207 protein-coding genes and 40 pseudogenes (2 of these 247 cut by a window edge) are annotated in these 224,258 nt (G+C 67.9%); 135 read left to right on the top strand and 112 right to left on the bottom strand.

The annotated features are described in order from the left end of the window. Window positions 1-98 carry the 5' portion of an Hsp20/alpha crystallin family protein gene (locus tag OG456_RS46445; protein ID WP_266571151.1) on the bottom strand. Its footprint begins 334 nt before the window's first position, so the window shows 98 of its 432 coding nt (coding positions 1-98); its start codon is at window positions 96-98; its stop codon lies beyond the left edge, outside the window. A 129-nt stretch (window positions 99-227) separates the two neighbouring features. On the opposite strand from OG456_RS46445, the gene OG456_RS46440 reads away from it, so the two are divergent. The 4 genes from OG456_RS46440 (at window position 228) to OG456_RS46420 (ending at window position 4,844) form a co-directional block, all read left to right on the top strand. Beyond that, on the top strand, window positions 228-878 hold the full coding sequence (locus OG456_RS46440; protein WP_266571150.1) for a type III effector protein: 651 nt from the start codon (window positions 228-230) through the stop codon (window positions 876-878). A 587-nt stretch (window positions 879-1,465) separates the two neighbouring features. Next, on the top strand, window positions 1,466-1,894 hold the full coding sequence (locus OG456_RS46430; protein WP_266571149.1) for an ASCH domain-containing protein: 429 nt from the start codon (window positions 1,466-1,468) through the stop codon (window positions 1,892-1,894). Window positions 1,895-1,977: 83 nt separating this feature from the next. Next, window positions 1,978-3,669 carry an ISAzo13 family transposase gene (locus OG456_RS46425; RefSeq protein ID WP_266571148.1) on the top strand — a complete coding sequence of 564 codons (1,692 nt, stop codon included), beginning with the start codon at window positions 1,978-1,980 and terminating at the stop codon, window positions 3,667-3,669. A 278-nt stretch (window positions 3,670-3,947) separates the two neighbouring features. Further along, on the top strand, window positions 3,948-4,844 hold the full coding sequence (locus OG456_RS46420; protein WP_266571772.1) for an aminoglycoside phosphotransferase family protein: 897 nt from the start codon (window positions 3,948-3,950) through the stop codon (window positions 4,842-4,844). Window positions 4,845-5,179: 335 nt separating this feature from the next. Here OG456_RS46420 and OG456_RS46415 read toward each other — a convergent pair whose 3' ends face one another. Beyond that, complete coding sequence (locus OG456_RS46415) at window positions 5,180-5,572, bottom strand: ester cyclase (protein ID WP_266571147.1); 393 nt, start codon at window positions 5,570-5,572, stop codon at window positions 5,180-5,182. A gap of 126 nt (window positions 5,573-5,698) precedes the next feature. Here OG456_RS46415 and OG456_RS46410 point away from each other — a divergent pair, with 126 nt between their 5' ends. The 3 genes and pseudogenes from OG456_RS46410 (at window position 5,699) to OG456_RS46400 (ending at window position 8,303) form a co-directional block, all read left to right on the top strand. Next, window positions 5,699-6,277 (top strand): PadR family transcriptional regulator, encoded by a 579-nt coding sequence (locus OG456_RS46410; protein ID WP_266571146.1) that lies wholly within the window; start codon window positions 5,699-5,701, stop codon window positions 6,275-6,277. Between the two features lie 20 nt (window positions 6,278-6,297). Next, window positions 6,298-6,990 (top strand): annotated as a pseudogene (locus OG456_RS46405) (alcohol dehydrogenase catalytic domain-containing protein); the annotation flags it as partial. A gap of 77 nt (window positions 6,991-7,067) precedes the next feature. Next, window positions 7,068-8,303: pseudogene (locus OG456_RS46400) on the top strand (IS3 family transposase). A gap of 85 nt (window positions 8,304-8,388) precedes the next feature. Here the strand turns inward: OG456_RS46400 and OG456_RS46395 are convergent. Next, complete coding sequence (locus OG456_RS46395) at window positions 8,389-8,997, bottom strand: TetR/AcrR family transcriptional regulator (protein ID WP_266571145.1); 609 nt, start codon at window positions 8,995-8,997, stop codon at window positions 8,389-8,391. Between the two features lie 69 nt (window positions 8,998-9,066). Here OG456_RS46395 and OG456_RS46390 point away from each other — a divergent pair, with 69 nt between their 5' ends. After that, a complete protein-coding gene (locus OG456_RS46390) occupies window positions 9,067-9,999 on the top strand; it encodes a DMT family transporter (protein ID WP_266571144.1) in 933 nt (310 codons plus the stop codon). 714 nt (window positions 10,000-10,713) lie between these two features. Here OG456_RS46390 and OG456_RS46385 read toward each other — a convergent pair. After that, window positions 10,714-10,806, bottom strand: a pseudogene (locus OG456_RS46385) (transposase); the annotation flags it as partial. A 256-nt stretch (window positions 10,807-11,062) separates the two neighbouring features. Here OG456_RS46385 and OG456_RS46380 point away from each other — a divergent pair. From OG456_RS46380 to OG456_RS46360, 6 genes and pseudogenes are all read left to right on the top strand, one after another. Continuing rightward, entirely contained in the window at window positions 11,063-11,551 is a 489-nt protein-coding gene (locus OG456_RS46380; RefSeq protein WP_266571143.1) for a carboxymuconolactone decarboxylase family protein, read from the top strand. 54 nt (window positions 11,552-11,605) lie between these two features. Further along, window positions 11,606-11,875 carry a hypothetical protein gene (locus OG456_RS46375; RefSeq protein WP_266571141.1) on the top strand — a complete coding sequence of 90 codons (270 nt, stop codon included), beginning with the start codon at window positions 11,606-11,608 and terminating at the stop codon, window positions 11,873-11,875. 297 nt (window positions 11,876-12,172) lie between these two features. Continuing rightward, a pseudogene (locus OG456_RS51005) lies at window positions 12,173-12,361 on the top strand (alpha/beta hydrolase); the annotation flags it as partial. A gap of 386 nt (window positions 12,362-12,747) precedes the next feature. Beyond that, window positions 12,748-13,389, top strand: a complete 642-nt coding sequence (locus tag OG456_RS46370) for a flavin reductase family protein (protein ID WP_266571140.1) — start codon at window positions 12,748-12,750, stop codon at window positions 13,387-13,389. A 317-nt stretch (window positions 13,390-13,706) separates the two neighbouring features. After that, complete coding sequence (locus tag OG456_RS46365; protein ID WP_266571771.1) at window positions 13,707-14,522, top strand: trypsin-like serine protease; 816 nt, start codon at window positions 13,707-13,709, stop codon at window positions 14,520-14,522. 461 nt (window positions 14,523-14,983) lie between these two features. After that, window positions 14,984-16,262: pseudogene (locus OG456_RS46360) on the top strand (RNA-guided endonuclease InsQ/TnpB family protein). Here OG456_RS46360 and OG456_RS46355 read toward each other — a convergent pair. Next, window positions 16,225-17,079 carry a class I SAM-dependent methyltransferase gene (locus OG456_RS46355; RefSeq protein ID WP_266571139.1) on the bottom strand — a complete coding sequence of 285 codons (855 nt, stop codon included), beginning with the start codon at window positions 17,077-17,079 and terminating at the stop codon, window positions 16,225-16,227. The pseudogene OG456_RS46360 and the gene OG456_RS46355 sit on opposite strands and share 38 nt — an antisense overlap. Window positions 17,080-17,141: 62 nt before the next feature. Here OG456_RS46355 and OG456_RS46350 point away from each other — a divergent pair, with 62 nt between their 5' ends. Next, a complete protein-coding gene (locus tag OG456_RS46350; protein ID WP_266571138.1) occupies window positions 17,142-17,777 on the top strand; it encodes a TetR/AcrR family transcriptional regulator in 636 nt (211 codons plus the stop codon). A gap of 145 nt (window positions 17,778-17,922) precedes the next feature. Continuing rightward, a complete protein-coding gene (locus tag OG456_RS46345; protein WP_266571137.1) occupies window positions 17,923-18,390 on the top strand; it encodes an IS3 family transposase in 468 nt (155 codons plus the stop codon). 208 nt (window positions 18,391-18,598) lie between these two features. On the opposite strand, the pseudogene OG456_RS46340 reads toward OG456_RS46345, so the two are convergent. Beyond that, window positions 18,599-18,960: pseudogene (locus tag OG456_RS46340) on the bottom strand (hypothetical protein); the annotation flags it as partial. A 366-nt stretch (window positions 18,961-19,326) separates the two neighbouring features. Between OG456_RS46340 and OG456_RS46335 the strand changes: the two are divergent. Next, complete coding sequence (locus OG456_RS46335; RefSeq protein ID WP_266571136.1) at window positions 19,327-19,887, top strand: hemerythrin domain-containing protein; 561 nt, start codon at window positions 19,327-19,329, stop codon at window positions 19,885-19,887. Here the strand turns inward: OG456_RS46335 and OG456_RS50710 are convergent. From OG456_RS50710 to OG456_RS46320, 3 genes are all read right to left on the bottom strand, one after another. Continuing rightward, entirely contained in the window at window positions 19,863-20,153 is a 291-nt protein-coding gene (locus OG456_RS50710; RefSeq protein WP_323136492.1) for a hypothetical protein, read from the bottom strand. The two genes, OG456_RS46335 and OG456_RS50710, sit on opposite strands and share 25 nt — an antisense overlap. A 243-nt stretch (window positions 20,154-20,396) precedes the next feature. After that, window positions 20,397-20,684 (bottom strand): hypothetical protein, encoded by a 288-nt coding sequence (locus tag OG456_RS46325; protein ID WP_266571135.1) that lies wholly within the window; start codon window positions 20,682-20,684, stop codon window positions 20,397-20,399. A gap of 170 nt (window positions 20,685-20,854) precedes the next feature. Next, on the bottom strand, window positions 20,855-21,289 hold the full coding sequence (locus OG456_RS46320) for a transglycosylase SLT domain-containing protein (protein WP_266571770.1): 435 nt from the start codon (window positions 21,287-21,289) through the stop codon (window positions 20,855-20,857). Between the two features lie 857 nt (window positions 21,290-22,146). On the opposite strand from OG456_RS46320, the pseudogene OG456_RS46315 reads away from it, so the two are divergent. From OG456_RS46315 to OG456_RS46305, 3 genes and pseudogenes are all read left to right on the top strand, one after another. Beyond that, window positions 22,147-22,442: pseudogene (locus OG456_RS46315) on the top strand (GNAT family N-acetyltransferase); the annotation flags it as partial. Window positions 22,443-23,093: 651 nt separating this feature from the next. Continuing rightward, window positions 23,094-25,643, top strand: coding sequence for an amino acid permease (locus tag OG456_RS46310; protein ID WP_266571133.1), 2,550 nt, complete (start codon window positions 23,094-23,096; stop codon window positions 25,641-25,643). 344 nt (window positions 25,644-25,987) lie between these two features. After that, window positions 25,988-27,325, top strand: coding sequence for an IS630 family transposase (locus OG456_RS46305; RefSeq protein ID WP_266569626.1), 1,338 nt, complete (start codon window positions 25,988-25,990; stop codon window positions 27,323-27,325). A gap of 35 nt (window positions 27,326-27,360) precedes the next feature. Here the strand turns inward: OG456_RS46305 and OG456_RS46300 are convergent, their stop codons facing one another. Beyond that, window positions 27,361-27,711: a hypothetical protein gene (locus tag OG456_RS46300; RefSeq protein WP_266571132.1), complete on the bottom strand. Its 351-nt coding sequence runs from the start codon at window positions 27,709-27,711 to the stop codon at window positions 27,361-27,363. Window positions 27,712-28,220: 509 nt separating this feature from the next. Here OG456_RS46300 and OG456_RS46295 point away from each other — a divergent pair. After that, window positions 28,221-28,532 carry a helix-turn-helix transcriptional regulator gene (locus OG456_RS46295; protein ID WP_266571131.1) on the top strand — a complete coding sequence of 104 codons (312 nt, stop codon included), beginning with the start codon at window positions 28,221-28,223 and terminating at the stop codon, window positions 28,530-28,532. Window positions 28,533-28,660: 128 nt separating this feature from the next. Here OG456_RS46295 and OG456_RS46290 read toward each other — a convergent pair. After that, window positions 28,661-28,846 (bottom strand): annotated as a pseudogene (locus OG456_RS46290) (transposase); the annotation flags it as partial. A gap of 407 nt (window positions 28,847-29,253) precedes the next feature. After that, complete coding sequence (locus OG456_RS46285) at window positions 29,254-29,631, bottom strand: helix-turn-helix domain-containing protein (RefSeq protein ID WP_266571130.1); 378 nt, start codon at window positions 29,629-29,631, stop codon at window positions 29,254-29,256. Between the two features lie 270 nt (window positions 29,632-29,901). On the opposite strand from OG456_RS46285, the gene OG456_RS46280 reads away from it, so the two are divergent. Continuing rightward, a complete protein-coding gene (locus OG456_RS46280) occupies window positions 29,902-30,807 on the top strand; it encodes an NADP-dependent oxidoreductase (protein WP_266571129.1) in 906 nt (301 codons plus the stop codon). Between the two features lie 68 nt (window positions 30,808-30,875). Here the strand turns inward: OG456_RS46280 and OG456_RS46275 are convergent, their stop codons facing one another. From OG456_RS46275 to OG456_RS46270, 3 genes and pseudogenes are all read right to left on the bottom strand, one after another. Then, window positions 30,876-31,250: a hypothetical protein gene (locus OG456_RS46275; protein WP_266571128.1), complete on the bottom strand. Its 375-nt coding sequence runs from the start codon at window positions 31,248-31,250 to the stop codon at window positions 30,876-30,878. Between the two features lie 148 nt (window positions 31,251-31,398). Next, a pseudogene (locus tag OG456_RS51000) lies at window positions 31,399-31,692 on the bottom strand (DUF4158 domain-containing protein); the annotation flags it as partial. 388 nt (window positions 31,693-32,080) lie between these two features. Further along, window positions 32,081-33,281, bottom strand: a pseudogene (locus OG456_RS46270) (IS110 family transposase). Between the two features lie 210 nt (window positions 33,282-33,491). On the opposite strand from OG456_RS46270, the gene OG456_RS46265 reads away from it, so the two are divergent. The 3 genes from OG456_RS46265 (at window position 33,492) to OG456_RS46255 (ending at window position 36,395) form a co-directional block, all read left to right on the top strand. Next, on the top strand, window positions 33,492-34,928 hold the full coding sequence (locus tag OG456_RS46265; protein WP_266571127.1) for a carboxylesterase family protein: 1,437 nt from the start codon (window positions 33,492-33,494) through the stop codon (window positions 34,926-34,928). Between the two features lie 58 nt (window positions 34,929-34,986). Further along, a complete protein-coding gene (locus OG456_RS46260; protein ID WP_266571126.1) occupies window positions 34,987-36,015 on the top strand; it encodes a zinc-binding dehydrogenase in 1,029 nt (342 codons plus the stop codon). 86 nt (window positions 36,016-36,101) lie between these two features. Then, a complete protein-coding gene (locus OG456_RS46255; protein WP_266571125.1) occupies window positions 36,102-36,395 on the top strand; it encodes a hypothetical protein in 294 nt (97 codons plus the stop codon). Window positions 36,396-37,048: 653 nt separating this feature from the next. Here the strand turns inward: OG456_RS46255 and OG456_RS46250 are convergent. Then, complete coding sequence (locus OG456_RS46250) at window positions 37,049-38,203, bottom strand: aromatic acid exporter family protein (protein ID WP_266571124.1); 1,155 nt, start codon at window positions 38,201-38,203, stop codon at window positions 37,049-37,051. Window positions 38,204-38,920: 717 nt separating this feature from the next. Here OG456_RS46250 and OG456_RS46245 point away from each other — a divergent pair. Next, entirely contained in the window at window positions 38,921-39,517 is a 597-nt protein-coding gene (locus OG456_RS46245; RefSeq protein ID WP_266571123.1) for a tyrosine-type recombinase/integrase, read from the top strand. 263 nt (window positions 39,518-39,780) lie between these two features. On the opposite strand, the gene OG456_RS46240 is transcribed toward OG456_RS46245, so the two are convergent. From OG456_RS46240 to OG456_RS46230, 3 genes are read right to left on the bottom strand one after another with little or no spacing between them, the layout of a single operon-like run. Then, window positions 39,781-40,074, bottom strand: a complete 294-nt coding sequence (locus tag OG456_RS46240; protein ID WP_266571121.1) for a DUF1330 domain-containing protein — start codon at window positions 40,072-40,074, stop codon at window positions 39,781-39,783. Window positions 40,075-40,107: 33 nt separating this feature from the next. Beyond that, on the bottom strand, window positions 40,108-41,541 hold the full coding sequence (locus OG456_RS46235) for an MFS transporter (RefSeq protein WP_266571120.1): 1,434 nt from the start codon (window positions 41,539-41,541) through the stop codon (window positions 40,108-40,110). Then, window positions 41,538-41,909 carry a MarR family transcriptional regulator gene (locus tag OG456_RS46230; RefSeq protein ID WP_323136491.1) on the bottom strand — a complete coding sequence of 124 codons (372 nt, stop codon included), beginning with the start codon at window positions 41,907-41,909 and terminating at the stop codon, window positions 41,538-41,540. The genes OG456_RS46235 and OG456_RS46230 overlap by 4 nt, the downstream gene beginning before the upstream one ends. Before the next feature lie 169 nt (window positions 41,910-42,078). Between OG456_RS46230 and OG456_RS46225 the strand changes: the two are divergent. Both OG456_RS46225 and OG456_RS46220 read left to right on the top strand, forming a co-directional pair. Further along, window positions 42,079-42,330: pseudogene (locus OG456_RS46225) on the top strand (transposase); the annotation flags it as partial. A 413-nt stretch (window positions 42,331-42,743) separates the two neighbouring features. Further along, a pseudogene (locus OG456_RS46220) lies at window positions 42,744-43,965 on the top strand (RNA-guided endonuclease InsQ/TnpB family protein). A 62-nt stretch (window positions 43,966-44,027) separates the two neighbouring features. Here OG456_RS46220 and OG456_RS46215 read toward each other — a convergent pair. Together OG456_RS46215 and OG456_RS46210 are read right to left on the bottom strand one after the other, a co-directional pair. Beyond that, window positions 44,028-44,750, bottom strand: coding sequence for a dienelactone hydrolase family protein (locus OG456_RS46215; RefSeq protein ID WP_266571118.1), 723 nt, complete (start codon window positions 44,748-44,750; stop codon window positions 44,028-44,030). A 177-nt stretch (window positions 44,751-44,927) separates the two neighbouring features. Beyond that, on the bottom strand, window positions 44,928-45,338 hold the full coding sequence (locus tag OG456_RS46210; RefSeq protein ID WP_266571117.1) for a helix-turn-helix domain-containing protein: 411 nt from the start codon (window positions 45,336-45,338) through the stop codon (window positions 44,928-44,930). Between the two features lie 92 nt (window positions 45,339-45,430). Here OG456_RS46210 and OG456_RS46205 point away from each other — a divergent pair, with 92 nt between their 5' ends. Then, window positions 45,431-46,270: an SDR family oxidoreductase gene (locus tag OG456_RS46205; RefSeq protein ID WP_266571116.1), complete on the top strand. Its 840-nt coding sequence runs from the start codon at window positions 45,431-45,433 to the stop codon at window positions 46,268-46,270. Between the two features lie 85 nt (window positions 46,271-46,355). Here OG456_RS46205 and OG456_RS46200 read toward each other — a convergent pair whose 3' ends face one another. Further along, window positions 46,356-46,760 carry a hypothetical protein gene (locus OG456_RS46200; protein WP_266571115.1) on the bottom strand — a complete coding sequence of 135 codons (405 nt, stop codon included), beginning with the start codon at window positions 46,758-46,760 and terminating at the stop codon, window positions 46,356-46,358. A 496-nt stretch (window positions 46,761-47,256) separates the two neighbouring features. Next, on the bottom strand, window positions 47,257-47,778 hold the full coding sequence (locus tag OG456_RS46195) for a hypothetical protein (RefSeq protein ID WP_266571114.1): 522 nt from the start codon (window positions 47,776-47,778) through the stop codon (window positions 47,257-47,259). 186 nt (window positions 47,779-47,964) lie between these two features. Between OG456_RS46195 and OG456_RS46190 the strand changes: the two are divergent. Beyond that, window positions 47,965-48,132: pseudogene (locus tag OG456_RS46190) on the top strand (transposase); the annotation flags it as partial. 214 nt (window positions 48,133-48,346) lie between these two features. Here the strand turns inward: OG456_RS46190 and OG456_RS46185 are convergent. Then, window positions 48,347-49,395 (bottom strand): annotated as a pseudogene (locus OG456_RS46185) (lactonase family protein). 209 nt (window positions 49,396-49,604) lie between these two features. Here OG456_RS46185 and OG456_RS46180 point away from each other — a divergent pair. Further along, entirely contained in the window at window positions 49,605-50,240 is a 636-nt protein-coding gene (locus tag OG456_RS46180) for a universal stress protein (RefSeq protein ID WP_323136469.1), read from the top strand. Window positions 50,241-50,515: 275 nt separating this feature from the next. Next, a complete protein-coding gene (gene tnpB, locus OG456_RS46175; RefSeq protein ID WP_266571113.1) occupies window positions 50,516-51,988 on the top strand; it encodes an IS607 family element RNA-guided endonuclease TnpB in 1,473 nt (490 codons plus the stop codon). A 67-nt stretch (window positions 51,989-52,055) separates the two neighbouring features. Here tnpB (OG456_RS46175) and OG456_RS46170 read toward each other — a convergent pair whose 3' ends face one another. From OG456_RS46170 to OG456_RS46130, 10 genes and pseudogenes are all read right to left on the bottom strand, one after another. Beyond that, on the bottom strand, window positions 52,056-53,246 hold the full coding sequence (locus OG456_RS46170) for an acetyl-CoA C-acyltransferase (protein ID WP_266571112.1): 1,191 nt from the start codon (window positions 53,244-53,246) through the stop codon (window positions 52,056-52,058). A gap of 152 nt (window positions 53,247-53,398) precedes the next feature. Beyond that, window positions 53,399-54,025, bottom strand: a pseudogene (locus OG456_RS46165) (CoA transferase subunit B); the annotation flags it as partial. Beyond that, window positions 54,025-54,780 carry a CoA transferase subunit A gene (locus OG456_RS46160; RefSeq protein ID WP_266571111.1) on the bottom strand — a complete coding sequence of 252 codons (756 nt, stop codon included), beginning with the start codon at window positions 54,778-54,780 and terminating at the stop codon, window positions 54,025-54,027. The pseudogene OG456_RS46165 and the gene OG456_RS46160, both read right to left, overlap by 1 nt. Window positions 54,781-54,874: 94 nt before the next feature. After that, entirely contained in the window at window positions 54,875-56,638 is a 1,764-nt protein-coding gene (locus OG456_RS46155) for an FAD-dependent monooxygenase (RefSeq protein ID WP_266571110.1), read from the bottom strand. Window positions 56,639-56,660: 22 nt separating this feature from the next. Next, complete coding sequence (locus OG456_RS46150) at window positions 56,661-58,604, bottom strand: maleylacetate reductase and hydroxyquinol 1,2-dioxygenase domain-containing protein (protein WP_266571109.1); 1,944 nt, start codon at window positions 58,602-58,604, stop codon at window positions 56,661-56,663. A gap of 175 nt (window positions 58,605-58,779) precedes the next feature. Beyond that, the gene (locus OG456_RS46145) at window positions 58,780-59,655 is read right to left on the bottom strand and encodes an AraC family transcriptional regulator (protein WP_266571108.1); all 876 of its coding nucleotides are present in this window, start codon (window positions 59,653-59,655) and stop codon (window positions 58,780-58,782) included. Window positions 59,656-59,803: 148 nt separating this feature from the next. Then, complete coding sequence (locus tag OG456_RS46140) at window positions 59,804-60,184, bottom strand: tetratricopeptide repeat protein (protein ID WP_266571107.1); 381 nt, start codon at window positions 60,182-60,184, stop codon at window positions 59,804-59,806. A gap of 160 nt (window positions 60,185-60,344) precedes the next feature. Then, window positions 60,345-60,680, bottom strand: a complete 336-nt coding sequence (locus tag OG456_RS50705; RefSeq protein ID WP_323136468.1) for an aldehyde dehydrogenase family protein — start codon at window positions 60,678-60,680, stop codon at window positions 60,345-60,347. Window positions 60,681-60,777: 97 nt separating this feature from the next. After that, window positions 60,778-61,035, bottom strand: a pseudogene (locus OG456_RS50700) (aldehyde dehydrogenase family protein); the annotation flags it as partial. Window positions 61,036-61,158: 123 nt separating this feature from the next. Further along, window positions 61,159-62,373, bottom strand: a complete 1,215-nt coding sequence (locus tag OG456_RS46130) for an IS110 family transposase (protein ID WP_266571106.1) — start codon at window positions 62,371-62,373, stop codon at window positions 61,159-61,161. 268 nt (window positions 62,374-62,641) lie between these two features. Between OG456_RS46130 and OG456_RS46125 the strand changes: the two genes are divergently transcribed. Next, complete coding sequence (locus tag OG456_RS46125) at window positions 62,642-63,856, top strand: transposase (protein ID WP_266571105.1); 1,215 nt, start codon at window positions 62,642-62,644, stop codon at window positions 63,854-63,856. A gap of 17 nt (window positions 63,857-63,873) precedes the next feature. Here the strand turns inward: OG456_RS46125 and OG456_RS46120 are convergent, their stop codons facing one another. Continuing rightward, entirely contained in the window at window positions 63,874-64,290 is a 417-nt protein-coding gene (locus tag OG456_RS46120) for a helix-turn-helix domain-containing protein (protein WP_266571104.1), read from the bottom strand. 151 nt (window positions 64,291-64,441) lie between these two features. Further along, a complete protein-coding gene (locus OG456_RS46115) occupies window positions 64,442-64,837 on the bottom strand; it encodes a CBS domain-containing protein (protein ID WP_266931938.1) in 396 nt (131 codons plus the stop codon). Between OG456_RS46115 and OG456_RS46110 the strand changes: the two genes are divergently transcribed. From OG456_RS46110 to ykgO, 4 genes are all read left to right on the top strand, one after another. After that, the gene (locus OG456_RS46110) at window positions 64,776-64,934 is read left to right on the top strand and encodes a hypothetical protein (protein WP_266571102.1); all 159 of its coding nucleotides are present in this window, start codon (window positions 64,776-64,778) and stop codon (window positions 64,932-64,934) included. The genes OG456_RS46115 and OG456_RS46110 overlap by 62 nt on opposite strands. Before the next feature lie 1,563 nt (window positions 64,935-66,497). Next, a complete protein-coding gene (gene rpmG / locus OG456_RS46105; protein WP_266571101.1) occupies window positions 66,498-66,662 on the top strand; it encodes a 50S ribosomal protein L33 in 165 nt (54 codons plus the stop codon). Between the two features lie 42 nt (window positions 66,663-66,704). Continuing rightward, a complete protein-coding gene (locus OG456_RS46100; RefSeq protein ID WP_266571100.1) occupies window positions 66,705-66,965 on the top strand; it encodes a type B 50S ribosomal protein L31 in 261 nt (86 codons plus the stop codon). A 42-nt stretch (window positions 66,966-67,007) separates the two neighbouring features. After that, the gene (gene ykgO, locus OG456_RS46095) at window positions 67,008-67,130 is read left to right on the top strand and encodes a type B 50S ribosomal protein L36 (RefSeq protein ID WP_266571099.1); all 123 of its coding nucleotides are present in this window, start codon (window positions 67,008-67,010) and stop codon (window positions 67,128-67,130) included. 553 nt (window positions 67,131-67,683) lie between these two features. Here ykgO and OG456_RS46090 read toward each other — a convergent pair. Then, window positions 67,684-67,923: pseudogene (locus OG456_RS46090) on the bottom strand (IS630 family transposase); the annotation flags it as partial. Window positions 67,924-68,408: 485 nt separating this feature from the next. Next, entirely contained in the window at window positions 68,409-69,305 is an 897-nt protein-coding gene (locus tag OG456_RS46085) for a helix-turn-helix transcriptional regulator (RefSeq protein WP_266571098.1), read from the bottom strand. Window positions 69,306-69,445: 140 nt separating this feature from the next. On the opposite strand from OG456_RS46085, the gene OG456_RS46080 reads away from it, so the two are divergent. Beyond that, the gene (locus tag OG456_RS46080; protein ID WP_266571097.1) at window positions 69,446-70,453 is read left to right on the top strand and encodes a zinc-dependent alcohol dehydrogenase family protein; all 1,008 of its coding nucleotides are present in this window, start codon (window positions 69,446-69,448) and stop codon (window positions 70,451-70,453) included. 95 nt (window positions 70,454-70,548) lie between these two features. After that, a complete protein-coding gene (locus tag OG456_RS46075) occupies window positions 70,549-71,316 on the top strand; it encodes an SDR family NAD(P)-dependent oxidoreductase (protein WP_266571096.1) in 768 nt (255 codons plus the stop codon). Between the two features lie 1,110 nt (window positions 71,317-72,426). Here OG456_RS46075 and OG456_RS46070 read toward each other — a convergent pair. Continuing rightward, window positions 72,427-73,273 (bottom strand): annotated as a pseudogene (locus tag OG456_RS46070) (SigB/SigF/SigG family RNA polymerase sigma factor). Between the two features lie 411 nt (window positions 73,274-73,684). Then, window positions 73,685-73,951 carry a hypothetical protein gene (locus OG456_RS46065; RefSeq protein ID WP_266571095.1) on the bottom strand — a complete coding sequence of 89 codons (267 nt, stop codon included), beginning with the start codon at window positions 73,949-73,951 and terminating at the stop codon, window positions 73,685-73,687. Between the two features lie 455 nt (window positions 73,952-74,406). On the opposite strand from OG456_RS46065, the pseudogene OG456_RS46060 reads away from it, so the two are divergent. The 5 genes and pseudogenes from OG456_RS46060 (at window position 74,407) to OG456_RS46040 (ending at window position 78,613) form a co-directional block, all read left to right on the top strand. Next, window positions 74,407-75,250, top strand: a pseudogene (locus tag OG456_RS46060) (IS5 family transposase). Window positions 75,251-75,326: 76 nt separating this feature from the next. Continuing rightward, window positions 75,327-76,373, top strand: coding sequence for a hypothetical protein (locus OG456_RS46055; RefSeq protein ID WP_266571094.1), 1,047 nt, complete (start codon window positions 75,327-75,329; stop codon window positions 76,371-76,373). Window positions 76,374-76,741: 368 nt separating this feature from the next. Continuing rightward, entirely contained in the window at window positions 76,742-76,963 is a 222-nt protein-coding gene (locus OG456_RS46050; protein ID WP_266571093.1) for a hypothetical protein, read from the top strand. 654 nt (window positions 76,964-77,617) lie between these two features. Then, window positions 77,618-77,956, top strand: a complete 339-nt coding sequence (locus OG456_RS46045) for an STAS domain-containing protein (protein WP_266571092.1) — start codon at window positions 77,618-77,620, stop codon at window positions 77,954-77,956. A 207-nt stretch (window positions 77,957-78,163) separates the two neighbouring features. Continuing rightward, on the top strand, window positions 78,164-78,613 hold the full coding sequence (locus OG456_RS46040; protein ID WP_266571091.1) for an SsgA family sporulation/cell division regulator: 450 nt from the start codon (window positions 78,164-78,166) through the stop codon (window positions 78,611-78,613). Between the two features lie 397 nt (window positions 78,614-79,010). On the opposite strand, the gene OG456_RS46035 is transcribed toward OG456_RS46040, so the two are convergent. Beyond that, window positions 79,011-79,997 (bottom strand): CU044_5270 family protein, encoded by a 987-nt coding sequence (locus tag OG456_RS46035; RefSeq protein ID WP_266571090.1) that lies wholly within the window; start codon window positions 79,995-79,997, stop codon window positions 79,011-79,013. Further along, complete coding sequence (locus tag OG456_RS46030) at window positions 79,990-80,607, bottom strand: RNA polymerase sigma factor (protein WP_266571089.1); 618 nt, start codon at window positions 80,605-80,607, stop codon at window positions 79,990-79,992. Before OG456_RS46030 ends, OG456_RS46035 begins: the two co-directional genes overlap by 8 nt. A gap of 156 nt (window positions 80,608-80,763) precedes the next feature. On the opposite strand from OG456_RS46030, the pseudogene OG456_RS46025 reads away from it, so the two are divergent. From OG456_RS46025 to OG456_RS46010, 4 genes and pseudogenes are all read left to right on the top strand, one after another. After that, a pseudogene (locus OG456_RS46025) lies at window positions 80,764-81,231 on the top strand (ISAzo13 family transposase); the annotation flags it as partial. 44 nt (window positions 81,232-81,275) lie between these two features. Further along, complete coding sequence (locus OG456_RS46020; protein WP_266569078.1) at window positions 81,276-82,967, top strand: ISAzo13 family transposase; 1,692 nt, start codon at window positions 81,276-81,278, stop codon at window positions 82,965-82,967. Between the two features lie 86 nt (window positions 82,968-83,053). Then, window positions 83,054-83,862 (top strand): IS5 family transposase gene (locus tag OG456_RS46015; protein WP_266571088.1). Its coding sequence is split into 2 segments (ribosomal slippage): window positions 83,054-83,393 and window positions 83,393-83,862, totalling 810 coding nucleotides; the frame shifts between segments, so codons are not numbered across the junction. 167 nt (window positions 83,863-84,029) lie between these two features. Further along, complete coding sequence (locus OG456_RS46010) at window positions 84,030-84,521, top strand: GNAT family N-acetyltransferase (RefSeq protein WP_266571087.1); 492 nt, start codon at window positions 84,030-84,032, stop codon at window positions 84,519-84,521. 125 nt (window positions 84,522-84,646) lie between these two features. Here the strand turns inward: OG456_RS46010 and OG456_RS46005 are convergent. Then, window positions 84,647-85,052: pseudogene (locus tag OG456_RS46005) on the bottom strand (DUF664 domain-containing protein). Window positions 85,053-85,141: 89 nt separating this feature from the next. After that, window positions 85,142-85,543 carry a VOC family protein gene (locus OG456_RS46000; protein WP_266571086.1) on the bottom strand — a complete coding sequence of 134 codons (402 nt, stop codon included), beginning with the start codon at window positions 85,541-85,543 and terminating at the stop codon, window positions 85,142-85,144. Between the two features lie 124 nt (window positions 85,544-85,667). Here OG456_RS46000 and OG456_RS45995 point away from each other — a divergent pair, with 124 nt between their 5' ends. The 6 genes and pseudogenes from OG456_RS45995 to OG456_RS45975 all read left to right on the top strand — a co-directional run. Continuing rightward, a complete protein-coding gene (locus OG456_RS45995; RefSeq protein ID WP_266571085.1) occupies window positions 85,668-86,123 on the top strand; it encodes a hypothetical protein in 456 nt (151 codons plus the stop codon). 107 nt (window positions 86,124-86,230) lie between these two features. Beyond that, window positions 86,231-86,464, top strand: a complete 234-nt coding sequence (locus OG456_RS50695; RefSeq protein ID WP_323136467.1) for a helix-turn-helix domain-containing protein — start codon at window positions 86,231-86,233, stop codon at window positions 86,462-86,464. 78 nt (window positions 86,465-86,542) lie between these two features. Then, window positions 86,543-86,770, top strand: coding sequence for a winged helix-turn-helix domain-containing protein (locus OG456_RS50690; protein WP_323136490.1), 228 nt, complete (start codon window positions 86,543-86,545; stop codon window positions 86,768-86,770). Continuing rightward, complete coding sequence (locus tag OG456_RS45985) at window positions 86,767-87,303, top strand: transposase (protein ID WP_266571769.1); 537 nt, start codon at window positions 86,767-86,769, stop codon at window positions 87,301-87,303. The genes OG456_RS50690 and OG456_RS45985 overlap by 4 nt, the downstream gene beginning before the upstream one ends. A 561-nt stretch (window positions 87,304-87,864) precedes the next feature. Beyond that, window positions 87,865-88,082, top strand: a pseudogene (locus OG456_RS45980) (transposase); the annotation flags it as partial. A 2-nt stretch (window positions 88,083-88,084) separates the two neighbouring features. Continuing rightward, window positions 88,085-88,242 (top strand): annotated as a pseudogene (locus OG456_RS45975) (IS30 family transposase); the annotation flags it as partial. 156 nt (window positions 88,243-88,398) lie between these two features. Here the strand turns inward: OG456_RS45975 and OG456_RS45970 are convergent. Then, on the bottom strand, window positions 88,399-89,565 hold the full coding sequence (locus OG456_RS45970; RefSeq protein ID WP_266571084.1) for an epoxide hydrolase family protein: 1,167 nt from the start codon (window positions 89,563-89,565) through the stop codon (window positions 88,399-88,401). A gap of 213 nt (window positions 89,566-89,778) precedes the next feature. Here OG456_RS45970 and OG456_RS45965 point away from each other — a divergent pair, with 213 nt between their 5' ends. Next, window positions 89,779-90,981: an IS110 family transposase gene (locus OG456_RS45965; RefSeq protein WP_266562512.1), complete on the top strand. Its 1,203-nt coding sequence runs from the start codon at window positions 89,779-89,781 to the stop codon at window positions 90,979-90,981. Between the two features lie 111 nt (window positions 90,982-91,092). On the opposite strand, the gene OG456_RS45960 is transcribed toward OG456_RS45965, so the two are convergent. Next, the gene (locus OG456_RS45960; protein ID WP_266571083.1) at window positions 91,093-91,326 is read right to left on the bottom strand and encodes a hypothetical protein; all 234 of its coding nucleotides are present in this window, start codon (window positions 91,324-91,326) and stop codon (window positions 91,093-91,095) included. Window positions 91,327-91,889: 563 nt separating this feature from the next. Between OG456_RS45960 and OG456_RS45955 the strand changes: the two genes are divergently transcribed. From OG456_RS45955 to OG456_RS45935, 5 genes and pseudogenes are all read left to right on the top strand, one after another. Next, on the top strand, window positions 91,890-92,828 hold the full coding sequence (locus OG456_RS45955; RefSeq protein ID WP_266571082.1) for a hypothetical protein: 939 nt from the start codon (window positions 91,890-91,892) through the stop codon (window positions 92,826-92,828). Between the two features lie 730 nt (window positions 92,829-93,558). Next, the gene (locus OG456_RS45950) at window positions 93,559-93,840 is read left to right on the top strand and encodes an HU family DNA-binding protein (protein ID WP_266571081.1); all 282 of its coding nucleotides are present in this window, start codon (window positions 93,559-93,561) and stop codon (window positions 93,838-93,840) included. Window positions 93,841-94,098: 258 nt separating this feature from the next. Then, on the top strand, window positions 94,099-94,302 hold the full coding sequence (locus tag OG456_RS45945) for a hypothetical protein (RefSeq protein ID WP_323136489.1): 204 nt from the start codon (window positions 94,099-94,101) through the stop codon (window positions 94,300-94,302). Window positions 94,303-94,305: 3 nt separating this feature from the next. Next, on the top strand, window positions 94,306-94,842 hold the full coding sequence (locus tag OG456_RS45940) for a DUF6879 family protein (protein WP_266571079.1): 537 nt from the start codon (window positions 94,306-94,308) through the stop codon (window positions 94,840-94,842). Next, window positions 94,839-95,084: pseudogene (locus tag OG456_RS45935) on the top strand (helix-turn-helix domain-containing protein); the annotation flags it as partial. The gene OG456_RS45940 and the pseudogene OG456_RS45935, both read left to right, overlap by 4 nt. A gap of 77 nt (window positions 95,085-95,161) precedes the next feature. Here OG456_RS45935 and OG456_RS45930 read toward each other — a convergent pair. Beyond that, a complete protein-coding gene (locus OG456_RS45930) occupies window positions 95,162-95,584 on the bottom strand; it encodes a hypothetical protein (protein ID WP_266571078.1) in 423 nt (140 codons plus the stop codon). Continuing rightward, window positions 95,581-96,411, bottom strand: coding sequence for an IS5 family transposase (locus tag OG456_RS45925; RefSeq protein ID WP_266571077.1), 831 nt, complete (start codon window positions 96,409-96,411; stop codon window positions 95,581-95,583). The genes OG456_RS45930 and OG456_RS45925 overlap by 4 nt, the downstream gene beginning before the upstream one ends. 147 nt (window positions 96,412-96,558) lie before the next feature. Here OG456_RS45925 and OG456_RS45920 point away from each other — a divergent pair, with 147 nt between their 5' ends. The 3 genes from OG456_RS45920 to OG456_RS45910 all read left to right on the top strand — a co-directional run bounded on the left by OG456_RS45920 (window position 96,559) and on the right by OG456_RS45910 (window position 97,722). After that, window positions 96,559-97,113, top strand: coding sequence for a DUF5753 domain-containing protein (locus tag OG456_RS45920; protein ID WP_266571076.1), 555 nt, complete (start codon window positions 96,559-96,561; stop codon window positions 97,111-97,113). 85 nt (window positions 97,114-97,198) lie between these two features. Beyond that, complete coding sequence (locus tag OG456_RS45915) at window positions 97,199-97,522, top strand: hypothetical protein (protein ID WP_266571075.1); 324 nt, start codon at window positions 97,199-97,201, stop codon at window positions 97,520-97,522. Then, window positions 97,519-97,722 carry a hypothetical protein gene (locus OG456_RS45910; RefSeq protein ID WP_266571074.1) on the top strand — a complete coding sequence of 68 codons (204 nt, stop codon included), beginning with the start codon at window positions 97,519-97,521 and terminating at the stop codon, window positions 97,720-97,722. The genes OG456_RS45915 and OG456_RS45910 overlap by 4 nt, the downstream gene beginning before the upstream one ends. A gap of 162 nt (window positions 97,723-97,884) precedes the next feature. Here the strand turns inward: OG456_RS45910 and OG456_RS45905 are convergent, their stop codons facing one another. The 3 genes from OG456_RS45905 to OG456_RS45895 form a co-directional block, all read right to left on the bottom strand. Further along, window positions 97,885-98,418: a hypothetical protein gene (locus tag OG456_RS45905; RefSeq protein WP_266571073.1), complete on the bottom strand. Its 534-nt coding sequence runs from the start codon at window positions 98,416-98,418 to the stop codon at window positions 97,885-97,887. Between the two features lie 160 nt (window positions 98,419-98,578). Continuing rightward, window positions 98,579-98,737 carry a hypothetical protein gene (locus OG456_RS45900; RefSeq protein WP_266571072.1) on the bottom strand — a complete coding sequence of 53 codons (159 nt, stop codon included), beginning with the start codon at window positions 98,735-98,737 and terminating at the stop codon, window positions 98,579-98,581. Window positions 98,738-98,978: 241 nt separating this feature from the next. Then, on the bottom strand, window positions 98,979-99,662 hold the full coding sequence (locus tag OG456_RS45895) for a hypothetical protein (protein WP_266571071.1): 684 nt from the start codon (window positions 99,660-99,662) through the stop codon (window positions 98,979-98,981). A 111-nt stretch (window positions 99,663-99,773) separates the two neighbouring features. On the opposite strand from OG456_RS45895, the gene OG456_RS45890 reads away from it, so the two are divergent. After that, window positions 99,774-100,268, top strand: a complete 495-nt coding sequence (locus OG456_RS45890) for a hypothetical protein (RefSeq protein ID WP_266571070.1) — start codon at window positions 99,774-99,776, stop codon at window positions 100,266-100,268. A 242-nt stretch (window positions 100,269-100,510) separates the two neighbouring features. Here the strand turns inward: OG456_RS45890 and OG456_RS45885 are convergent, their stop codons facing one another. After that, complete coding sequence (locus tag OG456_RS45885) at window positions 100,511-100,714, bottom strand: cold-shock protein (protein WP_266571069.1); 204 nt, start codon at window positions 100,712-100,714, stop codon at window positions 100,511-100,513. 125 nt (window positions 100,715-100,839) lie between these two features. On the opposite strand from OG456_RS45885, the gene OG456_RS50685 reads away from it, so the two are divergent. The 4 genes and pseudogenes from OG456_RS50685 to OG456_RS45865 form a co-directional block, all read left to right on the top strand. Further along, entirely contained in the window at window positions 100,840-101,262 is a 423-nt protein-coding gene (locus tag OG456_RS50685) for a DUF6417 family protein (RefSeq protein WP_323136466.1), read from the top strand. 773 nt (window positions 101,263-102,035) lie between these two features. Beyond that, window positions 102,036-102,239 (top strand): hypothetical protein, encoded by a 204-nt coding sequence (locus tag OG456_RS45875; protein ID WP_266571067.1) that lies wholly within the window; start codon window positions 102,036-102,038, stop codon window positions 102,237-102,239. Between the two features lie 240 nt (window positions 102,240-102,479). Further along, a complete protein-coding gene (locus OG456_RS45870; RefSeq protein ID WP_266571066.1) occupies window positions 102,480-103,700 on the top strand; it encodes a transposase in 1,221 nt (406 codons plus the stop codon). A gap of 540 nt (window positions 103,701-104,240) precedes the next feature. Then, window positions 104,241-104,452 (top strand): annotated as a pseudogene (locus OG456_RS45865) (IS5/IS1182 family transposase); the annotation flags it as partial. Window positions 104,453-104,918: 466 nt separating this feature from the next. Here the strand turns inward: OG456_RS45865 and OG456_RS45860 are convergent. Beyond that, the gene (locus OG456_RS45860) at window positions 104,919-105,818 is read right to left on the bottom strand and encodes an alpha/beta fold hydrolase (protein WP_266571065.1); all 900 of its coding nucleotides are present in this window, start codon (window positions 105,816-105,818) and stop codon (window positions 104,919-104,921) included. A 57-nt stretch (window positions 105,819-105,875) separates the two neighbouring features. Between OG456_RS45860 and OG456_RS45855 the strand changes: the two genes are divergently transcribed. The 4 genes from OG456_RS45855 to OG456_RS45840 all read left to right on the top strand — a co-directional run bounded on the left by OG456_RS45855 (window position 105,876) and on the right by OG456_RS45840 (window position 109,163). Next, window positions 105,876-106,457: a TetR/AcrR family transcriptional regulator gene (locus OG456_RS45855; RefSeq protein WP_266571064.1), complete on the top strand. Its 582-nt coding sequence runs from the start codon at window positions 105,876-105,878 to the stop codon at window positions 106,455-106,457. 460 nt (window positions 106,458-106,917) lie between these two features. Continuing rightward, entirely contained in the window at window positions 106,918-107,196 is a 279-nt protein-coding gene (locus tag OG456_RS45850; protein ID WP_266571063.1) for a hypothetical protein, read from the top strand. 74 nt (window positions 107,197-107,270) lie between these two features. Further along, window positions 107,271-108,485 carry an ISAs1 family transposase gene (locus tag OG456_RS45845; protein WP_266571062.1) on the top strand — a complete coding sequence of 405 codons (1,215 nt, stop codon included), beginning with the start codon at window positions 107,271-107,273 and terminating at the stop codon, window positions 108,483-108,485. A 156-nt stretch (window positions 108,486-108,641) separates the two neighbouring features. Continuing rightward, window positions 108,642-109,163 carry a hypothetical protein gene (locus OG456_RS45840; RefSeq protein ID WP_266571061.1) on the top strand — a complete coding sequence of 174 codons (522 nt, stop codon included), beginning with the start codon at window positions 108,642-108,644 and terminating at the stop codon, window positions 109,161-109,163. Window positions 109,164-109,276: 113 nt separating this feature from the next. On the opposite strand, the gene OG456_RS45835 is transcribed toward OG456_RS45840, so the two are convergent. The 4 genes from OG456_RS45835 to OG456_RS45820 form a co-directional block, all read right to left on the bottom strand. Further along, window positions 109,277-110,071 (bottom strand): hypothetical protein, encoded by a 795-nt coding sequence (locus OG456_RS45835; protein WP_266571060.1) that lies wholly within the window; start codon window positions 110,069-110,071, stop codon window positions 109,277-109,279. Between the two features lie 14 nt (window positions 110,072-110,085). Continuing rightward, on the bottom strand, window positions 110,086-110,616 hold the full coding sequence (locus OG456_RS45830; RefSeq protein ID WP_266571059.1) for a hypothetical protein: 531 nt from the start codon (window positions 110,614-110,616) through the stop codon (window positions 110,086-110,088). A gap of 414 nt (window positions 110,617-111,030) precedes the next feature. Then, a protein-coding gene (locus tag OG456_RS45825; RefSeq protein ID WP_266571768.1) for an IS5 family transposase occupies window positions 111,031-111,829 on the bottom strand; the annotation gives its coding sequence in 2 pieces (ribosomal slippage) (window positions 111,031-111,198 and window positions 111,200-111,829; 798 coding nt in all). A 43-nt stretch (window positions 111,830-111,872) separates the two neighbouring features. Beyond that, complete coding sequence (locus OG456_RS45820; protein ID WP_266571058.1) at window positions 111,873-112,127, bottom strand: DUF6332 family protein; 255 nt, start codon at window positions 112,125-112,127, stop codon at window positions 111,873-111,875. A 274-nt stretch (window positions 112,128-112,401) separates the two neighbouring features. Here OG456_RS45820 and OG456_RS45815 point away from each other — a divergent pair, with 274 nt between their 5' ends. Next, window positions 112,402-112,944: a hypothetical protein gene (locus OG456_RS45815; RefSeq protein ID WP_266571057.1), complete on the top strand. Its 543-nt coding sequence runs from the start codon at window positions 112,402-112,404 to the stop codon at window positions 112,942-112,944. A 650-nt stretch (window positions 112,945-113,594) separates the two neighbouring features. Further along, window positions 113,595-115,124: a methionine--tRNA ligase gene (gene metG, locus OG456_RS45810; protein WP_266571056.1), complete on the top strand. Its 1,530-nt coding sequence runs from the start codon at window positions 113,595-113,597 to the stop codon at window positions 115,122-115,124. Window positions 115,125-115,452: 328 nt separating this feature from the next. On the opposite strand, the gene OG456_RS45805 is transcribed toward metG, so the two are convergent. Continuing rightward, window positions 115,453-116,631, bottom strand: coding sequence for a site-specific integrase (locus tag OG456_RS45805; RefSeq protein ID WP_266571055.1), 1,179 nt, complete (start codon window positions 116,629-116,631; stop codon window positions 115,453-115,455). 435 nt (window positions 116,632-117,066) lie between these two features. Then, a complete protein-coding gene (locus OG456_RS45800) occupies window positions 117,067-117,579 on the bottom strand; it encodes a TetR/AcrR family transcriptional regulator (protein WP_266571054.1) in 513 nt (170 codons plus the stop codon). Window positions 117,580-117,702: 123 nt separating this feature from the next. Here OG456_RS45800 and OG456_RS45795 point away from each other — a divergent pair, with 123 nt between their 5' ends. The 6 genes and pseudogenes from OG456_RS45795 to OG456_RS45770 all read left to right on the top strand — a co-directional run bounded on the left by OG456_RS45795 (window position 117,703) and on the right by OG456_RS45770 (window position 122,125). Then, on the top strand, window positions 117,703-118,674 hold the full coding sequence (locus OG456_RS45795) for an SDR family NAD(P)-dependent oxidoreductase (protein ID WP_266571053.1): 972 nt from the start codon (window positions 117,703-117,705) through the stop codon (window positions 118,672-118,674). A gap of 263 nt (window positions 118,675-118,937) precedes the next feature. Then, window positions 118,938-119,084, top strand: coding sequence for a hypothetical protein (locus tag OG456_RS45790; protein ID WP_266571052.1), 147 nt, complete (start codon window positions 118,938-118,940; stop codon window positions 119,082-119,084). A gap of 1 nt (window position 119,085) precedes the next feature. Beyond that, window positions 119,086-119,184 (top strand): annotated as a pseudogene (locus tag OG456_RS45785) (transposase); the annotation flags it as partial. A gap of 7 nt (window positions 119,185-119,191) precedes the next feature. Beyond that, window positions 119,192-119,584 (top strand): annotated as a pseudogene (locus tag OG456_RS45780) (IS5 family transposase); the annotation flags it as partial. A gap of 1,105 nt (window positions 119,585-120,689) precedes the next feature. Next, entirely contained in the window at window positions 120,690-121,055 is a 366-nt protein-coding gene (locus OG456_RS45775; protein WP_266571051.1) for an STAS domain-containing protein, read from the top strand. A 560-nt stretch (window positions 121,056-121,615) separates the two neighbouring features. Then, window positions 121,616-122,125 carry a hypothetical protein gene (locus tag OG456_RS45770; protein ID WP_266571050.1) on the top strand — a complete coding sequence of 170 codons (510 nt, stop codon included), beginning with the start codon at window positions 121,616-121,618 and terminating at the stop codon, window positions 122,123-122,125. Here OG456_RS45770 and OG456_RS45765 read toward each other — a convergent pair. Together OG456_RS45765 and OG456_RS45760 are read right to left on the bottom strand one after the other, a co-directional pair. Next, window positions 122,100-122,447, bottom strand: coding sequence for a transposase (locus OG456_RS45765; protein WP_266571767.1), 348 nt, complete (start codon window positions 122,445-122,447; stop codon window positions 122,100-122,102). The genes OG456_RS45770 and OG456_RS45765 overlap by 26 nt on opposite strands. After that, a complete protein-coding gene (locus tag OG456_RS45760) occupies window positions 122,350-122,835 on the bottom strand; it encodes a transposase (RefSeq protein ID WP_266571766.1) in 486 nt (161 codons plus the stop codon). The genes OG456_RS45765 and OG456_RS45760 overlap by 98 nt, the downstream gene beginning before the upstream one ends. A 228-nt stretch (window positions 122,836-123,063) precedes the next feature. On the opposite strand from OG456_RS45760, the gene OG456_RS45755 reads away from it, so the two are divergent. After that, window positions 123,064-123,405, top strand: a complete 342-nt coding sequence (locus tag OG456_RS45755; protein WP_266571049.1) for a hypothetical protein — start codon at window positions 123,064-123,066, stop codon at window positions 123,403-123,405. Here the strand turns inward: OG456_RS45755 and OG456_RS45750 are convergent. The 6 genes from OG456_RS45750 to OG456_RS45725 form a co-directional block, all read right to left on the bottom strand. Continuing rightward, window positions 123,377-123,835: a carboxymuconolactone decarboxylase family protein gene (locus OG456_RS45750; protein WP_266571048.1), complete on the bottom strand. Its 459-nt coding sequence runs from the start codon at window positions 123,833-123,835 to the stop codon at window positions 123,377-123,379. The two genes, OG456_RS45755 and OG456_RS45750, sit on opposite strands and share 29 nt — an antisense overlap. Window positions 123,836-123,961: 126 nt before the next feature. Then, complete coding sequence (locus OG456_RS45745; protein WP_266571765.1) at window positions 123,962-124,435, bottom strand: cupin domain-containing protein; 474 nt, start codon at window positions 124,433-124,435, stop codon at window positions 123,962-123,964. Window positions 124,436-124,459: 24 nt separating this feature from the next. Continuing rightward, window positions 124,460-125,380, bottom strand: coding sequence for an NADP-dependent oxidoreductase (locus tag OG456_RS45740; protein WP_266571047.1), 921 nt, complete (start codon window positions 125,378-125,380; stop codon window positions 124,460-124,462). A gap of 181 nt (window positions 125,381-125,561) precedes the next feature. Beyond that, window positions 125,562-126,452: an RNA polymerase sigma factor SigJ gene (sigJ, locus tag OG456_RS45735; protein WP_266571046.1), complete on the bottom strand. Its 891-nt coding sequence runs from the start codon at window positions 126,450-126,452 to the stop codon at window positions 125,562-125,564. 462 nt (window positions 126,453-126,914) lie between these two features. Next, window positions 126,915-127,823, bottom strand: coding sequence for an MFS transporter (locus tag OG456_RS45730; RefSeq protein WP_266571045.1), 909 nt, complete (start codon window positions 127,821-127,823; stop codon window positions 126,915-126,917). Window positions 127,824-127,909: 86 nt separating this feature from the next. Continuing rightward, window positions 127,910-128,548, bottom strand: coding sequence for an HD domain-containing protein (locus tag OG456_RS45725; RefSeq protein WP_266571044.1), 639 nt, complete (start codon window positions 128,546-128,548; stop codon window positions 127,910-127,912). 137 nt (window positions 128,549-128,685) lie between these two features. Between OG456_RS45725 and OG456_RS45720 the strand changes: the two genes are divergently transcribed. Together OG456_RS45720 and OG456_RS45715 are read left to right on the top strand one after the other, a co-directional pair. Beyond that, window positions 128,686-129,663 (top strand): GlxA family transcriptional regulator, encoded by a 978-nt coding sequence (locus OG456_RS45720; RefSeq protein WP_266571043.1) that lies wholly within the window; start codon window positions 128,686-128,688, stop codon window positions 129,661-129,663. 1,174 nt (window positions 129,664-130,837) lie between these two features. Next, a complete protein-coding gene (locus OG456_RS45715) occupies window positions 130,838-131,023 on the top strand; it encodes a DUF6381 family protein (RefSeq protein WP_266571042.1) in 186 nt (61 codons plus the stop codon). A gap of 378 nt (window positions 131,024-131,401) precedes the next feature. On the opposite strand, the gene OG456_RS45710 is transcribed toward OG456_RS45715, so the two are convergent. Beyond that, complete coding sequence (locus OG456_RS45710) at window positions 131,402-131,809, bottom strand: RidA family protein (protein WP_266571041.1); 408 nt, start codon at window positions 131,807-131,809, stop codon at window positions 131,402-131,404. 142 nt (window positions 131,810-131,951) lie between these two features. On the opposite strand from OG456_RS45710, the gene OG456_RS45705 reads away from it, so the two are divergent. Next, window positions 131,952-132,332, top strand: coding sequence for a helix-turn-helix domain-containing protein (locus OG456_RS45705; protein WP_266571040.1), 381 nt, complete (start codon window positions 131,952-131,954; stop codon window positions 132,330-132,332). 192 nt (window positions 132,333-132,524) lie between these two features. On the opposite strand, the pseudogene OG456_RS45700 reads toward OG456_RS45705, so the two are convergent. Beyond that, window positions 132,525-132,716 (bottom strand): annotated as a pseudogene (locus tag OG456_RS45700) (TerD family protein); the annotation flags it as partial. Here OG456_RS45700 and OG456_RS45695 point away from each other — a divergent pair. Further along, window positions 132,711-133,076: a hypothetical protein gene (locus tag OG456_RS45695; RefSeq protein WP_323136465.1), complete on the top strand. Its 366-nt coding sequence runs from the start codon at window positions 132,711-132,713 to the stop codon at window positions 133,074-133,076. The pseudogene OG456_RS45700 and the gene OG456_RS45695 overlap by 6 nt on opposite strands. 44 nt (window positions 133,077-133,120) lie before the next feature. Here the strand turns inward: OG456_RS45695 and OG456_RS45690 are convergent, their stop codons facing one another. The 3 genes and pseudogenes from OG456_RS45690 to OG456_RS45680 all read right to left on the bottom strand — a co-directional run. Continuing rightward, on the bottom strand, window positions 133,121-134,110 hold the full coding sequence (locus OG456_RS45690) for an aldo/keto reductase (RefSeq protein WP_266571039.1): 990 nt from the start codon (window positions 134,108-134,110) through the stop codon (window positions 133,121-133,123). Between the two features lie 78 nt (window positions 134,111-134,188). After that, window positions 134,189-135,535, bottom strand: coding sequence for an IS701 family transposase (locus OG456_RS45685; protein WP_266571038.1), 1,347 nt, complete (start codon window positions 135,533-135,535; stop codon window positions 134,189-134,191). Between the two features lie 103 nt (window positions 135,536-135,638). Beyond that, window positions 135,639-136,214: pseudogene (locus OG456_RS45680) on the bottom strand (flavodoxin family protein); the annotation flags it as partial. Window positions 136,215-136,453: 239 nt separating this feature from the next. Between OG456_RS45680 and OG456_RS45675 the strand changes: the two are divergent. Both OG456_RS45675 and OG456_RS45670 read left to right on the top strand, forming a co-directional pair. Continuing rightward, window positions 136,454-137,182, top strand: coding sequence for a TetR/AcrR family transcriptional regulator (locus OG456_RS45675; RefSeq protein ID WP_266571037.1), 729 nt, complete (start codon window positions 136,454-136,456; stop codon window positions 137,180-137,182). Between the two features lie 348 nt (window positions 137,183-137,530). Beyond that, complete coding sequence (locus tag OG456_RS45670) at window positions 137,531-138,016, top strand: Imm21 family immunity protein (protein WP_266571036.1); 486 nt, start codon at window positions 137,531-137,533, stop codon at window positions 138,014-138,016. 437 nt (window positions 138,017-138,453) lie between these two features. Here OG456_RS45670 and OG456_RS45665 read toward each other — a convergent pair whose 3' ends face one another. Further along, window positions 138,454-139,215 carry a bacterial transcriptional activator domain-containing protein gene (locus OG456_RS45665; RefSeq protein WP_266571034.1) on the bottom strand — a complete coding sequence of 254 codons (762 nt, stop codon included), beginning with the start codon at window positions 139,213-139,215 and terminating at the stop codon, window positions 138,454-138,456. 504 nt (window positions 139,216-139,719) lie between these two features. On the opposite strand from OG456_RS45665, the gene OG456_RS45660 reads away from it, so the two are divergent. Then, complete coding sequence (locus OG456_RS45660) at window positions 139,720-140,544, top strand: hypothetical protein (protein ID WP_266571033.1); 825 nt, start codon at window positions 139,720-139,722, stop codon at window positions 140,542-140,544. Between the two features lie 39 nt (window positions 140,545-140,583). Here the strand turns inward: OG456_RS45660 and OG456_RS45655 are convergent, their stop codons facing one another. From OG456_RS45655 to OG456_RS45645, 3 genes are all read right to left on the bottom strand, one after another. Then, window positions 140,584-140,769 carry a hypothetical protein gene (locus OG456_RS45655; RefSeq protein WP_266571031.1) on the bottom strand — a complete coding sequence of 62 codons (186 nt, stop codon included), beginning with the start codon at window positions 140,767-140,769 and terminating at the stop codon, window positions 140,584-140,586. A 107-nt stretch (window positions 140,770-140,876) separates the two neighbouring features. Then, window positions 140,877-142,349 carry an IS607 family element RNA-guided endonuclease TnpB gene (gene tnpB, locus OG456_RS45650; RefSeq protein ID WP_266571030.1) on the bottom strand — a complete coding sequence of 491 codons (1,473 nt, stop codon included), beginning with the start codon at window positions 142,347-142,349 and terminating at the stop codon, window positions 140,877-140,879. A gap of 448 nt (window positions 142,350-142,797) precedes the next feature. Beyond that, entirely contained in the window at window positions 142,798-143,547 is a 750-nt protein-coding gene (locus OG456_RS45645) for a hypothetical protein (protein WP_266571029.1), read from the bottom strand. Between the two features lie 357 nt (window positions 143,548-143,904). Here OG456_RS45645 and OG456_RS45640 point away from each other — a divergent pair, with 357 nt between their 5' ends. From OG456_RS45640 to OG456_RS45625, 4 genes are all read left to right on the top strand, one after another. Next, the gene (locus tag OG456_RS45640) at window positions 143,905-144,174 is read left to right on the top strand and encodes a type II toxin-antitoxin system Phd/YefM family antitoxin (protein ID WP_266571028.1); all 270 of its coding nucleotides are present in this window, start codon (window positions 143,905-143,907) and stop codon (window positions 144,172-144,174) included. Continuing rightward, window positions 144,171-144,419, top strand: a complete 249-nt coding sequence (locus OG456_RS45635) for a type II toxin-antitoxin system RelE/ParE family toxin (RefSeq protein ID WP_266571027.1) — start codon at window positions 144,171-144,173, stop codon at window positions 144,417-144,419. Before OG456_RS45640 ends, OG456_RS45635 begins: the two co-directional genes overlap by 4 nt. 420 nt (window positions 144,420-144,839) lie before the next feature. Continuing rightward, window positions 144,840-145,112: a hypothetical protein gene (locus OG456_RS45630; protein WP_199842141.1), complete on the top strand. Its 273-nt coding sequence runs from the start codon at window positions 144,840-144,842 to the stop codon at window positions 145,110-145,112. After that, window positions 145,109-145,495 (top strand): hypothetical protein, encoded by a 387-nt coding sequence (locus OG456_RS45625; RefSeq protein WP_266571026.1) that lies wholly within the window; start codon window positions 145,109-145,111, stop codon window positions 145,493-145,495. The genes OG456_RS45630 and OG456_RS45625 overlap by 4 nt, the downstream gene beginning before the upstream one ends. Window positions 145,496-145,542: 47 nt before the next feature. Here the strand turns inward: OG456_RS45625 and OG456_RS45620 are convergent, their stop codons facing one another. The 3 genes from OG456_RS45620 to OG456_RS45610 form a co-directional block, all read right to left on the bottom strand. Then, the gene (locus OG456_RS45620) at window positions 145,543-146,493 is read right to left on the bottom strand and encodes a hypothetical protein (protein ID WP_266571025.1); all 951 of its coding nucleotides are present in this window, start codon (window positions 146,491-146,493) and stop codon (window positions 145,543-145,545) included. Between the two features lie 238 nt (window positions 146,494-146,731). After that, on the bottom strand, window positions 146,732-147,388 hold the full coding sequence (locus OG456_RS45615) for a hypothetical protein (protein WP_266571024.1): 657 nt from the start codon (window positions 147,386-147,388) through the stop codon (window positions 146,732-146,734). Window positions 147,389-147,519: 131 nt separating this feature from the next. Next, window positions 147,520-148,257 (bottom strand): SDR family NAD(P)-dependent oxidoreductase, encoded by a 738-nt coding sequence (locus OG456_RS45610; RefSeq protein ID WP_266571023.1) that lies wholly within the window; start codon window positions 148,255-148,257, stop codon window positions 147,520-147,522. Between the two features lie 84 nt (window positions 148,258-148,341). Here OG456_RS45610 and OG456_RS45605 point away from each other — a divergent pair, with 84 nt between their 5' ends. The 3 genes from OG456_RS45605 (at window position 148,342) to OG456_RS45595 (ending at window position 151,256) form a co-directional block, all read left to right on the top strand. Then, window positions 148,342-148,983 carry a TetR/AcrR family transcriptional regulator gene (locus OG456_RS45605; RefSeq protein ID WP_266571022.1) on the top strand — a complete coding sequence of 214 codons (642 nt, stop codon included), beginning with the start codon at window positions 148,342-148,344 and terminating at the stop codon, window positions 148,981-148,983. A 716-nt stretch (window positions 148,984-149,699) separates the two neighbouring features. Beyond that, complete coding sequence (locus OG456_RS45600) at window positions 149,700-150,437, top strand: ISL3 family transposase (RefSeq protein WP_266571021.1); 738 nt, start codon at window positions 149,700-149,702, stop codon at window positions 150,435-150,437. Between the two features lie 213 nt (window positions 150,438-150,650). Beyond that, window positions 150,651-151,256 (top strand): DUF3592 domain-containing protein, encoded by a 606-nt coding sequence (locus tag OG456_RS45595; protein WP_266571020.1) that lies wholly within the window; start codon window positions 150,651-150,653, stop codon window positions 151,254-151,256. A gap of 230 nt (window positions 151,257-151,486) precedes the next feature. On the opposite strand, the gene OG456_RS45590 is transcribed toward OG456_RS45595, so the two are convergent. Continuing rightward, window positions 151,487-152,065, bottom strand: a complete 579-nt coding sequence (locus tag OG456_RS45590) for a TetR/AcrR family transcriptional regulator (RefSeq protein ID WP_266571019.1) — start codon at window positions 152,063-152,065, stop codon at window positions 151,487-151,489. A gap of 91 nt (window positions 152,066-152,156) precedes the next feature. Here OG456_RS45590 and OG456_RS45585 point away from each other — a divergent pair, with 91 nt between their 5' ends. From OG456_RS45585 to OG456_RS45575, 3 genes are all read left to right on the top strand, one after another. After that, window positions 152,157-152,603, top strand: a complete 447-nt coding sequence (locus tag OG456_RS45585; protein WP_266571018.1) for a DUF1772 domain-containing protein — start codon at window positions 152,157-152,159, stop codon at window positions 152,601-152,603. Window positions 152,604-152,835: 232 nt separating this feature from the next. Then, complete coding sequence (locus OG456_RS45580) at window positions 152,836-153,261, top strand: DUF4267 domain-containing protein (protein WP_266571017.1); 426 nt, start codon at window positions 152,836-152,838, stop codon at window positions 153,259-153,261. 1,156 nt (window positions 153,262-154,417) lie between these two features. Beyond that, entirely contained in the window at window positions 154,418-155,467 is a 1,050-nt protein-coding gene (locus OG456_RS45575) for a YihY/virulence factor BrkB family protein (protein WP_266571016.1), read from the top strand. A 904-nt stretch (window positions 155,468-156,371) separates the two neighbouring features. Here the strand turns inward: OG456_RS45575 and OG456_RS45570 are convergent. Both OG456_RS45570 and OG456_RS45565 read right to left on the bottom strand, forming a co-directional pair. Next, window positions 156,372-156,653, bottom strand: a complete 282-nt coding sequence (locus OG456_RS45570) for a hypothetical protein (protein WP_266571015.1) — start codon at window positions 156,651-156,653, stop codon at window positions 156,372-156,374. A 367-nt stretch (window positions 156,654-157,020) separates the two neighbouring features. Next, window positions 157,021-158,235 (bottom strand): IS110 family transposase, encoded by a 1,215-nt coding sequence (locus tag OG456_RS45565; protein WP_266571014.1) that lies wholly within the window; start codon window positions 158,233-158,235, stop codon window positions 157,021-157,023. Window positions 158,236-158,919: 684 nt separating this feature from the next. On the opposite strand from OG456_RS45565, the gene OG456_RS45560 reads away from it, so the two are divergent. Continuing rightward, window positions 158,920-159,123 carry a cold-shock protein gene (locus tag OG456_RS45560; protein ID WP_266571013.1) on the top strand — a complete coding sequence of 68 codons (204 nt, stop codon included), beginning with the start codon at window positions 158,920-158,922 and terminating at the stop codon, window positions 159,121-159,123. 199 nt (window positions 159,124-159,322) lie between these two features. Further along, window positions 159,323-159,826 carry a hypothetical protein gene (locus OG456_RS45555; protein ID WP_266571012.1) on the top strand — a complete coding sequence of 168 codons (504 nt, stop codon included), beginning with the start codon at window positions 159,323-159,325 and terminating at the stop codon, window positions 159,824-159,826. On the opposite strand, the pseudogene OG456_RS45550 reads toward OG456_RS45555, so the two are convergent. The 5 genes and pseudogenes from OG456_RS45550 to OG456_RS45530 all read right to left on the bottom strand — a co-directional run. Beyond that, window positions 159,780-159,998, bottom strand: a pseudogene (locus OG456_RS45550) (hypothetical protein); the annotation flags it as partial. The gene OG456_RS45555 and the pseudogene OG456_RS45550 sit on opposite strands and share 47 nt — an antisense overlap. 561 nt (window positions 159,999-160,559) lie before the next feature. Beyond that, on the bottom strand, window positions 160,560-160,688 hold the full coding sequence (locus OG456_RS45545; RefSeq protein WP_266571011.1) for a hypothetical protein: 129 nt from the start codon (window positions 160,686-160,688) through the stop codon (window positions 160,560-160,562). Between the two features lie 232 nt (window positions 160,689-160,920). Beyond that, window positions 160,921-161,145, bottom strand: a complete 225-nt coding sequence (locus OG456_RS45540) for a DUF6480 family protein (protein ID WP_266571010.1) — start codon at window positions 161,143-161,145, stop codon at window positions 160,921-160,923. Between the two features lie 240 nt (window positions 161,146-161,385). Continuing rightward, window positions 161,386-161,874 (bottom strand): hypothetical protein, encoded by a 489-nt coding sequence (locus tag OG456_RS45535; protein WP_266571008.1) that lies wholly within the window; start codon window positions 161,872-161,874, stop codon window positions 161,386-161,388. Window positions 161,875-161,889: 15 nt separating this feature from the next. Next, entirely contained in the window at window positions 161,890-162,507 is a 618-nt protein-coding gene (locus OG456_RS45530) for a TetR/AcrR family transcriptional regulator (RefSeq protein ID WP_266571007.1), read from the bottom strand. Window positions 162,508-162,590: 83 nt separating this feature from the next. On the opposite strand from OG456_RS45530, the gene OG456_RS45525 reads away from it, so the two are divergent. Together OG456_RS45525 and OG456_RS45520 are read left to right on the top strand one after the other, a co-directional pair. Next, window positions 162,591-163,322, top strand: coding sequence for an SDR family oxidoreductase (locus tag OG456_RS45525; RefSeq protein ID WP_266571006.1), 732 nt, complete (start codon window positions 162,591-162,593; stop codon window positions 163,320-163,322). Between the two features lie 44 nt (window positions 163,323-163,366). Next, window positions 163,367-163,573 (top strand): annotated as a pseudogene (locus OG456_RS45520) (transposase); the annotation flags it as partial. Between the two features lie 81 nt (window positions 163,574-163,654). On the opposite strand, the gene OG456_RS45515 reads toward OG456_RS45520, so the two are convergent. Next, on the bottom strand, window positions 163,655-164,812 hold the full coding sequence (locus OG456_RS45515) for a transposase (protein WP_266571005.1): 1,158 nt from the start codon (window positions 164,810-164,812) through the stop codon (window positions 163,655-163,657). Between the two features lie 23 nt (window positions 164,813-164,835). Between OG456_RS45515 and tnpA the strand changes: the two genes are divergently transcribed. Both tnpA and OG456_RS45505 read left to right on the top strand, forming a co-directional pair. Further along, complete coding sequence (gene tnpA / locus OG456_RS45510) at window positions 164,836-165,264, top strand: IS200/IS605 family transposase (protein ID WP_266569878.1); 429 nt, start codon at window positions 164,836-164,838, stop codon at window positions 165,262-165,264. A 515-nt stretch (window positions 165,265-165,779) separates the two neighbouring features. Further along, a pseudogene (locus tag OG456_RS45505) lies at window positions 165,780-166,577 on the top strand (RNA repair domain-containing protein); the annotation flags it as partial. A 170-nt stretch (window positions 166,578-166,747) separates the two neighbouring features. Here OG456_RS45505 and OG456_RS45500 read toward each other — a convergent pair. Together OG456_RS45500 and OG456_RS45495 are read right to left on the bottom strand one after the other, a co-directional pair. Next, complete coding sequence (locus OG456_RS45500) at window positions 166,748-166,906, bottom strand: hypothetical protein (protein WP_266571004.1); 159 nt, start codon at window positions 166,904-166,906, stop codon at window positions 166,748-166,750. Window positions 166,907-167,014: 108 nt separating this feature from the next. Beyond that, a complete protein-coding gene (locus tag OG456_RS45495; protein ID WP_266571763.1) occupies window positions 167,015-167,335 on the bottom strand; it encodes a helix-turn-helix domain-containing protein in 321 nt (106 codons plus the stop codon). 268 nt (window positions 167,336-167,603) lie between these two features. Between OG456_RS45495 and OG456_RS45490 the strand changes: the two are divergent. Continuing rightward, a pseudogene (locus tag OG456_RS45490) lies at window positions 167,604-168,110 on the top strand (GNAT family N-acetyltransferase). On the opposite strand, the gene OG456_RS45485 reads toward OG456_RS45490, so the two are convergent. Continuing rightward, a complete protein-coding gene (locus OG456_RS45485) occupies window positions 168,094-168,495 on the bottom strand; it encodes a DUF4158 domain-containing protein (protein WP_266571003.1) in 402 nt (133 codons plus the stop codon). The pseudogene OG456_RS45490 and the gene OG456_RS45485 sit on opposite strands and share 17 nt — an antisense overlap. A 24-nt stretch (window positions 168,496-168,519) precedes the next feature. Between OG456_RS45485 and OG456_RS45480 the strand changes: the two genes are divergently transcribed. The 3 genes from OG456_RS45480 (at window position 168,520) to OG456_RS45470 (ending at window position 170,384) form a co-directional block, all read left to right on the top strand. Continuing rightward, the gene (locus OG456_RS45480; RefSeq protein WP_266571002.1) at window positions 168,520-168,660 is read left to right on the top strand and encodes a hypothetical protein; all 141 of its coding nucleotides are present in this window, start codon (window positions 168,520-168,522) and stop codon (window positions 168,658-168,660) included. A 288-nt stretch (window positions 168,661-168,948) separates the two neighbouring features. After that, window positions 168,949-169,992 (top strand): tryptophan--tRNA ligase, encoded by a 1,044-nt coding sequence (gene trpS / locus OG456_RS45475; protein ID WP_266571762.1) that lies wholly within the window; start codon window positions 168,949-168,951, stop codon window positions 169,990-169,992. A 221-nt stretch (window positions 169,993-170,213) separates the two neighbouring features. Next, window positions 170,214-170,384, top strand: coding sequence for a hypothetical protein (locus OG456_RS45470; protein ID WP_266571001.1), 171 nt, complete (start codon window positions 170,214-170,216; stop codon window positions 170,382-170,384). Window positions 170,385-170,463: 79 nt separating this feature from the next. Here OG456_RS45470 and istB read toward each other — a convergent pair. From istB to OG456_RS45450, 4 genes and pseudogenes are all read right to left on the bottom strand, one after another. Further along, window positions 170,464-171,255: pseudogene (gene istB / locus OG456_RS45465) on the bottom strand (IS21-like element helper ATPase IstB); the annotation flags it as partial. After that, a pseudogene (locus OG456_RS45460) lies at window positions 171,218-172,321 on the bottom strand (NAD(P)/FAD-dependent oxidoreductase); the annotation flags it as partial. The pseudogenes OG456_RS45460 and istB, both read right to left, overlap by 38 nt. 205 nt (window positions 172,322-172,526) lie before the next feature. Further along, the gene (locus tag OG456_RS45455) at window positions 172,527-173,291 is read right to left on the bottom strand and encodes an alpha/beta hydrolase (RefSeq protein ID WP_266571000.1); all 765 of its coding nucleotides are present in this window, start codon (window positions 173,289-173,291) and stop codon (window positions 172,527-172,529) included. A gap of 357 nt (window positions 173,292-173,648) precedes the next feature. After that, window positions 173,649-174,014: a hypothetical protein gene (locus tag OG456_RS45450; RefSeq protein WP_266570999.1), complete on the bottom strand. Its 366-nt coding sequence runs from the start codon at window positions 174,012-174,014 to the stop codon at window positions 173,649-173,651. A gap of 457 nt (window positions 174,015-174,471) precedes the next feature. Here OG456_RS45450 and OG456_RS45445 point away from each other — a divergent pair, with 457 nt between their 5' ends. The 3 genes from OG456_RS45445 to OG456_RS45435 all read left to right on the top strand — a co-directional run bounded on the left by OG456_RS45445 (window position 174,472) and on the right by OG456_RS45435 (window position 176,184). Beyond that, the gene (locus tag OG456_RS45445; protein ID WP_266570998.1) at window positions 174,472-174,675 is read left to right on the top strand and encodes a cold-shock protein; all 204 of its coding nucleotides are present in this window, start codon (window positions 174,472-174,474) and stop codon (window positions 174,673-174,675) included. A 73-nt stretch (window positions 174,676-174,748) separates the two neighbouring features. Further along, a complete protein-coding gene (locus OG456_RS45440; protein ID WP_266570997.1) occupies window positions 174,749-175,147 on the top strand; it encodes a hypothetical protein in 399 nt (132 codons plus the stop codon). An 851-nt stretch (window positions 175,148-175,998) separates the two neighbouring features. Continuing rightward, on the top strand, window positions 175,999-176,184 hold the full coding sequence (locus OG456_RS45435) for a DUF6381 family protein (protein ID WP_266570996.1): 186 nt from the start codon (window positions 175,999-176,001) through the stop codon (window positions 176,182-176,184). Window positions 176,185-176,370: 186 nt separating this feature from the next. Here the strand turns inward: OG456_RS45435 and OG456_RS45430 are convergent, their stop codons facing one another. The 3 genes and pseudogenes from OG456_RS45430 to OG456_RS45425 form a co-directional block, all read right to left on the bottom strand. Next, a complete protein-coding gene (locus OG456_RS45430; protein WP_266570995.1) occupies window positions 176,371-176,811 on the bottom strand; it encodes a Ku protein in 441 nt (146 codons plus the stop codon). Between the two features lie 58 nt (window positions 176,812-176,869). Further along, window positions 176,870-177,088, bottom strand: a pseudogene (locus OG456_RS50995) (Ku protein); the annotation flags it as partial. A 309-nt stretch (window positions 177,089-177,397) separates the two neighbouring features. After that, a complete protein-coding gene (locus tag OG456_RS45425) occupies window positions 177,398-177,895 on the bottom strand; it encodes a transcriptional regulator (protein ID WP_266570994.1) in 498 nt (165 codons plus the stop codon). A 72-nt stretch (window positions 177,896-177,967) separates the two neighbouring features. Between OG456_RS45425 and OG456_RS45420 the strand changes: the two genes are divergently transcribed. Next, complete coding sequence (locus tag OG456_RS45420) at window positions 177,968-179,287, top strand: MFS transporter (protein WP_266570993.1); 1,320 nt, start codon at window positions 177,968-177,970, stop codon at window positions 179,285-179,287. 152 nt (window positions 179,288-179,439) lie between these two features. On the opposite strand, the gene OG456_RS45415 is transcribed toward OG456_RS45420, so the two are convergent. Next, window positions 179,440-180,015: an ATP-binding protein gene (locus tag OG456_RS45415; RefSeq protein ID WP_354006150.1), complete on the bottom strand. Its 576-nt coding sequence runs from the start codon at window positions 180,013-180,015 to the stop codon at window positions 179,440-179,442. A gap of 188 nt (window positions 180,016-180,203) precedes the next feature. On the opposite strand from OG456_RS45415, the gene OG456_RS45410 reads away from it, so the two are divergent. Next, window positions 180,204-180,803 carry a TetR/AcrR family transcriptional regulator gene (locus OG456_RS45410; protein WP_266570991.1) on the top strand — a complete coding sequence of 200 codons (600 nt, stop codon included), beginning with the start codon at window positions 180,204-180,206 and terminating at the stop codon, window positions 180,801-180,803. A 306-nt stretch (window positions 180,804-181,109) separates the two neighbouring features. Continuing rightward, window positions 181,110-181,295, top strand: coding sequence for a DUF6381 family protein (locus tag OG456_RS45405; protein ID WP_266570990.1), 186 nt, complete (start codon window positions 181,110-181,112; stop codon window positions 181,293-181,295). Between the two features lie 553 nt (window positions 181,296-181,848). On the opposite strand, the gene OG456_RS45400 is transcribed toward OG456_RS45405, so the two are convergent. Next, window positions 181,849-182,133, bottom strand: a complete 285-nt coding sequence (locus OG456_RS45400; RefSeq protein ID WP_266570989.1) for a hypothetical protein — start codon at window positions 182,131-182,133, stop codon at window positions 181,849-181,851. A gap of 352 nt (window positions 182,134-182,485) precedes the next feature. Here OG456_RS45400 and OG456_RS45395 point away from each other — a divergent pair. Together OG456_RS45395 and OG456_RS45390 are read left to right on the top strand one after the other, a co-directional pair. After that, window positions 182,486-182,941: pseudogene (locus OG456_RS45395) on the top strand (VWA domain-containing protein); the annotation flags it as partial. Between the two features lie 227 nt (window positions 182,942-183,168). Next, complete coding sequence (locus OG456_RS45390; RefSeq protein WP_266570988.1) at window positions 183,169-184,962, top strand: DEDDh family exonuclease; 1,794 nt, start codon at window positions 183,169-183,171, stop codon at window positions 184,960-184,962. A 314-nt stretch (window positions 184,963-185,276) separates the two neighbouring features. Here OG456_RS45390 and OG456_RS45385 read toward each other — a convergent pair whose 3' ends face one another. Continuing rightward, window positions 185,277-186,401 carry a mechanosensitive ion channel family protein gene (locus OG456_RS45385; RefSeq protein WP_266570987.1) on the bottom strand — a complete coding sequence of 375 codons (1,125 nt, stop codon included), beginning with the start codon at window positions 186,399-186,401 and terminating at the stop codon, window positions 185,277-185,279. 104 nt (window positions 186,402-186,505) lie between these two features. Between OG456_RS45385 and OG456_RS45380 the strand changes: the two are divergent. Both OG456_RS45380 and OG456_RS45375 read left to right on the top strand, forming a co-directional pair. Then, window positions 186,506-186,835: pseudogene (locus tag OG456_RS45380) on the top strand (dienelactone hydrolase family protein); the annotation flags it as partial. 191 nt (window positions 186,836-187,026) lie between these two features. Further along, window positions 187,027-188,417: pseudogene (locus OG456_RS45375) on the top strand (IS1380 family transposase). Between the two features lie 305 nt (window positions 188,418-188,722). Here OG456_RS45375 and OG456_RS45370 read toward each other — a convergent pair. Together OG456_RS45370 and OG456_RS45365 are read right to left on the bottom strand one after the other, a co-directional pair. Then, window positions 188,723-189,595 carry a phosphotransferase family protein gene (locus OG456_RS45370; protein ID WP_266570986.1) on the bottom strand — a complete coding sequence of 291 codons (873 nt, stop codon included), beginning with the start codon at window positions 189,593-189,595 and terminating at the stop codon, window positions 188,723-188,725. Between the two features lie 146 nt (window positions 189,596-189,741). Next, window positions 189,742-190,131, bottom strand: a pseudogene (locus OG456_RS45365) (endonuclease domain-containing protein); the annotation flags it as partial. A 230-nt stretch (window positions 190,132-190,361) separates the two neighbouring features. Between OG456_RS45365 and ltrA the strand changes: the two are divergent. The 10 genes from ltrA (at window position 190,362) to OG456_RS45315 (ending at window position 205,681) form a co-directional block, all read left to right on the top strand. Beyond that, a complete protein-coding gene (gene ltrA / locus OG456_RS45360) occupies window positions 190,362-191,669 on the top strand; it encodes a group II intron reverse transcriptase/maturase (RefSeq protein WP_323136464.1) in 1,308 nt (435 codons plus the stop codon). Between the two features lie 171 nt (window positions 191,670-191,840). Beyond that, on the top strand, window positions 191,841-192,548 hold the full coding sequence (locus OG456_RS45355; protein ID WP_266570984.1) for a FadR/GntR family transcriptional regulator: 708 nt from the start codon (window positions 191,841-191,843) through the stop codon (window positions 192,546-192,548). 624 nt (window positions 192,549-193,172) lie between these two features. Then, a complete protein-coding gene (locus OG456_RS45350; RefSeq protein WP_266570983.1) occupies window positions 193,173-195,215 on the top strand; it encodes a hypothetical protein in 2,043 nt (680 codons plus the stop codon). A gap of 59 nt (window positions 195,216-195,274) precedes the next feature. Further along, window positions 195,275-196,573: an ABC transporter substrate-binding protein gene (locus tag OG456_RS45345; RefSeq protein WP_266570982.1), complete on the top strand. Its 1,299-nt coding sequence runs from the start codon at window positions 195,275-195,277 to the stop codon at window positions 196,571-196,573. Between the two features lie 74 nt (window positions 196,574-196,647). Next, on the top strand, window positions 196,648-197,604 hold the full coding sequence (locus OG456_RS45340) for a carbohydrate ABC transporter permease (protein ID WP_266570981.1): 957 nt from the start codon (window positions 196,648-196,650) through the stop codon (window positions 197,602-197,604). Further along, a complete protein-coding gene (locus OG456_RS45335; protein WP_266570980.1) occupies window positions 197,601-198,464 on the top strand; it encodes a carbohydrate ABC transporter permease in 864 nt (287 codons plus the stop codon). The genes OG456_RS45340 and OG456_RS45335 overlap by 4 nt, the downstream gene beginning before the upstream one ends. Before the next feature lie 88 nt (window positions 198,465-198,552). Further along, on the top strand, window positions 198,553-203,046 hold the full coding sequence (locus OG456_RS45330; protein WP_266570979.1) for an endo-alpha-N-acetylgalactosaminidase family protein: 4,494 nt from the start codon (window positions 198,553-198,555) through the stop codon (window positions 203,044-203,046). Window positions 203,047-203,121: 75 nt separating this feature from the next. Then, complete coding sequence (locus OG456_RS45325; protein ID WP_266570978.1) at window positions 203,122-204,477, top strand: glycoside hydrolase family 36 protein; 1,356 nt, start codon at window positions 203,122-203,124, stop codon at window positions 204,475-204,477. 55 nt (window positions 204,478-204,532) lie between these two features. Then, window positions 204,533-204,940 carry a hypothetical protein gene (locus OG456_RS45320; RefSeq protein ID WP_266570977.1) on the top strand — a complete coding sequence of 136 codons (408 nt, stop codon included), beginning with the start codon at window positions 204,533-204,535 and terminating at the stop codon, window positions 204,938-204,940. 27 nt (window positions 204,941-204,967) lie between these two features. Further along, the gene (locus tag OG456_RS45315; protein ID WP_266570976.1) at window positions 204,968-205,681 is read left to right on the top strand and encodes a hypothetical protein; all 714 of its coding nucleotides are present in this window, start codon (window positions 204,968-204,970) and stop codon (window positions 205,679-205,681) included. Here OG456_RS45315 and OG456_RS45310 read toward each other — a convergent pair. Beyond that, the gene (locus OG456_RS45310) at window positions 205,665-206,366 is read right to left on the bottom strand and encodes a FadR/GntR family transcriptional regulator (protein WP_266570975.1); all 702 of its coding nucleotides are present in this window, start codon (window positions 206,364-206,366) and stop codon (window positions 205,665-205,667) included. The two genes, OG456_RS45315 and OG456_RS45310, sit on opposite strands and share 17 nt — an antisense overlap. Window positions 206,367-206,472: 106 nt before the next feature. Between OG456_RS45310 and OG456_RS45305 the strand changes: the two genes are divergently transcribed. After that, a complete protein-coding gene (locus OG456_RS45305) occupies window positions 206,473-207,240 on the top strand; it encodes an SDR family NAD(P)-dependent oxidoreductase (RefSeq protein ID WP_266570974.1) in 768 nt (255 codons plus the stop codon). Between the two features lie 230 nt (window positions 207,241-207,470). Here the strand turns inward: OG456_RS45305 and OG456_RS45300 are convergent, their stop codons facing one another. Both OG456_RS45300 and OG456_RS45290 read right to left on the bottom strand, forming a co-directional pair. After that, window positions 207,471-207,851: a phage holin family protein gene (locus tag OG456_RS45300; RefSeq protein ID WP_266570973.1), complete on the bottom strand. Its 381-nt coding sequence runs from the start codon at window positions 207,849-207,851 to the stop codon at window positions 207,471-207,473. A gap of 1,015 nt (window positions 207,852-208,866) precedes the next feature. Then, window positions 208,867-209,256 carry an STAS domain-containing protein gene (locus OG456_RS45290; protein WP_266570972.1) on the bottom strand — a complete coding sequence of 130 codons (390 nt, stop codon included), beginning with the start codon at window positions 209,254-209,256 and terminating at the stop codon, window positions 208,867-208,869. Window positions 209,257-209,519: 263 nt separating this feature from the next. Here OG456_RS45290 and OG456_RS45285 point away from each other — a divergent pair, with 263 nt between their 5' ends. Next, on the top strand, window positions 209,520-209,891 hold the full coding sequence (locus tag OG456_RS45285) for a helix-turn-helix domain-containing protein (protein ID WP_266570971.1): 372 nt from the start codon (window positions 209,520-209,522) through the stop codon (window positions 209,889-209,891). A 4-nt stretch (window positions 209,892-209,895) separates the two neighbouring features. After that, window positions 209,896-210,210, top strand: a complete 315-nt coding sequence (locus OG456_RS45280) for a DUF4265 domain-containing protein (protein WP_266570970.1) — start codon at window positions 209,896-209,898, stop codon at window positions 210,208-210,210. Window positions 210,211-210,460: 250 nt separating this feature from the next. Here the strand turns inward: OG456_RS45280 and OG456_RS45275 are convergent, their stop codons facing one another. Next, window positions 210,461-212,152 carry a SpoIIE family protein phosphatase gene (locus OG456_RS45275; RefSeq protein WP_266570969.1) on the bottom strand — a complete coding sequence of 564 codons (1,692 nt, stop codon included), beginning with the start codon at window positions 212,150-212,152 and terminating at the stop codon, window positions 210,461-210,463. 361 nt (window positions 212,153-212,513) lie between these two features. On the opposite strand from OG456_RS45275, the gene OG456_RS45270 reads away from it, so the two are divergent. Then, entirely contained in the window at window positions 212,514-213,236 is a 723-nt protein-coding gene (locus OG456_RS45270; protein WP_266570968.1) for a hypothetical protein, read from the top strand. Window positions 213,237-213,265: 29 nt separating this feature from the next. Here OG456_RS45270 and OG456_RS45265 read toward each other — a convergent pair whose 3' ends face one another. From OG456_RS45265 to OG456_RS45255, 3 genes are all read right to left on the bottom strand, one after another. Next, window positions 213,266-213,931 (bottom strand): IS5 family transposase, encoded by a 666-nt coding sequence (locus OG456_RS45265; RefSeq protein ID WP_266570967.1) that lies wholly within the window; start codon window positions 213,929-213,931, stop codon window positions 213,266-213,268. Window positions 213,932-214,197: 266 nt separating this feature from the next. Then, a complete protein-coding gene (locus tag OG456_RS45260; protein WP_266570966.1) occupies window positions 214,198-214,479 on the bottom strand; it encodes a hypothetical protein in 282 nt (93 codons plus the stop codon). A 182-nt stretch (window positions 214,480-214,661) separates the two neighbouring features. After that, a complete protein-coding gene (locus OG456_RS45255; RefSeq protein WP_266571761.1) occupies window positions 214,662-215,744 on the bottom strand; it encodes an IS630 family transposase in 1,083 nt (360 codons plus the stop codon). Window positions 215,745-216,388: 644 nt separating this feature from the next. Between OG456_RS45255 and OG456_RS45250 the strand changes: the two genes are divergently transcribed. Then, window positions 216,389-216,943, top strand: coding sequence for a hypothetical protein (locus tag OG456_RS45250; protein ID WP_266570965.1), 555 nt, complete (start codon window positions 216,389-216,391; stop codon window positions 216,941-216,943). Window positions 216,944-217,036: 93 nt separating this feature from the next. Here the strand turns inward: OG456_RS45250 and OG456_RS45245 are convergent, their stop codons facing one another. Continuing rightward, on the bottom strand, window positions 217,037-217,705 hold the full coding sequence (locus tag OG456_RS45245; protein WP_266570964.1) for a DUF4232 domain-containing protein: 669 nt from the start codon (window positions 217,703-217,705) through the stop codon (window positions 217,037-217,039). A 1,004-nt stretch (window positions 217,706-218,709) separates the two neighbouring features. Further along, window positions 218,710-220,875, bottom strand: a complete 2,166-nt coding sequence (locus tag OG456_RS45240) for a M4 family metallopeptidase (RefSeq protein WP_266570963.1) — start codon at window positions 220,873-220,875, stop codon at window positions 218,710-218,712. A gap of 968 nt (window positions 220,876-221,843) precedes the next feature. On the opposite strand from OG456_RS45240, the gene OG456_RS45235 reads away from it, so the two are divergent. Together OG456_RS45235 and tnpB (OG456_RS45230) are read left to right on the top strand one after the other, a co-directional pair. Then, window positions 221,844-222,893: a LuxR family transcriptional regulator gene (locus OG456_RS45235; RefSeq protein ID WP_266570962.1), complete on the top strand. Its 1,050-nt coding sequence runs from the start codon at window positions 221,844-221,846 to the stop codon at window positions 222,891-222,893. Window positions 222,894-223,307: 414 nt separating this feature from the next. After that, window positions 223,308-224,258: the 5' portion of an IS607 family element RNA-guided endonuclease TnpB gene (gene tnpB / locus OG456_RS45230; RefSeq protein ID WP_266570961.1), read on the top strand. It continues 522 nt past the right edge of the window; only the first 951 of its 1,473 coding nucleotides appear in the window; it begins with the start codon at window positions 223,308-223,310; its stop codon lies beyond the right edge, outside the window.

The following is a 224,258-nucleotide window of genomic DNA, read 5'->3' as shown; positions in this document are numbered from 1 at the left end:
TCCATCGCCATCGCGGCCGGCTGCGACCAGGTGCCTTTGCCTATCAGCTGCTGAGCCAGCCGGTCGAGTTCACGGAAGGGGTCGGTGCGCATCAACATCGTGAAACACCTCCACAAGGTTCGGGCAGTACCTGCCAATGCGCCTCACTAAACCGTTGTAACATGTCATCCAGTGGATGACAAGCACGGTGTCGTCGAAACGATGACAGCACAGAAGGAGAGGTGCCCATGGCAATAGCCGACCAGCCGGCCTCCCCCACGGCGGACGCCCAAAGCCCGGCCTCGTTCCTCGCCGCCGCGACGGCTCTGGAAACCATCAGCAACGCCCTGCGCGCCGCCCAGGACGAAGCCTTTTGTGCGCCCGCCGCCAGGGGCGATGACCCGGAGCAGGCCCTGGCCTCCCTTCTGCTGCTGCGACAGGTTCGTGAGGAGCTCGCCGGGTGGGAAACCGGAATGATCGAAACGGCCCGCCGTGCAGGCGCCAGCTGGGCCGACCTCGCCGGCCCCCTGGGTGTCGCCAGCCGCCAGGCTGCCGAGCGCCGCTACCTGCGCAACCGGCCCGGCCCTGCTGGAACCACCGGCGAACAGCGCGTCCAGGCCACCCGCGAGCGCCGGGCCGCCGACCGCACCATGGCTACCTGGGCCCGCTACAACGCCGCCGACCTGCGCCGCATAGCCGGCCAGATCACCGCTCTGACTGACCTTCCTGGCGCCGCCGGTCTTGCGCTCGGTCAGCTCGACGCGGCCCTCGCCCTGGACGACCCCGCTGCCCTCGTCCACCCTCTCAAGGCCACCCGCCCCCACCTGGCAGCCGCCCACCCCGACCTCGTCGCCCGACTCGACATCCTCACGAACTCCAGCACCCCAGTCGCCGACTAGAGCCTGGCCCAACTGGAGGCTGCCTACTGGCAGGTGCGCCGTCAGAACGTCGCCCGGCACCTGCTGCAGGGTCTGCACCGTAAAGGCCGCGGGACCCGGGTCGAGTTCGCCCCTCTGAACCAGTCCCAAGCCCGCATCAGCGCATGGTGTCCTTCCGCACCTTGAACGGGCGGCGCTGGGATCGGATGGCCGACGCCTGGGCGGCCGACAATGACGATCCTGGGCGAGGCGTGGTTCGGCGGCATCACCACCGACCTCGGGTCCGATTTCGGCGCCTACGAGTACGTCACGAACATCGGTCGTCGTCTGCCCCGGCGACATGGCCGTCGGCTCCGTCTACGACGTTTCCCTCGACGCCGTGCGCGCCGCCCTCGACACCAAGATCGTCGGCCAGCTCCGGAGAGTTCGCCCGAGAGCAGGCCGCGGCTGAAAGGGCTCTCCAGCCTCAGCGAGGTGTACAGGCTGCAGGCGAGGGTGGTGAGGGCGGGGGAGCGGGCGCTTGGTTCGCGCAGGGCGCGGCTGCGGGCGGCTCAATTCCGAACAGGGCGAGGGCAGCGTGCGGGAGTTGGAAGCGCAAGATCACCAGGGTGGCGATCAATCGATCGGTGAACATCAGCTCGTGCTTTGGTCCGGCGCCTCCTGAGCGTCCGGCATGCCGGGAAGAAGATCTCCGGCGAGGGATCGATCGTGCTGATGTCGACTACGTGTATGAGGGGGAGCCTCTGCCGGAAGTCGGGCGCCGTTCGGTGGTCATTGACTCGGATGACCGTCCGGTCGCGGTCATCGAAATGACCGGGATACGCGTCGTCCCGCTGGCGCAGGTGGATCTCGCCCATGTGCTGGACGAGGGGGAAGGGGACACGAGCGTGGCGCAGTGGCGGGCGGGGCACGAGCGGTTCTGGCACAGCGAGGAGTTGCGTGGGGCGTTGAAGGACCCTGAGTTCACTGTGGATGACGCGACGCAGACGGTTCTGGAACGCTTCCGCCTCATCACCCACCTTCGCCCCGCTGAGTAACCATCCGTCTATCGCTCACCACGTCGTAAGGGCCCGTAAAGAATCAACTCGTTGCTTCGTGGTCTCCCTGTCGTTGGTGGGGTATGCGCATACCGAGCGAGGTTCGTGACCAACTTGCCCTGAGATTCGGAGTGTTGTTCCCTCATCTGAATGAGCGACAGCAGCGGCTGGCGCTGGCCGCCGAGGCCCGGCTGCTGGGGCACGGCGGGGTCCGGGCCGTCGCGCGTGCCGCAGCGGTGAGCGAGACGACGGTGCGGAAGGGTGTCTTCGAGTTGGAGGGCGGTGAGGACCCACTGCCTGATGGCCGGGTCCGCCGGGACGGCGGCGGTCGCAAGAGCGCCGAGGAGCTGGACCCGCTCCTCGTTCCGGCGTTGCTGGCGCTGGTCGAGCCGGATGAGCGGGGCGATCCGATGTCGCCGCTGCGGTGGACGACCAAGTCGCTGCGGTCTCTGGCCGGGGAGCTGACGCGGCAGGGCCATGCCGCCTCGGTGCCGACTGTGGGCAGGCTGCTGCGGGAGAACGGTTTTAGTCTGCAGGCCAATGCTAAGACGCTTGAGGGCGCTCAACACCCCGACCGGGACGCGCAGTTCCGGTACATCAACAACCAGGTCAAGGACCACCAGGCGGACGGCGAGCCGGTGGTCAGTGTGGACACGAAAAAGAAGGAAGTCGTCGGGGAGTTCAAGAATGCGGGACGTCAATGGCGGCCGGCCGGTGAACCCGTGCGGGTTGACGTCCATGACTTCCCCGGTGATGCACTGGGCAAGGCCCTGCCCTACGGGATCTACGACCTGGCGGCGAACACCGGCTGGGTGAACGTCGGTACGGATCACGACACCGCAGCCTTCGCGGTCGAATCGATCCGCCGTTGGTGGAACGGGCAAGGACGCCTCGACTACCCGCAGGCCAGACGTCTGCTGATCACTGCCGATGCCGGCGGCTCCAACGGCTACCGCACCCGGGCCTTCAAGACCGAGTTGGCTGCGTTCGCCGCCCGGACCGGCCTGGCCGTCACGGTCTGCCACATGCCGCCGGGCACATCGAAGTGGAACAAGGTCGAGCATCGGCTGTTCTCCGCGATCACCATGAACTGGCGCGGCAGACCGCTGAACAGTCATGAGGTTGTTGTGAAGTCCATCGCCGCGACCACCACCCGCACCGGTCTCACCGTCCACGCCGAACTCGACACCGGCGCCTATCCCACCGGTGTGAAGGTCAGCGATGCCGAGCTGAACGCGGTGCCGGTCACCGGACATGCCTTCCACGGCGAATGGAACTACACCGTGCACCCCCACCCTGCCGGCCCGGCAGGCCCCACCGGACCAGCACCCGGGCCGACGGCGGTCTTCGACCGCGGTGCTCTGTCACATCCCGCGCTGACCGGCATGACCAGCATCGCACTGACCGAGCTGACCGAGACCCTGACCGCCGACTGGCAGACGCTGCAGAAACAGGACGCCGTCACCCGACGCGACGGCCGCGAGCGACGCCGGGCCCCGGGCGGCGGCCGCAAAGCCAAACTCGACCTGGCCGACCGGGTCCTGGTCACCGTGCTGCAACAAAACCTCGCCCTGCCGCCTACCGTGCTGGCCCACCTCTTCGCCGTCAGCAAGGACACCATCCGACACGCCACCAGCGAGATCCGGCGACTGATGGACCAGCACGCACACACACCCCGGCCCCCAGCAGCACACCTCAACACCCTGGCGGGACTCCTCGTTCACGCCGCCGCACACGGCGCGACCCTCACGACAGAGACCAAACCAGCAAGTTGATTCTTTACGGGCCCTAAGCAGCGTCTGAAGGATCTCCTTCAGGCTGCCGCACAGCAGACGGTGTTGACCGCGGTCAACACCGAAGGCCAGCTGTCCCGTCTCAAATGATCTGGTTCGAAGCCGCGGCTGTGACCTGGGGCGACCAGAACGGTTGAGACACCCTGGTGGCCGAAAATCTCAGTTGATCTGGACCCTGGCCTATGAATACTGGCTGTCGTCTCGGTTGATCTGATCTGCTTCCGGCGTTTCGAATGGGACTGGTGGAAGGGCTCGCGGGTATGACCATGCACGATGACCAAGTGGACGTAACCACCGAAACTGTTGCGACCTTGATCCAGGCACAGTTCCCTCAGTGGAGCGGCAAGGAAATCCGACTCCTGCAGTCGACCGGAACAGTCAACGCCGTCTTCCGCATCGGGAACGACCTCTCGGCACGTTTCCCGCTCCGTCTGTCCGATGCCGCCGAGACGCTGGCGGTTCTGAAGCAGGAAGCCCAGGCGAGCGCGGAGTTGGCGCAGGTGTCTCGGTTCCCCGCCCCGGAACCCGTCGCCCTGGGAGAGCCTGGAGCGGGCTACCCCATGCCGTGGTCGGTCCAGACGTGGCTGCCGGGAACGGTCTCCTCGGACGCCGACCCGAGTGGGTCGGACGCTTTTGCACAGGACCTTGCGGCCTTCATCGCCGCCCTGCGGGAGGCCGAGACGCGGGGGCGGCACTTCACCGGCGAGGGTCGTGGCGGCGTTCTCACTCACCACGACGGTTGGATGGAGAAGTGCTTCGAGGAGAGCCAGGAGCTGCTCGACGTGCGCCGGCTCCGCCACATGTGGAGCCACCTGCGGGAGTTGCCACGCGCGGGTGCCGACGTGATGAGCCATGGTGACCTGATCCCCGGCAATGTACTGGTTACGGGCGACCGGCTCAGCGGCGTACTCGACACCGGCGGCTTCGGCCCGGCCGACCCCGCCCTGGATCTGGTCAGTGCCTGGCACCTGCTACAGCGGGGGCCGCGGGAAGTGCTCCGGCGGACACTGGGCTGTGACGATCTCGAGTGGGAGCGCGGCAGGGCATGGGCGTTCCAGCAGGCGATGGGCGTTGTCTGGTACTACGTCGAGAGCAATCCGGCGATGAGCAGGATGGGACGCCGGACACTCGACCGCATTCTGGAGGCGATGGAGTGATGTCGCCCAGGCTGCAGGCCGTGCCCAAGACGATCGCTTGCCTCTCCCGCCGACAGCAGCACCAACGGGACCGGATGAACTGAGACGACGAGCGAATCGGACCAGATCATTTGAGACAAGGACCAGATCGGCTGAGACGGGACACCAGCAGCAAGATTGTCCTTTGACAGCGAAGTTAGTCCGGCCGAAGTCGCTGGCCTGCGTGGACTAACTTCGTTGTCAACGCAGTCGCCCCACGTCCCGGCGTGGGCTTTCAACTTCTGCCGAAGCGACGTACGGGCCTCTCCCGGCAGCGGTTGTTCCGTGCGGCAGAAGGCTCACCCGCACGACGAGGTTCAAGGCGCCGGGATGGCACCGATCTGCTGCATCACCCCGAGGAGGTCGGGCTGGCCGCGTTCGCCGACGATCCGGCCCTCGGCCAGGTAGTAGAAGTTCATGGCCTGCACCGAGATCTTGTTGCCGCTCGCCGGGATCCCGAAGAACTCACCGTCGTGGGTTCCCCGCATGGTGAACCGCGCGGCCACGGTGTCGCCTTCGGTGACCGTCTCCTCCAGCGCCCACTGGACGTCGGGGAAGGCGCTGCGCATCATCCCGATGACTTCCATGTACCCCTCGGGTCCCCGCAGTGGTTCCGGATGGCTGGGTGCGTGGAACACCGCGTCCGGAGAAATGACCTCGCGGGCGAGGTCCTCGTTGCCCGTGTTGATGAACTCGACGAAACGGTTCATCACTGACTCGGTGGACTGCGATGGCATCTTGCTGTGCCTCTCCAGAGACGTTTGGGCGGGTGCATGCGAGCTTAACATCGAATCGATATTCACATCGATTCGATGTTCGCGTGCGAAGATGGACTCATGCTGGAACTCGCGATACTCGGCTTCCTCGCCGAGGCCCCCTTGCCCGGACACGAACTGCGCCGCCGCGTCTCCCAGCTGACCGGCTACACCCGGCCGGTCAGCGACGGCACCCTGTATCCGGCGATCAACCGTCTGACCAAGGCGGGCTTGATCGAGCGGCGCGCCGACCCGGCCGCCGGGGCGGCCCGGTACGTGCTGAGCCTGGCCCCTGCCGGGCGGGCCGACATGCTGCAGCGTCTGCGCCAGCCCGCCGACCACGAGATCACCGACTTCACCCGGTTCTACATCGTCCTGGCCTTCCTCTCCCACCTGCCCGACGTGCCCGAACAGCACGCGGTGCTGCGCAGACGGCTGGCGTTCCTGGAAGAACCGGCAAGCTTCTTCTACGACCACGACCGGCCCCTGCGCGCCGAGGAGATCGCCGACCCCTACCGGCGCGGCATGCTGCTCACCGCCCGCGCCACCAGCCGCGCCGAACGGACCTGGCTGCGCGAGACCCTCGGCGAGAAGCCGCCCGCACTCGACACCACGGTCACCGAGAACGATCCGGATGCGCCCGCCGCTCCCGCGAGCTGACCGCCCACAGAGGTACCCCCATGCTCGCTTCCTGGTACGACGACCAGGGCCCCGCCGCCGATGTCCTGCACGTCGGCGAACTCCCTGATCCCATCCCCGCCCCGGGGGAGGTCCGCGTCCGCGTCACGGTCTCGGCCGTCAATCCCGGCGACACCAGGAAGCGGCGCGGCTGGCTCGGCTCGTCCATGCCCTACCCGCGCGTGATTCCGCACAGCGACGGCGCCGGAGTCGTCGACGCCGTGGGCGCCGGCGTGGACGCCCGCCGCGTCGGACAACGGGTCTGGGTGCACGGCGCCCAGTCCTACCGTCCCTTCGGCACGGCCGCTCAATACACCGTCGTACCGGACCACCAGGCCGTACCCCTGCCCGACCACCTCAGTGACGAGTTGGGCGCGGGCCTCGGCATCCCCGGCATCACCGCCCACCGCACCGTCTTCGCCGACGGCCCGGTCGACGGCCAACTCGTCCTGGTCCATGGGGTTCTCGGTGGTGTCGGCTCCCTGGCCGCCCATCTTGCTCACTGGGCCGGCGCCACCGTGATCGCCACCGTCCGCCGAACCGCGGACCTCGACCACATCGACCCGGCCGTCGTCTCCCACGCTGTCGCCCTGGATACCGGCGACCCCGCCGCAGCCATCCGCTCCCACGCGCCACACGGCATCGACCGGATCATCGAGGTCGCGCTGTCCGACAACGCCGACCTCGACGGGGCCTCCCCCGGGCCTCCCCCTGAGTGGTGGACACGCTGATACTGGATCTGCTTGATCTGGAGGAAGCGAGAAGACCGCCAATGGCGATGAAGGACTACTCGGACGAGTTCAAGGCTGATGCGGTGGCCCTGTACGAGGCCACACCCGGGGCGACATGCAAGAGCATCGGCGTTGACCTGGGTGTCAGCCGGGCGACACTGCGTGAGTGGGTGCTGTGGGACCGCGAGCGCCGTGGCGTCACCGGCGCGGCTGTGAGGCCGGGCGTCCGGCCTCGGCAGGCGGCGCCGTACGTCGATCCGGACGAGCGGGTGCGGCAGTTGGAGGCTCGGGTGGCCGAGCTTGTGGCGAGTGAGCGCAAGCTCGCCACCGAGCGGGACATCCTCCGCGAGGCGGCAAAGTGTTTCGCCGGAGAGACGAACTGGTGAGGAGCCGCTTCCAGTTCGTTGACGACCATCGCAACACCTACGAGGTGAAGCGGCTCTGCCAGGTCCTGGACGTGAACCGGTCCAGTTACTACAAGTGGCTCGCTGGCGCCGAGGCCCGGGCCACCCGGCAGCACCAGGACCGGATCCTGGCCGAGGAGATCCGTGAGGTCCACGGCGGGTCCGGCGGCGCCTACGGCTCCCCGCGCGTAACGGCCGAGCTCCGCGAGAAAGGGCGGGGTCAACGAGAAGCGCATCGCCCGGATCATGCGGACGTTCTCCGTCACCGGCATCCGCCTGCGCAGACGCGTGCGCACCACTGTCCCGGACCCGGCAGCCTCACCTGTCCCGGACCTGTTCCAGCGGTTCTTCACCGCCACCGAGCCGGGACGCACATGCATGGGCGACATTACGTATCTCCCGCTCGCAGGCGGGGAGTTCCTCTATCTCGCGACCGTGCTGGACTGCTTCAGCCGCGAGGTCGTCGGCTGGTTCATCGCCCACCACATGCGCACCGGCCTGGTCGCCGACGCACTGCGGATGGCAGCCGCGACCCGCGGCCGCCTGGACGGCGCCGTGTTCCACTCCGACCACGGAGCGCACTACGGATCCCGGGCCTTCGCCGGCCTCTGCGACCAACTCGGACTCACGCGGTCGATGGGCGCGGTCGGCACCAGCGCCGACAATGCGGCCTGCGAGAGTTTCCACGCCTCCGTGAAACGCGAGACCCTCCAGGGCGCCCACGAATACGGCGACGCCGACACCTGCCGCCGGTCCGTCGTCGCCTGGCTGACCCGCTACAACACCCGCCGCCGGCACTCCGCCAACGGCCACCTCAGCCCCAACGCATACGAACACCGACACCACACCGCTAAACTCACGCTCACCGCGTGATCAATGACCGCGTGCCCACCTTCATGGGGGAAGGCCCCTATTCCCCATCTTTCCGGCTCTTGGAAGCGGTCTTCTGGGTATCTCCTCATCGCTTCGCTGCGGCGCCCCCTGTGGTGGCGAGGAGAGTTTGCACCTGTTCGCGGGCATGGCTGATGGGGTCTGGGAAGACGTGCAGGCCGTGGGCGACGAGCGCCCCTTCGTGAAGCAGCATGAGCGTCCGGCCCAGTTGGGCAGCCCTGCCTGGGGCGATGTCTCCAGCGAGGTCGGTGAATAGGGCGAGCATCCACTCCTTTTGCCCGGTGATGATCGGGTAGGCCGGGTGGGACGGATCGCTGATCTCGGCGTGAGCGTTGACCATGCTGCACCCCTTGGAACTGTTCTTCGCCGACCACGCGCGTGAGGCATCGAAGACGGCCAGGACGCGCGCTGCCGACACCGGCTGTGCGGCGTCGAGGCACTGGGCGAGGAAGGCCCGCCAGCGATCATCACGATCCGCGAGGTACTCCACGACGATCTGCTCCTTGGATCCGAACCGGTCGTAGAGGGTCTTCTTCGTCACCCTGGCCTCGGCGGCGATCAGGTCCACCCCGACGGCATGGATGCCGCGCTCGTAGAACAGCCTCGCGGCGGCCTCCAGGACGCGCCGTGCGGCAGGCGTCATCGTGATCCGTCGCGGTCTCTCGGTAGTGCCCATACCTCAGGAGTATACCGATCTGTATAGTGAGCTCATGGGTATACCGATCTGTTTAGTGGAGGGTGAGGCGTGAACTTCCTGCTCTCGATCGCCTTCGTGATCTGCTGGAGTTCCGGGTTCATCGGAGCCAAGCTCGGCGCGGGCAGTGCGTCTGCGGTCACGATCCTGATGTGGCGGTTCCTGCCGCTGGCCGTCATCCTGATCGTCATTGCCACCGTCTCCAGAACGTCGTGGCGGGACCTCGCGGTGCGGGATGTGGCCCGGCAGGCCATGATCGGCACGCTGTCGCAGAGCGGCTATCTACTCACCGTGTACTACGCGATCCAACTCGGGGTCTCCAGCGGCACCACAGCCCTGATCGACGGCGTCCAGCCCCTCGTCGCCGGAGCACTTGCCGGACCGTTGTTGCGTCAGCACGTCTCACACAAGCAGTGGCTCGGCCTGTGCCTGGGGGTGAGCGGCGTCGCCATCGTCACCCTGGCTGATGCCGCGGTCGGCACGGGTGCGGCCTGGTGGGCCTATCTCATCCCCTTCCTCGGCATGTTCTCGCTGGTAGCGGCCACGTTCCTCGAAAGCCGCTCCCGCGCACGGGTCGCGCCCGCAGTGTCGCTGACCGTTCACTGCGCCACCAGTGCCGTCATCTTCACGGCACTTGCCGTGAGCGCCGGAGCCGCGAAGCCGCCCGCTGAGCTCTCATTCTGGGCAGCCATCACCTGGCTCGTAGCCTTGTCGACCTTCGGCGGATACGGGCTGTACTGGCTCATCCTGAGGCGCTCTGGAGTTACCAAGGTCAACACGCTCATGTTCCTCATGGCCCCGGTCACGGCAGTCTGGGGAGCCCTCATGTTCGGCGAACCGTTCGGTCCGCAGACCGCTTCCGGCCTGGCCGTCGGCCTCGCAGCAGTCGTCATCGTCCATCGCGGTGACACCTCATCCACCAGGGTGTGCGGGCGGGATACGCACACGGGCGAGGCCGCGCGGCCAGCCAAGTACGGCGCGTGATACCTCTGCCTGGTGAGAGGGGAGGAGCTTCCTCGTTGTCTGCGGCCCGGGCTGCCAGGTATTCGGCCCGGTCGCACCTGGCGTAGGCGACCCAGCGGAGTGCGGTGTGGCGGTGCATCCCGGTCACGTCGGCGAGGATCGGGCTGGGGAGATCCGCAGCAAGGGCGGCCAGCGCCGCGTTGCGGGCGGTGCGAACTGGGATGCCGTGGCGGCCCAGTTGCTGGGTCATGCCGTGCGTCGAGGTCGGCTTGCCCGGGACCATGCCGGGAAAGAGCAACCGAGGCCCTGGGCGGACTCGCGAGAGCTGCGGCCGCAGCTGGGGTTGTTCGGCAAGTTGAGGGTGTGTCAATTTAACGGCTCTGTCGCACATCCGGTGGTGACGGACGGTGATGATGGCGGTGGATGGACCCACCGATCGAGGAGTCGCAGGTCCGCACGTTGCAGCGATCGCTGTATGGAGTCGGCCGACGGGCACGGTGCCCGCCGATGTGAGCAGGCGTGCCGGGACGGCAGTCCCCGCGGCAGCGCCGTCTGCTCGTGAAACATCGAGGTCAGGGCGTCGATCGCAAGCCCTGCAACTGGCGGCGGCGGATACTCACACTCCGTCACCACCGGATGTGCGACAGAGCCAATTTAACGGCTGATCTTAGTTGTTGAGGTGTGAGTTGTTGCTCGGGGTCAGGCCCCTCTCTGTCAAAGTAGATCGAGTCAGGCACAGACCAGCATCAGCACGTCGTCCAGGCCCCGGTTCTTCAGCTCGGTGAACACGTGCAGCCAGTACTTCGCGCCCTCGCCGCCGTCACCGGCAGTGGAGACACGCAGCCGAGCCGAATCTCAGTTGATCTGGTCCGCGAAGATACTTCGAGGGCGCACCGAACGGGGATCAGGGCCCTGCCCTCGTATCGCCACCAAGCTCTGGGTGCGCGAGGCGAGACACCGGGGAGGGCTCTCATCAGGGACGCAACGCACCGAGAAGAAATTTTCCGGACTCCGGTCACATCGAGGTGAGTTGCTCCGTCAGTGCCGTGAGAACGCAAACAGGCCGATATGAAGGAGTCCAGTCGTGACCAGCACCCCGATCTCCCGGATGCCGAACCCGACCGAGTTCGTTCCCGAGCTGAACGACATCACCGCCGCCCTGTTCCGTGCCACGGGCAACCGATCGGTGCCGCGCACCACGATGAGCCTGGTACACCTGCGGGCCGGACAGATCGTCGGCAACACATACCTGACCATCCTGAACACGGGATTCCTGCGCAAGGCGGGGGTGTCCGAGGAGCGCATCACGGCCGTCTCCTCGTGGCAGGACGCCCCCTACTTCACCGACGCCGAGCGCGCGGCGCTCTCCCTGGTGGAAGCCACCCTCCAGCCTGCCCAGCATGGCCAGGAACGGGTCAGCGACGACCTGTACGCGGAAGTGGCCAAGCACTACGACGAGAAGGCCCTGGCCACCTTGACCATCGCAATCGGCCAGATCAACTTCTTCATAGCCCTGGCCGTCATCGGCAAGCCCGCACCGGTAGCCTCCCTCGCCGACGAGCAGTGGGACTGACCCGACCTCCTCAAGTCACCTTGGTCCGCCATAAGCGAATCGGACCAAGGTGACTTGAGAGGGCGGGCCGCCGAGGAGGTCCGGATCACCCGCAAGACGCTGCTGGAGCTGCCCGATCCGCAGCCGCTCGCGCCGTCGGCCCCGCAACTGCCGGACCATACGGCCTACCAGCAGATCATGGCGGACTTCGTCGCGGCCGACGCCACCACAGCCGAGCTGCCCGTCTCGGAATGGGAAGGCCACGACCCCGAACAACTCACCTCCGAGGAGTTCGAGGAAGTCCGGGGATCTGCCCGTCGCCAGATCGCATCCCGGCCCAGCTGACCTCTCGGCCCCGCGGAGACGTAGGCCGGAAGCGGGGCATGACGTCCGCGGCCTCATTGGCGCCCCTGCGGGTGTTTGCGACGAGGCCGTGCTGCAGCGGTGCGGGCGAGTGCACGCAGGCAGGTCGACGCTGACCCACGCCACCGAGGCAGAGGCGCCGGCCGCAGCGAAGAAGACGACCGCTAAGAAGCCGACTGCGAAGAAGCCCTCGGGCGGCCGGACGCGGAGTGATCGCTCCAGCCCCTCGCCCGTACCCGCACGGTCTTCGTCGTCGACCATCTCGGCTTCCGGCAGTCGGACCAGCGCGAGGGCCAGGACCTCAGCCTGGCGGCCCACGCGAGGAACCTCGCCCAGCTCCTCGACCACTGGGAGCTGTCCTGCCCCGGCGTCGTCGCCCACGACATCGGCGGGGCCGTGGCGCTGCGGACTCTGCTGCTGGAGGAAAGGAGTTACCGGGACCTGACTCGACGCGGCGAGCGGCGGTGATTGGCAGCCACCTCATCCTGGACCACGCAGACGTCTTCCAGCAGCTTCCGGATTACGTGCACGAAGCGCTGATTGCCCCCATATGCAGCATGCGACGCACGTCGGCCTGCAGCCGGAAAACATCGACCCTCCTAGCACCGTGGCGGGGGGCTGCGGGGCAGGTCGCGTTCTACCGCCAGTACAGCCAGATCAGGCAGGCGGAGGGCGAACTGCGCTTCGACGGGCAGCGCGAGGATCGCCTCTATGGCGTGCTCGGTGCCACAGAAGCGCCAGTTCACGCGGCGCCGCGCTGCCTGCGGAGCTCTTCGAGCTGATGCCTCCACGCGTCGAAGCGACCTGCGATCCTTCGGCGGCCGCCGAAGCGTCCGCCCTCTACGGTCGGCCGCATGAACACCGCTACGCCCAGCCGCGTGCCCACAGACCTGTCGTCCGAACACGTGACCATCACACCAAGCATCCTGTACTTCGGAACACCGGTCGTGCTGCTCTCCACGGAGAACGAGAACGGCTCCTTCAATCTTGCGCCGATGTCCTCGGCATGGGCGCTGGGACACGTAATCGTCCTCGGACTTGGCGCCGAGGGACAGACGGCGCACAATCTCCGCAGCCGCCATGATCTGGTGGTCAACCTCCCCGCGCCCGCGCAGTGGCCGGCGGTGGAACGATTGGCGCCGCTCACCGGGCGCACCCCGGTACCCGTGGACAAGCGCGGTTCCTTCCGTTTCGAGTCGGACAAGTTCGCCGCCGCCGGTTTGCGACCTCAGCCCTCCGAGCTGGTTCGGCCGCCTCGCGTCGCCGAATGCCCGATGCAACTGGAAGCCCGCGTTGCCCGGGCCCAACCCGATGCCTCCGGAGAGTTCCTCATCGTCGAAGCCCATGTGCTCAAGGTGCACGCCGCCCCCCGGATCGTCGTTTCCGGTTCCCAGCACATCGACCCAGCCGCGTGGAGCCCGCTGATCTATAACTTTCGCCACTACTACGGACTCGGCTCCGAGCTCGGCCACAGCTTCCGCTCCCAGACAGCCTGACGAAGCCAGTGGCCAAGCGAGGAGATGGAGCACAGCTCCGAAGCGTGCGGACCGGATCCGCGACAGCCACGCCGGACGGCGGAGCGGAGGTGGAACAGATCGGCGCCGTTGACGCGACGAGGTCGCTGTGACGGGGCAGCGGGTGGCCGGCCCTGGGCTCTTCTCCGCACCAACGATTCCGCTGGTGGGGCGGGTGTTATCCCTACCGTGCTGCGGGCGCTACCTGGCCTGCGCTTTGGCCTGCTGCCCCGATGGTCCGGCGGATCTTGAATACACAGACTGGACCCTTCCGCATTTCCGAGCAAAAGGGACCATCTATGTTCAGGGTGAAATCGGTACGTGGCCGCGTGGCGCGTGTCACTGCCGTCGGTGCTCTCGCGGCCGCGGTGTGCGGCACCGTGATGACTGGCAGCGCCGGGGCGATCGTCAACGGGGGCGATGCCACCCAGCGTTACCCGTTCATGGCGACGATCCCGGAGTCGGCCCCGACGAAGGGGATAGTCGACGGAACCTGCGGGGCCTCGCTGATCGATCCGCAGTGGGTACTGACGGCGGCCCACTGCGTGCAGGGCGAGTACCTCGTGCTCGACGGCACCGTCCGCGTCGGCAGCGACCACCGGAAGTCCGGGGGGACCGTCCGGGCCATCGACAGGATCATCGTCCACCCCGGCTACGTGAACAGCTACAAGGGAGGCGCCAACAAGGACGACATCGCACTGATCCGCCTCGACCGCCCCGTAGCCGAGAGGCCCATCGCTCTTGCGAAGCAGGCAGGGCGACCGGGTACCCCCACCAGGATCCTGGGCTTCGGCACCACCTCCGACACAGAGCTGACGTTCGCGGACCGGCTGCAGGAGCTTGAAACCCGCAGGGGCGCAACAGCCGAGTGTGCCCCGGATTATGCCGACAGCACGCGGCTGTGCACCATCAGCCGCGTGCCCAAGGCCATGGCCTGCTTCGGTGACTCCGGCGGGCCGCAGCTGCAGAAGGGCAAGCACGAGCAGTGGGAATTGGTCGGAGTCACCTCCGGCCCCGGCGCCCCAGACCTCGCCTGCTCGGATGGACCGGGGCTCTACAGCAGCGTTCCCGCCTTCTCGGACTGGATTGAGAAAACCATCAAGCGCGAGACCTGATCGCTGACGAAGCCGACCGCATGGGCATCACGCCTCATGCGGCGGCTTCACACCCTTTACGGACCTCACCGCAGCCTCCGCGACGTCGAGGGCTGGTGCTCGCTGACCCGGCGGCGCCACCCGGCCCCGCACCGAGGGGCCAGCCCTTGCCGATTCGGTCCGCCGTCGGAAGTCGTCGTCACCGGCTGCGGCTCGTCCACGCGCTGGCCGGGGATAGTCATCGTGGGGCCGAGATCGAGACGCCTGTTCATATCGAGCTCGAATCTGCCGTACGGGTTCACCGGGTTCCTCCGAGGATGCCCCGGCCTTCAGGCCGGGGAGGGATCGGACTCCTGCGGAGCAGGGCAGGGGAAGCCGATTCGCCGGCAGGGCGGATCGGCGCGCACCTGCCGTGGTGGTGAGGCAGCCCACGGCGGGTGGAGAGCTCTCAACTGTCAGTCCTCCCGGATAGGTTGCTGTTTATGACGACCGCGGCGCAGGAGAGGGCAGGTGTCGGGCATGCCCGGTACACCTTCCGCCTTCGTGTGTCGTCCACCGCTACTGGCGCCCTCGAAGCGGAATGGGCGCGGTGCCGGTGGCTGTGGAATGAGTGCTGCGCCCGCTCGAAGAAGGCGCACGCCGAGAACGAGAAGTGCGGTCCGGCCCGGCTGGACAAGATGCTGACCGGGGCGCGTGCCTGTATGGGCTGGCTGCGTGAAGGCTCCAGTGTTCCTCAGCAGCAGGTGATACGCGATTTCGCGAAGTCGCGGGCGAAGGCGCTGAAGGACATGAAGGCCGCTGTGCCGATGCGGCAGCGGGCCGGGATGCCCCAGTACAAGAGGAAGCACCAGGACGACCTGTCGCTGAACTACACCCGGCGGGGTTTTCGGCTCAGGGACGGCCGCCTGCACCTGGCAGGCGGCATCGTCGTGACGGTCGTGTGGTCGCGTGCCCTTTCCGAGCCGCCCTCCAGCGTCCGCGTCTACCGGGACAGCACCGGAGCTTGGTACGCGTCTTTCGTCGTGGCGGGCATGACCGAGACGCTGCCGGGAACCGGCCAGGTGATCGGGATCGACTGGGGTGTGAAGGAGACCGCGACCACTACCAGCGACGACCACGACCTTCCTCACCCGCAGCACGGGAAGAGGGCCGCCCAGCGCTTGGCGCACTATCAGCGGATGATGTCCCGGCGTAAGCCGAAGCGTGGATGCGCCGGGTCGAAGGGCTACCGCGAGGCGAAGCGGCAGACGGCGAAGCTGCACAAGAAGGTGGCCCGGCAGCGTCAGGACACCGCCCGCAAGTGGGCCAAGAAGGTCGTCCGTGACCATGACGCCCTGGCCGTGGAGGACTTCCGGCCGAAGTTCCTTGCGAAGTCCACCATGGCCAGGAAGGCCGCTGACGCGGCGATCGGCTCGACCAAGACAGCCCTGGTCGAGATGGGCCGTAAGCACGGCCGGTGGGTGCACCTGGTACACCCGGCGCACACCACGATGGACTGCGCAGACTGCGGAGCGAGAACCAAGCACGCGCTGCCTCTCTCAGAACGAACGTATACGTGCACCACGTGCGGGGTGTCCCGGCCTCGGGACAAAAACTCAGCCCGTGTGATGCTCGTCCGGGCTGGTCTCTGTCCCGGCTAGCGCTGATCGTGTAAGACCTGCATCCCCGCCGGGGACCAGGCCACGTGAGCTAGGAATCCCCCTGCCTTTAGCTGGGGGAGGTTTCAATTGCTCGAAGAGATTCGCTCACGCGTCGCTGTGACGATCCAGACTGCCCCAGGGATGCAGACACCGTCTGCGGTCTCGAAGTCCGCGAGCGCGTCGTGTACTTCGGCACGGACGCGGGTGATGGTTGTCGCGTCGACATTGCGCAGGTTGTAGCGCGTCGGGCCCATGGAGAAGATGAAATCGGCGGCGTCGTCCGCGTTGGCGCCGAAGGTCATGGGCGCCTCGGCTGGAGCCACCTCGATGTCGGTGAACCCACTGGCGGCGAGCACTTGGCGGATGCGCGCGGGGTCGAGGAGTGACCCCATACCCCTGGAGGCGGGGGATGCCTCGCGCAGGAACGGCGAGAGTGCGGCGGTCGCGCGGGCGTAGGCGCTGTCCGGGCCCGCGGGCTGCGGGCCGAGGAACGCCAGGCGGCCGGCTGACACGAGTGCGTGCTTGAGATGGGTGAAGGCTGCGACATGGTCGGCGAAGAACATGACTCCGCCGCGGCTGATGAGGACATCGAACCCGCGGTCGGGGAATGGATGAACCTGTGCGTCGCCCTGCTCGAAGGTGCAGTTGTCGAGGCCTTCCGTGGCTGCGTCACGGCGGGCGCGTTCCAGCATCGGCGCGGAGAGGTCGATTCCCACCACGTTTCCGTCGTACGCCCGTTGTGCTGCAATTCGCGTCGTCTGGCCGGTGCCGCAGCCGACGTCGAGGACCCAGTCCTGGGCTGTGATGCCTGCGGCGGCGAACAGGGGTGCGTTGAACGCGCCCATCATCCCGTTGTAACGCTCTGGGCGTTCGGCCCAGAGGATGCCCTCCCAGTCGTTCCATGCTTCTGCCTGCTGACGGTTAGCGATCGTGTGCACGGTTTGTCCTCCATCGCTTAGAGTTTGCCTCTAGAGTTCAACTCTAGATATAGACTCCAGTCATGCGTGAAGGCAAGGGGAAACAGGGCAACAAGGCCCAGGCGACGCGGCGACGGATCATCGAGGCGGCCGGCGTGCTCTTCGTCGAGCAGGGCTACGGGGCGACAAAGCTGCAGGAGATCGCCGACCGGGCAGGAGTGGCGGTGCAGACGATCTACTTCGTCTTTCGGAACAAGCCCTCACTACTCAAGGAACTTGTCGATGTCGCGATCGCAGGCGACGACGAACCCGTGCCGACGATGGACCGGCCCTGGTTCGCGGAGGTCACGACCGCACCTGACGCCGAGGCCGCACTGGTCGCACTGGTCGCCGGCACCCGCAGGACACTCGAACGCGTCGCAGCCCTCAACGAGATGGTCCGCGCCGCGACAGCAACCAACCCGGAGATCCGCCAGTTGTGGCCGGATCACGCAGACCCGCGGTACCAAGTGATCTCAACAGCGGCGAAGTCCCTGATCAAGAAGCCAGGCACCCGCCCCGCCATCCCAGTCGAAGAAGCAGCGGACGTCATCTACGCCGTCCTCAGCCCAGAGCTCTTCCTGGTACTTACCCGCGACCGTGCGTGGCCACCGGCCAAGTGGGAGCAATGGGCCTACAACACCCTCAGCTCCCAACTGTTGGTCGACAACGGGCGCTGATCAACCCAGCCCTGAGGGCAACGTGGTCCGCAGTCGGCCAGCGCCAATACATCGGGGGCTCTGATCGTGGTTGGGGAGATAGGCCTAGTGCGCGAGGGTCGGCGAGGCGGCCGATTCCGTCGGGCGAGGCGCGCCATAGGTCGAGGTGGCGTTGCACGCGGGCGGGCGGTGTCGTCTGCGCTGGGGGAACTTCACCCGCCGTCGGCGCCGCGGCCTGACCCGGCCCGACCGGAAGGCGGCCCCGTCACCGGATCTCGTCGGACGGGACTTCACCGCCATCGAGCCCGGCACGAAACTGGTCTCCGACATCACCTACCTGCCCACGCTGGCCGGCTGGTGGTATCTCGCCACGGTGATCGACCTGGCCACCCGCGAGGTCGTCGGCTATGCGATGGCCGACCATCATCGGGCCGGGCTCGTCGTCGACGCACTGAGGATGGCCGTCGGCCGAGGCGGGCTGAAGGAGGGCTGCATTGCGCACTCGGATCGCGGTTCGGAATACACCTCAGGCGAATACCGCACGCTCATAAGGGAGTTGAGTCTTCGGCAGAGCATGGGCAGAACGGGCTCATGTTACGATAACGCCGCAGCTGAGAGCTTTTTTGACTGTTGAAAGCGGAGATCGGCACCACGATCTGGGCATCTCACGAGGCGGCTCGCGCTGATGTCTTTCGCTTCATCGAGGTCGAGTACAACCGCACCCGCCTGTGGAAGCATCCCGTCTACGGATACGTCACCCCGGTCGAAACCAGGGCACTGACAGCACAAGACCTCGCCCCCGCAGCGTAACCATCCGCTGTCCACGATCACGGGGGAACTTCAGCCTGGACCACCCGGTCGGCGATGGTGGGAATCCCTAATCGCCGCACCTTTCCCGACCCGCCCGGCTTGGGGATCTTGCGTTCCCGCACCGGCAACGGCCGGAAGGTGCCCAGCTTGAGCTGGTTTTTTCCCGCAGGTCATCCAGGAACCCGGGAAGCCCGATTCTCTCCTCGACAGCGGCGGCAGTCAGGCCGTCGATGCCGGGCGTGTTGGCTCCCCGGTTGCCGGCGACCCGGTCGAACGCCACGATCAGCGTTGCCGGGTCGTGCACGAAGTTGAACAGATCGTCGAACCGGCGGGCGGTGAGCCGGCTGCATCCGGTCGGCCGGGCGATGGGGCAGCCTCCCGGGGGTACGGGCATCCGGTACCGGGCCCGGATCTGCAACCGGCTGGTGAGGACGTGGTCGCCGCCCTCCACGACGGCCGGCGCGTCTCTGCCGGCCGACTACGGGACGTGACGCCGACGCGTGATCCTTCTAGGTGCCTCAGCCAGTGCCCTCAGGCCGACGCATCCTCAGCCGCCGTTTCGACGAAGCCCCCGAGGCCGACTGGCACCTGTACCAGGGCTGGCCCGTCTTCCGCCGGTCAGCGAACCCCGCTTCTTGGCTGCAGCGGCATCCGGCGCAACCGGCCGGCAAATCCGTTACGGCATAAGCCCGTGGGGAACGCATTTTGTGGCGTGTCGGGAACCGGCGGCGCGGGATCGAGGGAAGGCAGGAGATGAGTCATGGCCGGTCACGGCGGAGATGTCATTGCCGAACTGACGGCCGACCATCGTGAGGTGGACGAGCTGTTCGCGCAGATCGAGCAGATCGCGCCCGGCTCGGCCGAGCGCAAACGCCTGCTTGACCAGCTGACCATCGAGCTGGTGCGGCACTCGGTGGCCGAGGAGGAATACCTCTATCCCGCGGTACGCGATCATCTGGAGAACGGCGACGCCCTGGCCGACAAGGAGCTCGCCGACCACGCCCGAGTGGAGCAGCTCCTCAAGGACCTCCAGACGAAGGACGCCGACGACCTTGAGTTCACCCGGCTCCTGGTGAACCTGAAGACCGAGGTCTTCGCCCATGTCAGGGACGAGGAGCAGAACCTCTTCGTTCAGCTCCGCGAGGGCTGCCACCCGTTTGTCCTGGAGAGCCTGGGGACGAAGGTCCGCCACGCGAAGAAGACCGCGCCCACCCGCCCCCATCCCGCAGTCCCCGACTCCCCGCCGGCCAACAAGCTCCTCGCCCCCGGCCTTGGACTGGTCGACCGCGCCCGCGACTACGTCACCGGCCGCGGCCAATAGCCCGGAGCTGCCCTGAGGCAGCACGAGTACGCAAGGCCCTCGGCTGCTGAAGCCGCACTGTGGGTTGCGCGATGCAAAAATTCGTCCGGTTTTCGTCGTGGCTGACCGGTGCCGGGATGGGGCTTGTGCTCCACGGCGATCTGTCGGACGACCGTGGCTGCCGGCCCACCGGTATTTTTTTCGGCAACCTCGCGAAGAACCGCTTCTTCCAGTGCTTCGCCTGATGTGACTCCTGGCGCGGGGACTTGGGTGCCGGCCTCAGGCATACCGGTGTGGTCGAACACCACAACGTCGGGGACGGCACGGTTTTGGATGACGTGTGCGGCGACAGGGATTGTGGGTCGGGTCATCCCGGCATGGTCAGGCACCGGCGCTTTTCACGGTCGCCGGCGGCGTATGGGCCTCACGTTTGCGCCGGGGCCGATGGTGACGTGCCCCCGGACGGTGACGCCCTGCCCACCGAAGAGAGCGACGGGGCCTGCCCCTGGTTGCCTTCACCGTCAGAGCCCTCAGGCAGGGTCCTTTTTCAGCTTCTCCGACATGTACGCGGCGCCGATCGCGACGGGCGTGACGACGAGCAGTGCGCCACCGACGCCCTCGAGGAACCCGTCGGTGCGGGGAGAACGATGACGCTGTGAGCGAGCAGAGCCCAGCGCCGGGACCATCCTGGCGAGTGCGAGTGCGAGTGCGAGTGCGAGTGCGAGTGCGAGTGCGAGTGCGAGTGCGAGTGCGAGTGCGAGTGCGGGTGCGTGCGCTGTGTGCGTGGTGCTGATCGACGTCGTCTCGACCGCAGCCACGGCGTGGGGCGCCCGGGGTCGGGGCGTGCCGTGTGGGTGGCTGGGGGAGCGGCTGTCGTGGGCAGGCCGGTCGTACGGGACGCGGCCTGCGGTGGTTCGTCCCCTCGGCGCGGTGCGGGGGTTTGACGCCTGCTATCGGCCGCGTGTGCGGGGTGTTGCGTCGGGCCGGATCAGTACGCCGAGTTGACGTTGTCGATCGAGCCGTAGCGCTGCGCGGCGTACTTGGCGGAGGCGGTGATGTTGGCGACCGGGTCGTAGATGTTCTGCGAGGTGCCGGCGACGTGGTACGCCTTGAAGGTCGGGTCGATGACCTGCATCAGGCCCTTGGAGGGGATGCCCTTCACGGCGTTGGAGTCCCAGTTGTTGATGGCGTTGGGGTTGCCGGTGGACTCGCGCATCAGGTTGCGGTGGATGCCCTCGTAGGTGCCCGGGATGCCCTGGGCGTGCATGACCTTCAGCGACTCCTTGATCCAGGTGTCGACGTTGCCGCCGCCGGAGGGGGCGGGGGTGGCGGCCGAGGCGGCCGGGGCGCTGATGACGGTGCCGGCCATCACGGCGGCGCCGGCGGCGACCATGCCCAGCGAGATCTTCTTGGTCTTGGTCATGCGGGCGAACTTCTTGGGCATCGCGGTGAACTGCATGCAGTAATTCCTGTTCCGTCGGGGGCGATGCCAAGAATTGTTAATCAGGGAGGAAACCCAGGTCAATGACTCCCTCTTACGATGGGGATTAGTATGGGGTACTCAAAGGTGATCCGGGGGCGTCGTCAGGCCTGGGGAACGCGCGGTGCAGGTCTACTATTCGCCTTCATAGTGACGCAGACCATATGGCCCAACCCACACGGCAAATGCCTTAAAGTCGGACAAGAGTGACGTGAATCATGTGACCTGCGCCATATTTACGGCACCCAATTCGCTCACGGTAATAGCAGAAATACATTCCGTATTCGCGGCGCAGTGGGGTGGGCCGGCGGATTATCGATGCTCGCCCGCAAGGGGGCCTGGCCTGGCGGGTGAGGGGCCCCTGAACACGTCTTCCTTCCTCCCCTGCCGGCGAGCCGAGAACATGCCCTGGACTGCTTGGCCGGCCAGGGGAGCCGACCGGTGGTGGGCTACGAGTATTTCGATGCCGCGCCTATGGCCAACCCGTCAGCCGGCTCCAGTACCCGGTCAAACGGCGATCGAAAGCGGGCCACGATCTGGTGTGCGTACGGATCCTCCGGACCGAAGTCCTGAACGATCACAGGGGAGGCGGACCGTCACCCACGGGCGCACGAATGTCGATCGGCCGGGTCCGGGCATGTCTACGCTTCGCCGCAGGTGGCACCGCCCCGCTGACAGCACCGGTCCAAGCGTCCCGGTGCCCGTCAAGGCCTGCGGATGAGGCATGAGGGGCCCGCCCCTCTGGGGTGCCCAGTTGCCCTCGGCCATCTCGTAGCCGGGGGACAAGGCGGCGCATGCCGCAGGCCGGTGTCTGCGCCTTCTACGTGCTCGTCGCCGGGGACGGTTCGGTACTGGCAGGTTCAGCCTGTACGACGTGGAGGACGGCACTGCCAGACCCGGCTACCGGGTCGCGGAGCGGGTCGCCGGCCACGGCGTGGCGACCGCGACCGTCCGGGAGCTGTGCCGGATGGCGACAGCGATGTACGGCCTGCGCACACTGCGGGCGGCCACCTTTCACGACAATGCCGCGTCCCGGAAAGTCTTGGCCAAGGCCGGGTTCGTCTCGGTTGGCCCTGCCACCCCGGCCGATGTCGGCGAGGACTCCACGGCCACGGCAGGGGAGATGCCGACGGGCATGGAAGCGGCAATCAACGAGTACCTCAACAGGGCCAGAGCCGCCCAAGCGTCGGGAAAAGAACGCGGAGGCCATCGCCATCACGAGCAAGGTCCTGGAGCACATGGACAAGGCCGAGAAGCGCGCCTGACCACAGGTGAGGTGATGAGGTACGGGTTCGGGGTGCCACATCACATCACCTCGTCGGCTTTCGGGACCTTCTCGAACTCGGCTGGGGCGCGCCCGTGGCCATCGAGACAGACCTTGCCCGAGCCCTTTCGTTCGTCCTTCCAAGAGGAATTGGCGGACGCATTGCCGGCCCGGCTGGGAGTGACCGGCCAGGCCCGCGACGACATCGCTCTGGTCGTCATTCGCCTGTGACGCTGCGAGATCCAAGGTGCGACGCCGGTGCAGCTCAGAGCCATCGGTGGCTTTCTGCGCGAGCGGCGCACAACGGCCGCATCGCCGTCGTGCGCGGTGGCAGCCGCTTCTGCTTGTCCCTGCGCTGTTGCGAAGGGAAGCGGCCCCGGGTTGGAATCAAGTGTGAGGCTCTTCGGCGGTGCCGTGTCGGCTGGTCTTCCCGCTCCGGGCACAGGGTCCGGCCGGAAGGGGCTCAAGAACGATGCCCTGGGCATGTTCTCCTCGGTCGTCATGGGCCTGGCCTCCACCGCCCCGGCGTACAGCCTCGCCGCCACGCTGGGCATCATCGTGGCCGGAGTCGGATTGCAGGCTCCGATCGTCACCATGCTGGCTTTCGTCCCGATGCTGCTGGTCGCGTACGCCTTCCGGGAGCTCAACGCGAGCAACGCCGACTGCGGGACCACCTTCACCTGGGCCACCCGCGCCTTCGGACCGCGCACCGGCTGGATGGGCGGCTGGGGTCTCATCGTCGCCAACATCATCGTCATGGCTAGCCTCGCGCAGATCGCCGCTGCCTACGGCTTCCGGTTGATGGGCCTGGACGCACTGGCGGAAAACCGGCTGTGGACCACCGCGGCAGGCGTCGTCTGGATCGCCGTGCTGACAGTGATCTGCTACGTCGGCATCTCGTTCTCGGCGGCTGTACAGCGCTGGCTACTGTGCCTGGAAGTGGTGATGCTGATCCTGCTTGCCGTCGCCGCGCTGGTCAGGGTGTACACCAGCCCTCCGCCGACGGCGATCCATGTGTCCGCCTCCTGGTTCAACCCCTTCGCGGTGCCCTCGGTGACGGCCATGACCTCGGGCATCCTCGCGGGGGTCTTCATCTACTGGGGCTGGGACACCGCGTTCTCGGTCAACGAGGAAACCGTCGACAGCACGCGCATCCCGGGCCGTGCCGCGGTCTTGTCCACCGTGCTGCTCCTGGTCATGTACGGGCTGGTGTCCACGTCTGCGCAGGCGTTCGCGGGAGTCGGCACCTCGGGCATCGGACTCGGCAACGCGAACAACGCGGACGATGTGTTCTCCGGGCTGGGTGAAGCCGTGTTCGGGAGCCACGGCACGGGGCTGTTCCTGTCGAGACTGCTGATCCTGATGGTGCTGACCTCCGCGTTGGCCTCCGTCCAGACCACCATCCTGCCCCTTGCCAGGACCGTCTTCTCCATGGCGGTCCACAAGGCCCTCCCCTCTCGGTTCGCCCGGGTCCACCGCAGGTTTCTCACCCCCACCTGGGGGACCATCGGCATGGGAGTGGCCTCGATCGCCCTGTTCGTCCTGCTGACCTCGCTCAGCCAGAACGTCCTGGCCGACTCGATCGACGCGGTCGGTCTCGCGATCGCGTTCCAGTACGGACTGACCGGCTTCGCCTGCGTCTGGTACCACCGCAAGATCCTCACCCGCAGCGTCAAGGACCTGGTCTTCAAGGGCGTGCTACCGGGGCTCGGCGCGCTGTTCATGCTCCTGCTGTTCCTCTACGCCACCTTCGTCGTCTACGCGGATCCCCGGTACGGCACGACCGCCGTCGACCTGCCGCTGATCGGCAGGACGGGCGGGGCCACCGTCCTGGGCCTAGGCGCCCTGCTGATCGGTTTCCTGCTGATGCCGGTGGTCACCCGTGGCCACAGCGTGGCCCTCAAGCTCCAGCGGAGCCTGCTTCCACGCAGCCTGCCGCCGCACGCCGCCGTCGACTCGGCGAGCCGCTACCTGCCCGCCGACAGCGGGTCCGGGGTGGGCGGCGACTGGTACGACATCATCCCTCTCTCCGGTACCCGGGTCGGCCTGGTCGTCGGGGATGTGCTCGGTCACGGCATGCACGCCGCGGCCACCGCGGGACGCCTGCGCACGGGGGTGCGCGTCCTGGCCCGGCTGGACCTGAGCCCGGACGAGCTGCTGTCCCGCTTGGACGACCTGGTCGAGCAGACCACGCACGAGGGCGAAACCGGCCGCGGCCCGGGCCACCTGAAAGCGCACGCCGACGCGGCTCTGGGCGTGAGCTGCCTGTACGCGGTGTACGACCCCGTCTCGGGGGAGTGCAGCATGGCGCGAGCCGGAGAGCCGGTGCTGGCGCTCGTCGAACCGCACACGGGCGTCGTCGACTATCCCCAGCTGCCGCCAGGACCGCCGCTGGGAATCGGCGGCCTGCCCTACCAGAGCACGGAACTGGAGCTCGCGCCGGGCACTCTCGTCGCCCTCTTCACGGACGGCCTCCTCCAGGCGGCCGACGACCGCGAAGCCGGGCTCACGCAGCTCTCACAGGTCCTCTCCGACGACCGAAGATCCCTGGAAGAGCTGTGCGACCGGGCGGTGGCCACCATGCTGCCCGGGGCGGTGGACGTGGACGCGACGATGCTCCTGGTCCGCACGCGTCTGCTCGCCCGGAATCGGTTCGCCCAATGGGCACTGGCCCCGGACCCGGCGGCCGTGGCCACCATCCGCTCCGCCGTCGGGAAGCAGCTCGGCGACTGGGGGCTGGACGACGTGGCGTTCACCACGGAGCTCATCGTCAGCGAACTGGTCACCAACGCCATCCGCTACGCAGGTGGCGGCCCGATCCAGGTGCGCCTGATCCGTGACCGGACCCTGACCTGCGAGGTGTCCGACACCGGCCATACTGCGCCCAATCTGCGGCACGCCGCGAGCGACGACGAGGGAGGCCGGGGCCTGTTCATCATCGCCCAGATGACCCACCACTGGGGCACGCGCTACACGTCCACCGGCAAGACCATCTGGACCGAGCAGGACCTGCCGCAGCCGGACCGCCAGTAGCACCGAGGGGGTACAGATGGGCTTCTTGATCGGCGTCGTGCTGGTCGTCATCCTCGTTCCGTTGGGCGCGTTCATTGCCCGCTGGTTGGAGGACTTTGGAAAAGAGGCACGAGGCAGGAGATTCGTCATTGGTGGGTACTGGACAGCATGGGCCGCAGGGATCGGGTTGATCGTCAGATGCTGGTGAAGCCCGTACAGGTCCATCCCCCTGGCGGCCAGGGGGCCGGACGCCGACCGCGCGTGTTGGGCCTTCGAGCCCCAGCCGGAACTACCTAGGAACTTCCGGCGCGGGAAACTAGTGTGATGCGCCAGAAATGGCGACTCTAAGTATGTAGGCTGTTTTCATGGTGTCTCGGGGTCCTCGTGCTGTCGAAGTCGTGCTGTCCGCCGAGGAACGTGCGGAGTTGACGCGCTGGGCGGACGGCGCGGTATCGGCTCGTGCGGCGGCGCGGGCCCAGATCATCCTGGCCTGTGCGGACGGTGTGTCAAACACGGCTGTGGCAGCGGACTTCGGGGTGAGTGCGGCGACGGTACGCAAGTGGCGCTCCCGGTTCGCGGCCCAGCGGTTGGCAGGCCTGACGGATGCGCCGAGGCCGGGCCGGCGTAAGTCGGAGCTGGTGCTGTCCGAGGCCGAGCGGGCAGAGCTGACGCGCTGGACGCGGCGGGCGAAGACCGCGCAGTTCCTGGCGCTGCGGGCGAGGATCGTGCTGCGGTGCGCGGACGGCGGGACGAACAAGGAAATCGGTGCCGAACTCGGCATCGCGCACAACACGGTGAACCGTTGGCGCTCCAGGTTCGTCCGGCTGCGGCTGGACGGGCTGACGGATGAGCCGCGTCCCGGCAGGCCGCCCTCGATCCTGCTCGACCGGGTCGAGGACGTGCTCACCGCGACCCTGGAATCCACCCCGGGCAAGGACACGCACTGGTCGCGGGCCTCGATGGCCAAGCACTCCGGCCTGTCGAAGTCCACCATCGGCCGGATCTGGAAGAAGTTCGACCTCAAGCCACACCTGCAGGATGCGTTCAAGCTCTCCACCGACCCGCAGTTCATCGCCAAGGTCGTCGACGTCGTCGGTCTGTACCACCACCCGCCCGAGAAGGCGGTGGTGCTATGTGTGGACGAGAAGTCCCAGATCCAGGCCCTGGACCGCTCCCAGCCCGTCCTGCCGATGATGCCGGGCATGCCCGAGCGCCGCACCCACGACTACCACCGGCACGGCATCACCAGCCTGTTCGCCGCCTTCAACATCGCTGACGGCACCGTCATATCGGAACTCCACCGCCGCCACCGGGCCATCGAGTTCAAGAAGTTCCTGACCCGGATCGACAAGGCAGTGCCCATCGGCCTGGACGTGCACCTGGTGTGCGACAACTACGCCACCCACAACACCCCCGAGATCAAGACGTGGCTGGGCAAACACCCCCGCTTCCACGTCCACTTCACCCCCACCGGCTCCTCCTGGATGAACCAGGTCGAGCGGTGGTTCGGCCTGCTGACCGACAAACTCATCCGTCGCGGCGTCCACACCTCCGTCAAGGCTCTGGAGGACGACATCCGCGCATGGATCGAGGAGTGGAACCACGATCCCAAGCCCTTCACCTGGACCAAGACCGCCGACGAGATCCTGAACTCCCTCGCCGACTACCTCACCAAAATCAACCCACCAACCACCAATACGTGAAAGCTACTTAGAGTCGCCATTTCTGGCGCATCACACTAGCGTCCGTCGGCGCGCTTCCGGGTGGCGATCACGGTGGCGGCCGCGCCCGCCGTTCCGTACAGCGTGTACAGCAGGCCCTGGCCCAGAAGGTCGCCGCGCTTCACCTCCTGGGCGTACTTGAGCTGGTCGAACGTGGCTGTGCCGGTCGAATCGCCGCCGCGGACGCTGTAGTCGAGCGCGCAGGTATAGCCCTGCCGCATGGGGCCGGGGTGGTCCTCGCCGTCCTCGCCCAGCTGGAGCCCCGGGCAGTCTGGGACGCCGTGGGCCGCCCCGGCCCTCAGCAGGGTGATCACCCCCCACGCCAGCGGGACCAGGAAAAATGCGATGAACACTCCGCGCAACCTCATTGCGGCACCCTAGTGTCCTGCGCCAGTAATTCGTCGGTAGATCCGTCCAGCCCCCTGGCGGCCAGGGGGCTGGACGCCGACCGCGCGTGTCGGGCCTTCGAGCCCCAGCCGGAACTACCTAGGAACTTCCGGCGCGGGACACTAGTTCACGATCTTGAAAACCGTCGTGGCGCGAGTCACCGTGGATTCAAATCCCACACCCACCGCGCAGGTTGAGGGCCCCTGACCAGGGATATCGGTCGGGGGCCTTCGTCATGCGCGTTGCCTGTTGGTGCCCGCGATTCCCCGTGAGTTCCCGGTCTATCGGGCACGGATGGGGCACGGTTCAAAGAGTCATGAAGGGCGAGTGGTCGGCGAGAAGGAGCTTGCGCAGATACGAGCGTATGCGCGACACGACGCGACGGCGTGGCGGCGCGGGTGTGGACATGACTCCCCCAGGAGTAAGGTACGCGCAGGTGCGTACCTCTGGAAGGTACGCTTAGAGGCGTACCTTGTCGAGAGGTGGAGTGATGGACTCGGGCGAGCTGGAACACCCTCCCGCTGAGGAACTGCAGGTTGGGCCCATCCTGTTGGCGCTTGCCGACGACAACCGGCGTCGGGTCGTGGCCGAGCTGTACGAACGGCCAGACGACGAGCGGCTCTGCGCTTCCTTCGACCTGCCGGTGAGCAAGTCCAGTCGAACACGGCATTGGCGAGTGCTGCGTGAAGCAGGCCTGGTCCATCAGCGCAGCATCGGAAATGGGCTGTACATGCGCCTCCGCAAGGACGACTTGGAGAGCAGATTTCCCGGGCTCATCCAGGCCGTTGTAGGTGCACGCTAGGCACCTTGCAGCCCAGCCCAGCCCAGCCCAGCTCACCACTTACCCCAACTCCCATCCCGTCCGCCGTCGATGTCGGCGGCGGTTGAATCCTGGTTCTGGATCACTTTCAGTGCTGGAGCCACGGAGGGTCAGCACAACAACGATCCTGAACGGCCTCGCGCGGTGAGGAGGACCCGTTTGCGGAGGAGGTCGAAGTTGGCGCGGCCGAACATCTGCCTCTTCAGCATCTTGATCTTGTTGTTCTGGCCCTCGACGGCGCCGGAGCTGTAGCGGAGGCTGAGCCCGGCGACGACGGCGTCGAGGTCCTGGCCGAGGCCGGTGACGAAGGTGTGCAATGCGGGCAGACGCCTGGATCTTGGTGATCCACTGGTCGAGGTGTCTGCCCTGGCGGCCGTTCATCAACTCGGCGAACGCGCGGACGTGGTGGGCGGTTCGGCCGAGGGCGGGGCAGCGGGCCAGGTTCTGAGGTTCCGACTTGCGGGGACGTCGATGACGCGCTCGCCGCGGGCACCTTCGGGAGCTGGTCGACATGCTGGACGGCCCGCTACGGAGCGGCCGTACCCACATCGCAGCCCGTCTCGTCGATGAGCTCAAGCTCCTCGATGACCACCTTCGAGATCCTGGCCGCGCTTCGGCGTCCCCGTCCGCACCATCAATGCCGCCCCCAGCCCCAGTACTTCGCCAACTCGTCCGGTGCGGCACGCGCCAACGCAGGCTCGAGTCAGCCGATGGAGGAGATGCCGCCCTCGCGGGCGTCGAGCAGCTCGTCCCAGTGCTCGGTCGCCCATCGGCATGCGGCGGCCAGCGGCTCCAGCGTGCTGCGGCCCAGCGGTGTCAGCGCGTACTCCACTCGCAGTTTCGGGTCGGCGTGCACCGTGCGTGACACGAACCCGTTCCGCTCCAAGCCGCGGAGTGATTGGGTGAGCGCCTTCGGGGTGACGCGGCCCAGTGGCACGCGGAGTTCGGAGTATCTGCGTGGGCCGTCTTCCAGGCAGTGGAGGACCATGGATGCCCATTTGTCACCGAAGCGGAAAGGCAGCAGTGAGGACGGGCACAGCTCGTCGAACAAGTCGGGTGGCAGCGGTGGCCGATGCGTCATCGGGGGTCTCCCGTCTCCGGTCTTGGTATCCAGATGGTGACCGACCTTCTGGATATCTTCTGGAGCATCGACTCAACGGGAGGTATTCCGACGACGGGCAGGATCGTGGTTTTCGGGGCGGGTGGCCGCCTGCCTGTTCGACGACCTCACCGATCCTTACCCGGCCTCCTCTGGCCGGAAGGCAGCCGGCGTGCCGATTTGCACCTCATCAGAGTAACGAGCGTCGAATGAACATCATCATTTCGACCTATAAAGGTAAGGCAGGACATTATGCGTGCAGCCCGCTTCCATGAATACGGCGGAGCGGAGAGCCTGGTGATCGAGCAGGCCCCCGACCCCCACCCCGGACTTGGTGAGATCCGTGTCCGTGTCGCGGCGGCCAGCGTCAATCCCATCGACTGGAAGCTGCGCGCCGGCGCCCTGCAGCAGCTGATTCCCCTGGAGCTGCCCGCCATTCCCGGGCGCGACGCCGCCGGCGTGGTCGACGAAGTCGGTGACGGAGTACAGGGGGTGAGCATCGGCGACCGCGTCTTCGGGCTGGGCGGTGTCACCGGCTCAACCGCAGAGCTGGTCATCCTCTCGGCCTGGGCCCACGCCCCCGACACGTGGACCGATGAGCAGGCTGCGGGCGCCGGACTCGCGTCCGTGACCGCGATGCGTGGCCTGAACGCGCTCGGCTCCCTCGCGGGGCGCACCCTTCTCGTCGAGGGCGCCGCCGGAGGCGTGGGCAGCGCGGCAGTCGAGATCGCTGTGGCACAAGGTGCCACCGTGATCGGGACAGCCAGCGAACGCAACCACGAGTTCCTCACCTCTCTCGGCGCCGTTCCCACCACCTACGGCCCCGGCCTCGCGCAGCGCCTCTCCGCTCTCGCTCCGCACGGCGTCGACATCGCGCTCGACACCGCGGCCTCCGGATCCCTGGACGACCTCGTCACTATCACGGGCGACCCGACGCGCGTCGCGACGGTCGCCGACCACGCAGGCGGGCAGCGCCTGGGCACGCATGTGGTCAACGCGGAGAACGACTCCACCCTCCTGTCCGCGGCCGCGGAACTGGGCCGGCAAGGCCGCTACACACCCCGTATCGAACAGACCTACCCCCTGGAGCGGATCGTCGACGCCCACGCGCACGCCGAGCGCGGACGCACACGCGGAAAGATCGTGATCTGCATCTGAAGCGGGGGCATGGCACAGATGCGCCAACCCGCCAAGCGAATCGCGGCCCGCCGGTGGTTCTGGCCCGGTTAGATCCGCTTGGGGCGCAGGGTGCTTCCCGGTCGCAGGTTGCCGTTCACATCGAGGTCGTTGAGCACCGCGGGGAGGCCCTGGGTGAGCATCTTGGTACGGACGGTGCCAAGAATCTTGGCCATGAGGAAGCCTCCCATCCCGGCGTGGTCGTAGGTGAAGCGCGTTCCGCTGCCGTGCGGTTCGATCCGGTAGGGGTGGCTGGGCGAGGACGCCGAGGATCTTGCCCGCCAGGCATTGATGACCTGTACGCCGATCCCGGCGAACACCTTCTCCGGGACGCCGATGGCGCGGACCTGCTTGAGCTGGGAGATCTCGTCCAGCAGCGAGTTGAGGCTGACGTTGCCCGGATGGGACTTGATGTCCGAGAGCACCGAGGCAACGTCGCCTTCGTCGTCCTCGTACGAGGTATCGCCGTCCGCGGCGGTCGCGTCCCCCTGAGCGGCGTGGCCGCCGGTCAGGTCGGTGAAGACCAGGGCGTCCAGCCGGCGGGTGCCAGATCACGTAGACCAGCTGCGAGACGAGCTTGACCTGGTCGGTCGTGGTGCACTCATGCCAGCCGGTCAGGTCCCGCAGCTCGCTGCGGTGCCGCTTGGCGGCGCGGGAGGTGAAGTCGTAGAAGGCCAGCTCGGTGGCGGCGACGCAGACCTGCTTGGCGACGTGCTCGACCGCGTCGGGTGGCAGCCCCAGCCGCATCTTGGGGAACCGGCCGCGCCAGGTCAGAAACTTCAGCTGGACGGCGAACCCCAGCCTGGTGGCGCCGCTCTTGTTACGTAACCATCCCGCCTCGTCGCTGGACAGGGTGAAGTGGTCCACCACCCCGCCCAGACCCAGATCCCGCCCCACTCCGCAGCCCCTGTCATACGCCCCCGTTCCCAGCGTTCGGGCTGGACGGTATGGGCGCCGGTGTACAGCGGCGCGGGTACCGGCGAATTGCCCCGGTGGACCAGGCGAGCCTGGTAAAGGCGCGCCCCCGAGGGCCCAGGGGCGACGGCCGTAGGCCGTCCTGGCCTGCCGCTGTGTTCTGGGTTACGAGAAGGCGAGGAGTGGGGAAGTGTCGCCTGGTGACTATCAGGTGACCGCTGCCCGCCCGGCGATTGGTCGGATCCCAGGGAACGATGGGAGAGCGTCACCACGAGCGACCAGCCGCCAATACACCGCGCGCAGCATCCGAACCGCGCCGGAAGGAATCTCAATGACCGTGTCAAGGTGCCCGAACGACTGGCGGGGCGAAGGTGAACGGCCTATTGTCCCGCAGCATTGCCCACAGCACGTCGACCCGACGGCGCGCGAGCGCAAGCAGAGCTTGGGTGTGAAGGAGCCCTTCGGACCGCTTCTTGAGGTAGTAGTCGAGATGGACCGGGCCGCATCATGGCGGTCTGCGCAGCCAGGTAGAAAATGTGGCGCAAGCGCCGGTTGTAGCGCTTGGGCCGGTGGTTGTTGCCGGTGCGGCGTCCGGAATCGCGGGGCACCGGGGCCAGACCGGCGTGGGAGGCGAGGCGGCCGGCGTCCGTATAACCGGACAGGTCGCCGACGATGGCGACGAACTCCGCGCCCAGGATCGGACCCATGCCGGGCATCGATTCGATGATCTCGGAGCGTTCGTCGGCCCGGAAGGTCTCGCGGATCTCCCGGTCGTTGTCCTTGATCCGCTCGTCCAGGGCCAGGAGCTGGTGCGCCAGGTCGCCGACCAGCTTGGCCGCCCGCCTCTCGCCAGGCAGGATGATCTGCTGGGACTGAGCGGCCTCCACTGCCCTGCTGGCCACGTCCCCGGCTCCGCGGACCTTGCGACGCTCCAGCCAGGTCGTCAGCCGTTTGACGCCGATCCGACGAAGGGCAGCCGGGGTCTGGTAGTCCGCCAACATGACGACGGGCCCCTTGGCGGCGGAGTAGTCGAAGGCCCGTTCCAGGGCAGGACAGATCCCCAAGAGCAGGTCGCGCAGCCGGTTGATCAGCCTCACTCGGTCGGCGATCAGGTCAGCACGGTAGTGCGTCAGCACCTTCAGGGCAGCCACGAGCTCCGGTGGCGTGTCCAACGGAGCGAAATCCCGGCGCATCCGGGCCTGGTCGGCGATGACCCGCGCGTCCTTCGCGTCAGTCTTCCCCTCGCCCTTGTAGGCGCCGGTCATCCGGTTGACGGTTCGGCCTGGAACGTAGACCACGCTCTGGCCATGGGCCACCAGCAGGGCCAACAGCAGTGCGGAGGCCCGACCGGAGATGTCCACCGCCCACTGCACCTGACCGGCCATTTCCCGCGCGGTCTCGATGAGCGCCAGGATCTGCGACTCGTCGTTGATCACCTTCGTCGAGAAAAGGATCTCCCCATCGGCGTCCACCGCTGCCGCCCAGTGGTGCCCCTTGCCGGCGTCGATGCCGACCCATATCCGGTTGATAGACGTGCCCAAGTCCCTCGCTCCGTATCCCTCGTGACCAGAACTTCATGGTCCGAAGAACACTCCGCCGACAGGTCCCTAACCAGCGATGACCGCAGTTCTCAATCAGCAGTCGGAGCGCCCCGGAGGATCGGGCGGCCATTCCTTCCGAGCCCTCGAGGGCAACGTGCCATCAGCCACACCCGGCCCTCCCGGACCGCCTCACATTCTTAGGGACATGTCATGACCGCCACCCCTCCCAAGGCCCCGACCGCACCAGGGGTGCGGTCCTGGTGGGGAATCCCGTACGCCACCGCCGAGCGGTACCGCCGCCCCGTGGTCGCGGACTTCGATCCGGGCCTCCCCTACGACCGCAAGGGCGTCGTCTCCGTCCAGCCCGACAGCGGCGACTGGCTCGAAGCGGACAGCGGGATGGGTGAGGACTGCCTGAACCTGAACGTGTGGGCTCCCGAGCAGCCGGCCGGCAAGGGGCTCCCGGTGACCGTGTACATCCACGGCGGCGGATTCGAGTACGGCGCGAACACGCAGATCACCTCGAACGCCGCCGGTCTCGCCGCGACGGGGCGCGTGGTGGGCGTGTCCATCAACTACCGGCTCGGCGCCCTGGGCGCGCTCTCGCTCTCGCAATACGGCGGGAAGCTCGCCGAGGCCAGCAACCTCTTCCTCCAGGACATCATCGCCGCGCTCACCTGGATCCAGCGGAACATCGCCCACTTCGGCGGAGACCCCGACAACGTCACCGTCTACGGCCACAGCGGCGGCGCCTACTCCTCCCTCGGACTGCTCGGCGCCTCCTCTGCCGACGGCCTGTACCGGCGCCTGGCCGGGTTCTCCGGCGGGCCCGCCCGCAGCATCCCGGCCTGGTGGGCCGAGGAACTCGCACACCGGTTCGTCACCGAACTCGGCGTCGCGGACAACCCGGAGAAGCTGCTCGACCTCGACCCGCTCTCCCTGCGGGACGCCCTGCGCAAGGTCGCCCCGACGGACCTCGGAGTCCGCGGCGGGGTGGACAACAAGGCCACCGGCGTCGTCCTGGACATCGGGCAGCCCGGCGCGGTGGTGCACGCCCACCCGATGGACGTCCTCGCCTCGGGCGCGCACCGCGACGTCGACGTACTACTGAGCATGGCCAGCGACGACATGGGCTGGTGGGTGGCGAACGACCTCGACCGGTTCGACCCGGGCACCCTCGACCGCATCGTCGACGAGGTCGCGGGGTGGCGCATTTCCCGCTCCCGCGCCAAGAAGATCGTCGACGCCTACGACCAGGGCGGCCGTACGCCGGCCGAGGTCCGCGCCGCGCTCATGGCGGACTACCTCTTCGCGATCCCCGCCGCCCGCGGCGCCCTGGCCCACGCCGCCGCCGGCGGCAACGCCCACCTCCTGATGATCGGCCCCGCCGAAGGCGCGCCCGCCGTGCACGGCACCGAGATGTACGCCCTGGTCGGCCAGGAACAGCCGGGCCGCAGCGCGGAGCAGGCCGAGCGTGACACCCGTATCCGCGACATCGTGCTCGACTTCGCCACCGGCGAGCACTCCCGCCTGTGGCCCGCCGTCACGGACAAGCCCACCTCGGAAACCGTCGGCAACTCTCCCTTCGAGGGCACCGCCCACTACCAGCAGGTCCTCGACCTGTGGGAGGGCATCGACCGCCCCTGACGGCCAGCGGGCGATACGGAACAGCGCACCAGGGGGTGAACAGAGTGAGGAACTCGGCATGAGCCAACCGACAGCAGCAGCGGCCGACGACGCCGCACCGGCGACCATGCGGGCCGTCGTCGTCACCCGCCCCGGCGGCCTGGACGCACTTCAGATCAAGGACGTGCCGGTGCCCGTCCGCAAGCCCGGCTGGGTGCGGATCGAGGTGAAGGCGTTCGGCGTCAACGAGTCCGAGGTCACCACCCGAAAGGGCGAGTCGGGCGCGGTGGTCACCTACCCGCGTATCCCCGGTATCGAGGGCGTCGGCGTCATCGATGAGGCCGACGAGGACAGCGGGCGGCGGCCGGGCCAGCAGGTGGCCACGATGATGGGCGGCATGGGCCGCTCGTACGACGGCGCGTACGCCCAGTACGTGACCGTCCCCGCGCAGCAGGTCATCCCGTTCGAGACCGGCCTGCCGTGGGACGTGGTCGGTGCGCTGCCGGAGATGTTCCAGACCGCCTACGGATCGCTGACCCACGGCCTGGACCTCAAGGCCGGGCAGACGCTGCTCATCCGCGGCGGCACCTCCACGGTCTGGCTGAGCGCGGCCACGATCGCGAAGGACCTCGGAGCGACCGTGCTGTCCACCACCCGCAGCCCGGACAGGGCCGGGGAACTGCGGGCCGCGGGCGTCGACCATCCCCTCGTCGACAACGGCACCCTCGCCGGCCAGGTGCGCGAGCTGATGCCGGACGGTGTCGACGCCGCACTGGAAATGGTGGGCTGCTCGGTCCTCGCCGACACTCTGCGCACCGTCCGTCGCCACGGCACCGTGTGCTTCACGGGAGCCCTGGCGGGCCAGTGGACGATCCCCGACTTCAGCCCGTTCATGATCCCGGGCGGGGTGCGGCTGACCTCCTACGGCGGTCAGGCCGCCGACCTCCCGGCCGACGTCTTCGCCCACCAGCTCCAGGCCATCGCCGAAGGACGACTCAACGTCCCGGTCGCGAAGGTCTACCACGGCCTGGAGCAGGTCCGTGACGCCCAGGCCGACCTCGAGTCCGGCACCACGCCGGGCAAGCACGTCGTCGTCCTGGACGACTGAGACCCGGGCAACCGAGAGACGACCACCCACCACCCCCCCGATGTGCGGCGGCCGACAACAGCCGGCCGCAGCATCCGTAAGCAGATATGGGCGTCGACAGGGCGGAGATCAGCAAGACCATCCTGGAGTTGGAGAAGTCCTTCAACGAACGGTGGAGCGTCGGCGACAACCGCGGCTACTTCGACAACTACACCGAGGAGGTCAGCTACTTCGACCCGATCGTCAAGGAGCTGGTCGTGGGACGCGACAACGTCATCGCACACATCGACCCGATCTACGGCCGGGAAGTACTCCAGCAGCTGTGCCCGCATCCGGTTGATAGGCGCGACCATGATGGGCTGCGCCGGACCGCTAACCATCGGTCTCAGACTTCTCGGTGACTGCGTCAGGCGGGGCCGGTGCAGCGGAAGGCCCCATGCTGGTTGGACAAGGGTAGCCGTGCCCTGTTGGTGCCGTTCGCCATGGCGGAACGGAAAACGGCCCCCGGGGCAGTGCCCCGGGGGCCGGCGGGTGTTTCGGCGGACCAGAGAGGGGAGGCACGACCTCGCTGTTCCTGCTCCTTCGCCTCTGCCCGAAACCGCTTCTCCTGCGGACGACTGGCTGGGAGACTGCCGGTTGACCGCGCATCACTTCGGAGTCGCCATGCCGGATCAACGACGACCGCGACCGGAGGCGACGCCTTGATTCCCTACGGCTCCAGAGGGCGATGCAGGTCTGCGCGACGGTCTGCGGCTGGATGGCGGTCACGGCCCACCCGCCTGCTCGGGCACGTCACGGTGCGCACTGGTAGCCCTCGGCCGCCAGAGCGTGTCGGTAGCCCCCGTTTCATGACTCCTGGGGCCCTGTGCGGTGGTCAAGGGCGCATGTAGGCGCGGCCGTCTGCAGGGCCAGCCAACCGATTGACGGCAGGCCCCGGTGCCTGGAGGGGGACGTATGCCGGCAAGGCCGCGCACCACTGCCCGGTGACCGGCACGGGCGGGGCGAAGGTGTTCACGCGCCGCGTACCAAGCCACGTGGCCGCCTGCGCCGTGGGTCAGCGCGTGTCCGCGCGGTCGAGGTCGGCCAGCAGCCTTTCTGCGTCGGTCATGAGTGAGCCGTAGACGTGCCAGGCGCCGGGCTTGGTGAGGGTGCCCCGGGCGATCATGTCGGTCATGGTGTCGTGCCAGGCCAGCGCGCTGTCGATCGCTCCGCGCAGGCGCTCACGAGGGGATGCGTTCGGTGAGTTGGTTGCCGGGGCCGGTTCGGTGAATGCCTGGACGGCCGCTCCTGCCAGCTGGAGGGTTTGAGCGTACTGGTCGAGGAACTGGTGCCCCAGGTGGTGATCGGCGTGGTTGTCGTGCGCGCTGTCGGCCAGGGTCCGTGCGATTCCGCGTATCTGGATCGACACGCCGCGCAGGGCGCTGAAGGTGTCGTTGAAGGTCGTCTCCTTGCGTCGCGTGTGCGCGACGCAGCGTGTGTTCCACCGCAGGCTCTCGTCGGCCTGCCGTACCTGTTCCTCTGCGCGAGTGAGGTGTTTGTCCAGGCTGCGCGCCTGGTGCAGCCAGTTGTGGGCCTTCGAGGTGAGCTGTCGCTGGGAGAGGCCGGTACCCATGTCGTGCAGCAGTGTTCCCATGGAGCGGGCGAGGTCGCGTACGGCGGAATCCGACTCGTGCAGGTAGAGCGGGGGCAGGATGAGGGCGTTGACCGTGATGCCCACGGCCGCGCCGGTGAGTGTTTGGAGCGCGGGGGATATGAGACTGCCCATGGGGTCGGTTGCGGTGGCGGCCAGTGCGATGACTGCGGTGGAGGCGATCTGGAGGCGGTCGTCGGCGGTGCGGCGGGGGCCTGCCAGGACCGCGATGACCGCGATGACCGCGACGGCGCCCGCGGTCGGTCCCAGCAGGTGGGCCGTTGCGAGGGCGAGGATCAGTCCGGCAACCCTGGCCACTACGTTTTGTGTCGCCTTGGTCACGGACTGGTAGACCGTGGAGGCGTTGACCATGAGCAGGGCCGTGGCGACCGCCATGTAGGGGCGGCCGTCGGGGGCCCAGGGGGTCACGATGCCCCAGGTGAGCAGCGCTGCGATGAGGGTTTTGGCGCTGTGCACCACATGGTCGGTTCGTTTGGTGCGGAGCAAGCCGGCGAGGCGACGCAGCGGCCCTGTCGTCGTCTCCTCGGTGCGCCCGGGCTGAATAGTTGAATCTTGCACGACATTGATGATGGCATATTTGTCTGTTTTGACCGTGTGGCGTCAGTCACCGCCGCCGCAGTGCCCCCACGAGCACCGTCTTCGCTGCTCCCGCGCCAGCCCGTCACTGCCGGCGCCGGGCGGGCGCTGGAGGTCGTCCTGGAAGGGGAGCTGCACGGCGAGCGGGACCTGCAGAGCGAGTGGGCCGGCACGAGGATCCGTTCACCCAGAGGGGAGGTGAGCCCCATGCCGAGCATGTGGTCCACGCAACTGGTCACGGTACGGAGCGAGCGGGGGCCGAGGGCGCCGGGCCCGAGCGGTGGAACAGTGCCCGGACTCGGCACTCGCCATGGTTAGAGCGGTCAGCGGAAGATGCTGTGAGCGAAGTCGTGGGCGCTCCCGACCACGACGACCCAAATGCCGCGCCCCACTGCAGACCCGACACTGAGCTCGGGCTGCTCGACTAGCAGCGAGAGCACAATCAACCGGATGCGTGGATTGCCGGAAGCTTCGTTGACGGGCCGTGCAGGCCGATCATATTGATCGTTGATTGGGTATGGAGACCACCGACCGCACTCCCGCTCGCGCCGGGTTCCTCGGCGCCTACTGGCTCGACTCACCCGTCCTCGATGGCGAGGCTTGCTGTGGTGCGGCCCAGGCTGCCGGGCCCGAGACCGGCCGAGCGAACAGGCTGCGGCCGGTGATGCTGAGCGCAGCGGTAGCCCTCGTCCCGCTCGCATGCATGGTCGCCCTCACATCTCGCTAGGCGCTGCGCCGTGGCTTCTTCGCCGGCGCCTTCTTGGTGGCGTTCTGGCCACGATCATCCGCCGAGTCCGTGACCCCAAGACCGGCCTGATCCCGCTGGTCACCCGCTACGACTGCGAAGAGCGGCAGTGGAATGCACCCGCGCCCGTCCTCTTCCAATACAACCGCGGTGGTGAGCCCTGCACCCTCAGCTCCCAGACCATCCGCGAGATCCTCAAGAAGACCGTCGCCTTCATGCGGCTGACCGACGCCGCCGGCCAGCCGCTGACTTTCACTCCGCAGGACTTCCGCCGGATATTCATCACCGACGCCATCCGCACCGGACTGCCACCCCACATCGCAGTCATCGCCGGACACGCCAATATCAACACCACCATGGGCTACAACGCGGTCTATCCCACCGAGACCATCGAAGCCACCGTGCCTTCATCGCCCGCCGCCGCAACCTGCGCCCCGCTGAGGAATACCGCACTCCCACCGACGCCGAGTGGGAGGACTTCCTCGGCCACTTCGAACGCCGCAAGGTCTCTGTCGGCACCTGCGCGCCCTTGGGACCGCCTGTATCCATGAGCTTGTGTCAGATGCTCGCTCTTCCGGCCTGATCCAGCCCAACGGCCATGGCTGGCCGACATCCGCGACAACCTGATCGCGTGCATAGCCGAGGCGGAACAGGAAGGATGGCTGCGTGAAGTCGAGGGCCTCCAGGTGAGCCCCGCTGGCGCCCGGGCAAGCTGGACCAACTTGATACCGAAGCGGCCCGCCGCTCCTCCGCAGTCGATCTTGGCATGCCGGCCTTCGCCGACATCGCCATCCGTACTCCGACTGGACCTCGGTCAGTCGATGCCTTCGACGATACGGAAGTCGCGCTCGACGCCGTCGGAGAGAGCGTCCAGCGCCTCCTGGTAGGCCGCACTCTCGCGCGCCGCGACGGCCTGCTCGAAGCTGTCGAACTCGATCAGGACGGTGCGCTCGGCGATTCCGGCGTCATACGCCACGACCCGACCGCCACGGACGAGGACCCGACCGCCCCCGGCCTCGACGGCCGGACGGGCCAGCTTGTTGTAGGCAGCCAACTTCTCAGGGTCTGAAATGGTGCGGTAGACGCTGACCCAGTAGCCCTTGGGCATGGAACCTCCAGTGTTGGGATGAGTGCATCTGACTTACGGGTTGGTCTCGGACGAGCGTCGGCGGGCGAGAGCGAGGCTTGTCAGCGTCGTGATCGCCATGGCGCCGATGCCGACCAGCGCCGCGGTGGTGTAGGCGCTGTCGTCGGGGAAGAGGTGGCCGGGGCCGGTGCCCGCGGCGAGGATCAGGCCGCCGATGGCGCTGCCCAGGGAGTACCCGACGCTGCGGACGACGTAGTTGAAGCTCATGGCGCTCGACGTCTCGCTCTTGGGGGTGACGGCCAGGATGACGCCGGGCATCGCGGCCGAGAAGCCGCCGACGCCGAAACCGAGCACGCCCATCGCCGCGAACAGTTCGGCCAGGTCCGACCGGGCCGCCGCGAACAGGGCGAACCCGCCGCCGACCACGACGGCGCTGCCGGCCAGGAGCAGGGGGTCGGCGATCCGCGTCCGGACCCGCGGCGTGAGCTTGCCGGCGACGAACCCCAGCACCGAGAACGGGATGAGGACCAGCCCGGCGACGAAGGTCGTCAGCCCGAAGCCGTAGCCGGCGCCGTGCGGCGTCTGCGCGTACCGAGTGAGGAGCGTGAGCAGGAGGTACATGCCGATCCCGCCGACGAACATGGCGAGGTTCGCCCCGGCGACCGCCGGGTGCCGCACCGCCCGCACATCGACCAGGGGCGTCGTGCTGCGCAGCTCGATGACGGCCCAGACGCAGAGCAGCACCACCGCGACGACGGCGAGGCCCGCCGCCACGGCGAGGTGCCGGCTCCACAGATTCCGTTCGCCGGCGAGGAACAGCACCAGGAGCAGCGCAGCGGCCAGGACGACCGCGCCTGCCACGTGCACGTGGGCGGAGCGGCCTTCGGGGGCTTCGGGCATGGAGCGCCACGCGGTCAGGAGGGCGGCGGCGGTGACGACCAGACCGAGGCCGTAGGCGGCCCGTACCCCGCCGAGCTCGGCGAGCAGTGCGGCCAGCGGGTAGCCGACGCCGGCCCCGATGATCGAGACCACCGAGATCAGGGCGATCACGGCCGCGCTGCGCTCCTCGGGGAGGTGGTCCCGGGCCACGCCCATCATCAGCGCCGTCAGCCCGAGCCCGACGCCCTGGGCCGCCCTGCCGGCCAGCAGCCACGCGAACGGCAGCGGCAGCACGGTGAGCGCGCCGCCGGCGACGACGACCGCCAGCGTGGCGAGGATCGTGGCCCGCCGGCGCGGACCCGCTCCGAGCCGGCCCAGGACCGGCGTGGCGACGGCGCCGCTGAGCAGCGCGACGGTCAGAGTCCACTGCGCGCTGCCGAGCGAGACGTGGAACGAGGTCGCCACGCTGGTGATGAGCGGCGTCCCGAGGCTGGCGACCGCCGCCACGACCAGAGCGATGAATACCAGAGCGGGGACCAGCAGCCGCGCCTCGGAACGCGCCACCGGGAACGCCTTCACCCCGACCCCGCCGACCGGCTGCCCGGTCACTGCTTCGGCCCTTCGCGCCCTTCGCGGTCCTGGCTTTCGAGCTCGGCCAGATGCTTCAGCGCCGGAAGGGCCGCCACCAGCGCCTCGACCTCGTCGCCGGTGAGCTCGCCGATCAACCGCTCGAACGCGTGGACGCCCGCCTGGCGCCGCGTCCGGGCATAGGAGGCGCCGGCCTCGGTCAGGCACACCAGCGTGACCCGCTTGTCGGACGCGTCGCCCCGCCGCTCGACCAGGCCGGACTCCTCCATCACCCGGACCAGGGCGGTCATCGCGGGCTGGGTGACGCCCTCGACCGCGGCCAGATCGGTGATGCGCCTCGGGCCGGTCCGGTCCAGGGTGGCCAGGGTGGCGGCGGACGTCAGGCTCATGTCCCGGGGCAGGCGTCTCGCGGCCCTGGTGGCCAGGCCGTAGAGGGCTGCCCCGATGGCGGCGGACGCGCCAGGAGCGGTGTCTTGACGACTCATGCTCGAAGCATAGCATTTTTATATTCATAGTTTATGGAAATGCTCGACTGGCGCGGGCGGCCTCGACCCCTGGGAGGCGGTGCGCTGCCGCATCGACTTCAAATACACCCTCGGCCTGGAGCTGGAAGACCCCGGCTTCCACCACAGCGTCCAGTCCGACTTCCGCGACCGGCTCGCCGAGGGCGACCACGCCGACCGGCTGCTGGGCCTCGCGCTCACCCGGATCCGGCGGGCCGGCTTGCTCAAGGGCCGCGGCACCCAGCGCACCGACTCCACCCACATCCTGTCCGCCGCACGGGAGCTGACCCGCCTGGAGCTGGTGAGTGCCTGCGTCATTTCCCTTGATCGGTGACCTTCTGTGACTGGTGAGCAAGTTCGTTCGCCAGGGGTCAGGGTTGGGCGGGCTGAGGTCTGGTCGGGGTGTCTCTGATACGTATCCAGGAGTCTTTCGGTCATCTCTGGTGACCATGACGCATGCGCCGGACTCTGCTGTCTGTACGGGCCGGAGCTTCCCCGGTCGGTGAGGGCAGGAGCGAGGGCCAGAAGCCGATCTGATCACCGGGTTCCTCCGAGGATGCCCCGGTCTTCAGGCCGGGGAGGAATTGGACTCCTGCGGGGCAGGACTGGAAGTAGGGGTTTCGCCCCCGGGGCGAAGGACCGTCCACCGGGTGACGGGGTGAGCGAGCCGCAGCGGTCAAGAACTCTCGACTGTCAGTCCTCCCGGGTAGGTTCGGGTGTATGGCGACAGGAGCGATCACGGAGGGGGCCGGGCATGCCCGGTACACCTTCCGTGTGCGCCTGTCGGCCACGGCCCGGCGCGCGCTCGACGCCGAGTGGGATCGCTGCCGGTGGCTGTGGAACGAGTGTGTGGCCAAGTCCAGGCAGGTCCACGCGCAGAGCAGAGCGGGCGGCGAGAAGCTGACGTGCGGTCCGGCCCAGCTCGACAAGCTGCTGACCGAGGCCCGCAGGGTGACGCCGTGGCTGGCTCGAGGCGCGTGCGTGCCGCAGCAGCAGGTGATCCGCGACTTCACCAAATCGAGGGCGAAGGCGCTGAAGGACATCAAGGACGGGCTTGCGCAGCACCGCCGGGCGGGGATGCCCCACTTCAAGCGCAAGCGGGACGCCAAGCCGAGCATGAACTACACGAAGCGCGGTTTCCGCCTCAAGGACGGTCGCCTGCACCTCGCGGGCGGGAACGTGCTGAGCGTGGTGTGGTCGCGGGACCTTCCGGCCGACCCGTCGAGCGTGCGCGTGTACCAGGACACGCTCGGGCATTGGTACGTGTCCTTCGTCGCCCCCGCGCAGAGCGAACCGCTGCCCGCCACCGGGCGGGTTCTCGGGGTGGACTGGGGTGTGAAGGAGACGGCCACCACCACGGATGACGCCTACGACCTCCCGCATGCCGGACACGGCAAGCGGGCCGCGCAGCGGCTCGCGAAGTACCAGCGGATGATGGCCCGGCGCCGGCGCCCGAAAGGGCAGCCCGCATCCAAGGGTTATCGGAAGGCGCAGGCACAGGCCGCCAAGGTGTCCAAGAAGATCGCGAGGCAGCGTGAGGACACCGGCCGCAAGTGGGCCACGTCCGTGATGCGTGGCCATGACGGGGTTGCGGTGGAGGACTTCCGGCCGAAGTTCCTCGCGAAGACCACGATGGCCCGCAAAGCGGCCGACGCCGCCATCGCCGCGACGAAGCGCGCCCTGGTCGAGATGGGCCGCAAACACGCACGGGACGTCCGTCTCGTGCACCCGGCGCACACCACGATGGAATGTGCGCAGTGCGCAGCGAGAACCAAGCACGCACTCCCTCTCTCGATGAGAACGTATGCCTGCACCGTGTGCGGAGCCGTGTCCCCCCCGGGATAAGAACTCCGCCCGCGTGATGCTGGTCCGGGCAGGTTGGAACCCGGACGGTGCTGAGGGCGCAAGACCACCTGAGCCGCCGGCTCGGGTGGCTGCCTGAGCCGTAAATCCCCGCACAGCCCTGGAGGGTGGAGAATCTCCTCCCTTCAGGGAGGGGAGCCTTCAATCTGTTACGGGCAGGCATTCGGCAAGCAGATCGACGATGTCGCGCCAGGCTCGCTGTGCGTGTCGTGGGTGGTAGCCGACGCCTGGGGGTGTGGTGTGGTTGACCGGTGGGTGGTGGAAGGCGTGCAGGGCCCCGCCGTAGACCACGCAACGCCAGTCGACGCCCGCGTCCCGCATCTCGGCGGTGAACGCTTCCCGTTGCGCGGGCGGCATGATCGGGTCTTCCGATCCGACCCCAGCCCACACGGGGCAGCGAATGCGTGCCGCCTCGCCCGGTCGACCCGTGGTCAGTGCGTTGACCGTACCGATCGCGCGCAAGTCGACTCCATCGCGCCCGAGTTCCAGCACAACCGCGCCCCCGGTGCCGTAGCCGATTGCGGCGATCCGGTCGAGGTCGGTCCGCGGTTCGGCGCGCAGCACCTCGAGTGCCGCATGGCCAATGCCCCGCATCCGGTCGGGGTCTGCGAGCAGCGGCATGCAACGGGCCAGCATCTCCTCGGGGTTGTCCAAATAGCGCCCGCCGTGGAGGTCAAAGGCCAGCGCCACGTATCCCAGCTCTGCCAGGGCATCGGCGCGGCGGCGCTCGACGTCGCTGAGCCCCATCCCCTCAGGCCCGATCAGGACTGCGGGCCGACTCTCATCACCGGCAGGGAGCGCGAGGTGCCCGATCATCGCGAGAGCATCGGCCGGGTATTCGACCGTACGTGTTGTGATCGTCATGAGGCTGGACCGTAGTGACCATCCAGCCAGGTCGGGCAGGTGTTCACCATCGGCAGAAGGTGGTCCGTCGCAGCGTTAGTTCAGTACCTGGGCCGGGTACGGCATGCATGGTCGGTTCGCCTGTCATGGTCAACGTTTGTCGTTCCGGCGGTGAAATGGTTGAAGCCCGCCCGGGGATCACTGCACCGGTCGATCTGCTGGGTTCGGTCGCTCCGTGGCGGACGTTCCGCTGGGCGGCAGCCGCTGTGTGATCCGGTCGAACAAGTCCGTCAGTGGCTTACCGACGTCCTGGCCGAACTCGGTCAGCCCGTAGGTGACTTGGGGCGGCGTTGTCGGCTCGACCTCCCGCCAGACCAGGCCGTCCTGGACCAGTGCGCGCAGTGTCTGAGCGAGCATCTTCTCGCTGATGCCCTGGATGCTGTCGCGCAGCTCGTAGAACCGAAGGTCGTTGCTACGCAAGGAGATCAGCACCCAGATACCCCACCTGCTGGTCACGTGGTCGACCACGTCGCGTGCGGGGCAGTCGGTGTGAAACACCTCATACCGCTGGTCCGTCTCGGCCTGCGTCAGCTGCGCGCCTTCCCTCATGTCCGGAGCTTACCTCTGGGTATGTTCTTACGAAAAGTAAGCCGGACTCCTAGCGTCAATTGCCGCAGTGCACAACGGACTAGGAGCTGAACATGATCGTGGTGACCGGGGCTACCGGGAATGTGGGCCGGCCCTTGACGCAGGCCTTGGCCGAGGCGGGCGAGCAGGTGACGGCGGTGTCGCGGCACGCGGCGGCGGTACCGGACGGGGTTCGGCATGTGTCGGCTGACTTGGCCGAGCCGGCGGGCCTCACCCTCGCGTTGGACGGGGCGAAGGCGCTGTTCCTCCTGCTCTCCGGCGACCTGCACGCCCCCGAAGCCAGGCCGACCGACATCATCGACCTGGCCGCGGCCAGCGGGGTCCGCCGGGTCGTCCTGCTGTCTTCGCAAGGAGTGGCGACCAGGCCGCTCGGCCCGTCGCGCATCGCGATGCGCGCGGTGGAGGACGCGTTGAGAGAGTCCGGCCTGGACTGGGCGGTCCTGCGACCGGGCGGCTTCGCCTCCAACGCCTTCGCCTGGGGGGAGTCCGTCCGCACGCAAGGGACGGTCGCCGCACCCTTTGGCGATGTCGGCGTTCCGATCGTCGACCCGGGGGACATCGCCGAGGTCGCGGCGGCTTGCCTGCTGGACGACCGGCACGCCGGCGGGGTCTTCGAACTGACCGGGCCCGAGGTGATCACGCCGCGTCAGCAGGCGGAGGCGATCGCCGTCGCGCTTGGCTCGCCGGTGCGGTTCCACGAACTCACCCGTGAGGAGGCCAAGGCCGCGATGACCCGGTTCGTGCCGCCGGAGCTCGCCGACGACACCCTGGACATCATCGCCGCCCCGAACCCCGCCGAACTGCGGATCAGCCCGGACGTGGAACGAGTCCTCGGACGTGCCCCGCGCCCGTTCAACGACTGGGTCGCCCGTAGCATCGCCGCTTTTCGCTGAGGCACAACTCAGCTGAAGCGCCCGGGCAGCCCCGTGCGACTACGGCCGCACGGGGTAGGCACAGGCTGAGCCTCCTGGAGTCGGGCTATGTCCGGGTGGCGCGTACGAGCTGGTCGTACTCCAGGTCGGACCGGGTCATGGCCTCGATGGAAAGGTCGACGCCGGCCAGCTGATTTCTGAGGGCGACGAACACCGCGGCGTGCGCTGCCCCCTGCTCGGGGCTGATGCCTTGGGGCGACCAGGAGATCAGGACGATGGCCGCTCTGCGACTGCCGTCCCGGTCGGCGAAGTGCAGTTCATATGCCACGAGGCGTGGATCGGAGGGCAGGGCTTTGAGGAGTTCGTCGTGGGTGAGGCTCCCCTCGAAGTCCACGATGAGAGTGTCCAGGTTGTCGTTGAGCCGATAGAGCACGGTGGTGATGTGCCGGCTGGTTTTGAGTTCGTTGAAGGCGTCGATGCAGCGGTCTTCCACTGAGATAGCACTGGTCACGACGACACCTTCCGATCACGGGGACGTTCGGACAGTTCAACGAACCTTTGGCTGGGAGGTTGTGGATAGGGGCCGTTCGCAGCACCACGGTCCTAGCTAGCGCGGTGGTCGGCGTAGGGGGGGTGACTGCCTGTGCTTCGTGAAGTGCGGTTCGAAGGCGGTCGTTGTCTGTGCTGAGGCATGGGATAGCAGCGAGGGCGAGTTCGAGCTGATGGGCCAGGTCGCGCTTCTCGCGCCGGAGTCGGGCGTTCTCGACCTTGATCCTGTTGTAGGCGTCGCCCCCGGAGCTGACCGCGTTACGCGCAGTGTCCGCGAGTTCGGCGCAGGTGTCCGGGAAGTTGCGGCGGAAAGTGGTGTTGGCGATGCCGAGTGGAGCGGCGGGGGCCAGCACACTCGGGGGTCGGCCGGTTTCTGCGGCGATTGCGTCGAGGGCTGGCCGGACCTCGACCTGTCCGGGCAGGGGGCGGCGGTGGTGGTCATGTCGCGGATCGCATCGTCATTGCGAGGAAGTGGCGGATCTTGTCACTTCGGTCGGTGACGTTGGCGAGCAGAAGGGGCGGGAGGGCAGGGCGGTTGCCCGCCTGGGCGTCGAGATGATCGGCTTCGGGGCGAGGGCAGCGGCGTTGGCGACGGTGAGCGCGACGTTGCGGCACTGCAGCGGCTGGCATTCGGGCGGGGCGGGGCGCTGTCGCTCACCTGTAGGGGCGGCGCGGGGTTGGCACAGTGCTTTGTCGGGGTTGAACACGCAGGTGACATAGGTGCCGGGGTAGACCTTGGGGTCGTGGCGGCCGAGGACGCGACGCAAGCGATGGGGATCGGTTACGACGGCGCCGGCGAAGTCGGCGCGCTGACGGAATTCGGTGAGCCGGACCGCGGCTTCGTCGGCGGCAGGCCCGCGCAGGTCGTGCTGATGGTGCGTGGGTAGGGCGAGAAGGTGTTCGCCGCGCTCCAGGGCCTGTTCGGCTTCGACCTTGGCGCGGAAGCCGGAGTCGCTGGTCCCGGCGTAGTCCTCGAACATCTGGATGCCAAGGTGGTGGTACTGGAAGGCGCCGGCGATGACGCCGCCTGGCCGGCGGGCGATGTACCAAGCCAGAGTGCGGCGGAACTGGCGGTCAGTCAGGTTCCAGGGGATGGGGCCTCTCCCTGAGTGGTGGACACGCTGATACTGGGTCTGCTTGATCTGGAGGAAGCGAGAAGACCGCCGATGGCGATGAAGGACTACTCGGACGAGTTCAAGGCCGATGCGGTGGCCCTGTACGAGTCCACACCCGGGGCGACCTACAAGAGCATCGGCGCTGACCTGGGTGTCAACCGGGCGACCTTGCGTGAGTGGGTGCTGCGGGACCGCGAACGCCGTGGCGTCACCGCCGCGGCTGCGAGGCCGGGCGCCCCACCTCGGCATGTCGCCGTCGGCGATCTGGGGCGGCTGGCGGGCAGCGGGGCGTGGGGTGTTGTTGTCCGGCTGCTCCGGCTGGCGCGGGTGCGAGGTCATCGCGGTCGCCCAACGGCTCGGCGCCGGCTCTGCGCACGCCCGGGCGCAGCGGCGGTGCCCGCGGTTCGCTTAGTGGGATGTTGGCCGGATGCCGTCAGGCAAAGATGACATGGGACGCGGCTGGCACGGACACGGAGCCCGCGCGGTGGGGGATACCTGTTGTGTGGTCGATGTCGAACCATGTGACATCGCCCGAGCGTTCGTTCGCGGCGTACAGGTGGCTACTTGACGGATGCAGTGCCAGGTCGCGTGGCCAGTGGCCGCCGCACGGCACCGACGTGATCACCTCCGCCTCTTCGCCTCTCTCGTCGAGTGCAAGGACGACGATGGTGTCGGTCCCGCGTACTGTCACCCACAGGTGCCGTCCATCGCGTGAGACGACGGGGGCCGACGGGGAAACGGTGCCGTCGGCGCCCTCCGGAAACAGCGGAGTTTCCCCCGTCGGTTCGAGCGCCCCGGTCGCTGCGTCCCAGCGGCAGACGGTCACGGTGGGGTGGAGTTCGCCGAGCACATAGGCGTGGCGACCGGCGGGGTGGAAGGCAAGATGTCGTGGTCCGGTGCCGGGCGGCAGTGTGATTTCCCCGTGCAGGGTAAGTTCCCCCGTTTCTGGGTCCAGGGAGTAGGACTGCACCGAGTCGGTGCCGAGGTCGACGGAGAGTGCCCAGCTTCCCGACGGGTCGGGAAGAACTTGGTGGGTGTGCGCTGCCAGCTGCCGGTCAGGGTGTGGTCCGCTGCCCTCGTGGAGCAGCACGCTGCTGGGGGGGGGGGGGGGGGGGGCTGCGGGGTACCGTCGGCGGCGAGCGGCAGCACACTGACACTGCCGGAGCCGTAGTTGGCTGTCAGCAGGTGGCCGCGGGCGATCGTGAGATGCGTCGGTTCATCTCCGCGCACCCCCACAGGGGTGCAGATCGGGTGGGGCACGGGACCGGCGATGTCGTAGGCGGTGACTGCCCCCGGTGCCGTTTCGGATACGGCGTAGAGCACGGGGCCGGTCGGCGTGTGATTGACGGCGAGATACGACGGGTCGGCGACGGCACCGAAGGCGCCCGTCACGGTCAGCGCTCCGGTATCTGGGTCCACGTCGGCCATGACGATCCCGCGCCCACCTGCCGAGGTGAACGAGCCGATGAAGGCCCGCCCCATGCCCGTGTCATCCACAGCGGCCTCCGCCCTGTCGTACGCGTGGCGACGCTAGCAGCGGTTTCGTGGCTACTGCTCCCGGCGACGCGGACGGCGTCGCGCATTCAGCAGTTCGGGCGGTGGGCGCCATGCGCTGGCGCCCAGTCCTGTGGCAGGGACGCGTGGGCGCGGTCAGGCTGGGAGCAGGGGCCGAGTCAATCATGGGAGGCGCCGTGGGCAACCTGGTCGTCGTGGGGGTGGATGGTTCGCCGTCCGGCCTCGCAGCGGTGGAGGTGGCGGCTAGAGAAGCGCGATGGCGGCGTGCCGGGCTTCGAGTCGTGTATGCCCTCTGGCCAGTGATCACGCCCGGGCCGGGGCCGACGGCCGCTGCGCCCTTCGGCCCGCCCGAGGGGGTGTTGCCGGACGAGGTCGAGAGCGCGCTGACCGATGCGCTGCATCGTGCCGCCAGCGTGGCACCTCAGGTGGAGATCACCCATGACGCGGTGGCCGGCGAGGCGCTGACGGTGCTGGAGGCTCAGTCGCGTGATGCGGATCTGGTGGTCATCGGATCCCGGGGCAGGGGAGGCTTCGTCGGGATGCTGCTGGGATCGACGGCGGTCTACCTGACTGCCCACGGCCACTGTCCGGTGATGGTGGTGCGCGGGGAACCGGACGCCTCCGGGCCGATCGTGCTGGGCGTCGACGGGGCGCGGGCCGGCGAGGAAGCGGTCGATTTCGCGTTCGCCGAGGCCGCGCTGAGGGGTGCTGAGATCGTCGCCCTGCACGCATGGACGCCGGACAACGTGCCCCTGCCGCTGGCTCCGCAGCTGGGCGCCTGCGCCCATGCCGATGGACGCACTCGACCTTGATCTGCAGTCGAAATAGCACAACCAGGCTCCGCGGTTCACTTCGCGGGCAGCGGCATGAACTTGATGGTCCTCGCTCGGCCGACCCCGTTCGCAGTGCCGGGATGGGGGCTAACAACTGCTGCGGGATGCATAGTTGGATCTCAACGAACGTCTTCTTTTCTCTGACGCTTGGGGTGCTCGTCCCGCCAGGCATCCAGGGCTTTTGCCTCATCCGTTGATCTGTTCCATGATGCGTGGTGCATAGTCAATGACTGGCTGGTGAGGGGGTGTTCAGGGTGAAGAAGTTCCAGCCGCAGCCGGGCTTTGTGGTGCAGGCGTTCCGTTTCGCCCTGGACCCGAATGTGACTGAGGAATCCGCGCTGCGGTCGCACTGCGGGGCTGCTCGGGCCGCGTACAACTGGGCTGTCGGCTGGGTGACGGCCTCGTGGTGGCAGCGGAAGGCGGAAGCCTCGTACGGGGTCGCCGAGGAGGAGCTGACGCCGTGGCGGCCGTGGTCGCTGCCCGCGCTGCGTAAGGAGTTCAACCAGGTCAAGCGCACCGATCCGCGCTATGCCCACTGGTGGCAGGAGAACTCCAAGGAGGCGTACAGCACCGGCCTGGCCAACGCGGCTGCCGCGTTCGACAACTACACGAAGTCGAAGAACGGCCGCCGCAAGGGTGCCCGCATGGGTACGCCACGTTTCAAGTCCAAGCGCAAGGCCCGTCTTGCGTGCCGGTTCACCACCGGTAGCATCCGCGTGGCCGACGAGGGGCACGTGACGCTGCCGGTGCTCGGAACCATCCGCACCCATGAGTCCACCGTCAAGCTTGTGGCCCGCGTGCAGGCCGGAATGGCACGCATCCTGTCCGCGACGGTGCGCCATGAGCGGGGCCGCTGGTTCGTGTCCTTCCAGATGGAGGTCAAGCGGGAGATCACCCGCGTGGCCCGTCCTGGTGTCGCAGTCGGTATCGACCTCGGGGTGAAGGTGCTTGCGGTGATGGCCGACGGTGCCGGACAGATCCGGTACGTCGACAACCCCAAGCACTACGAGGGCGAACGCAAGCGGCTGCGGCGTCTGTCCCGTCGTGTGTCGCGCCGCCAAGGGCCGGCCGTGCACGACCCCGCCACCGGCAAGACTATCCGCCGGGAACCGTCGAAACGATGGGTCAAGGCGAACGCCGAACGCAACCGCGTGCACCACCGCGTGGCGAACCTGCGCGAAGACGCGCTGCACAAGCTCACCACCGCCGTGCGTGCCGAGTACGGCACCGTCGTGGTCGAAGACCTCAACGTCGCCGGCATGCTCCGCAACCGCCGTCTGGCACGGAAGATCGCCGATGCCGGATTCGCAGAGATCCGCCGTCAGCTCACCTACAAAGGCCGGCGCAACGCCTGCCCCACGGTCGTCGCCTCGCGCTGGTACCCGTCCTCGAAAACCTGCTCGTCGTGCAAGACGGTGAAAGCCAAACTGCCCCTGCACGTGCGAGTGTTCTCCTGCGACGCGTGCGGCCTGGTCATCGACCGGGACGAGAACGCTGCCCGTAACCTCGCCGACCTCGCATCGGCCGGCACAACCGGTACCGGAGTGGCCGGAGACCGGGGCACGCCCAGCGTGCCGAAACCGCGTGGAGCCGACCAGAAGACCCGCGCCAGCCGGGCCAGCCGCAAAGCTGACCCGGTGCGGGCAGGTGGCGCAAAACCGCCCCACAGGCGGAAGGAACCGCGAGACCTTCAACAGGACACCACCGCCCAGCTCGGGCTGTGGTGACACCGTTAAGGACCATCTGTGCGTAAACGCACGGATTGCTGAGATCTGACTATGACCTCAGCAACGGTCAGCGTTCGAGGACAAGGGCGATGCCCTGTCCCACGCCGATGCAGAGCGCGGCGAGGCCGGTGCCGGAGCCGGCGGCGGCGAGTTGGTGGGCGACTGAGCCGGTGATGCGGGCGCCGGACGCGCCCAATGGGTGGCCCAGGGCGATGGCGCCACCCCGGGGGTTGACGACAGCGGGGTCCAGCTCGGGGAGTCCGGCAAGGCAGCCCAGCGCTTGGGCGGCGTAGGCTTCGTTGAGTTCGACTGTGTGAAGGTCGTCGAAGTCCCGGTCGGCCTTCGCCAGAACTTTGCGGATGGCCTCGACCGGGGCGAGGCCGAAGTACTGGGGCTCGATGCCGGTGACAGCTGAGGCTCGGATGCGTGCCAGTGGTTCGCGGCCGATGGCGGCCAGTCCTGCCTCGTCTGCCAGCAGCAGTGCTGTGGCGCCGTCGTTGAGCGGCGAGGAATTGCCGGCCGTCGCTGTGCCGCCCGGTCGGAAGACGGGCTTGAGGCGGGCCAGTGCTTCCAGGGAGGTGTTGTCCCGAATGCCCTCGTCACGGGTCAGCTCCACGCCGTCTACCGGTACGACCTCGGCATCGTAGGCGCCGGCCTTCCAGGCGCCGGCGGCCCTTTGGTGGCTGGCCAAGGCGAAGGCGTCCTGCTCCTGGCGGGTGATGTGGTACTTGTCGGCGATCAACTCGGCGCTCTCGCCGAGCGGGATGGTCCACTGCGCCGGCATACGGGGGTTGACCATCCGCCAGCCCAGGGTGGTGGAGTGCAGCTCCTGGTGACCGGCAGGGAAAGCGCGATCAGACTTGGGCAGCACCCATGGTGCACGCGTCATGGACTCCACGCCGCCGGCCACGGCCACGCTGGCATCGCCGAGGGCAACGGCGCGGGCGGCCTGGACGACGGCCTCCATGCCCGAGCCGCACAGCCGGTTGACGGTGGCGCCGGGCACGGTCACCGGAAGCCCTGCCAGCAGCACGGCCATCCGGGCCACGTCCCGATTGTCCTCACCTGCGCCGTTGGCGTTGCCGAAGATCACGTCGTCGATACAGGAGGGGTCCAGGGCGGGGCTGCGGTCGACCAAGGCACGCAGCACCCCGGCGGCGAGGTCGTCGGGCCGCACCCCGGACAGGGCGCCGCCGTAGCGGCCGATCGGGGTCCGTACGGCGTCGACAACGTACACATCACGCACTCGGTCGGTCATCGCGGTTCCTCGTGGGGGTGGTGGGGCCGGGGGTTCCCGGGGAGGTCATGGCTCAGGGTGGGTTCCCCGCTGGGCCGAGGGCTGACCAGGGACACCTGACCAGCGGGAGAGTGTGGCGGCGGGGAGGTGAGCCTGCCGGTGGCGGGCGCCGGTACCCGCACCGGGGCCGCGGTGCGGTCCAGGATCTCCTGGGTGCTGACGCCAGGTGCGGTTTCGACCAGGACGAGACCGTTCGCAGTGATGTCGAGGACACCAAGGTCGGTGATGATGCGATGCACGCAGGCACGTCCGGTGAGCGGCAGGCTGCATTCGGCAACGATTTTGGGGCTGCCGTCCTTGGCGGTGTGCTCCATCACCACGACGACGCGGCGGGCGCCGTGCACGAGATCCATTGCACCGCCCATGCCTTTGACCATCTTGCCGGGAACCATCCAGTTCGCCAGGTCACCCTGGGCCGAGACCTGCATGGCGCCCAGAATCGCGGCGTCGACGTGGCCGCCCCTGATCATGCCGAAGGAGAGCGCGGAGTCGAAGAACGAGGCGCCGGGTATCACCGTGACGGTCTCCTTGCCCGCGTTGATCAGGTCGGCGTCGACCTCGGTCTCTGCCGGATACGGACCAACACCCATGATGCCGTTCTCCGACTGGAGCACCACGTGCACACCGGCCGGCACGAACTCGGGTACCAGCGTCGGCAGGCCGATGCCGAGGTTGACGTAATCGCCATCGCGCAGCTCGGCCGCGGCGCGAGCCGCCATGTCGTTCCTGGTCCATGCCATCAGCGTCGCACCGTCCTCTTCTCGACCTGCTTGTCGGTCACCTGCTCAGGGGTCAGTTCCACTACCCGCTGGACGAACACCCCCGGTAGGTGGATGTCGTCCGGTTCGAGCACGCCGGGCTCCACCAGTTCTTCGACCTCGGCGACGGTGATCCGCCCGGCCATGGCAGCCAGCGGATTGAAGTTGCGCGCCGACTTGTTGAAGACCAGATTGCCGTGGCGGTCGCCGCGGGCGGCACGGACCAGTGCGAAGTCGGTGGTGATACCGCGCTCCAGCACATAGGGGCGGCCGTCGAACTCCCGGATCTCCTTGGGCGGTGAAGCCAACGCCACGGACCCGTCGCTGTGGTAGCGCCACGGCAGGCCGCCCTCGGCCACCTGGGTGCCTACTCCGGCTGGGGTGAAGAACGCCGGGATTCCACAGCCGCCGGCCCGCAGTCTCTCGGCGAGGGTGCCCTGCGGGATCAGCTCCACCTCCAGTTCCCCGGACAGATACTGGCGGGCGAACTCCTTGTTCTCGCCCACGTAGGAGCCGGTGACCCGGACGATCCGGTTCGCGGCGAGCAGGATGCCCAGACCACCGCCGTCGACACCGCAGTTGTTGGAGACCACACCAAGGCCACCGACGCGGTTCTCGTACAGAGCCCGGATGAGCACGTTCGGCACACCGCTGAGGCCGAAACCACCGACGGCGACAGACGCCCCGTCTTTCACATCTGCCAGTGCCAACTCGGCAGAAGCCACCACCTTGTCCATCTGCGCCGTCCTCCGTTCTGGGGCTGCAGGGCCGCCCGCGTGGTAATCCTGTGCTGCGTCTTGGCCCCGGCAGCCGGGCGGCTGCCGGTACCGCTCAGCGCTGCAATACGCTCCGCAGTGCCCCGAGCAGTTCTTCCTTCGTTGCCAAGTCGCTCTCGGGAGCGGTCGCCCGGCGCCAGGCGACATAGCCGTCCGGGCGGACGAGCAGTGCCCCTTCGTCGGCGATCTCCGAGAGCCGGCTCCATTCCCCGTAGGCATCCCGACTGTCCGCGGCGCCGATCCGCACGACGTTCAGCGGCACCCCGAGAGCGTCTTGGCACTCGGCGGCGGCTGTCTCCCACGCGCCCCCCGACAGTCCGGTCAGCAGCGTGAAGACGCCCTTGCCGACGACATCCAGGGTGGACACCCGCTGCCCTTGGGCATCGACCAGCCAGGCATGCGGCAGTTTGGCGCCGGGCCGGGTCGTCTGCTGGTGGAACAGCTCGCGGTCCTGCTCCCAGACTTCGGCGGGGCTGCCGTCGTCCAGCACCGCGCCGGAGACGTAACGCTGGTTCATCTCCACACCGTGCGCGTTGAACTCGTAGTTCTTCAGCTGGATGGCTTCGTCGAGGGCAAGCCGCCGCTTCACGCCCTCGGGCGTCTCGGCACGCGTCGCCGCAAGTCCCTTGTGGATTCCTGCCGCGTTGCTTCCTCCGCCCACTCCGAGAGCTTCGAAGATCGGGCCGAACTGGTCGCGGCTGAGATTGGCCCGCTCGACGATCTGCTTGCCGACGGGGGCGCGCTCGGCGGTGTAGCTGTCCAGCAGAGCGGGACCGGCCTCGCCACGTACGACCATGGCCAGCTTCCAGGCGAGGTTGTACGAGTCCTGGATCGAGGTGTTCGAGCCGAGCCCGTTGGACGGGGGGTGCCGGTGGACGGCATCGCCGGCACAGAAGACCCGTCCGGAGGAGTATGCGGAGGCGTAGCTGTGATTGACGGTCCACAGCGAGGTCGAGGTGATCTCCACGGGGATGGTGGGGTCACCGATGAGGGCGCGCACGATCTGGCGGGCGGCCTCATGGTCCATCTGTGGGGGCGGCTGCTCGATGTCATATCCCCAGACCAGCAGCCACTCGTTCCACGGCCGCACCATGCGCACCAGCCCCATGCCGATGCCGCCAGTTTCTGCGCCGGGTTGCATCACCCAGTACAGGACGCTCGGACGGTGTGCAACGTAGCTGGACAGATCGGCCTTGAACACGACATTCATGCTGCCGGCCTTGCCCATCTGCCCGTCGATCGGAAGGCCGATCTGCTCGGCAACGATGCTGCGGCCGCCGTCCGCACCGATCAGGTAACGGGCCCGGACAGTGAACTCGTCTCCCCGGATCCGGTCGCGCAGCAGAGCCGTGACCCCGTGCAGGTCCTGGGTCAGGCTGAGGAACTCGGTGTCGAAGCGGACTTTGGCGCCGCGGGCTGCGGCGTTCTTCAGCAGGATCGGCTCCAGGTACGTCTGGGGCAGGTCGATCATCTGGGACGGGCTTTTCGCACCGTACTCGGTGGCCGAGCCGTGACCGGTTCCCCAGCTGCGGATCCGGCCGATCTCCTCTCCGGCCAGTGCCGTGCACAGCACCGTATCGCCCATCAGCTCGGAGGGGCTGCCTGCTGCCAGGGCTTCGTCCTCCATGCCGAGGTCCCGCAGGACTTCCATGGTCCGCTGATTGGTTATGTGCGCCCGCGGGGTGTTGGCCAGCCAGCCGTACTTTGTCACCAGGAGGGTCCGCACCCCATAGGTGGCCAGGAGAAGGGCGGCGGACCCGCCGGCAGGTCCACTGCCGACGACGATGACATCCGTGTCGTAATGCTCAGTAGGCGTCATGATGCTGTCCTCGGTCAGTGGGTCAGGGGGCGACACGGAAGGTGAAGTCCAGTCGTCTCCACTCTCCGTCCAGGCTGCGGCCGTCGGGGGTGGGGCCGTGTTGCGGTACGAAATCGACGATCAGCTCGTCCTTGACGCCGAACACGCTGTCGCTGTCCAGGTAGGCGCCACCCGCAACGAACAACTGGGTGACCAGGCGGCGGTAACCGGGCGCCGTGATCATGAAGTGCAGATGGGGCGCACGGTTGGGGTGGCGGCCGACGGCAGCGAGCATCTTGCCCACCGGGCCGTCACCGGGGATCGGGTAGTGCGAGGGAAGGATGGACCAGAAGGACAGCCGGCCCTGCTGGTCGCTGCGCAGCCGGGCCCGGAGCACAGGGCCGTCCAGATCGGGCAGTTGGAGGTCGTAGAACCCGTCCTCGTTGGATTGCCACACGTCCACCACGGCGTCCGGCACGGGTGTTCCGTCGGTGTCCGTGATCCGGATGTCCGCCCAGAGCGGAGTGCCGGCCAGGCCTTGGGCGATGTCGGAGCCGTGCGCAATCTCGGGAGGTCCCTCGAGGTAGAAGGGGCCCAGGACTGCTGACGGTGTGGTGCCGGGCGTCCGCGAGTTGGTCAGCAGGTCCACCACGCTGGACACACCGAGGGTGTCCGACAGCAGGACGAACTCCTGCCGGGTGGGGCTGCAGGTCTGACCGGTGCGGGTGAGGAAGTCGATCGCGTACTGCCACTCGGACTCGGTGACGTCGTTGCTCCTCACGAACTGGTGCAGATGCCTCACCAGGTCACTGAGCAGCTGCCGTACCCGCGGATCCGGACTGCCGGCGAAGCTCGCCGCCACCTGCTCGGTCAGCTGATCCAGCTGCGGGTCGGTGGCCGGGACCACGGGCCTCGCGGGTTGCGGAACGGCCGCCGGGCGGCCTCCGTGCCAGGCGTCGCTCAGCAGGGCGTCGATGCCCTCGGCGGTAATCTTGCGGGGGTTGGGGTACGGCGTGGACACGGCCAGCTCGACGGCGCGCGGCAGGTCGGCTTCCGCCATACCGAGCTCGCGCAGCGAGGTCGGCCCGTGCAACGACGCGATCAGGTCGAACACCCCGGTCGGGGCATCGTCGACGCCGAGCGCCTGGGCGATTCGGTTCATGACATCTTTCGCCGCCGGCGCGTTGTAGGCCATGGCGTGCGGCAGCATCACCGTGTGCGTCTGCGCGTGCGGCAGGTCGAAACTGCCGCCCAGGGTGTGGCACAGCTTGTGGTGCAGGCCCATGCCGACCGAGGCGAGACAGGTTCCGGCCAGCCAGGCCGCGTACAGCAGGTCGGCTCGCGCGCCCGGGTCCTGGGAGTCGATGCCGAGCAGAGGGAGTGCGCGGCTGATGCGGGAGATCGCGTCGAGCGCCAGGTGGTCGGTGATCGGGTTCGCGTCGCTGGAATACAGCGCTTCCACGGCATGCGCGAGTGCGTTGATGCCGCTGGTGACCGACATGTCCACGGGCAAGGTGCGGGTGAAATCCACGTCGTAGATGACGGTCTCGGGCAGGATCGCGAGGGACGACTGTGTGACCTTGCGCCCGTCGCGGGTTTCGCCCAGCACGGGCGTCACCTCGGAGCCGGCGTAGGTGGTCGGCAGGATCACCTGCTGAAGATCGGTGCGCAGTGCCAGTGCCTTGGACAGTCCTGTGGTCGAACCGCCGCCGACAGCCACTATGCAGTCGGCGGATGAGTCCTGGAGGACCCGGAGGGCTCGTTCGGTCACCTCTACGGGTGTGTGCATCGCTGCGCCGTCGAACTCCGCCACCATCAGCTCGCCGAGCGCCTTGCGGACTCTCGCGGAGGTCTCGGTCACAGTGGGACTGGACAGCAACAGCACGCGGGAGCAGCCGAGTTGCTCGACCTCCGCCTGAAGTCGGTCAACCGTGCCGACTCCGAAGACCACCCGGGAAGGGCGGGAGTTGTAGACCAGACTTCTCATGGAACTCCGCCTTTGCATCGCCGTCGTGTTGCGTTGGCTGCGTGGATTTGGAGTATTCGTGTTGCGTAGACGTTTCGGCCTGCACGTTCGGCTCGTTCCTTCTGCACGAAAGACGCGTTCACCGAGGGCTGCAACGTGCATGACGCGACGGGCCCGCGGGCAGCGAAATCGGACGTCAGCCGGGGCGGCGGACGGCGCCCGGGGTGGTATCCAGCTTGGCGCGCATCACCCGGGTGAGGTGTTCTTGATGAGAGAAGCCGCAGTCCACCGCCACCTCGCCGATGGCGGTTGTGCCGGTGCGCAAGAGACGGCATGCCTGCTCCAGGCGCAGCCGCAGGAGAAACTGGTGCGGCGACTCGCCTGTGCTCGCCTTGAACTGGCGTGCGAACTGACTGACGCTGAGCGACGCGGCGGCCGCAAGATCCGCAATCGGCAGTGGGTCAGCGAGCCGCTCTTCCATGAGGTCCCGCACTGCGGACAGCTGCCGAGACGACAGTCCGGACGAAATCCTGCTCGGCGTCGGCTCAGCACGGTTGGCGCGGTGTCGACGCGCGAGTTGGGCAGCGAGCATGCCGGTCAGGTGGTCCGCATAGGTGCGCGCGGAGGGCTCCCACTGCTGTACCAGACCCTCCAGCGCCAGCAGGAGCTGCTCGATCAGAGGGTCCGCAGTACCGAGTTCCTCGGACAGTTCCACCGGGCTGCCGTTGTTGGCATCCTGCAGGGCGCGTTCCGTGAGGTAGGCGTGAACCGTGTCGAGTCGGCCGCCGAGCTCCACCGCCAGCCTGCGGCCGGCCGGATGGAGGAAGAGCCCTCCGGTGGGCACTCGCCGGGTTTGCGCCGCCCGACCCCGGCCACGGCTCACCGTGACCGGGCCGTTGAGATGCAGGACCAGCATATGGGTCGCGGTGGCGTCGAACTCCGCGCGATACGGCTGCTCTTCCTGGGTGGAGAGGTACAGATGTGACCAACCGAGCCCTGAGCTGTTCCGCCGCAGATTCACTGTCGGCTGCCGGAGCACTCCGCTGGTGTCGGCCAGGCTCAGCTCTGTCATGGTTGTGACTCCTTCTGGCTCGGTCCGGCGGAGCTCCTGTTCGCATGGGTTTCCGCGGCAGCGTGGGGGCGGTGCGCGGAAGCAGCCGGGCGGGGGTCTTCACGCGACGCGAGTGGCATACCGGCCTGTCCGGCGGACGGGGGCAGTCTTAGGCAGCCAGTCGGGGCGGCGAGTCGACGGGGTGCCTGAGGGCAAGGAGATCGCGTGCGGTCATCGAGTCCGCGATCCTCATGTGCGGAGCGGACTCGGACCAGCGGTGCCGGCGCTCCAGGACGCGGGCGAGAGCGAGGTGGGCAGAGGCGTGGCCGGGCGCGGCATGCAGGACCTGTCGCAGTTCCGCCTCGGCCAGGGTCAGCTGCGCTGTGTTGTAGTACGAACAGGCGAGGAGCATCCGGAGGTCCAGGCTGCGGGGCTCCGCGGCAACCAGGTCCGCGAAAACCCGGGAAGCTGCGCGGAAATGCTGGGATTTGAAGAGACGGCTTGCATAGTGCAGCCGCTCGTTCCAGGTCACTCCCTGTATGCCGACCATCACGTTCTCCGTTCACTGCGCGAGCATCCGTTCAGCGGTGCAGGCGCCTGGCGCCCTAGGTGCCCCCGGGGCGCAAAGAGCCGATGAGCCTCGAGGGATATTCGTTGAAACTTCATCGACATTTGAATCATTCCCGAGCGGGGCTGATCGACACTGAGGGTCACCAGTCCACGGCGATGTACTTGCTCTCGGTGAACTCCAGCAGGCCGTCATGACCGCCCTCACGGCCGAGGTCGGGCTGCTTGACGCAGCCGAAGGGTGCCGCCGGGTCCGACACCACCGGCCGGTTCAGGCCCACCATGCCTGCCTCCAGTGCCTCGGACACCCTCAGGCCGGGCGCCAGGTCGCCGGTGTAGACGTGCGCCACCAGGCCGTACTCGGTGTCGTTGGCCATCCGGATCGCGTCGTTGACGTGGTCGAAGGAGACCACTGGTGCGACCGGCCCGAAGATCTCCTGCGCCAGGATGGGCGCGTCCGGGGGAACTTCGGCCAGCACCGTGGGCAGGTAGAAGTAGCCGGCGCGGTCGGGGGGGCGTACCGCCGGTCAGAATCCGGGCGCTGGCGTCGACGATCCCCGCGACGAGTTCACAGACCTTCTTTCGTGCCGGCTCGTTCACCAGCGATCCGACCTCCACACCCGCGTCCAGTCCGGGGCCGACTGTGAGTGCCGCCATCGCCGAGGCCAACCGGCGGCCGAACTCCCCGGCGATCGAGGCGTGTACGTAGAAGCGGTTGGCGGCGGTGCACGCCTCTCCGCCGTTGCGCATCTTGGCGACCATCGCCCCTGCCACCGCCTGGCCTAGGTCGGCGTCTGCGAGGACGAGGAAAGGCGCGTTGCCCCCGAGTTCCATCCCTTCTCTTGCGTGGGTATCCCCGGCTTCAGCCGGGGCGGGAAACGCATCTCAGGGCTGCTCTGACCGGTCATGTGTGCACGGGTGTTCCGTCTGCGGAGGGGTTGATGCTCCTATTGGCTGTCAAGCGGCGGTGAGCCAGTCGCGGTAGGTGTTGGCGAGGTCGTCGTCGCGGCGGATTCCGCGTTCGAGGGTGGAGATCGTGGCGGGCCAGACCCCGAGCTGTTGGGCCGCTGCGGTGAGGGTGATGTTCTTCGACTGCCGCAGGGGTCGTAGGTCGGCGATGCCTGGGATGGTGACCGTGGTGGTCAGGCAGCGGAACATCTCCCGGGCGATGGCCCGTTTCAGTAGCCGGATGATCTCCTTCTTGGTCCGGCCGGCGGCGGTCTGCCGTGCCACGTAGTCGCGGGTGCGGGGATCGCTGGAGATGCGGACCAGGGCGATGCGGTAGAGGGCGGCGTTGGCGGCCCGGTCGCCGCCTCGTGAGAGGCGGTGCCGGTTCGTGCGGCCGCTGGAGGCGGGGACGGGCGCGGCTCCGCAGAGGGCGGCGAAGGACGCCTCGGTCCGCAGGCGTTCGGGATTGCCTCCGGCCGTGACCAGCAGCTGGGCGGCGGTGTCGGGGCCGACGCCGTGGGCGGCCCGCAGACCGGGGTTGTCGGCGGTGACCTCGCTGTCGAGGGCCCGGGTCAGGGCCTGGTGTTCGGCGGTGAGTTCCTTGACGCGCCGGGCGAGGCTCTTCAGCGCGGTGAGGACCGCTGTGTGGACCGCGTCCCCGGCCGGTCGCAGCCGTGCCAGGGCGTCGGTCCGGTCGGCTCCCTTGAGCTGCCCGAACTTGGCGCGGATGCTCTCGGGTGCGGTGACGAGGATGTGGGTGATCTGGTTGAGGGCGGCGGTGCGGGCCTTGACGGCGGAGCGGGCGGCGTTGTGAAGCGCGCGTATGCCGGCGACGGTGTCGTCCTTGGGTGCGCTGAAGGCCCGTCCGGACAGGGCGGCGCGGGCGGCGGCGTAAGCGTCGATGGGGTCGGACTTGCCGATGCGGCGGCGTTCGGCCCGGTCGGGCCGGTTGACCTCGACGACGTCGAGGCCCGCCGAGCGGGCGGCGCGGGTGAAGCCGGCCCCGTAGGAGGCGGTGCCTTCCACACCGGTCGAGATCACGTGGCCGTGGGCGTTCAGGAAGGCGAGGGCGGCGGCGTATCCGGCGGCGGTGGTGGCGAACTCGGCGTCCGCGAGGTGACCGCCGTTGTCGCTGATGACCGCGACGTGGAGGGTGTCGGCATGGGACTCGACCCCGCCGAACACGACCTTGTCCGTGGTGTCGTCCGCGACCGCTGATGTCATGCTGATGCTGCATTCCCAGCCGAAGGTGGGCACCGGCCGGGTGGCGCAGACAGGACATTGAGGGGGCTTCTGGACCAAGCTCCATCAGGTCATGTTCCGCCCGGCCGGAGCCATGAGAACAGGTCCCGGCGACCGGACAGAACAACTCGAGGACAGCCCAGCAGGGCGTCAGTCAGTGGCAGAGCCACGACCACCGGAACCCGAGTATCAGCATCAATGTCAGTGCCCTCGGCTAGGTTGCTGACAAGAGCCGAAGGGGGTGGGCCGGGTGATGCGTGCGTACAAGTTCCTGATGCGGCCTACCGTGCGGCAGGCTCAGGCGCTCGGTGAGATGCTGCGTGATCACTGCTCGCTGTACAACGGAGCGTTGCAGGAACGCCGTGACGCCTACCGGCACGCGTCGAAGACCAGCATTAAGTACGGGCAGCAGTCCGCACAGCTCAAGGACATCCGCGCGTTCGACCCGGAGCGTCAGGGCCGCTGGTCGTTCAGCTCACAACAGGCCACGCTCCGGCGGTTGGACAAGGCGTTTTCCGCGTTCTTTCGCCGGGTCGAGTGCGGTGAGAAGCCGGGCTATCCGCGTTTTCGTGGGGTGAACTGGTTCGACACGGTGGAGTTCCCGAAGGACGGGGACGGCTGCCGGTGGGACAGCACCCCGCATGACCCGGTGACGCGCGTCCGGCTGCAAGGCGTCGGGCACGTCAAGGTGCACCAGCACCGGGCTGTGGCCGGCAGGGTCAAGACGGTCAGCGTCAAGGGTGAGGGCCGTCGGTGGTTCGTCGTGCTGAGTGTCGAGCAGGTCCAGCCCGAACCGCTGCCCGCGGCGGGTTCCCTCGTCGGCATCGACCTGGGCATCGCCAACTTCCTCACCACCTCTGACGGCGAGTTCGTTCCCAACCCGCGCCACGGGCGCAGCAACGCCGCGAAGCTCGAAGCCGCACAGCAGGCCCTGTCGACGTTCCCGCGTGTGCGCCGTGACAGGCGGACTGCCAATCACCGGCGAGCGGTCGAGAAGGTCGCGAAGCAGCATCGCAAGGTCCGCCGCCAGCGCCTCGACCACGCACACAAAACCGCCCTTGACCTCGTGCGCAAACACGATTTCATCGCGCACGAAGATCTCAAGATTCGCAACATGGTCCGGCGTGCCACGCCGAAGCCCGACCCCGGGATACCGGGCGGCTTCCTGCCCAACGGGGCCGGCGCGAAGACCGGACTCAACCGCTCGATCGCCGATGCCGGATGGGGGGTGTTCCTGACGATCCTGGCCGCCAAGGCTGAAAGCGCCGGACGGGAAGTGATCGCCGTGGACCCCCGCAACACGTCCCGCAAGTGCCCCGCATGCGGGCACACCAGCGCGGGGAACCGGCCCACCCAGGCGAAGTTCCACTGCGTCTCGTGCGGCCACACCGCGCACGCGGACACCGTGGGCGCCCTGAACGTTCTACGGGCCGGGCTGGTCCGTCGCGACGCCGCACCGGCGTAGCGAGAAGCCCCCTCATTTTATGAGGGGGAGGAGTCACGGCGTGCATGGGTGCTTCGCGCTACCGGCGGTACTTGTGGATGCTGCTGTTCCTGGGGGCTGACCAAGCCGTTGCGGGACAGCACCCGGTGGACCGTGGCTCGCCATGGTGCCGACGTGAGCTCGCGGTGGGCCAGTTCGTGCGTGATCCGCCGGGCACCCCACCGTGGATGTTGTCGACGCAACTCGCAGATCTCGGCCTCCACCTCGGCGGGCAGCCGCGTGGGACTGTTGCGCGGGTGGCGGGAGCGGTCCAGTAGACCGGGCATGCTCTCCTGCTCGAACCGCCGTCGCCAACTGTGCAGAATCTGACGCGAGGTGCCGTACCGAGCCGTGACCTCACCGATAGCAGCCGCACCGAGTACCTCGCGGACAGCGCGGTAGCGGTACTCGGCCAACTGCTATCAGGCGGCGGATGCTCAATCGCTGACACACCGGTCACAACGGTCTTGACGGGAAGCCCTGCAACGCCCACGGCCTCCGTGCCACCCGCACCGACGCGGCATGGACCGCCATGCCAGAGAAGGCCGGCCCAAAGCAGCGGTCCACTCAGTGGTTGGCCTCGGCCTGGCTGAGGGCTACCAGGATCTCCTGTGCGTGGGGTGTCTCGCAGATGTCCCCCAGAGAGAGCAGACCGACCAGCCGCGCCTGCTCCACGACGGGTAGCCGGTGAAAGTTGTGCATGCACATCAATGCCGCCGCTTCGCAGAGAGTGGCGCCTGGAGCCACGGTGACCAAATTCTTGGATGCCGCCTGCTGGGCCGTGGTGCTGCCAGCGATCAGCCCCTCGGCGGTGATCCGGACGGTGATGTCACGGTCGGTGATGATGCCTTGGAGAGCGCCCTCATGGGTGACCATGACGCACCCGACGTTGGCGTCTCGCATGCAGGCAGCGACGGAGGTCAAGGACGTGTACGGAGGCACTGTGACGCATCGCGTGGTCATCGCGTCGCGGACGAGTTCCATGAGCTTCTCCGGTTCCGGTGTGCGTGACGAGTTTGTCCACCGCGCCACCTGCATGTCGCTGCTCCGAGAGCAGTGAGCGTGACGTCTGGGTCCAGAATGCGGCGCTTGCCGCAGAAGGCGCGACTGAGACGCGCGACCGCCGCTGCATCGTGTGAGGGCATACCCATTCACGACCACAGAGTCTGGGCCGGGCTCCTGCTATTCCGCCGTAGTGGAGCTCGCCCCAGTCACGAGAGGGGCCGTGGCCTCAAAGCCCATCCGACGAGGTCAGCACCCGGCACGGAGGGCGAGCTTGTCGAGCCGTTCAGCAGTCTCGACCCAGCCGGCGCGCGCACCGGCCGACGTCAGGTGCTCTGCTCATTCGCGGCCGGGCCCGGAGCGCGAGCCAGGCTGCGCAACGATGCGGCTGGGCGCGCTTCGCGAGCAACGCGTCGGTCTCGCGCACGACAGTGCACGTGCGATGCCATGCGGGCCCGGCGGCGAGCCGTGTGTAGATGTCACGGCGAACCGCATGTCAGGTTGGAGCTCGAGCATCGGCCCGAGGTGGCCGATGATGCGGTCTGCTGCCGATTTGGCATTCGGCGGTGCGCGGGCACAACGCCTCCACTCAGCGGTGACGAACTCGCCGGGCAAGCCTGTGCCAGTTGCGGGCTCTGGCTCTCGTCGTCACCGTGCAGGGTCGGCAGAGGCGTATTGGCGCATGAACTTGACGATGCGCTAGCTCGCCCCGCCCTTCGGGGCTTCCCGCTGGAGGTCCGGGATCTGCTGGTCGCGCTTGGGATTCCTGGCGGCAGGCGCCCCGGCACAAACTCGCTCCCTTGCCGGAACCCGGTTGAGAGCCAGGTGGGGGGAGAGGCCGCTCCGCGGACTCCTTCGCCGAAAAGCGGCCGCAGTCCGGACAAGCCGCCCCGGCCGTGCGGCCTTTAGCCACCACCTCGGTCGTGCCGAACGCGGCCGTAACCGCCTCGACGTCCACAGCGTCGATCCTGTCGAACACCAGCGAGTCCCAGAACGGTGCATCGGTCTGCATGACCAGTACCATCACCGTCCACAACTGACCGCAGCAGCGATGGGCAGACACCTGATGGAGCGTCAATTTTGACCGTCGGGCGACAAGGCGTACGCGGTCTCACGCGACCCTGCCTCCTCGCAATCGAACATCGCGGTAACGCTCTGCGACGGCTCCCCAAGATCTGTGCCAGAACCCGAGACTCGTGAACAAAGCCACCAGCGCTCTGTCTGGCTCCCGGTGCACACGGTGACATGTGTGCCGGGCATACCCGGACCCATCTGATTTGCCTCTGGCTGGCCAGTGGCTGCAGCTGCCCTCTGCCTGGTCATGAGAGCTGGAATGTCTGACACGGCCGCCTGGTTGTAGGGGACGTGGTCGTGAAGGGGACAGTGTCCCCGGGCCTCACCCACTGCCCACGAGGACGATCGTTCGGCTGAAGCCTCGTGGAGCCTTACGCCGCGTAGGCGACAGCCCTTCACGACCACACTCTTCGGAGATGTATCCGGCAGGAAACCGGCGGCAGGGATACATGGCAAGGGCTGGGAATGCGCCAGCCGGTTCCGGTGTTACACGATGTGATTGACATGGCCAGACCAAGGCTGGATATGTCGATGAAGGAAGGACCTCATGGCACGCACTACTGCTCGCCCCGTAGTCAGGCTGAAGTCGACGGCCGGGACCGGCGTGACCTACGTGACACGCAAGAACCGTCTCAACGACCCCGACCGCCTCGTACTGCGCAAGTACGACGCTGTGACCGGCAAGCACGTCCTCTTCCGCGAGGAACGCTGACCTGATCCGCCAGTGCCTGGCGGACCGCGAGGAAGGAAACCCATGAAGCCTGGAATCCACCCCGAATCCCGTCGGGTCGTCTTCCGCGACCGCGCCGCGAACGCCACGTTCCTGGCCCGGTCGACCGCGAACTCGTCCCGGCAGATCGAGTGGGAAGACGGCAACGCGTACCCCCTGATCGAGGTCGAGATCTCATCGGCCAGCCACCCGTTCTACACCGGCACCTCGCGGGTTCTGGACACTGCCGGTCGGGTGGAGCTGTTCGAGCGCCGTTACGGCCGCTCGGCATCGGCCGGCCGCTGACCTTCGCCCAGCGGCCCCGAGCGACAAGAGGAGATGCCAGCCATGAAGGTGCGCAAGTCCCTGCGTTCACTGAAGACCAAACCCGGTGCCCAGGTCGTGCGCCGACGGGGTGTGACGTTCGTTGTCAACAAGAAGAACCCCCGCCTCAAGGCACGCCAGGGCTGACAGCCTTGCAGCAAGACGCCCGGCCCGGCCCCGCACTACAGGGGCCGGGCCGCGCCGTTGGGCGGTACTCGCGTGGTGCAGTACACATGGACGTACCGAGCAGATTGGAAGCCAGAGCGCTGGCGGCATCAGATATCCAGGCTGGGGGCGGAAGTCCCTCTGGCAGTCTGTCCGAAGCGCTGAGGTGAGGGCGCCGCTCGCGGCCCATGCCAACAGATTGCCGATGGCAGACAATGTCTAATGCCGTGACCGCGGTTCACCGGCATGCCGAGTGGTCAGTCCGGAGGGCCTGGTCGCCTGCTGCCGCGTGTGGATAATGCCTCCCGTGACTTCAGACATAGCCCGCCCGAGATGGTGGTACGCGCTTCGAGGCTTTGCTGTCTTCTTCGTGGCCGGTGGGCTCGGCTCCTTCCTCTACGTGGCGACGACCCATCGTCCGGATGGGATGCCTTGGGGCGGGCTGCTGTTCGGGGCGATCGTGTGCGCGACGCTCAGTGCCCTGGTCCCAGGGCGGCGGCGACGCTGAGTCTCCTTGTCCGCTCGAACGAAGCCGTCAAGCTGCGGCGGGAAGTAGGCGTCCTCCCCAGCGGATGCCCTTCTCGCTTCGGATGCGGGCGCGTTCCTTGCATTCGGCGGCCAGGACGTCGCGGTGGCGAGCGTTGGCATTGCGCCAGCGGAGGTGGGCGTGCAGGGCTCGGGTCTGCATGGTGTGGGTGGAGTTGGCGATGCTGAACTGCCTCAGCGATCCGAAGCGCGACTCGATCGGGTTCGCCCACGAGGCGTAGGTCGGGGTGTGACCCTTCCCGAAGGACAGGCCGAGAACGTGGACATCCTCCTCGCCCTGCGATGGAAACCCCTGGGGGAGGCCGGCCCTCATGTCCTGCCCCTTGCCTACGGATCGACCACAGGCCAAATTCACGAAGCAGCCTGCACCTTCCTACTCAGCGAAGTCACCCAGCGGACGTTCGGGGAAAACGCCACCTTCCACAGCGACGCCCTTACCACGCTCGGCATCGACCACGAGGCGGCGCAGCGCCTGCGATCCCCCCTTCAGGCCATCGCCGCTGACCTCGCGGGCACGACTGGCATCGCCGAGATTTGGACCTCCCTCAACGCAGTCGTCGCTAGCGAAACCGACCGCCTCCTGCCCAGACGACGCAACCCCGCCCACACCGCACGCCTGGAGAACCTGAGAGCCCGCCTCCACGCCTCTGCCTCCCGAATTGTCCCGGGGCGGATCGCAGGCGAGCCGCAGGCCGTGGACCGTGCCGTCGCGACCTAAGGGTGACGCGGGCGGGTACGGCGTACTTCGTCGTTCATGGTCTCCGGCTGCTTCTGCGTATCGGCCCAGGTCGCCAGCAGGGTGAGACCGTCAGCGCTGGGTGTACCGGGATCTGCGGTGTAGGTGGTGATGGTGACGTGCGGGTCGCCTGGCAGCGCGAAGTCGTCGTAGGCGAGGTCCATCCTGCCGACGGCCGGGTGGTTGACGGTCTTGCGTCCGCGCGAGTGGCGGCGCACGTTGTGCTTGGCCCAGCGGGTGGTGAAATCGGCGCTGCGGGTGGAGAGCTCGCCGATGAGTTCGGTCACCTGCTTGTCCAGCGGGTCACGCCCGGCGGTCGCGCGGAGTACCGCGACCAGCAGGTTCTTCGCCTCGTTGATGTCGGCGTAGAACTTCTCGGCACGTGGGTCGAGGAAGACGTACCTGGCGAAGTTTGGTGGCTGCTGGGCCATGTCGAAGAGGTCGGCGTACAGAGCGCGGCCCAGGTCGTTGGCCGCGAGGAGGTCGAGGCGGCCGTTTTGCACGAGGGCGGGAACGCTCATGGAGTCGAGGACCTGCTGCACCGACGTGGTGATGGGTGAGGTGCGCTTTGGGCGCTTGCGGTGTGAGCCGGGTGCGACGCTGCGTGCCAGGTCGTACAGGTGGGCGCGCTCGTCGTCGTTGAGTTGCAGCGCACGGGCGATCGCGTCGAGGACGCTTTCGGACGCGCCGCCGAGTTGGCCGCGCTCCATGCGGGTGTAGTACTCGACGCTGAGGCCGGCGAGCATCGCGACTTCCTCGCGTCGCAGTCCTTTGACGCGGCGGTTGCCTCCGACGTAGGGCAGCCCGGCCTGCTCGGGGGTGATCCTCGCCCTGCGGCTCATGAGGAAGCCCCGGATCTCCTGCTGAAACTCCATGGCTTCAAGGCTAGGACGCCTATTTCTGTTCTGGGGGTCCCTGAGAGTGCCTGGCAGGCATCCGCGAGGCGAGGGAGGGTGGCTAGGCAACCCAGAAGATCTGTGCGAAAAGGAATGTCTGCCAAGCGCGTGGAACTGTCATGTATGCCCCGGGCGATGTCCGGGTGGAAGAGCGTGAGAACCCCGCGATCGTCGCGCCGACGGATGCGATCATCCGCGTGTCGGCGACGTGCGTCTGCGGGTCGGATCTGTGGGACTACCGCGGCATCAACGAAGTGACACAGCCGACCCCGACGGGTCACGAGTACGTCGGCGTGGTCACCGAGATCGGCCAAGAGGTGCAGAACATCAGCGTCGGTGACTTCGTCGTCGGTTCGTTCTTCGCCTCGGACAACACCTGTGAGATCTGCGAAGCCGGCTACCAGTCACGGTGCGCGCACGCTGAGTATGTCGGCGCCGGCGGGGCGCAGTCGGAGTACCTGCGGGTGCCGCTGGCCGACGGCACCCTCGTCGCCACCCCCGGAATGCCGGACGACGACCTGATCCCCTCGCTCCTGGCCGCCTCCGATGTGCTCGGAACGGGCTGGTTCGGCGCCGTGGCCGCTGAGGCCGGGCCGGGCAAGACCGTGGCTGTGGTCGGCGACGGTGCCGTGGGCCTGCTCGCCATTCTGGCCGCGAAGCACCTGGGCGCGGAGCGGATCATCGCGATGTCGCGGCACGCGTCGCGGCAGAACCTCGCCCGCGAGTTCGGCGCGAGTGACATCGTCACGGAGCGCGGCGACGAGGGCGTGGCCAGGATCAAGGAGCTCACTGGCGGATACGGCGCCCACAGCGTGATCGAGGCCGTCGGCACCCAGGAATCGATGATGCAGGCCATCCGCTCCACCCGCCCCGGCGGGCACGTGGGATACGTGGGCGTGGCCCACGGGGTGGAGCTTCCGGGCGAGGAACTGTTCTTCGCCGAGGTGCACCTGCACGGTGGCCCCGCCCCGGTCCGTCGGTTCCTGCCCGAGCTGATCCAGCTCATCTGGGACCGCGAGATCGACCCGGGCAAGGTCTTCGACCTCACCCTCCCGCTCGATGAGGCCGCAGAGGGATTCAACGCGATGGACGAGCGCCGCGCCATCAAGACGCTGCTGAAGCCCTGACCCCTCACGCATCCCTTCCAGCCGCCCTCGCCGGGGACCTCGAACACCCCGGGCAGGTTGCGGAACCTCATTTTGATTTCGACAGGAGAACCCTGATGAACCCCACCTACGACTTCTCCGGGCAGGTGGCCCTGGTCACCGGCGCCGCCTCCGGCATGGGCCTGGCCGCCGCCCGCGCCTTCGCCGGCTCCGGCGCCGCCGTGGTGCTGGCCGACCGCGACCACGACGCCGTCCACAAGGCGGCCGAGGAGATCACCGGCAGCGGCGGGCGGGCGATCGGTGTGGTCTGCGACGTCACCGACGAACAGCAGGCGGAAGCGGCAGTGCGGGCCGCAGTGACGGAGTACGGCCGCCTGGACATGGCGTTCAACAACGCCGGCATCCAGGTACCGCCGACCGACGCGGCCGACGAGACAGCCGACTCCTTCGACCAGGTCAACGCCGTCAATCTGCGCGGCGTCTGGGCGGCCATGAAGCACGAACTGCGACAGATGCGCGAGCAGGGCAGCGGCGCCATCGTCAACTGCTCATCCCTGGGCGGGCTCATCGGACTGCCCCAGCGCGCCGCCTACCACGCCTCCAAGCACGGCGTCATCGGCCTGACCCGCAGCGCCGCGGTCGAGTACGCGCCCCGGGGCATCCGCATCAACGCCGTGTGCCCCGGCGTCATCGACACCCCAATGGTCGCCGACATGGTCGAGAACCAGGCCGAGGCCATGGCCGGGATCATCAAGGAACAGCCCATCGGCCGACTGGGCACAGCGGACGAGGTCGCGGCAGCCGTCCTGTGGCTGTGCAGCCCCGGCGCCAGCTTCATCATCGGAACAGCTCTTCCCGTCGACGGTGGCTTCACCGTCCACTGATACGGCGCCAGACAGGCCCCCGGTCCCCGACGGCGGATACACCGCGTAGTGCCCCCGGGTTGCGATCGCCTTCACGAGCGCGCCTCGGGCCCTCTCGCGGGGCGCGGGCGCTCGGACAAGGCTCCGTGGCAGTTTGCGGGCGGCACAGGTCCGCAGCGGCCGAGCACCCGCCACGCGCCTCGTTCATCCGGGGAACGGCGATGAGGCCGGCGAAGTCCTACATCGTGTCTCCGTGTGCGAGTGTGCGGCGGCGTCCGCCGGGGTGCGGGGCGGGGCACTGTGAGCCCCAGATCGAGGCGCTTGTTCATGTCGAGGCGGAAGGTGCCGTACAGGTTGACGTTGGACCAGAACAGTGCGGTCAAGCCGCGCCGGTCCTCGTTGCCTGCTACACCAGCAGGGTGTTTACCTGTTGGCTGAACTACCGGGAGAGTTTGCCCAGTTCAGCGGACAACCCGTGAAGCGCGTGACTATGGTCCCGCCCCATGGTCGAGAGAGAGGGGCAGGGCCGAGTTGCGGGTGGTGACCTCCCACCCGCCCGTGCTGCCGTCCGCGAGTGAGGCTTCGCGAAGTCGGTGGCCGGGACAGATCGACGACGTACTCCATCGCGGCCGACGGGACCTCTTCCAGCCCATCAGGGAACTGGCCTTCCAGCTCGAAGAACTTCAGCAACAGGCTGAAGCCGAGCCGGGTCGCCCCGCTTTCGCCACCAGGTCCCAGTCGCCGTCTACCAGCGTCCAGTTCGCCAACTGCTCTTCTGGCGAGCACTCTTGCCGCACGCCCTTTGGCCTCGATCACTCGATCAGACCAGCGACGGCGTCAAGGGAGTGGGAAACGGGGTTCGTCGGGCTGCCCGCGACCTACTTTGCGGCTGGTCTCTGAGCTAGGACGCCCGCGCCTACAAGTAGCGGCTTTGTCGGCTTCGGTTCAGGGGCAATCGGATGACCCGGCGCCGCCTGTGCCGTGGCTCCTTTACCTGTCGATCACGGCGGCGTACGAAGAACAGGTGACCCGGCCCGGTTCGGCGAAAGCCGGGCCGGGCCCGCCGCCGTTGGAGACGCAACCCGACGACGTGAGAACGCGCCGGCGCACCCCAAGATTCGGGGCTCAGCTTCAGGCGGCCTGTGCGTCCTCGTCCGGCTGCTCGTCGCGGGTGGCTTCGTCGCGTACGCGCTGGCAGCTGGTGTGGATGAGGCGGGAGACGTGCATCTGTGAGATCCCGAAGTGTGCCGCGATCTGGCTCTGCGTCATGTCCTCGAAGAACCGCAGGTAGAGGATGGTGCGTTCGCGTTCGGGGAGGTGCTTGAGGCCGGCCTTGGCGGCCTTGCGGTCGGTGACGACCTCGTACGCGGCCTCAGGTGCGCCGAGCGCGTCCGCGAGGCTGAAAGCGTCGTCGTCGCCTGAGGCCAGGAGCCCCGCATCCAGGGACAGGGCGCTGAAGCCGTCGATGGATTTGAGGCCGTCGCGGACCTCGTCCTCGGTCAGGTGCGTGTGGGTGGCGATGGCGGCCAGGCTGGGTTCCGAGCCGGCTCCGGGCTGCTGGGCGAGGCCGCGGCGGGCGAGGCGGACCTTGTTGCGCAGGTCCTGCACGCGCCGGGGCACGTGGACGTCCCACATGTGGTCGCGGAAGCGCCGGCGCAGTTCGCCCGCTGATGGTGGGGACGGCGTAGGGCTCGAACCGGCCGCGCCGCGGGTCAAAGTTCTGTACGGCCTTGATCAGCCCCATGGCCGCCACCTGCCGTAGGTCCTCGAGGCTTTCGCCCTTGTCCTGGAAACTGCCGGCGATACGGTACGCCATGGGCAGCCACGCCTCGACGACTTCTTCGCACAACAGATCCCGCTCGAGTCCTTCGCCGAGGCCGACGAGGTGGGCGAAGGCGTCCGCCGTGTCGGGGCTGTCGTCGTAAGCTCGATCGGAGGGCCGCTTCCGCCGGGCGGTACGCCTTTGGTCGGTGAGCATGGGAAACGCTCCTCAACGGTTGGGACTGTTGGTCCGTCCGCGAGGAGCGATGCGCCGGGAGGCCCTTCGACCAGAGAGCGGTACGCCGCTCGCGGGTAGATGCCTCCGGTCCGAAGCACCGTTCTGGTACGCCTGCCCACCATTGTCCGCCCAAACGAAGCCGCCCACGAATCGCCTCCGGCGCCCGGCCAGCTCCGCGGCCCGGCAAGGGGGAGCTGCTCACCCGTACGAGTGGCCTTGAGGTCCTGGTATCCGGGTAGCCGCGGGACTGACGTGATCAAAGATGCGAGGCCGAACCATGCCGAAGCCCTGGGAGCCCACCCGACACAACAGCCGGATCACTCACCTGCCTGCCAACGCCCCGACAAGCCAAGCGGTCCGACGGGCGAACCGCCGGACCGCTATGGAAGATCAAGACCCGAAGGTGATGATGTAGACGGGGCTGTTAGAGCTGCCCTCGTTGTGCACTACCGGACAGGACGTCTTCTGCTCGCTGTCCTTGGTCTTGACTTGAATTCCGCAGAAGGGCGAATCGTCCCAGTCGAGCTGGTTGAAGTTGCTGAGCACGGGGATGTTGTCCCCCCCGTTACCGGTGTCAGCGCTGGCCCCGCCGATGCCGGCGAAGAGGATTCCGCAGGTGGCTACGGCCACCGCTGCAATCTTCTGGACGTTCCTCATATGTTCTCCTCCGCTGCTCTGCCCCAGATCGGGCAGACACCTGAAGAACGATGCGCAAAAAGGATCAGAGCGTAACGTCATTCACGCTTTGATCACTCCTACAGCCGTATAAATCACGAAGCTGCTGGACGAACCGAGCGGGCAAGAGGCGTCGCGCCTGGCGTGACGCTGCTCAAGCCGTTGAGGCGTGCGCCTGTCTGTTCGTGATCGATTCTCCGGGCTGCACGTGAATGCCTGCAGGTTGACGACGAATCAGAGCGAGTGCGCGGATACCTCACGTTCCACTCATGCGGTTGTGGCGGTCCCGGCTACCAGCCGCGGTCGACTGCAGAAATCCGGGAGCGACGCCGGGCGGCGAAACGGCTCGGGCTGCCGGAACAGACGACAGTCAAGCGCTACGGCCCCTGGGTGGGCCTAGGCAGTTTCGTTTGGATCAGTGGGACGTTGATCTGGGCATGTCGCTGACTGACGCCCAGTGGGCGCGGATCGAGCCGTTACTTCCGGACCGGACGCCGAAGAGGGGTGGCCGTTGGCGGGATCACCGTGAGGTGATCGACGCGATCGCCTTCAAGTTCCGGACGGGAACGCAGTGGGTCCATCTGCCGGAGAAGTACGGGAACTGGCGAGGCGTCTACAACCGACTGCGGATGTGGGCCGTCGATGGCACGTGGGAGCGGGTGCTCACCGCGCTGATGGCCCAGGCCGACGCCGACAGCGAGCTTGACTGGGCCGTCTCGGTGGACTCCACAATCGTGCGCGCTCATCGGCACGCCGCCGGGGCCCGCAAAGAGGGGCCCCAACGGCGGAGCCGCACGACCACGCCATCGGCCGGTCGCGCGGGGGACTGACAACGAAGATCCATCTTGCTGCCGACGGCCGCTGTCGTCCCCTCGCGTTCGTCCTGACCGGCGGCCAAGCGGGCGACGCACCCATCTTCATGGACGTCATGGCCGGCCTCCGTGTACCGCGTCGCCGCGGACGGCCCCGAACCAGGCCGGACGTAGTCATGGCCGACAAGGCGCATTCCTCCCGCGCGATCCGCAACCACCTGAGCAAGCGCGGCATCCGTACGGTGATCCCCGTGCCGGCAGATCAACGTGGCCATCGGCTGCGGCGCGGCAGCCGGGGCGGGAGACCGCCGGCGTTCGACGCGAGACCTACAAACAGCGCAACACCGTCGAACGGTGCATCAACCGCCTGAAGCAGTGGCGCGGCATCGCCACGCGCTACGAGAAGACCGCGACCATCTACCTGGCCGGACTCCACATCGCTGGCATCCTTCTCTGGTCCGCCTGCTGACGCAGGGAAGTTGTGTGGTGCCAGCTGCCGTGGATCGGTACACCCATTGTCAGAAGCTGCTGGCAGCATCACCGCTGTGAACGCCATCTTTACCACCCCACCGCGGCCGTTCGACGTCACCGCGCTCTTCCCCCAACTGGCCCCGCTGGCACGCACGGCGACCCGGCTGCACCCGCGCCCCGGATCCCCGACCGCGCACGACAGCTCCGTCGGCGGGCCACTCCTGTGGCCCGCCGACGAGCCGTGGCCGTACTGCGACGAGCCGCACGACAGTCGCGTGACGAGAGTGGTGCACTCTCCGGACGACATCAGGCTCTTTCGCCGCAGGCAGGTGGCAGCGGCCGAGCGGCTGCGCCTCGACCCCCAGGCACCCACGGTCACACCCGAGGAACTGGAGGCCGCGCAGCGGTTCCGCGAGGGCCGCCCGTGGATTGACGGCCCGATTGCCATGATGCCCGTGGCCCAGCTCTACGCTCGCGACATCCCTTTCCCGTGCCCGCCCGACGCGGACCTCCTCCAGGTCCTGTGGTGCCCCTTCGACCACGCGATGGCCCACCCGAAGACCGTCCTCTTCTGGCGCTCCTCCGCCACCGTCACCGACGTCCTCGACCCGCTGCCCGAGCCGCCGATCGTCCAGGACGGCTACTACCTCCCGGAGCCGTGCCTGTTCTCACCAGAGCAGGTCACCGATTACCCCAACCCCTCGGAACTGAGCGAGGAGCTTCGGGACCAGCTGGACGACATGAGCCGCTGGGAGACGATCGACCCTGCGCGGTACAACACGTACGCGGACGACCCGGGCGAGCTCTACCTGAACAACCTCTCCACCGCCCCCGGCTGGAAGACCGGCGGCTGGACCCGCTGGAGCCCCACCGACCCCGTGCCCCGCCTCTGCCCCGAGTGCGGCACCGAGGACGTCCCGCTCCTTACCATCGCCTCCTCGGAATGGGACGGTGGCAGCGAGACCTGGATCGCCGAGGAGGAACGGCCGAACTCGACCCCGCTTCCCCTGGGCGCCCGGGACGGCAACTTCACCTTGATCAGCATCACCGGCGGCAACAACCTGCAACTCCACGTCTGCCCCGACTCCCCGGACCATCCGCACATCGAACTGCTCCAGTGAGCCCTTGCGGAAGTCCTCCGCGCCGACGCGTACGCCACTATCGGTACCGCGATCGAGTCTCCAGTCAGCAGCCTTGGCCAACTACCAGATGATCCAAACGACATGCCCTAGCTCAGTGAGGTCGTGCTCGCGGCAGGCAACGACAGATGACGACAGTCGACAACAGCCCTTTCCCGGCTCAGCGATGGGCAGCGGGGAGTCACGGGGAACGGCGGGGCCAGCAGGTTTCTGATACCCCTCTCCGCCCACGTGGCTGTTTCGCAGGTCAGAGTCGCAGTCGCCTCACCTCGCTCCTAAAGCGGGTGTCGCAGGCTCGCAGAAGCTCCGGATGGATCATGATCTGTGGCGTCCTGGAGTAACTGGCCCACATGGTTCACGGCTTCTCCGTACAGGGCGGTGTCGAGGTCACGGGCCGTCCAACCGTCGGCGTGTGCTCCTCGGTGTTGGAGCAGGTCGTCGAGGATCTGCAGGTAGCGGCCGTAGCGTCCCGGTACTGGGGTGAGGGTGAGGCCGAGGGCGTCGAGGGCGTGTTGGACGCGGCGGTCGTAGATGGCCATCCGCTGCGGTGCTGCTGCGGTCAGGACGGCTGAGGCGAGGGCGTCACCGGTGCGGAAGCCGGGCAGTTCGGCGATGAGGCTGCGTCCTGTGCGGGCGGCTTCGCTACGGGGCAGGGCAGTGTCGCGGACGGCGGTGACGGCCCGCTCGGTGACGGCTCGTGGTGTGAGACGTCAGCCGGGTAGCTGGCACGCGCGGGGACCAGGATGTCCCACACCCGGCCGCAGAGAGCAGCGAAGTCCTCGGCAGCGGGCGTATTAGCACTCTTCTTCACGTCCGCATCATGCCGTTCTGGCCGCTCGGTGGGTGCGGGGGCAGCTGTGTTCTTCGGCGGAGTGGTCGAGCTGGATGGCTTCGAGCGTTTTTCTTGGTGATGCGTTCGGTGCCGTCGGCGATGGCGGTGATGGCGGCCTGGCGTAAGGCGGCGCCCGCGACCGGGCTCGCCGTAACCGCATAGTTCGCCGCAGCCGGGTAGGCCTTGATCTGCTTCGAGGGCCGCGCCGCGCCGATCACCGCGCCGGCGCTGGCGGCGCACCGTGGTGGGTATGGCGTGCCTTCGCGGAGGCGGAGCCTTGGGCACGGTTGTGCTCGTGGGGGAGGTCGTGGCCAGTCGTTCGTGCATATGCGGAACGAGTGTGCGGCAGGCACGACCCGAAACCTCTCCCCAGGGCATCGCCGTTAGGCGGACCATGCACCCGGAATTTGCCATCAGCCACCGTGACGAGAAGGGCTGGGCCGTCGTCGAGGTCCACGGTGAGGTCGACGTTGCCACCGTGCCGCGGATCAGGGAGTACGTGAGCGCGTGTATCGAAGGGGGCCGGCATCGTCTCATCGTGGACCTGGCGGGGGTTTCGTTCATGGACTCGACGGGCCTGGGGCTCTTCGTCCGCATCGGCAAGCTGATCCGTACACACGCCGGTGACCTGAGGCTGGTGATCACGAACCCGGGTGTTCTCCAGATCTTCCACATCACCAACCTGCACCGGTCCTTGCAGATCTATGACTCGGCGGAAGCCGCGATGGAGTGACATGCGAGGCGACGAAACGGCTCCACCGCCGCATGGTGAGCCGCTTGGTGTGCGAACTCTTCCGAACACGTTGCGAAGGGGTGACGCCCAACCCGGCCGGTGTCGGGTACATGCCCGGCTGCATAGCTATGTTCGATCTTTGAGATGTACGTGCGATGGCGCACGAGTCGTCGGCGTGCGGCTGCAACGGGGAAGAGGATGGGCAGGGTGAGTCCTGACAGTGACCGTCAAATCGAAGGCATCGCACGGGGGTTCGTCACCGTGCCCGGCGGCGAACGCGAGCGGTGCGACATCATGCTCAGGTACTCCACCGCCGACCCGCTCGTCGTCGGCCTGATCGTGTCCCGGCCCGGCCACGGCAGCGCCTGCTGGGTCATCTCGCGGGACCTGCTGTCCGCCGGCCTCACCGGTACAGCGGGCATAGGAGACGTCACCGTGGAGCCCGTGGCCGAGCAGGGCGAGCCGCTCGCGGTCCTGCTGCGAGTCCGCAATGATTGGGGCGAGGCCCGCATCCACATCGACCACCAGGCTCTGCTGCTCTACCTGGAGTGCAGCCACGCCATGATGCCGTTCGGTAGCGAGGCGCAGTCGAGGCAGGCCGACGCGGAACTCGACCAACTGCTCGACGAGGGGCAGGACCCGCCCGTCGTGCGGTAAACGGACGGGAACGGCACGGATGCCCCGTGCTTCTACGCCGTTGTATGCCCGTTGCCGTGTGAGGAAGCCGTTCCTGCGTCACGAGACCGGCCCGCACCGGAAACATCAACGGGAAACCGCAGGTAGGAACAGTGCACCCGCCGTGACCAGTGTGAGTTCTCCTCCGCCGCGCCCTTACGAGCGCCGTGCATTGTGGGCCGGACCTGTGCCGTCCGGCCTCAGTGTCATTGGCCATCCCGGATTGGCCCGGCTCGACCGGGCCGGATGGGACTCCGGACGTGCGCTAGTTGGTGGTCATCCTGCAGCACCGCATCGAGAGGGACGTCGACCTGTTGTTCGGCTAACCGTTGGTCGGCATTACCCGCCCACGCCGACCAACGGTTACGGGACAGCTCTTTTAGGGCCGCTGCTTCAACCGGTCGACGATCGCCCAGTCCACCACGTGCGACAGCTGGATGTACGTCTTGTCGCCGGACGCTGAAGTCCGCTCGTCGCGGAAGCCCAGGAATTCGTAGGATTCCGGGTCGAAGATGAGGTACTTGCCCTGCCCGAACGGACTCTTGGGGTAGGCGATCCCCACCCCCGTGCGCCCGGCGGAGTCCTTCACCCCCAAAATCGCCTTGACCCCGGGCACCAGGGCCAGCGCCTCGTACGCGGCGGGACGCAGCCCCTGGGGCAGCACCGGCCACTTCAGGAGCTCACCGAGCATGAAGTAGGCGTCGAACCAGTCGTCTGCGGTGAAGTCACTCATCGGCTTGCTGGACGTTCCGACGCCGATGATGCCCGGGATGAGCTTCTCCGGGTCGGTGGGCAGCTTCTTCAGCTTGCTCCACTCCCGAGGGGGCCACACGCCTTCGCCCTTCTTCAAGGGTTCTTCCCAGATCATCCGGCCGAGTTCCATGGTCAAGGAGCGCTTGGAGCCGTCCACCGAGTCCCAGTTCACGTCCTTGTAGGTCCTGACCGCGCCGGTCCTCCGCTCCGTCTCCGTGATGACCCGCTTCGAGTAGATGAACTGGTCGTCGCGCGGCGCCACGGGCTTCTCCTGCTTTCCTGCCCGCGCTGCCGCCCCGTTCAGCACTGTCGCAGCGCCGACGTTGCCCATCCGCGGGGCCGCCGTGCCCGATAGCCGGCCGGCACGGTCGGGGCGATCGCCCTCGTCGGCACCGTCCTTGGTCATCAGCACCGCCGTTCCCGTAACCGCCACAGCGACCACTGCGGCTGTCGCGAGTCGGAGCGCGTGGCGGCGGCTGGGGGAAGTGTCGGGGTGCCGCTCCGCGTGCGCCATCGTGTTGAGCAGTCGGTGGCGGGCCTTCGCTCGGGCCGGTTCGGTCAGCGGGGCCGTGTCCGCGTCCCAGTTCCGCAGGAGTTCGAGTTCGTCAGTCATGGCCGGGTGCCTCTCGCAGTATCGTCGGATCGGATCCGCCCAACGCTTCGCGTAGCTTGCTGCGAGCCCGGTGTAGCCGTGATCTGACCGTGCCGATGGGGACACCGAGGGCTTGGGCAACCTCCTCGTAGCCGAGACCGCCCCATGCCACCAGCAGCAGCACGTCCCGGTGCCGCGCGGGCAGTACAGCCAGTGCCCCCGCCAACTCCTGGCGTACGGCCTGTGCCCCCACCCGGGCCGCAGCCCGGTCGGCCAGCGGCTCCTCGTGATCGGCAGGAGCCGGGATACGGGCCATGGCTTTGAAGCGCCGGGCCTCGGCCCGCCGGTGTCGGCCGACCAGGTTGGTCGCTATGCCGAACAGCCAGGGCCGGGCGCCGTCACCCGTGGCCCGCGACGGGTCGTACCGGTGTCGCTGCTGAAAGGCAGTGGTGAAGGTCTCCGCCATGAGGTCATCGGCCGGCTCGCCGCCGAGCCTGCGGGCCAGATAACGATGTACCGCATCCGCGTATCGGTCGAAGAGCACGGCGAATGCCTCGGGCTCATCCCGGGACCGCGCAATCACCGAGGCATCGCTCTCCGCCCCCGTGCGGACGCCTGGCTCGACGGTCATCGGGGCTCCTCTCGTCCAAGGGAACATGCTTCGAAGTCTTGGGCTTTCATCTCTCCTTCGCCGCTCGCCCCCGGCGAGTTCCCTCGGGCCCCTGGCGTCCAAGGGCTTGCAGATCATCAAGGTGTTGCTTCCCGTCCCGTAGCTCGTTGTTCTGGTATGCGCATCCCGGATGAGATTCGTGCCCAACTCGCCGTGAAGTTCGCGGTGTTGTTCCCGCATCTGGACGAGCGCCAGCGGCGGTTGATGATGGCCGCAGAGGCCCGTGTCCTGGGGCACGGTACTGTCCGGGCCGTCGCGCGGGCGGCCTCGGTGAGTGAGACCACGGTCCGCAGAGGTGTATTCGAGTTGGAGGCCGGTGAGGCGCCTCTGGGGCGGGTGCGGCGCCCGGGCGGGGGCCGAAAGAGGGTGGCGGACCTCGATCCGGAACTGCGGCCGGCACTGCTGGCGCTGGTCGAACCGGACGAGCGCGGTGACCCGATGTCGCCGCTGCGGTGGACGGTGAAGTCGACCCGCTCGCTGGCCCGCGAGCTGGGCCAAAGCGGGCACAAAGTCAGTGCGGACACCGTCGCGGACCTGCTGCGGGAGGAAGGCTTCAGTCTGCAGGCCAACGCTAAGGGCGTGCAGATCTTTAACCCGTGGCTTTCCGCTCGGTATGTCGTTGGTCTGGTATGGGTGGGTTGGAAGAGCAACGGGCCATGCTGTCAGCCAAGTTAGGGGCGATTCTGCCGCATTTGGATGAGCGGCAGCGTCGTCTGTTGATAGGGGCGGAGGCCCGGTCGCTCGGCCACGGCGGGATCAGGGCAGTCGCTCGTGCCGTCGGTGTCCGTGAGGCCACTGTGTCGCTCGGTGTGCGGGAACTCGACTCCGGAGAGGCGCCGTTGGGGCGGGTCCGCCGGCCCGGCGGTGGACGCAAACGCGTCGTCGACCTGGACCCTGCACTGCGGGCTGCGTTGCTCGCCCTGGTTGATCCGGATGTCCGCGGGGACCCCATGTCGCCGCTGCGCTGGACCACCAAATCCACCCGCAAGCTCGCCGAGCAGCTGACCCGGCAGGGCCACAAAATCTCCGCGGATTCGGTGGGCGACATCCTGCGCGAGGAGGGCTTCAGCCTGCAAAGCAACGCCAAGACCCTGGAGGGCAAGCAGCACCCTGACCGAGACGCGCAGTTCCATTACCTCAACGAACGGGCTCGGGACCACCAGAACGACGGGGCTCCGGTGATCAGTGTGGACACGAAGAAGAAGGAACTGGTCGGCCCCTTCAAGAACAACGGCCGCGAGTGGGAACCGAAGGGTGAACCGGTGCGGGTCGACACCCACGACTTCCCCGACCGCGAGCTGGGTAAGGCAGTGCCCTATGGCATCTACGACGTCACCGCGAACACCGGCTGGGTCAATGTGGGCACCGACCACGACACCGCCGCGTTCGCCGTCGAGTCCATCCGCCGCTGGTGGAACGGAGCCGGCCGGGCCGCCTATCCGACGGCCTGCCGCCTGCTGATCACCGCCGACGCGGGCGGCTCCAACGGCTACCGCACACGCACCTGGAAGACCCAGCTCGCCCAGTTCGCATCCGAGACCGGACTGGCGATCACCGTCTGCCACCTGCCTCCCGGAACTTCAAAGTGGAACCGGATCGAGCACCGCCTGTTCTCCCACATCACCATGAACTGGCGCGGCAGGCCTCTGACCAGCCACGAAGTCATCGTCCAGAGCATCGCCGCGACCACCACCAAAACCGGCCTGACGGTGCACGCCGAACTCGACACCGACCAGTACCCCACAGGCATCCAGGTCAGCGACGAAGAGATCGCCGCCCTGCCGATCACCCGGCACCGCTTCCACGGCGACTGGAACTACACCCTCCACCCCCACCCGCCGCTCGGCACGACGCTGATCAACGCAACGACGCGCCAGCCACCGGCGAACAACCCGCATCCACTGTCGATGCGTTCACTGCAGGACCCCGAACTCACCGGCATGACCCGCCAACAGCTCAGTGAATTGATCGGCGCACTGACTCCCGAGCTGGCACTACAGCGCGAGCAGACACTCCATACAATTCGCGGTCACGCGCGCCTGGTAGCTCCCGGTACAGGCGCCAAAGCCAAACTCACCCCAGCCGACCGGATCCTGGCCACTGTGCTCCACCTACGCAAACTCGCCACCATGAACCTCCTCGGCCAACTCTTCGGCGTCTCCGCCGTGACCATCAGCCGTGCAAGCCAAGAAGTCCGCCCACTCCTGGAAGCACACGGCCACCACATCGACGCCTCCACCGCCCGCTTCCGCACACCAACCGACCTCGCAACGTTTCTCGCTTCCGGCCCTGCCCAAATCAAGATCAAGAAGACAGGTTAAAGATCTGCACGCCCTAACTGATGGTTTCAGAATGAATTTCGGTGGGGGGCTTGGTGGTTGGGTGTTGTGTCGGCAGGATTTGGTAGGTGTCTGCTGACCTTGTGCCTGATGATCTGTGGGAACGTGTCGCGCCGCTGTTGCCGGCTCGTGCGCCTCGGCGGCATCGGTATCCCGGGCGGTTGCCGGTGGACGACCGGGCTGCGTTGCGGGGCATCGTTTATGTGCTGTGCAAGAGCGTGAGCTGGCGGGACGTACCCGCGGAGCAGGTCGGCTGCAGCGGAGTGACAGCCTGGCGCCGTCTGCGGGACTGGACGGAAGCTGGCGTCTGGCCCCGTCTGCACGAGGTGCTGCTGGCCGAGTTACGGGCTGCCGGCTTGCTGGACATGGACGACGCAGCGATCGACGGCTCGCACGTGCGTGCCCTCAAAGGGGGGCTCACACCGGACCTTCGCCGGTCGACCGGGCCCGGCCCGGAAGCAAGCACCACCTGATCGTGGACCGGCATGGCACCCCGCTCGCTGTCTCTTTGACCAGTGGAAACCGTCACGATGTCACTCAGCTCATGCCGCTGTTGGACGCCGTACCCCGCATTCGCGGTCTGCGTGGCCGGCCCCGTCACCGGCCCCGGCGGCTCTTCGCCGACCGAGGCTGCGACTACGACAAGTACCGGCGTCTCGTCCGGGCCCGTGGGATCACACCCAAGATCGCCCGCCGTGGTGTCCCGCACGGTTCCGGTCTGGGCAAGACCCGCTGGGTCGTCGAGCGCACCTTCGCCTGGCTCCACCAGTTCAAGCGGCTTCGGATCCGCTATGAGATACGTGCCGACCTCCACCTGGGCCTGCTTCAACTCGCCTGCAGCATCATCTGTTTGAGACGACTCCGAACCTCATTCTGAAACCATCAGTAAGGGCTGACCCGTAAGTGTCCTACGCTCTGTGGGCGGACGGGACCAGGATGTCGCCGCTGGGATCCGCTGGACGTCGGCGTAGATCGTTCGTGGCCTGCTCTGCTCCACGGTAGGACTGTAGACAACCACGGGTGACGTCTCGCACCATGACCTGCATGCCCAAGTGGACTATCAAGCCGGAGCCCGTCACTGGCGCGGATATTGACGAGGCGATGTGGCAGTACTTCACCGAGATGGGACAGCGGGTGATGGGGCGTCCGCCCATGGACGCAGAGCTTCGGGAGGTGCTCCATGAAGACCCGCATGATGATCTGAGTCCACCACAGGGTGTCCTCCTCGTTGCTCGCGGCAGCGATGGCGAGCTCCTCGGATACGCCGGGGTGCGACTGTTGGCGGGCGATCCGTCGGCAGCGGAGCTCAAGCGCATGTACGTGCGTCCTGCGGGTCGTGGGCTGGGCCTGGGCCGTGGCCTGCTGCTGGCTGCCGAGGCAGCAGCACAGGAGTTGGGGGCCTCCCGGGTCGTGTGTGAGACCAATACCGAACTCACTGAGGCGCGAGCCTTGTACACCTCGCACGGTTATGAGGAGACCGGATCGTATGACGGTCACGGCAACGCGGAGCACTGGTACGCCAAGACCCTCGGCTAACGGGTTCAGCAGCCGGTTGGGCTCAGGGCGCGATGATCTCCGCCGTGGCTGGAGTGATCACGGCGTCCGAGCCGTCCTAGGGCTGACGTAAGTGGCTCGTCCCTTTCGCGGGGCCGCAGTCGGTCTTAGGTCAGAACCATCCAGCGGCGGCCGTCGACGAGTCCTCGTGCAGCGTCGAGATGTCCGGCGTGCCCTGCAGTCTCGGTGATGGCGTGCAGCAGGACATCCCGAACGGTGTGCAAGTGCGGTTCGCCGAAGAGGTGGTGGGGCCACCAGGCCAGAGGGGTGTCCACGGCCGTAGCGGCGTTCGCGAGGGTCCACCTCCGTGCGGTATCGGTCGAGGACCTCGGTATGCGGTACGTCGGGAGCCACCTGCCAGGCGTCGTCGATGTCATCGAGGGCTTCGATGACGGCGGGGCCGCCGGTGATGACGGCACGGAACCAGAACCGCTCGACGTCGAGCGCGAGGTGCTGGACGAGTCCCAGGCAGCTCCATCCGGACGGCAGCACGGGCCGCCGCAGTGCCTCCATGCCGAGCCTGTCGAGTCTGCCGAGGGCATGGCGACGCTGTGCGTCCAGAGAGGTCAGGAGGGCCTAGATCTCAGTGTCCGCTGTCGCGGTCACTGCGCGATCTCCCAGATGTGGCCGCCCGGATCGCAGAAGCTGGCAGTCCGTATCCCCCAGGGTCGGTCCATCGGACCATTCAGCAGCGTCACGCCGCGGGCGGTCAGGTCCTTGCACATCGCGTCCACGTCGTCCACGGGGAGGGTGAGCTGCAGGCGGGAGCCGGCGTCCGGGCTGGCGACGCGCGCGGGGGCGATCAGCTCGTGTGCCGCGGTGGATTGCAGCAGGTTGATGATGGTGTTCCCGAAGCTGAACACGGCCGAGTTGTCGTTCTCGAAGGTCACCGGCAGGCGGAACACGTCACGGTAGAACCGCTTCGTGGCCTCCAGGTCCTCTACGAACAGGGTGATGGCACTGATGTTTCCGGGCCATGTGGTTTCGCTTGTCGTGTGGGTCACGGCTACAAAGGATCTATGAGTGGTTGCGCCCTGCATAGAGGGCGGTGGGGATCTTCTCGCGAGCAGACCCGGGCGTATCCGGTGAGGGACTGGTTGTGTAAGCGGGCGATGCCGAGCATGGCGGGTGGACGCCGTCGCCCTTCAGCAGTGCGCCGGCCGGGTCACCGGTAGGTTTCACTATGAGGGTGCCCGCTGCTTCCCAATGCCGACGGCAAGACCGATCATGAGGTTCGTGGTGTCGAGCATCGTCGTTCAGTACACCGATCTCTTGCGGACCAGCGACTACGACCTATGGAGCCGGCTGCGGGAGCTTCTGAAGGGCCAGGGACTCGATCCAGACGGGGCGATCGTCGTCGATCTCTTCCAGGAGGGCCCCGATCACGAGGATGGCCAAGTCATCTCCGAAGACGGCAGGGTCTACAGATTCACCCTCTTCTACGACCAAGCAGCAGAGCACGTCGCGCTCAGCGCCTACCTCCACGACTGGACCGACATCACCGATTCTTGGCGGACCGGATCGCTGGCTATTCGAACAGCAGACGCCTTCGCTTGGATGTCCCGGTCCACCGAGTGGAGTTGACCGCCAGCGCAAGGGCGGTCAACCGCTGGCCCAGCTGAGTGTCTACTGAGGTTTTCGGGTTGTCGTCGGGTGGTGACGGTTGATGATCCCTGCGGTATGCCGGTGGTGTGAGATATCCGGAGGGTGGGGGCCTGACCGCTGAGCGTCGGGCGTTTCGTGAGGGGATCCAGCTCCAGGCCGGAGGACGGTTCGCGGTGGGTGAGAGGACCGCGGTGATCGCGAAGGACCTGCGGGTGAGCGTGAGGTCGGTGGAACGCTGGCGCCGGGCGTGGCGCGAGGGCGGGACGGAGGCCCTGCGCTCGGCTGGGCCGGCGAACTCCCCGACCGTAACCGATGCGTAATTCGCCGTACTCGAGGAGGAGTTGGCGAAGGGGCCGGCTGCACATGGCTTCGAGGATCAGCGGTGGACCCTGGCCCGGGTGCAGAACGTGATCCGCCGCCGTCTGCGGCTCAGTTTGTCGGTGGCGACGGTGTGGCGGCTGCTGAAACGGCACGGCTGGTCCTGGCAGGCACCCGCCCGCAGAGCCCTCGAGCGCGACGAGCACGCGGTGGAACTGTGGAAAAAGGAGGTGTGGCCGCGGGTAAAAGCCTCGCGGCGGCCCATGGGGGCTGGATCGTCTTCGAGGACGAAGCCGGATTCTCCATGACGCCGCCCCGCGCCCGCACATGGGGCCGGCGCGGACACACCCCCGTCATCCGGGTCAGGGGCAGATCCCGGCGCAGGACCTCGGTCGCGACCCTGTGCTGCTACAAACCCGGCGAGCCGAGCCGACTGATCTACCGGCCCCGCGCTCACCTGCTGTTGAAAGGAGCCCGGAAGAGTTTCTCCTGGCGCGACTACCGGGACCTGCTCGTGCGGGCCCACATCCAGCTCGGCGGACCGATCGTGGTCGTCTGGGACAATCTCAACACCCACCTGACAGCAGAGCTGAAGCGGTACGAGGCCGAACACGACTGGCTCACCACCATCCGTCTCCCGCCGTATGCACCCGACCTCAACCCCGTCGAGGCCATCTGGTCCCTCGTGCGCAGGGCAATGGCCAACACCGCCTTCGACACACCCGACCACCTCGACCGCATACTCCGCCGCGAGTTACGCAAAATCCAGCTCCGACCCCACCTGATCGACGGTTGCCTCACCGCCACCCGCCTGACCCTCGCCCCACCGACCCCACCCTGAAAATTTCAGTAACTGCGTGACAACGCCCACGGACAACGGCGGACGAGCACGGACGCCGATGGACTGTCAGCGCAGGCGAGAGGCACAGCAACCCAAGGCAGAGCTCCCGCCCAAGCTGCTTTGGGACGAAGCGGTCCCCGTGCCACAGCCGTGCCACATGGTGCGGTCATTCACGGTCAATGACGGCTCGCCACAGTCGAGATGCGCCGTTCACCTGGGCTGCCGCTACAGCCGGAGTGACCTGGACACCCCCGCTGCTGACCACGTCTGTCCTTACAAGGCAGATATCGGCGGTCCGAAACCGTCCGCACCCAACAGGTTCGAGACGCGAGCCGCACCGGCAGTCCTCGATCGACGGCGAGGCCTGCTAGATACCTGACGGCGGTCTGCGAACCGGTGGCGCGGTGGAACTTTCTCTACTTCATCAAGGCCCGCGCACGGCGCGGGCAGAGTCTCGATCAAACCCGGAACGGTTCAACCTGCCTTCATCTCGCAGCCTGAGAACGCATCAGCCCTGGCCCCAGGAAGTACCCGCTGGAGTTGCGTGAGCGTGCGGTTCGGATGTACCGCACGTCGGAGCCGAAGCCAGTTATCCGTCGCATTGCCGAGGAACGCGGCGTGCATTACGAGGCCCTGCGCGGCTGGATCCGGCAGGCCGAGGCGGATGCCGGCGAGCGGGACAACCTGCTCACCACCGAAGAGAAGGAGGAGCTGGCCCAGCTGCGCCGCGAGTGCGCGAGCTGCGCCGGGCGAACGAGGTCCTGCGGTCGGCCTCGGCTGATTCTGCGATCCCGCCAGCCCCTGGCAGCGCGGCTCGAACGAGAACATCCACGGCCGCCGGCATCTGGACGCCTCGCTGCCGAACTCAATGGCTGCCCACGCAAAACGCTCGACTGGGATACCCCGGCCGAGCGTCTGCATGGACTGATCGCTGCCTGACCAACCCGCCACATATTGCGACGATCACTGGATTCCAAGGTCCGGGCTCACGGGCACGTCCCCGGCAACGCCGCCCTCAAGTGCGCCTACATGGCGCTGATGAGCCTGGACCTGACGGAGAAAGGCCGCAAACCCGTCCGTGGATGGCGGTGCGAGTCACGCGCGGGACCGTGGGACCGGGGGCAGGGGCGAACGGTGGTCGCGGAAGAACTCGGTGATGTCGTGGGCCAGCAGGCCGGGTTCCTCGTGGGCGGCGAAGTGCCCGCCGCGAGGCATGTGCGTGTAGCGCGTGATGTTGTAGGTGCGCTCCGCCCAACTTCGTGGCGGCCGGCTCAGGTCGGCGGGGAACAGGGCGACAGCCGTGGGTACGTTCACCCGTTCCACTCGCCGGGTCAGGCCGTGGGCGTACTCGTAGTAGGGCCGGAACGAGGTGGAGATCGTGCCGGTGAACCAGTACAGGGATGCCTGGGTGAGGACGAAGTCGTCGCTGAACCGCGAGGACAGGTCTCCTCCGCCGTCGCTCCAGGCGCGGTACTTCTCCACGATCCAGGCCAGCAGACCGGCGGGCGAGTCGGCCAGGGCGGGGGCGAGGCTGAGTGGGCGGGTGTTCTGTTGGTGCTGGTACCCGCCTTCCTGTGCCTGCCAGGCCGCGACGGAGGCCAGGTAGTCCTTTTCCTCCGTGGTGAGGCTGTCCGGGTCGTAGGCAGCCGGGGCGGCCACGGCCAGCACATGGATACCCACCAGCGCCTCGGGGTGGGCCTCGGCGAGCCTGGAGGTGATGCCGGCGCCCAGGTCTCCGCCGTGCGCCGCGTACCGTTCGAAGCCGAGTTCTTCGTACATCAGGCGGTGCCACAGGTCGTGGGTCTGTTCGGCTCCGGTGAGCGTGGGCCGCTGGGGCGAGAAGGCGAAGCCGGGCAGGGAAGGGACGATCACGGTGAAGGCGTCCTCGGCTGCCCCGCCGAACCGGGTCGGGGTGGCCAGACGTTCGGCGAAGGCGGCGAGTTCGAGGAAGGAGCTGGGCCAGCCGTTCGTCAGGACGAGGGGCAGCGCGTCCGGGTGTTCGCCGTCGTAGCGGAGGTAGTGCACGGGTGTGCCGTCGAGGTCGGCGAAGTGGGAGGGCAGGGCATTGACGGCGGTCTCATGGTGGCGCCAGTCGTAGCCGGAGGCCCAGTAGGCGACGAGGCGGCGGAGTTCCGTGGTGTCGGTACCGGCCTCCCAGCCTTTGACCGGCCAGGGCTCCGCCCATCGGGTGGCCCGCAACCGGGCGCGGAGGTCGTGCAGTTCGGCGTCACTGACCGAGATCACGGGTGTGTCGGTCGGCATGGGTTCCTCCGTAAGTTGTTAGGCGGCCCGGGAGGGCCGGGTGTGGCTTATGGGTTCTTGCCTTCAGTGGCTTCCAAGGAGTGGCCGCCCGGCTCTCCGGGGAGCCCTGGCTGCTGATTGAGATGTGCGCGCTTCGTGCGGTCGCTGATTACGGAGATGACAGCGGGGTGTTCCTCGGGCCGACGGCATGCCGAGCGGTGCGAGGAGGGGCAAGTGAACGAGCGGAAAGCCCGGGTCTGGGCTGGCGTCGACGCGGGCAAGGGCCACCACTGGGCAGCCGTGGTTGACGAGACCGGCGCCACGCTGTGGTCGAAGAAGATCGACAATGACGAGTCGGCGATCCTGACCGCGCTCGGCGAGATCCTCGCCCTGGCCGGCCAAGTGCACTGGGCAGTGGACATCTCCGGCACGTCCTCCGCGCTGCTGCTGGCTCTGCTGGCAGCCCACGACCAGCGGGCCGTCTACGTGCCCGGACGCACGGTCAACCGCATGTCCGGCGCCTACCGCGGTGAGGCGAAGACCGACGCCAGGGATGCCTACGTCATCGCCGAAACCGCCCGCCACCGCAACGACTTCGCGGCGATCGACGTGCCCGCCCAGCTTGCCGCCGACCTCGCGCTGCTGACCGCGCACCGCACGGATCTGATGGCCGACCGGGTGCGGATGATCAACCGCCTGCGGGACGTGCTGACCGGCGTCTTCCCTGCTCTGGAGCGGGCGTTTGACTACTCCGCCCACAAGGGCGCCCTGGTGCTGCTGACCGGTTATCAGACCCCGGCGGCGATCCGCCGACGCGGCCGGGCAAGGCTGACGGCCTGGCTGGCCAACCGCAGTGTCCGCGGCGCCGACATGGTGGCCCGGGCCGCATTGGAAGCCGCGCAGGCCCAGCAGACCGTGCTGCCCGGCGAAGATGTCGCCGCGCAGATCGTCGCCGACCTGGCAGGGCAGATCCTGGCCCTGGACGACCGCGTGAAGCGGATCGACCGGCAGATCCGGGAGACGTTCCGCAGCCACCCGCACGCAGAGATCATCGAGTCCCTGCCCGGCATGGGCCCCATCCTCGGCGCCGAGTTCATCGTCGCCGCCGGTGACCTGTCGGCCTACGCCGACGCCGGCCATCTCGCCTCGGCGGCCGGGCTGGTGCCCGTCCCGCGTGACTCTGGCCGGCGCACCGGCAACCTGCACCGGCCCAAGCGCTACAGCCGCCGCCTGCGCAGAGTGTTCTACATGTCCGCGCAGTCCAGCATCGTCCGCGAAGGGCCGAACCGGGACTTCTACCTGAAGAAGCGCGGCGAGGGCTGCAAGCACGTTCAGGCCGTCATCGCCCTGGCCCGCCGACGAGCTGGCGTGCTCTGGGCATTGCTGCGTGACGGACGGATCTTCACCTCCGCCCCACCGGTCACACAGGCGGCTTGACTTCGTCATTGAGACTCCTTGGGGTGCTGAGTGTGCGGGCACGGCGTAGGCGGTGTCGGACGCTTCTCCGTGCGCGATCGGCGGGGTGGAGCGGGCGGCGCCCCGCCAGGGTCACGGACCCGGCCATGAGGGCGGCGACGGAGCGAGCAGGGCCAGCGCGAGGGCGGTCCGGTCGGCGAGGAAACCGATCAGTGGCGGGCCGCAGACGCGCTCGGTGGGGATGAGGTGCGCGACAGTGACGAAGTCGCCCTCGCATGAACTCCCTCCTGGAGTGCCAAGCACCGTCAGTTCCGCGCCTTCCGGACCGACCGCCCGGTGCCCGGACTGCCCGGTGACGGACTCCACCCGAAAATCCCCTCAACCGACGCGGGCCGCCCACCTTGCCACACCACGTCCAAGGGTCAGCGGCGCGCGTCGCCGGGGGCGAGCAGGCCGTCTCGGTCGGAGCCACTGCTGCGCGGCCAGCAGCTCCTGACAAGCCTGGCGCCGCGTGATGACCCACCGGCCGAGGTCTTCGCCCCCTGCACGACGACATCGCCCGCGGCGCCCCCGTCGCGGACGTGGGCCTGGAGTGTAGGAAAGGGCTTGGGTTCGCGGGGGCGTTGATACGCGTGCGGTGAGGTGGCCATGAGCGGGGCCGGGGCTGTGCCGTGAGCCCGTAGCTGCGTACCTCGACCGGTGAAGGCCCTTCCTGTACGCAACCAAGCCTGGCGAATTGGGTGGATGTGTATGGGAAGGCGCGTCATGCTGGAGGGGATTTGATGTGAGGGGGGCGCGTGGGACGCGGTCAGGCTGAGACTCTTGACGAGAAGCACCAGCGCTGGCTGGAGGCATACGTGGTGAGGGCCCGCCGAGTAGAGGAGCACTCGCTCGCTTCCGACTGGGATGCCCTTGTGGAGCTGACCCGTATGAAGATCAACGTACGCGTCCACAACGGCGAAGCCCGGATCCGGTATGAGCTTCCGCCTGAGGAAGTGGTCGAGTCCGCTGCGGCGCGACTGAGGCCGATCCTCATGGACAAAGAGGACTGCTTCCACATGAAAGCGTTGGCAGCCCTGGGCTACATCTTCCGAGCATCGCCACAAGATGCGAAGTGGATACAGGCTGCGCGTACTGAATGGCGGACACGGGTGAGCCCCTCCACACGTGAAGAATCCGGCTACTGGGTCATGGTTGCAGACACAGCCACGGGCGAGGACCACGATCTTGATGCTCACAGGCTGGCATGGGCCTGGATCTACGGAGACGTGGTGCATCACGATCCGGAGCGGCGCAAGGAAGGCGATCCCTTCGGGTTGCTCGACCGGTTTCGCGCCGCTGTGCCTCTGGTCGCCTGGGCCATGGTCGGCACGATTGAGCTCCTGAACTACATCCGAGCCCTGAGCGAGGCTGGTCTTCTGCAGCTCCGACAGGGGGTCTTCGACGAGCAGGTCGCCTTGAAGTCGACCGTGTGGGAAGAAACCGCCGAAATATACTACGCCCCCGTCGGTACTGAACCTCCGTCGCTTGCGAGCTCCCCAATGCCCGCAGGGTGGCTCCCGCTGAGCAAGGCGACCGACCTGTCGATCTTCCGCCACCGTTTCGCGGGAAGTCTTGTACACCAGGAGCGTTCACCGTCCATGACGGAACTCCCCTCACCTGAAGAAGTCGAAGCCGCACGCTCACCCAAGGGCGGCTACAGCAGGGCACAGCTCGCCGCGTGGGGCGTCCTGTGGCCCCCGCCCAAGGGGTGGAAGGACGAGCTGGCCGAGCGATGGAAGGCCACACACCACAATGGCGCACCGCCGCCGCCCCTGCCCCGTCCCGCCCCGGCCGACTTTGCGCAGGAGACGCTCGACTTCGGCTGACCCACGACAGCGGGGCCGGACAGGATCACGTTGTCCGACCCCGCTCCTCGTTCCCGACCGCTCACCGGCTGAGGCGGATACGCGGCCCTACGCGAACTGTCGTCCCCCGTACGTCCTCTAGCTCCCCGTTTCACCCGCTGCGCAGGAGGAACGGCGCGGTCCCACTTCGATGGCCGGGGAAAAGTTCGTGGTTTCTCACCGCCGGGCCGCGCTCGTCCTGACCCCTGCGGCGCGCCCAGCCCTCCTTGATCACTTGTGTGGTCGTGGGTCATTGTGAGTGCGTCCCGCGCAGTCCTGTCGGTCGCGCCGATTGTCCAAGTGATTGAAGGATGCATGCCCGAGACTGCGTTGAACCATCGCGATGACCAGGCGAGCCCGGCTGCTGGTCTGCTACAGCCGCAATGGCAGAACCTGTTCGTCGCGCCCGCCTACCCAGAGGGCTTCGCCGAAGAAGCCGGGCAGGACTGGACCGAGAAGCAAGCTCCACCAGTGCAGGGCCACGCCCATGGGGCCCGACGCCCCCACCGACGCGCCGCCTGAACCTGTTGTTTCGTTTTGCGCTTGCTTCGCGCGTGAGGCCTTCTTCGTGGCCTGCGGTGCTTTGAGCCGGCCGCTGCTGACTCGGCAGCCTCACGCATTGTCAGTGGCGACTGACAGCATGGGTGACTTGATCTGTCCCTGTTCCCTGGCGGAACAGGGCGCCCCCCCGCATGTGATTCGGAGTACCGATATGACCCGCAGTGAACTGGTGGCCGCGCTGGCCGACCGCGCCGAGGTGAGCCGCAAGGACGCTGACGCCGTCCTGGTTGCGTTCGCCGAGACGGTCGGCGACATCGTCGCCAAGGGCGACGAGAAGGTCACCATTCCCGGCTTCCTGACCCTTGAGCGCACCCACCGTGCCGCGCGCGAGGGCCGCAACCCGGCCTCGGGTGAGCCGATGACCATCCCTGCCGGCTACAGCGTCAAGGTTTCCGCCGGCTCCAAGCTCAAGGAAGCCGCCAAGGGCAAGTAAGTCTTCTCGGGAAGGGCGGGGGCGGCTACCCGGATCCCGGTGGCCGCATCACCGTTGGCGAGGCCTGGTTACGCTGCCCGCGGTGCAAGGAGACGTGCAACAACGCGGCGGCATTGCACCGCGTGCTGGCCCGTTGCTGCGCCGATTGCGCGCAGTGAATGGGCAGCTGAGCGCATTGAGTAATCCCCGGCAATCAACCACCATCCGGCAGGCTGGCGTCGCATGCTGGACACCCATCCGGCGCAGGCGGAGGACGACATGACGCTCAGGTTCATCGGCACCACGTCCGAGCACGGGAACTGTCCGACCCTGTACGAAGTCGTGGAGACCGGCGACATCGTCGTCCAGGGCGACCAGCTCACCGATGGCGAGCACCTCGCGCAGCTCCGCGACCTCGGCGTCCGCGAGACTGCCGTCGTCATCCCCCGCGAACTGCTCGCCCGCTTCGCCCCCAAGGAGTAGCCAGTGCCGTCCCTGATCCCCTTCGAGGAGATCACCAATCTGTTCACCGAGTTCGAACGCACCGCGTTCCGGCTGGAGACCCGCCGCGGCTACGCCACCGACCGGGCTGGCGCCCGGTTTAAGGCGTTCCTGCGTGGTGTCTATCCCGTGGCGGAACCGGATCACCCGTGGAACGTGAACGTGCGGGACAAGGCCGAGCAGGGGGCGCGGTTCTCCCGCGTCCGGATCGTCGATGAGCCGCCTACGGACGGCCAACGGTTCCTCATGGCCACGGCCGCCGGGAACGTCGACGCGGGCGAGGACATCCGTGTTGTGCCCCGGTCCGAAGCTGTGCGCCTCGAACTGCCGGACGACGACTTCTGGCTGTTCGACTCCCGCACTCTGGTGCGCATGCACATCGACGACACCGACACCACGGTCGGCGTCGAGCTGGTCGACGACGCAGCCGAGGTGCTCGCCGCGTGCCGGGCCCGTGATGCGGCGCAGGCGGCTGCACGGCCTTCTGCCCAGGTGTGGGCGCAGGTACGTTCGTCCGTGTGAGCACCGACTTCCAGCATGGCCGGGAGGCCCTCGGCGCGCGGCTCCGCGAGCTTCGCGTCGAGGCCGGCCTCGACGGCTAGAGCCTCGCGGAACTGCTTGGCTGGCAGCGCTCCAAAGTGTCCCGGCTCCAGAACGGACGCCAGACCGCCACGGACGAAGACTTGGAAGCCTGGGCCGGGGTCGTCGGTGTACCCGAGCAGGCGGCCGAGCTGCAAGCCCGACTGCGCGGGTTGGAATCTCAGAGTGCGGAACGTGAGTTCTTGTCCGTTTCGTAGTTGAGGTTGGACAAGGATCGCTGGTCATGGGCGCGAGATGGTCCTCAAGCGCCGGGGCGGGCGAACAGGCCGGGTTCGGGCTCGGCGAGGATGCCGCGGCTGACCAGGCGCTTGAGTTTCGAGCGGATGCCTTCGGTGTTCTTCGGGAGGATCGGCAGGTCGAGGGCGTGGCACAGGTCGCGGGCGCGCATCGGCCGGCCTGTGTCGGCCAGGGCGGTGAGGATCTGCTGGTAGGCAGGGTGGTCCGGGATGTCGGGGCCCTCCGGCTCGGTGGCGGGTGAGGGCACGGGGAGCGTGAGGAGGGTCTTGCGGGTGATGCGCAGGTTCTCGCTCTCCGTGTCGATCTCGCCGAGCTGCCGGGTGAGTTCCTCGATGCGGTCCCGCAACTGCCCGGCCTGGTCGGTTAGTTCGCGCTCACGGTTCTCGATGTGTTCCAGGATGGCCTTGACCTGCGGGTTGTCGCTCATGCGGTCCTCCAGGAGGCGAGGGTGGCTCCGGTGAGGCGGCGGCTCATGACGGAGGTCATCGCCCACAGAACGCGGGAGCGGGAGGAGGCGGGACGGTGTTCGTAGTCGCGTACGAGACGGCGGTAGAACATCAAGATCCCGTTCGTCTGCTCCACGATCCACCGCTTCGCCTGCGGAACGAACCCGCGCTGGTCCGGGTTGCGTTCGACGATCTCGACGTCGATGCCCACGGTCTTGCCGTGCTCGACGACCTTGTTCTTGAAGCCCTGGTCGACCAGGGCCTTGGTCACCGTGTCGCACTGTGCGGCGACACCGTCCAGCAGGGCGATACCGGCGGCGTTCTCGTGCGCGGAGGCGGGCAGCACGACGCAGTCGATAACCAGGCCCAACACGTCCACGGCCAGGCATCTCTTCCTGCCCGGGACTCTTTTAGCGGCGTCCTTGCCGGTCGTGGTGGCGGGGACGCCGACCGCGGCGTGGATACTCTGCGTATCCAGGACCACCAGGCTCGGATCGGCTAATCGCCGCTTCTTCTCGCGAAGTTGCCACCGCATCAGATCGTGGATGGTCTGGTCGGTGCCGTCATCGCGCCACTTGTAGAAGTAGTACTTCACCGCGCCGGCGGGCGGCAGGTCGTGGGGCAGCAGGTCCCACTGGCAGCCGCTGCGGTTCTGGTACAGGATCGCGTTCACGATCTCCCGCATCTCGTATCTGCCCTGATGGCCGCTGACCGACGGATGCGTGGCCTTCCAGGCTGTGATCACGGGCTCGACCAGGGCCCACTGCTCGTCGGAAGTGTCACTCGCGTACGGCTTGCGCATGCTCATGCCACAACCCAAGCGAATCCCGAACGCCTGACCGGCCGCGATACCCCAACATCACACCATCGAGCGATCACAAGCCGGACAGAAGATCACGTACCGCACTCTCAGCAACGACCCTGGCGGCGCCAACTCTGTGCCGGGCACGCCCCGGTGCAGGACCGGTACGTCGTCGAGTACCGGCGCACCGCGACCATCCGAGGCTACGAGGCCACCGTCATACCCGGCCTGTTCCAGACCCCCGCATACGCCCGTCAACTCCTGATGCAAAACGCCCAGCTGATGCGCTCCCCACGGGACACCGACGCTGCTGTCCAGGCATGTATGCGCCGGCAAGAGGTCTTGGACGAGCCGGGCAAGCTGTTCCGCGTGCTGCTGTGGGAGGCGGCGTTGCACGCTGCCGTCGGGACCCGCGAGGTGATGGCCGGCCAGCTCGACCGCCTCGTCGGCCTGATCGGCATGTCCACCGTCGAGCTCGGCATCGTGCCTCTCGGAGCCCCGATGCCGCTCACCCCGAAGCATGGGTTCTGGATCTTCGACGAGGAGCGCGTCGTCGTCGACACGATCAACACCGAGTTGCAGTACGACTCTGCCGACGACCTTGCCTTGTACGGGCGGGTGTGGGACCAGCTCGACCAGGCTGCCGTCCACGGGCACCAAGCGCACCGCCTCATCGCGCGTGCCCGGGCCGCGATTGCAGCCACCTGAGCAACCTGCCCCAACCGTGCAACAGGCCGAGCAATCCGGTGCAATCGGCCCGACGAGCCGCCGACCCGGTTTCTACGGTGCCGTCATGGCGACAACGACAGGCGATCTGGTGGCCGTTGAGCTGCCTCCCATCGGCACCTTGACGCAGGCACAGGTGCGGGGGGCGGCGTGCGTGTGGTCCGCCGTCATGCTGCGCACCACCACAGCGATCGATCTCGGTCCGCGCGAAGCGGAGTTCCACGGCACTGTGGCCCGCTGGTTTCCCCGCGGTTGCCGATCATGCGCCGTCCAGTCCGCCTACCTGGCGCTCCTCGGGCATGCGCAGTGCTGCGACCAGTGCGAGGACGACCCGGCCCGCTGTGAGCCCGGCGGCAGGTTGCGCCGTGCAGTGAGGGAGGCAGGGCGATGAGCCAGCAACGCACGACAGCAGAGCGGCATGTGGAGATCCCCGGCATCTGCTTCATCCGGCAGCCGGAGAGCACGCTGCGTTGCACCATGTCGGCCGGCCACTACGGGGAACATCGGAACTTCTACAGCGGCCCACTCACCCACGGCTTCCGGGCCGGCACGAGCTGGCCGAGCCGGCCCGGCGAGACGCAGGCCGACTAAGACCCCCGCCGCCGGGGTGCTTGGAGGTGACCGGCGGCGGGAGTAGGCGGCCGCCTGATGGCGAGCAGCGGGGGGCGGCCGCCCTACACGACGTTGCGCACGGCGACGTCGAAGCCGGGAGAGTGGCCGGCCGAGGAGCCGCACGGCCGTGACGCGGCATCGTCAGCGGACAGTCCACTCGTCCCTGGGGATGCAGTCATGCACGGTGCAGGCCCAGCCGTCGAATTGCGCGAAGACCGGTCGTGACAGGAGGGTGTCGCCCGCTCGTTGCGCACGCACCATGATCCCGAGCTCGTCCGACGCCGCATCGCCCTCGACAGAGATCATGGGGCTCATGCCGCGCCCCTCCTGATAGGCGTGGAACTCATCCGTCAGCTCGGAAGGCACCCGCCCCACCAACTGCATCCCGCCCATCGAGACCAGTGGTCCACACAGTGCGTCGACGACTACGCAGGCCAGCCCGCCGGATTCCCTGTAGTAGACGGTGACGGCCCTTACGTACGCCGGGGCGGTCATCTCGCGAAAGACGGCCTGGAGCTCAAGGGCGCCGTGTCGCTGGTGCATGGAGGAGACGGTTCCAGTGAACCCCTGCAGCTCCATCGCGGCGCCGGCTTCCTCGTGACTCATACCGAATCGGAGCGGGCCCACGCTCTCGAAGGGGGTGTAGTGCCACTGCACTCGATCGGAGTCGTTCACGACAGACCACATAGTCCGGCCATCTCACCACACGCCACGGCTCAGACCACGCTGGATCAGATGGGATAGACGAGTGCGGCCCCGCGCGGCGTGCGAAGCGGGCGCGGGGCCAGGTGGGAGCCCTGTCGCGCTCCCACGGCCCACGGTAGGTGCGAGATCGTCAGATCGCATCTGCAGCACGGGCTTGCTTGTCCTGTCCCTCGTCCTCGCCGTTCTCATCGTCGTCGTTCCCGTTCTCGTCGGGCTTGGGCTGGGTCTTGTCCCGGACGGAGCCCGCGCCGGCGACCACTGGGGTGACGATCAGGGCGGCGGCCTCCAACGGCTGCCATGAGTTCCTTGAGCGTGTCGCCTTCGACTTGGGCCTGCATGGCGTGGCTGATCGCAAAGGAGGTGGCTGAGTCGTCGATGACCTATGCGCATGCGCCAGGCAGAGGATGCTGGCGGTTGCTGCTGCCACATGGAAGATTTCCGGTTCAGGCATCTTCTGGCGGATTGTGAGCCGGGCCCATGGCCAGCTCCGCGGCCCTTTTCTTCTCGAGTGCTTCCAGTGGTGGGACGGTTCACGGTCGATGGTTGAGCGAGACGGCGTCCAAAGTCTCCAAAACCATGCGGCTCCCGTTGAACCTGTAGACGACGAGCTCGACATGAGGGCATTCGACCTGCCCAAGGGCGAGCTCTCGGCTCTCGCCCACCCAATCCACGACGGCCTGCGGATTAGTCAATGGGCGCGTGAAATGCACCAGCGTCGAGTACCAGATGTTGCGGTCGAAGTCGGCCTCCAGCCAGCCGTCTTCGCCCAACGCCTCTTCGTAGGCGTCATACAGGCGCTCAATGGCGTCGCCCAACGGCTCGGCGCACAGCATGATGCAGCCTGGTGTCAGGGTCAGACCTGACAGAGTCAGCCGAACGGGGCCGGCGGCCGTCGCCGCTGTCCGCAGGGCAGCCATGTAGCGGGATACCCGTGCGTCGCCGTCCGGGACCGATACACGGTGCTCTTCCAGCGCGCGAAGGGTGAAGTGCGAGGAGTCAGCACTACCGGTGGGCCAGTTTTCTTCCCCGGCAACGGTCATCGCCTCGCGGGTGATCTCCTCGATCCTGCGGGCGGTCGCGGCGTCAGGTCGCATGACGACGGACATGACCCAGCGATTCCCACCGTCCACAGGCGGCACCTGGCACTGAACCGCACCCGCCAGTACCGCTTCCCGACCACGTTCGAACAGCGCATCGAACCTCGTTGCGTACATGTCGAACGATCATGCCGCAGCAACGCCCGGCTGCGGCCGGGTCCGCATACTGAACCTGAATGAGTGTTGTCGGGCTGTCGAGGTCAGCCACCGAACCGCCAAGATGTGCGCGTGAGGGAGTACGAAGCGGATCTGCTGGCCTTGTTGCGCGAGCTCGATGATCCCGGGTGGCTGGAGTGGCCCCGGGCCTACGACCGCGGCGTGACCGGCGCGCTGTTCGACCGTCTGGTGACTCGGCTTGAGGATGACTTCGCCACGCGATGTGCGACCGAGCGGGATACCCAGGACTCCAGTGAGTACGGGCGTGTCACCGTGCCGCCAGATGCGACCGTTAGCGGGACCCGGATCGTCGTCTGCGTGAGCAAGTTCGGCTCGCTGGCCTTGGTCTGTGCCGACAATCCCGGTGCCTTCCTCGGCGCCGGGGAAGCCCTGGCCGAGGGCGAGTTGGACGGCGCGGATCTGGGCAAGGTCGATCGAGCCCTGGCCGATCTCGGGTACGTGACCGTTCCCGAGGAGCTACTGGAGTGCGGCTACGACGGGCCGAGTCAGCTGCCCTGGCATGTCCAGCGGCCCAGCTGGTGGCATCGCTACTTCGGCAGCTTCTGAGGATTTGCTGCAAGGGACAGGCCGGTGCCAGCGAGGCAACGACACGGCCGTGATCACGCCGATGATCCGCCGCCCGACGTGGCACGCGGGGCGGTTGGATGGGCGTCACCCTGCTGACCGGCGCGACACTGTTCGAGATGCTGGTGTCCGTGCACACGTCCTGTTCGCGGTCCGTCCAACGTGTGTGGGGGTGTCCGTCGTTGCCGGCGGGCACCCCCACACTTTCACGGCCGCGCGTGTGGTCAGCCGCGGACGATGTTCTCCGCCTGGGGGCCCTTCTGGCCCTGGGTGATGTCGAAGGTGACCTTCTCGCCTTCGACGAGTTCGCGGTAGCCGTTGCCGCTGATGCTGGAGTAGTGGGCGAAGACGTCGGGGCCTCCGCCGTCCTGCTCGATGAAGCCGAAGCCCTTTTCGCTGTTGAACCACTTCACGGTGCCGCTGGCCATACGTCTGTCCTTCACTTCACCCGAGCTCGTCCACCCGGGAAGAGCTCGGCCTCTATGCGCTCTCAGGAGAGAGCGCTACAACGCGGCTCATCCTGCCCTACATTGTCCCGCCCGCGCCTGCCGGGATGGTCCCCAGCACGACACTATGGGCAGGTAGTTCGTGTCGTCGCTCCGCGCCTGCGGGGATAGTCCTGGTTCCAGCACTGGCAAAGCGAGATAGCCGACGTCGCCCCCCGCGCCCGCGGGGATGGTCCGGCTACCGTGATGCGCCGTTGTCTGCCCTTCGGGTGGTCCGCAACGCTCGATGTATCCCTGGAGCGTTGGCGCGCGTTGAAGCGAGCATGGATGCTAACGAGCACAGCGCTGTCGCGGACCTGATCCCAGCTCAGGATGATGCAGCGCGGCGTCTGGCGCTTCTTACCCTCGACGAAGCCCACGACCTGCTGCGCCTGCTCCAACTCATCGCGAGTGAAGGGGCGGACGAGTTATCGCAGGAGGCGGACTGGTTCGCCCGCGAGATCGCCGCACGCATTCCGTCGGACAACTAGGCCAGCCCTAAGCGTCCCTGTGATGGCAGGGGAGTTCTGCTGCGCTCGTGTAGGCGGTCAGGACCTGGCCTTCGGCCTCAGGGAGGGATTATGCGATGCGTACAGGCACTCGGCGTCTGGTCAACAGCCGGGCCAGCGCGCCGGTCTCCTCCTCGGGCAAGGCGATAGCGGCCAGGCGGCGCGCGGGTGACAGCGACGTACCAGATACGCAGCACCTCGTCGGTGGCCGAGTCCGCGGTGGCCCAGCGCTGGACGCTTCCGATATCGGGCAGCAAGAGCAGAACACCGTCCGCCTGGTCGCCGACAGCGCATCCGTGTCGTCGGCCCGGCACCACCTGGCATCCGCCACATCACCGGCTGGATGATGCGCCACCCCGACCGGCTCCGAGAGGCAGACCGTCAACAGCTCGCCGAAGTCCTCGCCCGCTGCTCCGAACTCGAAGCCGCGAGCCGCCTGGTCCGCACGTTCGCCGAGATCCTCACCACCCGCTCCGGCCAGCACCTTGAAGACTGGATCGCCACCGTCCGTGCCGAGGATCTGCCTGATTGGCGCCGTGAGCGCTCGAGCTGGCGGAGCAGGGGGTTCGATAGCGGGCACTGGCCTGGGACTCTCTTTTCCTGCTCCTGGTGGTCGTGGGGGTGAGCTCGAGGTGGGGCGCCAGTCCGTCACCCATCCAAACCCTCGAGGGTCCGAAACCAGTCGGATGCGTGGTCCGCGCTCGTCGCGGTTGACCCGACCGGCACCGCGGGCGGGCGGCATCGTTGGGTGGCCCATGGAGACCGAAGGTGCCACGCCTCAGCCGTACGCCCGGCTCGACGGCGCGTACTGGCTCGACCTGCCCCGTGACTGCCGCGGCTTGTGCGGCTGTGCTCTCGACGGCCCGTCTGCGCAACGTGCTGCGGCCGTCATCCGGTATGTGATGCTCGGGCTCGCCGCCGGCCTCATCTTGATCGGTCTCGTCTGCGTCGCGGCGTGAGGAGATCTCTTCCAGGGGACAGGAGTGAGCTGCTTCGGCCGCCCGGTCCGGATCCTTCACCGAGTTCCTCCGAGGATGCCTCGGCCTTCAGGCCGGGGAGGAATCGGACTCCTGCGGAGCAGGACAGGAAGTAGGGGTTTCGCCCCCGGGGCGAAGGACCGTCCACCGGGTGACGGGGTGAGCGAGTCGACAGCGATCAAGAACTCTCGACTGTCAGTCCTCCTGGGTAGGTTCGGGTGTATGGCGACAGGAGCGATCACGGAGGGGGCCGGGCATGCCCGGTACACCTTCCGTGTGCGCCTGTCGGCGACGGCCCGGCGCGCGCTCGACGCCGAGTGGGATCGCTGCCGGTGGCTGTGGAACGAGTGCGTGGCCAAGTCCAGGCAGGTCCACGCGCAGAGCAGAGCGGGCGGCGAGAAGCTGACGTGCGGTCCGGCCCAGCTTGACAAGCTGCTGACCGAGGCCCGCAAGGTGACGCCGTGGCTGGCTCAGGGCGCGTGCGTGCCACAGCAGCAGGTGATCCGCGACTTCACCAAGTCGAGGGCGAAGGCGCTGAAGGACATCAAGGACGGGCTTGCGCAGCACCGCCGGGTGGGGATGCCCCACTTCAAGCGCAAGCGGGACGCCAGGCCGAGCATGAACTACACGAAGCGCGGTTTCCGCCTCAAGGACGGTCGTCTGCACCTCGCGGGCGGGAACGTGCTGAGCGTGGTGTGGTCGCGGGACCTTCCGGCCGACCCGTCGAGCGTGCGCGTGTACCAGGACACGCTTGGGCATTGGTACGTGTCCTTCGTCGCCCCCGCGCAGAGCGAACCGCTGCCCGCCACCGGGCGGGTTCTCGGGGTGGACTGGGGTGTGAAGGAGACGGCCACCACCACGGATGACGCCTACGACCTCCCGCATGCCGGGCACGGCAGGCGGGCCGCGCAGCGGCTCGCGAAGTACCAGCGGATGATGGCCCGGCGCCGGCGCCCGAAAGGGCAGCCCGCATCCAAGGGTTACCGGAAGGCGCGGGCACAGGCGGCGAAGCTGCACAAGAAGATCGCGAGGCAGCGTGAGGACACCGGCCGCAAGTGGGCCACGTCCGTGATGCGTGGCCATGACGGGGTTGCGGTGGAGGACTTCCGGCCGAAGTTCCTCGCGAAGACCACGATGGCCCGCAAAGCGGCCGACGCCGCCATCGCCGCGACGAAGCGCGCCCTGGTCGAGATGGGCCGCAAACACGCACGGGACGTCCGTCTCGTCCACCCGGCGCACACCACGATGGAATGTGCGCAGTGCGCAGCGAGAACCAAGCACGCACTCCCTCTCTCGATGAGAACGTATGCCTGCACCGTGTGCGGAGCCGTGTCCCCCCGGGATAAGAACTCCGCCCGCGTGATGCTGGTCCGGGCAGGTTGGAACCCGGACGGTGCTGAGGGTACAAGACCTCCTGGTCCGCTGGACCAGGAGGCGGCCTGAGCCGTAAATCCCCGCTCAGCCCTGGAGGGTGGACAATCTCCTCCCTTCAGGGAGGGGAGCCTTCAATTACAGGAACGGCGATCTCTCCTCTCACGTCGACGATCGCGGTTTTCGCAGGGGCGTGCGTCGGCTGGCTGGGCCTGCGCCTTGTGCGCTCACCGCGACGCCCCCCGGTTGGGCTGCTCGCCGGTGGCGCGTGCGCCGTTGGTCTTGTGGCCGTGATGTGGTGGACGACCCGCCCCACGGTGGAAGAGCAGCACGTCACGCGCACCCCGGGCACCGGGCGCTCCTGGGAGTCGCAGCCCCCCGACAGCACCCAGGGCACGGCGCCCCCTCCGGCACCGCCAACCGCCGGGCCGTAACTCGCGAGCGTGTGCTCGGCTGCGCACCGCGCGGCAGCCAAGAGCCCGCTCGCGGTGCCAGGGGCCGCCGTCCTGAGCGAGTGCTCTGCTGCGGCAGCAATCGGTGCGGTCATGCGAGGTCTTCGGCCTCAACTCAGGGCGGTGGGGGCCAGCCGGATCGCCCACGGCTGCATCCGGATGGGTGCGCCGCCTGGACCGATGGCAGAAGGCCGGCGTCTTCGAGCAACGGCATCGCATCCTGCTCGCCGAGCTGCACGCAGCCGGCGAACTCGACTGGTCCCGCGCGTGCGTAGACGGCTCCCACGTCCGCGCGAAAAAGGGGGAGCCGCGACCGGTCCGTCGCCGGTCGACCGGCGGAAGACGGGCAGCAAACACCACCTGATCTGCGAGGGCAGGGGCACCCCGAGGTCCACGAGGGCCAGGACTCTGCGTCTAGGAGCGCGGTGTAGGCGACAGCGGCAGGCGCCGATGAGCGGGAGGTAGCAGTAACAGCGAGAGACGACACCTGACAAGGCTAAAGCGTGTCTCTGCCGCCGGCCCCTGCCGGTGATCTCCCACAAGTGCGCTCCTGCGATCGAGAAACTGAACAAGCTCCGCCACGTTGTCGAGCGAACCCTTGCCCTGCTGCACCAGTTCAAGTGCCAGCCGTGCGATGGGAGCGGCGCCTCGAGCTCACGATTGCTTCGCCTCGGTGGCCCTGCAGTCTGACGAAGGCGTCGTGGAGTTCGAGGCGTCGTTGCCATCGGATGGCGAGGCGTTTGAACTGGTAGAGGAGGGCGAAGGCCTGCTCGACGATGTAGGGGAGTTTGGGAAGCTCCGCCTGTCGTTCGCGAAGTTCAGCCGTGTGGCGTGCCTGCTACCGGTTGGCCAGGAGGAAGTCCTCCAGAATCTCGACAAACCGCGCCGGCTGCTCCTCGGCCGGGTAATGGCCGCAGTCGTCGAGGACGACCCCCGTGACGTCGTCGGCCGCCAGCCGCATCGTCTGGGCGGCATTCGCGCCGCTCCACAGCGCGCCGCCGACCGCGAGGACCGGCAGCGTCAGCCGGGTCTTGCTGCGCTGCTCGTTCTGCGCGATGGTCTCGTCCAGCGCCCGGTAGTACGCGAAGCTCGCCCGCAGCGCGCGAGGATCGGCGGCGATCGCGTCGACGTAGACGTCCACGGCGTACGCGGGGATCGCGGCCGGGGTGGCGGCCTTGGTGGCGAACTGCCAGCCGAAGAAGAGTCGCTCCCGTCCCCGGACCAGTTCCTCGTTGAGGTCGGTGAGCCGGTTGAAGCCGAACTGCCAGAGTTTCAGGTTGACCGCGTCCGGGCCGAAGAACGGCGGGGACGGCGTGAGACCGGGGATCACTGCTTCGAGGATGGCGAGCCGGCCCACCCGCTCGCGGTGATCGGCGGCGAGGGCGTATCCGGTCCACGTACCGATGTCGTGGCCGACCACGTCGAACCGGTCGTGCCCGAGCGCGGCCATCAACGCGACCAGATCGGCGGCCAGCGTGCCGGCGTCGTACCCGTCGTCGGGCTTGTCGGAGAGCCCGGTCCCGCGCGAGTCGACGGCGACGACGGTGTGCTTACGGGCGAGCGCGGGCATCACCTCCCGCCAGGCGTACCAGGTCTGGGGCCACCCGCCGACCAGCAGCAGCGCCGGGCCGTCCCCACCGGTGACCGCGTGCAGCCGCAGCCCGTTCACCTCCACGAGCCGGCTGGTGAAGACGTCAAGGAACCCGTCAGGCAGCCGCAGCGAACTCAAGCTTGTCATGTCGGCGACCATACACATCTTTGAACGATCGGTACAAGATGTGTAGGCTGACGGACCATGGCAGGCCGCAAGCAATTCGACGTGGACGAGGCACTACGACGCGCGATGCACGTCTTCTGGCGCTGGGGATATTCGGAGGCCTCGATCGATCGCCTAACCGAGGGCACGGGCCTGGGCCGGGGCTCGCTCTACGGCACCTTCGGCGACAAGAGCGCCCTCTTCCGGAAAAGCCTCCAACGGTACGCGCAGACCTACCACCCGCTGTACGAGCAGGCACTGTCCGGCCCCCACTCGAGCCCGAGCGCCGTTGTGGCCGCCTTCCTGCAGGTCGCCCTGAACCGTATTTCCGACCCGACGGTCCCGGATGGCTGCCTGCTCACGGTGTCGGCAACGCAGTTCCCGGCCCTCGACGCGGAGGGCCAGGCGATGGTCCGCGCCGTGATGGATGGGTTGCGGGCGAGGCTGGAGCAGGCGTTGCTGGCGGCGGGGGCCGGTGAGCAGGAGGCGGCAGAGTTGGCGTTGTGCACGCTGGCGACGAACAAATCTCTGGCGGTGCTGAGCCGCGCCGGCTTCTCGGGCGAAGACCTGGCAACCGTCGCGGCAGCCGCCGCTAACAATGCCAAGGCTCTGCCGAATTGACCGGCCGAACCGTCGGGGCCGCGATAGGCGGGAACGACTCCGTCGCCAATGGATCTGCAGAGACCTTGGGGCAGCCGGCGGCTCGGCAGGAAGTAACTCGTATCGGCCCTCATGGGCGGGGCTGAGCCGACCCGGGCGACGAAATCGTCTCACCGGGGGAAGAAGCTGACCTGAGCCACCTCGGTCTTCGGGCTCCTGAAGCGGACCGGATTCTTGATCGCCAGTCGTTAGACTCCTGCGGTTTCGTGCTGGTGACTGACGGTTCTCGGGGCTTCGGGGGCGTCAATTAACTGGACGGCAAGCCCTGGGTTCGCGCGTGCAGTGTCGGCCCGGTTGTTAATGAAGGTGTTCACGGCTCTCGTGGACTGCGAGTGGTGGGGGTGTGGTGTCTGAAGGTCAGGCGGTAGACGATGACCGTTGGGCCGGGTGGCCGGAGTCATGGGCGGGCACAGACGGCGACATGCGTACGGTCATGGGCGCGATCCCGCGGGAGATCAAGGACGGGTTCCGGTACGACGAGATCCCTTGGAAGCGGTTTCCGCATTTCTATGGTCCGGGCGAGGAAATTCCGGTTCTCCTTGCGACGCTCGCCTCCGAAGATGCAGAAGCAGCCAGCAGGGCTTTGTTGCAGCTGTGGGAAGATCTTCATCACAAGGGCGGCACGATCGCGGTGAGTGCACTGGCGGTGCCGTTCCCAGGGCGGCTTCAAGTTCCGTGGTTGTGCTGGTTGTTGCTGTGAGGGGTGGGTAGCGGTGCAGGCACGGGCTTCGTGATCATTAGGGTGTCTACGCCTCGTGATCATGAGAAGGTCCCGTGCCTGCTGTTGCATCCTCCCCGATCCCTGCCGTACTTGTGAAGCTGGGTCCGCTGGAACCCGGCCAGGTCGCTGATCTGCGCCCCTACTTCGACTCCATCCCCGACCCGCGCTCGCGGCGGGGCCGGTGGTACTCGCTGACGGCGATCTTGATGGTGTGTGCCTGTGCGGTCGTCTCGGGCGCCAGGAGCATCGACGAGCTCGCCGAATGGGGCGCCCGGGCCTCGGGTGGGCTGCTGGCCGCCCTCGGTGTACGCCGCCATCCACTGCGGTGGCGGCGTACACCGTCGCCGGCGACGATCGGGCGGGTGCTGATCGCCGTCGACGGCGATGCCCTGGACGCCGCGGTGGGCGCCTACCTCACCGACCGGCGCCGCACCGTCGTGTCCACCGCGCACCGGCGGGCCATCGCGGTGGACGGCAAGACGCTCAAGGGCTCAGCGCGTTTGGACGTGACCCGCCGTCACCTGCTGTCGGCGGTCAGCCACGCCACCGTCGTGACACTCGCGCAGGCCGAGGTCGGCGCGAAGACCAACGAAACCACGCACTTTAAGCCGCTGCTGGCACCGCTGGACCTGGCCGGCACTCTCGTCACCTTCGATGCGCTGCACTCGGTCAAGGCGAAAATCACCTGGCTGGTCGAGACGAAGAAGGCCCACTACATCGCCGTGATCAAGACCAACCAGCCCACCGCCCACAGCCAGCTCGCCACGCTGCCGTGGCGTGACATCGCCGTCCAGCACACCCACTCCGAGGTCGGGCACGGCCGGCGCGAGTCCCGTTCGATCAAGACCTGCGGCATCGCGGACGAACTCGGTGGCATCGCCTTTCCGCACGCGAAGCTCGCCATCCGCGTCCACCGCCGCAGCCGGCCGACCGGCAGCCGCGAGAGTCGCGAGAGCGTCTACGCCGTGACCAGCCTCGAAGCCCACCAGACCAGCCCCGCGGACCTCGCCGCCGCGATTCGCGGGCACTGGGGAGTGGAAAACTCCAGCCACCACATCAGAGACGTCACCTTCGCCGAGGACGCCTCCACCGTCCACACCGGGGCCGCACCCCGAGCCATGGCCACCTTCCGCAACCTGGCCATCGGCGTGCTGAAGACCCTCGGCGCCGAGAACATCGCCAAAACCACCCGGGCGATCCGCGACGAACCACGACGGGCACTCCCGATCCTGGGCATCATCAACAACCAGGACACCCACGGAACTTGATCAAGCCCTGTGCCGTTCCTGCTCCGGATCGCTGCCACCCGGCCTCGTGGGCTCCGTGCGGAAACCCTTCGCCTGGTCGCCGAGATCGGACGATGCCAGCACCTTGGGGACGGAACGCGTGAAGGTCTTCTCCAGGTCGCTGAGGATCCTTTGGAGATGGAGGGCATCACAAATTGCCCCTCGGACTGGACGATCCAAGCCGCTCGTGAAGCCATCACGAGCGACCTGCAGCTCCTGTTCCCGTTCCTGGCCGACACCGACCCCGATGTCCGCTCCGCGACCGCCTTCGTCCTGGCGACCGCGATCAGCGATATTCCGCGCGTCTCCTCAGTCCTGCACGACAGGCTGGCCGTGGAAAACGATCCGGTGGTCCAGGTGAGCTTGGTCCTGGCGGTCGCCCAGCTCGCCCGCGAGCACCAGGATGTACAAGCGCGCGTATGGGCCCGGGACCTGTGGTCAGATCCCAGTCGATCGCCCGAGGTCCGCATCGGCGCCGGCCTTGCCTGGCTGTGCCTGGTCGACACCCCCGTGCCTGACGAGCTCCGCGCCCTCCTGACCGACCTGAGTACTGACCAACGCAGCGATCTACTTCAACGGGTGCCGTGGCTCCCACCGGTCGACTCCAGCAGCGGACTGCGCCGGTGCATCAACTACATGCTCATGCCGAATACCCTCTAGAACAGCGGTTGACCGTGTCGCCCCCGCGCCCGCGGGGATGGTCCGGTCAAGTCGGCGACGGCCGCGACCATCCTGGTATAGCCCTCGCGCTTGTGGGGATGGTCCGCTGAGCCTTAAGTTGCAGCTGCCAAACGACGTGTCGCCGCTTCAGCGAGCAGACGGGTGTCGATGGTGAAGGTCTGAGCGGGTGCTTCGACGCTGAGGAACACGTGCGGGCTCGTGATCCGATGCCGCACCTCGATCACCAGCTCGACTGCGACGCACGCGTCGAACCGAGGCCGCTGCAACAGTGGGTCGGCGGACAGCGCGGCCTTGGTCAACCCGTCCAGGGCAGCCGGGCCGGTGACGGCCAGACACCGGGCCACCCAGCGCGCGGCGTCGAACTCCGCCGGTCCACAAACGCCTGCGGGGTCGATGAGCGCCAACCCGTCCCCTGATCTCAGAAGAGTGAATCCGACCGCGTCACCGTGAAGCAGAACGGGCTCGATGTCCGGATCCGTGAGAACCCGCAAGGCGTCATCGGGTGAGGGCAGTCCGCTCTCGTGCCAGATCTGTACGGCCTCATGGAGGCGGGGGCTGAGGAAGCCGTGCAAGGGCTCCACTTCGGCCGGCGGTTTCAGATGCGCCCGCCGGAACAACCGGACAACCTGTGCCGTGGCCGCGGCCATCTCGGTATGCGGCAATGCGGCGCCCGGCACCTTCCCCAGCAAGAGGTGTGTGACGTCAGGGACGTGGGCACCGACGCTGTGGTCGAGGAGCGGCGCGCACGGCACCCGGTGCGCAGTCCAGGCCGCCAAGGTCGCCGCCTCTGCGGACTGTGGTTCGCCGATCAGCTTCAGAACGGCGATGGATCCGTCGCTCAGTCGGACCTCCCGGAGCACGTTGGCAGACAACGGGCTGCCGGCCATCGGGCCTATATCGGTCAACTCAAGCGCTGCCAGCCACCGGTCACGACGCCAAGGCCGAGCACGGAACGCCCCACTGCGTGCCGACTGAGGAAGCCGGGCAGGTGCCTGCCGATCTCCTCAAGGACCTGCCGCGGCCCACCCGGATGCGGCAACCGCCGCTGCGCTGTGACCTGGCCGCGCAGATCGACCATGGCGAACGTCATGTGGTCCAGGGCGATGTGCACCCCGCAGGCGAGGTGGTGGCCGGGGTCGATGTCCATCGGCACCTGCGGTCGCCCCACGCGCGGCCGCCCCACGCGCGGCGGGCCCACGCGCGGCGGCAGTTCGCGCAGCAGCCCGAGCCCGATCAGCTCCGCCGTGTGCCGCGATACCGCGGCCGGGCTGAGCCGGGTTCTGGCCACGAGTTCGGTGCGGGCCGAGGGCCCGTCGCGCAGCAGCGTACGCAGCAGGGTGCCCGGGCCGCCGCCCTCGAAGGACAGCGGTTCCGGCCCCGCGGGCAGTGCGACGAGCAGCGGAGGCCGGGCATGATCGGAAACGGCAGTCATCGGTTATTCGGCCCCTCGTTCAACGGCAGGACGGCAGAGCACCGCCGCGCGAGGCACGCTCAGCGGCGGCGGGAGTCCGTACAGGGCGGGAGCAGGAGCGGAGAGACCATGCGCCGATGCTCGCAATTGCGCCCCCGGCGGTCAACGGCGTTCCGTTACGGGCGTACGGCAGTCCTGTGAATGCGGTCGACCGAGCCTGTCGCCAGGCCTGCGGCAGACCAAACTCTGGGAGTGGTTCTATGCGAGCTCTGGGATATGAAGGCGTGAGTGCGGGTGGGCGTCTTGGTTTTGAAGGTGAAGGAGTGCAACGTTCTGGGATCTGTTGATTCTTGAAGTGGGGTAGCGGAGGCGGCCCGTGTCGTGGGGGCTGCCCCGCTTCACGGGAGCGGGCCGGCCCTTCACTTAGAAGCCATCTCATTTGGCGAGTCTGCGGTAGCAGATGAGAGTGCAGGCGATGCTGGTGAAGGCCAGGAAGTGTTCGGCTTTGCGTTCATAGCGGCGGTGCAAGCGGCGGCATCCGGCGAGCCAGGCCATGGTGCGTTCGATGGTCCAGCGGTGCCGTCCCAGCCGCTGGGAAGAACTCGATGCCTTTGCGGGCGATGCGGTGCCGGATGCCGCGCTGGCGTAACCCTCGGCGCAGGTGGTCGTAGTCGTAGCCTTTGTCGGCGTGGAGTTTGGCCGGCCGTCGTCGGCGCGGACCGCGACGGGAGCGGATGGGCGGGATGCCTCGCACGAGCGGTTCGAGGGCCTGGCTGTCGTGCAGGTTGGCACCGGATATCCCTACGGACAGGGGCAGTCCGGTCCGCTCGGTGATCAAGTGGATCTTTGAGTCGTACTTGCCCCGATCCACCGGATTCGGACCTGTCAGGTCCTTTTTCAGGGCTCGCATGTTCACCGAGTCGATCGCGCAGCGAGACCAGTCCAGTTCACCCCGGGAGCCGAGTTCGTCGAGGACCAGCCGATGGAGCTTCGCCCACACCCGGGCTTTCGACCACTCGGTGAATCGCCGATGAGCGGTGGGTCCCGACGGTCCGAACGAGGCGGCCGTCAGCTGCTGCCACGTGCAGCCCGAGGTGGCCACGAACACGATCGCAGCCAGGACCTCCCTGTCACCGTGCCGGCGCCGGCCGCCTCCCTGAGGTCGACTCGGCGCCGCCGGCACCACGCGCTGGAACAACTCCCACAGCTCATCCGGCACCAGCCGCTCAACGATCCCCACGCCGGCAGGCTACCGACATCAAGGAGAAGGCCCGCAGTCAGCGGCCCATTCGGCGCTGCTCGTCGAACCGACGCAGCACCCGTACCAGACGCCGCATTCCGGCCGTCGCTGCGAGCATTGCGCCCCCAACCAACACGCCCTTCTTCGCTGAACCAGAGAAGCCAAGGACTAGTGCGAGAGTCAGAGCGACGGTGAAGACCGCCGCAGCCAGCGCGACGGCAGTCACCAGGGCGAAAACGATCTCCACCGTCATTGCGTCCTTTTCCCACCGCGACTCACGCCCCATGTCCATGCTGCAAGTTTCACATCACGGTCAAGCCACGGCGCCTGGGCCGGACATCCTGACCCTCACGTGCGGAGGCGCACTTACCAATTGAGATGACTTCTTAGACCGGCGAAGCCTTCACGCCAGTCACCGCGGACGCCATCGCAGACACCGGCCTCTGGGACGCCCCCGACGCGGTCCAGCCAAACCGTCGTGTCATCGCCCACGCCGAATGGCGCCGAAGCCTCAGAGGCATCTCAACTTCCGTTTCTCCGAACCTCTATGGGCGCACAACAAGGTCATGACTGGGCTCGAGATGGGAACCGTCCCCACGTGGATCAGCGCCTTCCTGACCGGGGGCTCGTTGCTGATGGGCTTCTACATCCTGCTTCGCGATCGCCGGAAGGAGGAGCGGGAGCAGGCCGTCGGGATCGTGTGCTGGATCGAGTACGGCTCCGACGAAAGCATCGTGCACATCCTGAACACCACCACCCGCCCGATCTCCAAGGTGCGCGTATTCGTTCAAATCGGCGTCGGGCATGGCCCCGGTGACATCTTCGGAATGTCCAGCATCGTGGCCGCCGCTTCCGGCGAAACCTTCTCGTACCCGCGCAGGTCAGAGGACGGACAGAAGCTGATTCCAACGGTTGTACTGTTCACCGACTCCAGCGGCATCGAATGGTTGCGTCATCTACGGACCGACACCCTCCGCAGGCGCAGCCCTCGCCGCCTGCGCCTGTACCTGACGCGACTGAAGTACCGAGTCATGCATCTTCGAGCTGGCCGCTGGCAGGCCGCGCTCGCCCGTCCGTACTCGGAGGACCGCGAACTCCGCAGAATATAGATCAAGAGACGAACTCGTCGACGAGGTAGTTGTAGACGGCGACGGTCGCCGTAGCATCGGCGGCCTTCGTCCTGGCCCTTTCGCTTCTCGCGCAGCTTCAGCCACGGGTTCTCCGCGCAGGGCTGGGCCCGGTCGAGTTGCTCAGGCTTGACCACAGCAGACCCAGGCTTCCACCGGCCTTGCTTGGTCGAGTCGCCGCCGGCCTCGCGATGGCCTATCGCACCCGCAGCACAGCCGTGCGCGGTGACCTCCTGCCAGTGGGCAGACCGGCCTTGTGGGCGCGCCGCTCGGTGTATGGGCGGTCGCGCACGTCGCCGAGCTCGGGGTGGGCCAGGAGATCCCACACAGAAGCGGGCGAGTTCGTAGAATCCTGATGGTCGAACGTGAGGAACTTGCACCTCACCTGGACGTACTGCTGGCTCGATGGGCGGGTTCTCGGCCAGCGTGTAGCCGAGTCGGGTCGGGGCGGAAATAGCGTGCTGCGACTTCGCTCTGTTGCTAGGCTCGGACGCATGATCACGCTTTCGCCTCAGCACTGGATGATGCCCCCTCGACGGGGCTGCTGAGAACGGACGCGTACCGAATCCGAGGCCCCGGGACGGGGCCTCGATTGTTGTGCGACCAGGCCTCGCTACCCGGTAGGAGGACCGATGACCGCACGACGCCGCTACATCACCACGACTATTCCGTACGTCAACGCCCGCCCGCACCTGGGCTTCGCCCTGGAGCTTGTCCAAGCGGACACGTTGGCTCGTCACTATCGTCTACGGGGCGAGCGGGTCCGGCTGCTCAGCGGAACCGACGACAACTCTCTGAAGAACGTCCTGGCCGCCGAAGCGGCTGGTGTCGACGTGCAGTCGTTCGTCGACCGCAACGCCGACGCGTTCGCCGCATTGCGTGGTCCACTGTCGCTCTCATTCGACGACTTCATCCGCACCAGCAGCGACCCGCGTCACCGCGTCGGAGTCGAACGACTGTGGCGCCAGTGCGCCGCGTCTGGTGACCTGTATCGCAAGGAGTATGAAGGCCTGTACTGCGTTGGCTGCGAACAGTTCTATACCCCTGACGAACTGGTCGATGGACGGTGTGGCGAGCACGGCACCGAGCCTCAGCTCGTCGCGGAGGAGAACTGGTTCTTCCGGCTGTCCCGTTACGCCGACCGCCTCCATCAGCTGATCTCGAGCGGTGAACTGCGCATCGAGCCCGCCGCTCGCCGCAACGAGGTCCTCGCCCTCATCGAAGGCGGCCTGCACGACTTTTCTGTCTCCCGCTCTCACAATCGCGCCCGCGGCTGGGGCATCCCCGTGCCGGACGACCCGAGCCAGGTCGTCTATGTGTGGTGGGACGCCCTCGGCAACTACGTCACCAGTCTCGGATACGGCACCGGTGACAGCGCATACGACCAGTGGTGGGCCACCAGCGAGCGCCGCGTCCACCTGGTCGGCAAGGGAGTGGTGCGCTTCCACGCCGTGTACTGGCCGGCCATGCTGCTGTCGGCCGGCCTCCCGCTGCCCACCGACATCCTGGTCCACGACTACCTCACCGTCGACGGCCGCAAGATCAGCAAGTCGGCCGGAACCAGCGTCGACCCGGCTGCGCTGGCCGCGACCTTTGGCACAGACGCGGTGCGCTGGTGGCTCCTGCGCGATGTACCCCGAGTCGGGGACGCCGACTTCACTCCCGACCGCTTGACCGCCCGCGCGGATGCGGATTTCGCCGGAGGACTGGGCAACCTCGTCCACCGCATCGTGACCATGGTTCACCGCTTTCGTGGCGGAATCATCCCCGCCTCTGCGCCTGACAATTCCAGTGGGCTGGCGCTGGTGGGCGTTTACCGGAAGGCACCCGGCCTCGTCGATGCCGCCTTGGCCGACTTCGACTTCCGGCGTGCCATCCATGCGGTCTGGCACATCGTGGAGGAAGCCAATCGATGCATTGACGCCACCAGGCCATGGGAACTGTCTCGGGAAGAGCGGAAGGGCGACAGCGAAGCAGCGAAGCGGCTCGACACCGTCCTCGCCACGCTGGTCGCCGCATGTCGTGTGCTGGTCGATGAACTGCGCCCTTTCATCCCAGATGCCGCGACGCGGATTACCGAACGGCTGACACCGGTCGAGGGGCGTCTGCCCGCGACTGAGCCGCTGTTCCCTCGCCTTCAGGAGGACACACAGCCAACGTGACGTCCGGTGCTCCATGCCCCTGGTCGCCCTCCTCTCGATCTCGGTGCAGTTCCGGGAGCGGGGCGCCCGGGGCGCCGGGCAGACCAAGGGCCGTCTGGCAGACCTGCAGCGGCGGCAGCCAGCTCGGGGAATGTGGCACCTAGATTGCCGCCGCTGCGCGAGCGAATCTGGATATGACCGTCCGCCCACCGGCCCACCAAAGCCCGGAAACCGTCCCATTTGGGTTCGGCTGCGTGGCTGGCCGGCAACACCGGGTCCTCGGTGGGCGTCGCCAGCATCGGTTCCGGTAGCTGCCAGGTTTCGACCATGGTCGACGTGTTCCACCCTCTCAGCGGTGCTCGCGGGATTGTCGCCCGGTCAGCGGATTCGAGGCAGCGCCTTGTCCGGATGCGCCGCGTGCACGTACTTCACGGCGACCCTGGGGTGGATACCGAAGAGCCGTACGAGGCAGATCGGGTCGGCCGTCTCGCGGGCTTCGTCGAGCACGCGGTCGGTCCACAACTGGCGGGGCAGGAGCCCGATCTGATCGAAGGCGGAGCGCATGCCGGTGTAGCTGATCTGCGGCGATGTACAACTCGCCCACCGGCCCCGGCAGGTACAGCAGCGAGGCCGCCTTGAGGTTCCGGCGGAAGGTCCCCGGGGTGATCGCGGCGGCGACCGGTATGTTCGCCGCTGCGAGCTCCACCGGCAGCCGCTCGGAGGGGAACAGCGGGGCCAGCGGATGCTCCGGGTCGTCGTGGAAGAGGCCGCGGACCTCCTCGACGTACCACCACAGGAGCTCACGGCCCTCCTGGAACATGAAAGCCTCGCGCGGCCGGGGCCCTGAGCCGCGGGCGCCCTTGCCCTGTACGACGAACCGGCCCCACTTGCCCAACTCCCAGTGCACATCGCACAGACCGACCCCGCACAGCTCGGACGCCCTCACCCCGGACAGGTAGTCGAGCTTGGCCATCACATAGTCCCGGCACGCGATCGCCGGCTTGCGGGCCCGCGGCAGCGCATCGCGCCACGCGGCGAAGAACTCGCGCATCGCCCGCTGCGAGGGAGGCACCCGCAGCCCGAAGTCACCACGATGACGTGGCCGGTTGAACGGATCGACCGGCGACTCCACCGCGGTGCCGAACCGGCGATGGATCTCGCCGGCGTAGCGCTGTTCCAGGAACGCGAAGTACGCATCGATCTTGTTGATCTTCGTGCGGACCGTCGGCCGTGCACGCTTCCCGGGCCCCGCGAAGTATCGGTCGAGCAGCGTCGGGGTCAGTTGCCACGGCACGAGGTCGTAGTGCTCGCAGATTTCCAGTACCGGTTTGACCAGCTGGTCGATCGAGGACGGCATCAGCCCGGCCGCGTCACGCGCCCACTGGTACTCCGCAAGCGTGTCGAAGAAGTACGACCGCTCGTCCTGCTGCCCGGCGCGGCCAGCTCGATGGGTGTGCAGGGAGAAGACCTCGGCCAGCCCGTCCGACGGCTGCCCCGATGTCGGGGTGCGGGTTTCGAAATCCCCCATATATCTGCAGATTACGAGCGACGCTCCTGGAATCTGGGAGTAACTGCGAGAACCTCACACCGTTGAGGGATGCCTCGAACAACGGTCTCCTACCTGCTGACATCCATCGATCGTGCTCTCGGGACCCATGGGGAACTCGCGCGTACTCCAGTTGAAGCGCGCGGGGCACCGGCACCCACACCATGCGGTCAGCCGGTCCGAGCCCACTCGTTCTGGGTCGGAAACACCAGGCTGGCGGACGGGTTCCCCTTTAGGCCGCTACCAGATTCCACGACGGCGATCAGCTCGTCTCGCTGACTGAAAACGCATCAGCCGGGTGGCCGGACCTGCCGAGTCGGCCGATTCGGCCTCGACGGGCGGCTCTGTCGTCGCCGTCCGAGAGACCGCGGGCCTACGAGGCGGCCGGGCTCTCTCCCGCGGCTTCGGTAAGCGTCTTCAGCGCACCAGGAGATCGATGGCGACCTTCAGTCGTTCGAGGTAGAACTCCCGTGATGCTGCCTGATGCTTGAGGCCGATCGATGCGCTGATCATCGTCTGTGCGACAGGGGGGGCCGCCTCTCGTCCTGACTCGACGGCGATCGCTTGTGTGATCAGTTCCTCGAAACGTCGCGGCGTGGTCTCGGTGATCTCTCCGAGGAGGTCGGGGTTGTCCTCGATGACCACTGAGACATCGCGCGTCAGCGGGCCGATGTATCGGCCCGCCCACTGGTCGAACGCTTCGGCGAGGCGCTCTGGAAGGGGTCGGCCGGTGTCGGCCAGGACGTGTTCGACCGCTGTGATGTCCCGCTCCAGGGCCTGGGTGACCGCGGCGCGGAACAGAGTCTCCTTCGAGGAGAAGAGGAAGTAGAGCCCGGGCCGGGAGATGTGCGCCGCCCGAGCCACGTCCTGCATCGAGGTCTTCCTGTAACCGAATCGCGCGAAGGTGACCATGGCGGAGTCCAGAACCATGGTCCGACGGTCGGTATCGGCGACTGTCGACGGCGGGTGGCCAACATCGGGACTGCTCATGAAACGAGCATACGAGCAAGAAGCGCACTATACAAATCAAGTCTAGTACGTATAGTCACCGCCATGTCTACTCGCGAACCCATCGCCAGGCCCTTCACCGCCTCCAGCACCGCGGACGAGGTATTGCGGGACATCGACCTCACCGGCGTCCGCGCGATCGTGACGGGAGCTTCCTCCGGAATCGGGATCGAGACGGCTCGTGTGCTGACCGCTGCCGGGGCGGAGGTGACGCTCGCCGTCCGGAACACGACTGCGGGTGACGCCGTCGCTGAGGCGATCACGAAGTCGACCGGAGGGATCCGGCCCCGAGTCGTCCGGCTCGACCTTGCCGACAGGACCGCCGTCACGCGCTTCGTTGACGCGTGGGGCGGCCCGCTTCACCTGCTGATCAACAACGCGGGCGTGGTCACTGGTGGCCTCGAACGAACACGTGAGGGCTGGGAGCTGCAATTCGCGACGAACCATCTCGGTCACTTCGCCCTGGCCGCCGGCCTTCATGACGCCCTGGCCCTGGGAGCGGCCGACCGCGACGGAGCACGGATCGTCTCGGTCAGTTCGACGGCGCACATGCGTTCCGGCATCGACTTCGACGACCTCCACTTCGAGCGTCGCAGCTACGACCCGCAGATTGCCTACGCCCAGTCGAAGACAGCGAACTCTCTCTTCGCCGTCGAGGCGACTCGCCTCTGGGCGTCCGACGGCATCGTCGCCAATGCGGTGAACCCCGGCGGTGTCGCGACGGGACTGCAGCGGAACTTCACACCGCAACAGAAGGAGTCGCTCGATGCGGCCGAAGCCGCCGGGGTCTTCACGTACAAAACGGTCGAGCAGGGGGCCGCCACCAGCATCGTCGCGGCCGTCGCCCCGGAGTTCGCTCACTCCGGAGGCCACTACCTCGACGATTCACAAGAGGCATACACCGTGCCGAACGACGCCGACCTCGCGCAGCACCCGCACGCTGTCAAGGAATGGGCGCTCGATCCCGCCACCGCCAAGCGCCTCTGGACATTCTCGACCGACCTGCTCCGCGTCTGACCTCTCGGCGCCACAGCAAGCGGTCCCTTGACCAGGTGGTACAGCAGGAGTAACTGAACCGGTATCCCCAAGATCGCCGATCCAACGCCAAAACCCGGTCGGTCCCTCTCCGAAGGCCCGGTGCGGGGCGGTTGCGTCCAGGGAAGTGGTGTACGGGTTCGACCTGATCCGGGGGTTTGCTCCGGCATGGGAATGAGATCCGCATAGACGAACGGCCACCGGCTGATCTTCGAAGTGTCGAAGCCTCGAAGGAGATCAGCACGATGACCGCACCAGACAGTCTGCCCCTGCATGTCCTCGCGGAAGACAACCTCGCCGCGGCGAGTCCGGATCTGTTGCGCGCGATGGTCAAAACGTTCGCCGACGCGCCCATGTCTGCCGAGGCAGATGCCCTCTGCAACGCCGAATAAATACGGGCAGGTCAGCGACGAACGCGTCAACCACCGCAACGGCTACCGCCCACGCGAGTGGGACACCCGCGCCGGGACCGTCGAACTAGCCGTCCCCAAGCGATCACGAGCGGACCGGACTGCCGCTTTCCGTCGGCATCTCCGGCGCCAACCTTCATGACAGCCAGGCCCTCGAACCGCTCGTGCGCGGCATCCCACCGATCAGATCCCGGCGCGGTCCACGCCGTCGGCGCCCCGCCAAGCTTCACGCCGACAAGGCTTACGACAACCGTCACCTGCGGCAATGGCTCCGCTTGCGCCATATCACACCGCCCATCGCTCGCAAGGGAGTTGAGACGTCACAGAAGCTGGGGCGCCACCGGTGGACCATCGAACGCACCATGGCCTGGCTCGCCGGATGCCGACGTCTCTACCGTCGCTACGAGCGGCAGGCAATCCACTTCCTGGCCTTCACCAGCATCGCCTGCACTCTCATCTGCTACCGCAGACTCACCAATTGAGATGATCTCTTAGGTTCGTCTGATGTGTTCTGCAGGAAATCCTTGACGATGCGGTCGTGACCGCGCCCTGACTCTCTTCGCTGTGGCTGTCTGCGCGCCGTTCTCGATCGAGCTGTGCGGGGTGACCTGCCGACCGGCGGTTGCCCCGTGGTTTGCGCCCTGTCCCTGTCGTCCAGGAGGCTCTCGGCTTCGGGGCGGTGCACGGCTGGTGCCGGGTGGGGCTCGAGCGGCAGGGCGCCGTGTCGTATGCCGTGCCGGGGCGGGCGTCCGCGCACGCGGCGGGCCGCTGCACGGTCGGCGTAGCGGCCGTGGGGTAGCTGCCGAAGTGTCTGGTGGCCGCCGGCTCCCGGAGAAGACTGGGCGGGGGCCGGACAGCCGTGGAAAACGTACGGCAGCGGGTCGGGCAGGACGCTGCGAAGCCTCAGGACACGCCGACCGTTCCTGTTGCCGCGGCGCTGCTGGTCCGGCACAAGGCTCCATGGGTGAGCAAAACGGGTGTATCACCGCGACACGCCGCGTCAGATGCGGGGTGCGCCGGTGAGGGCGGGCACATTGGCCGGGTCAACTCCGAGCGCTCCCGTAGGAGTGGCTGGCAGATGCCCCCGTGGTGCCCACAATCCCCGGACCGGGGGCATCTGTTCGTTTTCCGGTAACCGGACTCCTGACGCCGTGGGCCCGCGGCCCCGCCCTCGCCCCGTCGCGGGCCTACGGCCCCATTTCGCCCCGTCAAAAGCGGCACACGCCCTCGGCAGCGCTCGCCTCTTGGTTCGAATGAGCCGTTGCCGTGGCCGGTCACGGCTTCTTCGACGGGGGCTGCGCCGTTCCGGATTGGCCCGGCGCACCATCGCTTCGTGGGTCCTGTTCATGTCCGTTGCGGGGGCGCGGCGCGTGGCGCAGCCAGGTCGTGTGGGAGGGGGCTTCCCGCCACCTGGTCGAGGAGATTGGCGGGGAGCGGGTAGCAGAGGCTCGGGGGTGTGCACCGTGACGAAGCGCCCGAGTCGATTCCCTGGCGCCCTGCCGTGGGTGGACAGGGTCCCTGGTCTGGGAGTTTCCTTGAACCAGGGCCTACCCGTGGGCGCGGCAGCGCAGTGGGAAGGGGGCGCCGGTGTACGACACGATCCACGTGGGCGTTAAGGCCACCGGTCCCGGCAGCTGCCGGGTGAGCGTGGCCGGGGACCTCGACCTGTGCAGCGCCCCCACCGTCCGCGCCACCTTGCGCGAGGCCCTGAGCCGTCACGGGCGCGTCGTGGTGGACTGCTCCCGTCTGTCGTTCATCGACTGCACCGGGCTTTCCGCGTTGCTGGCCGCCGCCCGCGCGGCCAGGGTCACCGGCGCCGAGTTGCGGTTGTGCGCGGTCCCGCATGCCCTGGCCCGGCTGCTGCGGCTCTCCCATACTGCCGGCGTCTTCACCATCGAGCCCGACCCGGCGGACCGGACGCCCACGGGTGGGCCCGGCACACCTCGCTCATGACCGATCCGCGCATCCCGGCGCTCCACAGGCCCGGCTGGGCGCACCCCTGTCGGCCGGGCCGTGGGGGGTGGCGGGGCCGCCTGTGCGGGCTCCCCGCCGGCCGGTCGAGGGGACGGCGGGGAGCGGGGTGACAGGGGCTCAGGGGTTGGTGTGCACGGAGTCCCGGAGTGTGTCGTTGTGGCCAACGCGCGACCGCGGCGGGGGTTGCGAGGGTCGGAGCGCGCCACTCGAAGGAGGGATGCTAGGACGCCCAGGCGTAATCTGCGCGTCGTCCTCCTGAGCGGGAGCCCGCCCATCACAGGCCCGGCGGCGGCAAGCCAGACACCAGGCGCACCGCCGGGGCCGCGCAGCGTAGGCCTGCGCACATCCCCGGCTCGACCGCCGCAGGCCGGCCCTGGGGTACCCCGTCTGTGTTGCCCTCGCCGAGGCCGTGCCGACCCTGCCCCTTCGAAGCTGTTGTCTTTCCAAGCTTGAGGATTGCGTTTCTGCTGTCAGACATAAGGGTGGCGGCAGGGTGGGAGTGGTGGCTCATCGTTTCGTCGCTCCTGTGGAGGTCGGGCATGCCGTCGGTGATCGGACTGCTGGAAGAGCACGAGCTCGCCGCTCGCCGTCGGGTGGACGAGCTGCGTGAGGAAGCCGACCGCATTCAGGCCGAACTGGCCGCGGCCGAGCAGGAATGGCAGGAGTGGATGATCGCCCGCCAACGGGTCAGTGTGCTGCTGTCGGCGCCTGCTGGCGCCGGGATCGCGGACGATGCCATGTCGCCGGTGACGGCCTCGACGAAGCAGAAGCCGCAGGTGCCGGTGTGGCGCGAAGGGCTGGCCTGGTCGGCGCTGTCGGTCGACTACCAGCGCATCCTTAAGACACTCGCGGACCGGTCCCGGCTCGGACAGGGGCCGCTGACCTGCCAGGAGATGGCCGCACTGTTCGGTATGGAGGTGGTGCCGGCGCGGGTGGAGGCTCTGCGGTCGAAGGCGAAACGCCTGGTCGCGCGCGGCTGGCTGGCCGAGGATACGCCGGGCCGCTTCACGTTCGCCCGCGGCGTCAGCGGGCAAGTCGGCGCGTCATGAGCAGGGTCATCGACCAGTAGACCATCGCCTCGGCGCTGGTCGTGCGGCGTTCGAAGTCGCGCACCAGGCGGCGACTGCGCATCAGGTGGGCGAAAAGACGCTCGACGATCCACCGCTTGGGCAGCACCACGAAGCCACGTACGTCGTCGCTGCGTTTGACGATCGCCAGCACCAGGGCGAACGCGGCCAGGCAGTACTCGACGAGGCTGCCGGTGTAGCCGCCATCAGCCCAGATGAGGGCGAGGCGGTGGTGGGCACCGACCACCTGCTCGAGCAGGACCTGGGCAGCGGCGCGGTCGCCGACATCCGCGGCGGTGACCATCACGCCCAGAAGCAGGCCCGAGCGTGTCGACCACGTCGTGTCGCTTGCGTCCGTTGATCAGCTTGCCGCCGTCGAACCCACGGCTGTCGGCGCCGACAACGGCGTCCGCCTTGATGGACTGCGAGTCGATCACACCAGCCGTCGGCTCCGCCTCCCGGCCCAGCTTCTCGCGTACCCCCCGGCCGCGCGACCGGTCGTGGAGCTCTTTCACCAGGCTGTGGTCGCGCCAGCGACGGAAGAACGCGTATACCCGGTCCCACGGTGGGAAGTCGGCGGGCATCGCCCGCCACTTGATGCCGTTGTCCACGAGATAGCGGAGCGCATCGAGCATCGCGCGGTGGCAGTATCCCTCCGGCCGGCCTCTCCGACCGCGCAGCCAGCCCGGCACCGGCAGCAGCGGCCGGATCGCCGCCCACTCGGTATCCGTCAAGTCCGACGGATACCGACGCTGCCGCTGGGGCCAGTCCGCCGCGTTCCCGTACACGTGCGCGAGGCAATCACACGATGGAGCAGCCGAGTTGGACCGCCCAGCCACCGACACCGAAGTCTGCCGCACAGGGCCTCCTGATGCTCTACGGATTCGACACCCACGAGCTGTTCAGGAGGCCCCGTCTCCATGCTCTCACCCGACCAGGATCACCCCACCGGGAACCACGTTCGACTACCACTGCTCAGGGATCGGATGGACCGGCGCGGCCTGACCGACCCGTTCTGGTCCAACGCCAACCCGTACGGCACCTTCCACCTCGACATGGACAAGCGCCTCGACCTGGCTCCCCTGGCCGTTTCCCGTGCAGGTACGCCGTCGAAGGCCTCCGCGCTTGTGTGGGCCGGGGCAGCTCGCACAAGCTGCCCGAGTGATTCCACCATTACCTTCACGACGGGGGAGGCTGCGGCAGCCCGTATCACCGCCGGTGTCACCGTCGAGGTCAGCTGCCGACGGGATACCGGCTGGTGATCGCGACGCGGTTGAAGGCGTTCATCACGGTTGCCAGCCAGGCGATTGCCGAGACCTGGTCTGCGGTGAGTACGGCCGCGGCGGCGTTGAAGTCCTCGTCGCTGACGTGTCCGTCCGGCACGCGTGTGATCGCCTCGGTCAGGCGGAGGGCGGCGCGGTCCGTCTCGGAGAAGTAGCCGGTCTCTGCCCAGGCGGGCAGCACGGCGATCCGGTCAGGGTTTTCGCCCTTCTTGAGGGCGTCACGGGTGTGCATGCGCAGGCAGAACGAGCAGCCGTTGATCTGGGAGGTGCGGATCCTCAGCAGTTCGACCAGGAGCGGGTCGAGGCCCGCTGCGGCGGTGGCCTCTTCCACCTGTGACGACAGGGCGATGAGGGTCTTGTAGGCGGCCGGGTGCTGCTTGCCGATGTTGATGCGCTGGGGGTCGGTCATGATTCCTTCGATTCGTTCGGGTGGCCTGCGCCGCGCACTTGGCGTGCATGGGGGGCCGGTCGGTCGGGTGTGTTTGGCAGGGGCCGAGTGGTGGGCGGGGCGGTGCCGCCCGCTGCGTGCCGCGGGCTACGACGCCTGATCGTCGACCTTGAGTTTTTCTCCGGTGTTGGAGACGAAGACGACCAGGAGCCTGGCCCGTTCGGTCGGGCTGGTGTTCTCGGTGAGGACATGGTGGGCGCCCGGCTGCTCGACCCAGTTCTCGCCCTGGTGGTAGGTAGTCGCGGGCTTGCCGGCGAGCTGGCTGCGCACGGTGCCTTCGAGGACGTAGGCGTAGACGAACGCCTGGCCGTGCCGGTGCGGCAGCGCGCTTGCGTTGGGCGGGAAGTCCACGATTGCCGAGGTGAACGTCTTGCCCTTCACATTCGGAAGGGCCTGCTGGAGCAGCGGCTTGAGGGTTTCGGTGGGGCGTGTTGATGCCCTGGCCGCAGGCGATGCCATGGCCGCGGTCGTGCCCCTGGCGTGGGTGGGCTGGTCCGAGGTCGAGCAGGCCGTGGCCGCCGTCAGCGTGGCGACGGCCAGGAAGCCGGTGGCGATTCGCATTCCGATCACGATGGGTCTCCTGATTCAGTGTTCCGTGACGCGGATGATCGTCTTGCCCGGGGTGCGCTTGCCGGGGGCGAACGCGGCGGCTGCCTCGGCGAGTGGCCGCACCGCACCGACGAGCGGCTTGAGCCGGCCGTCCCTCAGCCGCTTGGCGAGGTCGGCGAGCCGGGCGCGGTCGGGTTCGACGACGAAGAAGATTGCACGCCCGTCCTTGGGGTGGACCTTGGGCGGCATGACGATGGAGACGAGCGTGCCACCGGCCCGGACGAGGGCGGCCGAGCGGTCGAGGATGTCGCCGCCGATCACGTCGAACACGACGTCGGCCTCGCCGGCGTCCTCCAGCTTCTCGGTCTGCAGGTCGATGAAGGTGTCGACGCCGAGTGCGAGTGCCATGTCCCTGCCTGAGGCGCGGCCGGTGCCGATGACGCGGGCGCCGGCCTCGCGGGCGAGCTGTACCGCGATCGAGCCGACGCCGCCCGCGGCACCATGGATCAGGACGGTCTGGCCTGTGGTGAGGCGGCCGTGGTCGAACAGGCCCTGCCAGGCGGTCAGCCCGGAGATCGGCAGCGCGGCGGCCACGGTGTCGTCGATGTCCGCCGGCAGCGGGGCGAGGTTGCGGGCCTCCACCGCGGTGTACTCGGCGAGCGAGCCGTTACGGGTCCAATCGGCCAGGCCGAACACCCGCTGTCCGACGCTCAGGCCGGTGGTGCCGTACCCCAGCTCTACGACGACACCGGACAGCTCGTGCCCGGGCACGCTCGGCGTCCGGTCGCGGCCGCCGCGATCGGTCCACGTGGCGGGCCAGTCCAGCTCGCCAGGGGTGAAGCCGGCGGCGTGCACCCGGACGATGACGTCGTTCTCGGCCGCATGGGGGTGGGGCATGTCCGTCAGGGACATCCCGGCAAGACCGGCGTCACGGTCTCGCACTGTGATGGCTTGCATACAGATCCTTACTGGGAGGGGCGACCCGAGCGCACAGCCCGCTCGCGCGCAGGGCTCGTAGCGGCTGCAGGTGGATGTATGCCGTGCCGCATGATCGATCTCACCTGCTCTGGCGTCTTCCTTCGTCGCCCGTTGTGCGTTCTCATCAGGCAGACGAGGTAGCCCCTCCGGGTGTGACAGCTCAGACACGCACGAGTTTGTCGGGATTGAGGACCCTGCGGTACGCGGTGATCAGACCATCTGTGATCTGGACCGTGTCGACGGAGTAGACCCGGCCTTCCCGGTGGAACACGAGGGCGAGCTCGCCGCCGACCTCGGCGAAGTCGATACGGTCCGGGTGCCACTGGCGCCCCGTACGCACCATGACTTCGGCGACGCGCTCGCCGCCGTGGATGAGTTTGCGTGCCGCCAAGACCTTGCCGCCGCCGTCGGTGACGTAGACGGCGTCCGGGTGGAGGAGCCTGACCAGACCCTCCAGGTCTCCGGCCTCGTAGGCGGCGCGGAAGACCGTGAGGACGCGTTCGCGCTCGGCTTTCGACGCCTGCGGCGTGGACTGCTTCGCCTTGGCCACCCGCCGTCGCGCCCGCGAGGCGAGCTGCCGGGCACCCGGCACGGAGACGTCCAGCACTTCGGCGATCCGGCCGAACTCCAGGCCGAAGACATCCTGCAGGACGAAGGCCACCCGCTCCGGCGGGCTCAGCTCGTCCATGATCAGGAGCATCGCCGAGCTGACGGACTCGTCGACGAGGACCGGCTGCGACGCGTCCGGCCCTGTCAGCAGCGGCTCCGGCAGCCACGGACCGACATAGGTCTCCCGGCGGAAGCGGGCGCTCTTGAGGATGTCGTACGACCGTCGCGCGGCCACCGTCACCAGCCAGGCCCGCAGATCATCGATGTCCTGCAGATCCGCTCCGGCCGCCCGCAGCCACACGTCCTGGGTGACATCCTCGGCATCGGCCACAGTCCCCAGCAGCCGGTAGGCCACACCGAAGACCGCGCCCCGGTGCCTCTCCCATTCGGCTCCGAGCGGGTCCTCCTGCTCAGACCCTCCGGGCCCGTGCCCGTCACCCATGCAGATCGCAACCTCCTCCAGTTTGCGGATGCAGCGTAGCTATTTCGGTCTCAGGATCTTCGAAGACAGCTCCGCAGAAGCGAGCCGACCCGCTCCGACACGGCAGCCGTAAGTCCTGATCAAGCTGCTTTGGGGATGGTGTCGGCGTGGGGCGTGCGGCGCGCTCAGCAGCGGGACCGTTCGCTGTGAGGTCCGCTTTCCCAGCCCGTGCGTATCGGATCGCCGGTGGGCATGTGAGCACGTGATTGTCGGCGTGCAGGGCCGCACCCAAGGACAGCGCCCCGACGAAGCCGACGGACAGATAGCCCGTGGTCTCCAGCCCCCATGAGGGCGCCGCGAGCCCGGCCGCGAGGGCCGGAAGACTCAACGCCGCATAGCTGATCACGTAGACGGCCGAGAAGACCTCCGACCGCGAGTTCGCGGTGGTGACCGCGCTGATGGCGCGGAGGTTGCCGTTGAACGTCAGGCCGACGCCCAGCCCCGCGATGACCCGCCCACGTATATGGCCGGCGACGCAACAGCGATGGCCACCGCCAGCCCGGACGCACCCAGAGTCAGGAGAACCGCCCCCAGCAAGGTGGCGAGCCGTGCCGTATGCCGAACGGACCACAACCCGCCCACGCTGTTGGCCAGAAACAGCGCCGCGATGCTGAGCCCGCCCGCAGCGCCGGACCGCACATGCAGGACATTGCTCACCAGGGACGGAGTGAGCGCGAGGAACAGACCCGTGACGGACCACCCCGCGACCAGGGCGGGAACGGAGGGGAAGAACTCCGGCCGCACTTCCCGAGGAACCCGGACACTCGGTCGCAACGACGCCAGTCCCATCGCTCGCGAGACGAGGGTCCCAGGGATCGTGAGGACGACCGCGGCCAGAACGACGAAGGTCAGCGTCAGGACGGGAAAGACATACGCATCGGGGCGTGAGGTCGACTGAACCAGCAGCCCCACCACTCCGGCGCCGGTGGCCATGCCGATACTCGTGCCCACCGCCGTCGTCGTGGGCCCCAGCTGCGGACGTCTCTTGGGTGAGAGCTCGACCAGTCCGGCGGCAAGAGCGCCCGTGGCCGTCCCCGTGGCGATGCCCTGCACCACCCGGGCGATCAGGAGGGAGACGACGCCGTCGGCCGTCCAGAAAACCGCCGTGCTGGCCGCCGCCACCAGAAGGGCGGCGACCAGCACCGGGCGGCGCCCCAGCTGGTCGCTCAGCGATCCGACCGTCAGCAGGGCACCGAGCAGACCCACGACATACACCGCGAAGATCACTGTCAGCATCGTGACCGACAGACCCCAACGCTCCCGGTACAGCGGATAGATCGGTGACGGTGCGCTTGCCGTGGCCATCATCACCACAGTGGCGCAGGCCAGCACGGCGAAGGCTGCGCCTCGCCCGAGACGACGCCCGTCGCGGGGGCGACTCACGCGTCTCATCACGTTGCCTTTTTGTGGCGCCTTGATCAGCTCGGCCAGGGAGCGCCCATGATGCGCTCGACCGTGGTGGTGCGCTGGAAGCCGGGAATGAAATGCTCCAGCACATCCGAGTTCACGGTTCCGTTCGTGGTCTCCGGGCGGTGCTTGAGTCCCTCGACGAAGGCCTGCAAAAACTCGTTCTTGAAGTCGCCCCGCGGATGGATGGCGGTGATCTCGTCCACCTGGCTGCGTTCCAGCTCGTTCAGGCCCAGGCCGAGCACGTCGGTCAGAACCCCCAGATTCGTGATGGCGATCTCCGGGCCCATCCGCCCGGGAATTCCCGGGGTCGTGTGCAGCGCGATCGCCGTCCACACCACGTCGGCCGCCGAGGCCGGGAAACCGCGGTCGAGCATGAACTTGCGTGCCTGGTCGGCTCCATCGACCTCGAAGCGCTGCTCAACGTCGGAAAACGGCGTCAAAAGGCCGGTGTCGTGAAACATGGCGGACAGGTAGAGAAGCTCCGGGTCGGGCTCCAGGCCGAGCCTGTGAGCATGCAAGGCGCCGAAGACGAAAACGCGCCGGGAGTGGTGGTAGAGGAGGGGGCTGGTCATCTCCTGCATGAGGCGGGTGGCCTCGGCGACCGCTGCCGTTTCAGGAATCTCCACCCCCGCGATGATCTCGCTCATGACCTCTGCTCCTTCCGATATCGGTGTGTTACGAATGGACGGTGCGTCCGTCTTCCACACTGCCAACCACCCGGCGTCCGGCGCTCCCTCGGTCCGGCCATGAGTCACCCGAATCCGGACAGGCGGGCAGCGGGGTTGTGGGCTCCGCCACGCATCGGGTTGCGATCCTCGTCTACGACGGGGTCAAACTCCTGGACGTCGTCGGCCCCGCGGAGGTGTTCGGGGAAGCGAACCGGCTCGGTGCCGACTACACGATCGCGCTGGTGTCACCGACCGGTGCCGATGTCACCTCGTCCATCGGGATCCGGATCGCGGTCGACGCCGCCGCCACGGAGCCTGCTCCCGACACGTTCCTGGTGGCCGGCGCAGACCTCTACCCGCGCACACCGGTCCCCCGTTATCTGATCGAGGCCACGCGAACGCTGGCGGGCCGGGCCGGCCGGGTCGCGTCCATCTGCACCGGAGCATTCATCCTCGGCGCCGCCGGCCTCCTGGACGGCAAGCGCGCGACCACCCACTGGAAGGTCGCGCACGAGCTCGCCGCCCGCTGCCGGGCCAGCCGCGTCGAACCCGACGCGATCTACGTCCGTGACGGCACCACCTACACCTCGGCGGGCGTGACCGCCGGCATCGACCTGGCACTGGCACTCGTCGAGGAGGATCACGGCCCTGATCTAACCCGCGACGTCGCCCGCGCCCTGGTGGTCTATCTGCAGCGTTCGGGCGGCCAGTCACAGTTCTCCGCCCCACTGCAAGGACCGCCGCCCCGATCTCCCGCCCTCCGCAAAATCACCGACTTGATCACGGCGAATCCCGGGGGAAACCACTCACTCGGCGAACTCGCCAAGCACCTCAATGTGAGCCCTCGGCATCTCACGCGGCTCTTCCACGACGAGCTGTCCACGACGCCGGCCCGGTACGTGGAGATGATCCGGTTCGACATGGCGAAAGCTCTACTCGACCAAGGGCATACCGCAACGCAGACGGCATCCCTTGCCGGATTCCCGAAGTACGAAAGTATGCGGAGAGTTTTCGTGAGGGAATTGTCGCTCAGCCCCACCGCCTATCAGCGACGCTTCAGCACAGCACGCCGAGCCAACGCGGAGGAGCAGTAAGACGAAGCTATCCATGCACGGACACCGATGCGTTACAGGCAGTTGCGCTGCCGAGGTGCGATTTCGTTCCGCACGACGGGTTCGGTCCACTGCATCCGCGACACCTCGCGCGACAGCACAGCCTTCCCAGGCGAGCTCAGCGAGTACGTTCACCGCCTGGCCTGCTCACCAGAGCCGGTCCTGCGGCCCGACCTCGACCTGCCCGACGTCCTGGCCACCGACCTCCGCACCATCGGAGCCACGGCACCCGACCGCATCGCGGTATGCCGGGAAGCTACACGATCAAGCGCGCTGCATGTGCCGGCGCGGCGACCACGTCACCGAGGCGTGCGAAACGCGCCGACCGCACATCATGGTCCATGTCGCGGCCACCCTCGCCAACGTCGAGACCGTACCCGCCCGGCACCACCGACCTCGTCGAGATCGGCCGACATCATCCCTCAGGATCCCTGTACGAACCCCGAGCCCGCTGATCGGTATACATACGGCTTCTTAGATGTGCCCCATTCAGGCGAGCCCCGGGGGAGCTACTCCTCCTCCCCGCCGTCCCTCCCGGCCGTCCGCCGTCGTCGGTGAATCTCTAAATCCCTACCGGCGGGTTACATGGTCCCTGGGCGTCCGGTGTTGGACTGACGGGCCGTCTATGGGTGGTCCCGAGTCCTGGTGCGCACCGGGGCCTCCGCATGCTCGCGGCAGTCGGGGTTTTGGCAGGGGACTGGGCCCCACACCGGTACGTAGACGCCGAGGGACTTGTGGCGTCCTTTGATCACCGTGTCTACGCGTTTCTTGCAGACCGGGCATAGCAGCGAGCCACGCCGCGCGGCCTCATGCTCTTTTTTGCCCATTCTTTAATAATAGTGGCTTTTCTGGCGATCTGGCTCGCTATGAGTGCCGCCTGGCTGCCCCGCCCCCGGTCGACCGCCGTGTATCCGGTGAAGTTCCCGGATTGGGACAGGCTGAGGGGCCGGCCGACGTCGACCGTCTCGTATCCGATCCCGTGGGACCGGAGCCACTGAGTGAGAGCACCCCACAACGTGAGCAGGGTCCGGCACGCCGTTCCGCGAGGGACTTTCCAACTGCATTGATAACAGTGGGTGATTGATCGAGATGCAGGGGGTGACGGGTCCTGTTTCGCTGATGTGGCCCGCTCTTCCCCATCACCCAAGGAGTGATCATGAGCGCTGCAGGTGAGTCCGGTCGTGCCCAGCAGATCCGTGCGAAGGTTCAGGACCTGGAACAGGCTGCGGAACGCACCACCGACCCGGCCGAGCGTCAGCGTCTGAAGGACAAGGCCCGTCACCTCAAGGAGCAGAGCGAGCAGGCAGGCGGTACGGGCAAGCCGGACATCCACCCGATGTAGTCCCGGCAGTTCCGAGCACAGACCACCGGCCGGGGGCCGACCTCTGTGGCTCTCCGGGCACGAGAGAGGCCGCCGGCCGGTCACTTCTGTCTCCGCTCAAGAACAACGCCTCCGCCGCCAACGACACCACCGCACCCATACCCACGCCAGTGCCCCCGAGTCGTCCCGCCAGCCGCTCAGCCGTCCTGGTGCGCGCGTGCGGCGGGCCTCGGCCCGCCGGCGTCGGCCGACAGGACTAGGTGAGTTCCCAGCCTCCGAAGCGGTAGATCTCGTAACCACCGGCAAGCCGCGAACCAGACATGATGTGCCGAGCACGCTGGTTGGCAACTGAGCACCGCAGTTGGCCACTTCGGTGCTCAGCGGCCGAAGGGCATCTGTTCAGTCGAGGACCGCGGTGGCTTCGATCTCGACCAGATGGTCGGGAACGTCCAGTGCCGCAACGCCCAGCAGCGTGGCCGGCGGGACCGGGGTGGTGCCCAGCTTTGCGGCCGCCCGGGAGATCCCCTCGAGCAGCGGCGGCATCTTGTCGGGGGTCCAGTCGACGACGTAGAAGGTCAGTTTCGCCACGTCGTCGAAGGAGCCGCCAGCCTCGGCCAAAGCGGTGCCGATGTTGAGGTAGCACTGCTCGACCTGCGCGGCGAGGTCGCCTTCGCCGACCGTGATCCCCTCGGCATCCCAGGCGACCTGCCCGGCGATGAAGACCAGCTTCGACCCCGTTGCGATCGACACCTGCCGGTAGACATCGATCTTGGGCAATCCACTCGGGTTTACCAGGTTGACGGCCATGCTGCCTGCCTCCTTGTCCTGAGCGCCTGTGGGCTCGTGTCCGCCCAACAAGGGCGCCTTCGGTCTCTTGTGGTTACTCAGGAACCATAGGAGAGTGGACGCTGACATGGAAGAACGCACTTTCCAGTGACTGGGGAACCCGATGGTGACCAAACAGATCAAGGGCCCATCCGAGGAAGCAGACCTCAGGCGCGCGGACTCATTGGCGCGAGAGATCTTCTCCGACGTTGCCAACAAGTGGGCATTCCTGATCATCGAGACTCTCGGTGAACACACCCTGCGCTTCAGCGAACTGCGGAACGAGATCGAGGGCATCAGCCACAAGATGCTCACCCAGAACCTGCGCATGCTGGAGCGCAACGGCCTGGTCGAGAGAAACGTGCACCCCACCGTCCCGCCGCGTGTCGAATACACCCTCACCGAGCCGGGCCAGGGCCTACGCGCAACCGTCGACGGAATGTGCGACTGGACGCACCGCTACTTCGGGCACATCGAGGCCGCCCGCCACCGCTTCGACGCCTGACAGCTGATCACGATTTACAGCTGGAGTAGTGGACGGCGGGTCTGCGGGCGTCTTGCGCGAATGGGGAGAGAGCGGAGGAGAGACGAGGCAGGAGTCCCACCGCCATGCGACTGGGTGTTCATGCAGGCGGCAGGGATTGTGGGTGTCGCCGGACGGACGTGCCCTGCCCTCAGAGGTCGAAGTCGGGGGCCGTCAGACGTCGACGCCGAAGTCCGAGGCGATGCCGGACAGGCCGGATGCGTACCCCTGTCCCACGGCACGGAACTTCCACTCGGCACCGTTGCGGTAGAGCTCACCGAAGATCATCGCGGTCTCGGCGGCCGCATCCTCGGAGAGGTCGTACCGGGCGAGTTCCGCGCCGCCGTCCTGGTTGACGACTTGAAGACACTGGCCGCCGAAGCCGGTGTGACCCGCACCGCGTTCTACCCGAAGAAGAACCGTGACGGCACGACCCGCCCCGGCCCCTACCAGCACCTCGCCGAAGAGTTCGAGCGGCGCCTTCGTACTCTGCAGGAGGCCGGAGAGGTCATCGACCCGCGGACCGCGCAGATCGAACGGTTCAAGGCCAAGGTCACCGAGCTCAAGGAACGCCTGGCTCAGCGAGACGAGACCATTGCCGAGCTCACCACGTTCAAGGAACTGGCCCTCTCGCGCCTGGCTGCACAGCACGACGAGATCGTGCGTCTACGGCAACAGGCCGCGGCCCTCAGCAACGTTCGCCGCCTGCCCGCCGCCCTGCGCTGATTCCACCGGAGCTGACCTGAGTGGCATCTGTACCGGGGCGCATCTCAGATCCAGGTGGGCACGTGTCCCCCGGCATAGCGGGCGCCGAAGCCCCCCTGGGGCAGGATCTCGTCGATGGCCTTGAGGTCGGTGTCGGTGAGGGTGAGGTCGGCGGCGGCGGTGTTTTCCTCGATGCGCTTTGGGCTGCGGGTGCCGGGGATGGGCACGATGTGCTCGCCCCGGGCCAGGAGCCAAGCCAGGGCGAGCTGGGAGACGCTGGCATCCTTGGCCGCCGCGAGCTCGGCGAGCCGGTCGACGGCTTCGATGTTCTTCTCGAAGTTGCCCGGCTGCCAGCGCGGGTCGGCGTTGCGTATGTCGGTGGCTTCGTACTGGCCGGCGGGCTTGGCGGTGCCGGTGATGAACCCGCGGCCGAGGGGGGCGTAGGCGACGAAGCCGATGCCGAGTTCGTCCAGGGTGGGGAAGAGCTGCTCGGTGTCCCGTTCGAACAGGGAGTACTCGGTCTGCAGGACGGAGACCGGCTGCACGGCGTGCGCCTTGGGAATTGTCTCGGGTCCAGCCTCGCTGAGGCCGAAGTACTTCACCCAGCCCGCGTCGATCAGTTCTTTGACGGTGCCTGCGACCTCCTCGATGGGCACCTCGGGGTCGACGCGGTGCTGGTAGAAGACGTCGATGTGGTCCACGCCGAGGTAGCGGAGGCTGTTGTCGGCGACCTTGCGGATGTTGTCGGGCCGGCTGTTGAGAGGGCCGCCGATCTGCTCGGGCGGTACCGACATGTCGACGCCGAACTTGGTGGCCAGGACCACGTCGTCGCGGAAGTCCCTGACTGCCTTTCCGACGAGGATCTCGTTGGATCCGGTGCCCCAGCCGTACATCTCGGCGGTGTCGAAGAAGGTGACGCCCAGGTCGTGGGCGCGGCGGAGGGCGGCGACGCCGGCCTCCTCGTCGGTGGGTCCGTAGGCCATGGTCAGGCCCATCGCGCCGTAGCCGATCGCCGAGACCTCAAGGCCCTGGCTTCCCAGTGTCCGGTGCTGCATGACGCACTCCTCTGAAAGAAATCTGGAAGGCAATTTCTGGCGAACCGGTGTGTCAGTCACGGCAGCTGTAGTTCTTGATCACGGCTGGTCGTGATGGCGGTGTCGTTGCTGGTGGCAGGCTGTCGCGATGGCTTGGTGGTGGCGGCGCCAGGCGGTCCAGTACAGGACGTGATCGCGATCGCGGACTGGTGGGGGCAGTGTGAGGGCCCGCAGGAGACGGATGAGTTCGGGGCAGGTCAGCGGGACAAGCTCGGGCCGCTCCTCGGTGGCCTCGTGGACGGTGGCGGCCGTAAGGGCGAGGACAGCGGCGGCGATCAGGGAGAACAGTGACCAGCGCATCCAGGAGTTCCAGCAGGTCACTTGACCCTGGTCGAGTCCGGTGAAGCCCTTGGCGAGTTGGAAGGTCTCCTCGATCCGCCACCTGCGGGAGATCACTTCCACGAGCGTGCCGAGCGAGACGTCACCGGGAGCCCAGCAGCGGAAGTAGGACACATCGCTGGTGTAGCGGTGCCGACGCGCGACCAGAACGCTCGTCCCCGCCCGGTTCTCGTTCTCGTCGGGAGCGTCGTCGTGGCGGATGTCGAGCCAGGCCCAGTCGTACTCGCGGGTGCCCTTGGTGCCGTGTCCGGTCTGCCGGCGCATCCACTGTCCGGGCCGCACCTTGTTGATCAGTTTGCGGGCCTCCCACCGGCGGCCCGCTCCGTCGGTGACCTGGTACGTGGCGGCGATGCCAACCGTGTAGCCGATCCCCAACGACCGCACACCCCGGCGCAGTTCGCGCCCGCAGTACACCTCGTCGCCCGCGAACCAGCGTGCCTCGATCCCCGTGGCGAGTGCGTCGGTGACCATGGCCAGCGCCTGCTGCGGTTTCGTCGCGAACACGATCTCCTCCGGCACCCCGGTCACCTCGCGGCGTTCCTCGTCCGCGGCCCAGTCCGCCGGGAGGTACAAGACCCGGTCGATGATCACCTTCACTGTCGCCGTGACCGCCGCCAGATGCACCGCCACCTGACACAGACCGACACCGCCGATCGCACCCGAGTACTGCCGCCCCGCCCCCACGCAGTCCGTGGAGGACTTTGCATCGCCCGTCTCGTCCACCACCAACATCACGTCCTGCCCGGCGAGTTCATCGGCCACCAGGCGGGCGATCTCTGCCCGGGCCCGTTCGTGGTCAAAGCGGGCGCGTGACAGCAGATGCTGCAGCCGGTGCGGGCCCGGGTGCCCCAGCGCCTGTCCGAGCGTCCAGCAGTTGCGCGTGTCCACCTCCAGCAGCAGCCCCACGACCAACTCCGCCGCCGTCGCCCGCGCCTCACGCCGCGCGAAGCAGCCCGCGACCGCCCCCATGGCCCTCCCGAACGTCTCGCTCCACACCTGCTCGGCTATCGTGGCTTCCACGGCCACCGCGTCCTGATACGTCGTCACAAACGTTCATGATCGCGGTGGCCGTACTCATGTCCTCACCCGCCCCTGCGAGGCACTGACCAGCACAGACGCCGGAACTACAGCTGCCGTGACAGTGCGCTGCGGCGGCCAGTCCGGCGCGGTGGATGCGGGTGTGCTCGGCGACGCGCCGGCCGAGGTGGCGGGCGGTGTTCAGGTCCGCGTCGTGGACCGCGGGGGTGTCGTTGAAGCTCTGCGCGCCCGCGCCGAGGTAGAAGCCGAGACGGTTGTCGTCCTGGGGGCTGGAGGTGGTGGTGTTCCAGCCCGGCAGAAGGTTCAGGCTCACCCAGAGCATTCCGTGCTGGGCCGCCAGGAGCGAGAGGTACTGCAGGGTGTGCAGCTTGTCGCCGCTCATGGAGCCGGAGTTGGTGAATCCCGCCGCGAGCTTGTCGCTCCAGGCGCGGGTCATCCACCGCTTGCTGCTGGCCTCGGCGAAAGCGTGGAACGCACCGGACGCGGTGCCCATGTAGGTGGGGGTGCCGAAGATGATGGCGTCCGCGGCGTCCAGCAGTTCCCAGTCGGCGTCGCTGAGAGAGGCGACGTCCACGCGGTGGACGTGCGTCCCGGCGAGGGAGCGCGCGCCGTCCGCGACGGCCGTGGCGATCTGCGCGGTGTGGCCGTAGCCGGAATGCGACGCGATGACGATCGAGATATCGGACATGGGTGTTCCTCTCCTGCCGCGACGGCGGCGTGTTCGGTGGTGGTCCGGCGGACGATGAGCTGCCCGCTGCGGCGGTCGGCCGCACTGCTCCACGCGTGGGGGCCGACGGCCCGGCCGGGGTCCTGCGCATGCCCAGATGCCGCAGGGCGGCGCCGACCACCATCAGCTTGGATCGCTGTTCCGCTTAAAACGGTAGCACCGATAAGGCGCCGATACGCAAAATTGGATATCGTTGTTCCATGAACGAGGGACGACGCGCCGTACGGCGCCAGGTGCTGCAGGTGGCCGCCAAGCTTCTGGAAGAGGGCGGCAGCGAGGCGGTCTCCACGCGCGCTGTCGCCGCCGCCGCAGGCATCACGGCCCCCGCGCTGTACCGGATGTTCGACGACAAGGACGGACTCCTGGCCGAGCTGGCCGCCTACGGGTTCGAGATGTACCTGGCCGAGAAACGGGAGGCACTGGCGCTGACCCCCGACGACCCGGTGGCCGACCTCTACCGCGGCTGGGACCTGCACGTCGACTTCGGGGTGCGGCACCCCGCGTTCTACATGCTCATGTACGGCACTGTGCAGCCCGGTCGTCGGCCCCCGGCCGCGGACGAGGCGCACGCCCTGCTGGTGAGACTGCTGGGCCGGGCGGCCGAGGCCGGGCGCCTTCGGGTTCCGGTGGAGCAGGCGACCCGCGTCATTCATGCGGCAACGACGGGCGCCACGCTGGCGCTGATCGGCGAAGAGCCCTCGGAGCGGGACCTGACCACTTCGGCGCGGCTGCGGGACACCGTCATCGCCTCGGTCACCACGGACTCGCCCGCCTCATCCGGGTCGGACCTGGCCTCGCGCGCACTCGCCCTCGATGCCGCACTTGAAACCGCGCTTACTACCGGGCCCCCGGCTGCGGGCACCGGGTTGCCTCTGCGAGCCACGGAGGCGGCTCTGCTGCGCGAATGGTTGCAGCATCTGGCAGGCTGAACCGGGCGCCTGCTCCGCAGGGAGCGTGATCTCAGTCATGCAGCCCTACAGGAAAAAGGGACACGGTGGGTCACCGCAACGCGACACGAGCCGAAGGCCCAGACCCGGTGTAAAGCGACACGACGTGCGAGGGACACGGTCTCTGCCGACACAACCAGGGCATTGAGGGCGTCGTCTGTAAGCGGGCCACGTCCCCGTACCGGGCCGGGCGGATCTGGTCTGTTAACTGCACCAACTCGGGAACACGTTCGGTCCGGGGGCCGCCCACGGCCGAGGCGGTGAGAAGGCGCAACCTTGATCGAGCCATACGCTGACGCGATCAACGGCTGAGCTGTCCCGAGGACGAAAATGACCCTGAACTGGCATGACACGAACGGTGGCCCGTTTGCCGCCGTTCCATCGACCGCACTACCGCAGTGGACTGGCACCGAGGGCGATGACTATGACCGGGCCTGCGAGATCGTCGACGGGGTCGCCGTCTTGATGCTGGCGGGCGGCGACGAAGCCCTCGTATTCGGAGACGAGCCGATGTCCACGACTGTCCTGCCCGAGCACGGAGTCATCGCACGATGGTGCTACGCGGAAACCGAGGAGGGCGTCGCCGACTTGATCACTGACTCGCTGGCCGCCACGGAGTGGATCGACGGGCCAGAGATGAGGACCACTGGACCTCTCGTCATCTTCGACTCCGCCTACCTTGGCACCGAGGTGGGCACCCTCACGGAGGGCATCACACTCGATCTTGATGCTGGTCGCTACAGAGTTGAGTCCACCGTCATCGAACCGGACAGCAAGACCCGGTTCCTCCTTAACCGTTTCGTCCCACTCGCCTAACAGCCCTTCAACCCTGCTAGTGCAGAGAAGGAAGAAGGTGCGGCACTCGGACACCGTCGACGCGGACGTCGTCGGCGCGGACGTCGTGGGCCCTGTGTCGCGGCCTCATCGTCTGGCGGTGCGGCTGCCGGACGGGAGCCGGGTCCTGTCGCAGGCATTGACGGCCCCGGTCCTGCGGACGTGGGCCGGCACGCCTCAACACGGGACCAGAGCGCAGGGCACGAACATCGGCCGGCGAGGCATACACGACGACTGGCCGCGGCCTTGTGGTGGAGGTTCTCGCGGGGACGACCCGGCACGCGGTGGTGACGGTCACCCGGCTGCGATGACCCGCAGCGGCTGGACGACTCGAAACGCCCCGCTCGACCGCCGATGTGCGATCAGCCTGCACCGATCCGCCTTCAGCGTCGGGAAGTTGTGGATCCCGCGTCCGCGCATCAGGACGCGGTTCGGCCCATGATGGTGTCGAAGACTTTCTCGGTCTCGCCTTCCATCCCGATCTCGAGGCGTCGGTTGACGCTGCGGAGGGTTTCGTATGCGGCACTGACCCCGGCGCGGTTGCCTGCCTGGTCCTCGGTGAGCATCCAGTCCTGGTACAGGATTTCTGCGCTGTCGTCGATGTCGAGTCCGCGCGTGACGGCGCGGCGGGCGGCGGTGAGGTCCGGGCGTGGTGCGTTGCGGTGCCAGGTCGCGAGTGTGTGGGCGACGTCGGTGATGCGGACGAGCATTTCCTGGATGCGGGGGGCGGCCCAGGCCAGGTCGGCGGCGCCGTCGAACGGGCGGCCGCGCACGAGGTCGAGTGCCGCTTCCAGGTCCGCGATGCCGGCCTCTGGGCCCTTGACGAGTCCGCGTTCGGCGAGCTGGGTGAAGCGTGTCCAGTCGCAGCGGGCTGTGGGGGAGAGGCGGTAGGTGCCGGTGCGTTCCCGGGGCAGGAAGGGGTTTCCGTCCACGTCGGTGCCCAGGCGGTTGCGCAGTTCGGAGATGCGGGACGGGAGCGTTGCTTTGGACCAGGGCTTGCGTTGGTCCATGGCCTCGCGGGCGGTGTCGCTGCTGATGCCCGGCAGGTTCTGCAAGTTGCCTCCCCACCACCAGCCGCGCACGCATCCCACGGGGAAGACGATTGCGGTCAGCCAGCCGTACCACTCCACCAGCAAGACCACCGCAGTGTCCCGCGGAGACTGCGTCTGTGTGGTCCCCATTGCGTACTCCCGTCAGGATCCGGGCGGCCTTGCGCCGCCCACCTGAACCCCCAAGGAGCACCAGCCCTCAAAACGTGACCGTCAGAGAGAAAGAATCTTGCTCGGCCGGGAGCGTGGGCCACTCGAAGGCGGCCCACGCTCGCGATCGACGCGGCATGTAGCAGGCGGGCGCCTCAGTAGACGCGATGCTCTTCGAGCCACTCGCGGTCGAGGATGATGTAGGCCCACCGCTCCTCCTCGGCCTCAGTGCGCCCCGACGCGAGAACCTCGTTGAACTCAGCCTACGTACGGGCCGAGGCTCGCCACGCGCCGGTGGTCCCGGGCCTGCCGGGTCCGCTCGCGGCGTTCACGAACCCGGTGTTCCTGGCGCGTAGGACTCCAGCCTTCCAAAAGGGGAGGGGGTGGCCTGGACAGCACGGCTGGCTAGGCTGCCCCTCCTGAATGTTTGCCACAGCGGCGGCGTGCGGCAGTGCCGGGCGCGCCAAGACGGGGGACGGAAGACGCATGGCAGATCGCCAGACGGTCCAGTTGTTCGACCACATGCGCAGGGGCATGCCGTTCGAGTTCACGACCAAGATGTCGATGATGAAGCGGCTCGCGACGCTGGTGTCCACCGCCGAGCTCTTCGGCTATCAGTACGCCGGAGCCCGGCAGGAGATCTTCTCCATCAAACTGCTCTTCACCCCCGACCCGAGCCCGCAGGCGCAGGCACGCGCCGCGCAGTGCTGGCCGTACGCGCCGCAGATGCCCGGGATCCCGCCGCAGACGCTGGAACTCAACAAGAAGCGCGTGCTGTTCGACCTGAGCAGCAAGGCCGCGCTGCTGAAGCGGCTGCCGGTCGTCGGGGTGATCGTCCTCCTGGCGTTCCTGCGCTCGCTCACCTTCCTGGGCAGCTCTCCAGGCCTCGCCCTCGGCTATGGGTGCGGCATGGCCGTCCTGGCCGGCGTCGGCATATGGATCAACTTCCTGCGCCACAAGAAGGCCGGCGCGTACCTCCAGGCGGCGGGCTTCGTACGCCACGAGCCCGCCCCCGGCCAGGTCTTCCACCTGCCGCCGGGCTCCCAGCCGCAGCACGGCCAGTCGCTGCAGCAGTACGCACAGCAGGCGCCCGGGTACGGCGGCCAGGCCCAGCCCCCGCACGGCGCACCGCAGCAGCAGCCCCCGCAGTACGGACAGCAGCAGCCCCCGCAGTACGGACAGCAGCAGCCCCCGCAGTACGGACAGCAGCAGCCCCCGCAGTACGGACAGCAGCAGCCCCCGCAGTACGGACAGCAGCAGCCCCCGCAGTACGGACAGCAGGCGCCCTACAGCGGCTGGCCGCCGCAGTAGGAGGAGGAGGAGGGAGGGAGGGGAGGGGGCAGGAGTCGGTTACCCCTGCCAGACGATCCCGACCACCACGCAGCACATGCCGCGCCCGACCGGCTTCGGGCTCCTGGCGGCGCCGTCGTGCTGCCACGCGTTCTTCCCGCTCCGGTTGAACAAGGTGTCGTCGACCGCCACCATGATCGCCGCGCCCTGCGGCAGCAGCGTTCTGACGATCAGATGGGCCAGCACGATCCCCAGGCTCCATCGTCGTCGCGGTGAACGTCGTGAACCGTTGCTGAGGTCATAGTCAGATCTCAGCAATCCGTGCGTTTACGCACAGATGGTCCTTAACGGTGTCACCACAGCCCGAGCTGGGCGGTGGTGTCCTGTTGAAGGTCTCGCGGTTCCTTCCGCCTGTGGGGCGGGTTTGCGCCACCTGCCCGCACCGGGTCAGCTTTGCGGCTGGCCCGGCTGGCGCGGGTCTTCTGGTCGGCTCCACGCGGTTTCGGCACGCTGGGCGTGCCCCGGTCTCCGGCCACTCCGGTACCGGTTGTGCCGGCCGATGCGAGGTCGGCGAGGTTGCGGGCAGCGTTCTCGTCCCGGTCGATGACCAGGCCACATGCGTCGCAGGAGAACACTCGCACGTGCAGGGGCAGTTTGGCTTTCACTGTCTTGCACGACGAGCAGGTTTTCGAGGACGGGTACCAGCGCGAGGCGACGACCGTGGGGCAGGCGTTGCGCCGGCCTTTGTAGGTGAGCTGACGGCGGATCTCTGCGAATCCGGCATCGGCGATCTTCCGTGCCAGACGGCGGTTGCGGAGCATGCCGGCGACGTTGAGGTCTTCGACCACGACGGTGCCGTACTCGGCACGCACGGCGGTGGTGAGCTTGTGCAGGGCGTCTTCGCGCAGGTTCGCCACGCGGTGGTGCACGCGGTTGCGTTCGGCGTTCGCCTTGACCCATCGTTTCGATGGTTCCCGGCGGATGGTCTTGCCGGTGGCCCGGTCGTGCACGGCCGGCCCTTGGCGGCGCGACACACGACGGGACAGACGCCGCAGCCGCTTTTGTTCGCCCTCGTAGTGCTTGGGGTTGTCGACGTACCGGATCTGTCCGGCACTGTCGGCCATCACCGCGAGCACCTTCACCCCGAGGTCGATACCGACTGCGACACCAGGACGGGCCACGGGGGTGATCTCCAGCTTGACCTCCATCTGGAAGGACACGAACCAGCGGCCCCGCTCATGCCGCACCGTCGCGGACAGGATGCGCGCCATTCCGCTCTGCACGCGGGCCACAAGCTTGACGGTGGACTCATGGGTGCGGATGGTTCCGAGCACCGGCAGCGTCACGTGCCCCTCGTCGGCCACGCGGATGCTACCGGTGGTGAACCGGCACGCAAGACGGGCCTTGCGCTTGGACTTGAAACGTGGCGTACCCATGCGGGCGCCCTTGCGGCGGCCGTTCTTCGACTTCGTGTAGTTGTCGAACGCGGCAGCCGCGTTGGCCAGGCCGGTGCTGTACGCCTCCTTGGAGTTCTCGTGCCACCAGTGGGCATAGCGCGGATCGGTGCGCTTGACCTGGTTGAACTCCTTACGCAGCGCGGGCAGCGACCACGGCCGCCACGGCGTCAGCTGCTCCTCGGCGACCCCGTACGAGGCTTCCGCCTTCCGCTGCCACCACGAGGCCGTCACCCAGCCGACAGCCCAGTTGTACGCGGCCCGAGCAGCCCCGCAGTGCGACCGCAGCGCGGATTCCTCAGTCGCATTCGGGTCCAGGGCGAAACGGAACGCCTGCACCACAAAGCCCGGCTGCGGCTGGAACTTCTTCACCCTGAACACCCCCTCACTAGCCAGTCATTGACTATGCACTACCACCAGCGGTGAAGCCTGCGAGCGGCTGGAAATCGCCTGGCGCACCCTCTACAACCTCCACCGCCAAAGCCCGGACTTTCCCAAGCTTAAGAAGATCGGACGATCCCTCCTATGGGAGGCAAAAGCCCTGGATGCCTGGCGGGACGAGCACCCCAAGCGTCAGAGAAAGAAGACGTTCGTTGAGATCCGACTATGCATCCCGCAGCATTGTTAGCCCCGGCGCGGTGAACACGCGCAGCTTCCCCAGCACCGCCAGCAGCATCGGACTCGCGGGCATGGCTTCCCCTCCCCGGGTGCGGTCGCCACAACGCCGATGCTGCCATCGCTTCGGCCCCCCACGGGCGTGAACAGCAGGCCCGTCACCCGCCCGGGTGGGAACCGCTGTTCGGCTCCCGCGCACCGACCGCTACCAGCGCGGCCCGAACAAGCGACGCCCCCGCGACGGCTGCTCGGGAAAGGCGACCTCGAAGTGGAATCCGTCGTCGCCGACCGCGCGCCGCAGCGTCCGCAGCACCGCATTGGGATCGTCATAGGGGCCGTTGACGAAGAAGGGCTTGCCGTCCCGGCCAAAGCCGATCGGGCTGGGGTCCGCAGGTTCGCCGAGCAGCGCGGCGGCCTCCGTGAACTCCTCAGCGAGCTCCGCCTCGGGTTCGAACCCGAAGCCGCGCGCGTAGGCGGCGGCCCCGAACACCAGAGCGCGGGCGAGGTCGGCCGGAACCTGCACATGCCCCTCGTAGGCGCTGAAGTAGAGCCCCCGGTGCCCGGCCAGCCGACTCTCACTCATCGGCTCCGGGGCGAGCGCGTTCTTCACCCCCAGACACCACACGTCCAGCAGGAACCCCGCGACCCGCGCCTTCGTGGAGCGCGTGCTGTCCGCAGCGACGAGTACCGCGACTAGGCCGCGCACCTCCTCCGCGTCGGAAGCTCCGGGATCAAGGCCCGCCCACTGCGGCGCACTCTCAAGATCCACACTGCGGCTCCAGCCGGCGTTCACCCAGCATCGAGGGTCGCCGCGACCCGGCCCCCAGGCCGCGACCGCGTCATTCAGTACCCCGACAACGTCTCCGGCACTCATCCCCAGCGCCCTGGCGATCGCTTTCACCGACCGGCCCTGCTGGTCAAGGAGCCGCACCCGCGCAACAAGCAACTCATCCACAGCCGCACCCTACGGCCCATGCCAAGCATCCAGGAGCCGAACGCCAGCAGTCCCACCCACCCGAGCGACCTTGCGAAAACTGCGAAGGTCGAGTGGGACACCGGGGCGCAAGTAATCCGCCGGTAGGTCTCACCGGTTCGTGTTTGGCATTCCCTGGCCCGCGAGAAGGGGGCGACGGATGAGGGGGTCCAGGAGGCGGGCCGCCGGGTTGTAGGCTCCGCCAGCCCCGGAAGGTCTATGTGCGCCCCGCGGCGGAGCCCGAAAACGGCCCGTTCAGGAGGGTGCCTGTGCATGATTCGGGCGCGGCCGGCGGTGCAGAGCCACCCCATAAGTGTGCACTAGGTGTACTGTAGATGCATGACGGCTTCATATCCGATCACTGAGGCGCGGGGCCAGCTCGGAGAGCTCGCCCGCCGCGCCGCCCAGCATGAACGTGTGATTCTCACCGACCGCGGCCAGCCCGCTGCTGTCCTCATTTCTCCCGCCGAGCTGGAGGACATGGAGGACGCCCTGGCCGTGGCCCGCCTCGAACGCGACCGGGCGCTCGGGGCGCAGCTCGCACCTGTTGCCGACACCGATGCCCGCGCTCTGTTCCGGCAGGCCGCTGAGCGCGGTGCCGCCCGGTGAGCTGGACCGTCACCTGGGAGCCGTCCGCAGTCAACGCCACGGTGCGTGTCCTGGAGGAACGCCCCGACACGCTTGATGAGGTGTTCGCGGCAAGCGGCATGCTCGTGGAGGATCCGAAACCGGCGGGCAGTACTCCGTGGGGGACCAGCCACCGCCGTCTGCGCGTCGGCCGCCGGCGCCTCCTCTACCGCATCGACGACGCGAACCGCACCCTTCACATCGAGCACGTCGAATTCACGGCATAAGCACCAACGCGGACTGGCGCGAGCGGAGTCAACTGCCGTGCGCACCGGTCCGGTTCACGTACCTGGGTTGCCGATCCGCAGGTACGGTTCTGGCGTCGAGCCGGAACGGAGCCCAGTGTGCACGCTCATTCCCAAGACCACACCGGTGCGCGCATAGCGCGTCTGCGGCACGCCCGTCATCTGACGCGGGCCCAGCTCGCCGACTTGGCCGGACTCTCCGTGTCGATCGAGCAAGGGCGCAACCAGCCATGCCGTTCGTCATTGCGCAGGTGGCCGCGGTGCTTCGCGTGGACATGCTCGAGGCCGCGCACCGTCGCCTGCCGAACTCATTCCTCTCCTACGGATCGTGGCTTGGCCCCGTCGCACGCCGAGAGTCGAAGCACACCAGCCCCGAGGTATTCACTCCGGTATACTCGCGGTATGGATACGACGATCAAGATCGGTGCCGAGACTCGGGACAAGCTTGCGGCCTTGGCCGAGGCCCGCAACATGTCGATGCGGGCGTTGATTGAGGAGTTCGCCGCGACTGCGCTCACGCCCGCGCAGCTGCAGGAACGGGCCGAGCGCACGGACGCATTCCTGGTCTCGGAGTTCGGCCATCGGGTCAGCGAGGATGATGCCGGTGCGCTGCGTGAGCGAATGCGTCAGGCGCAGGCCGCCCACCAGTCGCGAGTGCGGGGCACGGCAGCGTGATCATCGAGCACTACATCCTGGACAGTGCCACCCTCCTCGCCCTGGGCGGACACAAGCAGGTCTCTGGGCTCGTTCATGTCGCAGCCGGTGATCCCACCGTGCGGCTGTGGGTGCCGATCGTGTCCGCGCTGGAAGCAGAGCGGGAACGAACCGGGATCGTCGACTACCTCGGCATCCTCGACGTACTGCACACCTTGGACACCGACTACGAGGCCGCCCACGCCATCGCCGACCTGCACCGCCGGAACGTCCCGTTCGGCGTGGCGGCCGCAGTGCACGCCGCACGTCCTACCCTGGACCGTCCCGACGGTGCGCTTGTCGCCACCATCGCCCCCTCGGACTACGAGGACCTCGGTGCGCCGGTGATGGACCTCAACTCGTAGGCCCGACAGGGATGTGGGGTGCCGGCGGCGAGCGCACTACGCGACGCTCAGTCCTTGTAGGTGACGCGGACGTGGCCGTAGTGGCCGCCGGTGACCGTGTGTGGATTGTTCAGCCCGTGGTCGTACGGTCGTCCCCAACCGCCCTGGTCCTGGGGGTGGTTGATGCTCCAGATGCGGACCTGCCAGATCACGTACTGCACGTCCAGCGCACCGGCGTTCTTGCGCAGCCATGCGGCCAGGGCCCAGCCCTGAGCGAGCGCGGTGCCGGAGGCGCGCGTGCCGAGGGTGCCGGGGGTGTAGTCGCAGGCGCGGCCGAGCGGGTGCTCGCCGCCATCGGCGCGCGGGGTCTGGCAGCCGAGCCCACCGTGCCAGCGCGGCCACTTTTCCAGGATCTCCTGGTATCCGTGGGCCGTTGCGCCGGTCAGGCAGCGTCCCCCGGTCGGGTCGGCGTACGAGCAGGCCGTCGCCCCGCCCTGATACGCGGCCGGACGGCCGGGCAGAGAAACCGATACGGGCACGGGGCCGTTGCTGCCGGTGTTGCCGAGGGCGTCGCCGGCCTGGTCGTACTGGTGCACGTACTGCAGGACTTCGTCCGCGTACCAGCCGGCGTGGTTGTAGCGCAGGGCGGCCTTGCGTAGCTGGTTGTCATCGCTCAGGTCGCTGTGCCCGGCGCCGCACAGGTAGACGGCGGCGCCGAGCGCCGCGTCGAACGCGTTGTGCGGGTCCTTGATGGCGTCGCCATTGCCGTCCTGGCCCGTGGGCCCGTTCCAGGTGGAGGGCAGGAACTGCACCGGGCCCACGGCGCGGTCGTAGGAGGTGTCGTTGTCCCACGTGCCGCCGTCGGTGTCAGCCACCTTGGTCTTGTTGCCGCCGGCGCCGGAGCCGTCGAGGCGGGCCCCGATGATGCGCGGGGTGATCGTCCCGTCGTGTGCGATGCGATGGCCCGCGGCGTGGTGGGACTCGACCCGACCGAACCCGACCAGCGCATGCCCTTGCACTTCGGGCGCAGCGTGAGGGCGCGGGAGGCCGCGTTCGCGTACGCGGACAGCATCACCGGGGCGATCCCCTTCACCGAGGCCGGCGCACCCTGCACGGCCCCGGACAGGTAGGCGGCCTGTCGCCGTTGTTCGTCCTGGTCGGCGGCCACCGATCCGGTGAGGACGACGAAGGCGCCAACGCAGAGCAGCAGCGGTATGACGGCGGCGGCCGCGCCGAGCGCGAGCCATCCCTTCTTCGTCACGGCGTTCTCCGGCGGGCCGGCGCGGGCTGTGCCGTAGGCGGTGGGGGACCGGCGGGGGCCGCGGGAGACTGAGGAGCTGGATCTGGGGCGCGGCGGGCCGCGTTCGTACTCATTCGGTACAGCCGCCGGCGCAGGGCCTGCTGTTGGGAGGACGCGGCCGGTTGCGCCACGGGCCGGGCGGACCGGCGCGGTGGCCGTGCCCGCATCGGCGCGGGTCCCGGAGCGGCTGCGGGCCGGTGCGCGGCGGGGGCCGGGAGGAGCGGCCGGTTGACGACGCGCGGCGGAGTGCGCGGGTGTGGGCGGGGCGGCAGCCCGCGGTGCATGCGGATCTTGTTGCCGGCCCAGCGGCCGCCGACGTTGTTCCAGTATGTCTGGGAGAAGTCACGGACGGCCGGCAGCTGACGGGTCACGGGCTGGGTGAGCCTGGAGCGCAGTTGGGCGGCGGAGCGCGCCAGGTTGCCCGGGGCGGCCTTGACCGCCGTGTGTGCGGCACGGGCGGCTTGTGGCAGGTAGACGGGCGCGTCGAGGGTGTACTTGATCCCGAGCCTCGGCAGATGCGGCCACACTGGGCAGGTGATGAAGCTGCCCCGCGTGGAGTGCACGAGCTGCGGCCGGGAGATCGCTGCCGGCCCGGTGGCCGGGTGGCTGACCAAGTGCCGTCTCCAAAGAGGCCGCGGCCACGATCTCGTTGCTTCGGGTGCACTGGGCCTCGTACGACGCACACGCGCGGCCGGGGTGCGTCCCATCGCTTCGAGGGAACCGGATGCGCACCACCGGCCGTCGTTCAGGCCCGGGTGTAGCCGCCGTCCGCGAAGAGTTCGGCGCCGGTGACGAACGACGAGGCGTCCGAAGCCAGGAAGAGGGCGGCCTCGGCGATTTCCTCAGTGTCGGCCAGCCGCCCCAGTGGCACGACGGCCTCGGCGAACTGGTCGACGTCCGGCCCTGCGGCGCTCAGCAGGCCAGGGGTCCGCGTTGGTCCCGGGCTGAGCACGTTGACCCGGAATCGGCGCTCCCGTGACTGCCGGGCCCAGTTGTGCACGAGGTTGCTCACCGCCGCCTTCGAGGCGCTGTAGACCTCGAGTTGCTCATTGGGCCGCACGCTGTTGCTCGAGCCGATGACCAGGATGGAGGCGTTCTCCGCCAGCAGCGGAAGCGCCTTCTGAACGGTGAATAGTGGGCCCTTGATGTTGACGGCGAGCGTCAGGTCGACGTTCGCCTCGGTGTGAGCGCCGAGCGCGGCGTCCGCGACGATTCCTGCGTTGGCCACCAGCACGTCGATGCGTCCGGCCTCCTCGCGGACTCGCGCGTAGAGCGCGTCCAGGTCGGCCAGGACCGAGACGTCGGATCGTACGCCGGTGGCCGCTGGGCCCATCTCCTTGACTGCCGCTTCGAGGCGGTCGATGTCCCGGCCGGTCACGAAGACCCGTGCGCCCTCCCGGACGAAGCGGTGGGCGATGGCCAGCCCGATCCCGCTGGTCCCTCCGGTGATCACGGCCACCTTCTCCTGCAGCACGCCTGACATGTCGAACCCCTTCAGTTGTGGAATGGATCGTCCATAACGTAAGCGGTAATGGACGATCCAGTCAAGAATGGATAGGCTGAGACCATGCCGAGACCACGCGCATTCGACGAACACCAAGTCCTGGAGCGGGCCCGGGAACAGTTCTGGGCGACCGGCTATGCAGGAACCCGGATGGACGACATCGCCCAGGCGACCGGCCTGGGCAAGGGCAGCCTGTACGGCGCATTCGGCGACAAGGGCAAGCTGTTCCACCGTGTGTTTGGCGACTGGTGCACCGCAGTCGTTGAGGTGGCCGAAGGGCGGCTGGCAGGTGGCCCGGACGCAGAGGCCTTGGCCCGGCTGTCGGGATACGTGCACCTGATGGCGGAGAACACCGCCTCCGACACCGAGCGCCGCGGGTGCCTGTTGGCCAAGGGCGCTGCGGAACTGGCCCAGCACGATCCGACGGTCGCCGGGCGGTCGGCCGAGACCATGACGGCGCTGCTGACCCTGCTGCGGACGGAGATCAGCGCCGCCCAGCGCCACGGCGACATCGATAGCGCTGCAGATCCGGAGCGGTTGGCGGCACTGCTGCTGACGGTGGTCCGCGGGATCGAGGCCGTAGGCAAGGCCGGCCTGGACCCGGAGACGCTGCGGAACATTGCAGACACCGCACTGGCGGTCCTGCCCATGCCCGAGGGGCAGAAACGCCTCGCAACCGGGCGCAGTCCGGCCCGCGAGACCTAACTTGGTGCCATCACGGTCACATGATCCGCCGCACATTGCCTTGAAGTTCCCCGTGCTGTTGAACACTCATACTTACGCCGCAAGGGCGTGTCCTTGCTCGTAGCGGTGTCGGATTTCCAGTGGCGTGAGGTAGTTCAGCACAGCCTTGAGTTCCAGTCGGCGCGGGCTATCTGCATGCAGGAGGCGTGTCGCGTCAACGCCTACATCGTCCGCGCCGCCCGCTGCACCGCCACCCTCGACGCCGGCTACCAGCTCGCCGCCCTCGGCCTCAGCCACGAAACTGGGGGAGGGCGACACTCTGTGACCCAAGAGATCAAGCGCGCCGACGTCTGGACTCTGTCGGTCCGTCAAGACGTCCTGGTCGTCCCGCTGTCCGGCCTCGACAAGGCGTACGGAGCCGTCCTCGGACTCGTGCTGCACCCCGCGGGCCGCTATCCGACAGCGCGATGTCCGTCGTCATCCGCGACCCGATCCCCTGCTGATGGCGACCGATGTTTACGAGTTTTGGGTTCCGGCACAGATCTTGGGGAGCCGTCGCAGAGCGTTACCGCGATGTTCGATTGCGAGGAGGCAGGGTCGCGTGAGACCGGTACGCCTTGTCGTCCGACGGTCAGAATTGACGCCCCATCAGGTGTCTGCCCATCGCTGCTGCGGTCAGTTGTGGACGGTGATGGTGCTGGTCATGCAGACCCGATGCACCGTTCTGGGACTCGCTGGTGTTCGACGGGACCGACGAGGTGGATGTCGAGGCGGTTACGGCCGCGTTCGGCACGGTCGAGATGGTGGCTAAAGGCCGCGCGGCCGGGGCGGCTTGTCCGGACTCCGGCCGCTTTTCGGACCGGGTCCACGACCGTTACCGGCGCACGCTGAAGGACGTTCCGCTCGCTGGGCGGGGCTTTGTGATCCGGCTGACGGTCCGGCGCTTCATCTGCGGGGTGGCGGACTGTCCGCGCCGGACGTTCGCCGAGCCGTTCTCGCGGCTGGCCGCCCCGCACGCACGGTTCACCACGCGGCTCAACCACGCCCTGGAGCGAGTTGGGCTCGCGCTGGCCGGGCCGGCCGGCGCCCGGCTGGCTGCCCAGTTGGGATTCGGCGCGGGACGGATGACCTTGTTACGCAGGGTCATTGCACTGCCCGATCCACAGTTCAGCACACCGCGCGTGCTGGGCGTGGACGACTTCGCGATCCGTCGCGGCCAGACCTATTCCACCGTCTTGACCAGCGTCGAAGACCATCGCGTGGTCGATGTGCTCCCGACCCGTGAAGCCGGGCCGCTGGCCGCCTGGCTGATCCGCTACCCCGGCGTGGAGATCGTCTGCCGGGACCGGGCGGGCGCCTACGCCGAGGGTGCCCGCCGCGGTGCCCCCGACGCTCTGCAGATCGCCAACCGATTCCATCTGTGGCAGGGCCTCGGTCGAGCCGTGGAGACCTGCGTCGCTGCCCACCGCGACTGACTGCGCAATTCGTCGCCCAGCGGCATGTTGCCAGAGGCCACCCGACTGGCTTCCGGCAACAGCCTATGTGTCGGGTCGGACAGGGCCTCCTTACGCCAGTGGTGGTCGGGGGGCGAGGTGACAGGGCCGGGGTCCGTGACCACCCCTTGCAATCGAACGTTCCCGCCACGCTCCGCGATGGCTCCCCAAGATCTGTGCCAGAACCCACGATTCGTGAACAAGGCCAGAGCCGGCCTGCTCGGGACGGCCTGGCAGCAGCTGCCCGAAGATCGCGAGGACGCGGTCCCGGCCGCCCTCGGCCTGCAGCGGGACGCGGCACAGGCCCGACCACTCCTGATGCCGCTCATCGAGGTAGCCGAGGACGGTCGATGGATTGCTGTGACGAGTAGAGTCCCCCGTGCCCGAGACTGCTCTGAGGGGGTGGGGACGATGCTCGACGGGCTGCACTCGTATGCGATCGGCGTTCTGATCACGGCGGTCCCTGTGCTGGTGGGCGCGCTGCTCTTCATCTGGCGGGACGTGAACCTGCGGCGCAGGGGAGTGGTTGTCCGGGCCAAATGCGTGGAATCGAAGCGCACCGACAAGCGGACGGTCAGGCTCCGCCTGCTCTATGAGGTGGAGGGCGTGCAGTACTACTGCGACAGCCTGCCCTTCCCGTCTCCACCGGTCGGCGTCGGACAGCGACTGGACGTGATCTACGATGCCAAAACCCCTGGCTACTCAGAGGTCGTGCACCAGAGAACCAGTGGTTGGGTGCCAAGAATCGTCGGCACAGTCGCTGTCGTGCTGCTTTTGCTGACCGGGATTTCCTACCTCTGACCCGTGCACTTCGACTCCGGCCTCACCGTGCGAAGAACCGCCGGTTGAAGCAGCCGATACACCCCACCTCCCGGCCTTCGCTGCCGCGGCTGCACTGAACGGGCGGGAACTGGGCCCGCGGCAGCGCGTGGAGGAACCGGTGATAGGCCTGCTCCTTGCGCGTACGGTGCGCCAGCTCCTGTGGGCGCGAGTGACCGGAAGCGATGCCGCGTGCCCGCCGGGATGGTGTGTCAGAGCACGGCGAGGCGGTCCACCAGCAGTTCCACTCTTTGCTCGGTGTCCTGCGGCGGCAGCCGTCCCGCCCGGCTCAGGGTCGCGATCCCGTGCAGGGATGCCCAGAACACCTCGGTGAACAGTCCGGGGTGGACGCCGTCCCCGGCGACCTCGCCGAGGCACTCCAGCAGGGCGGCGAAGGCATCCTTGAGAGGTTCCGGGGTGTCCTCCTGCGCGTATGCCAGGCCGCCGTCGAGCTGGAACAGGGCGTCGTAGACCGCCGGGTTGCGCTCGGCGAAGTGGAGGTAGCCGCGCGCGAGAGCGGCGACCCGCTCGCGCGGACCGTCCGCGGCGGAGGTCGCGGCCCGCAGCGCGACGGCCATCTCGGCGGCGCCCTCCAGGGCGACGGCGCCGATGATCTCGCGCTTGCCGCGGAAGTGGCTGTAGAGGACGGGCTGGCTGTACTCGATGCGCTCGGCGAGCCGGCGCGTGGTGACCGCGTCCCAGCCCTGCTGCTCGGCGAGTTCACGGGCCGTCGCCACGATCAGGCGCTCACGGGCCGCCCGTTCGCGCTGCTTGCGTTCATGTACCGACATGATTCGATCCTAGCATCGCTAGACAATCAAGCGGCAGTAGTACTAGCGTTAGCTCCACAGCTAGCAACGCTAGATATCTGGAGGGGTCGTCATGCTCAACGCACTCGAGGTCGTCACCACCGTGGTCGTCGGCGTGATGGTGGGGGTGGAGTTCTCCGTCGCCTTCGTCATCAACCGGATCCTCAACGCACTTCCCGGCGACGCCGGCCAACTCGGCCACGCCCACGGCGGCCGGATGCTCGGCGCCGTGATGCCGTTCTGGTACATCGGCTCGCTCGTCCTCGCCGCGATCTGGGCCATCGCCGGATGGCACGACCACGGCACCGGACTCGTCGTCACCGCCGCCGGACTGCTGATCCTCAGCGTCATCATGTCGATCCTGCTGCTCGTCCCGATCAACAACCGGAACAAGACGTGGACCCCCGAGAACCGGCCCGCCGACTGGAAGGAGCAGCTGAACCGCTGGAACCGCTGGCACTACGTCCGCGTCGCCGTCCTCATCGCCGCCTTCGGCCTGCTGGCCGCCGCCCTCACCTGAGCCTGCGGGCTGACACCGCGCCGGTGGCGCACAATCCCCACTCCCCGGGCGACGGCGGGCCACCGAAATCCCAACGTCCGGGAATGCAGCTGCCGTTCAGATCCCACAACTGCGATTCCGACGAACCACGCCTCTCGATCAGCCGCGTCCGCGCGGCCTGATCAGGCCCCACACGACTCAGCAACCTCCACGAAACTCACCAAGTTGGCGAAGACTCTTAAGGAGAAGAACAATGTCGCTGAAGAAGATCAACACCGTCCTGGCCGCCGCCTTCATCCTCTTCGTCCTCTGGTTCGGGACGGAGTTCATCGTGAGCCCGCAGACGACGGCGCCGGGCTTCGGCCTGCCGAGCTGGCCGTCCGGCGACGGCGACGGCTTCCTGATCATCAAGGGAATCCGCGACGTCGTCATGGCCCTGGTCCTGGGCATCCTGCTGGTGACGGGCCACCGCCGGGCGCTGGGCTGGGCGTTGCTGGTGGAGGCCCTCGCCGCGTACGGCGACATGACCACCGTGCTGGCCCACCACGGCTCCGTGGCCACCGCGCTCGGCGTCCACGCCCTGACCGCGACACTGATGGTGGTCAACGGCCTGCTGATCATGCGCGAAACCCGCAAGGCCGCGGCCGCTCCGGCAACGCCCGCCCCTCAGCCCGCCTAACGCCACCTTGGCACGTGTCGGTTTGCGCCTGTCAGCGCCCGCCGGGAAGGGGACGAGCTCTCCGTGACGGCCTGTCAGTCCTTACCGAGCCCGCGCCGAAGCTTGCTCTTCTTGGCAGGCCGCTCGGGGGCCGGAGCCTCGTGGGCGTAGTCCAACTCGGCGACAGAGATTCGGATGAAAGCTGTCCACGTGACGGCAGAGGTCCACCCCGTGACAGGTCAACGAAGTGGGGAACGAAGAGCGGGCCTGGGGATTTTCACGAAGTCTCATCACTGCACAGCGGTCGCGGTGAACCCTTCAGCAACTGCGTATCGTCCGCTTCGCCGATGCGGCCTACCGCGGCGGCGTCGACGCCGCCACCATGGCCCGCTCGGCCATGCCCTACAAGCCGTCCTCGACATCGTCTCCATCGTCCTGCGCGGCTGCGGGCCGGGCCAGGGCGTACGTGCCCGTTCGCGCTGGGGGAGGTGAGCCGCGGGGTAGTTCGCAGGAGACGGGTGACTGGCGCGGGGTTGACCCGTGGTGGGGTTCCCCGGCATGGGCCAGGCTTCCACGTGCCTCACCGGACACCGCATCGCCCCCGGACGTGGCTGTCCCTGCGGCTGGCTCCGCACGCCGACCCCTTCCAGGCCGTCGCACGCCTCGTGCAGGAAGCACTGCCACATGCCCGGGAGGCGGTGGGCACGGAGCGGCTGCCGACGGTGGTCCGGTTCCGGGTAACCGCACACCGCGCGAATCGCGTCTGCTGACACGGGTTTTCCACCTCCCGCCACACACATCCTGGTAGGGGAGTGCATCTCGCTGCGCGTCACAGCCCAGGCGCCGCAGGACACGCGAGGTTTTGAAGTATCAGATGCTGTGGGTTGTGCCGCCGTCGATGGGGAGCCTGAGGTAGGAGGCGGCGGCCAAGGAATGCAAGGGTTCAGCCCTTGCCGAGGCCGTGGTGAGCGCCGCAGGCACCGACATGTCCGCTACCACTGGCCCTGGGCAAGCCTTGGAGGCGGCCTTTGGCGCTGGTCGGCTGGCCCATGTGGGTGCTGTCCAGTCGCAGATACCCAGCTCCGCGGGTGTGATGGGGGTGCGGTCCGTCGACCGCCTCGACGGCCGGCATCTGCCGCTGGAGGGCAGGCGGGGCAGAGCGCGCCGACTGTCGTGGGTGTCGACGCTCGACGAAGGAGTGAATGTGGCAACGCCCTCCTCGGATGGCCCTCAGGCGCACAAGGGCGGTAATGGTGGTGGCGCAGACAGCCCTGCGCATGGCGGCGAGGAGGGCCACGGCGGCGATGCCGGCCGTGCATCGCGGAAAGGTGCCGCGGAAGGTAGTTCGTCCACAGGCGCCGTGAAGCGCACGATGCGCGAGTTCAAAGAGGACAATCTCACGGACTGGGCAGCTGCCCTGACCTACTACGGAGTCTTGGCGATTTTCCCTGCCCTGCTGGCTCTTGTGTCCATTGTGGGCCTGCTGAGTCCTTCTACCATCGACTCGCTGATCAAGAACCTCTCCAGCATTGCGCCCGGGTCCGTGCGCAACATCCTCACCACCATGCTGGAGCAGCTCAAGGGCGGCCAGGGCAAAGCCCTCATCGCGCTGATCATCGGTGTCGTCCTGGCGCTGTGGTCGGCCTCCGGCTACGTCGCCGCCTTCATGCGCGCCTCCAATATCGTCTATGACATCGGTGAGGGCCGGCCGGTATGGAAGACCCTGCCGGTCCGCCTCGCCATCACCGCGGCGGTGGTGATCCTCCTGGCCCTTACCGCGGTCGGCGTCGTCTTCACCGGCACCCTGGCCAAGAAGATGGGGACGGTCCTGGGGCTCGGCGACACGGCGGTGTCCGTGTGGAACATCGCCAAATGGCCCGTCATGCTCATCCTGGTCGTGCTGATCGTCATGCTGCTGTACTGGGCCGCACCCAACGTCAAACGCCGAGTCCGGCGAGTGATGCCCGGCGCAGCCCTGGCGGTAGTCATCTGGCTCATCGCCTGCGCGCTGTTCGCTTTTTACGTCGCCAACCTCAGCAGTTACAACAAGACCTACGGCACGTTCGCCACCCCCATCGTCGCGCTGATCTGGCTGTGGCTCACGAACATCGCGATCCTGCTTGGGCTGGAGTTCAACGCCGAACTCGAACGCGGACGTGCCATCGAAGGCGGCCTTTCACCGGGCGAGGAGCCGTACGCCGAGCCCCGCGACACCCGCAAGCTCTGATGACGGCCGGCACGTCAGCGGTTCCCTCGCACTTCACCGCAACGCCCCGCTGTCTGCTGAAGGCCGACGCCGCCTCGTCGAACGCTGTGAGAGCGGGTGTCCGAAGCCGCCTACCGGTCGCCAGCACGGCCGATCACCGTCTGGGCAATTGCCACCGTGGCCCGTAACGAGTAGCTCCACGGGCGCATAGCTCGTCGACCTCAAGGCACTGCGCCAGACGAAACAGACCAGCACCTACGAGGTCCGCCGCCCCATCAAGGCCCTGGTCGATCGCGACGACATGACGGAGCTTGAGGAGCACAGAGCCCCCGCCCGTGGCGAGTCGTCTCGCGCCCTGCGCCGTCTGTCGGCGTAGCGGCATGTCTCGCGCTGCGAATCGCCGGAGCCGCCCAGGGGTGACCTCAGCCGGATTCGCGCGTTAGGTCTGTGTGACCACGACGACCCGGCCCGCTCCGGTCACCGGCCGCGAGGAAACGGTTCCGCCTTCGCCTGGTGAGCCGATCTTTGCGGCGTTGGCTGCCCGCTGGAGTGAGCAGGGGCGTGTCGTGCCCGGGCAGGTGGACCGGGAGTGGGCCAGGCTGGCAGGCAGCTGCCCGTGGCCCACCCGATAGGCCAGCGTGGTGCGGTGCTCTCCACCCTCATCCCCGCACCCGCTGTATCGGCCGGCAGCCTCGACGCCCGCCCGGTCACGAGGCTGCCGGACCGGCCGGGTCAGGGTTGGGCCCGTCCCGGTCCGGCAGCCCCACCCTTCTTGACGAGTGCGGGAAGGGAGCCTGATGGCGGCCGGGCGTGGCGTTCACGGTGCGGGGTCATTTCGGGCCGTCACGACAGCGGCACCATCCGGGCCAACGGGGCGCCGGACGTGCTGGCCAGGGGGAGGCCTCTAGGCGCTCCTAGGCGGCCTCTAGGCGGTGTTCGTGGCGAACAAGCGTTGGGCCGCCGTGGTGGCTCCGGTCAGACTGAGGGGGATGTCGAGGCTCTTGCACATGCGATGGGCGCGGACGACGACACTGAGCGTGGCGGGCGTCGGTTCCCCCGCGGGAACCTGGACGGTGACGCGGCGGGGTGTGTGGGTGTGGACGAGGGTCTCGATCTCTACGGCGGCTGCGGTCCGGGTGTTGACGTCGACGCTGGGGTGCAGGGTCACGCGCAGGGTGTCGCCGTCGACGCTGTGACTGATCACCATGATGGCCTCCGCTCGCCGTGCCTTCGGCAGTCACTCCAATGGGAGCCGCTTGGAGTAACCGTGCCTGCCCCGGCCACGGCATCGGCGCTCCCGGCGCGGCGTGTCCCACAGGCGTGCACCCTTTGGCCGCCCGTGACCGGCCTGCCGTATGCGGGCGAGGGCTCTGCAGCCCTGCTTCATGGCCCCACCGGCCCGGCAGCTTCACCCGAATGGCTCTATTCGCATATTAGTTCGACTACGCGGCGACTCTCGGCGTCTCCCGGCAGGTCAGGCGCGGCGGGTGCGAGGGCTCGGACCGTGACCAGACCTGGCCCTTGAGAGCCACAACTCTCCGCAATTCCGTATGTGTTGATGCTCCTATTGGCTGTCAAGCGGCAGTGAGCCACTCGCGGTAGGCGTGGGCGAGGTTGTCGTCTCGGCGGGTTCCGCGTTCGAGGGTGGAGATGGTGGCGGGCCAGACTCCGAGGTGTTGGGCTGCGGCGGTGAGGGTGAGGTTCTTCGATTGCCTCAGGGGGCGTAGGTCTGCGATGCCGGGGACGGCGACTTTGGTGGTCAGGCAGCGGAATATCTCCCGGGCGATGGCTCGCTTCAGGAGTCGGATGGTCTCCTTCTTCGTGCGGCCGGCGGCGATTTGTCGCTCCACGTAGGCGCGGGTGCGGGTGTCGCTGGCCATGCGGACCAGAGCGATGCGGTAGAGAGCCGCGTTGGCTGCCCGGTCACCGCCTCGTGACAGGCGGTGCCGGTTGGTCTTGCCGCTGGAGGCGGGGACGGGTGCGGCTCCGCAGAGGGCGGCGAATGCCGCCTCGGTGCGCATCCGGTCGGGATTGCCTCCGGCGCTGACCAGGAGCTGGGCGGCGGTGTCGGGGCCGACTCCGTGGGTGGCTCGCAGGCCGGGATTGTGGTCGGTGACCTCCTTGTCCAGGGTGCGGGTCAGGGCCTCGTGTTCGGCGGTGAGGTCCTTGACACGTCGGGCGAGGCTTTTGAGCGCGGTGAGGACCGCGACGTGGACCGTGTCACCGGTCGGCCGTATCCGGGCCAGGGTCTCGGTGCGGTTGGTTCCCTTGAGCTGCCCGTATTTGGCGCGGATGCCTTCGGGCGCGGTGACGAGAATCTGCCCGATCTGGTTGAGGGCCGCGGTGCGTGCCTTGATGGCGGAGCGGGCGGCGTTGTGCAGGGCACGTATGCCGGCGACGGTGTCGTCTTTGGGTGCGCTGGAGGCCCGGCCGGACAGGGCGGCCCTGGCGGCCGCGTAGGCGTCGATGGGGTCGGACTTGCCCCTGCGGCGGCGTTCGGCCCGGTCCGGCCGGTTCACCTCGAAGACCCGGTGTCCGTGTGAGCGGGCGGCGCGGGTGAAGCCCGCTCCGTAGGAAGCGGTGCCTTCCACGCCGAGGGCGAGTACGCGGCCGTGGGCGTCGAGATAGGCCAGGGCCGCGGCGTATCCGGCGCCTGTGGTGGTGAACTCGGCGTCCGCGAGGTGGCTGCCGTTACTGCTGATGACTGCGACGTGGAGGGTGTCGGCATGGGAGTCGACCCCTCCGAAGACCTCCTGGACCGCCGCGTCCTGCGTGCCCGCTGATGTCATGCTGATGGTGCCTTCCCAGCCGAAGGTGGGCGCCGGCCGGGTGGCGCAGACAAGACATTGAGGGGGCTTCTGACCAAGCTCCTATGAGGTCATGTTCCACCCGGCCGGAGCCATGAGAACAGGTCCCGATGGCCGGACAGAACAACTTGAGGACAGTCCAGCAGGACGTCAGTCAGTGGCAGAGTCACGACCATCGGAACCTGAGTACCACCATCAATGTCAGTGGCGAATGCTTTCCTGGTGGGTCTTGTGCGCGAGGGGCGCACCGGGTCTGGACGGGGGAGCAGCCAGTGGTGCACGTGAGGGAGTACGTCCGCGCAAACGGCACGAAGGTCCGGGAGCACTCGCGATGGGCGGCCGGCGCGCGGCGGGAGATGAGTGTCCTGGCGACCATCGCCTTGGTGGTCGTTGTTTTGCCGGCACCACAGGGAGCGGCAGTGCAGACGGCTCCGGGAAGCAGGCGCCCGAGCCTCGGTCGACGGTGTACCCGGTGAAGTTCGCGGACTGGGACAACCCACGGCCCCGGCCGACGCCGACGCTCTCGTACCCGATCCCGTGGGACCAGGGCCGCTGAGTGCCATGCCGCGTTTCTCCTTCGCGGTGGCCGGGTGAGCGGCGATGATCGGCCCTGCGGCCGTGTGGCACGGTGCTGGGCCGCCTGATCAGTGATGAGGGAGAGTCGATATGGCGACCGGCACGGTGAAGTGGTTCAACGCGGAGAAGGGGTTCGGCTTCATCGAGCAGGACGGTGGCGGGCCCGACGTGTTCGTCCACTACTCGGCGATCGCCGGCAGCGGGTACCGGGAGCTGAACGAGGGCCAGAAGGTCCACTTCGACATCACGCAGGGGCAGAGAGGGCCGCAGGCGGAGAACGTCACACCCGCCTGAGTACCGGTCCCGTGCGCGGGCAGGCTGGGCGGCCGGGGAGTACCCGCAGGCCGATACGGACAGGTGGGCCCCGTCGCCCAGGCCCACCTCCCGCCACGGCCATCGCGATTCACGCCACACGCGGGAGTCAGGTGAGACACAACCCCACGCGAAGCCCGCCCGGCGCAGACCCGTAACCGCTCGAGTCCAAGCGACCACGGTGAAGACGCTGACGCTGCTCACTGTCCGTCCCCGTACGTCGATTCCCGCCAAGGCCGCGAGGCGCTCGGTACCGCGGAGTGGGGCCGGCGGCCTGCGCTGCGGCCCTGCACAAGCCGTTCGGCGTGTCCCAGGTGCGCTCGGGCAGCGCGAGGAAACGCTGATCGAGGCGGGGGACATCGTCGGCGCGACGGAACTCATGGTCGAAACCTGGATCGGCCCGGACGCCGACGAGAGGGCCCGCGCAGCGGTACGCCAGATGCAGCGGCACGCCTTCCACCTGCAGCTGGCCGCCGCTGAGGAGTTCGAGCCAGTCGAGGCCATGGTGGAGCCGGCGGCAATCCAAGCGCCCTGCCTTGTCCTGTCGGGCGCGCATGATCTGGCGGACTTCCGCAGATCGCTGCCCGAGGGCCGCATCTGCTCGCGAACGCCGACCACGTCGAACTGCCATGGGCAGGTCACCTTCCCAGCCTGGAGCGGCCATCGGCCGTTACCGATCTTCTGATCGGCTTTCTCAAGGAGAGAGTCCCTGTCGGTTGAGCCTGCTCGCGGCCCGTCCCGTCATACGGCGTTGAGGAGGGGGCGTCCGCCCAGCGGATGCCCTTCTCGCTGCGGATGCGGGCACGCTCCCTGCGCCGGGCGGCCAGCACGTCGGGATGGCGGGTGTTGGCGTTGCGACCCCCGGGCGCCAGCCCGGATCGTGAACTGCCATATCAAAGCGTCATGCTGCATCGAGACGGCGCGTGGAGTGCCCAGCCGGACGGCGGTCGACGCCCGACAGGTTGGTGCCGTGGACCAGCCGCAAAGCACCGCCCCGGGCGTGGCGAGCCCTCGACCGCCTAGCCGACAACCGGTCCTCGACGCGGTCCATGGCATACAGCAGCACACCCATGGCAGGCAGCAACAACACAGCAATAGCGATCACAGCACGCTCCCTCCCAGCGGACAACACCAGCCGGGTTCCCACCAACGCCCGGTCAGCAGGCGAAGCGTGTGAAGGTCTGGTGGCCACAATGTGCAGACGGCATCCGCTAGACGGGTCTGGCGATAGCAGTCAAAGCGCCTGCCTCACCCCTTCCATGCCGATCACTGTCGGCGACGCGGACGGCCGGGCCTCACGTGCACAGCGTTCACGAGCGACCCACAGAACTCGGTTCGGGGACTTCGCCTGCCTGACGCCGCCCGAGTTCCTCTATCGCCCGGTGGACGGGACCGGATTTGCGCTGCGTCACGCTGGATCAGGCAGCGTCGTTGAGGACTTCGTCGCGGACCCGAAGCAATGGATGATCGGAACCGGAGGCGTGGATCTGCGAGATGCCGAGCTGCTCGGCGATCCGCGCCAGCGTCATGTCGCTGAAGAACCGCATGTACAAGGTGGATCGTTCCCGCTCCGGCCTGGAGGCGCAGCACGGTCCACGGCCTTTTCCAGCGCCGCATCGACGAGGCCCAGGGCGTCGCTGCGTCGATCAGTTGCCGGTGATCCCGCCACCGCCCGCTGCGCTGGATGTCCGGTCCGCCAGCAACGGCTCGAGTTGCGCCCCCTGCGCATCAGTTGACGACACGACCGAACCAACGATCCGATGATCGGAAAGAAATGCCCTAGACCAACAAGACCACCGCCATCGCGATCAGCCCGACTGCGACCAGCACCACCACCAGCATGATCAGCGCGAGAGGCATCGGCCCCCACCCCTTACGCAGCTCAGGTTCCGGGTAGGAGATACCAGAAGTACCCCCCTCAGCGGGAGGGGTTTCCCCGGGGGGCATCCCGACGCTCGGTTTGAGCCCCGGGGCCCGTCCAGGCTCGGCACGAGGGCTTGTCATGTGCTTGCTCCTCTCGGATCCTCCCGGCAGGCCAGGGCCTGTCAGCCTCGAGGTCGATCGTGCCGTGACCCAGTGGACCATGGGACACCGCTGGTCGAGCCGGTTCCCCAAGGTCCGCACGATCGCCCTGCGATCGAGGTGCTCGCCGGCATCCAGAGAGCCGATGCGCAGCTCAGACCCCCAATCGGTGAGGGTGGCTCACGGCGACCGGCACTTCACCGGCTCGTCGTGCCACTGTCCTCACCTCCGCCACGGCACGGGAGGCACGATCCGAGTTCCCGAATCCTGCGCGGAGTAACAAACTCCTTCGGTCGGCTTCTGCACCCAGGAAGCCGGGGGGCTCCAGCAAGAGGGCCCCCGGTCAGCAGAGGCAGCACCCGCGCGCTGGGCTGCCTGATCAGCGGGCGAGCGCGTTCGAGCGGCGGTGTCGAAGGCTGCCGTCGGGCTGCCGGTGCGCAAGACCGCGTCGGTGTAGGCGTCGGTGGCACTCAAGGACATGGCGAAGCCCCAAGCGTTGTCGTCGCCGAGGTATTCGATGCGGCACAGCGGTATGCGCACGTCCTCGCCCTCTTTCTCGACGATCGCCGTGAGGTAGCCGAACGAACCGCGCCACCGGGTGTCAACCTCGGCCAAGGCGGGCCAGCTTTGTAGCTGGAAGGCGTGGTGGTCGGCGGTGTCGTCGACCTCTTTCTTGAGGCGTTGGGGGGAACCGGCAGGGTGATCACCCAAGCTCCCGGCTAGTGCTCACGTCACGTTGCCGCGCAGCAGCGCCGTCGCCGCGCGCGTGGCGCGGGTGGCGACATCCTCGGGGGAGAGGCGGGAGCGCGTCAGGAAGTCCTCCGTGTCCAGGGTGACGTAGCCGTGGGCTAGGACGAAGAGCTGTTCGAGTAGGAGCAGTGCTTGGGAAGGGTCGGCGTGGCCCGCCTGCCGGGCGAGGTCGAGCAGCAGCGCCATCAGGTCCCGGCCGGCCCGGGCCACGTCGGCGTCGCGCAGCGGCCTCAGCTCCCGGGCGAAGATCACGTCGAAGCCGGCGCCGCGGTCGGACACGTGGCGCACGTATGCCCCCGCGGTCGCCGCGAGCCGGTCGATCGGGTCGGGGCCGGCCGCCTGCGCGGCGGCCTCGATGGACCGGGTGAGCTCGTCGGCGGCCTGTGCCGCGACGACGGCGAGCAGCGCGTCACGGTGGGGAAAGTGACGGTACGGGGCGGCCGTGCTCACCCCGAGCCTGCGGGCGAGTTCGGCGACGGAGAAGCCGGCCATCCCCGTCTCGGAGAGCAGCACGAAGCTCTCAGCGATTAGCGCCGAGCGGAGCTGCCCCCGGGCAGGGCGCTCACTCCCCGCCCCACTTGCTGCGTCAGTCACTCGGTCCACCTCCTTGACCATAAGTAAGAGGCCTCTTACTTTATAAGTGATAGCCCTCTTACTTCTAGCATTGGAGGCCGGGCATGACAGGGATCGACGGCAAGGTGGTGGCCATCACGGGCGCGGGCAGCGGGATCGGCGAGGCGAGCGCGCTGCTCCTCGCGGCGCGCGGCGCGAAGCTCGTCCTCGGAGCGCGTCGGAGCGACCGGCTGGAAGCGCTCGGCGCCCGTATCGAGGCCAATGGCGGCACGGCCGTCTGGAAGACGACGGACGTGCGACGCCGAGGAGACCTCGCGGACCTGGTGGCGTACGCCTGCGGGCGCTATGGCGCGCTCGACGTCCTCGTCAGCAACGCCGGGATCGGCCCCATCTCGCCGTTCGACGAGCTGCGCGTCGAGGACTGGGACCAGATGATCGACGTCAACTTCCGCGGCGTGCTGCACGGGATTGCGGCAGCGCTCCCCGTGTTCCGCAAGCAGAGCACGGGGCAGTTCGTCAACGTCGTCTCGACCGCTGGGCTGCGCATCGTGCCGAACCAGGCTGTCTACGCGGCGACGAAGAACGCAGTCCGCACCGTCTCCGAGGGACTGCGCCAGGAGGCCGGGCCCGACCTGCGGGTCACCATGATCTCGCCCGGCTACGTCGCGACGGAGTTCGCCGACTCGGTCACCAGCCCCACCGTCAAGTCGCAGGCCCCGGCGGTCGACTTCTCCGTCTCCCCCGACGACATCGCCCGCGCCGTCGCCTTCGCGATCGAGCAGCCGTCGAACGTCGACGTCGGCGACATCGTCGTCCGCCCCACGGCACAGAGCTGACGCCTCACGGGTCTCTCTGGGCGAACTCGGACAGCGCCATCACACTCTTGATCACCGCGGGGGACAACCCCGGGCGCCTGGCTGACGAGGCCTCCTTCGCCGCGCTGTGCGGGGCCAGCCTGGTCGAGCGTTCGTCGGGCAAACAGCAGTGCAGACGCCTCAACCGTGGCGGCGACCGGCAGGCCAACGCCGCGCTCTACCGCATTGTGCAGAGCCGCCTGCGCTGGGACCCCCGTACTCAGGCCTACGTCAACTTGACCTGGCCCTAAAGGACCGGGCTTGGAGGTAGTGCCCGGCTGGCTGCTGGGTTGGCTCCTCCGTCCAGACACCCGCTATGGGGTGGCAGGGACGCGTGACTCACGCCCCGCAGTCCACACAGCAGCGCCACGTGCGGCGATGTTGTGGGAAGCGTTCCGGTCTGCGTGGGCAACGATCCCGCAGTTCCGGCAGATGAAGAGACCTTGACCGACACGGTTGCGCTTGTCGGTGTGGCCGCACTCGCAGCACATCTGCGAGGTGTACGCGGGATCGACGTGGACCAGGGGCACACCGGCGCGCCGGGCCTTGTAGACGATGAAGTCTCCGAGCTGGGAGAAGGCCCAGGAATGGAGCGTGACCCGTTGCGGCTTGCGGAGCCGTACCCTCTGCCGGATGCCTGTGAGTTCTTCCAGGGCGATACCGGCCGAGGTGCGTTCAGCCTCGGTCACAATCGTCTTCGCGATGACGTGGTTGGTGTTCTTGGCGTGCCGCTGCTCGCGGCGCGAGCGTTCCTTGAGCCTGCGCTTGGCGGACTTGGTTCGCTTCTTCTGGAGTTTGGCCCGCAGCGTTAGCTGCCGCTTGCGGTACCGGTTGAGGCCGCGCCCGGCGGCCTGGTAGCCGGTGGACGTGGTGGCGATGTTGGCGATGCCGAGATCTACGCCGACGAAACCGTCCGGCTCGTACACGTCGGGCTCGGGTACCTCGCACGTGGCGATCAGGTAGAACACGCCGTCACGTTCGATCAGGTCGGCTTCGCCCTTGCGGAACTCGCGGAGTGTCTTGAGCGACTTGGCCGAGCACAGGAACCGCACACCTTTGAGCCGACCGGCCGTCGTCCAGATGCTCACGGTCTGGGCGTCGTACTGCCACGAAAGGCACCGGTCGTCGTACGGCTGAGCCGCGTTCGGCCGGAACGTGATCGGCTTCGACTCGGCCTTGATCCGGCGCTTACTGCCGGTCTTGCCGAGGTTCCCGGCGCGGATGTTCGCCTTCAACGTGGTGTAGGCGTAACGCGTTTTCTTGATCACGTGTTGTGCCGCCTGAGCGCCGAGCCCGAGTTCCTTGAGCTGCGCATAGGTGTGCTTGCGCAGCTCGTACTCACGCGGAATGCCGCGCTTGAACGCCACCCGCGACACCCAGCACGCGGCCTCGTTAACGGTGCGCAGGGTCGCCGACAGCGCGGCGGCCTGGTCGGCCTCCGGTATCAGCTTCACCTGCGTCACGATCTTCACAAGACGGATCGTAGCATTGATCTATGTCACCTCGATGGGAACCAAACCCCAACATCCGCAGGGGCCGAAGCGTCGTTCATACCCTTCACGCCCACTTGGTCTTCACCCCCAAGTACAGGCGCGGACCCTTCACAGACGAGATCCTCACGCGCTGCGAAGAGGTCATGCGCGCCGTCTGCGCCGACTTCGAAACCGAACTGGTCGAGTTCAACGGCGAACGCGATCACGTACACCTACTCGTGCGCTACCCACCGAAGGTGGCCGTGTCCCGGCTGGTCGGATCCCTCAAGGGAGTCTCTGCGCGCCGACTCCGCCAGGAGTTCCCGGCCCACATCCGCAGGTACCTATGGGGCGCGCACTTCTGGTCGCCCTCCTACTTCGCCGCGTCGTGCGGGGGCGCTCCGTTGTCGATCATCAAGGAGTACATCGAGAACCAGAAGCGTCCCGACTGAGGCAGACAGCGCAGACCCGTGCACCAGCGCGGGTCAGAGCAGCCCAGAGAAGCGACTCCTCCTGGGCGTGAACGCCCAGGGTTCCTCGCTAGAACAAGCTGAAGCGGCGGATCAGCGAGGGGAAGACTCGGCGTGAGGTAATCAGATGCCTCAAGCGCTACGTCGCCCGCGAAATCTTCTCGCTCCTGCCACGCACCCAGCTCACACCGGACCCCACATGACCGCTTGACAGTCATAGGGGCGTCCAAGCGGTGTTCCGGTGCAAAGCCCCAGGCTGCGGACACGCGGAGCATGCCGACGTCAACGCGGCGAAGAACATCCGACACGCGGGCGGACAGCCCGTGTCAGCCTGTGGAGACGTCGGCACCAGCCGGTCCGTGAAACAGGAACCCGTAAGCCGGGCGACCGGCCCACCCCTCCAAAGGGGGAGTCCCCGTCCTTCAGGGCGAGGAGGACGTCAAATTGCAGAGTCGACCGGGCGCGCGTCACCCTGATAGACGAGGGCAGGTGCTGACGTGCACACCAGCGACGAGATCTACCACAGGGTGCTCTGGGACCCGCGCTTCGACCCCGAGCGGTTCGTGATGGGGGTCGCCGAGCGCGGGGCCCCGCCGAAGCGGATCCTGCTCGGCGACTTCGTGCCGGGCGGAGAGATCCCCTGGCACCGGGTGGTGTTCTTCGAGGCAGACGGCCAGGTCGTCTGGGACCGCGCCTGCGGCCTCGACCGGCTGGAGGAGACCCTCATCGAGCCGGTCGGTCCCGTGCCGGCCCCGGCCCCCGGCGAGGTCCTCGCCGTCCCGTCGACGAACCGCACCGCCGTCGCCTGGCTGCCGCCGGCACAGTTGTGGCCGCCGATCCAGCACATTCGCCGCGAACACGACCGGCAGATCCACCGCTGGCCACCGCACGTCAACGTGCTCTTCGGGTTCGTCCCCGAGGCCGAGTTCGCCCGGGCCCTGCCACTGGTCGCCGCGGCGCTCGCCGAGACGCCGCCGTTCACCGCCCGCCTGGCGGGCGTCCACTGGTTCGAACACCGCGAGGACGCCACCGTCTGGCTCGACCCGGCCGCCGCCGACCACGAGCCCTGGGCGCGACTGCGAGAGTCCCTGGAACTCCGCTTCCCGCTGTGCGCATCACACTCGCACGGCTTCACCCCGCACCTGTCCCTCGGCCGTACCCCAGACCCGCACCTCCTCGCCCGCAAGGCAAAGGCCCTCCTCAGCCCCATGACGGCCCGAGTCGACGAGCTGGTCCTGCTCTCCCGCCGCGGCGACGAGCCGATGCGGGTCCGGGCCCGCATCCTGCTCGGCAGCGACGACGTACCTCACCCACAGAATCCGGCCCTTGCGGGCAACCCCCCGCGCCCGTCTAGTCAGACGCGCATGGGCTTCGGCCCGCCCGGCCGACATACAACGAAATCATGAGTACGCACCCACGCCTTCTGCAGCGACGTGGCTGAGAAGGCGCTCGTCCATCTGGGCCGCTACAGCTTCACGGCCTCCCAGCAGGTTTGGGGCTGCGGCCCTTGCGCGACCCGGACGCCGTCGACCTCGACGATGACGACGACGGACAGGAGGAGTGAGCGCCGCATCTGCGCCGCATCCGTCGTCCGGGGCGGGTCGTTGTACTCCGGGAGGACCACCGCCGACCGGCGGCTACGGCTGGGCCGTGGACACCGCTGTTGGCGATTCCCCGAGTCAACACAGAGGTGCGGCTCGTCCGGTGCGGCGCGCGCCAACGCAGGTTCGAGTCAGCCGATGGAGGAGATGCCGCCCTCGCGGGCGTCGAGCAGCTCGTCCCAGTGCTCGGTCGCCCATCGGCACGCGGCGGCCAGCGGCTCCAGCATGCTGCGGCCCAGCGGTGTCAGCGCGTACTCCACCCGCAGTTTCGGGTCGGCGTGCACCGTGCGTGACACGAACCCGTTCCGCTCCAAGCCGCGGAGCGACTGGGTGAGCGCCTTCGGGGTGACGCGGCCCAGTGGCACGCGGAGTTCGGAGTATCTGCGCGGGCCGTCTTCCAGGCAGTGGAGGACCATGGATGCCCATTTGTCACCGAAGCGGAAAGGCAGCAGCGAGGACGGGTCGGGCCGTGTTCGGGATGCTCAGCGTGCTCGCGGAGCTCCAGAGAGAGCTGAACGTGGCGAACACGAACGGCGCGTAGGGGGAACGCCCCACCGGCCGTGGCTGAGAGGGAGCTCCAGCTGCCGCGATGTGGCCAAGCCCGGATAGCTGGTCAGCCCCGCATCACCGTGGCCGAGCGCATGCACGAGCGCGAGGAGACCACCCCACCGGCCGGGGCCGAGGGGGAGCTACCAGGCCCGAGCTTGGCCACCTGCTCCGATCAAGACCGAGCGGCTCGTACTCCGCGAGTCCGAAGCCCGGGATCGTCCGGCGGTCATCGAGCTCAACGCCTCGCCAGAGGTGGGCACCTACCTCGGTGGCCCTTAACCGCGTCCCGAGCTCGAACGCACGGTGCCCGAGATACCCGGGCAGCGCCCCGGCTATTTCGTGATCGATCTTGACGGGGCGATGATCGGCACGATCATGCTCGGTCCGCACGCAGAGCATCCCGGGCACGTGCGTCCGGACGTCGGGAAGACCGAGCTCGGCTACCTGCTCCTGCCGCAGGCGTGGGGACACGGGTACGCCACCGAGGCGTGCGCAGCGGCACTCGACTGGTTCGCCGACGCGCTTCCCGGCGAGGCGGTGGTGCTGCGCACCCAGACCGCCAACGAGCGCTCGATGCGCCTCGCGGCAAAGCTGGGGTTCACCGAGGTGGAGCGGTACGAGGACTACGGCGCCGAGCAGTGGTTCGGCGTGTGGAGGTCGGTCACGCCGTCCGATTGAGCTCGTGCTCGACCACGCGGATCCGCAACTCGACAGCACCGCTGCGACGGAGCCCAGCGCTGTTGAACCTCGTGCCCAGGTACTCCCGGATCCAGGAGCGGTAGCGCTTCGCCGTCCGCTCTTCAGCCGCCAGCACCACGTCCTGTGCCAGGCCGGCCGCAGCCCGGACCCGGGCGACGATCAGTGCCGGAACCCCGTCCAAGCCCGGGAAGTAGCCCAGCCTGGCACAGGACTTCAGCAACACCAGCAACGCGAGGAGCGACTCCGGACGGTCATGGGTCCGCTTCGCCGCCCACGCGATCTCGGCCTCGTCCGGCGTGAAGAACTGCGCCGGCTCACGCTCGGAGATGATCCGCTTGAACCGCGGATACGCCGTCCGCTCCAACTACGCCACAACCAAACCGGTCTGGTGCACGACCCGGTCCGTGCCCGGCAGGTCGCGGCTGCTGCGATGGAGGAGGCGGCGCCGGTCCGCGCCTCCGCGGTGGGCCTGGTCAACGTCGCATTGGAGGAGTTGGTCCGTGTGGGCCTGGAGCTGCCGGGTTCTTGACGCCACCTGCAGCTTCTTAACTACGCGGCATTGGTTACAACCCAGCCGTTATGATGCCGCCATGCACCTTTCGTCATGTCTGAGCTGGTGGCGCTCCTTGTAGGAGCGGCCGCCTCTCACGCATGACCGGGCCGTTCGGATGGACGGCCCCCTTGTGTTCCCTGGGTCAGGGGGTGTGTCGTCCGGCCGGCGATACGACCACCAGGAGACCGTGTGAACACCACCTCCCAACCAGCAGGAACGGGCCCCGACGCCTCCGCCGTCGATTCGTCCGCCGATGTGCTCGGGATGACCGCCGCGCAGGCGCGCAGCGCGGTGCTGGAGAAGTTGATCCTTGAGGATCCTGGGCAGTTCCGTGTATTGACCGGTGATCGTCCTACCGGACGTCTGCATCTGGGGCACTACTTCGGCACTCTGCATAACCGGGTACGTCTGCAGAACCTCGGGGTGGAGATGTTCGTGATCATCGCGGACTACCAGGTCCTGACCGACCGCGATGTGGCGGACAACCTGACGGGGCATGTCGAGGAGCTCGTCCTGGACTACCTCGCCATCGGAGTGGACCCCACGCGCAGCACGATCTTCACGCACAGCGCCGTTCCCGCCCTCAACCAGCTGCTGCTGCCCTTCCTCAGCCTCGTCTCCGTTGCCGAACTGAACCGCAATCCCACAGTCAAGGACGAGATCGCCCACTCACCACAGTCCTCAGTCAGCGGCCTGATGTTCACCTACCCCGCCCACCAGGCCGCCGACATCCTCTTCTGCAAGGCCAACCTGGTCCCGGTCGGACAGGACCAGCTCCCCCACCTGGAACTCACCCGCACCATCGCCCGCCGCTTCAACGACCGCTACGGCGCCAGTACCGCAGTCTTCCCCCAGCCCGATGCGCTGCTGTCGCCTGCACCGCTGCTCCTGGGGACGGACGGCACCAAGATGAGCAAGAGCCGCGGCAACGCCATCACACTGGCCGCCGACGCCGACGAGACCGCACGGCTGATCAAGGGAGCCAAGACCGACTCCGAACGCCACATCACCTATGACCCGGCCGGCCGTCCCGAAGTCTCTTCGCTCCTCCTGCTGGCCTCTCTCTGCCAGGACCGTAATCCCCAGCAGGTGGCCGACGACATCGGCTCCGCAGGAGCCGCAGCTCTCAAACGGACCGTGACAGAGGCGGTCAACGAGTACCTGGCCCCGATTCGGGCCCGCCGCACCCAGTACGCCCAGGACCGCACACACCTCCGCCAGACGCTGCGCGAGGGCAATGAGCGAGCGAGAGCTGTGGCTGATGCCACCCTCGCCGAGGTACGGGCTGCGATGAACAGCCATTACTGACGATCGCAGCCCTCCTGGGCTTTGGAGGAGATACGCCCTTCGGGCGTATCTCCTCCAAAGCCCAACAAGGCCCCCCTGACCGGGGCCCCGCGGACCATCCACCAGGCTGAGCGACCTCCCCGCCAGCACCGGGCCGTGACACCGCCGGCAGCACGTCACCACACCAGGCCAAGCACCCCGCGCCGGCACGTCCCTGTGCGGCACCCGAAACCGCGCAGCCGATGAACCCGGTCAGCCTCCAAGTCCACCTGCGGGAGATCGGCGTCCCGCCGCAGCGCGGCAGGACCTCCGCGATCCGCCAACTCGTCCTCCAGGTCCCGGCCCCCGTCATCGCGAAGGCACTCGGCTGCCATGTCAACGGCCATGTAGTTGTCCCCAGAGGCGGCCAGTAGTTCTCCCCACTGACGGCCAGTGGAAGTTCCCCGGTGGCGGCCAGATATCTCCCCGCCCTCGGGTGGTGTGGGTCAGCTGAAAGGGCTTCACTCCCTTTCCGGTGGTGGCCTCGGTGAACCGGAATGAATCACCCTGAGTGACCGTGACGTGGGCATGATGGAGGAGGCGGTCGACGGTCGCGGTGGCCAGGGTCTTGGGATGATCTCGTCGAATCCAGAGGGGTGGAGGTTGCTGGAGACGGCGATCGAGCGCCGTTCGTAGGCGGCGTCGACCAGGCGGTAGAAGCCTTCGGCGGCGTCCTCGGAGACGGGCAGGAGTCCGATGTCGTCGACGATGATCAGGTCGGAGCGGACGATTTTGGCGAGGGCTCGGGCGATGGAGTGCGCGGTGGCGGCGGACCAGGGCGCCCAGGTCCTCGATGGTGAACCAGGCGACGGTCAGGCCGGCCTCGACCGCGGTCTGTCCGAGGGCCTCGGTGAAGTGCGACTTTCCCGTGCCGCTTGGCCCGCAAATACAAAAGTTCTCGCGGCGGCCGATCCATTCCAGGCTCTTGAGGGCGTCCTGCGTAGCCCCGGGTATGGAGGACTTGGACTCGTGCCAGTCGCCAAAGGTCTTGCCGGTGGGGAAGCCGGCCCGCTTGCGGCGGGTGTGCAGGTTTGCCCGGTCGCGGCCTGCGGCTTCCTCGGCCAGCAGGACGCGGACGACCTCGGCGGGATCCCAGCGTTGAGCCTTCGCGGTGGGGATGATGTCTGTCAACGACCTGCGGATGTGCGGGAGTTTGAGCCGCTTGGTGAGCTCGATGGCCTCGGCGAGCGGGTCGCCGTTCGGTCGCCCACGGCGCGGCGGAGACCGTCTCCTTGTACTTCGCAGCCCGCTTGCCGGTCAGCACGATCCGGCGCGGGCTGTCGTCGGGGCGGGTGAACTGCACGACAGCGTCGCCGCGGCCCAGGCTGACGGGCGTGTGGTAGTAGCCGAAGCGGAAGGGCTTGGGCTCCTTGCCGGCCAGCACCCGCAGGATCGACAGGGCCGCGTGCACTCCGGTGGGCATGCCGCTCTGGCAGGTCCCGTGCATCACGCCGTAGCCCTGGGGGACCGCCGCCGCGTCGCCCACGGCGTAGACGTCCGGGTGGGAGACTGAGCGCAGCGCGCTGTCGGTGACCACCCGGCCGCGCTCGTCGACGGTCAGCCCCGCGGCGCCGGCCAGCGGCGAGACGCGGGTACCGCTGGTCCACAGCACCGCGGCCGCCGGGATGCTGGAGCCGTCCGCGAGCTCGACGCTGTCCGGCAGCACCTTGACCACGTCGACGCCGCTGCGCACCCGCACGCCGAGCCGGGCGAGCGCCGTGTCCAGGTATGCCTTGGCCTTCAGGTGCATGCTCGTGCCCGGCTCCTGCCGGCCCAGCAGCACCACTTGGAGCTGCGGGTGGCGCTCGGCGATCTCCGCGGCGGCCTCGACACCGGTGAGGCCGCTGCCGCTGACCACGACGGTCCCGCCATCGAGCCGGGTCAGCCGGTCGGCGAGAAGGGCGGCTTCCTGCGGGCTGTTGAGGGTGTAGGCGTGGTCGTCCACGCCCGGGACGGCGACGGTGTCCGCGATGCTGCCCAGGCCGTAGACCAGGGTGTCGTAGCGCCAGATGCGGTCGTCGTCGATCCGGACGGTCTTGGCCTCGGCGTCTATGGCGGTGACCCAGCCGCGGACGAAGCCGGCGCCGGTGCCGTCCAGCAGCTCCGGGATGTTCATCTCGGCCGTCTCCTGGCCGGTGGCGGTCATGTGCAGTCGGAGCCGCTCGGTGAAGGTGTCGTACGGGTTGACCAGCGTCACTCGCAGGTCACCGCGCTTCCTGGTGCGGGCAGCGAGCTGGATCGCGGCGGAGAGCCCGGCGTAACCGGCGCCCAGGACCAGGACCTCGTGCTGCTGCACTACTGTCGCGTTCATCGTCTGTCTCTTTCGTGTCGGTCGTTCCCGCCCTGCGGACGACCACCAGACGCAAGCTGCCCTTCCGTTCGTGACATGGAGTCGATGTGACCCGCATCACGCAGGAAAGGGGCAGCGGGCGCGCGCGGCGACAGCCCCGAGAGCCGCGACGCAGTATGGGCGGAGTCATGATCAGCGCGGTCAGCTTCAACCGAAACCATTCGCGTCAGGCCAGCGAGGTGACCGCACTGACGAGGTGCCGGGCGAAGAACCGGACCGCGCTGTCGGCCTCGAACCGGGGCAGTTCCTTGTGCTTGCCCGAGTTCACGTGCAGGGACTTCTCCGTCGAGGCGAAGGCATCGAACAGCGCGAGACCTTCCTCGCGAGAGATGTGCTCGTCGTCCCACTGCAGGTCGAACTCGATCGGGACGGTGATGTGCTTCGCCTTCTCGGCCAGGACATCGGGCCAGTGCTGGCCGAAGACCGCAGCCGTGATCCTGGGTTCGGCCGCCACGAACGGCACGCCGATCGCGGTACCCATGTTGATGCCCCAGAATCCGACCGGGCCGTCGATGCCGATCGCCGGGAGCTTTTGAAGGGCGTCCAGGAGCGCCCGGTACTCGGGCACGGCGAGCTTCGCCAGGTGGTCGTTGTAGCGGACGACGATCGGGCTTTCCGGTTCGCCGGCTGCCCGCGCCGCGAACAGCGCGGCGATCTCCGCCTCGTCATGCTCCGTGTGCGGCCGGTCACCGTGACCGGGCGCGTCGATGACCGCGACGTGGAAGCCGCAACCGTTCACGAGCAAGCGGGCGCGGCCTGCCATCGCAGGGTGCTTCTTGTGGTTGCCGCCGCCGTGGCCCATCAGGACTAGGGCCGCACGGTCTGCACCAGATTCGGGGGACCAGAGGACACCGGGGATCCCGTTTACGGTGAAGTCGCGCTCGACTATGCCGTTGGAGGTCGCTTCGGCGGTGAAGTGCAGAGTGTTCATGGCATGTGGCCTTTCGGGAGTGCCTGGGTTTCAAGGCGCTCCCGGCGACACTTACGCAGATCGCCCGACCGTGGTGGCAAGAGGGAGCACCCATACGAGTACTGCGGTCATGGGTCTCACCTCCTTGGACTGGATCACGGCCAGCGGAAAGCTATCAGAACGATCATCAGTCCGACCATCCTTTTCCTCTGACACATGATCACAGAGCCGCCAGACGGGAGGGCCTGTCTGACGGGGGGCAGGCCGCCCATACCTCGGTCAACCCCCGAAACACTTCCGGGGCCGACCACTTAGCTGGTGGGCCGTGTCCTATCCGCGGTCACCCTGTTCAAAGTGCATGCACATCGCTGACGGGCATCACGCCGGGTCGGGACAGTTCTCCCAGACCCTCGTAGGGAAGGGCTGGCGACGTAGGGCCGTCCCCATCACCAGGCGGATGTCTCCACAGATCTGGATGTACCTCGGCGGCCAGCCCTCTGGGCCTCCGACCCACTCGGCGCGGATCAGGATCTCAGCGTGCATCCGGTCCAGGAGGTCACGTATCTGCTTGTCGTGGAACCTGAGCGCCTGCTCCTCCAGAGCTTGGTTCATCCGCTGAAGCTCTGCGTGCCACTCCCGGCCGTCTGGGCTTCGCTCATCTCCGACGCCCTTCTTGTAGTGCGCGTGGATCACGTAGCTCAGCCTGATGCACTCGTTGGCTGCCGCCTCGGCCAGGCCCAGCATGTATGTGCGCTCGGCGTCGTGGGCAGAAGACGGGCGCGGCAGGCCTGGCCACAGGCGGGGCCTTCGGCGCGAGAGCGGCCGGAGCCTTCGGCGCGGGCGCCTTGGGCTGCTGCGGGGCGGGCTTACGGACGCTGCTCCCGGAAGTGCCGGTCCCGGCGGGCGCCGCGTGCCCATGCCCGTACGGCAGGCATGTCGCGGGGTTCACGGTGCCCACGGCGTACCCGGGGCAGCTCTGGCCGGAGCCGGAGCCGGAGCCGGAGCCGGCGTCGTCGCCGTCGTCGTGGAGGGCCCGCCGGGCTTGTGTCGCGCCCCACGCGAACCGCGTTGAGTCGTGCGCGCCCGGCCGGCGAGGGGGAGACCGCGCATGCTCCGTACCGGCGCGATTCATGCCGCGTCGGGCTATATAGGGAGCTATGGGGCGGTAAGTTGTCGCCGAACAACTCTGGAGGAGAACAGCATGGCGACTGGCAAGGTCAAGTGGTTCAACGCGGAAAAGGGCTTCGGCTTCATCGCGCCGGATGATGGCAGCCCGGACGTGTTCGTCCACTACTCCGCCATCCAGACCACCGGTTACAGGGAGCTGCTCGAGAACGACGCGGTCGAGTACGAGGTGACTCAGGGGCCCAAGGGGCCCCAGGCGGAGAACGTCGTGAAGCGTTAACCGGCGCGGGGCCGGACCACTGCGCGGCGCCCCGGCCCCCACCGGCTGGAACTGCGGCATCTCTGGGCGGACGGTGACCTGCACACGCAGCGACGCGCTGGCGGCAGGCGCCAGCTACCCCGCGATCACCGCCAACGTCACCACCAGCGCGCCCTGCACCTTCACCAACACCGCCAGCGTCTCCGGCGGCGGCGGCCCTTCGGGCTCCGACAACGACTCGACCACCGTCACCGGCGGAACTTCTAGCGGGGGCAACGGAGGAAACGGGGGCAACGGGGGCAACGGGGGCAACGGGGGCGGGGGATCACTCCTCCCCATCAACCTCAACGGCACCTTCACGACGTTCAACAACATCAGCACCAACAACAACATCAACAGCCCCGGTGGCACCAACACCGCCAACCAGAACTTCACGGAGACGACCCACTCAGAACCGGCACCCCGTCAGGGTTACCCGATGAGGTGGCCCTGACGCGTGACCGCTCCCGGACTCCAGCTGGTCGCCCCACACCCAGGCTGCCACGGGTGCCTGATCAGACGGGGCGCCCGGCGACAGCTCCGGTTCTGGCACAGATCTTGGGGAGCAGTCGCGGAAGTTGTCGATGTTGTTCGATTGAGAGGGCGGTCGCGAACCCCGGCTGCCCGACTCAAACGCCCATCGCTCAGCCGCGAGCCAGCGCCACGAGGAACTTGGTCTCGGCGTCGTTCCGACCCGCGCAGAGCCTGGAGGCCGCATCCATGGCACAGTCCAGCAGGACGTCAGTCAGTGGCAGGGTCACGACCATCGGAACCTGAGTACCACCATCAATGTCAGTGGTGGCTGCTTTCCTGGTGGGTCCCGTGCGCGAGGGGCGCGCCGGGTGGACGGGGGAGCAGCCAGTGGTGCGCGTGAGGGAGTACGTACGGGCGGACGGCACGAGGTCCGGGAGCACTCGCGATGGGCGGCCGGCGCGCGGCGGGAGATGAGTGTCCTGGCGACCGTCGCCTTGGTGGTCGTTGTTTTTGCCGGCACCACGGGGAGCGGCAGTGCAGACGGCTCCGGGAAGCAGGTGCCCCGACCTCGGTCGTCGGCCGTGTATCCGGTGAAGTTCGCGGACTGGGACAGGCCGCGGCCCCGGCCGGCGCCGACGCTCTCGTACCCGATCCCATGGGACCGGAGCCACTGAGAGAGCACCCCACAACGTGAGCAGGGCCCGGCAAGCCGTTCCGCGAGGGACTTTCCAACTGCATAGATAACAGTGGGTGATTGATCGAATTGCAGAGGGTGACAGGGCCTGCTTCTCTGATGTGGCCCGCTCTTCCCCCGTCACCCAAGGAGTGATCATGAGCGCTGCAGGTGAGTCCGGTCGTGCCCAGCAGATGCGTGCCCGGATCCAGGACCTGGAGCAGGCTGCGGAACGCGCCACTGATCCGCAGGAGCGTCAGCAGCTGAAGGACAAGGCCCGCCAGCTCAAGGAGCAGAGCGAGCACGCAGGCGGTACGGGCAAGCCGGACATCGACCCGATGTAGCTCCGGCAGTTCCACGCACAGACACCGGCCGGTGGCCGGCCTTCGTGGCTCTCCGGGCACGAGAGAGGCCTCCGGCCGGTCACTGCTGTCTGTGCTCAACGACAGCGCCTTGGCCGCCAACGGCACCGGCTGGCAAAGGGGCACCGCACCTCCGGGCAGTGCCGCCGAGCCGGTCCCGCCAGCCGCTCAGCCGCCGTCCTGGTGTGCGCGTGCGGCTCGCACCGACTCCTCCAGCGCGGCCATCAAGTCCACCGCCGGCACCGGCGCAGGCGGCGCGGCCAGCTCGCCGCCGGACACCTTCGCCTCGACCAGCTGCTCCAGCGCGTGTTGGTACTCGTCTTGGAGCTGTTCGACCTCGACGCCCGTGAGTTCGCGCATCAGTACCTCGGCGAGTTCCAGCTCCCGGTCGGTGACCGGTGCGGAGGGGGCGAGGTCTCCCGGATCGCGCAGTTCGTCCTGCCAGAGCAGCGTCTGGAGGACGAGCATGCCGTGGCGTGGCCGCAGCAGTGCGATCCGTTCCCGACAGCGGACGGCGACCTTGCACACGCCGACCTGTCCCGTGCGGGCGAGCGCTTCGACGAGCAGCGCGTGCGGCCGGTCGGCCGCCGGGTCGCCGGGCCGACGCATACGGCCTGCTGTACGAGATCGGATCGATGTCCTGCCCGGGCACGAAGCCGAGAACCTCCACCACGTGCCTGGTCACAAGCGGCAGACGCGCCAGGTCCTCATCGCTCAACGGCACCAGTCGCCCGTCGGGCAGCTCCCAGCCGCGCCCGACCTCCTCGTACGGGATTTCACGGTTCTCGGCCTCGCAGAACCGCCGGTGCTGCACCCTGCCGTTGTCCGCGGCATGGATCTCCCGAAGCCGGACTCGGTGCTCCTCGGTCGCCGAGAACAGCTGCACGGGCAGCACGACCAGCCCGAACTGGATCACGCCGGACCACAGGGCCCTGATGCCTTAAGCGTCCATCGCCACCGCTCAGGGTGCACCTCGGCCAACATGGCGACGACGGGCCCGGTCGCCCCGCCATGTTCTCGCCAGAAGATCGACCCACAAAGTAGCGGCCCCCCGGCACCGGCGGCTGGCGTCCCGCGCCCGCACCCGTCGGCACCGCGGGCCTCGCCTCCGACGCCGGACCCCGACCTGGGCAAGGAAGGTGAAGTCGTTGGGCGAGACGACCTTGAGTTCGCTCGAGCGGGAATTCGCGCCCGGTCAGGACCGATTCGGGTCGGGGTGCACCACCACGAAGAGTGACCAGGCGGGCGCGGTCGGGTCGTCCGGGCGGGCGGCGAACTCCTCGAGCAGGGCTCGGAGCCGGGTCTGGAACTCCTCCATCTCCGTCGGCGGCAGGCGCAGCCCGAGCCGGGTACTGTCGACCTCGGCCGCAGGTGCGAGCGCCAGTTCCTCCAGGAACGCGTCGAGCATCGACCGGTCGTGCGCGGCCGCGTCGAGCTGCCAGGATTTCCGCGTCGCCAGATAGGGGATCTCCCGTGCGCCGCGTGTGCCGCTTCGCTCCTCCTGGGCCCTCAGAAAACCGGTGCGCACCAGCGTCCTGGTGTGGTGCAGCACGCTGGCGGGATCGCGGCCGAGGATTGCCGCGATCTCCTTGTTGGTGCGCGCCTCGCCGAGGCAGATGCGCAGGATACGCAGGCGGAGCGCGGAGGCGAGTGCCTTCGCCTCCGCGTCGGTCACGGGCCGGCGTTCGGTCATGGTCAGCAGCCTACTGAAGCCGAGAGGACAAGTGATTGACAAAACCCAATCACTCTTCCACGGTAGTTTCCCATGACTGCTCCCGAGCCCTCGCCCGACCGACCGGCTAACCGCGGCGGACTGTGGCGGCACGCCGACTTCCGTCGACTGTGGGTCGGTGAGACGGTCAGTCAGTTCGGGACAATGGTCAGCCAGTTGGCGCTTCCTCTCGTCGCCATCCTGGTGCTGCACGCCAGCACCTGGCAGGTCGGGGTGCTGGCGGCGTGCGAGACCGCGGCGTTCGTGGCAGTGGGCTTGCCGGCCGGCGCATGGGTGGAGCGGATGCGCTTCCGCTGGGTGCTGATCGTCAACAACCTGGTTCGGGCCGCCCTGCTGGCCTGGGTTCCGGTGGCTCAGCTCCTCGGCGTGCTGACGATCGAGCAGTTGTACGTGGTCGCGCTCGCCACCGGGGTGAGCACGGTCTTCTTCGACGTGGCTTACCAGTCCTACCTGCCCCAGCTGATCGACCGGGAGCTGCTGGTCGAGGGCAACGCGAAGCTCCAGGCCAGCGAGTCGGTCAGCCAGATCGCGGGCCCGAGCCTCGGCGGCGCGCTGATCCAGGCGCTCACCGCGCCCTACGCGGTGCTCGTCGACGCGGTGAGCTTCCTGTGGTCGGCCGCGTGGGTGATGCGGATCGAGGTCCGGCCGCCGCGCCCCGAGCGCAGCCCCGATTCCAACCTGCTCCGGGAGATCCGCGACGGTCTGCGGTTCGTGCTCGGCAACCGGATGCTCCGCGCCATCGCCATGTGCACCAGCTCCGCGAATCTCTTCGGTTCGGTGGTCTCCGCCGTCTTCTACGTGCTGCTCGCCCGCCAACTGCGGCTCTCGCCGGGCGTCATCGGCCTGCTCACCTCGACCGCGGCGGTGGGTGGCCTGATCGGTGCGCTGGCGGCCGGACGATTCGCCGCGAAGGTCGGCCAGGGCCCGGCCATCTGGATCGCGAGCGCGGTCGCCGGACCGTGCGCGCTGGTCACCCCGTTCGTGCAGCGCGACTGGACGGTGGGGCTGCTCGCGGTGGCGCAGATCGCGATGTGGATGGGCATCGTGGTCTACAACATCAACCAGGTCAGCTTCCGGCAGGCGCTGTGCCCGCCTGGGCTGCTCGGCCGGATGAACGCGACGATGCGGTTCCTGGTCTGGGGCACGATGCCCGTCGGGGCGCTGCTCGGCGGCCTGCTCGGCTCGACGATCGGCGTCCGCGGCACGCTGCTGGCCGGGGCGGTCGGCCAGTCACTCACCTTCCTGCCCGTTTTCCTGTCGCCGCTGCGCCGGATGCGCGAACTGCCGTCCTACGCGGAGCCGGCGACGGAGAGGGACCCCGCCGCCGGCCCGTTGGTGCCGAGCCAACCCTGAGAAGGAGACGATCGCCTGCTCAGCACGAATCGGCCGCGGTGCCGGATAGCCAGGCCCCTTCCGCGCATGGAGCCGCGCTCGGACAGGTGCCCAGGCAGGCGGGCGGTCCGCCGCACCTTCCGGCGACCCAGGACAGCGAGGCAAGGGCCCCTTCAGGCTGCCGTCATCACACTCCTTGCCCCTCTCTCAGTCCGATGCCGGTCCTCGGCTTGCAATTCGAACCAGATGGTTTTGCCGGTTGCTGTCCGAATGTTGCCCCAGGCATCCGCGAGCAGGTCGAGGAGTTCGGTGCCGCGGCCGCCTTCCGCGTCCAGGTCGATGACGTTGCGTACGGGGCCGGCGGGCTCGGTGTCCTCGACCTCGCACAGCAGGCGAGAGTGGCGCAGGCGCAGGTTGAGCCTGAGCGGGCCCTGGGTGTGACGCAGGGCGTTGGTGACCAGTTCGCTGACCAGGAGCTCGGCGGTGTCGACCAGTTCGTCCAGGGCCCAGTCGTCCAGCTGCGCGGTCACCAGATGCCGGGCTCGGCTCGCCGAGGTCAGTTCTCGTTGCAGGGGCCAGGAGGCGTCCCAGGCGGTGGCGCGGCCACGGGGCGCGTCCAGCGGTTTCAGTGGTGCCAGCATGCGGGACCACAGAGCCCACTGCCTGGCAGCCCACGAGGGTGCGGCGGCGCGAGAGGACCGGTCTCCTCGGCGGGAGGCGGCAGAGCGGCCGATGGCCTGGATGGCCATGGGGATCAGTCCCTTCTGAGCCTGCGGCGGACGGTCCGCCTGTGTACGCCGGCCGGGTGCGACGCCCGGTTCGTGTAGCAGGTGCTACACGCAAATATACACGTAATGCCTGCTACGGTAAAGATCTATATAAAAGACGTAAAACGGACAGCCGTAGTGTCGCCGCCTTAACACATCTGGGAGCCTGCATGCCTCGCCCGCCCGATCCGGCCAAGCGACGTGACCTTCTCGACCGGGTCCGTAAGTACGTGATGCGCAACGGGCTCACGGAACTCTCCCTGCGCCCCCTGGCCAGGGCCCTGGGGACCAGTGACCGCATGCTCCTGTACTACTTCGGCACCAAGGAGCGGATGGTCGCCGAGGCGCTTTCCGTCTATGAGGGCCGGCCCCTGCTGCGCAGCCGCGACCTGGTGGAGGCCGTCGGCTCGCCCACGGACCCGTCGGGCCTGCGCCGCTTCATGGAGGAGGTGTGGCGACAGTTCAGTGCCCCCGACGTACGCGCCTCACTCCCGCTCTACCTCGAGATCATGAGTGCCAGCGTGCTGCACCCGGACCGCTACGGGCCCGTCATGCGTGACCTTGTCACCGGATGGACGGACCTGCTCACCTCCGTCTTCCGGGACCTTGGCATGACCCAGGCCCGGGCCCGGACGCAGGCCACTCTCCTGACCGACGCCTGCTTCGGCCTCCTGATCGCCCCTCTGGCGGACGGCGACTGGGGACGGGCCGACAGCGCCTTCCGCTCCCTCCTCGACAGCCTGGAACCCGGATGGCAAGCCACGGCCTGATCCTGCTCGGCGTGTGGCCCCAGGGACGTGGCGTCCTCAGGCGGCGAGCACGCTCATGCCGTCCGTGGTCCTGAAGCCTTGACGACCACGCCCACCCACTGAGTGGTAACGCGCGCGGCACCCGCAACTCCTGACGTGGACACCGGGGCCACTGAGCGGGAGCAACGTGAGCAGGGTGCGGCACGCAAGCTGCGAGAGCGTTCCCAACTGCGTAGATAACAGTGGGTGATTGATCGAGAAGCAGAGGGTGACGGGGCCTGTTTCGCTGATGTGGCCCGCTCTTCCCCCGTCACCCAAGGAGTGATCATGAGCGCTGCAGGCGAGTCCGGCCGTGCCCAGCAGATGCGTGCCCGGATCCAGGACCTGGAACAGGCCGCGGAACGCGCCACTGACCCGCAGGAGCGTCAGCAGCTGAAGGACAAGGCCCGCCAGCTCAAGGAGCAGAGCGAGCACACAGGCGGTACGGGCAAGCCGGATATCGACCCGATGTAGCTCCGGCAGTTCCCAGCACAGACCACCGGCCGAGGGCCGGCCTGCGTGGCTCTCCGGGCGCGCGAGAAGCCCCCGGCCGGTCACTGCTGTCTGTGCTCAACGACAACGCCTTTTCCGCCGACGACACCGGTCAAAGAACCACAGCACCCACCCCCGGCGGTACCGCCGAGCCGTCCCGCCGGCCGCTCAGTCGCCGTCTTGGTGCGCGCGTGCGGCTCGCACCGACTCCTCGAGCGCGGCCATCAAGTCCACCGCCGGCCGGGCGAGTGGCGTCCGGCAGCGAGCCGCCTGTCGGCGGCCGCCCTGCGCTCAGGGCGGCCGGCGCCGTGGAGCCGTTCGACGCCACGCGCTGTCGGTTCGCTCCAAGACACGACCATGCGATCTACTTTGACAGAGAGGGGCGAGCTCTGTCGTGGGTGAGCCCACACGGATCAGGCTTTTTTCAGTGCACGCATAGGTCCTGGCGGTTCGTCGTGCGTGGCGCACAGGGCGATGGGCCACCCTCGCCGCCAAGAGTCAGGGCTTCGACACCCTGGCACTCGCCCAGCAGGCCCTACTCAAAGACGAAGAGCTGCGCGCCATCGAAGAAGAGATCACCCGGTGGCGCCAGGCCTGCGCCGCGCACACCGCAGTCCTTGACAATCCCGAACTGCAGCAAGCCGCCGTGCAGCCCTGCGTCGACCTCGACACAGCCACGGCCGCACGGGCGGCCGCGGACGACCAGCACGCCGAGGCGGCCGCCGCCAGCGCCGCGCATACCCGCAGCCAGGCTCTCACCACCCTCGCCACCGACCTCGGCTCCGCCGTCCAACGCCTGGAACCGCTCGAGCAGACTCACCTCACCGCCCGCCACCTGGCCGAACTCGTCACCGGCAACTCACCCAGCGCCCGGGTACGCATGCAGCTGGGAGGCCTACGTCCTGGCCGGAGCCTGGAAGAAGTTGTCCCGCCGCCAACACCCCCCTCCACCTCATGTCCGAAGGCCGCTACACCCTTTCCCATTCCGACCACCCGGCGGCCCGCGGCGCTCGCTCTGGCCGGCGGCGGCAGCTCCTGTGAGCGGCCGCCGGGGGCGCCGGATTGAGAGGGAAGAAGAAGTGAGCGTCCGCCGCCGCCGACGGCCACCCCTTGTAGGCTGTCGGGCCGCTACACCGAGGCACACTGGTCAAGGGTCCGTTGGCGAACTCCTCGGATCCACCGACCTCAAACTCGGAGGCCATCATGGCCGGATCAACAAACTGCACGAGAACCTCGGTCACATGGGCCGGACGAACTACCACTGGGCCATGGACAACGTCATCGACCACTACCTGGCTTCCGGCAGTGACGCCCCGGCCCTGGTGATCTTCCAGACCGATGGCGGGCCCACCAGCAAGTTCGCCGCCGAACGGTACCTGTGCAAAGCGGCCCGCCTGCCGCTGTTCTGGCAGTTCATCGGGTTCGGCGACCCCGATGACAACGAGTTTGCTTTTCTTCGCCGTCTCGACGAGCTGGCCGTACCCCGACACCGCATCGTCGACAACGCAGGCTACTTCCACGCCGGCCGCGATCCGCGCACCGTAGGCGACGATCTCCTCTACGACCGGCTTCTGCAGGAGTTCCCCAGCTGGCTTTCGTCGGCCCACACCGCTCAGATCCTGCAGTGAACGCTTGAACCGGACCGGGGGAAACGTGCCCCACGTGAAGGCAGTTGAAGGTCCTCTCGATCCACTCCTCGGGCTCAGCCCGGATCGCGCCGCGCGGCCGCCGTGTTGCGTGGAGTGTTCTGCGCTCCGGGCGTGGGGATCCCTGGTGCGAGAGCCACCGGCTGGCATGACAGATGAGGCTGTGAGGGGGATTTGAGCGGTGAGACGGGACGCGGGATGCTGACGGCATGAATGGGGTGCCGGTTTTCGATGATGTGTTCAACGCCGTGTCCGAAGCGACCGGGTGGGCGGTCGTGGACGTGGAGACATCGGGCCTGAGGCCGTACGAGCACCGGGTGCTCTCGGTGGCGGTGCTGACACTGGATCCGTCGGGGGACCTGGTCCAGGAGTTCTCCACGCTCCTGGACCCGGGCTGTGATCCCGGGCCGGTGCACATCCACGGCCTCACGGCACAGCGGCTGCGAGGCGCGCCGGTGTTCGAGGAGGTCGCCGAGCACATCGGGACGCTGTTGGCCGGTCGCGTGATGGTGGCCCACAACGCCCAGTTCGACTACGAGTTCCTCGCCCACGAGTTCGCCCGGGCTCGTTCCTGGCTGCCGGTCTCGCAGCGGATGTGCACGCTCGCGCTGAACCGACGGGTCGCGCCGCCCACCGATGATCTGAAACTGGCCTCTTTGGCCGCTCACTACAACGTGCCGCAGCAGCGGGCGCATGACGCGCTGGACGATGCCCGGGTGCTCGCCGGCATCCTGCGCGGTTCCTTGTCCGCAGCGGGGGAGTTGGGCCTTGCCCTGCCGCTGGTGGCATGCCCGCCCAAACAGGGATCGGGGTATCCGCCCCGGGTTCCCAAGACCCCCTGTGCGCACCGCAACCCCGGCCCGCTCGCTCCTGGCGCCCCACTGGTACAGGGCATGAAGGTCGCCTTCACCGGTGACACCCGCACCGCACGCGAAGAACTCATCGCACGCTCCGTCGCGGCAGGACTGAACGTGATGGGCTCGGTCAGCCGGCACACCAGCGTGCTGGTCACCAACGAGTGCGACTGTGAGAGCGCCAAGTACCGTGCGGCACGCGGTGCAGGAGTGCCCGTGATCACCGAAGGAGCCTTCCTCGGCCTGCTCACCAGCGTGCAGCCTGGAACCGCACACACCAAACCGGCACCATCGAAGCCGTCCCTACCCGCACAGCGGCGCACCGGTCACCCGGCCTCCGCCCAACCGTTGTCCGGGCGCCGGGTCCTGGTGCTGGGCGGCCACCACGACCAAGCCTCGGCGCTGCGCACCCGCATCACGGAGCAGGGCGGCGCCGCCGCCGTCAACCTCTCCGCCGGCGTCACCGATGTGATCCTCCTGACCGGTGGAGCCGAGGACCGCCGCATGCCCCACATCACGGCACGCGGACTGCCGGTCCACGATGGCGACTGGCTCGCCACGCTCACGCCGCCATCGGGCACCGCCGCACAAGCGGGAACAGCCGACCCGGCCCGCGCCCCAGTCCTTCCCCGCGGCGGCGTTTTCGACCTTCCAACTGCACACGGCGACGCCGGAACGTGGACGGTGACTGCCTCCTGGGGCCATCAGGCCGACTGCGAGATCGACGTGGTCGCCTTCCTGCTCGACGAGGACGAACAGGTCCTGTGCGACGAGGACTTCGTCTTCTACGGGGCGCCCGAAAGCCCCGACGCGACGGTGCGCCTGACCACCGGCGGCCCCAGCGAACAAGCCATCACAGCGGACCTTTCCACCCTTTCCGACGCCGTCCGCAAAATCGTCATCGCCGCTGCCATCGACAAAGCCGCGACGTTCGCCGATGCCGGAGCAATCGAGATCACCGTCGCCCAGGCAACCGACGCGCAAGCACTGGCCCAGGCCACCCTGGACGCCGCGACCACCGAACGAACGCTGCTGCTCGCCGAGGTCTACCGGCGTGGCCCGGGATGGCGCGTACGCGCCATCGGCCAGGGATACGACCACCAACTGGCCGACCTGGCACGCGGCTTCGGCGTCGACATCATCGACTGACTCTCGCCCACCCTGCGGCCGAACCGTTTTGCGCACGTAACGCCGACTGCTGTCCACGCACCCGTGGCTTCCGCCTCGAGCAGCACACGCCACTGCGTCGACGTCGTCGCAGGCGCCTCACGCAGCAGACTCGGCGTGGCCCAGCGGCTCACAGCGCGACACGGTGCTGCCCCAACCCGCTCGGACAGCGCGACGAGCCGGGCCCCCTGTGGAGTGACCGAGCCCACCCTGCGCCTTCTTCTACCCCTGTCGGGCCCGAAGTACGGCCTGTGCAGTCGGCGATGTGGCGGGGCAGTGGCGGCCTCGGCATGGGGCTAGCCGCGGCCCGTGCCTGTGCGTGGAGGCTCGAAGGAGTGGGTCGCGGCGCCGTCCTGGTAGCGGCGCGGGCCCCGCAGCGTCCTGCCCGGAGGCGGTGCCGCGTCGGCCGTGTTGACGCGGGGGAGCGCGTAGGGGTGGTCCTTGGTCAGCCAGCGCATCATCCGCTCACGGACCGTGACCCGCACTGTCCATATGTCGTCCGCGTCCTTGGCCGTGACCAGGGCGCGCACCTGCATGGTGTTGGGAGTGGAGTCGGTGACGGCGAGCCCGTAGTCGCGTCCGTCCCAGGCCGGGCACTCGCGCAGGATGTCGCGCAGCTTCTCGCGCATGGCCTCCACCGGCGCCGAGTGGTCGACGTGGAAGAAGACGATGCCGGTCATCTGGGCGCTGCCACGCGACCAGTTCTCGAACGGCTTCGAGGTGAAGTACGAGACGGGCATCGTGATCCGCCGCTCGTCCCAGGTCCGTACCGTCAGAAAGGTCAGGGTGATCTCGTCGACGGTGCCCGACTCGCCGTCCACCACGACCGTGTCGCCCAGGCGCACCATGTCGCCGAAGGCGATCTGCAGCCCGGCGAAGAGGTTCGACAGCGTGGACTGTGCGGCGACACCGGCGACGATGCCGAGGACGCCGGCCGAGGCGAGCAGCGAGGCGCCGGCCGCCCGCATCGCCGGGAAGGTGAGCAGCATCGCGGCGACCGCGACCACACCGACGATCGCGGACACCACCCGCTGGATCAGCGACACCTGGGTGCGGACCCGGCGGACCCGGGCGGGGTCGCGGTGCGCGGTCGCGTAGCGGGTGTACGAGGTCTCCACGACGGCGGCGGCGATGCGCACCACCAGCCAGGCCGTGGAGCCGATGAGGGTCAGCGTCAGGATCCGGCCGATGCCGGTGGAGTGCTCCTCCAGCAGCTTGGCCTGCGCGAAGGACCCTCTGAGCATGGCGGTGCACAGAACGAGTTGGAAGGGGACACGGCCGCGACGGAGCAGTCCCCACAGCGGGGTCTCGTGGTGCCGGCCGTCCGCGCGTCGCAGCAGCCGGTCCACGGCCCACCCGACGAGCAGCGTGAGCACGACCGAGCCGCCGACGACGATCACCGGGCGCAGTACGTTCTCCATGCCCCCGACCGTAACCGGCCCGCCGCGGTCCAAACCTGGAGCCGGAAGCCGTCCGTAGACGGGCCCGCGCGGCGTCGTCGGTCCAGGCTGGCGCCATGGAGCCCATGAACGTCATGCTCTTTCACTCCACCTACGGGCTGCGGCCGGCGGTGCGCGCCGCGGCGGACCGGCTGCGTGCCGCGGGGCACGAGGTGTGAACACCCGACGTCTTCGAGGGCCGCACCTTCGACACCGTGGAGGAGGGAATGGCCTTCAACGAGGAGATCGGCAAGGACGAGCTCCTCAAGCGCGCCGTGCTCGCCGCCGCGCCCTACTCCGAGCGAGGCCTGGTGTACGCGGGCTTCTCCCTCGGCGCGTCGATCGTGCAGACCCTCGCCCTGGGCGACGAGAAGGCCCGGGGACTGCTGCTCCTGCACGGCACTTCGGACATCGCGGGGGTAAAATACTGCACGGGGGAGTGGGCTCGTGCCCGTAAGGGCTCGGGATGCGGACGGGAGCGGTTAAGCCTCGATCCACCGAGTGACTCGCGTGCTGTGGATGAGCAATCAAGAAGAGGTGCCTGCTGACCTGCGATGATGGGAGTTCTGACGCTTCCAGCACGCACAATCAGCAAGGCACCTCGTAGATGCAAGTTTCCCATACTCCGGCAGCGGTCTCCGCTGCGTTCGATGACCCGAACCTGATCGCGTATGCCGGGCTGCTGCCGGTGCTGCGGCTGGCCGAGCGGTGCGAGCTGTCGCGGCTGGTGGCCGAGAAGGTGAAGCTGACCGGCGCGAGGAACGGGGCGGGGGCTGCGGCGGACGCCAAGGTCACCAGCATTGTGGGCGGCATGGCCGCGGGTGCGGACACCATCGACGACCTTCACGTCCTGCGGCACGGGGCGATGCCGGCCGTGTTCGCAGGTGCCCGTGCCCCGTCCACACTGGGCACCTTCCTCCGCGCGTTCACCCACGGTCATGCCCTTCAACTCCACGCTGTCCACCGCCGGTTCCTGGCCGCACTGGCCGCGCACACCCCCTTGCTGCCGGGCTCGGACGAGCTGGCGTTCATCGATGTCGACTCCACCCACAAGCGGGTCTACGGCCGGGCGAAACAGGGCGCCGGGTACGGCCGGTTCAAGGGCATCCGCACCCTGCACCCGCTACTCGCCACGGTCTGCACCCCACAATCGAGGCCGGTGATCGCCGGCGTACGGATGCGACGCGGCAAGGCAGCAGACTCCCGAGCGCCCCGAAATTCGTGAGCGAGGCCCTGGCCACCGCCCGCGAGGCCGGCTGCACCGGGACCCGTATCCTGCGGGCCGACTCACAGTTCTACAACGCCGGGGTGATCGCCGCATGCCGCCGGGCCGGCGCCCACTTTTCGATCACCACCGGGATGAACCCCTCCATCAAGCGGGCCGTCCTCGGCATCCCCAACGATGCCTGGCAGCACATCAGTTACCCGACCGCGGTGCCCGACCCCGCCACCGGTGAGCTCATCTCGGACGCCGAAGTCGCCGAGATACCCCAATACACCGCGTTCGCGAGCCGCAAAAAGAGTGACCAGGTCACCGCCCGACTGATCGTGCGCCGGGTCCGTGACCTGGCCAAACCCGCCGTTGTGGGTGAGCAGGGCGAGCTGTTTCCCGTCTGGCGCTACCACCCCCTCTTCACCGACCAGCCTGCCGCAACGCTGCAGGCCGAGCGGGAACACCGCCACCACGCCGTGGTCGAGCATGTCATCGCGGACAGCAAAGCCGGAGCTCTGGCGCACCTGCCCTCCGGGAACTTCCACGCCAACGCGGCCTGGCTCACCCTGTGGGCGATGACCTACAACCTGCTGCGGGCCACCGGCTCCCTGACCTCCGCCTTCCACGCCAAAGCCACCACCGCCACTCTCCGCACCCACCTGGTCCAGGTTCCGGCCCGGATCGCCCGCTCCGCACGACGCATCACCCTGCACCTGCCACACAACTGGCCCTGGCAGCACGCCTGGACACACCTCTTCGACACCGTCCACGGCCCACCCGGCTGACACGAACAGCCCCTACCCGACCCGCCCGCCGCCAGGGCCCAATCGGAACCGAACCCGTGGAAAAGCTGGGCAGACCAGCGGCTACAACCTGCCCGTGCCGAACCGCCGACCTGAAACCGGCTCGCAACCGGTCACAAGATCACTCCCCAAACCACGTCGGTGGATCAAGGTTAAGGCGGCCTGGTCTCTCACCACCGCTGCGCTGCCGGTCGATATTCCCGCGGGTACAGGCTTGTCGGGTCGGCCGTGCGAAAGGGCCGGTGATGCGGTCCACCGGCCGTTGGTGATGAGAGGTCAGTCCGGTGTTACCCGGCCTGCAGCAGCTCGCGTACGCCCTGCCAGTCACGGTCGATTGCCGCCACCCGTTCGTCCCGCCATGTGGAGGGGGGAACCACACGGTGGTTGCGGAGTTCTCGTACGAGCAGCATGGCCCGGTTCAGGGTGAAGGCGGCGCGGCCGGACGGGGATCCGTCGGCCACCAGTTCCTCGATCTGTGGACGGGCTTCCGGAGTGGCGCCCAGGACCATCCATAGAACCGCCAGGTCGTGTCCTGGGAGGTAGTGTCCCGCGTGCTCCCAGTCGATCACTGTGACCTGTCCATCGGGTCGGACTACGAAGTTGGTCGGCAGGGGGTCTCCGTGGCCTGGTACGAGGACGGTGCCGGCCTGGTGGAACAGGTCGGTCAGGGCCTGGTGTTCCTGCGGGGTGGTCAGGCCTTGGTGTTGGTCTCGGTCCAGACGTGCGAGGTAGTCGAGGGTGCGTGTGAACACCCCTGCGGGGGGACTCCATCGACCGAGGTTGGTCATGGCCGTCAGCATGGCGGTGACGTGTGCGGGGTCCAGCGCTTGTGGTGGGAACCGGTCGCGGCCCGGGACCGGAGAATTGCCGCGGACGTGTTCAACGACCAGCACGTGGTGCCGGTTGTCGGCGGCGATCAGGGCGGGAACTGGCACTGGCGGGGGTGTCGCGGCGAAGGTCCGGTAGGCGTCGATCTCCGTGCTGAACTTCTCGGCCCACAGTGGCTCCGGGGTGGTCAGCAATTTCGCGACGGCTGGTCCGTCCTCGCAGTCCCCCGCGATGAGCAGGGACTTGCCGGTTCGGGAGAGGAATGCCGTAGGGCGGAAGTCCGGTCGTAGCCGGATGACTGGTGCGGCGGCGCTGGTGAGTTCGTCGGGCACGGGGCTCCTTGCTGTTCTATGCGCGGAGCGGCCGGGTGTTCTGGGCTGCTTCCGCGCGCAGCGGGGCGGTTTCCCCGGTGCATTGATGAGAATGCCCTGGCCGTGCCGCCTTCGAGCTGGAGGAAGTCGTACGGAGTGGCCTTGCCCTCACGGGTGTTGCAGCTGCCGCAGAGCGGTCCTCGGACACGGCCGTGTTCGTGGCAGTGATCCCACACCGACGCTTGGCTCGCTTTGCACAATCGGCACAGGTAGTCGTCGGCCCGCGTGCGGCGTCGGCAGAGCGTGTCGTACTGCACGCCGCGCAGGTGGCCGGTGTACGGCTGGAAGGCCGCGCCGGAGCACGGCCGCGCGTCCTTGCCGTTGGCCTCGACTGCCGGGAGCCCGCCTAGACCGCCCTGTGGGACGTCCTGCTCCGACAGACCGAGACCGACCAGAGCACGCTGAGCCACCTCATCAGCCTCGTCGGCGTACTGATCGAAACGGCCCCGGAAACCGTCCCAGACACCTGCGCTGAGCAGCTGGCCCCAGCCCTCCATACCGCCATCCCCACGAACGCGGCGGCTCTGGGTACTGCCGTCAGGCCCATCAACGATCTGGCCAAAGCCCCGTTGCGCGCTCTGAGAGGCCAGGGCCGAACAGCAGAAGGCAAAGCACGCATGACGGCGTTCAAGACCGCCGCCGGCCTGTGACACAGGCACCCGCTTCCCCCAGGAGCCGCTCGAGGCCACGATCTTGAATTCGACGAAGAATCAGGTGAGTTGCGTATATGCGCCGGGGATCGATGGGCGGATCTCGCCCGCTGTGCGTGGCGGCGCCCGCCGATGGAGCCGGAGCGGTTCGTACCTGCGCTGGTACTGAGCAGCGCGGCGGGTTCCTGGAGGATCTTCGCCACGTACTTAAATCGGGTGAGTTCCACCCGCTGCCGGTGCGCGAGCGCAAGATCCCCAAGCCGGGCGGTTCGGGCAAGGTCAGAAGTCTAGGCATTCCGACCATCGCCGACCGCGTGGTCCAGGCAGCCCTCAAGCTGGTGCTGGAGCCGATTTTCGAGGCCGACTTCAAGCCGGTCTCCTACGGCTTCCGGCCCCTGCGGCGGGCGCACGACGCGATCGCCGAGATCCACTTCTACGGCACCCACGGCTACCGCTGGGTCCTGGACGCGGATATCGAGGCGTGCTTCGACTCAATCGACCACACGGCCCTGATGGACCGGGTGCGCGAGCGGGTCAAGGACAAGCGCGTGCTGCGGCTGGTCAAGGCGTTCCTCAAGGCCGGCGTCCTCACCGAGGACAACAACCGCGAGGACACGCTCACCGGCACCCCGCAGGGCGGCATCCTCTCCCCGCTCCTGGCGAACATTGCCCTGTCGGCGCTCGACGAGCACCTGACCCAGCCCTGGGAACCGGGCGAGGAGATGGCCACCAGCCACCTGCGCAGGCGACGCCGCGCCGCCGGACGTCCGAACTGGAAGATCGTCCGCTACGCGGACGATCTCGTGGTTCTGGTCGACGGTGGACGCGCCGACGCCGAGGCGCTGCGCGAGGACATTGCCGACGTGCTGCAACCACTCGGTCTTCGTCTCTCGGAGGCAAAGACGCAGGTGGTGCACATGTCGGAGGGGTTCGACTTCTTGGGGTTCCGCATCCAGTGGCGCCGCAAGCGAGGAACGGACAAGTGGCACGTCTACACCTTCATCGCTGACCGGCCCATCCGGCAGCTGAAGGACAAGATCCGTGCCCTGACGAACAGAACGTCGCAGCAGAACCCCAGGGACGTGCTGATCAGGCTCAACCAGATCATGCGCGGCTGGGCCAACTACTTCAAGCACGCGGTCTGCAAAGCCACCCTGAGCTCCCTGGCCAGCTTCACATGGCACCGGGTGATCAGTTGGTGGATGGCACTGCACCGCTGGAAGTGGAAGGACGCCCGCCGACGCTTCATCGACCACACCGGCCGGTGGCACAAGCTCTCGGCAGACGGGACCGAACTGTTCGACCTCCAGGCGGTGGCGGTCACCCGCTACCGCTACCGAGGCAACACGATCCCCAACCCCTGGACACGTCTCAACCACGCCTGAACGACAGAGTCCGTGGAGAGCCCGGTACTCGGAGACGGGTACGCCGGGTTCGGCGAGCGGCACGGAGAAACGGACCAGTGGCAACACCGGCACCGCGCTCCGTGCCGACTCAACAGGCACCCCCCGGCAGTACGCTTAGGCGCCTAGCAGCCTTCTTGAAGGAGTTCCTACGTGGCAGTGCGGCGCACCACGTTGTTCGACCAGGTCGCGAGCGAGATCACCACGCTGATCCAGGAGAGCGGGCTCAAGCCCGGCGACGAGATGCCTCCTGAGGGAGAGCTCGCCGCGCGGTTCGGGGTCAATCGACTCGCGGTCCGGGAGGCGATCCGGGCGCTGGCGGCGAGGGAGATCCTCGTGTCCAGCCAGGGCAGGCCGGCACGGGTGAACGTTCCCTCAGCGCGGGTGTTCGGGCAGATCCTGCGGTTCCGGCTGCGCCAGGACTCGCTGCGGTTCGCCGACGTACTGGATGCGCGTGGCGCGATCGAGGGTGCGATGGCCTCTCGTGCCGCAGAAAGGGTGCGCGCCGGTGAGGCCTCTCCGGAGGCCGCCTCGCCTCTGCTCGAGGAGATGGCCGCGGCCACCGACGACCGAGAGCGTTTTGTCGCTCTCGACGTCGCCTTCCACCAGGAGATCGCGCGGATGGCGGGCAACGGGATCCTGGAGCTGGTCCTGGAGTCGCTCACGGACGTCCTGACCGAGCACCGGTTGGCAAGCTTCGAGGCCAGGTCGCACAGGGGTGACAGTCAGCAGGCGACGATCGCCGCGCACCGTCGGATCCTGGATGCCATTGCGGCGGGCGCACCCGAGGACGCGGTCGCGGCGATGGAGGCGCACCTCGACGCGACCGGCGAAGACCTGGAAGCGTGCCGTAACTCGTAGACCGGCCCCGGAGTTACTGCTGGCCCTGCGCACTCCCCGTCCCCGTCCCTGTGGCCGTCACTGCGAGGCCCAGCCCCTGGCCGGGGTGCGATTGTGGATGCCTCCATCCGGACCGGGACCTGCGTCCGCGGTGAGCACCCCACCACTGCGCCCGGCGCCGACGGCAGTTGACGCCATCGGCTGAAACGGCGGAGATGCCCAAGCGGTGGCCGGCTTCCCGCAGGGATGCGCGTCAGTCGGGGCTGTCCGATCGGCGAGCTCAGCCCGAACTGCGTGAAGAAGGGTTTCGTCACCGAGGCCGCACTCGAGGGATCGGCGAACCGATCCGGCATCAGTGGGGTAATCGCCCCGATCGGTGCGTGCATGCGATGTCGCCCCCGGCCCGCGAGCCTGGCCTCCAGGCGGACTCCCTTCCGTCTCCTGCTGCGCGTTGCAGCGACCGTACGAACCACGACGCTCCTTTTGGTCGCATATCAGACGTTCTGCCGACGACGGAGGAGGGTGGTGATTTTCCGCTCCAAGCACTTGACCGCTTAGCAGATAAGTTGAAGGATCTGTCCTGCCGAGGGCAGATCACCTTGCTCGCACGGCACCCGGACCAGCAGGTAAGAGGTGGGAATTCTCGTGTCGACCCGATACGTGTTGCGACTTCAGGCGGACCCCGCCGACGACGTGGCGGACGTCGAAGAGCGACTGCTGCGCCTGGTGAAGGACAGTCGCGCCGACGAGATCTGTGTCTTCTTCTTCGGCATGGAGTTCAACGACGGGCACGAGCCGGTGGCAGAGGTCGCAGCATGGCTCGACCGCACGCGCCCCTGGCGTACAGCCCTGCGTTCCGCGGGAGTCGGTGTCAGCCTCAACCCCGGGCACACGCTCAGCCACGGCGACTGGGGCCGCAAGCGTCGCGAATCCTGGCAGCCAATGGTCGATCAGAACGGCACGGAAGCCGAAATCACCGTCTGCCCGCTCGATACCGCCTGGCAGGCGTACTTCGCCGAGTGCCTGCACCAGTACGCGGCCGAAGACGTCTGCGCCGTGTGGATCGAGGACGACATCCGCCTGCACAACCACGCCCCGCTCGACTGGGGCGGCTGCTTCTGCCCCCTGCACCTGGCCGAGTTCGCCTCCCGCACCGGTGAGGCACCCACTCGCGCGGAGCTCGTGGCCGCCTGCACCGCGCCCGGTGAGGCACACCCCTGGCGCCGGCAGTGGCTGGACCTGCTCGACGACACCACGGCCGGCCTGCTGAGCGAGTGGCGCGCGATTGCGGACGCGCACGGGGTGGAGCTCGGCCTGATGTCCAGCCGCCCCGAGTCGCACGCCCCTGAGGGGCGGGACTGGTCGCGATGGCTCGACAAGGTGGGCATCCACCGTCCGCACTTCTGGCCGTACTCCGACACCGCAGGACCCGAACTCCCCTTGTCGGCAGCCCTGTTGGACGCCCAGCGCGGACTGCAGCCGTCCAGCCTGGTGAGCTACCCGGAGATCGAGTGCTGGCCGTACGGGCAGTGGAACAAGTCGTTCCGGCAGACCGGCGCCCAGATGGCTCTCGCTCACATCCTCGGCTGCCACGGACTTGCCGTCAGCCTCTACGACTTCCTGGGCAACCACCCCGACGACGAACCCGAGCGCGCACGCTTCCTGGCCGACTGGCGGCCCACCTTGGACTGGCTCGCGGACACCTTCCCCACCTCGCTGCGCACGGTCGGCATAGGCGTTCCCTGGTCACCGGAGACGGCACGTGAGCTTCGCGTCGACGACGACGGCAACTCCGGGCGGTGGCAGGCGCTTCAGGCCGACCACCGGGAGTGGGCGGGGTGGCTGGGGGCCATCGGGCACGCGGTGACCGTCCGCCCTGAGAGCATGGACCTCCGTGCTGCACAGACCGCGCTTCCTGGCGGCGAGACCACGGTGCGCTCGCTCGCCGGTCGCTCCGTCTGGGCCTACACCGACGACCAGCTCCGCGACTGGCTGCACGGGGGCCTGATCCTCGACGGCACCGCTGCCGAGATTCTGCACCGGCGCGGCTTCGGCGATCTGATCGGCGTTCGCGGCCTGCGCACCCCCGGCGTCCACGACCCGATCCCGGCCCGGGAGATTTGCACCGACCCCGAGTTCACCCTGCGTGTGGGCGCCGCTGTCTCCATTGACGCCGAGGTGAACGGTCACCGGCCGCTCGCCGTCGCCGACCCTGTGCCCGGCGCGCGGATCGCCAGCCGGCTGGTCGACCCGCGCGGCGCGGACGTCGGTGCCGGGCTCGTGCTGTACAGCAACGCGCTCGGCGGCCGCACCGCCGTCTGCCCCTGGCCGGCCACCGCGCGGGTGCGGATGACCCCGCAGCGCGCGGCCCAGCTCAGCGCCGTGGCCGACTGGCTCGGCGACGGCCGCCATGCCCGGGTGTCAGGGCAGCCGTGGCTGGTGCCGCAGGCGCTCACCGACGGCCGTCGCTGGCGGCTCGTCGTATGGAACGCGGGTCCGGACGAGGTGGCCCGCCTGACCGTCCGGCTCCCGAACGCAATGCCCGCTCCCACCGATGCCGTGCAGATCACCGCACGCGGTGAGCGACTTCCGGCCTCGTACACAGACGGCACCGTCGAGCTCACCCGGCCCATGGGCCAGTGGGAGTTCGTGGTGCTGGCTGCCGACTGCGAAGAACGATCCAGATGAACGACACCTCAGCCGTTGCCTCGCGGCGGCGGGAAGGAAACACAGTGAGAAGTTCTTGGGTGCGCGGAGCCGGAGCTCTGCTGGCTGTCGGCGCGCTGTTCACCACCAGCGCCTGCGGGGCCGACTCCGGGTCGAAGGACACCTCGCACAAGCCCGCCGGCAGGGTGAACCTGACGTTCTGGGGCTGGGCTCCTGGCTACGACAAGTCGGTGGCGATGTTCAACGCCTCCCACCCGGACATCCACGTCACGTTCCAGAAGACCGCGGGTGGCTCGGCGGGCGGCTACAGCAAGATGCTGAACGCCGTGAAGGCGGGCAACGCCCCGTGTCTGGCGCAGGTCGGCTACGAGACCCTGCCGAGCTTCGCGGCCGCGGGCGCGCTGCAGGACGTGGGCCAGTACGCGAACAAGAGCAAGGACCAATACGTCGACTGGACCTGGAAGTCTGTCAGCGTGGCGGACCAGGTGTACGGCATTCCGCTGGACACCGGCCCGGAGGCGATGTTCTACCGCGCCGACCTGCTGAAGAAGTTCAAGCAGCCGGTGCCCACCACGTGGGAGGAGTTCGCCAAGGTCGCCAAGGCCATCCACAAGGCCGATCCGAGCGTGGAGATGGCCACCCCGCCCGGTGACGGCTACGACGTGGCCGGCCTGACCTGGCAGGCCGGCGGCAAGTGGTTCGGCACCGAGGGCAGCAAGTGGCAGGTGAACATCGACAGCCCCGAGTCCCGCAAGGTCGCCGCCTACTGGCAGGACCTGCTCGACGCCAAGGTGCTGAAGACCACCCCGGCGCTCGACGCGAAGTGGATGGCCGACGCCGACAAGGACAAGGTCGTTGCCCACATCGGCGCCGTGTGGGTCAACACCTTCCTCTCCCAGAATCTCAAGGGTTCCGCCGGGAAGTGGGCCGTGGCGCCGCTGCCGCAGTGGGCGAAGGGCGACAAGGCCGGTGCCAACAACGGCGGTTCGTCGACGGCCGTGCTGAAGGGCTGCAAGGACCAGAAGGAGGCCGTCGAGTTCGCAGACTGGTTCAGCCGGAGCAAGGGCAGCGTTGAGAACCTCATCAAGAACACCGGCATCTACCCGGCCTCCAAGGACGGCCTGGCGCTTCCGGCCGTGAACGCGCCCTCCAAGTTCTACGGCGGCCAGAAGATCTTCGACGTGTTCAAGGAGGCCGCCGCCGACACCGACAACACCTGGCAGTGGGGCCCGACCATGGCGCAGGTGGAGGCGGACTTCACCGACGGGATGAAGAAGGCCATCGCCGGCGACGCGTCCGTGACCGACGCGCTGACCACCACCCAGGACAAGACCATCGAGGCGATGAAGGCCCAGGGCCTGAACGTCTCGAAGGGCTGACCGCAGGCTGATAGCCGGGGCCGCCGCCGGACTCCCTGCGGCGGCGGCCGAGGCCCGTACGACGGGAAGACATCGTGACCATCACCACCGTGCGCTCGGGCACCGTCGTGGCCCGGGGCGAGAGGCCCGCGGCCCGCCGCCGTCGCCTCTCACGGGGCCGCACCCGCAGCGCCTGGCTGTTTCTGGCACCGTTCTGGGTGCTGTTTCTGGCTACGTTCATCGCGCCCATCTGCTATGCCGTCGAGCAGAGCCTGTTCGCCCTGCACCGTGACGGGCTCGGGCTGACGGCGCCTACCACGCGTTTCGTCGCGCTCGACAACTACGTACGAGCAGTGCAGGACAGCGAGTTCCTCAGTTCTCTGGTGCGGGTCGTCGGCCTCGGCGTGGTGCAGGTGCCGCTGATGCTGGGGCTGTCGCTCCTGCTCGCACTGCTCCTGGACTCCGCATCGGTGCGCTGGCCGGGAGTGTTCCGAACGCTGTTCTTCCTGCCGTACGCGCTGCCGGGGGTGATCGCCGCGATCATGTGGTCGTACCTCTACCAGCCGGGCATCAGCCCGCTCGCGAAGGCGGCAGGGCAGCTCGGGCACGACGTCGACTTCACCGCGCCCGCGATGACACTGCCCGACATCGGCAACATGGTCACCTGGGGCTGGACCGGCTACAACATGCTGATCATCTTCGCCGCGCTGAAGGCCGTCCCCGCCGAGCTGTTCGAGGCCGCGGCGCTCGACGGCTGTTCCGGCTGGCGGATCGCCTGGCACATCAAGATCCCGAACGTGCGCGGGGCGCTGATCCTGACCACCGTGTTCTCCATCATCGGCATGGTGCAGCTGTACGCCGAACCGGACATCCTGCGCGGGATCACCAACACCATCACCTCCGACTACACGCCGATTCTCGCCGCCCAGAAGGCCTCCGACGCCGGCAACTACCAGTACGCGGCGGCTCAGTCCGTGGTTCTGGCGCTGCTGACGCTGGTCCTGTCCTTCACGTTCCTGAAGTTCACCCAGCGCAAGGGGGCCGGGGAATGAGCACGCCGCAGACCACAGTCCGCCCGAGCGGGGTGGCCGTCTCCCGCGCCGCAGTGATGGCCGTCATGGTGCTTTTCGCCGCCTACTCCGTGCTGCCCGTATGGTGGCTCGTGGTCACCGCGACCAAGAACAAGGGCTACCTCTTCACCACCAACGGCTTCTGGTTCTCGCACTTCGACCTGTGGTCCAACATCCGCGACGTCTTCGCGATGGACGACGGCATCTTCGCCCGCTGGATGCTCAACAGCGTCGTCTACAGCGCGGTGGGAGCGGCGATCAGCACCTTGGTGTGCGCGGCGGCCGGCTTCGCGCTGGCGAAGTATCAGTTCAGGGGACGGGAGGCCGTGTTCAACACGGTGCTCGCGGCCGTCCTCGTGCCCGGCGCGCTGTTCGCGCTGCCGCTCTACCTGATGTTCTCGAAAATCCACCTCGTCAACACCTACTGGGCGGTCCTGATCCCGAGCGTCGTCAGCCCGTTCGGCGTGTATCTGACGCGGGTGTACGCGACCGCATCCGTACCCGACGAACTGCTTGAGGCGGGCCGGGTCGACGGTGCGAGCGAGGCGCGGATCTTCTTCACCATCGTGCTGCGCATGATGTCGCCGGCGCTGGTGACCGTCTATCTCTTCCAGTTCGTCGGCATCTGGAACAACTACCTGCTGCCCGTACTGATGCTCGCCGACGACCGGCTGCAACCGGTCACCGTCGGTCTTGCCACCTGGCGCGAGCAGTTCAACAACGGCACTCCCTACAACGTCACCATCACGGGCGCCTTCCTGTCCGTACTGCCCCTGGTGGTTGCCTTCCTGAGTCTCCAGCGGTTCTGGCGTTCGGGCCTGGCCGCCGGGGGCCTCAAGTAGCGCAGGACCACAGCGCCTGCGCGTTTGGCGCCCTGCACCTCACGTACCGCACCGCAACCACAGATTGCTGAGGCATGCCATGCCATCCGTGCGCGTATCCAGACTCGTGGCCGCGGCGGCGATAGCCGCTGTCGGCGGAGCCTGCCTGACCGCACCACCGGCCTTCGCGTCCGAAGGGACGGCCACGCTGCGATCGGGCAACCTCGCCGTCGACGTGTCCACCGCCTTCCCGGAGGTGTTGAGCTATACCTGGGCCGACACGAAGGACGTCCTGTACGGCTCGGCGGGCTCGGACCCCGCGCTCACCGTCAACGGAAAGACGTACACCCCCTCCGTAAAGTCCACCGTAGAGGACGGCCACGTCGACTATCGGCTCGCCGTCGATGAGATCGGCGTCGTGGCCACTGCCCGGATCGCGGTGGACGGCGATCGGCTGAAGCTCACGATCCCCCGTATCGAGGAGAACGGCGACACCAAGGTCTCCACCATCGGCCTGCCCGGCCGCAGCCTGCTTTCGGTACGCGCCGACCAGGCCGGCGCCGCTGTCGCCGACGCCACGGTGGCCCGCACGTACTACGCGCCCGGCCCGCAGCTCGACGAAATCAAGTCCGTGGCGGACCTGCCCGTCGACAGCCAGGCCCGCGAGGCGACCATCGCCATCCTCAGCACCGACAAGCTCGCGGGCGCGATCCAGACCAACGCCGTGCAGAGCTATGGCAACCTGCAGCTGCAGACCACCGGCTCCGGCGACGCCAAGCGGACCGGCGTGTGGTCCAACACCTGGACCTACCGCGGCCCTGATGGCAAAGTCGTCGCCACCCCCGAGAGCCAGGTCGTCCTGACCCCGGAGCGCAACGGCGACGGAAAAGTCGACTGGCAGGACGGCGCCATCGCCTACAGGAAGATCATGCCGCGCCCGTACGGCAGCGGGCAGACCAAGAACAACGTGGTCTCGCAGATCTCGCTGAACTTCGCCAGCCAGGCGCAGAACCCGTTCATCAAGACCCTCGACGCCATCAAGAAGGTCTCCCTCTACACCGACGGCCTCGGCCAGCAGATCCAGCTCAAGGGCCACCAGGACCAGGGCCACGACTCCGCACACCCCGACTTCGCCGGCAACTACAACGAGGCCGCGGGCGGGCTCGCCGACATCAAGACCGTCGTCGACGAGGCACGCAAGTTCAACACTGTCGTGGGCGTCCACATCCAGAACGGCATCGAGGCGCCGCGGGCCAAGGCCTTCCGCTGGGACAAGACCACCAACCCGACCGAACCGAAGCCGAATTACGTCTACGGCGACACCAACTACGAGATGAACCAGGACAAGGACCTGGCGAGCGGCGACTACGAGAAGCGGATGACAGACCTGAAGAACGAGGTCCCGAACCTCGGCTTCATCTACTCCGACGCCTTCTTCAACACCGACTGGAGCGCCTGGAAGCAGGCCGAGGTCGTCAAGCGGCTCAAGATGCCGATCTACACCGAATTCCCGACATACATGTGGCCGTACGTCACCTGGTATCACCAGTCGGCCGAGTACGACGACATCGGCGTCAACTCCGACATCCTGCGGTTCGTCTACAACGACCAGACCGACGCCTGGATCCACGGCAGCAACAAGATGCTGGGCGGGGTGCAGAACAAGGCGGGCTTTCTGGGTTGGCACTCCGACCACTCCCTCGACAAAGAGATCGCGGAGGTCTTCACCAACAACCTCCCCGCGAAGTACCTGCAGAACTTCGAGATCACACACTGGAGCGACAACCGCATCGACTTCACCGACGGAGTGAAGGCGACCCTTGAAGACGGCACGCCGCGCATCTACCGCGACGACCGGCTCGTACGCGACGGCAAGGACCTCTTCCTGCCCTGGTCCGCCAAGGGCCAACAGAAGATTTACGCCTGGAGCGACGACGGCGCCAAGCGCACCTGGACGCTGCCCAAGGCGTGGAACGGCGTCCACGACGTCACCCTCTACAGGCTGACCGACCAGGGCAAGGAGAAGGCCGGCGTCCTGCCGGTGACCGACCACAAGGTCACCCTGGATCTCGCCGCCGACGCCCCGTACGTCGTGTACCCGAACGGCGACGTCGACGTGCCGGTCGAGTCCGGCTCCCAGGCTGACGGCAGCAACACCGGAGTGCCGCCCACGCCCAAGGACACCGCCAAGACGGTCGGCTTCGGCCACGGCACCATCGCAGCCGACGGGCAGTTCTACACCGGCGGCTTCACCAAGTGGCACCGCGAATCCAACTCCGGTGACGTGTCCGGCATCAATGTCGTCACCGACTCCAACGGGCTGCAGAACCTCCGGATCTCCGGGGTCAAGGACGGCCAGGTCACCCAGGAGTTGCACGGCCTGGAGCCCGGCCACACCTACAAGGCATCCGCGTACGTCAAAGTGACCGGCGACCGCAAGGCGACGATCTCCGTCCGCGCCGGAACAAAGTCCGCCACCACGTCGATCGACGCGCCGACCCCGGAGATGAACGACGCCGACAACCGCCTGGCCGGACAGCGCTTCCAGCAGCTCAGCGTGCTGTTCAAGGTCCCCAAGGGCGAGCACTCGGCGGTCCTGGCGCTGGCCGGCGCCGCGTCTTCGGACGCCGACACCGTGGAGTTCACCGACGCTCGCGTGCAGCTGAACGACGACGCTACGCACAACGCCGACGGCCACTACTACACCGAGGACTTCGAGCACCCCTCCGGCGGCAGCTTCGGCCCCTTCCTCATCGGCAAGTTCTCCGAGCCCAGCGAGATCATCTCGACCCGGCACGAGGGCTACACCCGCGACACCATCAGCGGGAGGCACTCGCTGGAGACCACCGTCAACGGCGAGGGCCTGCAGTTCCGCACCTGGCCCGGCAGCATCGCGTTCAAGTCCGGTCACGCCTACCGGGTTCGACTGGACTACCAGAACGACACCAGCGGCCTGTACCGCTTCGAGGTTAAGGCCGACGGCCAGTCCAAGCCGGTCCTTGCCACCCCGCTGGCGCAGACCACCGACCGCGGTCTGGGCTCCGCCCCGGCCGACGGCACCAAGCCTGACGGCTGGACGGACAGCCTGCCGCCGCAGCCCTCAGCCCCGCACGCCTCGATTGATGAGACGTTCGTGTCCGGTGACGACAGCACGTACCTGGCCCTGACGCAGACCTCCGACGGGCTGGGCGCGGCGACGCTCGACAACCTGGTCGTCGACGATCTGGGCCCAGCCCCGGCCGCCGAACTCGGCAAGCAGGTGGCGACGCTCGACGTGAGCCCCACCCGGATCCCCAAGGACGCCACGTCTTCTGTCGCGGTGAAGTTCACCAACACCACTGGTGCGCCGATCAGCGACGCGGCGCTCACTGTGAACGCCCCCGATGGCTGGAGTGCCAAGGCCACCGATCCGGCGGACCTCAAGTCCGTGGCACCGGGCGCCGCTGCCACCGTCCACTACGACGTGACGGTGCCCAAGGACACCGCGTCAACCGGCAACGTCCTGGCCGTCCACGCCGCATACACCTGGAACGGCCGCCACACCGGCACCAGAGCCGCGGCCGAGATGCACATCGGCTACGACTCGCTGCCCGACGCCTACAACAACGTCGCGATCACCGACGAGGCCACCGCCAAGCACGGTGCCTTCGACTCGGACGGCAACAGCTTCTCCGCGTCCGCGCTGGCCGCCGCCGACCTGCATCCCGGCCAGCCGGTGCGGCATGACGGCACCACCTTCACCTGGCCCGACGTGGCCCCGGGCAAGCCGGACAACGTGGCTGCACAGGGCCAGAACATTGCCCTCACGGGCAGCGGCAGACTCGCCGTCCTCGGCGCCGCCTCCGCCTTGGACCGCACCGACAACGTGACCGTCTCCTACACCGACGGCACCTCCAGCAACGCCGAGCTCGGGCTGCCCAGCTGGCACGGCGACAAGGCCGGCCGATACGGCGGCCAGATCGTTGCCGACAGCCTTGGCAGCAACACCCCCTCAGGACCGACCGACCCGAGCGGGCACTACCGGGTCTTCTACAACACCGTCCCGCTCGACGAGGACAAGACGGTCGAGTCGGTGACCCTGCCGAACGACCCGGCGCTGCACTTCTTCGCCCTCACCACCAAGCAGCTGGTCACCGGCGCCCCCACTGCGGACACCTACGCCAGCGACATGGCCTGGACGAAGATGACCAATGGCTGGGGCCCTGTCGAACGCGATCACGCCCTCGGCGAGAACCTCGCGGGAGACGGCAACGCCCTGACCCTCGGCAGTACCGACACGGTGTACGACAAGGGCCTGGGCGCCGCCCCGTTCGACGGCTCTGCGGCGGTCATCGGCTACGACCTCGGCGGCAAGTGCACCAAGCTGACGGCGATCATCGGCCTGGACCGGGCGCAGCTCTCGCGCGGCTCGGTGGCGTTCGAGGTGATGGCGGACGGCAAGTCCGTCTTCACCAGCGAGGTGTTCCGCCCCGCCTCGGCGCCCCGGACGATCGACGTCGACCTCACCGGCGCCAAGGCCGTCGAGCTGCACACCCTCGACGGCGGCGACGGCAACGGAAACGACCACGGCGACTGGGCGAACGCGAAGTTCCACTGCGCCTGACCCCCTGCCGGCGAGGGGGCACTTCCCGGAACCCGAAGTGTCCCCTCGCCCTCGACCGAGCTATGAGGAGCCCCCATGACCTTCGCCCCCGTCGCCTTCGTGGAGTGTGATCCCGCCCGCGCGCGGGTCTTCGAGAACGGCTGGTCGTCGTTCGGCCCCAGTACCGTCTACGCGGCGACAGCCACCTCCCCGAGGCCCTCGCTGCGGGTGTACGAGATGTCGACGTTCCGCGCCGACACCCCGGCCCCGCCCACCGGATTCCAGGGCGAAGGCCTGCTCGCCGTCGACCCCGGCGACGGCGGCCCGATCCATCTCTTCGCCGCCCCCGACGCCCGCGTCGAATGCCCGTCCATCCGGGCCGTGGCGGAGGGCCGCGGTGTCCGGGTGACGGCCGACGGTGTGGTCGAGCACACCCAGGACGACGGGCCCGGCGGCCTGGAGTCCGCGCTCGCCCGCTGGGCCGACCGATACGCAGCCGCGCTGGGCGTGCGAGTCGCGGAGAGCTACCCGACCGGCTGGTGTCCCTGGTACCAGTACTTCACCAAGCTCACCGAGCGCGACATGTACGAAAACATCGACGCCATTGACGCGCACGAGCTGCCCATCGACATGATCGCCGTGGACGACGCCTTCCAGAAGGAGATCGGCGACTGGCTTCAACTCTCCGACCGCTTCAGCTCACTCGGCGGCCTCGTCGACCGGATTCACGCTTCCGACCGGCGGGCAGGCGTGTGGATCGCCCCGATGTTCGTCGGCGCCCGCTCCGATGTCTACCGCGATCACCCCGACTGGCTGGTGCGCACCGAGGACGGCTCCGAGCCGCTGTGGACCGGCCACATCTGGGAACAGGACCTGTACGCGCTCGACGTCACCCACCCCGGCGCGGCGGCCTATCTCCGCGAGGTGTTCCAGACGTGGCGGGGACACGGCTTCGACTACTTCAAACTGGACTTCCTCTTCGCCGGCGCCCGGGTGGGCCGCCGCCACGAGGACGTCACCGCCCTCGAGGCGTACGCAATGGGCGTCGACCTGATCCGCGACGCGGTCGGCGAAGACGCCACCCTGCTCGGCTGCGGCGCCCCGCTGCTGCCCTCGGTCGGACTTTTCGAGGGCATGCGCATCAGCTGCGACATCGCCCCCACCTACGCCCCCGAGGACGGCGACATCAGCCAGCCCTCGCAGGCCGGAGCCGTGCTCGGCGGGCGCGGACGGGCATTCATGCACGGCCGGTTCTGGCACAACGACCCGGACTGCGTCATCCTCCGACCCGAGGTCGAGCGGCGTGCGAAATGGGCCCGCCACATCGAGGCGTACTCCGGCGTGCGCGTGCTCAGCGACCGCGTGAACTCCCTCGACGCATGGGGGCTGGAGACAGCCCGCCGACTGCTGACGCGCTCGACACCGAAGCCGCTGATCCCGTCGATGCCATGACCCCATCCCCGTTTGAGACGTCAGTGCCGTGCCCCTCGACGTTCAGGATCTCCTGATGACCGCGCGCGTACCCGGCCTCGCCCCCAGCTCCTTCGGCCGCCGCGGCTTCCTCGCCTCCGCGGGACTTGGCGCCGCCGCGGCCACGCCGCCCTTCGGCCGGCTCGCCCGCGCCGCCGAGGCGGCCGGCGTGAACCCCCGCGACCTCACCGTGGTCCCCGCCGACAAGAACTTCGAACCCGAGTTGATCGTCTCCCTACGCGAACGCGGCACCACGACCGTGCTCGCCACCCCTCGGGGGAGCGGCCTACCCATCGGCGGCATCGCCTGCAGCCATATCTACCTCTCCGGCGACGCCGCCTTTGGCACTGGGATGTCGACAACCGTCGCCCGCCGGCCAACATCAACGACATCCGCTACAGCCACCCGATGGAGTTGGACACCCCGGTCACCGTCGCCACCGTGATACGTGCCAAGGGCACCGCCCGCCACCTTGGACTCCCTGGGCTTCGACGACGTCCGCTTCACCAGCCGCTACCCGGTCGGAACTGCCGACTCTGCGGACGGGGCCGCACCCGTGTCCGTCCGGATAAACGCCTATTACCCCGTACGTCCCGCTGTCGGCGGACGACTCCTCGCACTCGCTGGCCGTCCTGGAGTACGAGTTCACCAACACCCGTCCGCCGCCCTGGACGCCGAGCTCGCCCTCTACGCCGAGAACCCCGTCGTCCTCGGCGCGCGCACCACCCGGCCGGTTGTGCTGAAGGCGGCCGACTTCGGCGAGGCGGATCTGGTGGGCGTCGAGTTCACAGCCGAGCCCGGCGTCGCCACGCCGCCCGGATTGCGTGAGGACGTGCTGCTGGAGGACTGGTCGGACGGCTACGACGGCTGGACGACAACGGGTACCGCCTTCGGAGACCGGCCCGTCCGGCTGTCGGACATCCCCGACTACGCCACCGGCGTCGACCCTCGCGTTCTCCATCTATCTTTCGGATGCTGGTCGCACCAGAGGGAGTGCGAAGGCCCTGGAGCCTGGTTTCGCCGGCGGCGCTGCGCGGTGGGCAGGGCGGCGACTGGAGCCACCGCACCTGTGAGAGCCGTGGCAACGCGGGATAGCGGGCAGGTCGTCAAACGCGGGAACGGAATACGGGTGGTCGAGTTCGTCCGCGTGGCGCATGCGGGATTCGCGTTCAATTGCCCGCATTGATGTCTTTCTCTGTTTCGCTGAGATGGGACTCCATTGCCTCGGCCGCGGCCACCGGGTCGCCTGAGCGGACCGCCTTGAGAATCCCGTGGTGTGCGGCGATGGTCGAGTCGTGACTGTCGCCGCGCGTGGCGTGCCCGGCATAACTGGCGAGGCGGTGCTCGCGCAGAATGCCGGTCATGGCGTCCAGGGCGAGCGTCAGCATTCCGTTGCCGGCGAGCGCCGCCAGTTCGGTGTGGAACGCGATGTCCAAGTCGACGAAGCGCTCTCTGCTGCCAGTGGTCTCCCGCATTCGGTCGAGCAGCTCCTCGGCCTGGTCGAGGCTGGCGCCACCGGCCCGGACCCGCTCAGCAGCGCGTCGCACGAGGGCGCCTTCGATCGCGCGCCGGGCATCGAGCACATCGGCGAACCGCAGCGAGTCTTGGCGTAGCCGGAAGCGAAGGACCTGCCCGAAGACCTGGGCAGTGGGCACATGGACGCGGGTCGGCTTGCCCTGGCTGGAGAGGACCATTTCGCGGGCGGCGAGCGTGCGGATCGCCTCCCGGACCGCCAGCCGATTGACGCCGAAGCGGGTGGCGAGTTCGCCTTCCGGGGGAATCTCGTCGCCGGGCTGCAGACCGGCGTTCTCGATCAGGGCAGTAATTTCCTGCGATACCTGATCGGCGAGCGTGCCACGGCGAACGACCACTAGTTGTTGCCCCCTTGCACCTAAACTGCTTAGCTGTTAACTCTGGAGGATACGCGATACGCGATAGATCCTCGGATCAACGGCGCCGACGGCGAGAGGGCGGGACATGGGGAGTCTTACAGGACGGGTCGTGGTGGTGACCGGTGGTGCGCGGGGGATAGGCCACGCCGTCGTCCGTGCCGCGTTGCGCGAGGGTGCGCACGTCGCAGTGTTCGACCTCGACGAGGGCGACGGCTCCGGGCTGCGTGACACCCTGGCGCAGGCACGTGACAGGTCGACGTTGGTCAAGGTCGATGTGACGGACTCGGCCGCGGTGGCGGCCGCCACCGGTGAGGTCGCTGACACACTCGGCCCAGTTGATGTTCTGGTGAACAACGCCGGACGCAATGTCTATGGTGACCCCGTCTCGATGACCGAAGCCGAGTGGGAGCAGGTTTTCGACGTAGACCTGAAGGCGGCGTTCCTGTGCGCCAAGCACGTCCTGCCCGGGATGATGGACCGTCAGCGCGGGGCGATCGTCAACATTGCTTCCCTGCACGCCAAGTTGACCTGCACTGGCATGTATCCGTACGCCGCAGCCAAGTCCGGACTGGTCGGTCTGACCCGTTCGATGGCCCTGGACGTTGCCCGGCACGGGATCCGCGTGAACGCGGTCAGCCCTGGATATATCCGCACTGCCCTCGTCGATGAGTACTTCGCGCAGCACTCCGACCCGCAGGTCGAGGAAAAGGCGCTCGCGGTCCAGCCGCTGGGCCGTCTCGGCCGGCCCGAAGACGTCGCAGAAGTCGTGTGCTTCCTCGCTTCGGACGCGGCAGGCTATGTCACCGGGGCTGACTGGGCCGTTGATGGTGGGCTCGGGGTGCGGTTCGCCTAAAAGCGGGTGTCGCAGGTTCGAATCCTGCCGGGGTGATCGAATGGGCCGGCCCCGCCGTTTGCCCATCTCTTACTGGCGCGATCCGGGTCCTCACCAAGGTCGGCGGGCGCTTCGCCCTGCCGGCCACCGGCGTCGGACTCGTCCCGCGGCGCGGGCTACTGCCTGAGGGGTACGGGAGCGGCCGCCCCCCTTGCCGTAACGCGGGGCGGCCGGGGTGGCCGGCAGGGTCGTCAGTCCGCCGTCGGCTCTGTCCCGATCAGGGAGAACGCGAGGATCGAGACGCGCGTGATCAATCCCGCAAGCAGGATCGTGCCGAAGCCCTCGACCTCCAGCTCGGAGAACTTCCCGCCCAGCCAGGAGAGCAGCCACCAGATGAGCGAGTCCTGTAAGAATCCGGCCAGACCGAAGGCCAGCAGGGCCAGGGCCGGAACACGGGCGGACGGGCCGACGTAGACGAGCTGGGTGAGGAGGATGACCACGAGGGCCGCGACCATGAGTGAGAACGTCACGTCCACGTCTTCCGCACCCAGGGCGATGCCGGGCAGCAGGGCCCCGGCGATGCATACGCCAGCGAGCGCACCGAGCTTGCGTCGTCTGCCTATGTCAGTCATGGGCGGACTCTCGCACGCTGGAGGTGAGCTTGTGAACATCCCGTAGGGTCCGTAAGCGGATCGAACCGACGTCCACCCGACTTGCAAGCGGGCATAAGTCGATCGGGCGAACTCACCAAGGCGTGCCCGTATCTTCTAAGCGCTCGGTCGCTCGGAACGTGCCACAGTCGTGCCACATCGTGCGGTCAATCACGGTCAATGAGGGTTTGCTGCAGTCGAGATGCGCCGTTGGCCTGGGCTGCAGCCAGAGCCCTTGTGACCTGGGCACCACGGCGACCCCGTACCCCCGCTCTTACAAGGCAGATTTCGGCGGTCCGAAACCGTCCGCGCCCAACAGGTTCGAGACGCGAGCCGCACCGGCAGTCCTCGATCGACGGCGAGGCCTGCTAGATACCTGACGGCGGTCTGCGAACCGGTGGCGCGGTGGAACTTTCTCTACTTCATCAAGCCCCGGCTGCGCTCCGCTCCGCCGGGCGCGCTACCGGCTCCGCTGCGGGCGCCGCTCCTGCCTCCGGCCCGCTCCGCCCGCGCTGCGCCGACGCGCGCCCACACGTGGATAGGGCCGGTGGCCATGCGTCGATCACCGCATAGAGCGGCCACGGTGAAGACAACGTTGGGTGGGTCAGGCCGCCGAGCGGTGCCATGGCCAATCCTCACGGTCGTTCGTACAGTGGCGCGCTCCACCTGGATGCCAGGAACCACGCCCGCTCCACGGTGTGTGGGTCGACGGCGTACGGGATGGGAGACGGGGGTGCCGGCTGAGGAATGGGCGCCGTGAGCACGTCTGGGACGCCGACGGGCTTACGAACTGCCTTCGCGTGGTCGCAGGCCGCTTCTACCCCCTGGAGACGCGGGTCGCTCGGTGGAACACGAGCGGCCCCGAAGCGCTGCTCCACCACATCTATCGCGATCTGCTCGCCCATACCCGCGGAGGCCTCAACGACGACGCCGCCCTCGTCGCCTGCATCGGCACCCGGACAATCATGGACACCGCCGTCATGGAGCCATCATCCACTCAGGCGGGTTCACACGCACGCACTGACAGGTGCTGGGCACGCTGTACGTCGATGCTGGGCGATGCTCCCGGCTTGGGTGAGGGCATGGGGGCGGCGTCGAATGACGCGGGTTCCGTGCACGGCGACCGCTCGGGTGAGAACAGCTCTTGCGCTCCCGTGAGATCGAGCAACCTGTCGACCGCGGGGCTGACGGCCTGGATCGTGACGGCCTTGCCCTGACTCAGGGCCCGGTGGCGGAGGTCCAGAAGCACGTTGAGGCCGGCGCAGTCACAGAAGCTGAGCCTGCTCAAGTCCAACTCGAGACCGTTGGATGAAGCGGTCAGGGCTTCGAGCAGGTGGGCTCGGATCTGGTTGCCGGAGACGAGGTCGAGTTCACCTTGTACTGTCACTCGGTTCCGGTTGCCGCTCGGTGCGTACAACGCTGTTATCTGACCAGTCGGAAGCGATCTGGCAGCACTGTCTCCATCAGGGCAGGGGAGGTTCGGCGCCAGGGGGGAGTGGGCCCGGTGCGAGGGTTGCTGCATGGCTTGCCTCCGATGCGCTGGTGTAGAGCGCTCCAAGGTTCCCCCAGGGAAGCAACATGCGTCAACCTATACACGAAAGCTAGTACGTGTTTTTGGAAGCGTGCATGCCTGCTCGGTAGACTCGGGCCATGGATGGGGTACCTGAGTCACACAGCGGATGGACGTTCCTGACGAACCACGCTCGCGTCCTTGCGGCCATCGCGGACAACCAGAGCGCACGGGTTCGCGACATCGCCGTCCGCTGCCGTCTCACTGAGCGCGCCGTGCAAAAAATCATCGCGGACCTGGAGCAGGCCGGCTACCTCTCACACACGCGCCAGGGGCGTGGCAACATCTATGAGATCGACCCCACCAAGGTCCTGCGCCATCCGACCGAAGCCGGTCAGGGCCTGACGGTGGCCTCACTCCTGTCACTGCTCGATCTCCAGGACGAAACCCATCGCCAAGCACTGCCCAGCGAGCCCGCACAACGCCAACTGACGCAAGCCGCGGCGGACTAGCGAGGTGAGCCGACCTGATGAGGCGGGCGTGCGATGGGCCGGCGAGGTGGTCCGGCGTTCGGAGAACTGCACCATCCGCCTCCTCGTGTTCCGTGACGGCGGCTCGGGAGCCGCTCGGCAGAGCGTGATCAACGCGTTCAAAGAACTCGGCGTCGACGGCGAAAACATAGAGCGGTTCGGCATGGTCGCCCTGGACCTACCGCCCACCGCGGATCTCGTCAAGGTGCACAAGCTGCTCAACCACGGCGTGGCCAGGGAGTGGTGGGACAGGGAAGAGGGGTGCATTACCGCGCAGTGGCCGCCTACGTCCGTCGGTTGAGGCCGCTCATGTGATCCACGGCGGGGCCGTCCCCGGTGCCGTCCGAGGTCGCTCGACAGTGGCCGATGACAACCAACGACGACCACCAGGCGCCCGAGCCCACCGCCCCTGAGCAGCAGAAGAAGCGACGCGACACCAGTAGGCCCCCGACGTGCGATCTTCACGAGGCGAGGGCTTTTGATGAGCTGGGTAGGGGGCGTTGACAGGCTGCCGGGGAACGTGCCGGTGCCGTCTCACAGCTTCGAGAGCTTCAAAAGGACGCCTCCGGCCCGTGTCGGACGGCCAGCAGGGCCACGTCGTCGTCGTTGTCCGGCGGGCGCGCCCGCGCCAACAGGGCGTCGGTGAAGGATTCCAGGGGGCGGTGGGCCAAGGACGCGGCGTGGCGGCGCAGACGGTTCAGACCCTCGTCCAGGCTCTGGCTCGGGGACTCGATCAGGCCGTCGGTGTAGAGGAGCAGGGTGGACCCGGGTGGCAGCTCCTCTGTCGCGTCGAGGCGTATCTGGTCGGGTGTGACGCCCAGCAAGATCCCGTGGCCGTCGGTCAAATAGCGGGCCATGCCCTCACGGGTGACCAGCAGCGGTGGTGGATGGCCCGCGTTGGTCCAGGACAGCTCCCACTGGCCGGCGTCGTTCTCACTCATGCGGGCAAAGACCAGCGTGGCCATGGAGACCTCCGCGATGTCCACGGTCGCCCGGTCGAGCCATTCCACGATCTTGCTCGGTGGCTTCTGCTGGGACACGGCGTACGCGCGGAGCATGTTGCGCAGCTGGGCCATGCCGGCCGCGGCGTCCAGGTCGTGGCCGACGACATCGCCGATGGCGAGGGCGGTGGCGCCGTCCGGCAGGGTGAACGCGTCGTACCAGTCGCCACCGACCTCTGAGGCGTCCGGCGCGGGCAGGTAGCGCGCGCTCATGCTGCGACCGGACGTCCGTGGGAGCTTCGGCAGCAAATGGCGCTGCATGGTTTCGGCGACCTTGCGCTGGCGCTGGTAGAGGCGGGCGTTCTCCAGGCCGAGGCTGGCGCGTCGGGCGATGTCCTCCAGCAGGGCGACGTCGGTCGCGGTGAACCGATCGGGCTGGTCGGCGCGGCCGAGAGTGAGGGCGCCCAGTACGTCGTGCAGGCTGCGCAGGGGGACCACGATCGCCGAGTGCATTCCGGTCGCCTCGAACAGGGCCCGCTGCTCCACCGCAATGCCGGAGTCGGGCGGTCCCTGGTAGGTCTCAGGGCCGGCGAAGGAGGACGTGACGCCGCGCAGGGCGCGGGACAGAGGCATCGGGGACTCCTGCGGCACAGGCGGCATGGGCCCCTGGAGGTCCTCCCGGAACACCACGGTTCCGCCTTCCGCGTGGGCGACGGCGAAGCGCGACACTTCGTCCCGCTCGCTGAGCAGGTCGATGACGGCCCAGTCGGCGATGCGGGGCACCACGAGGTTGATCAGGCGGCGCAGCGCCTCGTGGATGTCCAGGGTGGAGGTGAGCAGGGTGGTCGTCTCGGCGAGCAGAGCGAGCCGTTCGAGTTCGGAGAGCCGTCCGCCGGCCGGTGGCCGCTGGGCGGGACGCCCGGAGCGGCCGGCGGAGTGAAAGAGGAAGAGCGTCGCCGACGGACGGATACCGATGTCGCAGGGTGTGGCCAGCCACGCCACCGGCAACAGCGTGCCGTCTCCGCGCTCGAGCCACTCGCCCTCACCCTGCTCCGTTCGCCCGTCGAGGACGCTCTCCCGCATCCGGCACTGGGCTCTCGGCACTGGTTCCCCGCAGCTGGTGCGGTGCAGTAGATCGTGGGCGTCCTGGCCGACCAGATCCGACGCGGGGCGGGCCAGGAGTTCCTCGCCACGCGCGTTGACGGCGACGATGAAGCCCTGCTCGTCTGTCAGGTAAGCACCCGTGCCGAGGGTGTCGAGGGCCCTGGCAACCGTTTCCTGCGGACCATTCGGGCCCCTCATTGCTGCCTCCCGTCACTGGAGGAATCACCTGGGCCGTCTCCGCGATCCGGGTTCCCCCTGGGAACAAAGCGACCCTCGCAAGGTGCACCAGATCGGCGGGGACCAGCGGGGAATCACGATGAAAGCAGCCGCGCCCGACACGACCACCGTAACGCCGTTCGCCCTGGTCAGCGCGCGAGCCCACGGCAAATGACCGCAGCTTCCCAAGCGGCGGCGCACATCGTGGTGCCCGCCGCTCATTGCGAGATTGTCTACGATATCCCGATCAACCGTCACTAGGGCCTGCCTGATGGGTCGAGCGACGCCGTTGACAGATGCAGAGTCGTCCCCGACAGTCTCTGGGCGGTTGAATGCTCAGGTGGTGAACTGGGCACAGATGTACGACTGCTACGGCGACGTCGATCGCGTCCCCGTCCTCTTGGCGCAGGTCGAGCGAGAGGACGATCCAGAGGCATGGGATGAGCTGGGTTACCGACTGATCCTCGAAGGCGACATGGTGTTCCCCGCCAGTTTCGCCGCACTGCCGCACCTGGTACGTCTTGCGGCGTTGCGGAGCACGCCGGCACGCGAGCTGGCAGGGGCCATTGTCCGGTGCACAGCAGGACACCACGGCTGTGACGATCTGCTGGCGGGCTGCTTCACAGCGATCGCGGCCTTCCGTGAGGTACTGGATCGGCACCTGCGGTCGCGTCCGGACGACTACCTCACGTCCTTCCGCGACTTGATCGCGGTCGAAGGGCACTACCACTGGAGTGCGGTCCTGGGGGACTTCGCGGACGACTTCTACCAGGTCGCCTGCCCTCACTGCGCTGTCGAGGTGACGATCGCCATCGGCAGCTACGGACGCTTTTCAGCGATCCGGGACTGGAATCTGGGCGACGTGGATAGACGTGACCTGAAGCCGGCGTCCCCCAGTGAGCTCTCCAGCTGCGGTCGTTGGCTGCACGAGACTGCGGTCCGTGATGGGCAACTTGTGCTCGCCGACGGAGTCGCCCATCTCTTCGGCCAGGCCGAATGTCCTTGCTGTGCCAGTGTCTTCAACATCGCGGACGAGTACGCGTCTTCCAATCGCCCTCTCATGTGAGCAACGCGCGGGAAGCCGGTGGCGCTGTGTCAGGTGCAGAGCCACAGCCGGATCGAAGCGACCGCAACAGTGCCATGGAATACGTAGGCCCGCTTGTCAAAGCGGGTCGCTACTGCACGGAAGTTTTTGAGCCGGTTGATCGTGCGCTCCACTTCATTGCGACGCCTGTAGATGTCTCGGTTGAACCCGGTAGGACGGCCGCCCTTGCTGCCACGTCGTTGTCGGTTAGCCCGTTGGTCTCTGGGTTCCGGAATGGTGTGCTTGATCTGGCGCCGCCGCAGGTAGCGGCGGTTGCGACGTGACGAATAGGCTTTGTCGCCCCCGATATGGTCGGGCCGAGTGCGCGGACGTCCGCCGTCCGGCCGAGGAACACGAATTTCTGCCAGCACGGGAATCAACTGTGGGGCGTCTCCCCACTGGCCAGGCGTGATGAGAAAGGCGAGCGGGCGACGCCCGCCCTCACCAACCAACCCGCGCACGGCGCGGGCGCGCGCCGCCTTTGCGGCGCGGCCTGCCTCCTGTCTGCGCCCCGGCTGGCCGCGCCCGGCGGCGCGCTGCGTGCATGCGGGCGAGGGCGGGATCTCATCCGCGGGCACAAGATGATGCCTCCGGCGGGGGATCGGCCGGCACCGGGATGGAGGGGGGCGCCGTTGCCGGCTGCGGGCACATCGTGGCGTGCGTTGGGGGGCTCCCATCCCGTCCACCGTCGCCCCAGGCAGAGCCGAGCAGACGCGGCCCAGGGCGTCAACGTCGTTCGTACAGTGGCGCGCTCCACCTTGACGCCCTGAACCACGCCCGCTCCACAGACGTGTGGGTCGACGGCGGACGGGATGGGAGCGGGGTGAGTGGTGGGTTGAGGCAGGGCGGGGCCGCTTGTGTCATGCCTTCGCAGCAGAGACACAAGCGGCCGTCAAATGGCGGGTTAGCTGCGGTGATGCCACCAGTCGCGCTGCCGAAACTCCTAGAGCGCTGCAGCCAGGACCGCGGCCAGCGCGAAAACGCTGGCTAGTGCGGAGCAGACGATCGCAGCGGCGAGGTGGGTACGTCGGTAGTTCTCCTCGTCCTGCACCACCACCGCGGTACGCGGCCTGTCCTTCCAGTAGGCGATCTCCACCACGTCGCCGGCCTCGAACCGTGGAGATCCATGCCCCTCAACCGCAACCCGTCTGCTCTTGCCGTCCGGAGTGACGAACGAGCACCAGGCGCTGGCATTGCCGTCGTCCCAGGTGACGTAGTCGCACACACCGGGTGCGCGCTCGCCATGGGCTATGAGGCGACGGATGCCTCGCGCCTTCCGGGCCGGGATCAAACTCGCAGGCCGAAGAAGACGGCCGCAGCTATGTAGGCATCCATCAGTCCCCCTCAGACATGACTGCGATCATGCCGCACTTGCCTACAGAGATGCAGGACTGCCGACACATCGCGCTAGTCTTCTGAGTCAGGAATCCTGTTCAGATAGCTGGCGAGGCGTTCGAGGATTTCGTCTGCGGTCTTCGTCCAGACGTAGGGCTTGGGGTTGGTGTTCCAGGCGGCGATCCAGTTGCGGATGTCCTTCTCCAGGGCGTGGACGGACCTGTGGACACCTCGCCGTATCTGCTTGTTGGTCAGTTCAGCGAACCACCGCTCGACGAGGTTCAGCCAAGACGAGCCGGTTGGTGTGAAGTGCAGGTGGAACCGGGGGTGGGCCAGCAGCCACTTCTTGATGGCGGGTGTCTTGTGGGTGGCGTAGTTGTCACAGACGAGGTGGACATCCAGTTCACCAGGCACCTCTTTGTCGATCTTGACGAGGAACTTCTTGAACTCCTCGGCCCGGTGCCTGCGGTGCAGGGAGCCGATCACCTTGCCGGTGGCTACCTCGAGTGCCGCGAACAACGTGGTGGTGCCGGCACGGACATAGTCATGGGTCGCCCGCTCGGGAACACCGGGCATCATCGGTAGCACCGGCTGCGACCGATCCAGGGCCTGAATCTGCGACTTCTCATCCACGCAGAACACCAACGCCCGTTCGGGCGGGTCCAAGTAGAGACCGACAACGTCGTGCACCTTGTCGACGAAGTACGGATCGGTCGACAGCTTGAAGGTCTCCGAGCGATGTGGCTGCAGGCCGAACGCCCGCCAGATCCGGGACACCGACGACTGAGACAGACCCATCTCTTTCGCCATCGAACGCGTCGACCAATGCGTCGCGTTCTTCGGGGTGGATTCCAGCGTCCTGGTGACCACCGCGGCAACCTGGTCGTCCGTCACCGTCCTGGGGCCACCCGAACGTGGCATGTCACCCAGACCAGCGATCCGGTACTGCACGAACCGGGACCGCCAGCGGCCCACCGCATGAGGTGTGGAACCGAGTTGAGCAGCCACGTCCTTGTTGGAGGTGCCCTCGGCGCAGGCCAGGATGATCCGACACCGCAGGGCCCACGCCTGCGGCGTAGAACGGCGCCGCCCCCACCCCTCAAGTGCGGCCCGTTCCTCATCCGACAGAGTCAACTCGGCCTTCGGCCGCCCCATCCGCGCCATGAAACAAGGCTACACATATGCACGGGATTTCTGACTCAGAAGACTAGGACATCTCGGAGAAGTGCTCAGAGCTCTTCGCTCGGTCGGCCAACGCGGTCACCAGTTGTGCGGCTTGTTGGTCAAGCCCTCGAACTTCACTTGCGTCGACTCTTTGTCCGCGAGGCCTGGGTATCGCCGTCTCTGATGATGCCCATCTTGCGGAAGCTGTCCATATCGATCTCGGATTCGCGATGGCCGCGCGCAGGGGGTCGGCGGTGGGATCTGGCTGAGCGAGGCCGGTACTTTTCTGACGTTGCGGGACGTCGAGATCCGCAACAACGCCGCCTTTACCTCGCCCAACTTGTCACTGCGGAGCTGCGCCGGATCTCCGGCGGCATGGTCAAATTCACCCGTGCGACGCTCACTGGTGGCGGGGGCAACTTCACGGTCGTGCGGGTCCACCACACGGCCACTCTCGAGCGAGGGGCCGTTTCCTGAGATCCCCGTGAGCCCGGTAAGCGGGGTGTCCAGGACGGGTCAGATGCCGCGATCACACCCACCACATCATGATCATCACTCAGGCCGGCCCATGCCGAGACGATCTCTGCAGCTACGCTCCTCGGGGGAGCCGATAGTGAGCAAGACCGGGGGAAACCGTGAACCGACCTCTGCTGTTTCTCGACGTGGACGGGCCGCTCAACCCTTATGCGGCCAAGCCGGAGAAGCGTCCCGACGGCTACACCACACTCAGAGTGCCCCTGGACGACGGGGCCCATGAGGGGGATAGGGGCCTCTCGTCCCGGCGGCGCCCCCTGCGGGTCTGGCTCAACCCGGAGCATGGGCGATTTCTGCGCCGGCTCGGTTTCGAGCTGTGTTGGGCCACCACATGGATGGGCGACGCCAACCGGTGGATCGCACCGGTGCTCGGCCTTCCGGAACTTCCCTTCGTCGACTTCGGCGACGTCTTGCTCCAAGAACGCCCTGATGGAGTCCACTGGAAGACCGGTCCGCTGGTGGACTACGCTAACGGCCGTCCTTTCGCCTGGGTGGACGACGAACAGAGCGAGCGGGATCAGACGTACGTGACCGCCCACCATCGCGGGTCCGGGCTCCTGCACCACGTCAACCCGCGGGTCGGCCTACGGGAGAACGACTTCCACACGCTCGCCGACTTCGCCCGATCCCTGGACACTCCACGAACCACCGGCTGAGCACATCGCCAGCTCTTCAGGTGGCTACGTCTCGGCGTCGAGATCAATTGCGGGCCAGCCCTTTGTCACCAGGGCTGGCCGCGCGCACTGCCCTTACTTGGTCGTGTGCGTGGGGTAGACCTGAACGTCGGTGTAGGCGCCCTTGATCTCTCCCGCGCCCGCGGGCCACTTCAGGCTCACGGTGTGGGTCTCGTTCGGGGGCGTCACCAGGATGTTGGTCGGGTGCGAGAGGCTGTTGCCGGTGTTGTCGATGTCGTAGGCGAGGTCGAAGACAGCGGCGTCGCCCGGCTTCAGGACGGTGACGCGCGGCTGGGCGGGTCCGCGTTCGATGGGGTTCGAGGTGTTGTCGGTGTCCTTGATGTCGACGCCCGCGAAGCCCGTCGCCGAGCAGGTGGTCGAACCCCGGTTGATCATGGTGATGTTGATCCTGCCGGAGGCCTCGTCCGGAGCTGCGTCTGTGGCGTCGATGGCCAGGTCCTGCGTCTTGCAGAACGTGACCTTGCCGCTGCTCTTCGTCGCGCCGTTCGCGGAGGTCTCAGCCTTGGTGTCCTCACCGGAGCCCGCCTTGGCGTTGCTGGCCTGCGAACGGCCGGAGCCCGAGCCGCCCTCCGGCTTCGAGCCACCGTTCGAGGATGAAGAAGACGAGGACGAGGAGCTCTTGGAGGACGAGTTCTTCCCGGAGCCGTCGCTGCCACAGGCGGTGAGCGACAGGGTGGCGGCGACGCCGATGGCGGCGAGAGCGGTGATGCGGGTGTACCTCACGGTGTGTTCCCCCGGGAGTAGCGCGGTGCATGTGGTCGGAAGTATTTGTATCTCGCACCGAGTTACAGGCGGTCCTCCGTGACGTCTTCGTTCTGTCACAGGCGTACTGACCGCACGGTCCGCCAAGGCGTTGGACTCGTCCTGGCCGGAGCCGCGCAAGAAGCTGCCGCCGCTGGCGACCAGGCTGGACCGCTACAAGCCGGTGATCGACGAGATCCTGCGGGCGGACCTGGACGCGCCGCGCAAGCAGCGGGCGCTGTTTGGCCATGGCGCAGTTATGACATGCCGCCACGGGGACGGGCCGCCCGGAAACTGCACGTCAGGTCGGCGGCGCGCGGTCCCCGCCCGGTCGCGGGAGTCGGACCGACCCGGGACCTACCCCTTCTCGCCGTGCACGGCCCGACCTGGGCGGGTGGCAGCGGTGCACCGGGCAGGACTGCTCCAGAGGTTGATGCAGAAGATGGCCGCAAGGCCGACCCGCCCGGCATGGGAAGGCCCAGGTTCAATGGCCTTTCTCTTGGCACGACTTGGTCCGGAGAGGCTACGCACCGACCCATCCCACAGCGTTCCAGCAGGACGCGTAGGAGTAGCGAGTGCGACGATCCCATTCCTCACCGGTGAGTTGTTCGTATGCCCTGACAGGCACGTAGAGCAGACTCTCCGCCCAGATGGGACGGTGGCGTACGCAACGAAGTGTGCCGGGCCCTGGTGCACGGTCTCGTACGTTTCAGGTCCGGCGGCCACGACAGCGACGCGCGTGCGGAGAAGGCTGTCGCCCGACAATTCGCGCCCGTACTCCTTGCGATCCAGCCGGCAGAACGCCCACGGCAGTCGTGTTCTGCGAACCCGATCACCGATGCGAGTGGCCCGGCAGGCGGCCGCTCCCGAGGCTGATCACCATCACCCCGGCCTCGCCGACCGGCCGCCGGCAGGGAGCAGCACGTACCGCCGCGCCCGTTCGACCGGGCGCGGCGGCGTGTGCGTGGTGCGGTGGAGAAGAAGGGTCAGAAGGTGAGGCTCCAACTGTCGAGGTAACCGGGGTCGACGGTGAAGATGCCGGGGGTGTTGTCCTGGACCCGAAGCTTCCAGGTGCCGTTGGCGGGGACCGCCGACGCGTCGACGGTGTAGGTGGTGTGCAGTTCGCCCTCGCCGGTGTCCCAGTACCAGTTCTTGACCGGGATCTCCGTGCCGTTCTCGCTGACCAGGCTGACCACCTGACCGCCGATCCACGGGTGGTACAGGTCGACCGTGACCTTGAGGTCACCGGAGGCGTTGCCATTGCGGCCGCTGACGATGAGCGGGGATTCGATGGTCTTCCAGTTGGGGATGTCGAACCGGTCCGGGTTGACGAAGAAGTCACCGCCGGAGGCCAGGACGGTCCACACGAAGCGCACTGTGCGCTTGACCTTCGGCGAGTTCTTGATGGTGATGGCGGCCTTGAAGTCGCCGGCCTTCTTCGGAGTGCCACTGATCAGGCCCGTTTGCCCGTTGATGGACAGGCCCTTGGGCAGCCCGTGGGCGGAATACGACAGGGGGTCGGGCCGGGAACTCGTCGCCTCGATCTGCCGGATGGTCGGCTGGCCGACTGCCGACTTCCGCGTGGAGGGGGCGATCACGGCGATGTGGTTCACATAGCGGGCGCCGACGTTGACGGCCGCCCAGGCGTTGCCGACGGCCTCGTAGGCGTCGCTGGTCGGACCGAACAGGTCGGCGGCGGCCCGGAGAGTGGCGGCGCGGGCGCCCGCGTAGTCGGTGCTGGTGGTCATGTAGACGGTCAGCGCCCGGTACCAGACGGCGGTCGCGTCGCGCCGGCCGAGACCCACGACCGGGAGGCCGTCGTATGTGGGGCTGTCGTAGGCGACGCCATTGATGGTCTTCTTCCCGCTGCCCTCGGAGAGCAGGTAGAAGAAGTGGTTGGCCACGCCCGAGCTGAAGTGCGGGTCGAGCTTCCTGGTCTCGGGGGTCCAGTAGTCCTGAGAGGTGCCCTTGGCGGAGGCGTCCTTGGAGGGCTGGTCCATGTAGCGCAGCGGCTTGCCGGTGCCGCGGACGTCGGCGAGCTCGCCGATCATGTAGTCGGGGACATCTGCGGGGTTGTTCGCGGAGAACTCCACGGAGGTGCCCATGATGTCGCTGGTGGCCTCGTTCAGACCGCCGGACTCACCGGTGTAGGTCAGATTCGCGGTGGCGTAGGTGACGCCGTGGGTCATCTCGTGCGCGGCGATGTCGAGTTCGGTGAGTGGCCTGGCGTTGTTCAGGCCGTCGCCGTAAGTCATGCAGAAGCAGCCGTTGTCCCAGAAGGCATTGGCATATCCGTCCCCGTAGTGGACCCGGGAGTAGGCGCCGACGCCGTCGTCGGCGATGCCGTTGCGGCCGAACCGGTCGTGGTAGAAGTCCCACGTCTGCCGCTGGCCGTAGGCGGCGTCCACGGCCGCGGTCTGGAGGTTGGCCGCCGTTCCGTCGCCCCAGTCGTCGTCGCCGTCGGTGACCAGGACGCCGTTGCCGCCGACGCCGGTCAGGTCATACGTCTTGTGGCCGCCGCGCTCGGGGTCGGTGAGCTCGTAGAGGCTGCCGTTGTGCGTGGTGCCGATCGGCACCTGACCGCTGTACTGGCTGTGGCCGGTGCCTGAGTGGACCTGTTCGACGCTCTGGAGCTTCTTGCCGGTCGTGGCGTCGGTCACCACGCTCAGGCTGCTCGGGGTTCCGTCCTCCTGCACACCGCTGACGACGGTCTGCCAGGCGAGCGTGGGCGTCCTGCCTCCGAGCCAGACGACCAACTTCGGCGATCCGTCCGTGGCCGCGTCGTCGGCCTTCTCGGTCTTCGCGGCGGCCAGGGCGGACCTTTTCGCCGTCTCTGCCGTGACGGCGGCCTTGGTGGTCGGCAGCGACACCGTGGCGTCCGAGGCCTTGGTGACGGTACGGGACGCGCCCTGCTCGTGGACCACCAGGTCGCCGCCGATGACGGGCAGGCCGGCGTAGGTGCGCTCGTAGCGGGTGTGCACGGTGCCGTCTGCGTCCTTGACGACATCCTTGGGTATCAGTTTCTCCTGATCGCTCAACTTCAGCGAACGGGCGGTGGTGGCGCGTGTTTCGGTCGCGGTCTCGAGCAGCTCCTTGCGCTGCCCGGTGGAGAGTGCGACCGCCCTGGCACCAGGTCTGGGTTCCGCCACCATCTGCCGTGGTGCTTGATCCGTGCCGGCAGAGACAGTGCCAGAGGCGGGCAGGACCGAGACGAAGAGCGTGGCCATGGCGACGGCGGCAATTGCCGCGACGCGCCCGTAACCGGAGATTCCGCGATCAGATCGATAGGATTTGTGAGGCGAAGTGGCCCTGCTGATGCGGATGTTGTTCGGCACTGCTGTAACTCCTTCTGTCCGGACGTGCGGTGACGACCGGTGGGTGGGGAACCGGAGGCTGGGCGTGCCTCCGGTGAGAAGGGGTGCGATGCGGCGCGAGTCGTGGGTTGACGTGGTCGCGCCTGCGGTGGTGCGGGACGGACGCTTCTCACCGCCCTGGCGAGGCCGCGAGTGGCGGGGCCGCGGCCGGCTGTCGGTTGAAGCGGCTCGGCCTTCCCCAGGACATCGCCGACGCTGTCGGCCTTCCGGCCTTCTTGCTGTCAGTACGAGACCGTGTGCGACCGCTCGGGGATGCCGCGAAAGACATGGACTCTTGTGGCGCCGTGGCACCAACCCACTTGTTCCGATGTTGAGCCGTCTCCACGGTCCGTACGGACGGCGCACTGTCCCCCGAGCATTGCGACGACCCCGGAAGTCCGTCTCCAGCGCAGCGGTGCGGGGTTGAGCAGTGGCATGAATGTCTCCAACGTGCCGACATGTCTCGGCTGGATCCTGAGTGACCGAACGGGCTTCGACGCCTTTGCGTCGGCGGCTCGTGATCACCCTGTCCGGGGGGCGATCCGCCGGGCAAGGAGTACCGGAGTGCGGGTCCGCGCAACTGCGCAGATGTGAACAGGAACTGACAGGATCGGAACGGGGCCGCCTCGGCCGTACGGGGATGTAACGAGCACGTGATCGCTCCGACCGACTCCACCGCGTACGATCGGCCTCGCCAGCGCGCCGAAAGGGGGACAGTTGTGGCGGTGCCGTCGGATTTGCCGTGGGCCGGGACCGGACTGGGCCCCTTGGCCGGCCGAGTACTCGAATGCCTGGTCACACAGCCTGAGCTGAGCAGCGACGCGGTCGCCGAAGCACTCGGGGTCACCTCGGCAGCCGCCGAACGCGCCCTACAGGCCCTGGAGAACGAACGCCTGGTCGTCCGCGTAGGTGACCGGCCCACGCGCTGGAGCGCGGGCCCGCCCCGTTCCACCCTCGGTTCCCTGCTGGCCCAGAGGCGGCAGGAACTGGCGCGGGCGGAGCTGTACATGGAGCAGTTGCACGAGGCGTACCGCTCGGCATCGCACCGTCGGGTCACCTCCGACCTGTTCGAGGTGGTGGAGAGCGCCGAGCAGGTCGGGGTGCGTTACGCGCAACTGCTCGCGTCCAGCCGACACGAGGTGCTCCACCTCGCCAAACCTCCGTACGTCACCCGGTCCGCGCGGCTCGAGAGCACCTCGGTGCCGACTGACCCCGCAGCCGTTGCGGACGCACCGGCTCCGGAGGTGCCCGTACCTGACGGAGTGCGGCTCCGGTCGGTGTACGACACGGACGGGTTGACCGACACCGTTTCGCTGCGCACCGCCCTGAGCGGCACGGCCCGGGGCGGGGAGCTGCGGCTCTTGGCCGGGCTCCCGATGAAGCTGGTGGTGTTCGATGCGACGGCCGGCATCATGCCGCTGCGACAGGAGGATCCGTCCGCGGGTTCGCTCATCGTGCACTCGACCACACTTCTCGGAGTGCTCACCGCGCTCTTCGAAAGCGTTTGGGAACAGGCGACCCCGGTGTCGCTGGACAGTGGCCCCGGTCGCCCGCCGATCACCGCGGCGGAACCCGACGGCCGGCCTCCGGGGCGGATGCGCGACATCCTTACTCTGTTGCGCGCGGGTCTGACGGACGACGCGATCGCCCGGGTCCTGGGGCTGAGCCGACGGACCATCCAGAAACACATCAGCGAGACCGCGGAACTCCTCGGCGCGCGGACCCGCTTCCAGATCGCGCTGATGGCACGCGACCGAGGCTGGCTCGAGGACGCCCCGGGCGTGGTGGCGGCTCCCGCCGAACGAACGGCCGGATGACAGAGCCGCAAGCTCGGTCTGCCCTTCGGCCATCCCGGTTCGTCTGCGTGGACACGCTCGCGTCGTCGACCTCGGACAGGTGCGCGGAGATGTCGCCGTGTGTCGGTCCCTGCGCGAACGGGAAAGGGGCTAACAACTGCTGCGGGATGCATAGTCGGATCTCAACGAACGTCTTCTTTTCTCTGACGTTTGGGGTGCTCGTCCCGCCAGGCATCCAGGGCTTTTGCCTCCCAAGGAGGGTTCGTCCGATCTTCTTGGGTTTGGGAAAGTCCGGGCTTTGGCGGTGGAGGTGGTAGAGGGTGCGCCAGGCGATTTCCAGCCGCTCGCAGGCTTCACCGCTGGTGATCCATCCGTTGATCTGTTCCATGATGCGTAGTGCATAGTCAATGACTGGCTGGTGAGGGGGTGTTCAGGGTGAAGAAGTTCCAGGCGCAGCCGGGCTTTGTGGTGCAGGCGTTCCGTTTCGCCCTGGACCCGAATGCGACTGAGGAATCCGCGCTGCGGTCGCACTGCGGGGCTGCTCGGGCCGCGTACAACTGGGCTGTCGGCTGGGTGACGGCCTCGTGGTGGCAGCGCAAGGCGGAAGCCTCGTACGGGGTCGCCGAGGAGGAGCTGACGCCGTGGCGGCCGTGGTCGCTGCCCGCGCTGCGTAAGGAGTTCAACCAGGTCAAGCGCACCGATCCGCGCTATGCCGACTGGTGGCACGAGAACTCCAAGGAGGCGTACAGCACCGGCCTGGCCAACGCGGCTGCCGCGTTCGACAACTACACGAAGTCGAAGAACGGCCGCCGCAAGGGTGCCCGCATGGGTACGCCACGTTTCAAGTCCAAGCGCAAGGCCCGTCTTGCGTGCCGGTTCACCACCGGTAGCATCCGCGTGGCCGACGACCGGCACGTGACGCTGCCGGTGCTCGGAACCATCCGCACCCATGAGTCCACCGTCAAGCTTGTGGCCCGCGTGCAGAGCGGAATGGCACGCATCCTGTCCGCGACGGTGCGGCATGAGCGGGGCCGCTGGTTCGTGTCCTTCCAGATGGAGGTCAAGCGGGAGATCACCCGCGTGGCCCGTCCTGGTGTCGCAGTCGGTATCGACCTCGGGGTGAAGGTGCTCGCGGTGATGGCCGACAGTGCCGGACAGATCGGTTACGTCGACAACCCCAAGCACTACGAGGGCGAACAAAAGCGGCTGCGGCGTCTGTCCCGTCGTGTGTCGCGCCGCCAAGGGCCGGCCGTGCACGACCCCGCCACCGGCAAGACCATCCGCCGGGAACCGTCGAAACGATGGGTCAAGGCGAACGCCGAACGCAACCGCGTGCACCACCGCGTGGCGAACCTGCGCGAAGACGCCCTGCACAAGCTCACCACC

Origin of the sequence: Streptomyces sp. NBC_01446 (assembly GCF_026340095.1) — a bacterium.
In the GTDB taxonomy this organism is placed as follows: domain Bacteria; phylum Actinomycetota; class Actinomycetes; order Streptomycetales; family Streptomycetaceae; genus Streptomyces; species Streptomyces aureus.
Note: the sequence above shows the minus strand (reverse complement) of the source record. Positions and strands in the feature narration are given on the sequence as shown.

Bases quoted from the DNA above. Each gene is read 5' to 3' on its own strand.
- OG456_RS46440 (WP_266571150.1), top strand. From the start codon at position 228: ATGGCAATAGCCGACCAGCCGGCCTCCCCCACGGCGGACGCCCAAAGC.
- OG456_RS46425 (WP_266571148.1), top strand. From the start codon at position 1,978: ATGCGCATACCGAGCGAGGTTCGTGACCAACTTGCCCTGAGATTCGGA.
- OG456_RS46420 (WP_266571772.1), top strand. From the start codon at position 3,948: ATGACCATGCACGATGACCAAGTGGACGTAACCACCGAAACTGTTGCG.
- OG456_RS46415 (WP_266571147.1), bottom strand. From the start codon at position 5,572: ATGAACCGTTTCGTCGAGTTCATCAACACGGGCAACGAGGACCTCGCC.
- OG456_RS46410 (WP_266571146.1), top strand. From the start codon at position 5,699: ATGCTGGAACTCGCGATACTCGGCTTCCTCGCCGAGGCCCCCTTGCCC.
- OG456_RS46395 (WP_266571145.1), bottom strand. From the start codon at position 8,997: ATGGGCACTACCGAGAGACCGCGACGGATCACGATGACGCCTGCCGCA.
- OG456_RS46370 (WP_266571140.1), top strand. From the start codon at position 12,748: ATGAACACCGCTACGCCCAGCCGCGTGCCCACAGACCTGTCGTCCGAA.
- OG456_RS46365 (WP_266571771.1), top strand. From the start codon at position 13,707: ATGTTCAGGGTGAAATCGGTACGTGGCCGCGTGGCGCGTGTCACTGCC.
- OG456_RS46350 (WP_266571138.1), top strand. From the start codon at position 17,142: ATGCGTGAAGGCAAGGGGAAACAGGGCAACAAGGCCCAGGCGACGCGG.
- OG456_RS46335 (WP_266571136.1), top strand. From the start codon at position 19,327: ATGGCCGGTCACGGCGGAGATGTCATTGCCGAACTGACGGCCGACCAT.
- OG456_RS50710 (WP_323136492.1), bottom strand. From the start codon at position 20,153: ATGCCTGAGGCCGGCACCCAAGTCCCCGCGCCAGGAGTCACATCAGGC.
- OG456_RS46320 (WP_266571770.1), bottom strand. From the start codon at position 21,289: ATGACCAAGACCAAGAAGATCTCGCTGGGCATGGTCGCCGCCGGCGCC.
- OG456_RS46310 (WP_266571133.1), top strand. From the start codon at position 23,094: ATGTTCTCCTCGGTCGTCATGGGCCTGGCCTCCACCGCCCCGGCGTAC.
- OG456_RS46305 (WP_266569626.1), top strand. From the start codon at position 25,988: ATGGTGTCTCGGGGTCCTCGTGCTGTCGAAGTCGTGCTGTCCGCCGAG.
- OG456_RS46300 (WP_266571132.1), bottom strand. From the start codon at position 27,711: ATGAGGTTGCGCGGAGTGTTCATCGCATTTTTCCTGGTCCCGCTGGCG.
- OG456_RS46295 (WP_266571131.1), top strand. From the start codon at position 28,221: ATGGACTCGGGCGAGCTGGAACACCCTCCCGCTGAGGAACTGCAGGTT.
- OG456_RS46285 (WP_266571130.1), bottom strand. From the start codon at position 29,631: ATGACGCATCGGCCACCGCTGCCACCCGACTTGTTCGACGAGCTGTGC.
- OG456_RS46280 (WP_266571129.1), top strand. From the start codon at position 29,902: ATGCGTGCAGCCCGCTTCCATGAATACGGCGGAGCGGAGAGCCTGGTG.
- OG456_RS46265 (WP_266571127.1), top strand. From the start codon at position 33,492: ATGACCGCCACCCCTCCCAAGGCCCCGACCGCACCAGGGGTGCGGTCC.
- OG456_RS46260 (WP_266571126.1), top strand. From the start codon at position 34,987: ATGAGCCAACCGACAGCAGCAGCGGCCGACGACGCCGCACCGGCGACC.
- OG456_RS46255 (WP_266571125.1), top strand. From the start codon at position 36,102: ATGGGCGTCGACAGGGCGGAGATCAGCAAGACCATCCTGGAGTTGGAG.
- OG456_RS46245 (WP_266571123.1), top strand. From the start codon at position 38,921: ATGCATGGTCGCCCTCACATCTCGCTAGGCGCTGCGCCGTGGCTTCTT.
- OG456_RS46240 (WP_266571121.1), bottom strand. From the start codon at position 40,074: ATGCCCAAGGGCTACTGGGTCAGCGTCTACCGCACCATTTCAGACCCT.
- OG456_RS46230 (WP_323136491.1), bottom strand. From the start codon at position 41,909: ATGAGCCTGACGTCCGCCGCCACCCTGGCCACCCTGGACCGGACCGGC.
- OG456_RS46215 (WP_266571118.1), bottom strand. From the start codon at position 44,750: ATGACGATCACAACACGTACGGTCGAATACCCGGCCGATGCTCTCGCG.
- OG456_RS46210 (WP_266571117.1), bottom strand. From the start codon at position 45,338: ATGAGGGAAGGCGCGCAGCTGACGCAGGCCGAGACGGACCAGCGGTAT.
- OG456_RS46205 (WP_266571116.1), top strand. From the start codon at position 45,431: ATGATCGTGGTGACCGGGGCTACCGGGAATGTGGGCCGGCCCTTGACG.
- OG456_RS46195 (WP_266571114.1), bottom strand. From the start codon at position 47,778: ATGTTCGAGGACTACGCCGGGACCAGCGACTCCGGCTTCCGCGCCAAG.
- OG456_RS46170 (WP_266571112.1), bottom strand. From the start codon at position 53,246: ATGACCGACCGAGTGCGTGATGTGTACGTTGTCGACGCCGTACGGACC.
- OG456_RS46160 (WP_266571111.1), bottom strand. From the start codon at position 54,780: ATGGACAAGGTGGTGGCTTCTGCCGAGTTGGCACTGGCAGATGTGAAA.
- OG456_RS46155 (WP_266571110.1), bottom strand. From the start codon at position 56,638: ATGACGCCTACTGAGCATTACGACACGGATGTCATCGTCGTCGGCAGT.
- OG456_RS46150 (WP_266571109.1), bottom strand. From the start codon at position 58,604: ATGAGAAGTCTGGTCTACAACTCCCGCCCTTCCCGGGTGGTCTTCGGA.
- OG456_RS46145 (WP_266571108.1), bottom strand. From the start codon at position 59,655: ATGACAGAGCTGAGCCTGGCCGACACCAGCGGAGTGCTCCGGCAGCCG.
- OG456_RS46140 (WP_266571107.1), bottom strand. From the start codon at position 60,184: ATGGTCGGCATACAGGGAGTGACCTGGAACGAGCGGCTGCACTATGCA.
- OG456_RS46130 (WP_266571106.1), bottom strand. From the start codon at position 62,373: ATGACATCAGCGGTCGCGGACGACACCACGGACAAGGTCGTGTTCGGC.
- OG456_RS46110 (WP_266571102.1), top strand. From the start codon at position 64,776: ATGCAGGCAGCGACGGAGGTCAAGGACGTGTACGGAGGCACTGTGACG.
- OG456_RS46115 (WP_266931938.1), bottom strand. From the start codon at position 64,837: ATGACCACGCGATGCGTCACAGTGCCTCCGTACACGTCCTTGACCTCC.
- rpmG (WP_266571101.1), top strand. From the start codon at position 66,498: ATGGCACGCACTACTGCTCGCCCCGTAGTCAGGCTGAAGTCGACGGCC.
- OG456_RS46100 (WP_266571100.1), top strand. From the start codon at position 66,705: ATGAAGCCTGGAATCCACCCCGAATCCCGTCGGGTCGTCTTCCGCGAC.
- ykgO (WP_266571099.1), top strand. From the start codon at position 67,008: ATGAAGGTGCGCAAGTCCCTGCGTTCACTGAAGACCAAACCCGGTGCC.
- OG456_RS46085 (WP_266571098.1), bottom strand. From the start codon at position 69,305: ATGGAGTTTCAGCAGGAGATCCGGGGCTTCCTCATGAGCCGCAGGGCG.
- OG456_RS46080 (WP_266571097.1), top strand. From the start codon at position 69,446: ATGTATGCCCCGGGCGATGTCCGGGTGGAAGAGCGTGAGAACCCCGCG.
- OG456_RS46075 (WP_266571096.1), top strand. From the start codon at position 70,549: ATGAACCCCACCTACGACTTCTCCGGGCAGGTGGCCCTGGTCACCGGC.
- OG456_RS46065 (WP_266571095.1), bottom strand. From the start codon at position 73,951: ATGAGGAACGTCCAGAAGATTGCAGCGGTGGCCGTAGCCACCTGCGGA.
- OG456_RS46050 (WP_266571093.1), top strand. From the start codon at position 76,742: ATGGTTCACGGCTTCTCCGTACAGGGCGGTGTCGAGGTCACGGGCCGT.
- OG456_RS46045 (WP_266571092.1), top strand. From the start codon at position 77,618: ATGCACCCGGAATTTGCCATCAGCCACCGTGACGAGAAGGGCTGGGCC.
- OG456_RS46035 (WP_266571090.1), bottom strand. From the start codon at position 79,997: ATGACTGACGAACTCGAACTCCTGCGGAACTGGGACGCGGACACGGCC.
- OG456_RS46030 (WP_266571089.1), bottom strand. From the start codon at position 80,607: ATGACCGTCGAGCCAGGCGTCCGCACGGGGGCGGAGAGCGATGCCTCG.
- OG456_RS46020 (WP_266569078.1), top strand. From the start codon at position 81,276: ATGGGTGGGTTGGAAGAGCAACGGGCCATGCTGTCAGCCAAGTTAGGG.
- OG456_RS46010 (WP_266571087.1), top strand. From the start codon at position 84,030: ATGCCCAAGTGGACTATCAAGCCGGAGCCCGTCACTGGCGCGGATATT.
- OG456_RS45985 (WP_266571769.1), top strand. From the start codon at position 86,767: ATGACGCCGCCCCGCGCCCGCACATGGGGCCGGCGCGGACACACCCCC.
- OG456_RS45970 (WP_266571084.1), bottom strand. From the start codon at position 89,565: ATGCCGACCGACACACCCGTGATCTCGGTCAGTGACGCCGAACTGCAC.
- OG456_RS45955 (WP_266571082.1), top strand. From the start codon at position 91,890: ATGAAGATCAACGTACGCGTCCACAACGGCGAAGCCCGGATCCGGTAT.
- OG456_RS45950 (WP_266571081.1), top strand. From the start codon at position 93,559: ATGACCCGCAGTGAACTGGTGGCCGCGCTGGCCGACCGCGCCGAGGTG.
- OG456_RS45945 (WP_323136489.1), top strand. From the start codon at position 94,099: ATGACGCTCAGGTTCATCGGCACCACGTCCGAGCACGGGAACTGTCCG.
- OG456_RS45930 (WP_266571078.1), bottom strand. From the start codon at position 95,584: ATGAGCGACAACCCGCAGGTCAAGGCCATCCTGGAACACATCGAGAAC.
- OG456_RS45925 (WP_266571077.1), bottom strand. From the start codon at position 96,411: ATGAGCATGCGCAAGCCGTACGCGAGTGACACTTCCGACGAGCAGTGG.
- OG456_RS45915 (WP_266571075.1), top strand. From the start codon at position 97,199: ATGGCGACAACGACAGGCGATCTGGTGGCCGTTGAGCTGCCTCCCATC.
- OG456_RS45910 (WP_266571074.1), top strand. From the start codon at position 97,519: ATGAGCCAGCAACGCACGACAGCAGAGCGGCATGTGGAGATCCCCGGC.
- OG456_RS45895 (WP_266571071.1), bottom strand. From the start codon at position 99,662: ATGTACGCAACGAGGTTCGATGCGCTGTTCGAACGTGGTCGGGAAGCG.
- OG456_RS45885 (WP_266571069.1), bottom strand. From the start codon at position 100,714: ATGGCCAGCGGCACCGTGAAGTGGTTCAACAGCGAAAAGGGCTTCGGC.
- OG456_RS50685 (WP_323136466.1), top strand. From the start codon at position 100,840: ATGGTCCCCAGCACGACACTATGGGCAGGTAGTTCGTGTCGTCGCTCC.
- OG456_RS45875 (WP_266571067.1), top strand. From the start codon at position 102,036: ATGGAGACCGAAGGTGCCACGCCTCAGCCGTACGCCCGGCTCGACGGC.
- OG456_RS45870 (WP_266571066.1), top strand. From the start codon at position 102,480: ATGGCGACAGGAGCGATCACGGAGGGGGCCGGGCATGCCCGGTACACC.
- OG456_RS45860 (WP_266571065.1), bottom strand. From the start codon at position 105,818: ATGACAAGCTTGAGTTCGCTGCGGCTGCCTGACGGGTTCCTTGACGTC.
- OG456_RS45855 (WP_266571064.1), top strand. From the start codon at position 105,876: ATGGCAGGCCGCAAGCAATTCGACGTGGACGAGGCACTACGACGCGCG.
- OG456_RS45850 (WP_266571063.1), top strand. From the start codon at position 106,918: ATGCGTACGGTCATGGGCGCGATCCCGCGGGAGATCAAGGACGGGTTC.
- OG456_RS45840 (WP_266571061.1), top strand. From the start codon at position 108,642: ATGGAGGGCATCACAAATTGCCCCTCGGACTGGACGATCCAAGCCGCT.
- OG456_RS45835 (WP_266571060.1), bottom strand. From the start codon at position 110,071: ATGGCCGGCAGCCCGTTGTCTGCCAACGTGCTCCGGGAGGTCCGACTG.
- OG456_RS45830 (WP_266571059.1), bottom strand. From the start codon at position 110,616: ATGACTGCCGTTTCCGATCATGCCCGGCCTCCGCTGCTCGTCGCACTG.
- OG456_RS45820 (WP_266571058.1), bottom strand. From the start codon at position 112,127: ATGGACATGGGGCGTGAGTCGCGGTGGGAAAAGGACGCAATGACGGTG.
- OG456_RS45815 (WP_266571057.1), top strand. From the start codon at position 112,402: ATGACTGGGCTCGAGATGGGAACCGTCCCCACGTGGATCAGCGCCTTC.
- metG (WP_266571056.1), top strand. From the start codon at position 113,595: ATGACCGCACGACGCCGCTACATCACCACGACTATTCCGTACGTCAAC.
- OG456_RS45805 (WP_266571055.1), bottom strand. From the start codon at position 116,631: ATGGGGGATTTCGAAACCCGCACCCCGACATCGGGGCAGCCGTCGGAC.
- OG456_RS45800 (WP_266571054.1), bottom strand. From the start codon at position 117,579: ATGGTTCTGGACTCCGCCATGGTCACCTTCGCGCGATTCGGTTACAGG.
- OG456_RS45795 (WP_266571053.1), top strand. From the start codon at position 117,703: ATGTCTACTCGCGAACCCATCGCCAGGCCCTTCACCGCCTCCAGCACC.
- OG456_RS45790 (WP_266571052.1), top strand. From the start codon at position 118,938: ATGACCGCACCAGACAGTCTGCCCCTGCATGTCCTCGCGGAAGACAAC.
- OG456_RS45770 (WP_266571050.1), top strand. From the start codon at position 121,616: ATGCCGTCGGTGATCGGACTGCTGGAAGAGCACGAGCTCGCCGCTCGC.
- OG456_RS45765 (WP_266571767.1), bottom strand. From the start codon at position 122,447: ATGGTCACCGCCGCGGATGTCGGCGACCGCGCCGCTGCCCAGGTCCTG.
- OG456_RS45755 (WP_266571049.1), top strand. From the start codon at position 123,064: ATGCTCTCACCCGACCAGGATCACCCCACCGGGAACCACGTTCGACTA.
- OG456_RS45750 (WP_266571048.1), bottom strand. From the start codon at position 123,835: ATGACCGACCCCCAGCGCATCAACATCGGCAAGCAGCACCCGGCCGCC.
- OG456_RS45745 (WP_266571765.1), bottom strand. From the start codon at position 124,435: ATGCGAATCGCCACCGGCTTCCTGGCCGTCGCCACGCTGACGGCGGCC.
- OG456_RS45740 (WP_266571047.1), bottom strand. From the start codon at position 125,380: ATGCAAGCCATCACAGTGCGAGACCGTGACGCCGGTCTTGCCGGGATG.
- sigJ (WP_266571046.1), bottom strand. From the start codon at position 126,452: ATGGGTGACGGGCACGGGCCCGGAGGGTCTGAGCAGGAGGACCCGCTC.
- OG456_RS45725 (WP_266571044.1), bottom strand. From the start codon at position 128,548: ATGAGCGAGATCATCGCGGGGGTGGAGATTCCTGAAACGGCAGCGGTC.
- OG456_RS45715 (WP_266571042.1), top strand. From the start codon at position 130,838: ATGAGCGCTGCAGGTGAGTCCGGTCGTGCCCAGCAGATCCGTGCGAAG.
- OG456_RS45710 (WP_266571041.1), bottom strand. From the start codon at position 131,809: ATGGCCGTCAACCTGGTAAACCCGAGTGGATTGCCCAAGATCGATGTC.
- OG456_RS45705 (WP_266571040.1), top strand. From the start codon at position 131,952: ATGGTGACCAAACAGATCAAGGGCCCATCCGAGGAAGCAGACCTCAGG.
- OG456_RS45690 (WP_266571039.1), bottom strand. From the start codon at position 134,110: ATGCAGCACCGGACACTGGGAAGCCAGGGCCTTGAGGTCTCGGCGATC.
- OG456_RS45675 (WP_266571037.1), top strand. From the start codon at position 136,454: ATGAACGAGGGACGACGCGCCGTACGGCGCCAGGTGCTGCAGGTGGCC.
- OG456_RS45670 (WP_266571036.1), top strand. From the start codon at position 137,531: ATGACCCTGAACTGGCATGACACGAACGGTGGCCCGTTTGCCGCCGTT.
- OG456_RS45665 (WP_266571034.1), bottom strand. From the start codon at position 139,215: ATGGGGACCACACAGACGCAGTCTCCGCGGGACACTGCGGTGGTCTTG.
- OG456_RS45660 (WP_266571033.1), top strand. From the start codon at position 139,720: ATGGCAGATCGCCAGACGGTCCAGTTGTTCGACCACATGCGCAGGGGC.
- OG456_RS45640 (WP_266571028.1), top strand. From the start codon at position 143,905: ATGACGGCTTCATATCCGATCACTGAGGCGCGGGGCCAGCTCGGAGAG.
- OG456_RS45630 (WP_199842141.1), top strand. From the start codon at position 144,840: ATGGATACGACGATCAAGATCGGTGCCGAGACTCGGGACAAGCTTGCG.
- OG456_RS45610 (WP_266571023.1), bottom strand. From the start codon at position 148,257: ATGTCAGGCGTGCTGCAGGAGAAGGTGGCCGTGATCACCGGAGGGACC.
- OG456_RS45605 (WP_266571022.1), top strand. From the start codon at position 148,342: ATGCCGAGACCACGCGCATTCGACGAACACCAAGTCCTGGAGCGGGCC.
- OG456_RS45590 (WP_266571019.1), bottom strand. From the start codon at position 152,065: ATGTCGGTACATGAACGCAAGCAGCGCGAACGGGCGGCCCGTGAGCGC.
- OG456_RS45585 (WP_266571018.1), top strand. From the start codon at position 152,157: ATGCTCAACGCACTCGAGGTCGTCACCACCGTGGTCGTCGGCGTGATG.
- OG456_RS45580 (WP_266571017.1), top strand. From the start codon at position 152,836: ATGTCGCTGAAGAAGATCAACACCGTCCTGGCCGCCGCCTTCATCCTC.
- OG456_RS45570 (WP_266571015.1), bottom strand. From the start codon at position 156,653: ATGGTGATCAGTCACAGCGTCGACGGCGACACCCTGCGCGTGACCCTG.
- OG456_RS45565 (WP_266571014.1), bottom strand. From the start codon at position 158,235: ATGACATCAGCGGGCACGCAGGACGCGGCGGTCCAGGAGGTCTTCGGA.
- OG456_RS45560 (WP_266571013.1), top strand. From the start codon at position 158,920: ATGGCGACCGGCACGGTGAAGTGGTTCAACGCGGAGAAGGGGTTCGGC.
- OG456_RS45545 (WP_266571011.1), bottom strand. From the start codon at position 160,688: ATGCGGTTCTTCAGCGACATGACGCTGGCGCGGATCGCCGAGCAGCTC.
- OG456_RS45540 (WP_266571010.1), bottom strand. From the start codon at position 161,145: ATGACAAGCCCTCGTGCCGAGCCTGGACGGGCCCCGGGGCTCAAACCG.
- OG456_RS45525 (WP_266571006.1), top strand. From the start codon at position 162,591: ATGACAGGGATCGACGGCAAGGTGGTGGCCATCACGGGCGCGGGCAGC.
- tnpA (WP_266569878.1), top strand. From the start codon at position 164,836: ATGTCACCTCGATGGGAACCAAACCCCAACATCCGCAGGGGCCGAAGC.
- trpS (WP_266571762.1), top strand. From the start codon at position 168,949: ATGACCGCCGCGCAGGCGCGCAGCGCGGTGCTGGAGAAGTTGATCCTT.
- OG456_RS45470 (WP_266571001.1), top strand. From the start codon at position 170,214: ATGAACCCGGTCAGCCTCCAAGTCCACCTGCGGGAGATCGGCGTCCCG.
- OG456_RS45455 (WP_266571000.1), bottom strand. From the start codon at position 173,291: ATGAACACTCTGCACTTCACCGCCGAAGCGACCTCCAACGGCATAGTC.
- OG456_RS45450 (WP_266570999.1), bottom strand. From the start codon at position 174,014: ATGCTGGGCCTGGCCGAGGCGGCAGCCAACGAGTGCATCAGGCTGAGC.
- OG456_RS45445 (WP_266570998.1), top strand. From the start codon at position 174,472: ATGGCGACTGGCAAGGTCAAGTGGTTCAACGCGGAAAAGGGCTTCGGC.
- OG456_RS45435 (WP_266570996.1), top strand. From the start codon at position 175,999: ATGAGCGCTGCAGGTGAGTCCGGTCGTGCCCAGCAGATGCGTGCCCGG.
- OG456_RS45430 (WP_266570995.1), bottom strand. From the start codon at position 176,811: ATGCGTCGGCCCGGCGACCCGGCGGCCGACCGGCCGCACGCGCTGCTC.
- OG456_RS45425 (WP_266570994.1), bottom strand. From the start codon at position 177,895: ATGACCGAACGCCGGCCCGTGACCGACGCGGAGGCGAAGGCACTCGCC.
- OG456_RS45420 (WP_266570993.1), top strand. From the start codon at position 177,968: ATGACTGCTCCCGAGCCCTCGCCCGACCGACCGGCTAACCGCGGCGGA.
- OG456_RS45415 (WP_354006150.1), bottom strand. From the start codon at position 180,015: ATGGCCATCCAGGCCATCGGCCGCTCTGCCGCCTCCCGCCGAGGAGAC.
- OG456_RS45410 (WP_266570991.1), top strand. From the start codon at position 180,204: ATGCCTCGCCCGCCCGATCCGGCCAAGCGACGTGACCTTCTCGACCGG.
- OG456_RS45405 (WP_266570990.1), top strand. From the start codon at position 181,110: ATGAGCGCTGCAGGCGAGTCCGGCCGTGCCCAGCAGATGCGTGCCCGG.
- OG456_RS45390 (WP_266570988.1), top strand. From the start codon at position 183,169: ATGAATGGGGTGCCGGTTTTCGATGATGTGTTCAACGCCGTGTCCGAA.
- OG456_RS45385 (WP_266570987.1), bottom strand. From the start codon at position 186,401: ATGGAGAACGTACTGCGCCCGGTGATCGTCGTCGGCGGCTCGGTCGTG.
- ltrA (WP_323136464.1), top strand. From the start codon at position 190,362: ATGCGCCGGGGATCGATGGGCGGATCTCGCCCGCTGTGCGTGGCGGCG.
- OG456_RS45335 (WP_266570980.1), top strand. From the start codon at position 197,601: ATGAGCACGCCGCAGACCACAGTCCGCCCGAGCGGGGTGGCCGTCTCC.
- OG456_RS45325 (WP_266570978.1), top strand. From the start codon at position 203,122: ATGACCTTCGCCCCCGTCGCCTTCGTGGAGTGTGATCCCGCCCGCGCG.
- OG456_RS45320 (WP_266570977.1), top strand. From the start codon at position 204,533: ATGACCGCGCGCGTACCCGGCCTCGCCCCCAGCTCCTTCGGCCGCCGC.
- OG456_RS45305 (WP_266570974.1), top strand. From the start codon at position 206,473: ATGGGGAGTCTTACAGGACGGGTCGTGGTGGTGACCGGTGGTGCGCGG.
- OG456_RS45300 (WP_266570973.1), bottom strand. From the start codon at position 207,851: ATGACTGACATAGGCAGACGACGCAAGCTCGGTGCGCTCGCTGGCGTA.
- OG456_RS45285 (WP_266570971.1), top strand. From the start codon at position 209,520: ATGGATGGGGTACCTGAGTCACACAGCGGATGGACGTTCCTGACGAAC.
- OG456_RS45275 (WP_266570969.1), bottom strand. From the start codon at position 212,152: ATGAGGGGCCCGAATGGTCCGCAGGAAACGGTTGCCAGGGCCCTCGAC.
- OG456_RS45265 (WP_266570967.1), bottom strand. From the start codon at position 213,931: ATGGGAGCCCCCCAACGCACGCCACGATGTGCCCGCAGCCGGCAACGG.
- OG456_RS45255 (WP_266571761.1), bottom strand. From the start codon at position 215,744: ATGGGGCGGCCGAAGGCCGAGTTGACTCTGTCGGATGAGGAACGGGCC.
- OG456_RS45240 (WP_266570963.1), bottom strand. From the start codon at position 220,875: ATGGTGGCGGAACCCAGACCTGGTGCCAGGGCGGTCGCACTCTCCACC.